This is a genomic window from Bacillus cereus group sp. MYBK79-1 (assembly GCF_051915365.1).
Taxonomy (GTDB): Bacteria; Bacillota; Bacilli; order Bacillales; family Bacillaceae_G; genus Bacillus_A.
The window spans coordinates 56,831-287,516 of record NZ_JBQAEO010000005.1; the positions used below are offsets into that span (position 1 = coordinate 56,831).

Sequence of the window (230,686 nt, forward strand, 5' to 3'; positions counted from 1 at the left end):
ATTTTTCAATTTGAAAACCAGCAACAACTTCTCCGTCAATTACAACCGTTGGAGTTGAATACGAATCATAGTCATATAAAAGACGATTGCGTGCAGCGGCGTCTTTTTTTACGTCAAATTCTTCATATACAACGTTATTATGTTTTAAAAATTCTTTCACAATGACACATGGCGGACAATCAGGTTGTGTGTAAACCTCAATTTTTTTCATTGCAATTCCTCCTTTTTACTGTTTTTTATTATATTCTTCCAGTATGAAAATCGCAATAAAGAAGGGAAAAGATGTTCTTTCTGTTATTTCCTTCGTATTTCGACAAATTTTTAGTTGAGTTTCTGGCCAATAACCTTTATCCTAGAGTGTGGAACATTTTTTCTGTTATGACGGATAGAATGAGTATAGCTGTAAAACCTATTGGTAGGAAGATCAGAGAAAGGAGAGATTTCATGTCTCTACTCCAAGGAATTTTAACTCGACTTGTTAGTCTACAAGAACAAGCTGAAAGCGGTGAAGTAGCACAACGCTATTTTGAAGTGAACGGTGAACGCAAATGTAGCGTGAAATTTTTCGATAAAAGTGAAATGTATGAGTTAGAAGTGTATCAACAAGGTGAAAAACCTCAAGTGTATCAATTCGATAATATCGACATGGTTGCAATTGAGATTTACGATATCATTTCTTGATACATATAAAAAAGGTGTTGCCATACGGCAGCACCTTTTTTAGTTCTATTACTTTTTAGCATATATGTATAGGGATTTTTCATTTTTCCTACAATGGTAATAAAGTGAAATTGTAATCAGTGGAGATCCTTCTTTCTATACTGATTAGTAGCTATCACCAATTTGGTGTTTACGGATAGTAAATAGGGGGATAAACATAATGAGGAGGTGTGTTGTATGGAACGTTTACCAGTTATCATTTGTCCTAATTGTCACAATGCTGCGGAGATTATTCATGTATTAACGGCTCAATCAAATCAAAATGTAATTTATACGTGCCAAGTTTGCCAGTATGTAATTCGGAATATTGAAACGAATAAAGGATAGGAAGTTATAATTTTTATTTTTGTCCCATACAATGAGAATACGAAAAGTCTGTCTAATTGAAAGGACGTGACTATGTGGCCGGTGAACATACATTTTATAATGTTTCAGAGAGGCATTTAAATTTTGATATGGTCTTTACCCGTATTTGTAATTTCATTGAAAAGGATCCACGAAATTTATATCGCTTATCCATTGGGACAGACTCACAAGCGCATCAAAAGGATACGAGATTTATTACGGCAATTCATATTCATCGCGTTGGAAAAGGAGCCTGGGGATGTTTACACCATCAATCAGTAAAAGATAAGCCAGCAACTTTACGTGATAAGATATATTTAGAAACGCAGTTTAGTCAAGAAATCGCCTGCTTATTTACTCCAAATCATATACAAACAATATGGGATTTATTGCATCCATATGCTCAAGATGGGGCTGGATTTATAATGGAAATTCACTTAGATATCGGAAATGATGGTTTAACAAAAGAATTTATTCTAGATATGACAGCGAAAATTCAAGCGATGGGATTAACTGCAAAAATTAAGCCAGATGCTTATGCAGCTTTTAGTTATGCAAATCGATATACAAAATAAAAACAAATTTTATATACTATCACCAAAAACTGAATATTACATCTATTAAATAAGCTGAAAATTTTATATAATAAGGGGAACGATGCGAGTATAAGGAGAGGGGTATATGAAAAGGGAACTTGTTTTAACAGAAGAAGAGGAAAGTTTGTTGTTAGATATTTTATTTCAGCAAAATTATGCGAGTGAAATTTTAGCTGTGGAACTTACAGATATTGAGAATGGTTTAAAAAAGACAGATGTGATGCAATATAAAAAAATCACAAGGTTATTTTACAGATTAAAAAATAAAGGGTATTAAGCGCTACCGGAATGGTAGTCTTTTTTTTGCGTTGTATGCTAAAATAGCTGTGTAATTTTGTTTTTTACTGAAATAATGTAAGGACAAAATAATAATATGAAAACGCTGTCATAAAATGTGAATAGAGTCGGTGAATAAAAGTAGGCAAAAGGGAAGATGGGGGGATGTAACATGATTAGTATTCCGAAAGATGAGTTCCAACAAATTTTTGTGAAAGATTTAATGATCTCATCAGAAAAAGTAGCACATGTCCAAATGGGGAATGGTTTAGAGCATGCTTTACTCGTTCTTGTGAAATCTGGATATTCGGCGATACCTGTTTTGGACCCGATGTATAAATTGCATGGGTTAATTAGTACTGCTATGATTTTAGACGGTATGTTAGGGCTAGAACGTATTGAGTTTGAAAGACTTGACGAAATGAAAGTAGAACAGGTGATGAAGGAAGACATTCCAGTTCTTAAGTTAGAAGATTCGTTTGCAAAAGCTTTAGAAATGACAATTGATCATCCTTTTATTTGCGCTGTCAATGAAGATGGGTATTTTGAGGGGATTTTAACACGTCGGGCTATTTTAAAATTGTTGAATAAAAAAGTAAGGCAACATAATCGATAATGTGAGAAAAGTGACTTCATAGAAGCGGAGAAGTCACTTTTTTTCGTGCATATCAGTTGTGTATGTATTATATTTAAAAAGATAAAAAATATAAGAGTATATAGTTAAATTAAGGATGAAAAGCTTATTGAGATAAGGTGTATGGAAGCTAAGGAAAGAGGGAGAAAGTTGCAAATTGATGATTTTCAAATGATGGTTGTGTTAGCTCAGGAATCAAATATGAGAAAAGCGGCGGAACGTTTATTTGTTTCACAACCTGCGCTTAGTCAACGATTACAATCTATGGAGAAACAATGGGGAATGAAGTTTTTTATTCGCTCACAAAAAGGATTGACAATTACACCTGAAGGGGAAAAAGTCGCAAATTATGCAAAAGAAATGCTACAAAAGGAAGAGGATATTAAAAGTGAGCTAGCTGTTTTTAGAACAGAAACTCACGGAACGTTAAAAATAGCTGTTGCATCAGTTATTGGTCAATATTGGCTTCCTCCTGTTTTGAAGAAGTTTGTACATAAATACCCTTCTGTGAAAATATCGCTGTTTACTGGCTGGAGTAGTGAAGTGCAAAAGCAATTTTATGAAGGAGACGTTCATGTTGCTATATTGAGAGGGACACAAGAATATAAAGGTCAGAAGCAGCAATTATTTGAAGATGAACTTTATTTAGTGGATAAAGAAATAAAAGATATTTCGATGTTAAAAGAAACAAATAGACCATTTATTCAATTTAAAAGTGATTCGACTTATTATGGACAAATACAAAATTGGTGGTATGGTTTATTTTCTAATCCACCTAAGAGAACAATTGTGGTTGATCAAATTGAAACTTGCAAACAACTCGTTTTAAATGGCATAGGTTATGCTCTTTTACCTTCTACTGTTTTAAAAGAAGTACAGGAAAATATGTATAAAACACCTGTTCAATTAACGAGAGAAACATGGTTATTGACGAGTGAATCGGCTAGACAATTGAAGCAAGTAAGGGCATTTTTAGAAATTATAGAAGAAATTCAAATGGAAAAATAGGATTATTATCTTGCTACTGGCTCTATCGTTTGGTAGAGTAACATTATAAATGGATTTAGGAGGCAACAAGAATGAAAATGATGGACGCTAACGAAATTATTTCGTTTATTCAAAAAAGTGAAAAGAAAACTCCTGTAAAGGTATACATAAAAGGGGATTTAAAAGAAGTAACATTCCCTGAAACGGTACAAGCATTTGTAAATAAAAAATCTGGTGTATTATTTGGAGAATGGTCTGAAATTAAGACAATTCTTGATGAAAATAGCAAGCACATTGTTGATTACGTTGTTGAAAATGACCGTCGTAATTCTGCAATTCCAATGCTTGATTTAAAAGGTATTAAAGCTCGTATTGAGCCAGGCGCGATTATTCGTGATCACGTTGAAATCGGCGACAACGCTGTTATTATGATGAATGCAACAATTAATATCGGTGCTGTAATTGGTGAAGGTACTATGATTGACATGAACGCGGTACTTGGTGGACGTGCAACTGTTGGTAAGAACTGTCACGTAGGTGCAGGTGCAGTACTTGCAGGTGTTATTGAGCCGCCTTCAGCAAAACCAGTTATCGTTGAAGATGATGTTGTAATTGGTGCAAACGTAGTTGTGTTAGAGGGAGTTACAGTAGGTAAGGGTGCAGTTGTAGCAGCAGGAGCTGTTGTAACAGAAGATGTACCTCCATATACAGTTGTTGCCGGTACTCCAGCACGTGTAATTAAAGAGATTGATGAGAAGACAAAAGCAAAAACTGAAATTAAACAAGAGCTTCGTCAATTAAACCCAGAGAAATAAACACAAAAAAAGCGTAAGAGCATAAACGGGCTCTTACGCTTTTTATAGATAGAGGTGCAAAAATGGCAGTAAGCAAATTCGTTCAAATTCGTAGAGACTTACACAAAATACCGGAAATTGGATTTCAAGAGTGGAAAACACAACAGTATATTTTAGATTACATAGCAACGCTTTCGAATGAACATGTGGAAGTGAAAGTATGGAAAACGGGTGTTATTGTTAAAGTAAATGGAAAAAATCCAGAAAAAATTATAGGTTATCGCGCAGATATAGATGGTTTACCAATTACAGAAGAAACTGGATATGAATTTGCTTCTATTCATGAAGGAATGATGCATGCATGTGGACACGATGTACATACAACAATCGGTTTAGGCCTTCTAACAGCAGCTGTAATAGAAAGAATAGATGATGACCTTGTGTTTCTATTCCAGCCAGCTGAAGAAGGGCCAGGAGGGGCTCTTCCTATGTTAGAAAGCGAAGAGTTAAAAGAATGGAAGCCAAATGTAATTCTCGGCCTTCATATTGCACCTGAATACCCTGTAGGAGCAATCGCCACAAAAGAGGGGCTATTATTTGCGAATACATCAGAGTTATATGTTGATTTAAAAGGGAAAGGTGGACATGCAGCCTACCCTCATACTGCAAATGATATGATTGTTGCAGCAAGTCATCTTGTTACACAACTTCAATCCGTTATTAGTCGTAATGTGAATCCTCTTGATAGTGCAGTAATTACAATCGGAAAAATAACAGGTGGTACAGTTCAAAATATCATAGCAGAAAAGTCTCGGTTAGAAGGAACGATTCGAACGTTATCAGTAGAATCAATGAGTCGTGTTAAAAGTAGGATTGAGGCAATTGTTGCAGGTATAGAAGCTTCCTTCCAATGTGAAGCGGTGATTGACTACGGAGCGATGTATCATCAAGTATATAACCATGAAGCATTAACGAGAGAGTTTATGCAGTTCGTAAGTGAACAAACTGATATGAATGTCATTACATGTACTGAGGCAATGACAGGTGAAGATTTTGGTTATATGCTTCAAGAGATTCCTGGATTTATGTTTTGGCTTGGGGTAAATTCAGAATTTGGTTTACACCATGCAAAATTAAAACCAGATGAAGAGGCTATTGAGAAAGCAATTGTATTTTTAGATCAATATGTGAAGTGGAAGGGAACTAGAAAGTGAACTTGCTTCCCAACTTTGCAACAATTTAAAGAGGGTACTCGTTAATTCCAAGAGGAAAACAACGTTCACATTTGTTTTAGATACACGTCGGCATACAAATGGATAAAATAATGAGCAGTGGTTTTGAGCCGCTGCTCATTATTCATTATCGCTTATTGAGAAGATGATTAGTTAACTAGCTTATATATGTTTACATTTCGTGTAGAAAATGTGTAAAATCAAGGTGAAACATAGAAAAAAAGGGTGGGGAATTACGTGCAAATTAGCAGTGCAATGTTGTGTTTCGTCTTATATGCGTATGTTATTATTGCGGCGGTGTATTTTGGGATAAGTTTTTATGCCTACCGTTTAGTAGATAATCATGAATATGACGAAACATATAAATGGGTGAAGAGATATTTATCACCTGTATTAGAAATTATGAATGGATTTGTGCTCTTTTTATTTATTGGGTTAATTGCTTTCTCAACGAGTTTAGTAGGGAATAAAACGACATTATTTGTACTAGGTATCATTATTTTTATGTTGTTAGGTATACGGATTGGTAACACGGTGTTTTGGAATGAAAGAAAAGTAGATGGTTGGACTGGAATGTTAATTCCGTGTATGTTAGCGGCTATCGTGACAAATATAGAGCATGAATATTATCAATTACATTTTTGGCTCATTATCGTTTTAACAATTCTTTCGGTTTTATACATAAGCACGGTAGTACTTACATACATTGCACATGAAAAAGGTGATGTTAAAGGAACTCGTTTCTTTAGAGGGCGAGCACTATTTTGGAGTGTGCCAACGATGGCGGTTATAGGAATTATTGCGATATTAGTAAACGGATATCAATTTACTAGTTGGCAACCGTTTTTAGAAAATTGGTGGATTTTCATCATTTCGTTTATCGCTTTTTTAGGTGCAACGCATTATTTATTCCATCAACATCATTACATATTGGCATTGTTATTCGCATTTATACAACTATTATTTGCTTTCTTCGGACAAGAAACGTTATTATTCGTTTTTGAAACATTTAGTTCATTTGGAAACATATTTGTATTTGGCATGTTAATTTTCAGTATCGCATTTTATTTACAACAGTATTTTTATATGCAAAAACAAAAATAAGAACGATATACAGGTTTTTGTAGCAAATCTAAAGTGTGTTACAATAAAAATACATAGTATTCGATGTTATTGGAGGAATTCCTGTGGGTGAAAAAGAGAAAGAATTTGCTGTCATCGGGCTTGGACGTTTTGGTGGAAGTATTTGCCGAGAACTCGCTCAATTAGGTATGGAAGTAATGGCAATTGATTCGGATGAGGATAAAATTAATGAGTTTGCAAATATAGCTTCACATGCTGTAATTGCAGATTCAACAGATGAGATGGTATTAAAAAGTCTTGGTATTCGTAATTTTGATCATGTAGTCGTTGCTATTGGAGATAATTTAAATTCAAGTATTTTAACAACATTAATTCTGAAAGAGTTAGGTGTAAAAAATATTACTGTAAAAGCTCAAAATGATTACCATGAAAAAGTGTTAAGTAAAATAGGGGCAGATCACATTGTGCACCCAGAGCGTGATATGGGAAAAAGGATTGCTAATAATATTGCATCAAGTAATGTATTAGACTATCTTGAGCTTTCAGATGAGCATAGTATTGTAGAGATTATTGCAAATAAAAAAATTGATGGTCATTCTTTAATCGAATTAGATATTCGTGCGAAGTTTGGATTGAATATTGTAGCGATTAAACGTGGTAAAGAAGTGATTGTATCTCCTCGAGCTACGGAAAATATTCAAGCGGGAGATATATTAATTGTAATTGGTCATGACGATGAAGTAGATCGTTTTAAACACTTTTTAAGATAAGAGAAAAGGACAATACCTTTATGGTATTGTCCTTTTTCTTATATTTCCATAATGATTGGTAAAATCATTGGACGACGTTTCGTTTTCTCATATAGGAATGGTGCTAATGTGTCTGTAATTTCATTTTTAATTTCAGACCATTGTGTTGTTTTGCGCTCCATCACTTTTTCTAAATGAGTTGTAATTAATGTTTGAGCATCATTAATTAAATCACTACTTTCGCGCATATACACGAAACCACGTGAGATAATATCAGGTCCTGCTGCAACTTTAAACTCTTTCATATCAATGCTTACAACTACAATAACAAGTCCTTCTTCAGAAAGAATACGACGATCGCGTAATACGATATTACCGATATCTCCAATACCATTTCCGTCAATATAGACAGATCCAGATGGGATTTTACCAGCTACGCTTGCTTCATCAGAACGAAGAGCAAGAACATCTCCATTATCCATGATGAAACAGTTTTCTTCTGGAATACCACAATCGTTTGCTAACTTCATATGCATACGTTGCATGCGGTATTCACCATGAATTGGCATGAAATACTTCGGTTTAATTAGACGAAGCATTAGTTTTTGTTCTTCTTGTCCACCGTGTCCACTCGTATGAATGTTTGACAGTTTTCCATGGATTACATCAGCACCAGCACGATACAACATGTTAATTGTACGGCTTACACTAATTGTATTACCAGGGATTGGTGAAGAAGAGAACACAACTGTGTCGCCAGGAATGATTTGAATTTGACGATGAGTACCGTTAGCAATACGTGAAAGTGCTGCCATTGGCTCACCTTGACTACCTGTACATAAAATAACAACTTTATTAGCCGGTAGGCGGTTTAGTTGAGCTGTATCTATGAATGTATCCTTCGGACAGCGAATATAACCGAGGTTTTGTCCAATTTCAATCGCCGCTTCCATACTTCGGCCAAACACAGCCACTTTACGATTGTTTTCAACAGCCGCTTCAACAACTTGTTGTAGACGATGGATATTTGATGCAAAGGTTGCAAAGATAATACGACCTTCTACTTTGCGGAAAATATCTTGAATACTATCACCAACACGGCGCTCAGACATTGTAAAGTTTGGAACTTCACTGTTTGTACTGTCAGATAAGAGACAAAGTACACCGTCTTTTCCGATTTCAGCCATTTTTGTTAAGTCCGCTGGTTCACCGACTGGTGTGAAATCAAATTTGAAATCGCCAGTATGAACAACTTGTCCTTGAGGTGTTTTCACAACAACTCCGTATGAATCTGGGATACTGTGAGTTGTACGGAAGAAGGAAACCGATGTCTTTTTAAATTTAATAACATCATCTTCTTGAATTTCATAAAGTTTTGCTTTACGAAGTAATCCGTGCTCTTCTAATTTGTTTTTGATTAGTGCAATTGCTAATTTCCCGCCATAAATCGGGATGTTTACTTGACGTAATAAGTAAGGAATTCCACCGATATGATCTTCGTGACCATGTGTAATGAATAATCCTTTAATTTTATCTTCGTTTCGCACAAAATAAGTGTAATCTGGTATTACATAATCGATTCCGAGGAGTTCGTCTTCTGGGAATTTAATTCCAGCATCAATAATAATAATTTCATCTTGAAATTGAACAGCATATGTATTTTTACCGATTTCACCAAGTCCCCCTAAAGCAAAAACGGCAGCCTGATCATTCTTTAGAAATTTCATATGACTATACGATTTCCGCTAATGTTAAATCAGCGTTTTCTTTTTCATATTCAAGATGAGCACCAGTAACAGACTGAACGAACTCGATATTATATGCGAACTTATTTAATTTCTTACGAACATCCTTTTCAGACGTAGCCTCTAAATATAAAACTTTTGTATTTTCACGTACTGGAACCTCAGTCATTTTGTCTTGATAAAATACTTTAAAAATCATTTGGAAAACCTCTCCTTGTCTATGTTTTGCATTATCTGTTACTTATTATAAAGCAAACAGTCACGATTTTCATGTTTTTTCGAACGAGAATGAAGAAAAAGCCCGAAATGGGCACAATTTAAGCGATTGTCTTTTTACGGACTAGATCTTTTAAATAACGCTTGAGCTTTTTCTTCAGCTTCTTCAGCATGATTACTCCTTCCTTTCCTTATTTTAAACATGCATATTACTAGTGAAAACTCCGTCTCTGATATAAGAAAGAAGACAAAAGTGAATGTTGAATCTTGTCCTTTCTCATACAGGGAAAGTTATTCTATAGTAACGATTAGTAGCCGTTAGTTATAGCTATAGTATGAGAAAGAATAGAAAAGAAAATTCATACGAACAAGTATCCACATTTTTTACTAATATATATATGCAGGTTTCAGAAATAAGGTCAGAAAGTGAACGCTTTCTTCACAGATGTTTAATATGTTATACTTTTTTTTAGAATTTGAAAAGCGATAATCAAAATAGGAATATTGAGTAACAGAAAGGATTTTGACAAATGAATGATAAAATTGTCTTTTTTGATATTGATGGAACATTATTAGATCATGATAAGAAGATACCTCAATCTACAAGAGATGCAGTAAGACAGTTACAAGAAAAAGGTGTGCATGTAGCAATTGCGACAGGGCGTGCGCCATTTATGTTTGAAGATATTCGTAAGGAACTTAATATACACAATTATGTTAGCTTTAATGGACAGTACGTTGTATTTGAAGACGAGGTAGTATTTAATAACCCATTACATCCAGCTGCCTTGCATAAATTTACTCAGTTTGCAAATCAAGAAGGGTATCCACTTGTATATCTTGATCATCAAGATATGAGGGCATCAGTAGAATATCATGATTATGTGAAAGAAGGTTTTGGAAGCTTAAATTTTGAGCATCCGGCATATGAACCTAATTTTTATGAGGAACGTAATATTTATCAAACACTTCTTTTCTGTGAAGTGAATGAAGAGGAAAAGTTTATTAATCAGTATCCAGACTTTCATTTCATTCGCTGGCATGCATATTCAATGGATATTATTCCAAATGGTGGTTCGAAGGCAAAAGGAATTGAGAAATTCATTGAAAAATTAGGATTTAACCGTGAACAAGTGTATGCATTTGGGGATGGCTTAAATGATTTAGAAATGATCGAAGCAGTTGGGACAGGTATTGTGATGGGGAACGGTCATGAAGATTTGAAAAAACTTGCAAATCATGTGACAAAGGATGTTAGTGAAGACGGCATATATCATGGCTTAAAATGGGCTGGATTGCTATAAGTAAATATGGAACCCATTTCATATAAAAAAGGCGGAAGATAACTCCCGCCTTTTTTATTATCGCTCTAGAGGTTTTGAATCGTCAGGAGCAGCAAATGGATTTTCTTTATTAATGTGGTCATAGAACATAACACCATTTAAATGGTCAATTTCATGCTGAAATACGATTGCTGGTAAACCTTTTAAACGTAATTTTACTTCTTCGCCGTTGATTGATGTTGCTTTCACTGTAATTCTTGTGTAACGAGGGACATATCCAGGTACTTCGCGGTCTACTGATAGACAGCCTTCCCCGCTTTGTAAATATGTACGTTCAACAGAATGACTAATGATTTTTGGGTTGAATAATGCATGACTATATAACGTGCCGTCCGTATCGGTTACATGAACTGCAATCATTTTCTTTGAAATACCGATTTGCGGAGCTGCTAATCCGATTCCAGGGCGTAAACTATATTTTTCAGCCATTTCAGGATCTTGGCTATTCATTACAAATTCAATCATCTCTTTAAGTGTAGTTGTATCTTCTTCGCTCGTTGGTATTACTACCTCTTCCGCAACGTTTCGCAAAATAGGATCTCCTTCGCGAATGACATCTTTCATTGTAAGCATATGTAATCTCTCCTTTCCCCTTTAGTCTACCAAAGGAGATGAAAAAAGTCATCGACAAGTAGGGCAAGCGTTCTACTATAGAATATGTATGTAATAAAAAGAAAAGACGGCAAAGCCGTCTGTTTCTTTCCATAGTTGTTTCATTTTACATTAGCGAATGCAAGCAGCACCAACGATAATTAAAAGAATAAACAACACAACGATTAAGGCAAAGCCGCGTCCAGATCCGCCACAAGAACCGCCATAACCGTAGGAAGGATTTGAACAAGTTGGATAGCAATATGAGTATCCGTACATGAGATGACCTCCTTTATCATTTCCCGCTAATACTGCGGTTACTATAATGTATGGAGCGAAGAGTAGAAATGTATGGGTAATTACCTATAAAAGGAAGAAGAGTTTGTATATTTTTGTTAAGAAGAGAGAAAAACTAAAGAGAATTAAATCGTTTACATATTATTCTAAGAGAAAAAATAAGTTGAAAAGGGAATAATATAACAGTAGGTAAATGCTTACTAATACAGATGTGAAAAATAAAAACACGTTTGTGTAGAAGAAACCTGCAGATTATTTATAAAAAAACGTATCCAAAGTAATTGACATCGTAATTAGAATAGTTGTAAACTAAAAAACGTGATCAAGATTGTATTAATATGTTTCTGAAAAAACATTAGTACAGATTGTTAGGTACACAAAATTATTCTCAACCGACAAATAAATTTGTTGGTTTACATTGTTGCGTTTTCAGTCTAGCTAATAGATAGTGAAAGCGTTTCAGAATATGGTTCAAGAGAGGAAGAGGTGAACGGAATGGGTACTAAAACAAAAAAGACCCTATTTAATGTTGATGAGCAAATGAAAGCTATCGCAGCTCAATTTGAGACATTACAAATTTTAAATGAAAAAGGCGAAGTTGTGAATGAAGCAGCTATGCCTGAATTATCTGATGATCAATTAAAAGAATTAATGCGCCGTATGGTGTATACTCGCGTACTAGATCAACGTTCTATTTCTTTAAACCGTCAAGGACGTTTAGGTTTCTACGCACCAACAGCTGGACAAGAGGCTTCTCAATTAGCAAGTCATTTCGCACTTGAAGCAGAAGATTTCATCTTACCAGGATATCGTGATGTGCCACAATTAGTATGGCACGGTTTACCATTATACCAAGCATTCTTATTCTCTCGTGGACATTTCATGGGTAACCAAATGCCTGAGAATGTAAATGCACTTGCTCCACAAATCATCATCGGTGCGCAAATCATCCAAACTGCTGGTGTTGCGTTAGGTATGAAACTACGTGGTAAAAAATCTGTTGCAATTACTTACACTGGTGACGGTGGTGCTTCACAAGGTGACTTCTACGAAGGTATGAACTTTGCGGGTGCATTCAAAGCTCCAGCAATCTTCGTTGTACAAAACAACCGTTATGCAATCTCTACTCCAGTAGAAAAGCAATCTGCAGCTAAAACTGTAGCACAAAAAGCAGTAGCAGCAGGTATTTACGGAATTCAAGTAGACGGTATGGATCCATTAGCTGTATACGCAGCAACTGCTTTCGCTCGTGAGCGTGCAGTAAACGGCGAAGGCCCTACTTTAATCGAGACTCTAACATTCCGTTACGGTCCACATACAATGGCTGGTGATGACCCAACTCGTTACCGTACAAAAGATATCGAGAACGAATGGGAACAAAAAGATCCAATCGTACGCTTCCGTGCATTCTTAGAAAACAAAGGCCTATGGTCTCAAGAAGTTGAAGAGAAAGTAATCGAAGAAGCAAAAGAAGATATTAAACAAGCAATTGCTAAGGCTGACCAAGCTCCAAAACAAAAAGTTACTGATTTAATGGAAATCATGTACGAAAAAATGCCTTACAACTTAGCTGAACAATATGAAATTTACAAAGAAAAGGAGTCGAAGTAAGCCATGGCTCAAATGACAATGATTCAAGCAATCACTGATGCTTTACGCGTTGAAATGAAAAATGACCCTAACGTACTTGTGTTTGGTGAAGACGTTGGTGTAAACGGCGGTGTATTCCGTGCTACTGAAGGTTTACAAGCTGAATTTGGTGAAGATCGTGTAATGGATACTCCACTTGCAGAGTCTGGTATTGGTGGACTTGCAGTTGGACTTGCATTAGAAGGTTTCCGTCCAGTTCCAGAAATCCAATTCTTCGGTTTCGTTTTTGAAGTAATGGATTCAATTTCTGGTCAATTAGCTCGTATGCGTTACCGTTCTGGTGGACGTTGGACTGCTCCAGTAACAGTTCGTTCTCCATTCGGTGGCGGTGTTCATACTCCTGAACTACATGCTGATAGCTTAGAAGGATTAGTGGCTCAACAACCTGGTCTAAAAGTTGTTATTCCATCTACTCCATACGATGCAAAAGGTCTTTTAATCTCTGCGATTCGTGACAACGATCCAGTTATTTACTTAGAGCATATGAAATTGTACCGTTCATTCCGTCAAGATGTACCAGAAGGCGAATACACAATTGATTTAGGTAAAGCTGATATCAAACGTGAAGGTACAGATGTATCTGTTATCGCTTACGGTGCTATGGTTCACGCTGCATTAAAAGCTGCTGAAGAACTTGAAAAAGAAGGTATCTCTTTAGAGGTTGTTGACTTACGTACAGTTCAACCATTAGATATCGAAACAATCATCGCTTCTGTTGAAAAAACAGGCCGCGTAGTTGTAGTTCAAGAAGCACAAAAACAAGCTGGTATTGCAGCTAACGTTGTAGCGGAAATTAACGACCGTGCAATCTTAAACTTAGAAGCTCCAGTTGTACGTGTTGCAGCTGCTGATACAGTATTCCCATTCTCTCAAGCTGAGAGCGTATGGTTACCAAACCATAAAGATATTGTTGAAGCTGTTAACAAAGTAATGAACTTCTAATTTTTAGCTTTTCATGTGCAAAAGAAATCAGCACATGCTGGTTTCTTTTGTACATATTCCATAATAATGAAATGAATCAGGGGGCTGAATTCCGTGGCATTTGAATTTAAACTACCAGATATCGGTGAAGGTATCCACGAAGGTGAAATCGTAAAATGGTTTATTAAACCAGGCGATGAAGTAAACGAAGACGATGTACTTCTTGAAGTACAAAATGATAAAGCAGTAGTAGAAATCCCTTCTCCTGTTAAAGGTAAAGTACTTGAAGTACTTGTAGAAGAAGGAACAGTTGCAATTGTAGGAGATACATTAATTAAATTTGATGCTCCTGGATACGAAAACCTTAAATTTAAAGGTGACGATCATGATGAAGCTCCAAAAGCTGAAGAAGAAGCAGCAGTAGAAGCTCCAGCAGCGGAAGCTACTCCAGCAGCAACTGCAGAAGTAGTAAATGAGCGCGTAATCGCTATGCCATCTGTTCGTAAATATGCTCGTGAAAACGGCGTAGACATTCATAAAGTAGCTGGTTCTGGTAAGAACGGCCGTATCGTAAAAGCTGACATCGATGCATTTGCAAATGGTGGACAAGCAGTAGCAGCAACTGAGGCTCCAGCAGCAGTAGAAGCTACTCCAGCAGCGAAAGAAGAAGCACCAAAAGCACAACCAATCCCAGCTGGTGAATATCCAGAAACTCGTGAGAAAATGAGTGGTATCCGTAAAGCGATTGCAAAAGCAATGGTTAACTCTAAGCATACAGCTCCTCACGTAACATTAATGGATGAAGTAGATGTAACAGAACTTGTTGCTCACCGTAAGAAGTTCAAAGCTGTTGCAGCTGACAAAGGTATTAAATTAACTTACCTTCCATACGTTGTTAAAGCTTTAACATCTGCATTACGTGAATTCCCAATGTTGAATACTGCTTTAGACGATGCTTCTCAAGAAATCGTTCATAAACATTACTTCAACATCGGTATCGCAGCTGATACAGACAAAGGTCTATTAGTACCAGTTGTTAAAGATACAGATCGTAAATCAATCTTCACTATTTCTAACGAGATCAATGATCTTGCTGGTAAAGCACGTGAAGGTCGTTTAGCTCCGGCTGAAATGAAAGGTGCTTCTTGCACAATTACAAACATTGGTTCTGCAGGTGGACAATGGTTCACTCCAGTTATCAACCACCCAGAAGTAGCAATCCTTGGTATCGGCCGTATCGCTGAGAAGCCAGTTGTGAAAAACGGTGAAATCGTTGCAGCTCCAGTATTAGCATTATCTCTAAGCTTTGACCATCGTTTAATTGACGGCGCAACTGCTCAAAAAGCATTAAACCAAATTAAACGTCTATTGAATGACCCACAATTATTAGTAATGGAGGCGTAATAACAATGGTAGTAGGAGATTTCCCAATTGAATTAGATACAGTCGTTGTTGGTGCAGGTCCTGGTGGATACGTTGCGGCAATTCGTGCAGCACAATTAGGTCAAAAGGTAGCAATTATTGAAAAAGCTAACCTTGGTGGCGTATGCTTAAACGTTGGATGTATTCCTTCAAAAGCGTTAATCAATGCAGGTCATCGTTATGAGAATGCAATGCATTCTGATGACATGGGTATCACTGCAGAGAACGTAAAAGTTGACTTTTCAAAAGTTCAAGAATGGAAAAACGGCGTAGTTAAGAAATTAACTGGCGGTGTTGAAGGCCTTCTTAAAGGTAACAAAGTTGAAATCATTCGCGGTGAAGCTTACTTCGTAGATGCTAACACATTACGCGTAATGACTGAAGATGCAGCTCAAACGTATACGTTTAAAAATGCTGTTCTTGCAACTGGTTCTACACCAATCGAAATTCCTGGATTCAAATACTCTAAACGTGTTATCAACTCTACAGGTGCTTTAAGCTTACCTGAAATTCCTAAAAAACTTGTTGTAATCGGCGGCGGTTACATCGGTATGGAATTAGGTACTGCATATGCTAACTTCGGTACAGAAGTTACTGTAGTAGAAGCTGGCGACGAAATCTTAGCTGGTTTCGAAAAAGCTATGAGCTCTGTTGTTAAACGTGCTCTTCAAAAGAAAGGTAACGTTAATATCCATACAAAAGCTATGGCTAAAGGCGTTGAAGAAACAGAAACTGGCGTAAAAGTTAGCTTTGAAGTTAACGGTGAAATCCAAACTGTAGAAGCAGATTACGTATTAGTAACTGTAGGTCGTCGTCCAAACACTCAAGAAATCGGTCTTGAGCAAGTTGGAGTTAAAATGACTGACCGCGGCATCATCGAAATCGATGAGCAATGTCGTACAAACGTACCAAACATCTATGCAATCGGTGATATCGTTCCTGGACCACCATTAGCTCACAAAGCTTCTTACGAAGGTAAAGTAGCTGTTGAAGCAATTAGTGGCCATGCATCAGCAATCGATTACATCGGAATTCCTGCAGTATGCTTCACTGATCCAGAATTAGCATCTGTTGGTTACACGAAGAAACAAGCAGAAGAAGCAGGAATGACAGTAGCTGTATCTAAGTTCCCATTCGCTGCAAACGGTCGTGCGTTATCATTAAACAGCACTGATGGTTTCCTACAACTTGTAACACGTAAAGAAGACGGTCTTCTTGTAGGTGCTCAAGTTGCAGGTGCAGGCGCTTCTGATATTATCTCTGAGATTGGTTTAGCTATCGAAGCTGGAATGACAGCGGAAGATATCGCTCAAACAATCCACGCTCACCCAACATTAGGTGAAATCACAATGGAAGCAGCTGAAGTTGCTCTTGGAATGCCAATTCACATTGTAAAATAATTTAAGTAATGAAAATAGCCCATCTCTTATTTAAAGAGATGGGCTATTTTTTAGCCTTTTTGGCAAGAAGACACCATCTGATTTGTGTTACGGGTGAAGTCCAATAAATTCAGATGGAGATGAATTGCCGCCAGAAGGTAGACCAAACACTTTTGTTTCATTCATAACAATTTTCCCGGGGCGAATATTTGTTTCTTTTTGTCTTACGATATAATCTACCCTTAGATAAGGAGGGAATATATTGTAAGACAACGAAATTGGATAATAATAATCATTCGGTTACTTGGGCCAAAAGGAATTACGATGGAGACCATGTTCACATTTTGCTCCGTTCAGTTCCAAATATTGATTTGTCAAGAGCGTTGCGAAATGTTGGCTTCTTCCACAAGGAAGAATTGCTCTTTTTCGAAAGGGTGGTGCAAGTGGGGAAACGATTGTTCGTTTCTAGTACCAACGAAAAACATACTTGGGGTGTTACCATTAGGTGGCATGAATGCTAGAGCGTCAAACTGTCTAGCGATAGACGAAAAGACCTAGCGTTCGAACTCAAGCCCCCACTGAAACGCTTTATCTCAGTGGGGGAGTTGACATGTAATTGTCGAATGAATATATAATACTTTAATTGAATCGTTAGAGCATATATTAATCCAAAAGCTATATATGCTTTCGTATAATATGTAATTGATTCAAACTTGATCCCATATATTAATAAAATAGAGCATGTCAAAGGAGAAGGTTCCATGAGAATATTGCATGTTATATTTTATCATTTATTATTATGGAGTGGTTTTTCTGTTGTATTAGCATTGTCAAATGGTGATAAGTTGCATTACAAAGTCATTCTATTTTTTGTATTTCTTTATTTAGCGTATGTGATTGCATATTTTGTATTGCAAACTAGAAAGCAGTCATTATTCCTTACGTGTTCAAATTGCATACTTTTCTTAATCATATTTTCTATTTTTTAAATTAACGTTTATAGAAATACATTGTTCTTCCATTAAATAATTGTAATTCTCCTTCTAATTTCTTCGCTAGAAAACGGCAAAATTCATTTGCTTTTCCTTTATCACCAAATGTTGCATTGGGTGGTAAAGAAATCTGAATAAAAGATTGTTCCTTTTCTATACCGACACCAACATAAATGGAGTCATATCGATCGTGAGTAGATTGTAGTTTTAATGTTGTTGCTGATGTATCTAAAATTTCATAAGGAAAAGCGGTATTTGTATAAGCGTAATTAATTTGAACACCGGTTTTGGAAGTAACTGTTTGATAGTAAAGAAAAAGTTGTTTTATATCATCTATTGAAACAGATTGTTGATTGGATTTAGGTACAAGCGTAATAAAGGCATGTTGCATATAAGTTCCCCCTAACTTAGTAGAATAGTATCATTCTACATCCTACTGAATTTTTTGACAATTAAAAGGAGTATTACTTTTTTTGTTTAATATACTAAATGAAAGGTGATGGAGAAAGGTGGAAATCGATGTTTGAAAAATTGTATGATGAGCATGAAAGTGTGAAGGTACGATTTTTGGGGTTTATGACACATGATACTCGTTATGATTTTGGTGTTATTTATACAAATATGTTTTTTGGAAAGCCACTCATTGTTTGCATGCAAACAGGAAGGTCTACTTTGCTTGGGCGAGATGATGTAGAGAATGTTCAACATATACAGGAAATTTTCAAATTAGGATCAGAAGAGGAAGCGACAGAGTTAGCTCAGTTCTTCAAATTTTTAGTCCCATCTACTTCTTTACATGCCGAATATGAAGAATAATTAATGTAAAACAGTCGTACGTATAAATATGGCTGTTTTTTTGTTTGAATATCGCATACTAATTTAAATTGAAAATATTTAATGTGTTATACTAAAAACCTATTGACGTAAAAAGTATAACATATTAAAATAAAGACAGAAAGTTAAGCGGTTACAAAAGTTTTTGGGATTATAAACTTAGGGGGAAATGAAAAATGGGAACGATCGTATGTCAAGATTGTGAAGGTACAATTGCACACTTCGAGGATGAAAAAGTAACGGTACTTTACGGGAAATGTGGATCTTGCGGATGTGATCACACAGAGCATACAAAAGCCCAATAATTGATAGGAAATGGCCAGCTAAAAGTTTTTAGGACCATAAACTTAGGGGGAAATGAAAAATGGGAACAATCGTATGCCAAGTATGTGAAGGAACAATCGGACATTTTGAAGATGAAAAAACGACAGTGCTTTACGGGAAATGTGGTACAAATTGTGACTGTGCTAATAAAGATAAGGCGAAAGCTTAATTATAAATAAGTAAATGATTATTAAAACTCAGGGGGAAATAAAAATGGGAACAATCGTATGCCAAGTATGTGAAGGAACAATCGGACATTTTGAAGATGAAAAATCAACAGTACTTTACGGAAAATGTGGATCTCATTGCGAGTGTGACCATAAAGAACATGCAAAAGCTTAAATAAGAAAAAGCGCCTACATATGTAGGCGCTTTTTTTTAATAAATTGTAGTTGTATTGCCAACTGTTGCAACGATTGCATCATCTCTAATTGGAATAAATCCTATGGATGTCTGTGGAGTTTTAGGAGAAGCGTAGTGGCTCATGAGACGGCTATCAATACGGGTAATAGTATCGGTCAAAAAAGCTGAAATAAAAGCGTAAGGGACTCGTCGTTCATTTAACGAGTATATAATTTCCTCTTTTGTTTTTACACCTACGCCATGTCCGTAAAAAAAGAAATTTCCTAGATAGATTGTATTTTCTCCTTGCCACTCAATTGTAGCTGGGTTCACTTGTGGATTTTTAAAATAAACGAGATCACCTGGAACAAGATCACCACCCGTTTTGGTTATGAGCTTTAAATCTTGATCGTAGTCCCACGTATAAAGTAAAAGGTTTGCAAAGAGACGGTTGAAAGTTTCTTCCTCATACAAGGATAGTAAAGCTTTGTAAAAAATAATGATCATAGCAGTGGCACATTCAGTTCCATATAGTTTTCCGTTTTTGAAAATATCTTGTATGGCAATGGAAGGGGGGATGTTTGGAAGGAGCTCGAATCCCCCAAGTGACGTTCTTTTCCAATACTGGGGGTTGCAAAAGGATTGTTGAAATGTGCGAAACTGAAATCCACTTTGAAAAAGTTCTAATGCAGAAGTAATAATATTCACTCGCAAATTTAAATCAAAGCTGAGTTCATCGGAGGTTCGGAAGGAATAAATTTCTTGATTTCCTGCCATTATCGATAAAATTTGTTGTTTCTCAGCTGCAAATGGCTCATATTCATTTGTGATATAAGGATGTACAATAGAACGGCCTATTACAATCATAATAGTATCCCCACCTATACGTTACATTACTTAATATCGTATGAGAAAAGGGAAAAAGGGTGAAAGAAAAGCCTATCAACTGATAGGCTTGTACTCTTTAATCACACGTAATGTTTGTAATGTCATATCTTCAGGACCTTGTACAGGTAAACCCGCTTCTAAGTTTTTACGAATATACTCTAAGTTATCTTGTGTAATAATTTCCCCCGGAGTAAAGATTGGAATCCCTGGCGGATAAACCATAACGAAATCAGCTATAATACGACCTGCTGCATTTTCAAACGGAATGACTTCTGTTTCCGAATAAAAAGCATCTCGAGGAGAAAGTGCTAGTACTGGTATTTCTGGAATTTCTACTTGTATTTGTACACCTTTATCGGCTTGATTTCTAAATGTTGCTGCTAAATCTTGTAATGCTGCAATAAGTGTATTTGTCTCACTTTCTGTATCTCCAAAAGTGACAAGACATAATATGTTGTATAAATCTGAGAGTTCTACTTCAATGTTATATTGCTCTCTAAGCCATACTTCAGCCTGATGGCCTGTAATACCTAAATCTTTTACAGATACAATTATCTTTGTAGGATCATAGTTAAAAGTAGCATCCGTACCTAGCATTTCCTTCCCAGGACAGTAAAGATCCTCAATAGCATTAATAGCATCACGAACTTGTGCCGCTAATTGTATTGTTTGTTCTATGAGTGCTGTTCCTTCTGTAGCAAGACGTTTTCTAGCAACATCTAGGGATGCTAATAAGATGTAAGAAGTTGATGTCGTCGTAAGCATGCTAATAATAGATTGAACATGTTTTACGTTCACAAGGCCTTCCTTCACGTTAAGAATAGAACTTTGCGTTAAAGATCCTCCTAATTTGTGAACACTTGTTGCTGCCATATCTGCACCGGCTTGCATCGCTGACATCGGCAATTCATTGTGAAAATGAATATGAACACCATGAGCCTCATCAACTAGTACAGGGATATCGTAAGAATGAGCTAATTGGACAATCTGTTCTAAGTCCGCAGCAAAGCCAAAGTATGTTGGGTTAATAACAAGTAAGCCTTTCGCATCTGAATGCTCTTCAAGTGCCTTTTTGACAGATTGAATTGTGATTCCATGTGAAATACCAAGTTTTGGATCGATTTCAGGATGCATGAAAATCGGTTTTGCACCTGAGAAAATAATAGCTGACATTACTGATTTATGCACGTTTCGTGGCACTAGGATTTTGTCACCAGGACCGCAAACGCTCATCACCATTGTCATTATTGCACCACTTGTACCTTGAATAGAAAAGAAAGTATGATCTGCACCAAATGCAGCGGCTGCTAAATCTTGTGCTTCTTTAATCATACCTTTTGGATGATGTAAATCATCGAGCGGCGCAATATTAATTAAATCAATTGCTAATGCGTTATGCCCAATAAATTCGCGAAATGTAGGATCCATGCCCTGTCCTTTTTTGTGACCAGGAATATGGAATTGAATTGGATTTCGCTTACTGTGCTCAACTAAAGCGGTAAACAATGGTGTTTCGTATTGGGACAATCTATACACCCCTTCTTTTTCATAATATTTATTAGAGTTTGTTTTATATAATCTTGTTCTAAAAAAGTTAAGTGCTTTTTAGAATGAGACTTGTTTTTCTGCCAATCACAAAAGCGTTTTTGAGATGGTAGGTTCACTTTATTTTCTATAAAACAAAAGCATTATATCACCAATAATTATAGATGTATAGAAAAAAATATTATTACAGTGGGTATGTTAAATAGTTATTTCCAATTAACTTATAGAGGAAGACAATTCCATCACAATGAATAAATAGTGTATAATGCATAGTGGCTATAGTGAAGAAGAAAAAAATCCCTTTAAGATAGCATATTCAAATATGAAGAAATGATAAATGAGGTGCGAAATGGAATATCAATATCCGTTAGATTATGATTGGTCAAATGAGGAAATGGTTGCAATTGTGAAGTTTTATGAAGCAATTGAGAAAGCATACGAAAAAGGAATTATACGAGAAGAATTAATGGGATTGTATCGTCGTTTTAAAGAGATTGTTCCATCGAAAGCAGAAGAAAAGAAAATTGATAAAGAGTTTCAAGAAGTGAGTGGGTATTCTATATACCGTGCGATTCAAAGGGCGAAAGAAACTGAAGAACAAAAGCTTGTAAAAATATAAAAATATTTTGAAAAATAAAAACTGAAGTGATATAATGTGATAACAACTAAAAACGGACAATATAAATTGTCCGTTTTCTACTATCGATTACAAAGTGCATATAAAGGAAGGAGTGATTGCATCGTAGATTCAATCTTAGCAAGGAATTGTTCGTTGGTCATTGCTGAAAACTCCTCTGGTGATATATGGATACCAACTAATAATTCTGCTTTTTTCACAGTAGCTAGACGTTCAATCATCTGTTGTAAATCTTCTGTTTCAAGTGTTTTATGTAATTTTACACTTGGTTTAGTATGGTCAATGGACCAAACGAAGTCATTTGGAATATTTGTTTTTAAATCATTTAAATGTTCTAAGAAGGCGTGAGCCGTCTCCACTTTTTGTGGACACTCATAGATTAAACCAAAGTATATGAAGGCATGAGTACCCCATAATCCAATTTGGAAATGTGGCAGCATTTTATATCCTCGTTTATTTGTTGAAAAAGCAACCCAAGTATCGTTTGGTGGATTGACTTTACGGCGTGCATGTTTTGCGACATGATAAAAAAAGTTCTCATCAGTTTGTTTTGATAAATATGCTGCAAACTGTTCCCCTAAAGCTTCTAGCTTAGGATGAATGTTCGTTTTAATTGCACTCATTCGTTCTTCAAGACCATCAACTGTAAAGACCTCAAAATCAGTTGATTTGAATGTTTGTAGTGTCATGATTGTTCCTCCAACTCCTATTTTGCTTTTATTTTAGCATAGCTTGTACTATTCATAAAAAAAACAGCACAAAAAAATTTAAATAAAAAAATATAATTTTGTTGCATAGATGATTTATCCAACATAGTATAGTATAAAACAAAAAATCAGAAAATTGAATCAATTCTAGTCCGAGGGCAGACGAATATTGGGAGGAGGCAAATAATATGAGACAGGTGATTAATGCGTTAAAGAGAACAGATGCTGAAAAGAGAATTCCGGTGCTACGTTTGGAGCTAGATTATGAATTAGCAACTTTATATGATGCGATGATGGAAGATGATAAACAGAAAAAAGAAGAGTGTGTACAAAAGTTAGAAGTGTTAAGACTTGAAATGATTCGTTTAGAAGCGTAATAATAGTATATGTATAAAAAATTAGTTGGTGCGAACCTTATAAAGGGTTCGTTTTTTCTGTGAACAGTATAGATCGGAGTGTTTAAACATGCAAGAAGTATGGAAAGACATCGATGCACACGCCAAACAGTGGATTCGAGATGCGGGAGAGCGTTTAATGGCATCAATGAAAAAAGCACTTATTATAGAAACGAAATCTAATGCAGCTGATTTAGTAACAAATATGGACCGAGAAATAGAACAGTTTTTAATTGGGAAAATTAAAGAGACATTCCCGAATCATAATATTTTAGGAGAAGAAGGTTATGGAGATGAGGTAACTTCTTCTGATGGGGTTGTTTGGTTAATTGATCCAATTGATGGCACAATGAACTTTGTTCATCAAAAGAGAAATTTTGCAATTTCAATTGGAATTTATGAGAACGGTATCGGAAAAATTGGTCTTATTTATGATCCAGTTCATGATGAATTATATCATGCGCTAAAAGGAGCTGGAGCATTTTGCAATGAAGTACCAATACCTTTATTAGAAAAAGGGACTGTAGAGCAAGGTATTGTAGCTTTAAATGCGATATGGCTTACCGACAACCCATTGCTTAATATGGAAAGTATGATGGCACTTGTTAAGAAAGCAAGGGGCACAAGATCATATGGCTGTGCCGCATTAGAGATGGTATACGTTGCAACAGGAAGAATAGATGCATATGTAACGCCGAGGTTATCACCATGGGATTTTGGCGGGGGACAGATAATAGTGGAGGAAGTTGGAGGTAAGGTGACAACGTTCTCTGGAGCCACGCTTTCTATCGTGGAGAAGAGCAGCGTATTAGTTGCAAAACCAGGGGTGTATGAAGAGGTGCTACGATTTATAGCGGAGTAACAAAAAAAGTAAGAGGCTGTATAAGCGCTTCTTACTTTTTGACGTTATTGCGATTTACGCATTTTTCTTTTTGTTACAAAACCGTATCCAACTGTAACAAATGTGCCGATAATGCAAATAATAACACCGATGGGACTATTTTCAGCAACCATAATGCCGATACCGATTAAGAAGATAACGCCGATAATTGCTGTTAATAAAAAGCGATATTGAATGTGTTCCATTTCTTCACCCTCCAATCTCATTTTACTTTCACAAAAGTAAGAATACAACTATATTTTCATTCTAGATTTTATTTTGATTGCCATTGTATCCCCTTCGCTCTTATAATAGAGAAGGATTAAAAAGACATTAGGAGTTGGACATGTTGAAAAAACGACAAGATTTACGAAATATAGCAATTATTGCCCACGTTGACCATGGTAAAACAACACTTGTTGACCAGTTATTACGTCAAGCGGGGACGTTCCGTGCGAATGAACATATTGAAGAACGCGCAATGGACTCAAACGATCTAGAAAGAGAACGTGGTATTACAATTTTAGCGAAGAATACTGCGATTCACTATGAAGATAAACGAATTAACATTTTAGATACACCTGGTCACGCTGACTTCGGTGGAGAAGTAGAACGTATCATGAAAATGGTTGATGGTGTTCTACTTGTTGTTGATGCATATGAAGGTTGTATGCCACAAACACGATTTGTTTTAAAGAAAGCTCTTGAGCAAAACTTAACTCCAATCGTTGTTGTAAACAAAATTGACCGTGACTTCGCTCGCCCTGATGAAGTAGTTGATGAAGTAGTTGACTTATTCATTGAACTTGGTGCAAACGAAGATCAATTAGAGTTCCCAGTTGTATTTGCATCAGCAATGAACGGAACAGCAAGCTTAGATTCAAATCCAGCAAATCAAGAAGAGAATATGAAATCATTGTTTGACACAATTATTGAACATATTCCAGCACCAGTTGATAACAGCGAAGAGCCACTTCAATTCCAAGTAGCACTTCTTGATTACAATGACTATGTTGGTCGTATCGGGGTTGGACGCGTATTCCGCGGTACAATGAAAGTAGGACAACAAGTTGCATTAATGAAAGTTGACGGAACTGTAAAACAATTCCGTGTAACGAAATTATTCGGTTACATTGGATTAAAACGTCAAGAAATTGAAGAAGCAAAAGCTGGAGATTTAGTAGCTGTTTCAGGTATGGAAGACATTAACGTAGGTGAAACGGTATGTCCGGTTGAGCATGAAGAAGCTTTACCATTATTACGTATTGATGAGCCAACACTACAAATGACATTCCTTGTAAATAACAGCCCATTTGCAGGTCGTGAAGGTAAATTCATTACATCTCGTAAAATTGAAGAGCGTCTTCGTTCACAATTAGAAACAGATGTAAGTTTACGTGTAGATAATACAGATTCTCCTGATGCGTGGATCGTATCTGGACGCGGGGAATTACATTTATCTATCCTAATTGAAAACATGCGTCGTGAAGGTTATGAACTACAAGTATCTAAGCCTGAAGTAATTATTAAAGAAGTTGATGGCGTAAGATGTGAGCCTGTAGAGCGCGTGCAAATCGATGTACCTGAAGAATACACTGGTTCTATTATGGAGTCTATGGGTGCACGTAAAGGTGAAATGTTAGATATGGTGAATAACGGAAACGGTCAAGTTCGCCTTACTTTCATGGTTCCAGCACGTGGTTTAATTGGTTACACAACAGAATTCTTAACATTAACTCGTGGTTATGGTATTTTAAACCATACATTCGATTGCTACCAACCAGTACACGCTGGACAAGTTGGTGGACGTCGCCAAGGTGTTCTAGTTTCACTTGAAACAGGAAAAGCATCACAATACGGTATTATGCAAGTTGAAGACCGTGGTGTAATCTTCGTTGAACCAGGTACAGAAGTATACGCTGGTATGATTGTCGGAGAACACACTCGTGAGAATGACTTAACAGTTAACGTTGTAAAAATGAAACAACAAACTAACATTCGTTCTGCGACGAAAGATCAAACTTCAACAATGAAAAAACCACGCTTAATGACTTTAGAAGAGTCATTAGAGTACTTAAACGATGACGAGTTCTGTGAAGTAACTCCAGAATCAATTCGTCTACGTAAAAAGATTCTTGATAAGAGCGAGCGCGAAAGAGCTGCTAAGAAGAAGAAATCTGTAGAAGCGTAAAATATTAGAATGGCTACCTTTAATTAAGGTAGCTGTTTTTTTATGTTTATTTTTTAGAATATTTACTCTTTTTTATGGACAGTATTTTTTTTGCGGGTTACTCTTGTATTAAGTACATAAATAAAATTTGTTTCTTGTGAGAAAGGGGGATGAGTGATGTTAGAAAGAATGTCGTTTTTTGCGAAATTATGTAAAGTTGATGAAAATCCAGAACTAGGGATGTGGTTGCTGTATGGCATCATTATTATATTAAGTGCACTTGTGTATAATTTAGGTTTTGCAAGAAAACTATCAATAATAAAAAATATAGTGATATATATATCGTTAGCGATTGGGTGTACAGTTTTAACTTTCTTTGCAGTTTTTTTACCTGTTGGAGAGGGGCTTGTTGTAGCGGCAATTGTACTTGGAATTTATAGGTTGCGTTTACGTCAAGCAAGACAACAAAAAGCAGGGTGAGGGGGCGGAGTTTTATGCGTTCAGTACAAGATGCATTATATAATTGGTTAACAATTAAAACAGTTGCCGAAGCACGTCCAGATGATCGTGCTGCAACAGAAACATATTTGTTATTTCAAAATATGATATATGAAGAACATAAATTAAAGAATGTGGAAGTTAAAAAGAATGAAGAAATGTATTTGATTACATATGAAATGAATGGAGAAAAAAAATCTGCAAGGTTTCCATTAGAAGCTATTGATTGTTTTTTGGATCAAATGAATCGTGAACCTGAAAAATATAAATAAGTCCTTATCTATATGATTAAGGACTTATTTACATTTTACCAATCGTCTTCGACTTTTTTATCACGATATAATCGGAAATTACCACTTGCATGACGTTCCATCGTACGTTCTGCAATTCGTTCCGAACATTCCATGCACATATATGTATGAATAGGGCGGTTACGCAGTTTTTTTGCCATAGGATTTTCATCATCTAACATATCTTTTTTATCACAAATCATACATTTGACTCTCATTTCGTCACCTCAATACGAATTCTATCAGTATAAGTATATCATGGAAGTGTAATGTTTTTGAATAATAGCGGGAAAAAATAATATTTTCGCAATTCGAAAAATAAGTTATGATAAGGATATAGTAAGTATATATGGAGGTGGAAATATGGCGAATGTAGTAGAGCCTACATTAACAGATGATTTAGTACAAACGTTACGTAAAGAATGTATTGTTATGGTAGCAACAACAGACTTCGAAAAACAAGTTCCTAACGTAAGTGCTATTTCTTGGGTGTATGCAGTTAGTAAAACTAGTATTCGATTTGCAGTAGATCAACGTTCACGTATTGTGGAAAATATACGGCATAGTACTGGGGTGGTATTGACTATAATGGCGAATGAATCCGTATTTTCCATAAGTGGTGCAGGTGAAATTTTGACTGATAGAATGGAAGGCATTCCTCTAAAATTAACTGTAATAGAAGTAAATGTACAAGAAGTACGTGATGTTATGTTTTATGGAGCGAAACTTGCAACTGAACCAACGTATGAAAAAACATATGACATTCGCGCAGCGAAAAAGTTGGATAACCAAGTGTTAGTAGGAATAAAAGAATTATAAATGTGATAAATAAGAAATTCAGTTATTAACTTTTGTAATCAGTTATTGTGATTTTATGTTAATAATTATAATTTAAAGTAATATATTGAATAGAAATGAATAAAAAATAAATAAAAGGTTTAATGGCTATGAATTTCGATTCTACCTCGTTTATACGGTACATATAATTATAACAATGGTTCGTCCATATTTTATGGATGAAACCCTTGTTCTACAAATTTAAAAGTGGAGTCAGGGGGTAACAGGTTGGATAAAATTTATGTGTTAGATACGAATGTACTTTTGCAGGATCCTTTATCTATTTTTTCATTTGAAACCAATGAAGTAGTGATTCCAGCAGTTGTATTAGAAGAGGTCGATTCGAAAAAACGTTATATGGATGAAGTAGGACGAAACGCTCGTTATGTATCTAAGTTAATAGACAAATTTCGTGAAATAGGAAAGCTGCATGAAAGTATTTCGCTAGAAAACGGCGGTACATTTCGTATTGAATTAAATCATCGTTCATTTGTTCAACTACAAGATATTTTTGTAGAAAAAACAAATGATAATCGAATTTTAGCTGTAGCAAAAAATCTATCTTTAGAAGAACAAGAAAAAGAGGACGGGAAGTCTGTTATTTTAGTAAGTAAAGATGTGCTGGTAAGGGTGAAAGCTGATGCAATTGGTTTGAAGGCGGAAGATTATTTAAGTGATCGTGTAATTGAAGTAGATAATATATATTCAGGATTTTTAGAAGGGTATATATCAAAAGAGCAATTGGATTATTTTTATGAAAAAGGTGAATTGCCTTTATCCGAAATTGCAAATCATCCTTTTTATCCAAATCAATTTGTAGTAATGAAAGATGCATTAGGGGGATCAAGTTCAGCACTTGGTATTGTAGATCACTTAGGTAAGAAGGTAAAGAAACTTATTTTTCACAATGAACAAGTATGGGGGATACGACCACGAAATGTACAGCAAATTATGGGATTAGAATTGTTGCTTCGTGAAGATATTCCGCTAGTAACGTTAACAGGGAAAGCTGGTACAGGAAAAACATTACTAGCTTTAGCGTCAGGACTCATGCAAACGGAAGATTTAGGGCTATATAAAAAACTACTCGTTGCCAGGCCAATTGTTCCAGTCGGAAAAGATATCGGTTATTTACCAGGAGAAAAAGAAGAAAAGTTAAGACCGTGGATGCAACCTATTTTTGATAATCTAGAGTATTTATTTAATACAAAAAAGCCAGGAGAGTTAGATGCTATTTTAGCTGGGATGGGTTCGATTGAAGTAGAGGCCCTTACCTATATACGTGGGAGAAGTATTCCAGATCAGTTCATTATAATTGACGAAGCACAAAATTTAACGAAGCATGAAGTGAAAACGATACTAACAAGAGTAGGAGAAAAAAGTAAAATCGTATTAATGGGAGATCCTCAGCAAATTGATCATCCGTATTTGGATGAGTATAATAACGGTTTAACATATGTTGTAGAGAAGTTTAAAGAGCAACGTATTAGTGGTCATGTAAAGTTTGTTAAAGGGGAGCGATCGAATTTAGCTCAACTAGCAGCTGATTTATTATAAAAGGAGTGAGCCAAGGCTCACTCCTTTTTCTTCCAAGTGTACACTTTAAATAATTGTAAATTTACGGATGTTACGGATTGGATTTTGTCTATTAGATCCATCATTGTAATATAGATGAACAGGTCCATCCTCTTTTAATGGCTTTCCTTCTTTTGAAAAACCAAGAATAGCATTTTCTACAGTTTCTAATGGAAGTATTATTGTTTGATCTACTGTTTCAATTTCGACTTGCGTAGCGCCATCTGAAATTTCGGCGTTAGCAAGAAATGGATGAAATGGTATACCAAACGTTCCAGTAATTAGCTGTTCTTTTTTATATTTCTTTACACTTTGTTGTATCGGTGGAAACGCAGCACCATCACGGATTTCGCGGTCCCAATGTTCTGAAGTGTTTTTTAAATAAGCTTCTAGTTCTGATGTGTTTTCTCTTGTTTCATCAAAGTAAGTTGTCAAATCTACTTTTCGATCATCAAAGATCCAAACAGTTGGATCGATAGTGATTGGAAAACGAACTTTTCCATTAATAAATAAAATTTTGCTCATTGTTGTTCCCCCATTTGTGTTATACTCCCACTTTTCAGTATAATAGCATTAGACACGGTTGTCACAAAAAATGTTTCTATTGCAATTTACTAAAACTATCGCTAATATTAATAGATAGGAGAGAGTAGGACGGAAACGGAGGGAATCAATTTGGCGTCTGAGACAGTATCAAATCATCAGGAAAAGGCACTAGCCCTTCTACAAGCGGATGCGGAGAAGATTTTAAGACTTATTAAGGTACAAATGGACAATCTTACAATGCCGCAATGTCCATTATATGAAGAAGTGTTAGACACACAAATGTTTGGACTATCCCGCGAGGTCGATTTTGCAGTTCGCCTTGGTCTTATTGCAGAAGAACAAGGGAAAGCAATGTTAGGAGAGCTTGAACGTGAGTTATCTGCACTTCATGAAGCATTTACAAACAAACAACAATAACGGGTTCAAATAGGGGGGCTCAAACTGAAATAGTTTGGGCTTTTTATTTGTATAATAAAGCAGGAAGAATCAATGTACATATGGAATACAACAATAATTAAATTGAAACAGAAAGAGGAAATGAAATGAAAAGAGTATGGAAATCAATGGATTATTCATTATTACTTCCTCTTGTTATCTTATGTGTGTTGGGAGTTATAATGGTATATAGTTCTAGTTCCATTGTCGCGATTTCGTCGAGATATAACTGGCCAGCAGATTACTTTTTTAAAAAACAATTAGTTGCTCTTGCTATTGGAACGGTAATGCTTGTGATTGTCGTTATAATCCCTTACAAATTTTGGAGGAAAAAAATAGTTCTTACAGCGATGGGGTTAGGGAGTATTGGATTACTAACAGCAGCTTTCCTTTTCGGTAAGGTAATCAATGGTGCAAAAGGATGGATACTGGGCATACAACCGGCTGAATTTGTAAAAATAGCAGTTATTATTACGCTAGCAAGTTTTTTTGCTAAGAAACAAGAGAGGCAAACCCCTTTTTTACAAGGGATAATACCTCCTATATTTATTGTCGGTGGATCGATGGTATTAATTTTATTACAAAATGACTTAGGGACTGACATATTAATAGGTGGAACAGTGTTAATTATGTTCTTCTGTTCAGGAGTTAATGTTAACTTGTGGATAAAAAGATTTTTATTAACATCTGTCGTGTGGATTCCAGCGTTGTATTTTATCGGAAACTATAAATTAAGTGACTACCAAAAAGCTCGATTTTCAGTTTTTCTTGATCCATTTAGTGATCCGCAAAAGGATGGATTTCAATTAATAAATTCATTTATTGGAATTGCCTCAGGTGGGTTAAATGGTAGAGGATTAGGGAATAGTATACAAAAGTATGGCTACTTACCAGAGCCGCAAACGGATTTTATTATGGCAATTATATCTGAAGAACTAGGTTTTATAGGTGTAGCTATCATTTTAATCTGTTTATTACTTATTATCATTCGTTCGTTTAGAGTGGCACAAAAATGTAAAGATCCATTTGGAAGTTTAATTGCAATCGGAATTGCAAGTTTAATTGGGATACAAACTTTTGTTAATGTTGGTGGTATGTCTGGATTAATACCGCTTACAGGAGTACCTTTACCGTTTATTAGTTATGGTGGTAGTTCTTTATTGGCTAATTTAATCTCGATGGGTATATTATTAAATATTGCTAGTCATGTAAAACGACAAGAGAAACAACAAGATGAGATAATGAAAGAAAGAGAGCAAGATGGACCACGTCTTGTCGTAGTAAAATAAAAACACATTGTGCTTTAGAGCGCGATGTGTTTTTATTTTTTTAAGAAATATTAAATATGATACATTAATTGTTGTATAAACTAAAAAATATATCACATTTAATTAAATGTGATATACAATTAAGTTGTTAGAAAAGGAAGAGGTATGCTATACTATTTTTGTGAAACAAATTGATCAGAAAACTTATCATTTGTTAAAAAATAAGGTATGATGGATAAAAATAAAGTGAAGCTTTCTAAGTATAATATAATGTAGAAAGTGAAGAACTTCACGCTCTTTATGGTGTGTATATATTTTATCTCTAGAGTGGTAGGAAAGTAGAGGGGGAAAATCATGACAAAGCTGCAACGTATTCAAAAAGTATTGGTAGCTAACCGTGGAGAGATTGCAATTCGTGTGTTTCGAGCTTGTTCGGAACTTGGATTAAAAACAGTTGCAATCTATTCTAAAGAGGATAGTGGTTCTTATCATCGTTATAAAGCCGATGAGTCCTATTTAGTTGGGGAAGGGAAAAAGCCAATTGATGCTTATCTAGATATTGAGGGCATTATTGAGATTGCGAAAAGTAATCATGTAGATGCAATCCACCCTGGATATGGTTTCTTGTCAGAAAATATTCAATTCGCAAAACGTTGTGAAGAAGAAGGGATTATCTTTATCGGTCCAAAGAGTAAGCATTTAGATATGTTTGGAGATAAAGTGAAAGCAAGAACACAAGCGCAGCTAGCACAAATTCCAGTTATTCCTGGTAGTGATGGGCCAGTAAATTCAATAGAAGAAGTTGAAGAATTTGCTGAAAAGTATGATTACCCGATTATTATTAAAGCTTCCCTTGGCGGTGGCGGTCGTGGTATGCGTATTGTACGTACTAGTGAAGAATTAAGAGAATCGTATAATCGAGCGAAGTCAGAAGCGAAAGCAGCCTTTGGTAATGATGAAGTGTACGTTGAAAAATTCGTTGAAAAACCTAAACATATAGAAGTTCAAATTTTAGCAGATGAAGAGGGCAATGTTGTTCATTTATACGAGCGTGACTGTTCTGTACAACGTCGTCACCAAAAAGTGGTAGAAATTGCACCTAGTGTGTCGCTTTCAGATGATTTGCGTCAGCGTATTTGTGATGCTGCTGTGAAATTAACGAAAAATGTAAATTATTTAAACGCCGGAACAGTAGAATTTCTTGTAAAAGGTGATGAGTTTTACTTCATAGAAGTAAATCCGCGTGTTCAAGTTGAGCATACGATTACAGAAATGATCACAGGGGTAGATATCGTTCAATCGCAAATATTAATAGCTGATGGACATGCATTACATAGTAAAATGGTAGGTGTTCCGAAGCAAGAGGAAGTAGTTGTACATGGATTTGCGATTCAATCTCGTGTAACGACTGAGGACCCACTAAATAATTTCATGCCAGATACAGGGAAAATTATGGCATACCGATCAGGTGGTGGTTTCGGTGTTCGTCTTGATACAGGTAATAGTTTCCAGGGTGCTGTTATTACACCGTACTATGATTCTTTACTTGTAAAAGTTACAACATGGGCACTTACTTTTGAACAAGCTGCTGCGAAAATGGAACGTAACTTAAAAGAATTCCGTATTCGTGGTATTAAAACAAATATTCCATTCCTAGAGAATGTAGTAAAACATAAAAACTTCTTATCAGGAGAATATGACACTTCATTTATTGATGCGTCACCTGAACTATTCCTGTTCCCAAAACGTAAAGACCGCGGAACAAAAATGTTAAATTACATTGGGACAGTAACAGTAAATGGCTTCCCAGGAGTAGGGAAAAAAGAGAAACCAATTTTCCCGGATGCTCGTATACCGAATGTACTACACTCAGAGCCGGTTCAAAATGGAACGAAACAAATTTTAGATGAGCGTGGAGCGGACGGATTAGTAAAATGGGTACAAGATCAAAAGCGTGTACTTTTAACGGATACAACATTCCGTGATGCGCATCAGTCATTACTTGCGACACGTATTCGTACAAAAGATTTACATCAAATTGCAGAGCCGACAGCGAGAATGTTACCGAACCTATTCTCAGCGGAAATGTGGGGCGGTGCAACATTTGATGTTGCATATCGTTTCTTAAAAGAAGATCCATGGGAACGATTACTAGATCTTCGTGAAAAAATGCCAAACGTTTTATTCCAAATGTTACTTCGGTCTTCAAACGCAGTTGGTTACAAAAACTATCCAGATAATTTAATTCAAAAGTTTGTGGAATGTTCTGCTCAAGCTGGAATTGATGTGTTCCGTATTTTTGATAGCTTAAACTGGGTAGAAGGTATGAGAGTTGCGATTGATGCTGTACGAGATACTGGTAAAATTGCAGAAGCAACAATGTGCTACACAGGAGATATTCATGACCCATTACGTAGTAAATATGATTTAAATTACTATAAAAACTTAGCAAAAGAGTTAGAAGCATCAGGAGCACATATATTAGGAATTAAAGATATGGCAGGCTTATTAAAACCAAACGCAGCGTATGATCTAGTTTCAGCATTAAAAGAGACGGTATCGATTCCGATTCACTTGCATACACACGATACGAGTGGAAATGGTATATTAACGTATACGAAGGCAATTGAAGCAGGTGTTGACATTGTCGATGTAGCAGTAAGTTCTATGGCTGGTCAAACGTCACAACCAAGTGCGAACACGCTATACTATGCATTAGGTGGAAACGAAAGACAGCCAGACGTTAATATAGATTCATTAGAAAAACTATCTCATTATTGGGAAGATGTACGTAAATACTACGCACCGTTTGAAAGTGGTATGAATGCACCTCATACAGAGGTATATATGCACGAAATGCCAGGCGGACAGTATAGTAATCTACAACAACAAGCGAAAGCGGTTGGTTTAGGAGATCGCTTCGATGAAGTGAAAGTAATGTACCGCCGTGTGAATGACATGTTTGGCGATATTGTTAAAGTAACACCATCATCTAAAGTTGTCGGTGATATGGCATTATTTATGGTTCAAAATCACTTAACAGAACAAGATGTTTTAGAGCGTGGGCATTCTATGGACTTCCCAGGATCTGTTGTTGAAATGTTCTCAGGAGATTTAGGACAACCATATGGTGGTTTCCCGAAACAATTACAAGAAATTATTTTAAAAGGGAAAGAGCCATTAACAGTAAGACCGGGTGAATTATTAGAGCCAGTAGATTTCGACGCGTTAAAAGAAGAGCTATTCCATAAACTTGGACGTGAAGTGACGATTTTTGATGTTGTTGCATATGCATTATATCCAAAAGTATTTATGGATTACGAAAAAGTTGCTGAGCTTTATGGAAGTGTATCTGTGCTTGATACACCGACATTCTTCTATGGTATGAGACTTGGTGAAGAAATCAATGTGGAAATCGAACAAGGTAAAACATTGATGGTTAAACTAGTATCAATCGGGGAGCCACAGCCAGATGGAAATCGTGTTCTTTACTTGGAGTTTAACGGACAACCACGTGAGATTGTTGTGAAAGACGAAAGTGTGAAAGCAACAGTGGCACAACGTGTGAAAGGAAACCGTGAAAATCCAAACCACATTAGTGCAACAATGCCAGGAACGGTTATTAAAGTAGTTGTAAAAGAAGGCGATGAAGTAAAAAAAGGCGATTCTATGGCAATTACAGAAGCGATGAAAATGGAAACGACAGTTCAAGCGCCGTTCAATGGTAAAGTGAAAAAAGTATACGTTAACGATGGAGATGCAATTCAAACGGGTGACTTACTCATTGAATTAGATCACTAAAATAGAAAAGAGCTGTGTAAATGCAGCTCTTTTTCTTTAGCACGCTATTCGCCGGGCAGTAAGACCTCCACCTCAAAATTCAGCGAAAGCAAAGAAGTTAGGTGGGGGGGCTGCCCATAAAAGCCTGATTGGTGCGGGCTAATAATCAGTGGGGGATGAAGAAAAACCCACTGATTAAAGTTTCAATTTATTGCAAAAAATACCTTGCCAATTCGGCAAGGTATTTTAATGTGAATTTATTTTGTTTGTTTAGAAGTTGATTCAGCTTCTTTTGCATTCACTTTGCTTCTTGTACCTAACATAACTAAATAGCATAGTACAGCAAACAAGCAAGAAATGAATAGTGAATGTAATAATGCCATTGCTAAATTAGCATTTGTAAATACGACTAAAATTCCTACGATTGCTTGAAGTGTAACAAGGATAAATGAAATGATCCATCCCCAGTATACGACAGGTTGTTGCTTGTAATGGCGTATAGCGAGAATCATCGCGTATAGTATCCAAGCGAAAATTAACATCGCTGCAACTCTATGTCCCATTTGAACCCATTCATGTAGTTGAGTTGGCATAGGTCTATTTTTGCTACATAAAGGGAAGTCTGGACAGGCTAAACTAGCTCGTTCGTGACGTACTAAAGCTCCTGTGTAGACAACGAGATAACAGTAAATTGTTACACCATAAATATGAAATTTCATTTTTTTGTCCATAATAAGTGAACGTGCATCAAATTTTTGGTCAATTTCAAAGATAAGACACGTTAATAAAATAACAGAAGCAAATGAAATTAAGGAAATACCGAAATGGATAGCAAGTACAGCTGGCATTTGTCCCCAAACAACTGCTGCAGCCCCCATTAATGCTTGTGCAACTAAAAATACGAAGGATAAAATTGCTAACGTTTTTGTTTCGCGCACATGTTTATAATATTTCCAGGACAAAATACAAAGGAGAGTGACAAGAATTCCTGCGGATCCTGATGTAAGGCGGTGACTTAGTTCAATAATAGTTTCCATTGATAAATTAGATGGAACAAATTCACCGTTACAAAGTGGCCATGATTTACCGCACCCTTGACCAGAACCTGTTTTTGTTACTAAGGCGCCTCCTAGTAAAACTATTAATAAATCAAGACTCGTAATGACTGCTAACCATTTAATAAAGCGTTGCAATCTATTTCACCATCTTTCTGCTATGAAGTTATTGCGAAATATTTTCATTCCATTATGTATAGAATAAAAAGCGCTAGTTCCTATGATATATAAAAAATAATAAAATAGCAAAGAAATGGCGGGGGCAGACAGGAGAGAGAAAATGGGTGTGGAAAAAGGATATATAAGGGAATTTTTAGGTGAAAAACAGGCTATTTTGAAAAGAAATGGGGAGAATACGTGTTAAATATGACAAAAAAAGTTTATTATAGAAGGTAACATCATGTTATGATAAGGACAAGTAAGAATTAAGTTTTTATATTCGACACAAAAAGTTCATGTTTTCTTCACAAAATGTTCGGGAAATATGATTTAATATATTGGAGTATGGGCGTAGATTAGTAGTAGAATGGATTAACAATATTTCTACTGTAATAATATTGCTATATAGAAGCGAAATATTTCATTCGAAATAGGCGCAAAAAGAAAGATGAAAGTTTTAAGAGGGGGTTAAAGTGATGAACCATGCAACAAGTGAGCTGCATGATGAGTCAGCTGTTACAAGTGTACCGGAAACAACTCGGCTACAAGATTTATCAGCGCTCGTTAAAATGGGGATTGTAAATTCAAATACACTTACTGTATTTACAGGATTTTGGTTGGCATTACATTTTAATGGATTAAGTGTGATGGACAATCTGGATAAGCTATTCTTTACAATCGTTGGTTCTGGGTTAATTATGGCAGGGGTATGTTGTTTAAATAACTACATTGATCGAGACATCGACCCGTTAATGGAAAGAACAAAAACCCGTCCAACAGTTACTGGAAAGTATAAACCGGGATTTGCACTTACATTTGGACTAGTTATATTACTTCTTGGATTTGTATTTTTATTATTAACAACACCAATGGCAGTATTAATGGGATTTATTGGTGCTTTCACATATGTTGTCTTATATACGTTATGGACAAAGAGAAAGTATACACTAAATACTGTTGTAGGTAGTATATCTGGAGCAGTTCCACCTTTAATTGGCTGGGCAGCAATTGATCCATCTTTAGGCCATCCAATTGCTTGGATGTTATTTTTAATTATGTTTATTTGGCAAATCCCACATTTCCTCGCATTAGCGATGAAACGTGTTGATGAATATCGAAATGCAGGAATTCCAATGCTTCCTGTAGTTCATGGATTTGAAATTACGAAACGCCAAATTATGATTTGGACAGTATGTTTATTACCACTACCATTTTATATGAGTGGACTAGGGATAACATTTATGGTAATTGCAACATTGTTAAACATCGGATGGATCGCTTTAGGATTTTATGGCTTCCGTAAGCAAGATGACATCAAATGGTCCGTACAAATGTTTGTTTATTCCCTAAATTATTTAACAATCTTATTTGTTTCAATGATTGTAGTTACATTCTTCTAAGACAACGACATAATTGGATTTCTTTACGTTGAGATTTACTTTACTTAACTATAAAGTACAATCTAATTCACAAGGAAAGTGGGGGTTGTTTGTATGAAGAAACAGTGGCGACTGCTTTCGTTCGTTTCACTGCTGGCTTTACTGTTAGGGGGATGCGGTAAAGCCTTTCAATCTACTTTAATTCCGCAAGGAGAAGTAGCAAAAATGCAATATGATCTGCTCTTACTAGCAAGTGCGATCATGGTAGGAGTAGTACTAGTAGTTACTATTATTTTCTTATATGTAATTGTGCGTTTCCGACAAAAGAAAGGTCAGGAAGATTATATTCCGGAGCAAGTTGAAGGGAATCACAAACTAGAAATTATATGGACAGTTATTCCGATTATTCTTTTGTTAATCTTAGCTGTTCCGACGGTTACATATACATTCAAACTTGCTGATGTAAGTGCGATGGAGAAAAAGAATATTGATAAAGATACTATCGTTGTTGATGTAACAGCGAATCTTTATTGGTGGGAATTTTCTTATAAATCAGAAAAAATAGTAACTTCTCAAGATTTAGTCATCCCCACAGGTAAGAAAGTGTATTTGAATTTGAAGGGTGCCGATATTAAACATTCGTTTTGGGTTCCATCTTTAGCTGGGAAAATGGATACAAATACAGATAATGTGAACAAAATGTGGTTAAAGGCAGATAAATCGGGCACTTATAATGGTTTTTGTACAGAATTTTGCGGCCCATCACATTCTTTAATGCAATTCAAAGTGAAAGCTTTAGATGAAAGCGAGTACAAACAGTGGCTTGCTGATATGAAGAAGATTGATGGGAAGAAAGAAGTAGCTTCAACGAAGGCGCAAGAGGGCCAAGAAATATTTAATAAAAGCTGTATTGGTTGTCACGCAGTTGGATCTAATGATAGTAGACCACCTTCCGCTCGTATCGCACCAAATTTAGCAAACTTTGCGGATCGCGATATGGTTGCCGGTATTGCCGAAAATAATGAAGAAAACTTAAAAAAATGGCTGAAAGATCCTGAAAATATGAAACCAGGAAATAAAATGACTGGTAAATATGGCAACTTAACGGATGATCAAATTGATGCATTAAATGCATACTTACAAACGTTAAAAGTTGAAAAGTAAAGAGGGATTATTCGCGAAGGGGAGGTTGAAAACGTGAGTTCTGTAGCAAAAAAACAGGGGATGGGTGCTGTCATATGGGATTATTTAACGACAGTAGACCATAAAAAGATTGCCATTCTCTATTTAATTGCAGGTGGATTGTTTTTTATAATAGGCGGAATAGAAGCTCTATTTATTCGCCTTCAATTAGCGATTCCTAACAATGCTTTTCTTGTTGGGGATGCTTATAATCAAGTATTAACGATGCACGGTACAACAATGATTTTCCTCGCAGCTATGCCACTCGTGTTTGCATTTATGAACGCCGCTGTACCACTTCAAATTGGTGCACGTGATGTAGCGTTCCCGTTTTTGAATTCACTTGGATTTTGGTTATTTTTCTTTGGTGGAGTATTTTTAAATTTAAGTTGGTTTTTAGGTGGAGCACCTGATGCAGGATGGACATCTTATGCATCTTTAGCTTTAGTTTCTAAAGGCCATGGTGTTGATTTTTATGTACTCGGCTTGCAAATCTCCGGTATTGGTACATTAATTGGAGGTATTAACTTCCTTGTAACCATTATTAATATGCGTGCGCCAGGAATGACGTATATGCGTATGCCGATGTTTACATGGACGACATTTGTAACATCTTCGCTAATATTATTCGCTTTTCCGCCGTTAACTGTAGGATTAGGACTTTTAATGTTAGATCGTTTATTTGGAACAAGTTTCTTTAATCCAGCATTGGGCGGGAATACAATTATATGGGAGCATTTATTCTGGATTTTCGGTCATCCAGAAGTATACATTCTTATACTCCCAGCTTTCGGAATATTCTCAGAAATCTTCGCGACATTTTCGAAAAAGAGATTATTTGGTTATTCATCGATGGTGTTTGCGACAGTATTAATTGGATTCTTAGGATTTATGGTATGGGCGCATCATATGTTTACTGTTGGGCTTGGTCCAGTTGCAAATGCTATTTTCTCAGTTGCAACAATGGCGATTGCGGTTCCGACCGGTATTAAAATATTCAACTGGCTCTTTACGATGTGGGGCGGAAGTATTCGTTTTACGACACCAATGATGTGGGCAGTAGCTTTCATTCCATCATTCGTAATGGGGGGAGTTACAGGTGTTATGCTAGCATCTGCACCAGCTGATTATCAATTTCACGATAACTATTTTGTAGTAGCGCACTTTCATTATGTAATCGTCGGCGGTGTTGTATTTGGTTTACTTGCAGGAGCTCATTATTATTGGCCGCTGATGTTTAATAAAGTATTGAATGAAACGTTAGGAAAGATAACATTTTGGTTATTCTTTATCGGTTTCCATTTAACGTTCTTCATTCAGCATTTCCTTGGATTGATTGGTATGCCTCGTCGTTACTACACATATCTTGAAGGTCAAGGGTTGGAAATGGGGAATATGATTAGTTCTATTGGAGCGGTATTTATGGCTCTTGGAACGATTGTTCTTCTATTCAATGTAATCAAAACAACAGTATTAAAAGAAAAGGCTGGTCGTGATCCATGGGATGCACGTACATTAGAATGGACAATGCCAGCACCTACACCGGAATATAACTTTAAACAATTGCCATTTGTTCGCGGGTTAGATCCGTTTTGGATTGAAAAACGTGAAGGAAATAAAGAGATGACAGCGGCGGAACCAGTTGGTGATATTCATATGCCAAATCCATCATTTTCACCATTTGTCATTTCTTTAGGATTGTTTATAGCGGCATTCGGTGCAATGTATATGCAGGGTGGAAAAGATAAGTTTTGGTTATTAGTAGCAATTATCGGTTTAATCATTACATTTGGTGCAATGTTCCTACGTTCAGTAATCGATGATCATGGATATCATATTCATAAGGAAGATTTAGAAGATAAGGGGGGCAAGGCATAATGCATGTAGATGAAAAATTAACGAATGAAACATTTCCAGCAGAGCCTGAAAAAGCAACCCTTGAGGGGAAAAATAAGTTTGTCGGTTTTTGGTTATTTCTTGGAGGCGAAACAGTATTGTTCGCTTCCTTATTTGGCACATATTTGGCGTTAAAGAACTCTACAAATGGTGGACCAACATCTCAAGAGATGTTCCAAATGCCACTCGTTTTCATTATGACGATGCTTTTATTAACGAGTAGTTTAACGAGCGTATATGCGATGTATCATATGAAAAACTTTAACTTTAAAAAAATGCAACTTTGGCTACTCGTAACAGTGCTGTTAGGTTTAGGTTTTTTAGGATTTGAGATATATGAGTTTTATCATTATACGCATGAATTTAAGCATACTATGAGAAGTAGTGCATTTGGTTCCGCGTTTTATGCTCTTGTTGGTACACATGGACTTCACGTATTGTTTGGATTATGTTGGATTTTAACATTAATCTTTAGAAATGCGAAGAGAGGTCTAAATTTATACAATGCACCGAAGTTTTATGTTGCATCGATTTATTGGCACTTTATTGACGTAGTTTGGGTGTTTATTTTCACTGTAGTATATTTGATGGGAATGGTGGGATAAACAATGGCGATAAAGCAAACGAATAATCCTAAAGTTGATCTTGTTTATCGGAAGAGAAAAAGTGCGGAGGAAATGAAGCATCAAGTTATTACATTTGCATTAATGATTTTTTTAACATTAGTTGCATTTGCAGCAGTAGCATATCCGAAAACTTTTAGTCCGACTTTCTCAGTACCATTTATTTTACTATTAGCGGTGGTACAAGTAATTTTTCAATTGTATTATTTTATGCATATGAGTCATAAAGGACATGAAGCAGCGAGTTTCTTTCTTTATTCTGGTCTGTTAATCGGGTTAATTACAATTTTAGCTTTTATGACAATTGTGTGGATTTGAAAAGTGAAGAATAAGGGAGCTTGTGTCGTCACAGCTCCCTCTTCATGTTATGTGAAAGGGTAACCTTAAGAAGGTAGGTGTGACAATGAGTAACTTGTGGATATTTGGTTTTCAAGCTCTATGGAGTCCAATCTTTTTACTATTTATGCTTTCGATCCTTATCGGGTACTTTTTAATTATTGGGCCATATAGAATGCGATTTGAACATGCGACAAAGGTAAGTAAGAAGCAAGTTTTTTATTTTACGACCGGGATTGTTCTTTTGTATTTTGTAAAGGGAGGGCCTATTGATTTAATTGGTCATATTATATTTAGTGCACATATGTTTGAAATGGCAGTCATGTATATTGCCGTTCCACCGCTATTGTTGCTTGGTATACCAGTTTGGTTATATCGTTATATTACTTCTTTTAAGTTCGTTCAAATTATATTAAAGGTATTTGCTAAGCCACTTATTGCATTGCTTGTATTTAATGGCCTGTTTTCTTTTTATCATTTACCAGTTGTTTTTGATACAGTAAAACAAAGTCAAATTGCTCATCCTATTTGTCTCGCTATATTGTTCTTTACAGCAATCATGATGTGGTGGCCGATGCTAAATCCATTACCAGAATATCAAACGTTAAGTGATATAAAGAAACTTGGTTATATGTTTGCTAACGGTATATTATTAACGCCAGCTTGCGCATTAATCATTTTTGCGACGGCACCGTTATTTGCAACCTATACGGATCCGGCTGCTTGGATGAAGGCGATGGAACTTTGTGTACCAGCGGGAACTTTATCTGATTTAAATATAACTGGACCAGAATTTTTACACTGGATGCCGGTCGTACAAGATCAACAAACAGGTGGCATCATTATGAAAATTGTCCAGGAAATAGTGTACGGTACGATTATTGGCTATGTATTTTTTAGGTGGGCACGTAGAGAGCGTGAAAAGGATAAAGAACAGTTGCAACAATTACCGCCGTATTTACAGACGAAATAAAAACGAGTGCATCAAGTATGATGCACTCGTTTTTATTTTATTCAATGATTTGGAATTCTTTTAACTCTTTTCCGACATTTTGTAGGAGTTGTTCGCTTTTTTGAAGTACATTCGTTGGGAAAGTTTCACCATCACCATATTCAACGCCGTGAGGATAATAATGTTTACCTAATAAGGGAGGAAGTAGTTTTATTTCAGCGTGTCTACTACCAACGTCACCTTCAACAGCTAAACCTTGTACGCGTAAATAATAAACATCGTTTAATATTTCGAATTTATAATCGTATGTAACTCGTTCATAATCCCATTGCCCAGCAAGTACAAAATGGTTTTTCTCCATAATCTCTGTTAATAGTGTTAAATCAACGACAGCCCCATTAAATTTCGTATTTGTAAATTGCATATAATACCTCCTTGTTTAATGTTACATTATTATTTTTATAATAGTATGAATAATAAGAAAGTGCAATTCATATTGAGAGAAAAGGGATAATCCAGACTTTTTTTGCGAAAATATGATATAGTGAAAAGAGTACGGTACACACAAAAAAGGAAAGAAAAGGATTTGTGTATATCTCAATTTTATGTTTTGTGCAGGAGGTATATCGATTGAAGAAATTATTGCGTATCGTAATGATTACAGTTTTAATTTTAGCTGTTGATTTATACGGGAAATTACTCGTTTCACAATATATATTAACCCCATCTCAATCAAAGCAAGAAAATAAAATTGTGAAAAAGAAAAAACAAGTAAATGAAGACTCTTCAAATACGGTTTTAAATATGATTGGTGTGGACTCTGAAAATTTATTAGCAAAATGGGGCGAACCATCTCGAATAGAACCATCTGCTTACGGATATGAATGGTGGGTATACAATCAAGATTTAGCACAGTATGTTCAATTTGGGGTTGCTGAACGTAAAGTTGTAACGGCGTATGTTGCAGGTGAGCAAGTTAAAGTACCGCCTTATTATATAAATGAAAAGTATGAAGATGTGTATAAAAAGAATCCACTCTCTCATGAGATTTCGTTAAAAAGAGGGAAGAATAGTTATCAATTTGAGTTGTCTGATACCGAAGTGATGGAACAACCATTAATACCTGTAGAAGATGGCTGGGCACAATTATATTTTGATCATTTTACACATGAGCTTGTTGGTGTTCGGTATATGGATGACGAAACGTTATTACGACAAAGACCGTATCAGCTTGTTTATTCAGGTGAATTACTAGCAGAACAACCATTAACTCCAGAGAAAATGAAACAAATAGAGAATGGAAATATGCAACAAATTTTTGATTTAACAAATATTATTCGAAGTCGTCATGAGTTGCCGTTGTTAACATGGGATCAACAAACGGCAGATGTGGCTATTGGTCATAGTAAAGACATGAAGGATAATAATTACTTTTCACACGATTCACCTACACTAGGTACGTTAGGAGATCGTCTGCAGCGCGGGAAAGTAGGATTTCAACTTGCTGGTGAGAACATAGCGGCGCAACATAGTGATGGAATTGCGGCGGTGCAAGGTTGGTTAAATAGTGAAGGGCATAGGAAGAATTTATTAAATGAACAATTTACAGGATTAGGTATTGGGGTATACGATAAGTTTTATACACAAAACTTTATTCGAAAATAAAGTTTTGTAGGGGACACTTCCCGGTTAATTACTTCGTATTCACTGAATTGTAGGTGGGAATCTTACCGTATGCAAATAGCAGGATAAAAAGGTGCATGAATCGTCTAAAAATAGGCGAACCATGCGCCTTTTTTTTCTTACTATATAGTAGATAGATATGAAGAGGTGAGGATTATGCCAACCACAAAAGGACCGTTACATCCATCGGTTCAACAGTTTAAAGAGTTTGTAAACCATCACCCTAAAATGGTTCATGAGGTTAGAAGTGGTCACAAAACTTGGCAACAGTTTTATGAAGAATGGTATTTACTTGGTGAAGAAGATCCGATATGGGCAACTTTTAGACCTGATGGAGCGCCTGCTTTTTCTTCGGTAAAAGAAAATAAACAAGAAAAAGAAAAAGAAAAAGAAAAAGATAATCGAACTGAAGAGGAAAAAACAGCAGATGTGATGGGACAAATGCTTTCTTTCTTTAAAAAGCTAGATGTGGAACAAATGCAACACCATTTAGCCAATGTGACGAGTGCCATTGGTAGTGTGCAACAAGTTTTTCAACAATTTCAAGGGAAGCCCGTGCGGCAAGAAGAGAGTACTTCCGAAAATAATCCATTTTTCTTTCAGAAGGATTAGGGGGAAAGCGGATGAGAGCAGAAATTATGGAGTTTATAAAGGCTGATGAGGATTTATCTCGCTATATTAGGGAGCAACCGTACTGGTATAGAAAACTAACGCGAAACCCTAAAGAAAAAGAGGCTTTTGAGTTAGCGGCTATGCAGCATTTCAAAAAAACGATACCAGATAAAGTTGAAAAATTCCAAAATCAATTGGCAGTTGCTTCCATTATGATCGATATGTTTCAATATATGAAGCAGCAAAATACAACATAATTGGAAGGGAAAACTATGTCCGTCATGCAGAACTTTTGATACAATAGAAGCGGATTATTTAAAAAGGAGTTGCAGCATGAGCATGACGGAAATTTGTTTAGTACGACATGGACAAACTGATTGGAATTTTCAAGAGATTATTCAAGGACGTGAAGATATTCCACTTAATGAAGTGGGGAAGAAGCAAGCGAGTCAAAGTGCAGCAGCTTTGCAAGCAGAAGCATGGGATATAATAATAAGTAGCCCGTTAATTAGAGCGAAAGAAACGGCTAAGGAAATTGCAGTTGCTACTGGATTACAATCAATTTTATTAGATGAGCGATTTGTTGAACGTAATTTTGGTGAAGCTTCTGGGAAGCCAGTTGCGACTGTTAGGGAGTTAATTGCAGAAGGTAAAGTAGAAGGTATGGAGCAAGATGAAGAGATTGTAACTCGTTGTTTTGCTGCTGTAAAAGATGTTGCAGAAACTCATTCTGGCAAACGTATTATCATTGTAGCGCATTCACATGCGATAAAAGCAATTTTACATGCAATTGCACCGGAAGATATTTCGTTTAAGACGCCATTAAAAAATGCATGTATTAGTTATGTGAAAGAAAATAGTGGGAAATGGGATGTTCTGAAATATAATATTGCGGAACATATTAATGTATAAGTATGTGCTGGAATTATATGGAAAATAGTTAGAATAATATCTTTCTGTTTAGTGAGACACTTCAATTAGTAGTTCTAATCTAAATGTGGTATGATGAATATTCGGAGGTGTCTCTCATGATTGTAGCGACGCTGGAAAGCGTATTGATATTAGATAAGGCAGAGCAGCTTGCAAAAGCGATTATCTGTTCAGATATAGCAGAAGACTATCGTAAGTGTTATAAAGAATTGCATGAAGATATGGAAGTTCAGACGTTAATTCAGCAATTTACAGCGATGAAAGAACGATATGAAGAAGTGCAACGTTTCGGTAAATACCATCCTGATTATACTTTCGTTTCGACGAAAATGAGGGAGTTAAAGCGTTCTGTAGACTTACATGATAAGGTTGCAGCTTTTAAACGAGTAGAAACGGCTTTGCAAAAGTTGTTAGATGAAGTTAGTGTAGCAATCGGTTCTGAGGTGTCTTCTTCCATCAAAGTTCCAACAGGAAATCCATTTTTTGATGCTGGTGGCTGTGGTGGCGGTTGTGGTACCGGCGGAGGTTGTGGCTGTAAAACGGGGTAAATTACCCCGTTTTTTAGAAGATAGAAGAAAACGTATACAGAGTTTGTCCTGTAATGTCATAAATTTCTGATTGGTTTTCATAAAATATAAAATATATGTTTTTAAAAGGAGAAGATGGAGAAGATTATGTTCGGGCAACGACAAAGTATGATTGTTTATTTACATTCATTGAAACATGCCAAGATTTTAAGGAAATATGGTAACATACACTACATATCAAAACGCTTAAAATACGCAGTAGTATATTGTGATATGGAACAAATTGAGCATATGATGCAAAAGTTGAACAAACTTCCTTTTGTGAAAAAGATAGAACAGTCGTACCGCCCGTATTTAAAAACGGAATTTGAAAATTCACGTCCTGATCGGGCAAAAGAATACGATTATAGCTAATAGAAAAAATCCCCTGCTAATTTTAGCGGGGGATTTTTTTTACTTGAAATAACACTTTATTTCATTGGAGGAATGAAATTATTCATTCGTAAAATGCCAATTAAATGATTGAAAAACAGTTCTTTTTCTGGGAAAGTTGTGGATGGTTTTACCGTAAAGGTAGTCACTTTTCTTCCTAGTTGTTCTGCCGTTTCTTCAAATAAAATAACGCGTTTACTTTTTTTATTTTCAAGTACAGGAATGCCTTCGCGACATATGTATAATGGTTGGAAATCACCAGTAGTAGTTGGTTTTAATATTACAACAAGTGAGCACACTTTTTTTTCATTTTTAATCGTTTCAAATTGTAACATATGTGTTATACGTTCTTGATTTGCTTTGGCAATTTCAAGTAATTCATATAAATCAGAGTAGCCTTCTCCGAGTTCTATAAAGCGTTGAATCATATTTTTTCCTCCTCTTTCTTTTACTGTACCATCTCACTTTTTAAATGAAAAGTAGACAACGAAAAAAAACCCTGCAAAGCAGGGCCCTTCTTATACTAGCATGTACTAGTAAGAAGGCAAAGGGAGAGGAGAAACCGGAGGAAGAACTTATGGGGAAACGTAAGTCTTCTCCGCGGTTGGCAACAACATCGAAGGTGATGTTGTTATAATTATTTATGTCCAATCTAAATGAAGATATACATCATGAAATTAAATTTTATGTTGGGCTTTTTATTTTTCTTTTTTTTATTTTATGATAGGATAAAAAAGGTAAAGTGAAACGAATAGTTCGTGTTAGCGAATGGTGAGATGAATACATAAAAATGCAGAGCGGTTATTTTAAACTAAGTTCTTCTAGTGTTCGTTGAAAGATGAATGGAATCGTATGGTTTGGTAGCGGTTACTGAATGGAGAAGGGTTTCTATAATTGCTCGATAGATTGAAATAAAGGTAGTGACAACAGATGAGAGTAGTTTCAGGAAAATGTAAAGGACACCCACTTAAAGCGGTGCCAGGTAATACAACACGTCCAACGACAGATAAAGTAAAAGAATCGATTTTTAATATGATAGGCCCTTATTTTGATGGCGGTATCGCGCTTGATTTATTTGGCGGTAGTGGTGGTCTTGGAATCGAGGCTATAAGTAGAGGGATTGATAAAGCAATCTTTGTTGATCGAGATAATAAAGCGATAAAGGTAATCCATCAAAATTTAGAAAGTTGTAGAATACAGGAACAAGCTGAAGTATATCGAAATGATGCAGAACGTGCGGTAAAGGCTCTTATAAAACGTGAAATATCATTCGATCTTATATTAATTGATCCTCCATATAAAGATCAAAAAATTGTATCTTTAATTAGTGTGATGGATCAACATGAATTGCTACATAGAGATGGATTAATTATGTCAGAGCATGGTAATGATGTAGTTTTACCTGAGTCTATAGGAAGACTTGTAAAAGTGCGAGCTGAGAATTATGGCATTACAGCAATCTCGATCTATAAGTATGAAGGTGAGGGGACGGAATGACTAGTATAGCTATTTCTTCGGGAAGTTTTGATCCAATTACCCTTGGGCATCTGGATATTATTAAAAGGGGAGCAAAAGTATTTGATGAGGTATATGTAGTAGTTTTAAACAATTCTTCAAAAAAACCTTTCTTTTCAGTTGAAGAGCGCTTAGATTTAATTCGAGAAGCAACAAAGGATATCCCGAATGTAAAAGTAGATTCACATAGTGGACTATTAGTGGAGTATGCGAAAATGCGTAATGCAAACGCGATTTTGCGTGGGTTACGAGCGGTTTCTGATTTTGAATATGAGATGCAAATTACTTCTATGAATCGAAAATTAGATGAAAATATTGAAACCTTTTTTATTATGACAAACAACCAATATTCATTTTTAAGCTCGAGCATTGTAAAAGAAGTTGCGAGATATGGAGGAAGCGTAGTAGATCTTGTACCTCCTGTTGTAGAACGTGCATTAAAAGAAAAGTTTCAAACCCCGTTAAAGTGAACGGGGTTTTTCTTTGTTGCTACGAAAAAATAATAAGATAACATATACATATAAACAAAATAAAGTAAATATCGGTCCATAGTGTACAAAAGATGTCCAAATTTCATGCAGTATAGAAGAATGATTCGATAAAAATACAGGGATATCTTTTTGCATAGGTGAAAAAGAGCTTACTTTTTCATAAAATGGTTTCCAAAATATAAAAGTAAAAATAGGAGCAAGAATACTTTGGATAATTCGTGCGAAAAAATAGGGCTTAAATCGGATGTCTGTTTCAGCTAATATGCTAGCAACTTGTGCCTGAATAGAAAGGCCGCTAAACGCTAAAATAAAGCTTGTTACCATAGCTTGCTGCAGGAGGGGTGTTTCATTTATTTGACTAATCATTTGGCTACCGAGTGTCATTTCAAAAATGCCTGATAAGATTGGAATACTAAATTCCGTAGTTAGTTGGAAGAATGATAAAATATGTTGCATAATAAAAGAAAGTGCTGCTGTAATATGAAATACAGTAATCATTTTATTTAAAACAGAGAATAAAATAATAAATCCACCAATCATAAGTAACGTTTGAATAGAAGAAACGATAGCGTCCCCAAGTAATTTTCCTATTGGTCTTTTTTCTTGCATGCGTGTCTCGTGTAGGATTGAAAAAGGGTTTTGAAAAGGACGTTTTTTAGTAGGATGTTTATCCTTCGTGGAAATGTTGTTATTGCCGTAAAAACGCATCAATAATCCGACGGCAAAGTTACTTAAATAATGTGCAGCAGCTAATACGATTCCTAATTTCGGATTATTGAAAAAACCGATAGAAACAGCACCAAAAATAAAAAGTGGATTAGATGAGTTTGTAAAAGATACGAGGCGCTCTGCTTCGATTTGTGTTAGCTGATTACTTTTACGCAGTCTAGCGCTTAATTTGGCGCCAGCAGGGAATCCTGAAGCCATTCCCATTGCCCAAACAAATCCGCCTATCCCTGGAACGCGAAAAAGTGGTCGCATGAATGGTTCTAATATAATGCCTATAAATTTTACAACACCAATACTAATTAGAAGTTCCGCAATGATAAAAAACGGTAAAAGTGAAGGGAATACAACTTCCCACCATATATTTAACCCTCGAATGGAAGCTTGCAAAGCAGCTTGGGGGTGGAGTACAAGAGAAAAGGTTAAAAACAGTGTTGATATGGTAAGGAAAGCCGTTTTCCATTTTTCATACATGTAAGTAAATCCCCCTTTGTCCCAAAAAACGTTCATTTCAGTATACGTGGATACGTGGTGAATTTAGACCATAAGTATGAAAAAGGAATGAAAAAAATTAAAGGGTGAGAAAAATGAAAGAACCGAAAATTGGTTTAGCTCTTGGATCTGGGGGCGCAAAAGGTTTTGCTCATATTGGTGTTATAAAAGTTTTAAGGGAAAATGGTATTCCGATTCATATGATTGCAGGAAGTAGTATGGGGGCTTTAGTAGGTACATTTTATGCAGCTAGCTCAAACGTTGAAAGGCTGTATAAACTGGCAAATGTTTTTAAGAGAAAATATTATTTAGATTTTACGGTTCCGAAAATGGGATTTATTGCTGGAAAACGTGTCAAAGATATGATTAAAATGTTTACATATAATAAAAATTTAGAAGAGTTAGATATCCCGACGGCTGTTGTGGCTACTGACATCTTGAAGGGGGAAAAAGTAGTTTTTACAAGTGGTCCTGTTGCAGAGGCGGTGAGAGCTAGCATATCTGTACCTGGGGTGTTTGTACCAGAAAAAATAGATGGACGATTATTGGTGGATGGCGGAGTGATTGATCGTATTCCAGTATCGGTTGTGAAAGAGTTAGGTGCTGATATTGTTATTGCTGTTGATGTATCCCCGATTAAAGTGAATGGAGAGGTTACGTCTATTTATGATGTAATTATGCAGAGTATTGAAATTATGCAACATGAGCTTGTGATGAATCGGCAAATTGCATCTGATTTAATGATGCGACCAGCTGTAGAGCAATTTAGTTCACGTGCTTTTACAAATATTGAAGACATTATTCGAGTTGGAGAAGTAGAAGCGGAAAAACATGTTGCAAATATTCATTTATTAATTGAGCAGTGGAAGGAGAAACATAATGTTTAAGCGTTTTCGGTTTATATATGCAATTTTAATAGGGGTTATATTGGCGATGTTACTTGTTTACGTACGTTTACCGTATTATATAACAAAACCAGGAATGGCTGCCAAATTAGAGCCTTACGTTCAAGTTGAAGGGGGAACAAAAGAATCTGGTGATTTTATGCTTGTTACGGTTTCGATGGGACCGGCAAATGTGGTCAATTTAATAGCGGCACAGTTTAATAAATATACACATATTTCAAAAGCGGAAGAAATATTGCAAAAAGGTGAAAGTGATGAAGAATATCAATTTCGCCAAAATTATGCGATGAAAGATTCGCAAAATGCAGCGATCTATAATGCTTATAAACGTGCGAATCGTACTGTTTCTTTTGAAAATAAAGGTGTATTGGTTGCTGGTGTAGCGAAAGGGATGCCGTCAGAAGGAAAGCTTAAACTTGGAGATGTCATTATAGCTGTCGACGGAAAAACATTTGAAAAGACGGAGCAATTTATTGAATATATGACAGGGAAAAAAGAAGGGGATGCAGTAAATATTGAGTACAAGAGGAATGGGAAACAGTTAAAAGAAAATCTAAATGTAAAGACCATTCCGAATGGAAATGGGCGTGTTGGTATAGGAGTTTCTATCGTTACGGAAAGAGAATTAGTGGTAGATCCGAAAGTGAAAATTGATTCTCATGAAATAGGCGGACCATCGGCAGGACTAATGTTTACATTAGAAATATATAATCAACTTGTGGAAGATGATTTAACAAGAGGGCATGAAATAGCTGGAACAGGGACGATTAATGAAAAGGGAGAAATTGGCCCGATTGGTGGTATTCAGCAAAAAGTGGTCGCTGCAAGTGATGCTGGTGCTGAAGTGTTCTTTGCGCCAAATGAAAAAGGTGCGGAGAAATCGAATTATAAAGATGCACTTGAGGCTGCGAAAGATATTAAAACAAAAATGAAAGTTGTACCAGTGGATACGCTGGAGGATGCATTACTGTATTTGGAAAAAATGGGAGAGAAAAAATAAACCTCTCTGAAAAAGAGAGGTTTTTTATAGGAATTTTGCAGTTATTTCATCATAACGAATTGGATGATGTGTTGCATCTTGTTTTAGTAGTTGTGTTCGTAACGGTTCTTGCATGATGGAGTAATATACAGAATTGGCTTTTCGCTCTATGTGTAAAGTAGGATGGTCAAATGTTTTTGTATGGGTAAGGATTGGAAGCTCTATTTTTTTCTTGTTTTTTGAAAGGTAAGTTTGTCCTTTTCGTGACATGCCTAGTAGACGGATGTACGGTGCATGCTGCTCTATATTTGCGTTATGAATTTCTTTCTTTGTTGTATTCGTTAAAATGTGTGTACAAGCTCTTTGCAATCTAGTCCACGTATAACGCTTCGTTTTTAATGCTTCCATGAATGAATAGAAGGAGGTACTGGTTTGTATTTTTGATAAAATACGATGCTCTAAACCTTCTTCAATTTCATATATATGTCGTAAGTCGTCTGGAGACATCGTCATAAGTTTGTATTTAAAAAATGAAAAGTATTGTTCCCAATTGTGTAATGTCCCGTAGTTTTGTTTGTAACTTGCTAAAAGAGAAGCAGTCGCTTTTGGGATAAAAGGCTCAATTTCTGTAAAGGAACTATTTTCGCTAAAAAGTTGTTTGCGAATACTTGTTGCGCTTGCTATATGTTGGTCGTTAAAAGTTTCATCATGATAATGAGATGCAAATCTTTTTATCGTTTGTGCTTGCATAGAACTATTTTGTGTCAAAATTGATTTCATGTATTGGAAGCCTAAAATGTTATTTGGTTGTGACATGTCTATGTTTTTTTCAGAAGGTAAAATGTGTAGGAAAGCTTCAGATGTAGCTTTTGCGTAACTATTACCTGCGTTCATAAATTGCTTTACAAGACGATTATAAGTCTCTTCTTCATTTTTTTGCACAGAGATGGTGTTATAAAAATTTTCGACTTGTCCATCTTCACTACCGAAACAAATTTCAGAAACGTGAAGGGCGTTTAAAATAGAAATAGCGCCATTTGCAAAGGTTTCAGCCTTTTGTGTTGAGAAGGCATATGGAAGCTCTACAACGAGGTCTACACCGCATGCTAAGGCCATTTTTGTGCGATACCATTTGGATACGAGTGCCGGCTCACCACGTTGTAAAAAAGGGCCACTCATAACAGCGATTGTAATATCCGAGTGTGTTAACTTTTTTGTTTGTTGCACATGATAATCATGACCGTTATGAAAAGGGTTATATTCAACAACAATACCACTGGCTTTTATGGTAATCTCTCCTTTCGATGTAGCATCTTTTTCAAAAACGTGATACTCTATATATTATTTACTATGATGACTTCATTATAGTGTAAAGAAAAAACATTGACAAATATAAAATGGCTAGCTATAATTTTGTTTGTTGCCTTGAGGTGATATGATATGAAATGGTCCATCCATCAATTGAATAAATTGAGAAATAAAGGATTGACATTGGATGAGATGGTAGATGTAAGTGAACTAAAAGAGGTCGAGAAAGATATTCGTGAAATTAATCCTGTTCATGTAACAGGGAGAGTTGATTTTGGCTCCGGTAAGTTTACGTTCCATCTACATATAACTGGAAGCATGGTTTTACCATGTTCTCGCTCTTTAGTAGATGTGACATTACCATTTGACATTAAAACAACTGAGGTGTTCCAAACTTCACAAGAAGAATTTGAAACTGAAGCTGAAATTCATTGTTTAGAAGGAGAAGTACTTGACTTACTGCCCGTAATCAAGGAAAATATACTTTTGGAGATTCCAATGCAAATTTTCAGTGATGATGTTTCTGGTGGAGCACCGATGCAAGGTCAAGACTGGCAAGTGATTTCGGAAGAAAACAAAGAAAAGACTGTTGATCCACGATTAGCAGGACTTGCAAAGTTTTTTGACAAATAATCGGAAGACTGGTTTAGGCCTTCATATGAAAATAACTATTTCTTTTAAGGAGGTGGGAAGAATGGCTGTACCTTTTAGAAGAACTTCTAAAACAGTAAAAAGAAAGCGTCGTACGCATTTCAAATTATCAGTACCTGGTATGGTAGAGTGCCCAAGCTGTGGTGAAGCGAAATTAGCTCACCGTGTATGTAAAGCATGCGGTACTTACAAAGGTAAAGAAGTAATCAGCAAGTAATTGCGGGAAAATAAACGTAGAAGATATCTTCTACGTTTATTTTTTTTGTCTTATTCTTTATTTGTTGTATTCTATCTTTTCTAGTAACTGCATATGCTTAATAAAAAATGCATAGGGAGGACTAGAGAGATGGCGACAACAAGACAAGATGCTTGGACTGATGATGAAGATTTGCTTCTGGCAGAAGTAGTACTCCGGCATATTCGAGAAGGTGGAACGCAATTATCTGCCTTTAAAGAAGTGGGAAGACATTTATCTCGTACACCAGCAGCATGTGGCTTTAGATGGAATTCTTGCGTTAGAAAGCAATACAAAGAACGTATTGAAGAAGCGAAGCAACTACGTAAAGTAGAAAATTATGAAGTAAAAGAGACAAAGGTATTAGAACCTACGTCAATTACATTGAATGATGTTATTGATTTCTTGCAAAATTATAAAGATGAAAACTCTTTAATGGTGTTGCAACAGCAAATTGAATCGTTACAAACAGAGAAAGAGAGTCTTTTGGAGCGATTATCAGTATATGAGGAAGAATATAGAACATTGCTTGATTATATCGATCAAAAAAGAAGTGTAATGGTAGCAGAAAGAAATAGCGCTCGTTCGAATGGGAAATTAGAAAAATTAAAGAAATAAAAAAACAGCTGCTATGTAGCTGTTTTTTTTATTTCTTATGCAGATTCTTCATTTGTAATCGCATTCAAATTTGTTTTTGGGTTCCAAACATAAAAATCACCATCAGGTACTGATACAGGATGGAAATTTAATTTATCCCAAAAACCAGCTGAATGGATACGTGCAATCGTTTTAATTGGGAACTTTAGCGCCTTCGCATAATTTACAAGCATTTCTCCGAATCCTTGTTTTTGGAAAGTTGGTAACACTTCAAGTTTATAGAGTTCTAGGTAAGTGCCTGTAATTTCGAATGGTTCACCGCCGTTCCTTTTCATATATAGACTCATACGTGCAATTAGTGATCCGCCATAATAAATACCGTAAAATGGAGATTCACTATCGTTTTCAATAATGTTTGCCTGTAATTCTTCTAACATGGATAGTTCTTGAGCTCCGCAACCTTTAAATTTTTTAAATTCATCTAATGTTTTATAATTGATGAGCAAGCGCTCAACTTTTGGGAATCCCATAACATCACATCCTTTTCTTGTCTTCTTGAATGCAGAAAAGTTAAAATATTTATAATAATATTATAACTCATTTTGTTATTTTTATGAAGATGATAGTATATTTCTTTTATTATTTTTTTTAGGATTTGCTAAACTAAGAGTAGAAGCATATTAATAGGTAGTATATACATATTGAAAGAAGAGGTTGCATTTGTTTGTTAAAGAGCAATGAAACTGTAAACTGTGTTAATGGAATGGAGAAAGATAAAGTGAAACTGTAATCGGTGGGATTTGTTCACCTTTAGTTAATTATGATTCCGCAACAATCAGGCGTTTGCGGGAGAAAAAGGGGGAGGAAAAAGGGACTTATGTATCGTGATTATATGAGTTCCTTGTGTGAAAATGAAAATTGGAGTTGTTGGACCAGGAGCTATTGGTCTATTGTATGCATTTTATTTACAAAAAAGTAAGCAAGATGTTACGTTGTTTACAAGAACAGCTAAACAGGCTGGGGAATTGAATATAACGGGTGTAACTTGTATGAGGGAGGGAAAAAGCGAAACGGTATTCCCACCTGTTTTGCCAATAGAAAGTATGCTAGGCCAGCAGCTAGACTATATATTTATTGCTGTTAAGCAATATCATATAACTGACATACTACCTTTTGTACGAGCGGAATCCTCATTAATCTTTTTGCAAAACGGAATGTCGCACCTTCATGCTATGCAGCAAATAGGGAATGAAAATATTGCGGTTGGGATTGTAGAGCACGGTGCAAAAAAAGGAGAAAAACATATCGTTTATCATACAGGGATAGGTGTAACAAAGTTTGGAATTGTGCACGGCCAGCCTATACATTTTGAAAAAATATTTAATTGCTTTCCTTTTCCTCATTTTCCGATTCAAATAGAAGATGACTGGAAGGATGTCATGTACAAAAAGTTAGTAGTTAATGTATGTATCAATCCATTGACAGCATTATTACAAGTCCAGAACGGAGAGTTGATTACGAACCCGTTTTTTTATCGGATGATGGAACAAGTATTTCAAGAGGTCGTTTTTCTTGTTGAAGAAGAAAAAGAAATGGTATGGGAAATGGTACGTCACGTATGTGAAAGAACATCTCGTAATACATCATCTATGCTGGCAGATGTAAGGGCGAATAGACAAACGGAAATTGGTGCGATTGTTGGATATGTATTAGAAGAAGCTAAGAAACAGCAACGATCCGTTCCGACACTTCAATTTTTGTTCGATGCAATAAAAGGATTAGAAGTAAAAGTATAAGTGTAATTCTTTGCTTTTACGTGCAACATTGACTACAATGTGGATTGGTGAGAGAACAGGATACGAAAGGAAGAATTATATGGAGATAAAAGAAATCTCTGTTCCGCAACAAGGCGTTGTAGCGGACTATATGAACGATAAAAAAGAGATACAGTCTTGTTTTGACTATATGTTAACAGAAGAAGATGCTTTTAAACAGCGTGTACATGATTTGCGTGAGAGGGAGTTTTTCCGCCAAGATTTAGTAGCGCATTTATTAGAATATAATACAAAATTACAAGCGGGAGAAGCTACGATTCAAAATGTAAAAGCGCTTGGAGATGAAAATACATATGTTGTGATAGCTGGTCAACAAGCTGGGTTATTAACGGGACCACTTTATACAATTCATAAAATCATTTCAGTTTTACAGCTTGCGAGGGAAAAGGAAGAAAGTTTAGGTGTTAAAGTCGTTCCTGTTTTCTGGATTGCTGGTGAAGACCATGATATGGATGAAATTAATCATACTTTTGTAACGAAGAATAAAAAAATAAAAAAGACTATTTTTCATGATCGTAATCCGAAAAAGGCGAGTGCTTCAGAGTCCGAACTTTCTTTGGAAGACTGTAGAAAGTGGATTGAAGAAATTTTTAAAACATACCCTGAAACGAATTTTACAAAGGATGTACTGCAGTTTATTGATGATTCTCTGGAGAAATCAAATACCTATGTAGATTTCTTTGGTCATCTTATTATGAAAATGTTCGTGAATTCTGGTTTAATTCTTGTCGATTCGCATCATCCTGAATTAAGAAAATTAGAAGTGCCGTTTTTTAAACAAATTGTAAGTAAGTATAAAGAAGTGCAAGAGGGGCTTTATAACCAACAGGAAGTAATTAAAGAATTAGGATATAAACCAATTATTGAAACAAAGTCTAATGCAGTACATATATTCATGGAAATTGATAATGAGCGAGTGTTGCTTGAAGACAATCAAGGCAAGTTTGTTGGGAAGGATGGGACGTATTCCTTTTCATATGAGGAATTGATGGAAGAGATGGAAAGAAGCCCGGAGCGCTTTAGTAATAATGTTGTAACGCGCCCTCTTATGCAAGAGTATGTCTTTCCTACACTAGCGTTTATTGGAGGTCCAGGAGAATTAGCTTACTGGAGTGAATTGCAACAAGTCTTTCATACTATCGGTTTTCGAATGCCACCTGTCGTTCCGCGTATTACAATCACTTATATAGATAGGGATATAGCGACAGATTTACACGATTTACAATTGCAAGACAGTGATCCGTTTTTAAATAACGTAGATACGCTGCGTGAAAACTGGTTATCTAATCAAATAGAGGAACCGATAGATGATCGATTTGTAGAGGCGAAAAAAGAAATAATTGATATTCATACGTCATTACAACAGTTTGTGAAGAAAATAGATCCTGGATTAAGTGCGTTTGCAGGGAAAAATGAATTCAAAATTAATGAACAAATTGAACTGTTGGAAAGAATGTTGAAAAGAAATGTTGAGAAAAAGCATGAGGTGCAGTTAAATAAATTCCGTCGCATACAATTTGCACTTCGTCCATTAGGGGCGCCGCAAGAGCGTGTGTGGAATGTATGTTACTATTTAAATCAGTTCGGTTTGGATTTCGTTGATCGTGTAATGGAAAACAAGTTTTCTTGGGACGGAAAACATCATGTTATAAAACTATAGAATCTTGCTCTTAGGAGCAGGATTTTATTTTTGTTCTGTTGAATTTACTGTGAAGTGAAATTTTTCTGAATTATTAATTTAAAAACAGTGAATATTTTAATTATGCAGGATACTTAAATATATGACAAAATAGCACAAAATGTAAACGTATTATCATCTTTTTCGACAGTTTTTTATTTAAATTCCCGCAAAAGATGATAAAATTTAGTATATAATAAAAGAAAATAGCGATTTGTATAGTATGCTGCCTTTGTAGGCAAGTTAAATGAGTCGTTCTTTCATAGTATTTCGTTCTCTAATCGTGAAATATGCGTTTGGAGGGGAGATGCATTCAACATAATTAATTGGAAAAAGAGTAGGTGCAACAATGTTTAAACACGTAACAGTACTTTTGAAGGAAACAGTAGACGGCTTAGATATAAAGCCAGGTGGTACATATGTAGATTGTACACTGGGGGGAGGAGGACATAGTTCTTATTTATTATCCCAATTAACTGAAGGCGGAAGATTAATCGCTTTTGATCAAGATGAGATAGCGATTCAAAATGCGAAAGAAAGATTCTCTTCATACGGTGAGCAGTTCATAACAGTAAAGAGTAATTTCCGTTATTTATCTGAAAAACTACAGGAATTAGGTATAACAGAAGTAGACGGTATTTTATTTGATTTAGGTGTTTCATCCCCACAATTAGATACACCAGAGCGTGGCTTTAGTTATCATCATGATGCACCGTTAGATATGCGGATGGATCAAGATGCCCCATTAACAGCATATGATGTTGTAAATAGTTGGTCATATGAACAACTTGTAAGGATTTTCTTCCAGTATGGTGAAGAGAAATTTTCAAAACAAATAGCTAGGAAAATTGAAGCGTATCGTGAGAATAAAGCTATTGAAACGACAGCAGAATTAGTAGAACTAATTAAAGAGGGTATTCCAGCTCCTGCTCGTAGAACGGGTGGACATCCTGCGAAGCGAGTGTTCCAAGCAATCCGTATTGCCGTAAATGATGAATTGAAAGTATTTGAAGAAGCGTTGGAATCTGCAATTGAGATGGTCAAACCAGGCGGAAGAGTTAGTGTTATAACATTCCATTCTTTAGAAGACCGTATTTGTAAAACGACGTTTAAGCGAAATAGTACAACGCCACAATTGCCACCAGGATTACCAATTATTCCTGATGAATTTAAGCCGAAATTAAAGCTTATTACAAGAAAACCGATTTTACCTTCTGATATAGAGTTAGAAGAAAATAATCGAGCGCGTTCTGCGAAATTGAGAATCGCTGAAAAACGATAAAAAGGGGAGAGAGGTATGAGTAACTTAGCTGTAAAGTACAAACAACAAGCGCAAGAAGAGGTACAGATTCAAACGCCCCCACAGCAGATGGTTCAACCAAAAGCTAAAGCGAAGATTACAAGAATCGAAAAACTGTTGTATGTAGCATTTATTGGCTTTTTATTGTATGCCTGTGTAGCGTTTATTGGAAATAAAGCAGGCCTTTATCAAGTTAATGTAGAAGCAGCGACGATAGAACAAAAAATTGTACAGCAGCAAAAAGAAAATCAAGAGTTACAGGCTGAAGTAGAGAAGTTGAGTCGTTATGAACGAATTGCTGAAGTTGCAAAAAAACACGGGCTAGAAATTAATGCGAATAATGTGAAGGGCCTAAAATAAGGCAATAGGTGTGAATGGAAAATGAAGAGAAATATGACTAAATTTCATACCAATAAGGGAGCAGGGTATTTTATGATTTTATTCCTCCTGCTCTTTTTGCTATTGTTAGCCCGATTTTTTTACATACAAGCAACAGGATCAGTTCATAATCACGATTTGGATGCACTTGCTAAGCAAAAACATAGTAAAACAGGAGTTCTGGAAGCGAATCGCGGGACGATTTATGATCAAAATGGTCATGTATTAGCGCAAGATGCAAACTCTTATAAACTTGTAGCGGAGTTAAAAGGTGCGAATCCGGTTAAGGATAAAGAGGATACTGCAAAGAAAATTGCGGGAGTACTCGGAAAAGATGAAGAGAAGATTTTAGATACGTTAAATAAAGAAGGTAGAAGTCAAGTGGAATTTGGGAAATTAGGTAAGGGCTTGACGAAAGAACAGAAGGAACAAATAGAAGCATTAAAATTGCCAGGTATATCTTTTATTACTGAAAATGCAAGAGTGTATCCGAACGGTGATTTCGCATCTTATGTCGTAGGACATGCGAGACCCGATGATAAGGGGATTGCTATAGGGCAATTTGGTTTAGAAAAGAGCTTGGATAAGTATTTAGGAGCTTCTAACGGAAAAGTAGCTTATACAGGCGATCGTAAAGGTGTGTCTCTTGACGGCGGGAAAGTGAATGTAGAGGCACCTAAAAATGGAGATAATGTATATTTAACGCTTGACCAGCGTATTCAAAGTTATTTAGAAGATGCAATGAAAGAAGCGAGTAAACATTATGAACCAGAAAGTTTGATAGGGATTGTTGCGGATCCAAAAACAGGGAAAATATTAGGAATGTCTAGTAAGCCTAGTTATGATCCGAACCAAGAGAATAATAAGTATTTTTATAATGACGCAATTGCAAATGCATTTGAACCTGGATCAACAATGAAAATATTCACGTTAGCAGCAGCTATTAATGAAGGTGTGTATAAAGGACAAGATTATTATCAGTCTGGTACATATCAAGTCGGGAACCGAAAAATAAAAGATCATAACGGCGGCGCTGGATGGGGATCTATCACATTTGATGAAGGGGTAGAGCGCTCTTCAAACGTAGCGTTTGCGATTTTAGGAGATCAAAAACTTGGTCCAGAACGTTTCCGAAAATATATTCATAGCTTTGGATTAGATGAAAAAACGAACATTGATTTACCTGGTGAAGGTTCAAATACAATTATATTCGATCAGCAAATACAGCAAGTAACAACAGCTTTTGGACAAGGTTCTACTGTAACGCCAATACAGCTTGTGCAAGCTGCAACTGCAATTGCAAATGATGGGAAAATGATGAAGCCTTATACAATTGATAAAATTGTAGATCCAATAACAGGCGAAGTAAAATTAGAACATAAGCCAGAGGAAGTGGGAAAACCTGTTACAAAAGAAACAGCAGCGCAAGTAAGACAGTTATTAGAACGCGTTGTGACATCGCCGAAAGGAACAGGAACTGCTTATAAAGTCGATGGATATTCAGTTGGTGGTAAAACAGGGACAGCGCAAATTCCGGATGGAAAAGGTGGCTATATGACGGGAAGAGAGAATTATATATTCTCATTCTTGGGGATGGCACCTATGGACGATCCGCAACTTGTTGTGTATGTAGCTGTTAAACAGCCGAAATTGAAAGATGATGAGAATGGCGCACAGCCTTTAGCTGATATTTTTAAATATGTAACCAAAAATAGTTTAGAGTATTTAAAGATTAAGCCAAATGAAATAAAAGACCCGAAAAAATATGTGAAAGAACAACAAACTGCTGTTCCAGAAGTAACCGGGAAAACGATGGAAGAAGCGAAAAAAGCAATTGATAAAGCAAAACTTCGTCCAATTGTATTAGGTGAAGGGAAAGTGCAGCAACAAGTGCCAAAAGCAACGGAGCAAACATTAAAAGGTGACCGAGTCTTCTTAGTAGGAGATAAACCTACAATGCCAAATATACAAGGCTGGGCACTGCGTGATGTTATGAATTTAGCAAAAACATTAAAGCTTAACTTAAAACCTACGGGTACCGGATACGTAACTGAACAAAGTGTGGCAGAGGGGACATTGTTACAACCTGGCACAGAGTTAGGTGTAACACTTGTACCGCCACTTGAACCACAACAAGAAGCAGAAAAACAGTAATGGTTAAAAGAGAAGAAGTTCTAATTAAATAAGTACAAGCATATATTGGAACAAGCTAGGCGTAAGGGAGGCTTGTTCCAATATGCGTGTATCAAATGTAACGGTTAGAAAACGACTTATTTTTATACTCATATCAGGTATACTCATTTTCACTATCATCGATATTCGTCTTGGATATGTGCAATTTTTTCTTGGCAATATGTTAACGGATCGTGCGAAGGATTCATGGAGTCGTAATATTACTTTTGAACCTGAACGTGGGAAAATTTTAGACCGAAATGGTGTGGAACTTGCTACGAATAAAAGTGCCCCAACTGTCTTTGTTGTACCGAGGCAAATTGAAAAACCAGCAGAGACTGCAGAGAAGTTAGCTGCAGTATTAGGTGTGGAAAAAGATGAGATTTATAAGAGAATTACAAAAAAAGAATCGATTGTAAGGTTAGATAAAGGTGGAAGGAAAATATCACATGATAAAGCGAAAGAGGTACGTGGATTAAGTTTGAAAGGTGTTTATATCGCAGAGGACTCTATCCGGTACTATCCATTTGGCAACTTTTTATCACACGTATTAGGGTTTGCAGGTAGTGATAACCAAGGTCTTATGGGACTAGAAAAATATTATGATAAAGAGCTAAATGGTGATGAAGGTCATGTACGTTTCTTTGCAGATGCAAAAGGACAAAGGATGCCTAATGTTGGCGATGATTTCAAAAAACCAGAAGCTGGTTTAAATTTAGGTTTAACAATTGATGCACGTATTAATAGAATTATCGAAAGAGAAATGAATATTGCAGAGTCGACATATAATCCAGATGGTATGATTGCGATTGCGATGAATCCGAAAAATGGTGAAATTTTAGGTATGTCGAGTCGGCCGAGCTTTGATCCAGCAGATTTTCAAAGTGTTTCTCCAGAAGTGTATAATAGAAATTTACCAGTATGGAGTACGTATGAACCTGGTTCAACATTTAAGATCATTACGTTAGCTGCAGCCCTGAATGAAAATTTAGTAGACTTAGAGAAAGATACGTTTTATGATGATGGAGCAGCTGAAGTGGATGGAGCTAGATTGAAATGCTGGAAAGCGGGAGGCCATGGTAGCCAAACGTTTTTAGAAGTAGTTCAAAACTCTTGTAACCCAGGATTTATCGAACTTGGTGATCGTCTTGGTAAAGACCGATTGTTTAAATATATTCGTAATTTCGGCTTTGGACAGAAAACCGGAATTGATTTGCAAGGTGAAGGTAGTGGGATTTTATTTAATTTAGATAAAGTTGGTCCAGTCGAGCAAGCAACTACTTCATTTGGTCAAGGAGTTTCTGTAACACCAATTCAACAAGTAGCAGCAGTAGCAGCGGCTGTAAATGGTGGAACATTGTATCAACCGTATATAGCTAAGGAATTTATTGATCCGAAGAACAATCAAGTTGTAAGTAAAAAGACACCTGTGGAAAAAAGAAAAGTTATTTCCAAGGAAACTTCAGAAAAAGTTCGGTATGCATTAGAGAATGTTGTAGCAAAGGGATCTGGTAAAGGTGCTTTCATTGATGGGTATCGTGTAGGTGGAAAAACAGGCACGGCTCAAAAGGTGAAAGATGGTAAATATTTAGAGAATAATTATATAGTATCTTTTATCGGTTTTGCTCCAGCAGATGATCCGGAAATTGTTGTCTATGTTGCTGTTGATAATCCGAAAGGTGTAACGCAGTTTGGTGGAGTAGTAGCAGCCCCAATTGTTGGGAATATTCTTCGGGATGCACTTCCTGCTATGGGAGTGAAACCGAGACAAGAACAAGTTGAGAGAGAATATAAATGGGGCGATACACCAACTGTGGAAGTTCCGAATTTAATTGGTATGAAAAAGAAAGACTTACAGACACAACTCGTCGATTTGAAGCTTGATATAAGTGGAGACGGAGAGAAAGTAATTAAACAATCGCCAGAAGCAGGAGCTAAAGTGAAAGAAGGCTCAAAAATTAGAATTTACTTCGGGAATTAAAGGTAACCTAGTACGTTTTATGGTACAATTGGTGGAAGTGAGTTCTTTATAGAAGAGTTACTTAAATTGAGGCTGTAAGAGCCTCAATTATAAATAGGTCTATTTATTAGACACAGTAGCATTTACCTCCTATTTTACATAAGTAGGAGGTAACGTGTTGCTTATTAAAAAAGAGATAAATACACAATGTAGAGAGGGTTTAGTGAAATGAAGTTGCATACACTTTTATCATGTTTGCATGATTTTCCAGTTGTTCCAAAAGAAAATCCAGAAATCACATCTATAGAAGCTGATTCACGTAAAGTGAAAGAGGGAAGCTTATTTGTATGTATGAAAGGATATACGGTTGATAGCCATGATTTTGCTAAGAAAGCAGCGGCACAAGGAGCGGCTGCTATTGTTGCGGAAAGACCAATTGATGTTGACGTTCCAGTTGTACTTGTGAAAAACACTTTTCGTTCGTTAGCGGTTTTAGCTGATTATTTTTATGGTCAACCAACACACAAGTTACATTTAATCGGAATTACAGGTACAAATGGAAAGACAACAACATCGCATATTATGGATGAGATTATGCGCGCACATGGTCATAAAACGGGGCTAATTGGAACGATTAATATGAAAATCGGTGATGAAACATTTGAGGTGAAAAATACAACACCAGATGCACTAACACTTCAACAGACATTTTCAAAAATGGTTGAGCACGGTGTAGATAGTACAGTAATGGAAGTTTCGTCACATGCTTTAGATCTTGGTCGTGTACACGGATGTGATTACGATGTAGCAGTATTTACAAATTTAACACAAGATCATTTAGACTATCATAAAACGATGGAAGAATATAAACATGCAAAAGGGTTGTTATTTGCACAACTTGGCAATAGTTATAATCATAATCGTGAAAAGTACGCGGTACTGAATAACGATGATGCAGTAACTGCGGAGTATATGAGAAGTACTGCGGCGACTGTTGTAACGTATGGAATTGATACAACAAGTGATATTATGGCCAAAGATATTGTTATGACGAGTGGTGGAACTACATTTACGCTTGTAACACCGTATGAAAGTGTAAATGTTACGATGAAATTGATTGGGAAATTTAATGTATATAACGTACTAGCGGCAACAGCGGCAGGACTTGTTTCTGGTGTAAGTTTAGAAACGGTTATTGATGTGATAAAGCAACTAGCTGGAGTTCCGGGACGTTTTGAAGTAGTTGATGGTGGACAAAATTATACAGTTATTGTTGATTATGCGCATACACCAGATAGCTTAGAGAATGTATTAAAAACAGCAAAACAGTTTGCAAAAGGCGATGTATATTGTATCGTCGGTTGTGGCGGAGATAGAGATCGAACAAAGAGACCAATCATGGCAAGTGTTGCAACAAAATATGCAACTCACGCAATTTATACTTCAGATAACCCAAGAAGTGAAGAGCCAGGGGCTATTTTAGATGATATGGTGCAGGGTGCAAATGGGAATAATTATGAAGTAATTATTGATAGAAAAGAAGCGATATACCATGCAATTGCTAACGCGAAAGTTGAAGATATCATCATTATTGCTGGTAAGGGTCATGAAACGTATCAAATTATTGGTAAAGACGTTCATCATTTTGACGATCGTGAAGTCGCTAAAGAAGCAATTACAGAGCGTTTAAACAACGAAGAGTAACAACGTGAGAGGAGGACTACATGTGCTTGAGCAAGGTTTATTAGTAACGGCTGGGGTAGCATTCTTAATTTCTGTTGCCCTTTCGCCATTGTTTATTCCATTTTTAAGGAAATTAAAGTTCGGACAGAGTATTCGTGATGAGGGACCAAAGTCACATCAAAAAAAATCAGGGACACCGACAATGGGTGGTATTGTCATATATGTATCTATGATGGTAACTTCACTTATTATGGCAATTAAATTTAATCATTTAGGTGCAGAGGTTTCGTTATTATTATTAGTGACATTTGGCTACGGATTAATTGGATTTTTAGATGACTACATAAAGGTAGTTAAGAAGAGAAATCTTGGTTTAACATCAAAACAAAAATTAGTAGGTCAGCTTGTTATTGCTATTGCGTTCTTTTTAATTGGAAAAGGGCAAGCGTTCCACACATACATCATGATTCCGGGAACAGATGTTAAGTTTGAACTAGGTTGGGCGTATTTTGTACTTGTATTATTTATGCTTATTGGTGGATCAAATGCAGTTAACTTAACTGACGGTTTAGATGGCTTATTATCAGGAACAGCTGCTATTGCATTTGGAGCGTTTAGTATTATTGCAGTCGCACAAGAGCAATTTGGAGTAGCGATATTCTGTATGGCAGTTGTAGGAGCTGTACTTGGATTTTTAGTATTCAATGCAAATCCAGCGAAAGTGTTCATGGGAGATACAGGTTCTTTAGCTTTAGGTGGAGCCATTGCAGCTGTAGCAATTTTATTAAAACAAGAATTACTACTTGTAATCATTGGTGGAGTATTCGTAATGGAAACTTTATCTGTTATTATTCAGGTCATTTCTTTTAAAACAACAGGAAAACGTGTCTTTAAAATGAGTCCATTACACCATCATTATGAATTATGTGGTTGGTCAGAGTGGCGTGTTGTAGTGACGTTTTGGTCTGTAGGATTTTTATTAGCTGTGTTAGGAATTTATATCGGGGTGTGGATGTAATTGAAAACTGTAACTGAATTTCAAAATAAAAATATTCTTGTATTAGGCATTGCAAAAAGTGGTTATGCAGCAGCTACGCTGTTACAAAAATTAGGGGCAAATGTTATTGTAAATGACGGAAAGCCTTTAGCGGATAATGTACTTGCTGCAGAATTACAAGCAAAAGGAATGGACGTTGTATGCGGTGGTCATCCTTTAGAATTGTTAGAGAGAAATATTTCTCTTGTTGTAAAAAACCCAGGAATCCCGTATTCTAATCCAATATTAGTTGCTGCGAAAGAAAAGCAAATTCCAATTGTTACGGAAGTTGAATTAGCATATCGTATTTCAGAAGCGCCATTTGTTGGGATTACGGGGTCTAACGGCAAAACGACGACGACAATGCTTGCATTTGAAATGCTAAAAGAAGGACAAAAGCATCCTGTAATTGCAGGAAACATAGGAACTGTAGCGTGTGAAGTAGCACAGGATGCAAAAGGAAATGAAGTTGTAGTTACAGAACTTTCATCGTTCCAACTGATGGGAGTAGAATTGTTCCAACCTAAAATCGCTGCGTTTTTAAATTTATTTGAGGCCCACTTAGATTATCACGGGACGAAGAAGGAATATGGTTTAGCAAAAGCAAATATTTTTAAAAACCAAACAGAAAATGATTATAGTGTAATAAATGCAGATGATGCAGATGTGATGGCTTTATCTGCTTATAGTAAAGGGCAAAAAGTACTATTCTCGACAACGAAAGAAATTGAAGATGGTGCGTGTATAAAAGAGAATGCCCTTTGTTTTAAAGGTGAAAAAGTTGTTGAAGTAGGCGATATCGTTTTACCTGGTCAACATAATTTAGAAAATATTTTAGCAGCGATGAGTATAGCAAAATTATTGGGTGTTTCTAATGAAGCGATTACCGCGGTGTTAAAACGTTTTACAGGTGTAAAACATCGTTTAGAATATGTAACAACTATTAACAATCGTAAGGTTTATAATGACTCAAAAGCAACGAATATGTTAGCGACTGAGAAAGCTTTATCTGCGTTTACACAACCCATTGTGTTATTAGCAGGTGGGCTTGATCGTGGAAATGAATTCGATGATTTAATTCCATATTTCAAAAATGTAAAAGCAATTGTAACATTTGGACAAACAGCTCCAAAACTAGTAAGAGCTGCAGAAAAAGCGGGATTAGATACAATTGAAAGTGTAGATACTTTAGATGAAGCGGTAGTAAAAGCTTATGCTCATTCTACAGATGGCGATGTAATTCTTCTTTCTCCAGCATGTGCAAGCTGGGATCAATTTAAAACATTTGAAGAAAGAGGAGACATTTTTATACAAGCTGTGCATAAACTTATATAAAGTAAATCAAAACATCAGTAGGCTAACACCTACTGATGTTTTGTTACATAGGGCAAAAGTTTCTGCCTAAAGAGGTGGTGTTTATGGGTAATGAAGAAAACGCCTGATTTTATTCTCATCATCGTTACACTTGCGTTGTTAACAATCGGAATGGTTATGGTGTATAGTGCGAGTGCGGTTTGGGCCTCTTATAAAATGGGGGACTCATTCTTTTTTGCAAAAAGGCAATTGCTATTTGCAAGTATTGGTGTAGTGGCTATGTTTTTTATTATGAAAATTGATTATTGGGTGTGGCGTACGTATTCAAAAGTAATTTTGCTAGTTTGCTTCATTCTTCTTATTCTTGTTCTTATTCCTGGAGTAGGACTTGTTCGAGGAGGAGCGCGAAGTTGGATTGGAATCGGGGCATTTTCCATTCAACCGTCAGAATTTATGAAGTTTGCGATGATTATTTTTTTAGCGAAATTTTTAGCGGAACGACAAAAATTAATTACCTCTTTTAAACGTGGTTTACTACCAGCACTAGGTTTTGTATTTCTTGCTTTTGGAATGATTATGTTACAGCCAGATCTTGGTACAGGAACGGTAATGGTTGGGACATGTATCATTATGATATTTGTCTCGGGAGCAAGGGTTTTTCACTTTGCGATGTTTGGTTTGCTTGGTGTAGCAGGATTTGTAGGGCTAATTGCATCAGCACCGTATCGAATGAAACGTATTACATCATATTTAGATCCGTGGTCAGATCCGCTTGGAAGTGGATTTCAAATTATTCAATCGTTACTCGCAATTGGACCTGGTGGATTATTCGGGCTCGGACTTGGACAAAGTAGACAAAAGTTTCTTTATTTACCTGAACCACAAACAGACTTTATATTTGCAATCTTATCTGAGGAATTAGGTTTTATTGGTGGTTCATTTGTGTTATTATTATTTAGTCTGTTATTATGGCGTGGGATTCGTATAGCTTTAGGAGCGCCAGATTTATATGGTACGTTTTTAGCAGTAGGTATTGTGGCGATGATTGCGATTCAAGTAATGATTAATGTTGGTGTTGTAACAGGATTGATGCCTGTTACGGGTATTACTTTGCCGTTTTTAAGTTATGGTGGATCAAGTTTGACATTAATGTTAATGGCAGTAGGTGTATTATTAAATATAAGTCGCCATTCTCGCTACTAAACCCTGTTTGTTAAGACAGGGTTTTTCGTATGTGCGCGAAGAAATATGATGTATATAGAAATAAATACGACTGAAATAAGAAAAGAGAAGCGGAGGAGTTAGTAGTGCGTGTATTAGTAAGTGGTGGGGGCACTGGAGGTCATATTTATCCGGCTCTTGCTCTAATAAGAGAAATAAAAAAATTAAATCCGGAAGCAAGGTTTTTATATATTGGTACGGAGAGTGGATTAGAGAGCACAATCGTTCCAAAAGCAGGCATACCGTTTCAATCTATTGTTATAAGTGGATTTAAGCGTAAAATATCGTTAGATAACGTGAAAACGGTGATGCGTTTCTTAAAGGGTGTACAAGATAGTAAACGATATATTCGTCGTTTTAATCCGGATATTGTGATTGGAACGGGTGGATATGTATGTGGGCCAGTTGTATATGCTGCAGCAAAATTAGGTATTCCAACTATTGTACATGAACAAAATAGTGTACCTGGTGTAACGAATAAATTTTTAAGCCGCTATGTTGATAAAGTTGCGGTTTGTTTTGAAGCGGCTGCAGAACATTTTCCACAGTCAAAAGTGGTTATGACAGGAAATCCACGAGCATCAGAAGTAATGGATCAGAATGGAATGAAAGGAAAACGTTCAGTAGGTTTATCTCTTCCTAAAAAATCCGTACTTATTTTTGGTGGCAGTCGTGGGGCTAGACCGATTAATGATGCTTTCGTAGAGGCAATTGAACAGTTTGGAAATAAAAGTTACGAAATATTGTATGTAACAGGTGAAGTTCATTATGACAAAGTGATGGAAGCAGTGAAGCAAAAAGGGAATCCGAATAATGTTATTATTAAACCTTTCATTCATAATATGCCAGAGGTACTTACAGGTGTAGATCTTGTTGTTTCAAGAGCGGGGGCAACAACACTTGCAGAATTAACCGCGTTAGGTAAGCCAAGTGTGTTAATTCCGAGTCCTTACGTAACAAATAACCATCAGGAAAAGAATGCACGTTCTGTTGTCGATAAAGGAGCAGCAAAGATGTTGCTTGAAAAAGATTTAACAGCAGAAACGCTTATTCGTGATATCGATGAGATTTTATTAGATGCACAAACATTACAAAATATGAAGCTGGCTGCGGCGCAATTAGGTATTCCAGATGCAGCAAATAAGCTGTATGAAGTAATGAATAAGCTTGTAAAAAAATAACGTTAGGTGAACGCCCTGCATACTACTGTAATAAGGATATTTAGTATGGGGGAGATTGTTTATGGAGCAATTAGTAAATGAGCTTATAGAAGCAAATGTTGGTCGCGTATTAGTGAATGAAGCGTTAGCGCGTTATACCACTATGAAAATAGGTGGACCAGCTGATATTTTAATTGTGCCAAAGCATGTTGCCGGTATTGAAAAAACGTTGCAGTTAGTAAAAAAATATAAAACAAAGTGGACTGTAATTGGTCGCGGTTCGAACCTTCTTGTATCTGACCTAGGTATAGAAGGTGCCGTTATTCGTTTAGGAGAAGGATTAGACCACTTAGAAGTCGAAAAACATAGAGTAAGAGTTGGTGGTGGGTATCCCCTTATTAAATTATCAACTTTACTTAGTCGTCAAGGATTATCCGGCCTGGAATTTGCCAGTGGTATTCCAGGAAGTGTTGGTGGTGCAGTGTATATGAATGCAGGAGCACATAAATCGGATATATCAAACATATTATCAAAAGCTCTTATTTTGTTTGAAAATGGAACAATGGATTGGTTAACGCATGAAGAAATGGAGTTTTCCTATCGTACTTCTGTATTGCAAACGAAACGTCCTGGTATTGTTTTGGAAGCGGAGTTTCAATTGCAGGTAGGAGAGCGTGAGGGAATCGTAAGCGTCATGCAAAAGAATAAAGATTACCGCCGTGAAACACAGCCGTGGAATCATCCTTGTGCAGGAAGTATATTTCGGAATCCAATCCCATACTTTGCAGGAGACTTAATAGAAAAGGCGGGGCTTCGTGGTTATCAAATAGGCGGAGCTCAAATTTCTGAAATGCATGGGAATTTTATTATTAATACTGGGGGAGCCAGTGCGCAAGATGTCTTATCTTTAATTGCATTCATAAAACAAACAATCAAGGATAAATTTGGCGTAGAAATGCATACAGAAGTAGAAATCATTGGAAGATAACGGTTATTCGTTCCGCTCATTATCATTTATGTTATAATAAGAAGATAAGAACGGCATGAGGAACATGCCGTTCTTTATGTTACGTAGGGGGATCGTACATGAAAAATAGTAAAGTGATTAAACTACAGGATCGTGTACCAAAGTTAAAAAATCAACAGAAGAAAAACAAGAAAAATGTTAATCATCGGTTGATTTTATACATATCAATTTTATTTTTATTAGTGCTCTTTTTGATTTATTTTCGGTCTCCGCTAAGCAATATCAAAAAGATAAGTGTGTTTGGAAATCATTATATGACAGATGAACAAGTGATGAAGGAATCAGGTGTGACGTATGATACAAGTTATTTCCGAGTGACAGCACATAAAGCAGAAGAAAACCTAACGAAACGAAAAGAAATTAAAGCAGTAAATGTAAAAAAACGTTTTCCAAATAAAATTGATGTTCATATTGAAGAATATTTAACGATTGGTTATATAAACAAAGATGGGAAATTACAACCGTTATTAGAGAACGGGAAAACACTTGATGTACTCCCGAACGGAAAACTTCCTGTTGCAGCACCAATTTTTGAACCTTTTAAAGAGGAGAAAATGAAGGAGTTAATTGCTGAACTTGAAAAATTAACACCAACTATTTTAAGGTCTATTTCTGAAATTCGTTATTCACCGACGAATGCGAATGAAGATCATCTTACTTTATATATGAACGAAGGGTACGAAGTGAGCACTACGATTCAAAATTTCGCAAAGCGTATGGAAGCTTATCCGCTTATCTTAAAAACAATTGAGCCGGGTAAAAAGGTATTAATTGATTTAGAAGTAGGGGCATATACGAAAGAATTAGGAGCGGAAGAAAAAAAAGAATAGAACGATAGTTTTTACTACGTTCCTGTAGAAAAAACGAAACGAATGTTCTATTGGATGCATCTGAATTTACAAGAATGGTTCATTTGATGAAAAAGATGTAAAAATTCTTAGATTCATACTAGGATTGGTACAAGTTTCACTTTTCTATGAGTACATCTTAGTGTAGACTTATACTTGGCGGTAATCTTTACACTTGAAATAGAATTATTTCAAGATAAGCAGTTATTCACAGTTTACTGCGATATTCTTAAATGAATGTTAAATAAAAATAAGAAAAATATAGGGTTAAAAAAGGGAAACGTATAAAGACGTTGAATATTTTTCTTATAAATAGTAAAGTTGCGATTGTTGTTCCATATATTGAGTTGTATGGTATAAATAAAGAAGGAGGTGCCAAAGAATGAACAGCAATGAAATATATGTTAGTCTTGACATCGGTACATCCAATGTTAAAGTCATCATTGGTGAAATGGTTAATGACAGCTTAAACATTATTGGTGTTGGAAATGTAAAATCAAATGGTTTAAAAAAGGGATCGATAGTTGATATAGACGAGACTGTTCGATCAATTAAAAAAGCAATTGAACAAGCTGAGCGCATGGTGGGAATCCACATTGAGCAAGTTGTAGTAGGTGTCAATGCAAACCAGGTACAGCTACTTCCTTGTCACGGAGTAGTCGCTGTTTCAAATGAAGATCGTGAAATCGGGAATGAAGATGTCTTACGCGTTCTAGATGCAGCACAAGTTGTGTCAATTGCTCCAGAACGTGAGTTTATTGATGTGGTACCTCGACAGTTCATCGTAGACGGTCTTGACGAGATTAACGATCCACGCGGGATGATCGGTGTAAGATTAGAAATGGAAGGTACACTTATAACAGGCTCGAGAACTTTACTACATAACCTACTGCGTTGTGTAGAAAAAGCAGGTCTTGAAATAGTTGATATTTGTCTTCAACCTTTAGCGGCTGCAACAGTTGCTATATCTTCAGATGAAAAACATAGAGGAGTAGCCCTTGTTGATATGGGGGGAGGATCTACAACTTTATCTATTTTTAAAGATGGAGAGTTACAAGCGACGAGCGTATTACCGTTAGGTGGAGACCATATAACGAAGGATATTGCGATTGGGTTGAAAACTTCAACAGAAAATGCAGATCAAATTAAGTTGAAATATGGACATGCTTTTTATGATACAGCATCTGAAGAAGAGATGTTTACGGTTCCTATTATGGGAAGTGATCAAACAGAACAATATTCTCAGTTGGAATTATCGGATATAATAGAGGCTCGTGTAGAGGAAATTTTAATGTTTGTTCAAGATGAAGTGCGTAAGTTAGGAGTAAAGCAAGTAGCTTCTGGCTATGTACTAACTGGTGGAATTGCTTCTATGCCGGGTGTTCTTGATCTTGCATATGATATTTTACATGAAAATGTTCGTATAGCGACTCCGGATTATATTGGTGTGCGTGAGCCCCAATATACAAGTGGAGTAGGATTAATTAAACATTCTTATCAAAAAGCTAAATTACGTGGAAAAAATGTGCAGGAAAAGCAAGAACATTTTGAACCAGTACCAGCACCAGCACCAACGCCGGTACAACAGCAACCTGCGAAACAAAAAACTCGTAATCAAAACAATAATAATCAAAATGATGACCGTATGATGTCAAAAGTAAAACGTGTATTCCGTTATTTATGGGATTAAAATTGGACACGAAAAATGAGGTTCTAGGGGGATTTCGACATGTTAGAGTTTGATACTACTCAAGATCAATTAGCGAATATAAAAGTTATCGGTGTCGGCGGTGGCGGAAACAATGCTGTAAACCGTATGATTGAACACGGTGTACAAGGTGTAGACTTTATCGCTGTGAATACTGATGCACAAGCATTAAATCTATCAAAAGCTGAAACAAAAATGCAAATTGGTGGAAAATTAACACGTGGACTTGGTGCAGGTGCAAACCCTGAAGTAGGGAAAAAAGCTGCAGAAGAAAGTAAAGAACAGATCCAAGAAGCACTTCGTGGTGCAGATATGGTCTTCGTAACTGCTGGTATGGGTGGCGGAACTGGAACTGGTGCAGCTCCAGTTGTTGCTCAAGTTGCAAAAGAATTGGGTGCATTAACAGTTGGTGTTGTAACACGTCCATTTACATTTGAAGGACGTAAGCGTGCAACACAAGCAGCATCTGGTATTGCGGCATTTAAAGAAAATGTAGATACACTTATTGTAATTCCAAACGATCGCTTATTAGAGATTGTTGATAAAAATACGCCGATGTTAGAAGCATTCCGTGAAGCAGATAACGTATTACGTCAAGGTGTTCAAGGTATTTCTGATTTAATTGCAACACCAGGTTTAATTAACTTAGACTTTGCAGACGTAAAGACAATTATGTCTAATAGAGGTTCTGCTTTAATGGGTATTGGTTCTGGTAATGGAGAAAATCGTGCTGCTGAAGCTGCGAAAAAAGCGATTTCGAGTCCATTATTAGAAACATCTATTGATGGAGCTCAAGGTGTTATCATGAACATTACGGGTGGAGCTAACTTAAGCTTATATGAAGTACAAGAAGCGGCAGACATTGTAGCTTCAGCTTCAGATCCAGAAGTAAATATGATCTTCGGTTCTGTTATTAATGAAGGATTAAAAGATGATATCGTTGTAACTGTAATTGCAACTGGTTTTGATGATAGTGCTGCGACGCAGCCACCAAAACCAATTATTCGTCCGACTGCGAATCATACGCAACAACAGCAACAGCAAGTAGCTCAACCTTCAAAACAACGTGAAGTTAAGCGTGAAATGAAACGTGAAGAGCCGGTTGTGCATGAGCGTCATACAGATTCAGATGACATCGATATTCCAGCATTCTTACGTAACCGTCGTAGACGATAAAAGAAAAGGAGCTTTCATGCTCCTTTTTTGTTTTATACAGGAAAAAGATCTGCTAAGCAGGTCTTTTTTTATTTTATCCCGCTTTAATGGGCAGTAAGACCCCCACCTCAAAATTCAGCGAAAGCAAAGAATTTAGGTGGGGGATCAACTGCCCATAAAAGTCCGATTGGTTCAACTAATAATCAGTGGGGAATGAAGAAAACCCCCACTGATTAAAGCTTCACTTTATATAATTCGATTTATCCCGCTATTTGCCGGGCAGTAAGACCCCAATCTGAAAATTTAGCGAAAGCAAAGATGTTAGGTGGGGGATGGGCTGCCCGTAAAAGCCCGATTGGTGAGGGCTGATTAAAGTTTCACTTTATATGTAAGCAAAAAAGTATAATATTTTAGTCTATGAAACATATACTTTTATTTTTTACCGACAGATTCTGTCTAGAAAGCACAAAATAACAAAAAAACACCTCCGCAAATTGACACACTTTCCTATTGGATATGCATTATACTAGTCTCAACTTAAAAAAAGAGGTGAATTGTTTGGTTGTTTACGCCGACGTTGTTTGGTTGTTAAACGCCTGCATTGATTTTCTTTTACTTTTATTAACAGCTACCGTGTTAAAAAAGAAGATCAAAAGATGGAGGCTTGTGTTAGGGGCATTTATAGGTTCAACCATTGTTATTTTTGCCTTTACTCCTTTTGCTTCTATGATGACACATCCAATTATGAAACTACTGTACTCGTTACTTATTGTGTATACAGCATTTGGGTTCACAACGTTTAGAAACTATGCACAAACTGTTTTTACTTTTTACTTTGTAACCTTTATGGTTGGTGGAGGGTTAATTGGGACTCATTTCTTTTTGCAAACGAATGAAATGGTAAATGGATTGGTTCAATCTCAATCAATTTCTTACGGTGATCCAATTAGCTGGTTGTTTGTTGTTTTTGGTTTTCCAGTAATATATTATTTTTCTAAAAAGCGTATTGAAAGCGTAGAGGTTACAAAAATACACTATGATCAAATTGTGAAATTGAAAATTCAATTAGCTGAAGAGGAACTAGAACTCGCAGGTTTAATTGATAGTGGGAACCAACTTTACGACCCGTTAACAAAAACACCCGTTATGATTATGCATATTTCATCATTAGAGCATTGCTTGCCAGCTTGGTTAACAGAACAAGTTTATTCCAAAACAGAGATTCCTCAAATACCAGAAAATGATTCTGGGTGGGCGACAAAATTACGCTTAATTCCTTTCCGAGCAGTAGGAGTAGAGAATCAATTTTTATGGGCAATTAAGCCAGACAGTGTGCAAATTTATCATGAAGGTAGCTCGATTGTAGTCAGCAAAGTATTGATTGGATTAAATACACAACAGTTGTCAACCAATGGAGAGTATCAATGTATTGTGCATCCGAAAATGTTAATTTCGCAAAAAATGGTAATTGCTTAATAATGGGAGGCGGGATAATATGATGAAATTAAAATTTTATTTAGTATACCTTTGGTATAAAGTATTGCTGAAATTAGGAATTAAGACCGATGAAATTTATTACATTGGTGGAAGTGAAGCGTTGCCACCACCATTAACGAAAGAAGAAGAGGAAGTTCTTTTGAATAAATTGCCAAAAGGAGATCAGGCAGCAAGATCGTTACTGATTGAACGCAACTTACGGTTAGTTGTATATATAGCAAGAAAGTTTGAAAATACAGGGATAAATATTGAAGACTTGATTAGTATAGGAACAATCGGCCTTATTAAAGCAGTGAATACATTTAATCCGGAAAAGAAAATAAAATTAGCAACATATGCCTCACGTTGTATAGAGAATGAAATTTTAATGCATTTGCGCCGGAATAATAAAAATCGTTCAGAAGTTTCTTTTGACGAACCGCTTAACATCGATTGGGATGGGAATGAACTTTTGTTATCAGATGTATTAGGTACAGATGATGATATTATTACAAAAGATTTAGAAGCTACTGTAGATCGTCATCTTCTAATGAAAGCATTGCATCAATTAAATGATCGTGAAAAACAAATTATGGAACTTCGGTTTGGGCTTGCTGGAGAAGAGGAAAAGACGCAAAAAGATGTGGCGGATATGCTTGGGATTTCACAGTCATACATTTCGCGTTTAGAAAAAAGAATCATAAAAAGATTACGAAAAGAATTTAATAAAATGGTGTAAAGAAAAAGACCAGCCATTATCTAGGCTGGTCTTTTTCTCTTTCGTTGTATGAGAAGAGACAACGGAAATGAAAAATGAAGAGAAAACCGCATGCATAAAATCCCCTTCAAAGGAAATACTTTACACTGTACAGCAACTCCCGATAGGAGGGAACACTTTGACGAGAAACAAAGTAGAAATTTGCGGTGTTGATACAGCTAAACTTCCCGTACTAAAAAATGATGAAATGCGTAAATTATTTCGTGAAATGCAAAGTGGAGAGATAAGCGCAAGAGAGAAATTAGTGAATGGAAACTTACGTCTTGTACTGAGCGTCATCCAAAGATTTAATAACAGAGGAGAATATGTTGACGATTTATTTCAAGTTGGTTGCATCGGACTTATGAAATCGATTGATAACTTTGATTTAGGCCAAAATGTAAAATTTTCAACGTATGCTGTGCCGATGATTATTGGGGAAATACGCAGATATTTGCGTGATAACAATCCGATTCGCGTATCTCGATCATTACGAGATATTGCGTATAAAGCGTTACAAGTAAGAGAGAAATTGATTGCAGAGAATTCAAAAGAACCAACAGCAATGGATATTGCAAAAGTGCTTGAAGTGACTCATGAAGAAATTGTTTTTGCATTAGATGCGATTCAAGATCCAGTTTCATTATTTGAACCGATTTATAACGATGGGGGAGATCCTATCTTTGTTATGGATCAGTTAAGTGATGAAAAACAAAAGGACGAGCAGTGGGTTGAAGAGTTAGCACTGAAAGAAGGGATGAAGCGTTTAAATGATCGTGAGAAAATGATTATTCGAAAACGTTTCTTTCAAGGAAAGACACAAATGGAAGTTGCAGAAGAAATTGGGATTTCTCAAGCACAAGTGTCACGTTTAGAGAAATCAGCTATTAGACAAATGAATAAAACGATTCAAGGATAAGGTTTCACCATTTATGGTGAAACCTTTTTATATGTAATATAGTTTGTCTTCGCTCATAGTAGGGAAGCTGTGTTCATATAATGAAAATAATATGGGATTAGTAGAGGGTGCTTCCTGTTAATTTGAGAAACAGTGTTTTTTCAATTCGTCATATATAAGGGAGAGGATGAAAATGATAAGAATTTCGGAGTTGCAGATGAAAGAGATAATAAATGTTTCAGATGGAAAAAGGCTTGGGAATATTGGAGACATTGAAATTGATATGAACACAGGGAAGATCGGGTCTATTATTATTTCTAAACAGGCGCGTATGTTGGGGATTTTTGGGAAGGATGTAGAAATTGTAATTCCTTGGGAGGAAATTATGAAAATTGGGGAAGATGTCATACTTGTTAGAGTAAATCCTGTTAATTCTGTAACAGAATCAATACAAACACCGACAATTTCATAAAGAATATTACAAATTCCTCTTTTTTTTTTGTTGGCATTATGAAAAAATAAAAGTATGGTAAAATAGACAGGAAGTACCATGCTTTTTTATGTTATTTTAATTAAAAGGAGCCGCTTTGTTATGAGAGAACCCTTTAAATATGTGGACGGTATACTGTATTTACAAGCGTGGAAAGAACTTGGAAACATTACTGCTGGATTTACGACAAAAGATGGTGGGGTAAGTACGGGCTCCTTTCATGCGATGAATTTAGGATTACATGTGAATGATATCGTGGAGAACGTTCATGAAAACAGACGCATTTTAGCAAATAAGTTAAAAAAACCATTAGAAAACTGGATTTGCTCTGAACAAGTTCATGATCATCATGTTGAAAAAGTAGGACAAGAGGAAAAAGGAAGTGGCGTCTATTCATATGAAGACGGCATTTCAAAAACAGATGGCATTTATACGACTAATAATGATGTTCTTCTAACATCATGTTACGCGGATTGTGTTCCACTCTATTTTTATGCGCCATCACATGGTATGATAGGACTTGCGCATGCTGGATGGAAAGGGACTGTAAAAGAGATTGCAAAGGAAATGATTCAAAACTGGAATGCAGAAGGGGTTTCAAGCGATGAAATTCATGTTGCAATTGGACCAGCAATTGGATCTTGTTGTTACGTTGTTGATGATAGAGTGTTAACAGCAGCAGAGCAAGTAGTAAACGGTTCTGTCCCTTATAAAAAAATTTCTGATGGGCAGTACGCAATTAATTTAAAAGAAATTAATCGTATATTATGTGTACAAGCAGGCATAAAAGAAGAGAATATTGTAATGTCATCTCTTTGTACAAGCTGTGAAGAACAATTGTTTTTCTCTCATCGTCGTGATCAAGGTAAGACAGGGAGAATGTTGAGTTTCATAGGTTTTAAGGAGGAAGAAAGCAAGTGACAGTACAAAAAAATTTAACAACTGTAAACGAAGCAATTAAACAATCTTGCGCACGAGCGGGACGTTCGTTGCAAGATATTAAACTCGTTGCAGTTACAAAAACGGTAGGAATTGAAAAGACAAACGAGGTAATTGAAGCTGGAATTAGTGATTTAGGTGAAAATAGAAATGAAGGTTTCTTACAGAAGTACGAACATTTCGGTAAGAAAGTGAATTGGCATTTTATTGGATCATTACAAACGAGAAAAGTAAAAGAAATCATTAATGAAATTGATTATTTACATTCGTTAGATCGACTTTCACTTGCAAAAGAAATTCAAAAACGTGCTGATAAGAAAGTGAAATGTTTTATTCAAGTGAAAACATCATCTGAAGAATCAAAGCAAGGATTGGCAATAGAAGAAACCGTTTCTTTCATTCAAAGTTTGCAAGAATTGGATAAGATTGAAGTGGTTGGATTAATGACAATGGCTCCGTTTACAGAAGAAGAGGAAGAAATCAGACGCTGTTTTAAGGAGTTACGTATGCTACAAACAGAGGTGCAGGAGCTAGAATTATTACATGCGCCATGTAAAGAATTATCAATGGGAATGTCTAATGATTACACGATTGCAATTGAAGAAGGTGCTACATATATTCGTTTGGGGACGATTTTAGTAGGAAAAGCGTAAAAGGAAGGAGAATCTTATTATGAGTTGGTCAAAAGTAAAATACTTCTTTTTTGATACACCGGAAGAAAAAGAAGCAGCTCAATATAGTTATGAAAAGGAGCAAACAGACATGAAGAAGCAGCAAGATCCGCCAGAACAACAAGATGTTACGTTTCCAAAAGCGCAACCGAAACAAAATGTTGTGAGCATTGAAACGGCAAAGCAATCTTCAAAAGTTGTTTTATTAGAACCACGCACATATTCGGAAGCGCAAGGGATTTCGGACCATTTAAAAGGTAGACGAGCTGTTGTGATTAATTTACAACGAATGTCTACTGATCAAGCTGTACGTATCGTTGACTTTTTAAGTGGTACTGTATACGCTATAGGCGGGGATATTCAAAAAATAGGACCGAAAACATTTATGTGTACACCTGAAAATGTAGATATTGTTGGTGCAATTTCAGAGTTATTCGGTGAAGAAGAAGACACAAATATAAAGAGGTGGTAATACGCCATGGAAACAGTTTTAAGGCTTTTAGTTTATGCTATCGAGATTTACTCGTGGGCACTTATTATTTACATTCTCCTATCATGGTTCCCAGGTGCAAAGGAATCAACTTTCGGAGATATTCTTGCGCGTATTTGTGAACCGTATTTAGAACCATTTCGCAGATTTATTCCGCCGCTTGGTATGATTGATATCTCTCCGCTCGTTGCGATTTTCACGTTAAAGCTTGCTACGAATGGTTTAATAAGTATATTCAACTATTTCTTATAGTAAGAGGTTAAATAAATGAGCATCTATGAACATTTCAGACCCGATGAAGAGGTCTTTGTGGATAAGGTGTTAGAGTGGAAGCAAGCAGCGGAGTACCATCAAGTGAAGTTAACAGACTTCCTTGATCCAAGACAACAACAAATTGTCACTATGGTAATAGGAAAAGGGGATGTTACTGTACAATTTGATGGTGCAACGCCACATGCAGAGCGTAAGAGAGCACTCATTTATCCGGACTATCTAGTAGTGAATGAAGAGGAATTTCAAGTAGAAGTATTGGAAATTGACTATCCTTCCAAGTTTTATACACTAGAACATAGGCAAATATTAGGTACATTTATGTCTCTTGGTTTAACGAGAGAAAAATGTGGTGATATTTTGCTTCAAGAAGATCGTGCCCAAATTGTAGTTGCCAAAGAAGTTGTATCTTATATTGAGATGAACTTACAATCTATAGGGAAAGTGAAAGTTTCCTTATCATCAGTGCAAGGAGAGAAAATTCTACAGATGCAAGAAACGTGGGGAGAGAAATCTGGAACGGTTTCTTCACTTCGTTTAGATGTTATGTTAGCTGAAATGTTACATATATCCAGACAAAAAGTACAACCTTTCATAAAAAATGGTTTAGTAAAAGTGAATTGGAAAACAGTGGAGCAAACTTCTTATGAATGTTATCCAGGAGATGTTTTTTCAGTGAGAGGATATGGACGAAGTAAATTGTTTTCTGTAGAAGGTAGAACAAAGCGCGACAAATGGAGAATTTTGTATGGTATACTAAAATGATTGGTTTTTTAGAAGGAAATCCTCCTATTTTGTCGAAGAAAAGATATAATTGAAAGAGGAAATTTAGATAACTACTTGGAGGTGGCGTTGTGCCGTTAACACCATTAGATATTCATAACAAAGAATTTGGTCGCGGATTCCGTGGCTATGATGAAGATCAAGTAAATGAGTTTCTTGATCAAATTATCAAAGATTATGAATTAGTCATTCGTGAGAAAAAAGCTTTAGAAGAAAAAGTTGCGCAATTAGAAGGGAAGTTAGATCATTTCTCTAATATTGAAGATACGTTAAACAAATCTATCGTCGTTGCACAAGAAGCAGCGGAAGAAGTAAAACGTAATGCGCAAAAAGAAGCAAAATTAATCGTACGTGAAGCTGAAAAGAATGCAGACCGTATTATTAACGAAGCGTTAGTAAAATCAAGAAAAGTTGCTTTTGATATTGAAGAGTTAAAGAAACAAGCGAAAGTATTCCGCACTCGTTTCCGTATGTTATTAGAAACACAGCTTGAAATGTTAAACAACGATGATTGGGATAAGCTAATTGAGTTAGAAGACGAAGTAGATGAACTGTTGAAAAAAGAAGAAACAGTGTAAGCTTGACGTTTTTCTCATTATTACATATAATTTTAAACAACATATTTATTAAGAAAAACGAAGATAGGGATAAGTACCTTTTTCATACCTTATATAGCGAACTGAGGATGGTGTAAGCTCAGGATAAGGAGATAATGGGGAATATCACCCTGGAGTTCCGCGCTGAACAAATAGAGTAAGCGTAGGCGTATATTCGCGTTAAGAATATAAAGAGGATTGTATACATACGTATAGGATCTACTAGGGTGGTACCGCGGGAGACTTTCTCGTCCCTTTTTGGGATGAGAAGGTCTCTTTTTTATTCCGTTTTTTAAGTGTTTCTTTTATACATGTAAGGAGGAATTGAGCATGGAGTACAAAAATACATTACTAATGCCAAAAACAGAGTTCCCAATGCGTGGGAATTTACCAAAACGTGAGCCTGCAATGCAAGAACAGTGGGCTGAAATGAATATTTATGAAAAGGTACAAGAACATACGAAAGGTCGTCCTTTATTTGTACTGCATGATGGACCTCCATATGCGAATGGTGACATTCATATGGGACATGCATTAAATAAAGTGTTAAAAGACTTTATTGTTCGTTATAAATCAATGACTGGTTACTGCGCACCATATGTACCGGGTTGGGATACACACGGTTTACCAATTGAGCAAGCTTTAACAAATAAAGGTGTAAAGCGTAAAGAAATGACAGTTGCTGAGTTCCGTAAGTTATGTGCAGAGTATGCATATGAACAAGTAGAACGTCAACGTGAACAATTTAAGTGTTTAGGTGTACGTGCAGATTGGGATAACCCATATATTACTTTAGAGCCGGCTTATGAAGCACAACAAATTAAAGTGTTTGGTGATATGGCGAAAAAAGGTTATATCTATAAAGGACAAAAACCAGTTTACTGGTCTCCAACGAGTGAATCAGCTTTAGCAGAAGCTGAAATTGAATACCAAGATAAAAAATCAGCATCTATTTACGTAGCATTCCCTGTAAAAGATGGAAAGAACGTATTAGAAGGTGATGAGAAATTCATTATCTGGACAACAACACCTTGGACGTTACCTGCAAACTTAGGTATTTCTGTTCACCCAGAACTTGAATACGCTATTGTAAAAATAAATGATGAAAAATATATTATTGCTTCTGAACTATTTGAGACAGTTGCAAAAACGTTAGAGTGGGAAAATGCTGAAGTTGTGAAAACGGTAAAAGGTAGCGAACTTGAGTACACAGTTGCAAAACATCCATTCTACGATCGTGATTCATTAGTTATGCTAGGGGATCACGTAACAACAGATGCAGGTACAGGTTGTGTTCATACAGCACCAGGACACGGGGAAGATGACTTCGTTGTTGGTAAAAAGTATGGATTAGAAGTACTTTGCCCAGTTGATGATAAAGGTGTATTAACAAATGAAGCACCTGGATTTGAAGGCTTATTCTATGATAAAGCTAACAAGCCAATTACAGAAAAATTAGAAGAAGTAGGCGCGTTACTGAAACTAACATTCATTACGCATTCATACCCACATGATTGGAGAACGAAAAAACCAATTATTTTCCGTGCGACAGCACAGTGGTTTGCATCTATTGAAGCGTTCCGTAAAGAATTATTAGAAGCTGTTGCGGAAACAAAATGGGTACCAGCATGGGGAGAAACTCGTCTTCATAATATGGTTCGTGACCGTGGTGACTGGTGTATTTCTCGTCAGCGTGCATGGGGTGTGCCAATCCCTGTATTCTATGCAGAGAATGGTGACCCAATTATTACAGATGAAACAATTAACCATGTAGCAGAGTTATTCCGTGAGCACGGTTCTAACGTATGGTTCGAGCGTGAAGCGAAAGATCTATTACCAGAAGGATTTACACATACAGGTAGCCCGAATGGTGAATTCCGTAAAGAAACAGACATCATGGATGTATGGTTCGATTCAGGTTCTTCTCACCAAGCGGTATTAGAAGAGCGCGAAGACTTACAACGTCCAGCAGATTTATATTTAGAAGGATCTGACCAGTATCGTGGTTGGTTTAACTCTTCATTATCAACAGCAGTTGCTGTAACAGGTAAAGCTCCATATAAAGGTGTACTAAGCCATGGTTTCGTATTAGATGGTGAAGGACGTAAAATGAGTAAGTCGATTGGAAACATCGTCGTACCGAAGAAAATTATGGATCAATTAGGTGGAGATATTTTACGCTTATGGGTATCTTCGGTTGACTATCAATCTGATGTACGTATTTCAGATGATATTTTAAAACAAGTAGCAGAAGTGTATCGTAAAATCCGTAACACATTCCGTTTCTTATTAGGGAACTTAGATGACTTTAAGCCAAGTGAAAATACAGTAGCTGTAGCTGAACTTCGTGAAGTAGATCGTTACATGTTAGTGAAATTAAATGACTTAATTACAAAAGTAAAAGAAGCATATGAAACATACGACTTCGCTGCTGTGTATCATGCAATTCATAACTTCTGTACAATTGATTTAAGTTCATTCTACTTAGATTTTGCAAAAGACATTTTATACATTGAAGGTGCAAACCATGAAGATCGTCGTGCAATTCAAACTGTATTATATGATGTTCTTGTTGCATTGACGAAACTTGTAACTCCAATCTTACCGCATACAGCTGATGAAGTATGGCCATACATTCCAGGTGTAACAGAAGAAAGTGTACAATTAACTAATATGCCAGAAGCTGTACAATTAGATGGTGAGGAAGCATTAAAAACAAAATGGGATGCATTTATGACATTGCGTGATGACGTATTAAAAGCGTTAGAAGTAGCTCGTAATGAAAAAGTAATCGGTAAGTCATTAAATGCAAGTATTACGCTATATCCAACTGCAGAAATGAAAGCTATGTTAGAGTCTATTAGTGAAGACTTAAAGCAATTATTCATCGTTTCTGAGTATAAACTTGGTGGCATGATGGAAGAAGCGCCAGCAGATGCGCCGAAGTATGAGCATACAGCCGTTGTTGTTGCTCAAGCAACTGGTGAAACATGTGAACGTTGTTGGGTAGTTTCAGAAACAATTGGTAAAGATGCTGAACATGAAACATTATGTGAGCGTTGTGCGACAGTTGTTAAAGAAAACTACGTAAAATAATAAAAAAACTGACTGTGCATAAGTGCAGTCAGTTTTTTTATTGACGATATATTGAAATAACTTTCACTCTCTTTCCTATGAAGGAAAAATGTGTGTGAGGTAAGCATGGAAATTTCGGACACACTAATCGTACATTGCAGCTGGGAGGAATGTACACGTGAATGAAATGTATATGGAAATCAAAGAAGAATTGCAATTGATGCGAAAAGAGTTACAAGAGAGGCTAGCTAAAGAGGTCATGCACAAATATGATACAGAGTTTAGCGAAGAGCTTGGATATGAAATGAAGGAAGAGATAAAGAAAAAACTCCTATTACATGATATAAAAGAGGACTTAAAAGATGTAGAACGTGCATTATTTAAAATGGAAATAGATATGTATGGTATTTGTGAAGAGACAGGGAGAGTAATTTCGGTAAAACAAATGAAGACGATGCCCACTGCCCGTACCATTCATGAATTTTTCTATGAAAAAGTAAATGTATGAATGCACACAACGATATTATATTACCTTTTTTTAATTTATTTTATTCTTCTATAAAGGTTCATTGTGAAAAGGTTGCAGCTATGCTAAAATTTTGAGGTACACTGTCTTTGTGGGGGAAATGAAAATGATATATTATGTAATAGCGTTATTTGTCATTGCCATCGATCAAATATCGAAATGGCTAATTGTAAAGAACATGGAATTGGGTACGAGCATTCCGATTATCGATAATGTATTATACATAACATCACATCGAAATAGAGGAGCTGCCTGGGGGATTTTAGAAAATAAAATGTGGTTCTTCTACATTATTACAGTCGTTTTTGTAGTATTTATCGTAATGTATATGCAAAAATATGCGAAAACAGACAAACTTCTAGGAATTTCATTAGGTCTAATATTAGGCGGAGCAATTGGTAATTTCATTGATCGTGTATTTAGACAAGAAGTAGTGGATTTCATTCACGTGTATATTTTCTCGTACAACTATCCAGTATTCAATATAGCTGATTCAGCATTATGTATTGGTGTTGTATTAATTATTATTCAAACATTATTAGAAGGAAAGAAAACGAAGGAGTAATTGAATGAGTGAAGTAGTACAAGTAACAGTTGCAGAAGAACAAAAAAGCGAGCGAATTGATAAATTCGTTGCAGAAATAAACAGTGAATGGTCACGTTCACAAGTACAACAATGGATTAAAGATGATGTTGTTACAGTTAATGGAAAATCGGTAAAAGTGAATTATAAAGTTAAAGAAAATGATGAAATTACAATAACGATTCCTGATCCAGAAGAGTTAGATATTCAAGCAGAAGATATGAGCTTAGAAATTTATTATGAAGATGCAGATGTACTCGTTGTAAATAAGCCACGTGGTATGGTTGTACATCCAGCTCCAGGGCATACAAGCGGTACGCTTGTAAACGGACTTATGCACCATTGTACAGATCTGTCAGGTATTAACGGTGTAATGCGTCCTGGTATTGTGCATCGTATTGATAAAGATACATCTGGACTATTAATGGTTGCTAAAAATGATGTGGCGCATGAATCACTTGTAAATCAACTTGTAGCAAAAACAGTAACAAGACGTTACAAAGCGATTGTACACGGTGTGATTCCGCATGATAAAGGAACGATCGATGCGCCAATTGGTCGCGATAAGAAAGAACGTCAAAGCATGACAGTTGATGAAAATGGTAAGAATGCTGTTACGCACTTCCAAGTGTTAGAACGCTTTAAAGATTTTACACTTGTAGAATGTCGCTTAGAAACGGGACGTACGCACCAAATTCGTGTTCATATGAAATATATTGGCTATCCACTTGCAGGAGATCCGAAGTATGGTCCGAAGAAAACATTAGACATGAATGGACAAGCACTGCACGCAGGTATTTTAGGGTTTGACCATCCTCGTACTGATGAATATATTCAGTTTGAGGCACCGATTCCAGAAGTGTTTGAAGACGCATTAAATATTTTACGGAAATAGTATTGACAAATCATAAGAAAACTGAGATACTGACAACAGTTAAATAATGATCCTTTAACACAGCCCCGTGAGGTTGAGAAGGTAACGGTTTGAAATACATAGGGTATGCTGTACCCTTTTTTCAAAAGTCCTCTCGCACACGCTGAGAGGACTTTTTTTATACCATTACTCTCACGCAAGAAAAAAAGCTTGGAGGTGTAGAGCATGCAAGAGAAAGCTGTCGTTTTAGATGACCAAATGATTCGCCGCGCTTTAACACGAATTAGTCATGAAATCGTGGAACGAAATAAAGGTGTCGATAATTGTGTTCTTGTCGGAATTAAAACTCGTGGAATTTTTATTGCACAACGTTTGGCAGAACGAATTGGTCAAATTGAAGGAAAAGAAATGGAAGTTGGAGAGCTAGATATTACGTTATATCGTGATGATCTAACACTACAATCGAAAAACGAAGAACCACTTGTAAAAGGTTCTGATATCCCTGTAGATATTACGAAGAAAAAAGTAATCCTTGTGGATGATGTATTATATACAGGAAGAACAGTTCGAGCAGCAATGGATGCTCTTATGGATTTAGGTAGACCATCACAAATCCAACTGGCGGTTCTTGTTGATAGAGGTCATCGTGAACTACCAATTCGCGCTGATTATGTAGGAAAGAACATTCCAACATCAAGTGAAGAGCGTATCGAAGTTGATTTGCAAGAGACAGATCAACAAGATCGAGTAAGCATATACGATAAGTAAAGCCCTTTTAAATGTAGTCCTGTGAGGCTGCCAAAGGGTCTTGGCTTTCATATGTCAAATTTGGCATACGAAAGTGTAGGACTCTTTGTGCACAGGCACAAAGAGTTTTTTTATTGCAAAGATTTAAACTGAAGGAGGATGTAACAATGGAACAAAGGCCAGTGTTAGACGTTAATGAAGTACCGAAACCGGGAAAATGGTTATTTTTAAGTATACAGCATTTGTTCGCGATGTTTGGATCAACAGTGCTTGTTCCGTTTTTAACAGGATTGAATCCGTCAGTAGCTTTAATATCAAGTGGATTAGGAACGCTAGCGTTTCTTCTTATAACGAAAGGTCAAGTGCCTGCCTATCTAGGATCATCATTCGCCTTTATCGCACCGATAATAACAGCGAAAACAGCAGGTGGACCTGGAGCAGCAATGCTCGGTGGTTTGTTTGCAGGACTTGTGTACATCTTAATCTCACTCGGAATTAAGAAGTCAGGATCAGAGTGGATTATGAAATTACTTCCGCCAATCGTAGTTGGTCCAGTAGTAATGGTAATCGGTCTAGCTTTAGCACATACAGCAGTTAACATGGCGATGAACGGTGCGGATGGCAAATATAGCTTTACACACTTTTCAGTAGCATTAGTAACATTAGCAATTACAATTATCTGCTCTATATTCGGAAGAGGGTTTTTCAGTATCATACCAGTATTACTGGGCATTATCGGCGGATATATCTTCGCTTACTTCCAAGGGCTAGTAAACTTAAAGCCGGTAGCTGAGGCAAAATGGTTTGTTGTACCAGATTTCACAGTACCATTTGTAACATATACTCCGGAGTTTTCGTGGAAGATTGTACTCTTGATGGTACCAGTTGCACTAGTAACAATTTCAGAACATATTGGACATCAAATTGTACTTGGAAATGTTATTAAAAGAGATTTAATTGAAAAACCAGGCTTACATCGCTCGATATTCGGTGATGGTATAGCGACATTAATCGCATCACTAATCGGTGGACCGCCGAATACAACATATGGTGAAAATATCGGTGTGCTAGCAATTACGAGAGCTTACAGCGTATACTTATTCATCGGATCAGCAGTATTCGCAATCATGTTTGGTTTTATCGGTAAGATTTCCGCGCTGATTCACTCCATACCAACACCGGTTATGGGCGGAGTATCAATCTTACTATTCGGTGTAATCGCATCAAGCGGATTACGCATGATGGTAGATGATAAAACAGACCTAAGTGACAAACGAAACTTAATGATTGCATCAGTAATATTAGTAATCGGTATTGGTGGAGCGGTACTTCATGTAGGAGAATCGTTCCAAGTAGAAGGAATGGCACTAGCAGCAATTGTAGGTGTACTGTTAAATCTACTACTACCGGAAACGAAACAAATAAAACAATCTAAGCAGATTGCTTCATAATAATAACCTTTTAATTCAGTCCTGTGAGACCGGAAAGGGTGGCTTCTTCCTTGCACCCTAGTCTCACATGACTAGGGTATTTTTATGCAAAGGTTGTTATAAAAATACAAAAGTGGTAACATAAAAATCAGAAAGATGAGGGATGACGATGAGCCATTTGTTAACGATGAGTGAATTATCGGAAGTAGAAATTTCAGAAATCCTACAAGACGCAGAAGATTTTGCGAATGGAAAAGAGAGCAAAACGACAGAGCAAACTTTTGTTGCGAACTTGTTCTTTGAGAATAGTACGAGAACGAGATTTAGCTTTGAAGTTGCTGAGAAGAGATTAGGACTTGAAGTTTTAAACTTTTCAGCGGATGCATCTAGCGTACAAAAAGGAGAAACTTTATACGATACGATAAGAACACTAGAATCAATCGGAACAAAAGCGGTGATCGTCCGCCATGAGCAAGATCGCTACTTCGATGAACTAAAAGATCAGGTGAATATCCCAATCTTAAACGCTGGAGATGGATGTGGAAACCACCCAACGCAGTGCCTACTCGATCTTCTTACAATTAAACAAGAGTTTGGAAGATTTGAAGGATTAAAGATTGCGATAGTAGGAGATGTTCGTCATAGCCGAGTAGCACGTTCTAATGCAGAAGCATTAACGAAACTGGGTGCAACAATTTACTTTGCAAGTCCAGAAGAGTGGAAAGATGAAGACAGCACATTTGGAACATACAAACCATTAGATGAACTTGTTCCAGAAGTGGATGTAATGATGTTACTTCGTGTACAACATGAGCGTCATGATCATTATGAATCAGACATTATGAAAGAGTATCATGAGAAACACGGATTAACAGTGGAAAGAGAAAAGCGTATGAAAGAAGGAAGCATTATTATGCATCCAGCTCCTGTAAACCGTGATGTTGAAATTGCAAGTGAACTTGTTGAGTGTGAGCGTTCACGCATATTTAAACAAATGGAAAATGGAGTTTACGTAAGAATGGCTGTACTAAAACGCGCCTTACCAAATGTATTAGGAGGAATGAAACATGAATTACTTGTTTAAAAATGGTCGTTATATGAATGAAGAAGGAAAAATCGTAGCAACAGATCTTCTCGTACAAGACGGTAAAATCGCTAAGGTAGCAGAAAATATTACGGCAGATAATGCTGAAGTAATCGATGTGAACGGAAAGTTAATCGCACCTGGATTAGTAGATGTACACGTACATCTTCGTGAACCAGGTGGTGAACATAAAGAAACAATTGAAACAGGTACACTAGCAGCGGCAAAAGGTGGATTCACTACAATTTGTGCCATGCCAAATACACGCCCAGTACCAGATTGCAGAGAACATATGGAAGACTTGCAAAAACGTATTAAAGAAAAAGCGCATGTCAACGTACTACCATACGGAGCAATTACAGTACGCCAAGCTGGTTCTGAAATGACAGATTTCGAAACATTAAAAGAACTTGGAGCATTTGCTTTCACTGATGATGGTGTAGGCGTACAAGATGCTAGCATGATGTTAGCTGCTATGAAGCGTGCAGCGAAATTAAATATGGCAGTAGTTGCGCACTGTGAAGAGAATACTCTTATTAATAAAGGTTGTGTACATGAAGGGAAGTTTTCTGAGAAACACGGATTAAACGGTATCCCATCAGTATGTGAATCTGTACATATTGCAAGGGATATACTGCTTGCTGAAGCGGCAGATTGTCACTATCACGTATGCCACGTAAGTACGAAAGGCTCTGTACGCGTAATTAGAGATGCAAAACGCGCTGGAATTAAAGTAACAGCAGAAGTAACACCTCATCACCTAGTGTTATGTGAAGATGATATCCCATCAGCTGATCCTAACTTTAAAATGAACCCACCGCTTCGTGGAAAAGAAGATCACGCAGCACTAATTGAAGGTTTATTAGATGGAACAATTGATATGATTGCAACTGATCATGCACCGCATACAGTGGAAGAGAAAGCGCAAGGAATTGAAAGAGCACCATTCGGAATTACTGGTTTTGAAACAGCATTCCCACTTCTATACACAAACCTTGTGAAAAAAGGAATTATTACATTAGAGCAGTTAATTCAATTCTTAACAGAAAAGCCAGCTGATACATTCGGCTTAGAAGCAGGTCGCCTGAAAGAAGGTAGAACAGCTGATATTACAATCATTGACTTAGAACAAGAAGAAGAGATTGACCCAACAACATTCTTATCAAAAGGAAAAAATACACCATTCGCAGGTTGGAAATGCCAAGGATGGCCGGTAATGACAATCGTTGGTGGTAAGATCGCATGGCAAAAGGAGAGTGCATTAGTATGAAAAGACAACTTATCTTAGAAGATGGAACAGTATTAATTGGAAAAGGTTTCGGAGGAGAAATTGAAAAGTCAGGTGAGGTTGTATTCACAACAGGAATGACTGGATATCAAGAAACATTATCTGATCCATCATATTGCGGTCAAATCGTAACATTCACGTACCCATTAATCGGAAACTACGGCATCAACCGTGACGATTTTGAATCGATTCACCCATCTGTAAATGGTTTAATCGTAAACGAAATTTGTGATCACCCATCAAACTTCCGTAATGAAATTTCATTAAATGATTACTTAAAAGAAAGAAATATCCCAGGATTAGCAGGAATTGATACGAGAAAATTAACGAGAAAAATTCGTCAATACGGTACATTACGTGGACGTCTATGTAACATGGATGCAGATGTAGAATACATCGTGAGCCAATTAAAAGCGACAGTATTTACAGATCACGTGAAACGCGTATCAACGAAAGATCCATACCCAAGCCCAGGCCGTGGACACCGAGTTGTACTTGTAGACTTCGGAATGAAACATGGCATTTTACGAGAATTAAATAAACGTGACTGTGATGTAATTGTAGTACCTTACAATACGACAGCAGAAGAGATTTTACGTCTTAGCCCAGATGGAATTATGTTAAGTAACGGACCTGGAGATCCGAAAGATGTACCAGAAGCAATTGAAATGTTAAAAGACATTATCGGTAAAGTTCCTTTATTCGGAATTTGCTTAGGACATCAACTATTCGCTCTAGCATCTGGTGCGAATACAAGTAAGTTAAAATTCGGTCACCGTGGTTTAAACCATCCAGTAAAACATCTTGCAACTGGAAAAGTAGCAATTACATCTCAAAATCATGGTTACGCAGTAGAAGAAGAATCAGTTGGAAATACAGAACTTGAAATTACACATGTCGCTTTAAATGATGGAACAGTAGAAGGTCTTCGTCATACGAAGTTCCCAGCATTTACAGTGCAATACCATCCAGAAGCTTCAGCAGGACCAGAAGATGCAAATGATTTATTCGAAGATTTCTTAGAAATGATTGAAAACTTCAAGAAAGAAGGGGAAGAGTTATGCCAAAACGCCTAGACATTAACACAATTTTAGTAATCGGATCAGGACCAATTGTAATTGGGCAAGCAGCAGAGTTTGACTACTCTGGTACACAAGCTTGTCAATCTCTTAGAGAAGAAGGTTACAAAGTAATCCTTGTTAACTCTAACCCAGCAACAATTATGACAGATACTGCAACAGCAGATAAAGTATATATAGAACCATTAACATTAGAATTCGTAAGCCGTATCATTCGTAAAGAACGTCCAGATGCAATCTTACCAACATTAGGTGGTCAAACAGGTCTAAATATGGCTGTTGAACTTGCGAAATCAGGCATACTTGAAGAGTGCGGAGTTGAAATTTTAGGAACAAAATTATCAGCAATCGAACAAGCGGAAGATCGTGATTTATTCCGTACACTAATGCAGGAATTAAATGAACCAATTCCATCTAGTACCATTATTCATACGCTAGAAGAAGCACATGAATTTGTAAAAGAAATTGGTTATCCAGTTATTGTTCGCCCAGCATTTACGATGGGGGGAACAGGTGGCGGAATCTGTAGTAATGAAGAAGAACTAATTGAAATCGTATCAGGTGGTTTAAAACATAGCCCAGTAACACAATGTTTATTAGAGAAGAGCATTGCTGGTTGTAAGGAAATTGAATATGAAGTAATGCGTGATTCGAATGATAACGCGATTGTAGTATGTAACATGGAAAATATCGATCCAGTTGGGGTTCACACAGGTGATTCTATCGTTGTAGCACCGAGCCAAACATTAAGTGACCGTGAGTATCAAATGTTACGAAACACTTCATTACGAATTATTCGCGCATTAGGAATTGAAGGTGGATGTAACGTTCAGCTTGCACTTGATCCACATAGCTTCCAATACTATGTAATCGAAGTAAACCCGCGTGTAAGTCGTTCATCTGCACTAGCATCTAAAGCAACTGGATATCCAATTGCGAAATTAGCGGCGAAAATTGCAGTTGGCTTAACATTAGATGAGATTATAAACCCAGTAACACAAAAAACATACGCTTGCTTCGAGCCAGCATTAGACTATGTTGTTTCAAAAATTCCACGCTGGCCATTTGATAAGTTTGAATCAGCAAACAGAACACTTGGTACGCAAATGAAGGCAACTGGTGAAGTTATGTCAATCGGACGTAACTTAGAGCAATCATTATTAAAAGCGGTTCGTTCTTTAGAACTTGGCGTTTATCACTTAGAGTTAGAGCATTTAAAAGAACTTGATAAAGAGACAATGAAAAAACGCATTATAAAAGCTGATGATGAGCGACTGTTTATTGTAGCAGAAGCAATTCGCCAAGGTGTAACGAAAGAAGAAATCAACGATTGGTGTGAAATGGACTTCTTCTTCTTACAAAAAGTTGAAAATATCGTAAACATGGAATGCGAAGTAAAAGCGAATGTAGGAAATATGGAAGTACTACAAACTGCGAAAGAAATGGGCTTCAGCGATCACTACATTGCAGCAGCTTGGAACAAAACAGAGCGTGAAATTTACGATATGCGTAAAGAAAGCAATATAACTCCTGTTTATAAAATGGTAGATACTTGTGCGGCAGAGTTTGAATCTGCAACACCATACTACTACAGCACATATGGTGACGAGAATGAATCGGTTAGAACAGATCGTAAGAGCGTTGTCGTACTAGGATCTGGTCCAATCCGTATCGGTCAAGGGGTTGAGTTTGACTATGCAACAGTTCACTCAGTATGGGCAATTAAAGAAGCTGGATATGAGGCAATTATTGTTAATAATAATCCAGAAACAGTTTCAACAGACTTCAGTATTTCTGACAAATTATACTTTGAACCATTAACGATTGAAGATGTAATGCACATTATCGATTTAGAAAAACCAGAAGGTGTTATCGTTCAGTTCGGTGGACAAACGGCAATTAACTTAGCTGCTAAATTAGAGGCTCACGGTGTGAAAATCTTAGGAACATCACTTGAAGATTTAGACCGCGCAGAAGATCGTGATAAGTTTGAAGCAGCGCTAACACAGCTTGGTATCCCGCAACCAGTTGGTAAAACAGCAACGACTGTAGAGCAAGCAGTAGCAATCGCTGACAAAATTGGTTACCCAGTATTAGTAAGACCATCTTACGTACTAGGTGGACGCGCGATGGAAATCGTATATCGTCAAGAAGAACTGCTGCACTACATGAAAAATGCGGTTAAAGTTCACGCAGATCACCCAGTATTAATCGATCGTTACATGGTTGGTAAAGAAATTGAAGTAGATGCAATTTCAGACGGTGAGAATGTATTCATTCCAGGTATTATGGAACATATTGAACGCGCTGGAGTTCACTCTGGTGACTCAATTGGAGTATATCCACCACAAAGCTTATCTGAAAAATTAAAAGAACAAATTATTGAACATACAATTGCACTTGGAAAAGGATTAAACATTGTTGGATTACTAAATATCCAGTTTGTAGTATTCAAAGATCAAGTGTACGTAATTGAAGTAAATCCACGCGCGAGCCGTACAGTACCGTTCTTAAGTAAAATTACAGGTGTACCAATGGCGAACGTTGCAACGAAAGTTATTTTAGGGCAAGACCTAGTAGAGCAAGGATACGGAACGGGTTATCACCCAGAAGAGAAAGAAGTGTATGTAAAAGCACCGGTATTCTCATTTGCGAAGCTACGTTCAGTTGATACAACATTAGGACCTGAAATGAAGTCAACAGGGGAAGTAATGGGGAAAGACTTAACACTTGAAAAAGCATTATACAAAGGGTTAGTTGCTTCAGGAATTAACATCCCAACGCACGGATCAGTAATCATTACTGTAGCGGATAAAGATAAAGAAGAGGCAATGGAAATTGCAAAACGTTTCCACGAAATCGGCTATAACTTATTAGCAACAGCTGGAACAGCACAATCGTTAGCAGAGCAAAACATTCCAGTGCAAGTTGTAAATAAAATTGATTCGGAAGAATACAACTTACTTGATATTATCCGTCAAGGAAAAGCACAGTTTGTAATCAATACATTAACAAAAGGCAAACAACCAGCGCGTGATGGTTTCCGCATTCGCCGTGAATCAGTAGAAAATGGTGTGGCTTGCTTAACATCACTTGATACAACGAGAGCAATCTTACGAGTACTAGAATCTATGACATTCTCAGCTCATTCAATGAAAGAAATTACGCAAACGAAGCGTCACGAGGTGGTACATGCATGATGCAAAAGCAAAATATGATCGTCGTTAACCAAAAAGAAATCGCAAAAAACATTTACGAATTAGTGCTTCAAGGGGATCTAGTGCAGCAAATGAACGATCCAGGGCAGTTTGTACACATTAAGGTAGCAGAGGGCATTACGCCCCTTCTGCGCCGCCCAATTAGTATTTGTAATGTCGATCAAGACAAGAACGAATTTACAATGCTATATCGTGCGGAAGGACAAGGAACAAAAACATTAGCGAAAAGAAAACAAGGCGAACTTGTAGATGTGTTAGGCCCACTTGGACATGGTTTTCCTGTAGAAGAAGCAGAAGCTGGACAAACGGCTCTATTAGTTGGAGGGGGAATTGGTGTACCACCACTATATGAATTGTCACAGCGTCTTGTAGCAAAGGGAGTACGCGTTATTCACATCTTAGGTTTCCAAACGAAAGATGTTGTCTTCTATGAAGAGAAATTCGCAGAGCTTGGTGATACGTATGTTGCAACAGTTGATGGTACGCATGGTACAGAAGGCTTTGTAACAGATGTAATTGATAGCTATGGAATCGACTTTGACATTCTATACTCATGTGGACCTTTAGCGATGCTTCGTGCATTAGAAGGACGCTATAAAGAGAGAAAAGCCTACATTTCATTAGAAGAGCGTATGGGCTGTGGCATTGGAGCATGTTTCGCCTGTGTATGCCATTTACAAGCAGATCCGAGTGGACATTCTTACAAGAAGGTGTGTAGCGACGGACCAGTATTTCCAATCGGGGAGGTTGTACTATGAACAGATTGCAAGTTGAATTACCAGGGTTATCATTAAAAAATCCAATCATCCCAGCATCTGGTTGCTTCGGATTTGGTCGTGAGTATGCACAGTTCTATGATTTAAGTGTACTTGGATCAATTATGATTAAAGCGACAACAGAACAGCCTCGTTACGGAAACCCAACACCTCGTGTTGCGGAAACACCAGGCGGAATGCTAAATGCAATCGGGCTTCAAAATCCTGGATTAGAAAAGGTAATGAATTCTGAATTACCTTTTCTCGAGCAATTTGATCTTCCGATTATTGCAAATGTTGCAGGCTCACAAGCTGAGGATTACGTAGCGGTTGCAAAGGAAATTTCTAAAGCGCCTAATGTCCATGCACTAGAATTAAATATTTCTTGTCCGAACGTAAAAACAGGTGGTATCGCCTTTGGTACAAATCCTGAAATTGCTGCTGATTTAACGAAGCGAGTAAAAGAGGTTTCTGAAGTACCTGTATACGTGAAGTTGTCACCGAACGTGGCAAACATTGTGGAAATTGCAAAAGCGATTGAAAATGCAGGTGCAGATGGTTTAACGATGATTAATACATTGCTTGGTATGCGTCTAGATTTAAAAACAGCTAAACCAATTTTAGCAAACCGTACAGGCGGATTATCAGGTCCTGCGATTAAGCCAGTAGCGATTCGTATGGTACATGAAGTAAGCCAAGCGGTTAACATTCCAATTATCGGAATGGGTGGCATTGAAACAGCGGAGGATGTAATTGAATTCTTCTATGCAGGCGCAAGCGCAGTTGCAGTAGGTACAGCGAACTTTATCGATCCGTTCGTATGTCCGACAATTATTGAAGAGTTACCAGCATTACTAGATGAATTAGGATTTGATCACATTTCGGAATGTCAAGGAAGGAGCTGGAAGCAAATATGTCACAGTCGTTAATTGTTGCACTAGATTTTCCGGGGAAACAAGATGTAGAACAATTCTTGCGCCACTTTGAAGGGGAAGAGTTATTTGTCAAAGTTGGTATGGAGTTATTCTACAAAGAAGGCCCTGCGATTATTACGTACTTAAAAGAAAAAGGACATAAGATTTTTCTAGATTTAAAACTTCATGATATTCCGAATACAGTAAAAAGCGCTATGCGTAGCCTAGCTAGTCTAGATGTTGATATGGTAAATGTTCATGCTGCTGGGGGAAGCAGTATGATGAAAGCTGCGATTGAGGGATTAGAGGAAGGTAAGCAAGAAGGAAAAGAGAGACCGATTTGTATTGCAGTTACACAACTAACAAGCACTTCGGAAGCTATGATGAAAAAAGAGATCGGTATTGAGAAAACGTTAGAAGAAGCGGTTGCTCATTATGCAAAACTAACGAAAGAAAGTGGACTTGATGGCGTTGTTTGTTCAACGCTTGAAGTTCCAAAATTACGTGAAGTATGCGGAAACGCATTTGTAACAGTAACACCGGGGATTCGTCTTGCAAGCGATGATGTAAATGACCAGGTGCGCGTAGCAACACCGAAACGTGCGAGGGAACTTGGCTCAAGCTATATCGTAGTTGGACGTAGTATTACAAAAGCAGAAAATCCGCTTGAAGCGTATAAAACAGTAAAACAACAGTGGGAAGGTGTAACAGTATGAAAAAAGAAATCGCATCGCATTTATTAGAAATTGGAGCAGTATTTTTACAACCGAATGATCCATTCACATGGTCTTCAGGTATGAAATCACCAATTTATTGTGATAACCGCTTAACTTTATCTTATCCAAAAGTACGTCAAGCAATTGCAGCTGGATTAGAAGAGTTAATTAAAGAGCACTTCCCAACTGTAGAAGTTATTGCAGGAACAGCAACTGCTGGTATTGCGCACGCTGCATGGGTAAGCGATCGTATGGATTTACCAATGTGCTACGTACGTAGTAAAGCAAAAGGTCACGGTAAAGGGAACCAAATCGAAGGAAAAGCTGAAAAAGGTCAAAAAGTAGTAGTAGTAGAGGACCTAATTTCAACTGGCGGTAGTGCAATTACATGTGTAGAAGCACTTCGCGAAGCTGGCTGTGAAGTATTAGGGATCGTATCAATCTTCACATACGAGCTAGAAGCAGGAAAAGAAAAACTAGAATCAGCTAACGTAGCATCATACTCTTTAAGCGACTACAGTGCATTAACTGAAGTAGCGGCAGAAAAAGGTATGATCGGACAAGCTGAAACGAAAAAATTACAAGAGTGGCGTAAAAATCCAGCAAACGAAGCTTGGATCACAGCGTAACACGAAAAAAACGACCGCGGGGGAACGCGGTCGTTTTTTATATCATTGTTATAATTTCATGTAAAGAACAGATAGTAGGAACTTCACATTTGCGTTGCAAGTTCTCCCGATTTAACCATATCCCTTGCATTCCAGCTGCTGTACTACTACTTGCATCTGTTTCTAATCGATCACCAATATAATAGCAATCTTTCATTTCAAGATTCGATTGTAATACAGCTCTTTGAAAAATTTCAGGGTTTGGTTTCGATATACCAAGTTCACTAGAAGTAAATATGCATTTGAAATATTGTAGAATGTTTAGAGCAATTAATTTTTCGACTTGTTGTTTATAGTCACCATTACTAATGATACTTAATGAGTACCCTTTTTGCTGCAAGGTTTGTAATGTAAAGTGTACATCTTCAAACACGGCCCAGTTGTTCTTATATAGTTCTATATATTGATTGAATCTGTGTTGAGATTCCTCGAGTGATAGGTTTACTCCATATGTTTTAAATAAATGGTGGATTCGCATCCTTTGTTGTTCTTGAAAAGATAATTCCTTGGATAAAAATTTGTTGAAATATACTTCTGATAATTCATGCCAGACTTCCATTGCCTCTAATTCATTGCCTGAAAAAATAGTATTATATATTTGAAAAAAATCTATAATACCATTTTTTTCAGCCGTGTCGTAATCAAGTAAAGTTCCATCAATATCAAAGAAAATCATATAATAATCTCCTTGCTAACAACTATTTAGCGTTTTCTGCAACTTCATAGCCTCTTACAAACAATAGCGTCATATAAGAAACAATAAATGAGAAGATGCTGTACATGCCAACCCAAAAGAAAAATTTTGGAGTAAAGGCGATCACACCTATTATTAAAAAACTAGCAAACGTTACAATCGGCATTACGTAATACGTTTTCGTCTTGCGGGTTCCAATAACAGAAATGATAAAGATAAGTAATGGACAAATTAATAAGACGAAAATCAATTCATTCATAGTTATGTCCCCTTTTCGAATTGAAGTAATCTGTTTCTCGTAAACGTTTTGGAATAAATGCTCTCCTAATATAACTTCGCTAACATATATATAATCCCTTTTGAAAGTCTGTAATAAATGATGAACTTTACAATGAAAAACGTAAGCAAGAGAACACTTGCTTACGTTATAGAATAAACATCGCGACGATTGTGGTGACGATTAAGCCAATTACAACTGGTAAAAAGTTTCGGCGAGCAAGTTCAAACGGATCTACTTTACAAATGGCAGCGGCAGGAATAAGCGCCCAAGGAATTAAAGTCCCGCCCCCGGTCCATATGGCTGCAATTTGCCCGAGTGCTGTTAATGTTGCTGTTCCATGTCCAAGTGCTGTTCCGAAAAGATTGGCAATCGAACCGGCAAGTGATATACCGGAAAAGCCAGATCCATCTAAGCCTGTTATGACGCCAACGATAGTTAATGTTCCCGCTGATACATATTGGTTTAAAGGAACAGTTTGAGATAAGGCGATTCCTAAGTCGTTAATGATTCCATGTGAACCTTTCGGTAAATAGTCTCCGATAATTTTTACAAAACCGCTATCTCCTAAATAAAAGAGTGCAGCAATTGGAATAACTGGGCCGAAAATTTTAAATCCAAATTGGAGCCCTTCTATAAAATAATCGGTCGTTTTATTCAGTCCATTTCCTTTATAAGCGATGAGGGAAATAATGATAATCATAATAACAGTCGTCCCGCCGATAAGTGCAGTTGCGTCGCTTCCTTGTAGTTTAAATTGAATCATGCAAAGAATATCGATGGCATATACGATTGGAATGCAAATAGCAAGCCATTTTTTTGTTTGAGGAGATAATGAAGTGAGCGATTTAGAAGACTCGGTTGATGGGATAGATTCTTGTATAGATAATCCTGTATGAAATTCTTTTCGTAAGAAGAAAAATGCGACGGAAGTTGTCACAATACCCATAATAATTACGAGGGGAACACTGGCAGAAACAACGCTGGAAACAGGAAGACCAGCAGCGTCAGCGGTTAATTTCGGTGCGCCTTGAATAACGAAGTCCCCAGATAAGGCGATGCCGTGCCCGAATAAGTTCATAGCAATGGCAACTCCAATTGGCGGAAGCCCGACGCGTACAGCGACGGGTAATAAAATAGCTCCCATTAAGGCGACAGCTGGAGAAGGCCAAAAGAAGAAAGAAATAGTCATCATTAAAAGGCCGATAATCCAGTAGGCGAGGGTAGGGGTACGAATCATCTTTGTAAATGGTGAAATCATCGTATCATTTATGCCGGTATGAACGAGTAGATTACTCATTGATACGATAATGGAGATGATTAATATAGTTGGTAATAGTTCAGTAATGGCGTAAATGAAACTTTGAAATATCCCGCTAATAGCAAGAGGGATAGAACTTGTAGCGGTTAATGCTAATAAAAAGATAAAAACGATACAAATAACCGTCGTATCTTTCCGGAGAATAAAAAAAGTAATAATAGTGAGTAAACAAAGAATATAGAGAGCATGCAACAGCGTTAATTCAACCCCCATAACATTCACATCCTTTAGGCATTCGTGTAGTTTATTGTATGAAAGCAGTGAAAGTATGTGAGTATAGGAAAAAGAAAAAAGTGAAATTTCATGTACTGTAATGGTAAGAACGATAAATGGATGTTACAATACAATTAATCCTAAAAATGGAATTAAAGGAGGGCTTATGCGCAAAAAAATTGGATTTTGGGGATTTATTATATCTTGTAGTCTATTAATCATTTTAAATCTGTTTACAAACAATGAATGGATCAGTATCATACCTGTTTTCGGGTTTGTTTTTGTACTGTTGTATAACTGGGATGATATGAAACAATATAGTAAGAAAAGCATCGGAATTATGATAGGTATCATTGTTGTTTGCTCATTTTTCGTAGGGTTTATTTTAATAGAAGGGCAGAAGCAAATGGAGAAAATGTCTATTTTTCAACAATGGATGTCGTCTGCAAAAGGTCTTTATATTGTCATTGTAGTTGTTATTGTTCTAAGAATTGTTATAAGTATAGCAAGTTACATATTAAAAGAGAAGTAGAATGGGGAGTATGAATGAGAGAGAAAATAGGTTACTATGGTGTGCTTGTTTGTTTACTGTTATCTGTTATTTCAGGGCAATTTCTTAAAAGTGAATGGATACCAGTTATATTATGTATAGGAGTATTGATTTTTGCACCTATGTATCGCTGGAATGAATGGAAAGCATATAGCAGAAAAAAGAAAATTGTTTTCAGCATCGAGTTTGTCATTATAATTAGCACAATTCCGTTTTTGTTATTGAAAGGAAATGAGATAATAGATGGAATTGCAATGTTTCAAGGGTGGTTGTTTATTGCGAAATTGCTATATTTAATATGCATTTTAATAGTGGTAGCGGTAGTCGCTAAAAAAGTAAACGAAAAGTTATTCGTTAATGAATAAAAGAAAATGCCACCTTATTCGGTGGCATTTTCTCATTTTACTGAACGAGCTTTTTGCATCTTTTTAACTAAACGAATTTGTCCGCGATGATTGATTTCATCTTCAAAAACGTGAAACCATTTAAAGTAGTTGTTTGCAGGTTTGTCATACCAAAAGTCTGTCGTTTTAAATAACCATTCATCAGGTAACGATTGAAAAGTCTCGATCGTTTTGGAACGTACTTCTTGTAATGTATTTATGTAAAAATCTATAGAGTTTCCTTTTATTTGCTCGCGTCCAAGATCTCCTAACTCAATAGCAGGTAACCAACGTTCTAACTCAGCCTCCGTTGGTTCACGGTCTTCAAAAGTATGAATTTGGTAGTAAAATTCAATAGCGGCCATATGATACAATAACATGCCAATTGAATTTGCTTCCTCATCATATAAATAATCAAGTTCTTTAATGGTTAAACCTTCCACCGCTTGCATTGTTGTATAGCGAGCGTAATTCATCATGGAAACAAGTTTGGAAAGTTCAGGATGTAAACCATCTATCTTGTCGATTACAAAGTTCAATTAAAATTCCCCCTCTTTAAACGATTACTCCAGAGAAAGAATTCTATGTGCAGAGAAAAACTCCTTTTACAAAAAGTTCATGATTTTAACAAGGAATAACAATTAGTTCTCGATTTGATTTTGTAATCACTTCATATCCGTCTTTTGTAATGACGATATCGTCTTCAATTCTACAACCACCCCAGTCTGGTATATAAATACCAGGTTCAACGGTAACAACCATACCTTCTTCTAAAGTAGCCTTACTTTCTTGGGATAGGCGAAGAGGTTCATGTATTTCTAACCCAAGACCATGACCGGTAGAGTGTCCAAAATATTGACCGTATCCATGTTCTGTAATGTAATCTCTCGTTATATCATCGATACTTTTCGCAGTTTCTCCAGGCTTAATCGCTTCAGTCCCACGTTTTAACGCTTCTCGTACAACATTGTATATTTTTTTGAATTCTTCGGATGGTTCTCCGATTGCCACAGTACGTGTTATATCGGAACAATATCCGTCGTAAAGTGCACCGAAATCTAATGTAACGATGTCGCCTCGTTCGATTATTTTATTTGATGCAACTCCATGAGGAAGAGAAGAACGAACGCCAGAAGCTACAATAATTTGGAATGAAGAGGATGTAGCCCCTTTTTTCCGCATGAAAAATTCTAACTCATCTCGTACATCATTTTCACTTATTCCTGGTTTTAGAAACGTAAGAATGTGGTGAAATGCTTCGTCAGCAATATTAGCTGCGATTTTCATTGTTTCTATTTCAGGCATGTCTTTAATAATACGAATATTTTCGATGATTTCGCACACTTGAACCATTTCCGCATGTACGTATTTTTGTAAGTTTTTATATTGTTGCAATGTCATGTTATTTTCTTCAATTCCAAGCTTTTGAATGTTTAATTTCGATACTTGATGTGCAATTTCTTTTTCTAAATTTCCTTTATGCATAATAATTTCAGCATCTTTTATTTGTGATTTCGCTTGATCTACATAGCGAAAATCAGTTATAAAAACAGCCTTATCCGCAGAGAGTAAGACGACGCCAGCACTACCTGTAAAGCCTGTTGCATATTGGCGGTTTTCTTTTTTTGTAATCAGTAATCCGTCAATTTCATAGTTTTGTAGTTGATTTTGGATTTTATTAATTTTTAAAGTCATGTTAATTCCCCCTATTCACAGTATTGAATAAAGCAAATAGCGTGCCAAAGTATAAATTGTATAGAAAATAAAGAAATAGTCAGCTATTTGTGGGAAGCATGCCACTTATGAAATCCAGATTGCTTTAAATTAATAGGGAATAAAAAACATTAATTTGAGATGTGTTTACATACTGTAAAGAAATTTATACAGAGATGGAATGACACTGTCAATTTTTTTGAAAATATATAAGATGACAAAAGAAAGATGTTACGAATTAGTTAATGGATATATGAATTAAATAGAATGAAAAAATGCGTTGCTTATAAGCAACACATTTTTTATTTACGCTTTTAATTTCATTACAGTATCAGCATCAGGTGTTACATATACGGTTTGCTGATTGTCGTACGTAACAAAACCAAGTTTTGCACCACTCGGTTTTTTGACATGGCGTATTTTGGTGAAATCTACAGGAACAGAACTAGAATCTTTTGCTTTACTGAAATAGGCAGCGATTTTAGCAGCTTCTAACACAGTTTCTTCGGTAGGTTCAAGAGAACGAATGACAACATGAGACCCAGGGATATCTTTCGTATGTAACCAAATTTCATCACGGCGGGAGAATTTCGTTGTTAAATAATCGTTTTGTTTATTGTTTTTACCAACGAAAATCTCTGTGCCATCACTTGCTAAATATTTATCTAATACTGGTTTAGTAGGCTTTTTCTTTGCGTTTTTCGTTTTACGATTGCGCATATAACCTTCTTCAGCTAATTCTTCACGAATTTCTTCAATATCTTTTGAAGAAGCAGCTTCCATTTGTTGAAGTAAGCTATCAAAATAAAGAATTTCTTCATTTGTTTTTTCGATTTGTTCTTCTACAACAACTACTGAGTTTTTCGCTTTTTGGTACTTTTGGAAATAGCGTTGCGCGTTGTCAGATGGTGTTTTTAAAGGATCTAATGTAATTTTTACAGTTCCGCCATTTTCGTCGTAATAGTTAACGACTTCAATATCTTTATCCCCTTTTTTCAAAGCGTACATGTTGGCTGTAAGTAGTTCTCCAAATAGTTGATATTTATCTGCTTTTCCGGCATCTTGTAATGTTTTTTCTAGTTTAATGAGTTTTTTCTCATTTTTATTTTTTTCGTTTTGCATAAAGCGCTCTAAATCATGAGCTTGCTGTTTTACACGGTCGCGCTCTGCTTTTCCGAAAAAGAAACGGTCTAGCAATTCACTAACAGATGAGAACGTCTTGTCTGCTCCTTGCAAGTGTGCAAGAGGGAAAAGGTAGAAGAATTCTTTCCCATTTGCAGTAGTCATCGTTGGTGAATATGTATGAGTTAATAATGGTTTTTGTATGGAGAAAAATGCGTCTGCTAATGCCTTTTCATTTACCATACCAGCTTTTTTCACTACTTCCTTTGCGAATAATGGTGATATTCCCGTAAAGGTGCCGACAAGCTGTTTATCCATGTTTCCAGATAGAAAGTCTAGAGGTCTAATAAATTCCTCGTTTGTTTCAATTTGAAGTGGGTTAATTTTATGTTGTGCTGGTGGCGCAACATATTCAGCTCCAGCATATACAGTTCGATGTCGGTTTACGGCTAAAGAAACGTGTTTTAAGCTATCTAAAATATTGTTTGTTTTTGTGTCTACTAAAATGATGTTACTATGTCGTCCCATTATTTCAATTACTAATGTTTTTATTGATTCATCACCAATTTCATTTCTGCTTCGCACAGTAATTTGAATAATGCGCTCTAAATCAATTTGTTCAATTTTTTCAATGAATCCACCTTCTAAATGCTTACGAAGAAGCATACAAAACATTGGCGGAAGTGCAGGTGAATCGTAATTTTGATTTGTTAAGTGTAAACGTGCATATGTCGGATGAGCGGAAAGAATTAGTTTTTGATTTTTCCCGTTTGCTCGAATATGTAATAAAATCTCGTATTTTGAAGGTTGATATATTTTGGAAATTCTTCCTGTGTAAAGAGAATTTGCAATTTCATGTGTAATTGCTCTTGTAAATAATCCATCGAATGCCATAAATGAACACTCCTTTCTAACTAAAAGTTAATTATAGCATTTTTTTGGACGAGGCTGAATAAGCTTTCAATAGAGTATGTCTGGAATCAGGAGGTCGATAGCGGGATGAACTGGTATGGAATGCGCGCACACGAAGTGGAAGAAAGAACGAATACGAATGTGAAGGTTGGACTTACAGAGAAGGAAGCAGAAGGGCGAATAAAAAAATTTGGTACAAATGAATTAGATGAAGCCAAAAGGCCTTCTGCACTGATGGTATTTTTGGCGCAGTTTAAAGATTTTATGGTACTTGTTTTATTTGGTGCAACAATAGTTTCGGCTTTTTTAGGGGAATACATTGATTCTATTGCGATTGTTGCGATTGTTATTATCAATGGTATTCTTGGCTTTTTTCAAGAAAGAAAGGCTGAAAAGTCACTGGAAGCTTTAAAAGAGCTAGCCGCCCCGCAAGTTACTGTAATGCGGAATGGAAAGTGGGTAAAAGCACCGTCTAAAGCACTTGTTTTAGGTGATGTCATTAAATTTTCTAGTGGTGATCGTATTGGGGCGGATGTACGTCTTGTTGAGGCATCAAGTTTATATATCGAAGAATCAGCTTTGACAGGAGAGTCAGTACCGGTGCAGAAGAAGATAGAAGCTCTGCAGGGGCAAGATGTTTCAATTGGTGATCAAAAAAACATGGCTTTTATGGGTACGATGATTACACGAGGAGCTGGAACAGGGGTCGTTGTAGCAACTGGTATGAATACAGCGATGGGCCAAATTGCAAATATGTTACAAAATGCAGAGCAAATGGAAACACCACTGCAAAGAAGATTAGAGCAACTCGGGAAAATATTAATTATTGTGGCTCTTATTTTGACAGCGCTTGTCGTATTAGCCGGTGTGTATCAAGGGAATGAAGTGTATCACATGTTTTTAGCAGGAGTGTCACTAGCTGTTGCTGCGATTCCTGAAGGATTACCAGCAATCGTTACAGTAGCTTTATCGCTTGGTGTACAGCGTATGATTAAAAAGAGAGCAATTGTAAGGAAGTTACCAGCGGTAGAAACGTTAGGATGCGCTTCTGTTATATGCTCTGATAAAACAGGAACAATGACGCAAAACAAAATGATGGTAACACATATGTGGTCAGGTGGAGAGTTATGGAAAGTGACGGGTCAAGGGTACGAACCTAATGGCTCTTTTTTGAAAGGTGAAAAAGAATGTGATCCAGCTAAAACAAAAGCATTGTATCAACTACTCACATTTGGTTCACTATGTAATAACGCAAATATTATTCAAAAGAAAAAGGCGTATGTATTAGATGGAGATCCAACTGAGGGAGCACTAGTAGCTGCAGCAATGAAAGCGGGGATAACGCGTGAGGCACTGAAAGGGAAATTTGAAATTATTCGTGAATTTCCATTCGATTCAACTCGAAAAATGATGAGTGTTATTGTGCGAGATAGAGAGGGGAAAAAGTTTCTTGTTACGAAGGGAGCACCAGATGTCCTCCTTCAAATGAGCCAAACGATTTTATGGGGGGATAAGCAACAACCGATAAGTGAGTTGTATAGAAAAGAAGTACAGGCGGCTATTCATAGTTTAGGTAGTCAAGCGCTTCGAACAATTGCAGTTGCATTTAAGCCATTAAAAGTAACAGATTCTATTGAACATGAAAGAGACGTTGAAAAAGATTTTATGTTGGTCGGGATACAGGGAATGATTGATCCGCCAAGACCAGAGGTAGAACAGGCTGTAAAAGAGTGCAGAGAAGCTGGTATTCGAACAGTGATGATTACAGGAGATCATAAAGTGACAGCAATGGCAATTGCGGAACAGTTAGGGGTTTTACCACCTGGTGGACGTGTTGTTGAAGGGGTAGAACTTGCGAATATGGATGTAGAGGAACTAGAAAGTGTTGTAGAAGATACGTATGTATTTGCTCGAGTATCACCTGAACATAAATTGAAAATTGTTAAGGCGTTGCAAAATAAAGGGCATATAGTAGCGATGACAGGTGATGGAGTAAACGACGCTCCAGCTATAAAAACAGCGGATATTGGGATAGCGATGGGAATTACAGGGACAGACGTTGCGAAAGAAGCTTCTTCTCTTATTTTGCTAGATGATAATTTTGCTACGATTAAATCAGCAATTAAAGAAGGTAGAAATATATACGAGAATATACGTAAGTTTATTCGTTATTTATTAGCATCGAACGTAGGAGAAATTTTAGTCATGCTATTTGCAATGTTACTTGCATTACCGCTGCCGATGGTTCCTATTCAAATTTTATGGGTGAACTTAGTTACTGACGGTTTACCGGCGATGGCATTAGGATTGGATAAGGCGGAAGGGGACGTGATGAAGAGAACGCCGCGTCATCCGAAAGAAGGGGTATTTGCTAGAGGGCTTGCCTGGAAAATTATAAGTCGTGGCTTTCTAATTGGAGCAGTGACGTTAGTGGCGTTTATTATTGCATATAATCAACATCCAAATGAACTGAAATATGCACAAACTGTGGCGTTTGCGACGTTAGTACTTGCACAACTTATTCATGTATTTGATTGCCGAAGTGAACATTCTATCTTCCACCGTAATCCGTTTGGGAACGTGTATTTAGTAGGAGCGGTTATCATTTCTTTACTGTTAATGTTAGTGGTTATATATTACCCACCGCTACAACCGATCTTTAGTACAATGCCAATACAAGCGAGAGATTGGTTGTTAATTGGTGGTTTGTCATCAATTCCGACCTTCTTACTAGTAGGTTCTTTATTAACAGGAAAAAAGGGGAAGAAGGAAAAGCCAGTATTATATAAGAAGGGATTAAACTTGAAATAGTCAATGATATGAAAATGTGATATAATTTACAGAAGGTAGTAGAGCCTTGTCTCTATTACCTTTTTCATTGAGTTATTTCATGGCTTGGATGTGATAAAAATGATTTGTAGTATGACAGGATTTGGAAGGTCAAAAGTAGAAAATGATACTTTTCAAATTACAGTAGAAATGAAATCGGTGAACCACCGTTTTCTAGAGATGAGTATTCGACTTCCGAAGCAAATGATGGTATTTGAAGACAAAATTCGTAAAATAATTGCAGAACAAGTTCGGCGTGGACGTATAGAAGTGTCTATTAGTATAACGGGTGAAGGGCTTGTTGAAAGAAAATTAAGTGTGAATTGGTCGCTTCTTGAGCAGTACCAATCGATTATGGAAGATATAAAAGGAAAATTTCAATTACAAGATTCTATTACACTTCAGCAATTAATGGCAATGCCAGAAGTAACAGCGATTGAAGAAGTAGAAAATGTAAATGAACAATTTGAGAACAGTTTATATGAGGCTGTTCGCCAAGCTGCTCATATGTTAAAAACGATGAGAGATGGCGAAGGAGAACGATTACATAAAGATATAGCGTATCGTTTACAAGAGATTCACAATTGTGTAAATGCAATTATTCCGCATGCACCAATTGTTACACAAAAATATCGTGAACGATTAGAAAATCGCTTAAAAGAATTACATAATCAAGAACTAGATGAACAAAGATTGTTAACAGAAGTCGCAATCTTTACAGAGCGTTGTGATATTCACGAAGAGTTAGTTCGTTTGCAAAGTCATTTAGAGCAATTTCGTGAAACACTGCAGATTGAAGAGCCTGTTGGAAGAAAAATGGATTTCATCGTGCAAGAGATGCATAGAGAAATTAATACGATTGGTTCTAAGGCAAATGACTTAACAATTTCAAAATATGTTGTAGAAATGAAAAATAACCTTGAAAAAATTCGTGAACAAGTACAAAATATTGAGTAGCTTTCAAAAAATATATAAAGTTATACGTGGTGGAGAAATCGGATAGACTTACTAGGAGGCGCAAACTATGGCCATGCGGTTTTTAAATATTGGATACGGAAATATTGTATCTGCTCATCGAATTATTGCTATTGTAAGTCCGGAGTCAGCTCCTATTAAACGAACAGTACAGGAAGCACGCGAACATAATGCTTTGCTTGATGCTACGTATGGGAGAAAAACAAGGGCGGTTATTGTTATGGATGATGGGCATGTGGTATTAAGTCCGATTCAGCCAGAGACGATTGCACATCGTTTGAATAATAAAGAAGAGTTAAGTGAGGAAGGGTAGGTTTTACATATTTATGAGAAGTAGAAGAGGATTGCTCATCGTTCTTTCAGGACCTTCTGGGGTTGGTAAAGGAACGGTTCGAAAAGAGCTGTTTAGTCATGAGGATACACGTTTTCAGTACTCCATTTCAGTAACGACACGTAAGCCACGTGAAGGTGAAGTAGATGGTGTGGATTATTTCTTTAAAGAGAGAGAAGAATTTGAGGAAATGATTCGTAATGAAAAATTACTTGAGTGGGCTGAGTTCGTAGGTAATTATTACGGAACACCGATTGACTATGTTGAAAAAACATTACAAGAAGGAAAAGATGTATTCTTAGAAATTGAAGTGCAAGGAGCAATTCAAGTTAAGAAAGCTTTCCCAGAAGGTGTATTTATTTTCTTAGCACCTCCAAGTTTATCTGAACTAAAGAACCGTATAGTCGGCCGTGGTACAGAAACTGAAGATGTTATTGAAAATCGTTTAACGGTAGCGAAAGAAGAAATCGAAATGATGGACGCTTACGACTATGTTGTAGAAAACGATCAAGTTGAACTAGCTTGTGAAAGAATTAAAGCAATTGTGGTTGGTGAACATTGCCGCCGCGAAAGAGTAGCAAAATATTATAAAGAAATGACGGAGGGTCTATAATTATGTTAAATCCATCAATTGATTCATTATTAACAAAAATCGATTCTAAATATACACTTGTAACAGTAGCTGCAAAACGTGCGCGTGAAATGCAACTTGCTGATAACTGTGTTATCGAGCAACCTGTTTCTCATAAATGTGTAGGTAAATCATTAGAAGAAATCGATGCAGAAGTATTAAAATATGTACCAAGCGAAGACAAAATCATCGATTAAGACATTCTTTTCGACAAACTAAAACATAGACTTTATAATTTTCTATGTAACGGTAACAACCTATTTACAAGTAGGTTGTTATTTTTTTACGATAGGGAAGAAATATTGGTACTGATGAGCTGGGAATTCTGTTTCAGTATTATAAGTTTGAAAAAGAAAGAGGACGAGCCATATGCTAAAAGGGAAAAAGATACTTCTATGTGTAACAGGAGGCATTGCGGTCTTTAAAGCGGCTGCGTTAACTAGTAAATTGACACAAGCTGGTGCTATTGTAAAAGTAATGATGAGTGAGTCGGCAATGAAGTTTGTTACGCCTCTTACATTTCAAGCACTTTCTCGCCATGACGTATATACAGATACATTCGATGAGAAAGACTCAGCTGTTATTGCACATATCGATTTAGCAGATTGGGCAGATGTAGTACTTGTTGCACCTGCTACTGCCAATTGTATTGGGAAGTTAGCTGGTGGTATTGCAGACGATATGATTACAACTACTTTGTTAGCTACTACAGCCCCAGTATGGATTGCACCTGCTATGAATGTGCATATGTATGAAAACAAAATTGTACAAAAAAATATGATGACGTTAAAAACATTAGGATATACATTTATTGAGCCTGGAGAAGGTTTTTTAGCGTGTGGTTATGTTGCGAAGGGAAGACTAGAAGAACCGGAAGCAATCATTGCACGGTTAGAAGAAGCTTTTTCTGAACAAAAACCATTGCAAGGAAAAAAAATATTAATAACTGCTGGCCCAACTCGTGAAAAGATTGATCCAGTGCGTTTTATGACCAATTTTTCTTCTGGAAAAATGGGATATGCAATTGCGGAAGTTGCAGCGAACTTAGGTGCTGATGTCATACTTGTTTCGGGACCGACAGCATTAAACCCACCATTACATGTAAATACGGTACAAGTGGAATCTGCACAAGATATGTTAGAAGTAGTTCTGCAACAGTATCAAAACGTAGATGTTGTCATTAAAACAGCAGCAGTTGCGGATTATCGCCCGAAATATGTTCATGATAATAAAATGAAAAAGAAAAATGGTGATGCTGTAATCGAACTCGAGAGAACAGTAGATATTTTAAAAACGTTAGGTGAGATGAAGGACAAACAGTTACTTATCGGTTTTGCGGCTGAAACGACAAAGGTAGAGGAATATGCAACAAAAAAATTACGTGAGAAAAATGCGAATATGATTGTTGCGAACGATGTAAAGGCACAAGGAGCTGGATTTGGTACAGATACAAACATTGTAACAATGTATAGAAAAGATGGAGAAGTTATCGAGTTGCCACTTTTAACGAAGAAAGAGGTTGCTCGTGAAATATTAAAGCAAATTGAAATGATGTTAGAAGATGATCGTCTATGAAATTTGCAAGTGTAATTGTTGATGTACCTGCACGTCAGACAGATCGACCATTTGATTATATTATCCCTAAAAAGTGGGAAGATATTGTCCAGACAGGCATGCGTGTAGTAGTTCCATTTGGTCCAAGGAAATTGCAAGGTTTTATTATTGGGATCAAAGATTCGGCTGAAGTAGAAAGTAAGAAGTTAAAGGCAATCCATGAAATATTAGATGTAACACCGGTTATAAACGAGGAGTTATTAAAGCTTGGATATTGGCTTACGAGTGAAACATTATGTTATATGATTTCAGCTTTTCAAGTCATGCTTCCAACGGCGATAAAAGCAACATATAAAAAGCGTCTACAACTTCGCGAGCAAGAAGAAGTAGCACCTGAACTACTGTTTTTATTTCAGGACAAAGAAGCGATAGATTGGGAAGTTATTGAGACGCAGCCGCATCTATATCGCACGATTCAACAAGAAATTAAAAATGGCACGATTGAAGTTGTTTATCAGGTAAAAGATAAAGTGCAAAAGAAGAAACAAAGAGTCGTTCAACCGGAGTTGTCAGAAGATAAATTGGAATTAGCAGCATTTGAACTGAAAAGTAAAAAACAACAAGATGTACTCTATTATTTTGTGGAAAATTATAAAAGTGTGCCGTTGAAAGTGATAACAGAAGAGTTGCAAATAACAGACGCTCCGATTAAAGCACTTGTTAAAAAGGGGCTAATTTCAGAAAAGTATGTGGAAGTGTACCGAAATCCGTATGACGATGATGATTTTGAACAAACGAAACCATTCCCACTTACGGAGGAACAAAAGCAAGTTATTGCACCGATTTTATCATCAATTACAAATGAAACTTACAATCCATTTTTACTATATGGTGTTACAGGAAGCGGAAAAACAGAAGTATATTTACAATCTATAGCAGCGGTGCTCGCGAAAGGGAAAGAAGCTATTGTACTTGTTCCTGAAATTGCACTAACGCCTCAAATGGTAGATCGTTTTAAAGGTAGATTTGGCTCGCAAGTTGCGGTTCTTCATAGTGCGCTGTCTGTTGGAGAAAAATATGATGAATGGCGTAAGATTTTAAGAAAAGAAGTGAAAGTTGTAGTTGGTGCACGTTCAGCTGTATTTGCTCCTTTTGAAAATTTAGGGATTATTATTATTGATGAGGAGCATGAATCGAGCTATAAGCAAGAAGATAATCCGAGGTATCATGCAAGGGATGTAGCTGTGTGGAGGGGGCAATATCATAAATGTCCTATCGTTCTTGGTAGTGCAACACCGACACTTGAATCGTTTGCAAGAGCGAAAAAAGGTGTGTATGAATTACTAACGATGGAAAAACGTATGAATGAACAAGCTTTACCGACGGTAGAGATTGTTGATATGCGTGAGGAACTTCGTGACGGGAATCGTTCCATGTTTTCGAAGGCACTGCATGAAAAAATAGCAGATCGATTAGAAAAGAAAGAACAGATGGTGCTCTTCTTAAATAGAAGAGGTCATTCTACATTTGTTATGTGCCGTGATTGCGGGTATGTTGTACAATGTCCGCATTGTGATATCTCGCTGACATATCATAAAATGAACCATCGTTTAAAATGTCATTATTGCAGTCATGAAGAGAATATGCCGACTGCGTGTCCTGCTTGTCAAAGTACATATATTCGTTTCTTTGGTACAGGTACACAAAAGGTAGAAGAAGAAATTACAAAATTATTTCCAGAGGCACGAGTCATTCGAATGGATGTAGACACGACAAGTCGCAAAGGAATGCATGAAAAATTATTAAAGGCGTTCGGAGAAGAAAAAGCAGATATACTACTTGGAACACAAATGATTGCGAAAGGATTAGATTTTCCTAAAGTAACGCTTGTCGGGGTGTTAACTGCAGATACGATGCTTCACTTACCTGATTTTCGAGCGAGTGAAAAGACGTATCAGTTATTGACGCAAGTAAGTGGGCGAGCAGGCAGACATGAATTACCAGGGGAAGTTATAATTCAAACGTATACGCCAGAACATTACAGTATAGAGTTAGCAAAGAACCAACATTATGATGTGTTTTTTGATCAAGAAATGCAAATGAGACGAACAAGACAATATCCACCTTATTACTATGTTGTACTTGTAACAGTGTCTCATCCAGAATTATTAAAGGCAGTGCAAGTGACGGAAAAAATTGTCGGTCATTTACGGGCGCACTGCACGCAGCAAACGATGGTGTTAGGACCGGTTGCTTCAGCAATTCCAAGGATAAAAGATAGATATCGTTATCAATGCATGATAAAATACAAACGGGAACCAAACTTAAAGAACGTGCTCAAAATGGTAAATGAACATTATCAAGCAGAAATGCAAAAAGAGCTACAAATCTCAATTGATTTTAATCCAACAATGTTAATGTAGCGGAGGGAAATATGGCAGTTTTAGAAATAGTAAAGCATCCAAATGAAGTGTTAGAAACACCATGCGAAAGAGTAATTAACTTTGATAAAAAGTTAGTGAAATTGTTGAAAGATATGCATGAAACAATGTTAATTGCGGACGGAGTCGGTTTAGCTGCGCCTCAAGTAGGTGTAAGCTTGCAAGTAGCGGTAGTTGATATCGATGATGATACAGGGAAAATCGAGTTAATCAATCCGTCGATACTAGAAAAACGTGGTGAACAAGTAGGTCCCGAAGGCTGTCTAAGCTTCCCGGGACTTTATGGTGAAGTGGAACGTGCGGATTATATTAAAGTACGTGCGCAAAATCGCCGAGGTAAAGTATTTTTACTAGAAGCAGAAGGATTTTTAGCACGTGCAATTCAACATGAAATCGATCATTTACACGGTGTGTTATTTACATCGAAAGTGACAAGATATTATGAGGAAAACGAATTAGAATAGGTATTAAAAGGAGCGGTTTTTTAATGATAAAAGTAGTATTTATGGGAACACCGGACTTTTCAGTGCCGGTGCTTCGTCGTCTTATCGAAGATGGCTATGATGTAATAGGTGTTGTGACGCAACCCGATCGTCCGGTAGGTAGAAAAAAAGTATTAACACCTACACCTGTTAAAGTTGAAGCAGAAAAACATGGTATTCCGGTGTTACAACCGTTAAGAATTCGTGAAAAAGACGAATATGAACAAGTCTTAGCATTAGAGCCAGATTTAATTGTAACAGCTGCTTTCGGTCAGATTGTACCAAATGAAATTTTAGAAGCACCGAAGTATGGATGTATTAACGTCCACGCGTCTTTACTTCCTGAACTTCGTGGTGGTGCACCGATCCATTATGCAATTATGGAAGGTAAAGAAAAAACGGGTATTACAATTATGTATATGGTAGAGAAATTGGATGCTGGTGATATCTTAACGCAAGTAGAAGTGGAGATTGAAGAGCGTGAAACGACAGGCACTTTATTCGATAAGTTAAGTGAAGCAGGGGCACACCTTCTATCTAAAACAGTACCTTTATTAATTCAAGGTAAGTTAGAACCAATTAAACAAAACGAAGAAGAAGTAACGTTTGCATATAATATAAAACGTGAGCAAGAGAAAATTGATTGGACAAAAACAGGTGAAGAAGTATACAATCACATTCGCGGATTGAATCCATGGCCAGTTGCTTATACAACTTTAGCAGGACAGGTTGTTAAAGTATGGTGGGGAGAAAAAGTACCTGTAACGAAATCAGCTGAAGCAGGAACGATTGTTGCGATCGAAGAAGATGGTTTTGTTGTAGCAACAGGGAATGAGACAGGTGTTAAAATCACTGAATTGCAACCTTCTGGTAAAAAACGTATGAGTTGTTCGCAATTTTTACGTGGCACAAAACCTGAAATTGGAACGAAGTTAGGAGAAAATGCATGAGACAAAATGTTCGTGAGTTAGCTCTTGATGGCTTAATTCAAGTAGAAAAAAGTGGTGCATACAGTAACTTACTTTTAAATAATCTAATTGAAAAAAATGCAATTGATAGAAAAGATATTGGTTTGTTAACTGAAATTGTATATGGAACGATTCAACGTCGTGACACATTAGATTATTATTTACAGCCTTTTTTAAAAAAGAAGGTTGAGGCGTGGGTAAGAGTATTACTTCGCTTATCTTTATATCAAATGATTTATTTAGATCGAGTGCCCGAAAGAGCGGCTATTCATGAAGCAGTTGAGATTGCAAAGCGTCGCGGGCATAAAGGGATTGCCGGCATGGTAAACGGGGTATTACGTTCGATTCAAAGAGAAGGTGTACCTTCTGTAGATGAAATCAAAGATCCAGTAGAACGTTTGGCAATTGCAACAAGTCATCCAATGTGGCTTGTTCAAGACTGGACTTCTGAATATGGTTTAGAGGCAGCAGAGAAAATGTGTGAAGTGAACATGTTACCCCCAGTACCAACAGCGCGTGTAAATGTTGATAAAATAACAGTAGACGAAGCAATTGAGTTGTTGGCTAGTGAAGGTATAGAAGCGAAGCGCGGCGATTTATCAGAGGATGCGATCCAAATTGAAAGAGGAAATGTAGCGCATACAGATGCGTTCAAAAAAGGTTTTCTTTCTATTCAAGATGAAAGTTCTATGCTTGTAGCACGCGCTTTAGAACCGAATGAGGGAGATTTAGTTCTTGATAGTTGTGCTGCTCCGGGCGGAAAAACAACGCACATTGCAGAGCGATTAAAAGGAACAGGTCAAGTTATGTCTCTTGATTTACATGCACACAAAGTACGTTTAATTAAACAACAAGCAGAGCGACTTGGTCTAGAAAATGTCGAAACAAAAGCACTAGATGCTAGAAAAGTGCAAGAACACTTTGCAAATGAAACATTTGATAAAATATTAGTAGATGCACCATGTTCTGGATTTGGTGTGATTAGACGTAAACCTGATATTAAGTTAGGTAAAAATAAAGGCGATAGTGAAAGATTATCGACGATTCAACTTGCAATACTAGAAAAAATAGCACCGTTATTAAAACAAGGTGGTCGCCTTGTTTATAGTACGTGCACAATAGAAAAAATAGAAAATGAACAAGTAATAGAGCAATTTTTACAAGAGCATCCTGAATTTGAATGGGATACTACGATAAAAGGTCGCATGCCAGAAAAGTTAAATCCGTATATTGATGAAGGTCAAGTACGAATTTTACCGCATTATTTTGCAACAGATGGCTTTTATATTGCTTGTTTAAGGAAGAAGGTGTAGCATCGTGGAAACGACTGTGAGAAAACAAAAGAAAAATCTAGAAACGAAGAAACCATCAATTTATTCTTTACAACTTCATGAAATGCAAGATTGGTTAAAGGAACAAGGAGAACCTAAATTCCGTGCAGGACAAATCTTTGATTGGCTATATAAAAAACGTGTAAAAAATTATGACGACATGTCGAATCTTTCTAAAGGATTACGCGATAAATTGTCGAATTCCTTTGATATTACTACTTTAAATACATTGGTAAAACAAACATCTTCTGATGGAACAATTAAATTCTTATTCCAATTATATGATGGTTATTCTATTGAAACAGTGTTAATGCGACATGAATATGGAAATTCTATTTGTGTAACAACACAGGTCGGATGCCGTATTGGTTGTACGTTCTGTGCATCTACACTTGGTGGGTTAAAACGAAACTTAGAGGCTGGAGAGATTGTAGCGCAAGTAGTAGAAGTGCAACGTGCACTTGATGAAACAGAAGAACGTGTAAGTTCGCTTGTTGTTATGGGAATTGGAGAGCCGTTTGATAATTACGACAACTTAATGTCATTCTTACGCATTGTAAACCATGAAAAAGGAATTCATATTGGCGCAAGACATATGACAGTTTCAACAAGTGGAATTGTTCCAAAAATTTATAAGTTCGCTGAAGAAGATATGCAAATTAATTTTGCGATTTCATTGCATTCTGCAAATACAGAGTTACGTTCAAAATTAATGCCGATTAACCGTGCTTATAAGCTACCAGACTTAATGGAAGCTGTTAAATACTATGTAAATAGAACAGGGCGTCGTATTACGTTTGAATATGGCTTATTTGGAGGAGAAAATGACCAAGTTGAGCAAGCTGAAGAACTTGCTGCGCTTTTAAAAGGTGTAAAATGTCATGTAAACTTAATTCCGGTAAACTACGTACCTGAACGTGATTATGTACGTACGCCACGTGAACAAATTTTCTTATTTGAAAAAACGTTAAAAGATCGTGGAGTGAATGTAACAATTCGCCGTGAACAAGGTCATGATATTGATGCAGCCTGCGGTCAGTTACGTGCGAAGGAGCGTAAAGAAGAGACGAGGTGACAAGATGAAAGCCGTGTTTCTATCAGATAAAGGAAAAGTTCGTCAACATAATGAAGATAGTGCAGGAGTTTTTCACAATTTAGATGGAAATATTTTAGCGGTAGTAGCAGATGGAATGGGAGGTCATCGAGCTGGTGATGTAGCTAGCTCGATGACCATTCAATTATTCCACGATTATTGGAAGCAAACGCATAATATGAATGAACCCAAAAAAGTAGAAGAGTGGTTACATACGAGTGTTGGGATTATTAATGAGCGTATATACGAGTACTCTAAGCAACATGTAGAATGTAATGGTATGGGAACAACACTTATAATAGCGATTTGTACGCCAAACTTTGTGACAATAGGTCATATAGGAGATAGTCGTTGTTATATGGTATCAGAGGGCGAAATCTCGCTTGTAACGGAAGATCACTCACTTGTAAATGAGCTTGTGAGACATGGTGAAATTTCAAAAGAAGACGCAGAATATCACCCGAAAAAGAATGTTTTGTTAAGGGCATTAGGAACAGAAGAAAAAGTCGGATTAGATGTTAAAACATTGGTGCTTGAGGAAGATGATCAGTTACTTCTTTGCTCTGATGGATTATCTAACAAAGTTTCTATTGCTGATATGCAACAAATTTTACAGTTAAATGAACAGCTTGAAACTAAGGGACAACGTCTCATTCAATTGGCGAATGATCGTGGCGGGGAAGATAATATCACCCTTGTTCTTATTGATTATGCGGGTTCGACAAACGAAAGTAGGTGAAGTGCAACGTGCTGATTGGAAAACGCTTAAATGACCGTTATAAGCTACTGAAAATGATTGGTGGCGGTGGAATGGCCAATGTGTATTTAGCTCATGATGATATACTTGGCCGAGATGTAGCGGTAAAAATACTAAGACTCGACTATTCAAATAACGAAGAGTTTATTAAACGTTTCCATCGAGAAGCGCAGTCTGTTACAACGTTGTCGCATCCAAATATTGTGAATATGTATGATGTCGGAGAAGAAGATGGTATATATTATCTTGTAATGGAGTATGTACCAGGACAAACATTGAAGCAATACATAATTGAGCGAGGGATGTTACCGATAGGAGAAGCTCTTGATATTATGGAGCAGTTAACATCCGCCATGGCACACGCCCATCATTTTGAAATTGTGCACCGCGATATTAAACCGCACAATATTTTAATTCGAGCTGATGGAGTAATAAAAGTAACAGATTTTGGAATTGCGACAGCTACAAGTGCAACAACAATTACACATACAAATTCAGTACTCGGTTCGGTACATTATTTATCACCAGAACAAGCACGCGGCGGGATAGCAAATAAACAATCAGATATTTATTCCCTAGGGATTGTTATGTTTGAGTTGTTAACAGGAAGACAACCGTTTTCTGGCGAATCTGCTGTTGCTATAGCTTTAAAACATTTACAAAGTGAAATTCCGTCTCCGAGAAGATGGAACGAAAATATTCCGCAAAGTGTTGAAAATATTATATTGAAGGCAACTGCGAAAGATCCATTTCATCGATATCAATCTGCCAATGCGATGAAACGAGATATTGAAACTGCGCTTTATCCAGAGAGGATAAATGAGCAGCCATTTTACATACCGGAAGATATGGAAGCGACGAAAGCGATTCCGATTATTCAACAAGAACAATTATTCGAAAATATAACTGATGAAACAATTGTTTTAAAAGGAAGTAAAGTGGATGAACAGAAAAGAAAAGAAGAAGTAGGATTAAATAAGAAGAAAAAACGAAGTAATAAATGGCTCAAAATTTTAATTACAACATTTTTACTTTTAGCAATTGGAATAACGTTAGCGCTTACTGTTATTCCAGGATTCTTTATTCCAAAAGATGTAAAAGTCCCTGATGTGGCTGGTATGAAATATACGACTGCAGTAAATACATTAGTTGAAAAGGGTTTTGAGGTTACGGAACCTAATATCGTATATACAGATGATGTAGAGGTCGGTGGTGTTATAAAAACAGACCCTGTGGCCGGAAGAGTCGTGAAAGAGAACTCTAAAATTACTATCTATCAATCAGGTGGAAAAAAGAAAAATAAGATGAGTGATCTCACAGGAAAAGATTTTGAGAGTATAAGGAATGAATTAGAAGAAAAATATAAACAAGTTACAATAAATTATATTGAAAATGATAGGCCAAAAGGTGAAATCGTTGAGCAAATTCCGACGCCGGATCAAATGGTAGTAGAAGCGGAACAAGAACTGAAAATTTGGGTAAGTAAAGGTCCTTATCAAATTAGACCAGGTGATTTTTCAGGATGGACTGAAAATAGCGTAAATGGTTATTTGAATGAGAGAAAACTAACTCCAGATATAAAACGAGAGTATTCCGATACTGTTGATAAAGGACTTGTAATTTCGCAATCTCCAAAACCAGGAACGCCGTTAAAAGAAGGAGATAAAGTCACGATTATCATTTCAGAGGGTCCTAAGCCGAAAGTAACGAAAACAGTGAAAGTGGATAATATCTCTATTCCTTATGAGTCTTCTATAATAGGTGAGAAAAAACCACAAACGATAGAAATTTATAAAGAAGATATGCAACAAAAAATGGATAGGCCGATTGAAACTAGAACAATTTCAGAGTCGGCAACTATTTCTTTAGAATTTGTAATTCAAGAAGGTACAAAAGGACACTATAAAATTGTACGAGATGGTGTAACGATTATCGACAAAGAAGTACCATACCCAACTCAATAATAATGACTTCCATTTTCTTTCTAGAGGGGATGGAATGTATTACTCTTGCCTGTTATGCTGTCTACATATAGTGGACTGTATAACAGGCAAAAATATATGATTCAAAAAGCTATAAAAGTGATACTGTTATAAATAATATTTTAAATTTGATGGTAGATTAAATATATTAACTTGTATATATGACGGGTTTTGAAATAAGTATTTAAAGAATTTTAAACCATTCAATATTAATTACAGCTTCACTTTATACAAAATAAAGGAGAATTATATGCCAGAAGGAAAAATTGTAAAAGCTCTAAGTGGGTTTTATTATGTTCAGCATGAAGAAGGGATTACACAATGCCGCGGGCGTGGTGTGTTCAGAAAAAATAAAATTACACCACTGGTAGGAGACCAAGTCGTTTTTCAAGCAGATAATCCAAGTGAAGGATACGTGCTTGAAGTATTTGATCGAAAAAATGAACTTGTTAGGCCTCCTATTGCTAATGTTGATCAAGCAATTCTCGTTTTCTCAGCAGTAGAACCAGATTTTAATCCGGGACTGTTAGATCGATTTTTAGTGCTGATTGAATATCATAACATTAAGCCGATTATTTGCATTAGTAAGATGGATTTAGTGGATGAAAAAATGAGAGAGACTGTTGAATCTTATGCGAATGACTATCGTGAGATGGGATATGATGTATTATTTACTTCTATAAACACATCGGAAAGTATTGATATTTTAAAACCATTCTTAGAAGGTTGTGTTTCTGTTGTTGCAGGGCAATCTGGTGTTGGGAAATCTTCTATGCTTAACGTTTTACGCCCAGATTTAGAACTGAAAACGAATGATATTTCCTCGCATTTAGGACGCGGGAAACATACGACAAGACATGTGGAATTAATTGCGGTTGGAAGTGGACTAGTTGCAGACACACCTGGTTTTAGTTCACTTGATTTCATAGATATAGAGGTAGAAGATCTTACATATTGTTTTCCGGAGTTGAAAGAAGCGAGCCAATACTGTAAATTTAGAGGGTGTACACATCTTTCTGAACCGAAATGTGCTGTGAAGGCTGCGGTTGAAGAAGGAAAAATTACAGAATATCGTTATAAGAATTACAAACAATTCGTAGAAGAAATTAGAGAGAGAAAGCCGAGGTATTAGTTATGATTAAAATTGCACCATCGATCTTATCAGCAGATTTTTCAAAATTAGGGGAAGAGATTAAAGATGTAGAAAAAGGCGGAGCGGATTACATTCATGTCGATGTAATGGATGGGCATTTCGTACCAAATATTACGATTGGACCATTAATTGTAGAGGCGATCCGCCCGATTACATCGTTACCGTTAGATGTACATTTAATGATTGAAAATCCTGATAACTATATCCCGACTTTCGCAAAAGCGGGAGCAGATATTATTACTGTTCATGTAGAGGCGTGCCCTCATTTACATCGTACAATTCAGTTAATTAAATCTCATGGCATTAAAGCGGGAGTTGTATTAAATCCGCATACGCCAGTTTCAACGATTGAGCATGTATTAGAGGATATCGATATGGTATTACTTATGACAGTAAACCCTGGATTTGGCGGACAGAAATTTATCCATTCTGTATTACCGAAAATTAAACAAGTTGCAGAAATGGTTAAAGAGCGCAATCTAGACGTAGAAATTGAAGTTGATGGTGGTGTAAACGCTGAAACAGCAAGACTTTGTGTGGAAGCAGGAGCAAATGTACTTGTAGCTGGATCAGCAGTATACAATCAAAAAGACCGCGGTGAAGCAATTCGTGTCATTCGTGGATAATGAATGAACGAGTCTTTATCCCAGTGAAACTTCTAGTGTAGTAAGTTTTCACTATTTATAAAGGATAGAGAAAAAATATGTAAAAAGGCAATCTACCGAATGGCAGGTTGCCTTTTTACAATAGAAGGAGAAGGAATCATGATTATTCATATTTTAGCGGGTGGACCTGCGGAATATTGTGCAGATTTTTCTCGATATGAAAATGAGAAAGTAGTGTGGGCGGCAGTTGATAGAGGAGTATATCGTTTATTAAAAGGAGGAATTATTCCAGCTGTTGCGTTTGGAGATTACGATTCAGTTACTGAAGAGGAATTAGTATGGATGGGCCAGCAAACAAATGACTTACATATTGTTCCTCGTGAAAAAGATCAAACAGATTTAGAAATTGCGATTAATTGGGCGTTAGAACAAAATCCGACGTTGATTCGTATTTTTGGTGCCACCGGTGGAAGGCTGGATCACGGTTTAGCAAATATACAGATGCTTTTAAGAGGGTTAGAAGTAGAGATAGAAATGTGTATTGTAGACAACCAAAATGAAATAAGCGTGAAAAAAGTAGGTACACATATAATTGAAGATAATAAAAATTTCCCTTATGTATCTTTTGTGCCGGTTACTGAAATAGTGGAAGGGATTACATTACTTGGTTTTAAGTATCCTCTAACTAATAAAACAATAGAATGGGGATCAACACTTTGTATTAGTAATGAACTCGTTGAGGAAAAAGGTACTTTTTCATTTAGTTCTGGCATATTAATGGTGATAAGAAGCACTGATTAAAGAAACAATTTTGCTCCTTACATCATATAGTGAACAAGTGGAGTAATGGGGATTAGGAGGGAAACCATGAGATTTTATACAATTAAGTTACCTAAATTTCTTGGTGGAATTGTTCGTGCCATGTTAAATACCTTCAAAAAAGATTAAAAAAAGCACCTATTACCGGTGCTTTTTCCATTGTCATAGTAAAAAAAGAGCCTAGCGGCTCTTTTTTTTATTATTAAACACGTTCGATTTTGCCAGATTTTAATGCTCTAGCAGAAACGTAAACACGTTGAACTTTTCCGTCGATGCGTACGCGAACTTTTTGAAGGTTAGCGCCCCATTTACGTTTTGTAGCGTTCATTGCGTGAGAACGAGAGTTACCAGAACGAGCTTTTCTTCCAGTGATAGCACAAACACGAGCCATTTATATTTCCCTCCCTTGATACCTTACCATACGTAATTTTTCAATGTTAGTCTTTTTTGCGATGCTAAAAACACTACTATAATTTAACACAACTAAAAAGAGAATGCAACACCGTAGAAAAAAGAAATCAAGAAAAATTACTTGACACCATATGTCGATGATGAAAAGTTGAAATCAAGAAAAATTGCTTGACATATTATAGTGGTACATGTTGTATAATAACAATGGACTATTTTGCTCATCATAAAAAATGTGATTAAAAACATAAAATATGAGAGTGAAAAGAAAGAACGATGGAATTTTCTTTAAAAAGATTATATGATAGTAACTAAAGTAGTCTAGCTCACTTTCACCATTTATGAAGGGGGAAACGAGATGTCAATTGAAATTAAAACAAAGTATGGTCAAATTGATATTAGTACAGATGTAATTGCAACAATTGCTGGAGGTGCCGCAGTAGATTGCTATGGTATCGTAGGTATGGCATCAAAAAATCAGTTAAAAGATGGTTTAACAGACATTTTACGAAAAGAAAACTTCACTAGAGGTGTTATTGTTCGTAAAGATGAAGATGAAGTACATATTGATATGTATATTATTGTGAGCTATGGTACGAAAATTTCAGAAGTAGCACATAACGTGCAGACGAAAGTGAAATATACATTAGATCAAACTGTAGGACTAGCAGTAGATTCTGTAAACATCTACGTACAAGGAGTTAAAGTAATAAACTTGTAATGTGCATTAAGGAGGAAAATCTGTGTCAATTCAAAAAATTGATGGGAAACGTTTATCACAAATGATCATGCAAGGAGCGAATAATTTAACAAATAATGTTCAGCTTGTTGATGCATTAAACGTATTTCCAGTTCCAGATGGCGATACCGGTACAAACATGAACTTATCAATGACTTCAGGCGCACGTGAAGTGAAAGCAAATCCTTCACATCATGCTGGTAAAGTCGGCGTAAGTTTAGCCAAAGGATTATTAATGGGAGCTCGTGGTAACTCTGGTGTTATTTTATCTCAGTTATTCCGTGGTTTCTCTAAATCCATTGAACAAAAAGAAGAATTAACAACAGTTGATTTTGCTGCAGCTTTAGATGCTGGGGTAGAAGCGGCTTACAAAGCGGTTATGAAACCGATTGAAGGAACGATTTTAACGGTTGCAAGAGAAACGGGTAAATATGCAGTGACAGTTGCGAAAAAACAGCGCGACTTTGTTTTGTTTATGGAAGACGTTGTGAAAGAAGCGAATGCATCGTTAAATCGTACGCCAGATTTATTACCTGTATTAAAACAAGTTGGCGTTGTAGATAGCGGTGGTAAAGGTCTTGTTGTTGTATATGAAGGATTTTTAGCTGACTTAAAAGGAGAAACGATTTCTTCTAATGTGTCTGCCCAACCATCTATGAATGACATGGTACGCGCAGAACATCACCGTAGTGTACAAAGCCAATTGAGTACAGAAGATATAAAGTATGGATATTGTACGGAATTCATGGTGAAATTAGAGCCTGAAAAAATGAAAGAACATAATTTCTCTGAACAAAAATTCCGTGAAGATATTAGTGTATACGGAGATTCACTACTTGTTGTATCAGATGATGAGGTTGTTAAGGTTCATATTCATGCGGAACATCCTGGAGATCCTATGAATTATGGACAACGTTATGGTAGTTTAATTAAGATTAAAGTAGAAAATATGCGTGAACAGCATACTGCTTTATTAGATGAGCCGACTATGATGCCTGAGCCGACTAGCCAGTCTAAAGAGAAACAACCGTACGGTATCGTAACTGTAGCTATGGGATCTGGTATCAAAACTTTATTTGAGAGCATTGGCGCGACGAAAGTTATCGAAGGTGGCCAAACGATGAATCCAAGTACGGAGGATATTGTGAAGGCGATTGAAGAAGCGAACGCTGAAAAAATCATTATTTTACCGAACAACGGAAATATCGTGATGGCAGCAGAACAAGCAGCGTCAGTTGTTGATCAAGAAGTGATTGTAATTCGTTCGAAAACAGTTCCTCAAGGTATGGCTGCAATGTTAGCATTTAATCCAGTTGGAACGTTAGAAGAGAATGAAGAAAACATGAAAGAAGCTTTATCTCATGTGAAAACCGGTCAAATTACGTATGCTGTACGTGATACGGAAATTGATGGTGTAGCAATTCAAAAAGATGATTTCATGTGTATCGCAGATGGAAAAATTGTATCAACAAATGCTGGAAAAGTAGGAGCTGCGAAGCAATTACTAGAAGCACTTATTGATGAAGATTCTGAAATTGTAACGATTCTACAAGGTGAAGATGCAACTGACGAAGAAGTAGCTGAGTTAGTTGAATTTGTAGAAGAGAACTTTGAAGACGCAGAAGTAGAAGTACATGCTGGAAACCAACCGGTGTATTCTTTCATCTTCTCTGTAGAATAAGAAAAAATTCGTTTTGAAAATAAATGGATTACTTACTTGCTGATGGATAAGAAGTAGTAATATGAAGTTTATTACTAGTTTTTATTCAAAAGGCTAGCATATTGAAGATAAAAAGAGCCTTGCTGCTAATAGTGAGGCTCTTTTCTTTCGTATTGCTTATGAGGGATTTGAGTAGTTTCTCTTAGAATGCCTATGATAGAATATATAAGGTGAAATAGAGCGATTACAGATGTAAATCGCGTTAATGGATAATGACTCAAAGAAAATAATGTGACGGAGCGTGAGAATCTTGAATGAAGTTGTACAAGTTCCTGTTACGGATGTAAAGGGAATCGGAGGCGAAACATCTGAATTACTACACGAGATGGGAATTTATACAGTTTCTCATCTATTAGAACATTTTCCGTACCGTTATGAAGATTATGCGATGAAGGATCTTGCTGAAGTAAAGCATGATGAACGGGTAACAGTTGAGGGGAAAGTTCATAGTGCTCCTTTACTGCAATATTATGGGAAGAAAAAGTCGCGTCTTACGGTTCGTGTCCTCGTCGGTCGTTATTTAATTACAGCTGTATGTTTTAATAGACCGTACTATAAGCAGAAGTTAATTTTAGATGAAACGGTAACGATTACTGGTAAATGGGATCAGCATCGTCAAACGATTGCAGTATCAGAGCTTCATTTTGGACCAGTTGTACGTCAACAAGAAGTAGAGCCTGTATACTCAGTGAAAGGGAAACTTACAGTAAAACAGATGCGCCGTTTTATTACCCAAGCGTTCAAGGAGTATGGAGAATCTATAGTTGAAGTGTTGCCTGGCGGATTGCTAAGTCGATATAAATTATTACCACGTTATGAAGCGCTTCGGGCGTTGCATTTTCCAGCAGGGCAGGAAGATTTAAAACAAGCGCGTCGCCGTTTTGTATATGAGGAGTTTTTCTTATTTCAGCTAAAAATGCAAACATTACGGAAAATGGAGAGGGAAAATTCGAAAGGGACGAAAAAAGAAATTCCTTCAGCAGAATTGCAAGAGTTTATCGATACACTTCCGTTTCCGTTAACTGGTGCACAGCGCCGGGTTGTAGATGAAATTATGAAAGATATGACATCTCCTTATCGGATGAATCGTCTATTGCAAGGTGATGTAGGTTCTGGGAAAACAGTCGTTGCAGCGATTGGCCTTTATGCAGCGAAGTTAGCGCATTATCAAGGCGCTTTAATGGTTCCTACAGAAATTTTAGCAGAGCAACATTATCAATCGCTCGCAGAGACGTTCTCGCATTTTGGTATGAAGGTTGAATTGTTAACAAGTTCTGTTAAAGGTGTAAGGCGTCGAGAGATTTTGGCAAAATTAGAACAAGGAGAAATAGATATCCTTGTTGGAACACATGCTTTAATTCAAGATGAAGTTATCTTTCATAGGTTAGGTCTCGTTATTACTGATGAGCAACATCGATTTGGTGTAGCGCAGCGACGAGTTTTAAGGGAGAAAGGTGAAAGTCCGGATGTTTTATTTATGACGGCGACGCCAATTCCGCGTACGTTAGCAATTACTGCATTTGGAGAGATGGATGTTTCTATAATCGATGAGATGCCAGCGGGTAGAAAGGTAATTGAAACATACTGGGCAAAACATGATATGTTAGATCGAGTTCTCGGTTTTGTGGAGAAGGAGATAAAAAAAGGAAGACAAGCATATGTTATTTGTCCCCTTATTGAAGAATCTGAGAAACTTGATGTACAGAATGCGATCGACTTACATAGTATGCTGACTCATCATTATCAAGGGAAATGTCAAGTCGGATTAATGCATGGCAGACTCTCATCTCAAGAAAAAGAAGAGATAATGGGACAATTTAGTGAAAATAAAGTGCAAATTCTTGTGTCGACAACAGTTGTTGAAGTAGGTGTGAACGTACCGAATGCGACTGTAATGGTTATTTATGATGCAGAGCGTTTCGGTTTATCGCAGCTCCATCAGCTCAGGGGACGTGTTGGGCGTGGTAGTGAACAATCATATTGTTTATTAATCGCGGATCCAAAATCGGAAACAGGAAAAGAGCGAATGCGTATTATGACCGAAACGAATGATGGATTTGTATTGTCAGAAAAAGATTTAGAGTTAAGAGGTCCTGGAGATTTCTTTGGAAGTAAGCAAAGTGGTTTACCAGAATTCAAGGTTGCTGATATGGTACATGATTATCGAGCGTTAGAAACAGCTAGACAAGATGCGGCGTTACTAGTAGATTCAGAAGCGTTTTGGCATAATGATCAGTATGCTTCGCTGCGTACTTATCTTGACGGGACAGGTGTGTTCCAAGGAGAGAAGCTCGATTAAAGGGAGGCAACGAAAGTTTTTGTTGCATTCTACTTTTAATGATTATATACTACTGTTAGTACCTAGTCATAAAAATGGATGGTGCGGTATGAAAAAAAGAAGAAGTAAAAAAGAAAGACAAGAATTATTACAACAAACAATAGAAGCGAATCCTTTTATTACGGATGAAGATTTAGCAGAAAAATTTCAAGTGAGTATACAAACCGTACGTCTTGATCGTATGGAATTATCTATTCCTGAATTAAGAGAAAGAATTAAACATGTAGCTACAAAGCAACATGAAGAAGATGTGAAATCTTTACCGTTAGAAGAGGTTGTCGGAGAAATTATTGATATAGAATTAGATAGACATGCGATTTCTATCTTTGAAGTGAAGGTAGAACACGTATTTAAAAGAAATCAGATTGCCCGTGGGCATCATTTGTTTGCACAAGCAAACTCACTAGCTGTTGCGGTTATTGATGAAGAATTAGCTTTAACTGCAAAGTCTACCATTCGATACATTCGTCCTGTAAAATTAGGAGAGCGTGTTGTTGCAAAAGCGCGCGTTGAAGATGTAGAGAATGATAAAGGCCGGACCGTTGTCAAAGTGCGTAGCTTTGTTGGAGAAGAACTTGTTTTTACAGGCACTTTTGAAATGTATCGATCTAGTAATTATAGTGAGGAAGGTAACAACTTATGAAAATCGCAATAGATGCAATGGGCGGCGATCATGCTCCAAAGGCTGTCGTATTAGGAGCAATGAAAGCTATTAAGGAATATTCTGATTTACATATTACGTTAGTAGGGAAAGAAGAGGAAATTCGTCAATACTTAACGAGTGAAGAACGAATTACTATACTTCATACAGATGAAAAAATCGAATCGACAGATGAACCTGTAAGAGCGGTTCGTCGAAAAAAACAAGCTTCAATGGTACTAGCAGCGCAGCAAGTGAAAGACGGCGTAGCGGATGCTTGTATATCAGCTGGTAGTACAGGAGCTTTAATGGCGGCTGGATTGTTCGTTGTAGGTCGTATGGAAGGAATTGAGCGACCAGCTTTATCCCCTACAATGCCAACTGTTGATGGAGAAGGTTTTGTTATGTTAGATGTTGGAGCGAACGTTGATGCAAAACCAATTCATTTATATCAATATGCAGTAATGGGATCTGTATACGCTGAGAAAGTAAGAGGAATTAAAAATCCTCGCGTTGGACTTTTGAACGTTGGAACAGAGGATGGCAAAGGGAACGAGCTTTCAAAACAAGTCTTTGCAATGCTTAAGGATGCCCCAATTAATTTCGTTGGGAACGTTGAATCAAGAGATTTATTGCAAGGTGTAGCAGATGTTGTTGTATGTGATGGTTTTACAGGGAATGTAGCGCTAAAATCATTAGAAGGAACAGCACTTGCGTTATTTTCTATGTTAAAAGAGCAGTTAATGAGTTCGTTTACGAGCAAATTAGCAGCAGCGGTATTAAAGCCAAAACTTATGGTATTAAAAGATAAAATGGATTATTCGGAGTATGGAGGAGCGGCATTATTTGGATTGAAAGCTCCTGTCATTAAGGCTCACGGTTCTTCCAATGACCAATCAATATTTAGTGCGATTCGTCAAACGAGAGAAATGGTAGCGAAAGAAGTTATTCCTACTATTTCAAGCGTAATGGAGAAAGAGCCACTCCAATAAGAGGAGGATTTGAAATGGGAAAACTAGCATTTCTTTTTCCGGGCCAAGGTTCACAGGCAGTTGGAATGGGTAAACAGTTAGCGGAGAATAATAAAGAGGTTGCAAATGTGTTTGTCAAAGCAGATGAGGTGTTGCAAGATTCACTTTCAGAAGTGATTTTTGAAGGGCCGCAGGAAAAGCTTACGTTAACGACAAATGCGCAGCCGGCCTTATTAACAACGAGTTTTGCTATTTTGACAGCTTTGAAAGAGTATGATATTACACCAGACTTTGTTGCAGGACATAGTTTAGGTGAATATAGCGCTCTTGTAGCAGCGGGTGCAATAACTTTTGAAGATGCAGTATATGCTGTAAGGAAACGTGGGGAATATATGGAAGAAGCTGTTCCTGGCGGAGAAGGTGCAATGGCGGCTATTTTAGGTGCTGATCCACATATGCTGAAACAAGTTACAGAAGAAGTAACAAGTGAAGGATATGCAGTACAAATCGCTAATATGAATAGTACGAAGCAAATTGTGATTTCTGGAACAAAGCAAGGAGTCGAGATTGCTTCTCAAAGAGCGAAAGAAAATGGTGCAAAGAGAGCAATTCCACTTAAGGTAAGTGGACCGTTCCACTCTTCGCTTATGAAGCCAGCAGCGGAGAAGTTCCAAAGTGTCTTAAATGAAATTACAATTCAAGATACGAATATTCCTGTTATCGCAAATGTAACAGCAGACGTTATTACAAGTGGTGCACATATTCAAGAAAAGCTAATTGAACAGCTCTATTCGCCTGTCTTATGGTACCCGTCCATTGAAAATATGGTGAATCAAGGGGTAGATACATTTATTGAGATTGGACCTGGGAAAGTACTTGCTGGACTTATGAAGTCAATTGATTCATCAGTGAAAGCATATGCGATATACGATGAAGAGACATTAAAAGATACCATTTCAAATTTGAGAGGAGAAAACTGATGTTAAAAGGGAAAGTAGCATTAGTAACTGGCGCTTCACGTGGAATTGGTCGTGCAATTGCGATTGATTTAGCGAAACAAGGGGCAAATGTTGTAGTAAATTATGCTGGTAATGAGCAAAAGGCAAATGAAGTAGTTGATGAAATAAACAAATTAGGTTCGGATGCAATTGCAGTAAGAGCAGATGTTGCAAATGCTGAAGATGTTACAAATATGGTGAAACAAACTGTAGATACATTTGGACAAGTTGATATTCTTGTAAATAATGCAGGTGTAACAAAAGATAATTTGTTAATGCGTATGAAAGAAGAAGAATGGGATACAGTTATTAATACAAACCTAAAAGGTGTATTCTTATGTACGAAGGCAGTATCTCGATATATGATGCGTCAACGTCATGGACGTATTATTAATATCGCTTCTGTTGTTGGAGTAACAGGTAATCCAGGACAAGCAAACTATGTTGCTGCTAAAGCGGGTGTAATTGGATTAACAAAAACATCAGCAAAAGAGTTAGCGAGCCGTAATGTTACTGTAAATGCAATTGCTCCTGGGTTTATTGCGACTGATATGACGGATGTATTAGATGAAAATATAAAAGCCGAAATGTTAAAATTAATTCCTGCAGCTCAGTTTGGTGAAGCGGAAGATATCGCAAATGCTGTAACGTTTTTTGCTTCTGATCAAAGCAAATATATTACAGGGCAAACGTTAAATGTTGATGGCGGAATGGTAATGTAATAAAAGAATCGATTTCAACTAGTTTTTTTGGCCAATATTTAATATAATATTTGAGGGGAGGTGAATGGAATGGCAGATGTTTTAGAGCGTGTAACAAAAATCATCGTTGATCGTTTAGGTGTAGAAGAAACTGAAGTAGTACCAGCTGCGAGCTTTAAAGAAGATTTAGGCGCAGACTCCCTAGATGTAGTAGAACTTGTAATGCAATTGGAAGATGAATTCGAAATGGAAATTTCTGATGAAGATGCTGAAAAGATTGCTACTGTTGGCGATGCTGTGACTTACATAGAGAGTCATCTATAATGCTTAAGTGAAGTCCCGTTTTTTAGCGGGGCTTCTCGGCTTATATCTGGAGGGACCTATGCCGTACCGAAAACATAGAGAAAAAAAATACGAAACAAAATATCGTGAAGCGTTTAAAGTATTTCAAGAAGAGATAGGTATTACGTTTTCAGATGAAAAATTATTGATTCAAGCATTTACGCATTCATCGTATGTGAATGAGCATCGAAAAAAACCGCATGAAGACAATGAGCGTCTCGAATTCCTTGGAGATGCAGTATTGGAACTTACTGTGTCGCAGTATCTGTTTCAAAAATATCCGACAATGAGCGAAGGAGAGTTAACAAAACTACGTGCAGCTATTGTATGTGAACCATCTCTTGTTCGTTTTGCAAACGAGTTGTCATTTGGAAGCCTTGTTTTATTAGGGAAAGGTGAGGAAATGACGGGTGGACGTGAACGACCAGCTTTATTAGCGGATGTCTTTGAAGCGTTTATTGGTGCCCTTTATCTTGATCAAGGGCTTGAAACGGTTTGGGGATTCTTAAAAGAAGTTGTATATCCGAAAATTAATGAAGGTGCTTTTTCTCATGTGATGGATTATAAGAGTCAATTGCAAGAATTGATTCAGCGTGATGGTAGTGGCAATATTGAGTATCAAATTTTGCAAGAAAAAGGACCGGCCCACAATCGAGAATTTGTGTCACGTGTTACTTTAAATAACGTGGCTTTAGGTCTTGGTAGTGGTAAGTCGAAAAAAGAAGCAGAGCAACAAGCTGCTGCAGAAGCATTGAAAAAATTAAAAGAACAACTATAAGGAATCCCCCTTTGAATGAGGGGGATTCCTTATGCATAGAATGAAACTTTCTTTTTGTTTGTGAATAAAGGGAAGGGAAATCCGTATAATAGCTTGTTTTTGTATAGACAACAGTTATAACAACGGAGAATAGGAGGAAGGCCTTTCGTGTTTTTAAAAAGATTAGAAATAGCAGGGTTTAAGTCTTTTGCTGAGCGTGTATCTGTTGATTTTGTCCCAGGTGTAACTTCTGTAGTAGGACCTAATGGAAGTGGGAAAAGTAATATTACTGATGCGATTCGCTGGGTACTTGGTGAACAATCTGCAAAATCATTACGTGGTGCAAAGATGGAGGATATTATTTTTGCAGGCAGTGATACGAGAAGAGCGGTTAATGTTGCTGAAGTAACAATAACTTTAAATAATGAAGATCAACGTTTACCGATTGAATATAATGAGGTGTGTGTAACGCGTCGTGTATCTCGCTTGGGTGATAGTGATTTTTATATTAATAAACAATCATGTAGATTGAAAGATATTATCGATTTATTTATGGACTCTGGTATGGGAAGAGAAGCTTTTTCGATTATTAGCCAGGGGAAAGTTGAAGAGATTTTAAGTAGTAAATCAGAAGAACGTCGTGGTGTATTTGAAGAAGCTGCGGGAGTGCTGAAATACAAACTTCGTAAAAAGAAAGCTGAAGTGAAATTAGCAGACACACAAGAAAACTTAAATCGTGTACAAGATATCATTCACGAATTAAGTAGTCAAGTAGAACCTTTGGAAAGACAAGCTTCTATTGCGAAAGATTATCTCGAGAAAAAAGAAGAATTAGAGAAAGTAGAAGCGGCGCTTATTGTACATGAAATTGAAGAATTACATGAGAAATGGGAAGCGCTTCGAAATCAGTTTGGGCATAATAAAAACGAAGAAGCGAAAATGTCAACGCATTTACAAAAAGGTGAAGAAGAGCTTGAGGAATTACGAGGACAATTACAAGCGGTAGATGAGTCTGTAGATTCCTTACAAGAAGTACTGCTTCTTTCTAGTAAAGAGCTAGAAAAGTTAGAAGGACAGCGTGAGTTATTAAAAGAGAGAAAACAAAATGCAACGACGCATTGTGCACAACTCGAACAGTTAATTGTTGAATTAACAGAGAAAGCTACAAGTTATGATGGTGAAATTGAATCCAGTACAGAAGTGTTGATGCAATTTGTAAATCAAGTAAAAGAGTTGGAGACAAAATTGCATGATAATGAGCTACTGCTTGCAACTTTTGCTGACAATTTAGAGGAACAAATTGAGAATTTAAAAGGTGACTATATTGAACTTTTAAATCAACAAGCTAGTCACCGTAATGAGTTATCTATGATTGAAGAACAATCTAAACAACAAAACTCAAAAAATGAACGCCTCGATGAAGAAAATGCGAAATATGTAGAAATACGTATGGAAATTACAGCGAAAAAGACGAAACTTGTGGAAAGTTATGAACAAGTGAAAGAAAAAGTAGCTGGTATCCTTTCTAATATACAAAAGACAGAAGCGGCACTTGGGAAATGCAAGACGCAGTATAGTGAAAATGAAACAAAACTGTATCAAGCGTATCAATTTGTACAACAGGCACGTTCTCGAAAAGAAATGCTAGAAGAAATGCAAGAAGATTACTCTGGTTTCTATCAAGGAGTACGTGAAGTATTAAAAGCTAGAGAAGATAGGTTGCAAGGTATCGAGGGTGCTGTTGCAGAACTGCTAACGGTACCGAAAGAATATGAAATTGCAATGGAAATTGCTCTAGGTGCAGCGATGCAGCATATTGTCGTACAAAAAGAAGAACATGCTCGTAATGCAATTACGTTTTTAAAACAAAATAAACATGGACGAGCAACGTTTTTACCGCAAGCTGTTATTAAAAGTAGATCGTTATCATTTGAACAATTACGTATTGTAAATCAACACCCATCGTTTGTAGGTGTGGCGGCAGAACTTGTGCAGTATAACAATAAATATGAAAATGTAGTTTCAAATTTATTAGGTACTGTTATTGTTGCGAAAGATTTACGTGGGGCGAATGAGTTGGCGAAACAACTGCAATACCGATATCGCATTGTTACAATCGAAGGTGATGTAGTGAACCCTGGCGGTTCTATGACTGGTGGAGCGGTAAAGCAGGCAAAATCTTCTTTATTAGGGCGTCAACGTGAACTAGAAGAGTGGACGAGCAAGTTAACTGATATGGAAGAAAAAACAACGAAGTTAGAAAACTTTGTTAAAGCAGTAAAGCAAGAAATTCAAGAAAAAGAAGTGAAAATACGCGAACTAAGGCAAAGTGTAGAAGCAGAGCGTGTAGATGAACAGAAATTAAGAGAAGAAATTAGTCGCTTAGAATTAGAAGAACATCGTATTAATGATCGTTTATCTATTTACGATTTAGAGATTGAAGGATTCTTACAAGATCAAGTGAAGATACAAGGGCGTAAAGAAGAGCTAGAAAAGATTTTAGCGACTCTTCAAGCGGAGATTACGGGATTAGATAGCAAAATTGTCGCTTTAACAAAACAAAAAAGTGAGCAGCATTCTTCGAAAGAAAAAGTGCAAAAAGAAATGACTGAGTTAAAAGTGTTAGCGGCTGAAAAGCAGCAACGCTTATCTAATCAAAAAGAAAAAGTTGAACGATTGACGAAGGAAAAAGAAGAAACGGATGCAACGCTTGTCAAAACGAAAGAGGATTTAGCATTCTTAAAACAAGAAATGACATCTAATTCAAGTGGTGAAGAACAGATTACAAATATGATTGAGAAGAAAGCATATGATCGTAATCAAACTTCAGAGTTAATTCGCTCTCGTCGTGAACAACGCGTATCGTTACAAGAGAGAGTAGAACAGTTAGAGCGTAATCTGAAAGAAACAACAGGTAAACATAAATACATTCTTGAGATGCTGAAAGATCAAGAAGTAAAAATAAACCGACTTGATGTAGAGTTAGAAAATAGATTACAACATTTACGTGAAACATATACAATTTCATTTGAAGCAGCAAAACTGAAGTATACAATGATGATGCCTGCAGAGGATGCGCGTAAAAAGGTGAAACTAATTAAATTATCCATCGAAGAGCTAGGCACAGTAAACTTAGGGGCAATTGAAGAGTATGAGCGTGTAGCAGAGCGTCATACATTCTTACTAGAGCAAAAAGATGACCTAGAAGAAGCGAAAACGACATTACACCAGCTTATTACTGAAATGGATGAAGAAATGAAAAAACGCTTCTCTACTACGTTTGAAGGAATCCGAATGGAGTTTCAATCAGTATTCTCTGAATTATTTGGAGGCGGTAGAGCGGATTTAGTCATGACGAATCCAGAGGACTTATTAAATACGGGTATTGATATTGTAGCGCAACCGCCAGGGAAGAAACTACAAAACTTAGGTTTACTTTCAGGTGGAGAGCGTGCTTTAACAGCAATTGCGCTGTTATTTGGTATTTTAAAAGTGCGCCCAGTCCCATTCTGTGTACTAGATGAGGTAGAGGCGGCTCTTGATGAGGCGAATGTTGCCCGTTTTGCGCAGTATTTAAAGAAATTTAGTGATGAGACACAGTTTATTGTCATTACACATAGAAAAGGTACAATGGAAGAGTCTGACGTATTGTATGGTGTAACAATGCAAGAGTCAGGGGTATCTAAACTTGTTTCGGTTCGTTTAGATGATGGAGAAGAACTAGTTGCAAGTAATTAGGAAGGATGGGACAGTATGAGCTTTTTTAAAAAATTAAAAGAAAAAATTTCAAAACAAACAGATACGGTAACAGAGAAATTTAAACATGGATTGGAAAAAACGAGAAATTCGTTTGCAGATAAAGTAAATGATTTAGTTTATCGTTATCGTAAAGTAGATGAAGATTTCTTTGAGGAATTAGAAGAAATTTTAATTGGTGCAGATGTCGGAGTTTCGACGGTAATGGAATTAATTGATCAATTGAAAGAAGAAGTGCAACGTCGTAACATCCAGGATCCAAAAGAAGTACAAGCTGTTATTTCAGAAAAGTTAGTAGGAATTTACAAAGGTGACAGTGAGTTTAGTAACGAAATTAATATGCAAGAGGATCAATTAACAGTTGTTTTATTTGTCGGTGTTAACGGCGTAGGAAAAACGACGACGATTGGTAAACTAGCACATAAATTCAAATCAGAAGGTAAGTCTGTCCTATTGGCGGCAGGAGATACATTCCGCGCGGGAGCGATTGAGCAATTAGAAGTATGGGGCGATCGCGTTGGTGTAGAAGTGATTAAACAAGGATCCGGATCTGATCCAGCGGCGGTTATGTATGACGCTGTACAAGCCGCGAAAGCACGTAAAGTAGACGTATTACTATGTGACACAGCAGGACGCTTACAAAATAAAGTAAACTTAATGAAAGAGTTAGAGAAAGTGAAGCGTGTAATTGAGCGTGAAGTACCGGGGGCTCCTCACGAAGTATTACTTGTTATTGATGCAACAACAGGACAAAACGGTTTGAGCCAAGCGAAAACGTTCCGTGAAGCGACGAATGTTACTGGTATTGTTTTAACGAAGTTAGATGGAACTGCTAAAGGTGGTATTGTATTAGCGATTCGTAACGAAATGGATGTACCGGTGAAATTCGTTGGATTAGGAGAGCAAATGGATGACTTACAGCAGTTTGATCCAGAACAATATGTGTATGGTTTATTTGCGAACCTAGTAGAAAAAGAAGAAGTGTAAGTGAAAGAAGCGGTATTTTCCGCTTCTTTTTCTATAAAAAATATGTGATGTTAAGAAAAAAACTTGACACTCTTTTGTACTCCATGTAAACTAATTCATGTAAAGGGAAATCACTTAACAAAGGATGATCCAACATGCTCGAGAAAACAACGAGAATGAACTATTTATTTGATTTTTATCAATCGTTGTTAACGCAAAAACAAAGAAGTTATATGTCGCTTTATTATCTAGATGATTTATCTCTTGGTGAAATTGCGGAAGAATTTGATGTAAGTCGCCAAGCCGTGTATGATAACATTAAACGGACTGAAGCGATGCTTGAAGAATATGAAGATAAATTAGTATTACTTCAAAAGTTTCAAGAGCGACAGCGACTTGTTGCAAAGCTAAAACAGCTAATCAGCGAAGAAGAGCATGTGAATGAAGAAATGAAACAAGTTGTTGAAGCTATCGAAAAATTAGATTAGGAGGGCGGCAATATGGCATTTGAAGGATTAGCCGACCGACTTCAACAGACAATGCAAAAAATCCGCGGCAAAGGAAAAGTTTCTGAAGCCGATGTGAAAGAAATGATGAGAGAAGTTCGTCTAGCTCTTTTAGAAGCGGACGTTAACTTTAAAGTAGTAAAAGATTTTGTAAAGCGTGTGTCTGAACGTGCTGTCGGACAAGATGTAATGACAAGTTTGACACCTGGACAACAAGTAATTAAAGTCGTACAGGAAGAACTTACAGAACTTATGGGCGGAGAGCAGAGCAAAATTGCTGTTGCTAATAGGCCACCGACTGTTATAATGATGGTTGGTCTGCAAGGTGCAGGTAAAACAACGACGACAGGTAAGCTTGCGAATTTGCTTCGTAAAAAGCATAATCGTAAACCAATGCTTGTTGCAGCGGATATTTACCGTCCAGCAGCGATTAAACAGCTTGAAACATTAGGGAAGCAATTGGACATGCCTGTATTCTCTTTAGGAGATCAAGTAAGTCCTGTTGAAATTGCGAAACAAGCGATTGCAAAAGCAAAAGAAGATCATCACGATTATGTTTTAATTGATACAGCAGGTCGCCTGCATATTGATGAAGAACTAATGGATGAATTAGCGAAAGTGAAAGAAGTTGCGAAACCGGATGAAATTTTCCTTGTTGTCGATGCAATGACGGGACAAGACGCGGTAAATGTTGCACAAAGTTTCCATGAACAGTTAGGTTTAACAGGTGTTGTATTAACGAAATTAGATGGTGATACGCGCGGTGGTGCGGCATTATCTATTAAGGCGGTAACAAATACACCGATTAAATTTGCTGGTATGGGTGAAAAACTAGATGCGATTGAAGCGTTCCATCCAGAGCGTATGGCATCCCGTATTTTAGGGATGGGAGACGTCTTAACATTAATTGAAAAAGCGCAAGCTACAGTTGATGAAGAGAAAGCAAAAGAACTTGAGCAAAAAATGCGTACGCTTTCGTTTACGCTTGACGATTTCCTAGAACAACTTGGACAAGTGCGTCAACTTGGACCGCTTGATGAATTGTTAGGAATGCTTCCTGGTGCAAATAAAATTAAAGGGCTGAAAAATGCGCAAGTTGATGAAAAACAAATTGGGCATATTGAGGCAATTATTCGTTCTATGACTAAATTAGAGCGAGAACAACCGGAAATAATCAATGCTAGTCGCAAAAAGCGCATTGCCAAAGGTAGCGGTACAACGGTACAAGAAATCAATCGTTTAATCAAGCAATTTGATGATATGAAAAAGATGATGAAAACGATGACGGGAATGCAAAAAGGTAAGAAAAAAGGACTAGGTGGATTGAAGTTTCCATTCATGTAAGGAAAAAAGATGGCTCTGTTAAGAAAAAATACTTTACAAAGCAATAGTCTTTTTGCTAATATAATTATCTGTGTGAAATAAATTCGGAGGTGCTTTATAAATGGCAGTTAAAATTCGTTTAAAACGTATGGGAGCTAAAAAAACTCCTTTCTATCGTGTAGTTGTTGCAGATTCTCGTTCTCCTCGTGACGGACGTTTCATTGAGGAAATCGGTACTTACAATCCGGTTGCTCAACCAGCTGAAGTTAAGATCAACGAAGAAGCAGCATTAAAATGGTTAGGAAATGGTGCTAAACCATCTGATACAGTTCGTAACTTATTCTCTAACCAAGGTATCATGGAGAAATTCCACTTATCTAAACAAGGTAAGTAATTGAGGCAATGACTATGAAGAAGTTAGTCGAGACGATTGTCAAGCCTCTTGTCGATCATCCTGAAGATGTAAAAGTTACACAGGAACTTTACAACGGAGAGATAAAGTATCGATTAACTGTACATCCTGAGGATGTTGGAAAAGTCATTGGAAAGCAAGGAAGAGTTGCGAAAGCAATTCGAATGCTCTTGTATTCAGTGGGACATCATAATGATGAAAAAGTAACACTGGAAATTCAATAAACGTAAAAAGGGCGAGGAGTTATTTCCTCTCCCTTTTTTAACATTTAAAGAGAAGTTGCATGTTCCATATATGAAATGGAAATGCTTAATTTATATAGAAACCAGGGGTGACATACTATTTATGACAAAATGGTTTAACGTAGGGAAAATTGTAAATACTCATGGCGTAAGAGGAGAAATTCGTGTTATTTCTCGTACTGATTTTCCAGAAGAGCGATATAAAGTAGGAAACACGCTATACATAAGTAATGAGAAAAGTACAGACTACCTTCCGGTGAAAGTAACTTCTCATCGTCAGCATAAGACATTTGATTTATTAACATTTGAAGGATACAACAATGTAGATGAAGCAGAGAAGTTTAAAGGTTCTTTAATAAAAGTACCAGAAGAGCAGTTAGGTGAACTAGCTGAAGGCGAATACTACTACCATGAAATTATTGGTTGCAGTGTTGTAACGGAAGAAGGAGAAGCGTTAGGAACAATAAAAGAAATTTTATCTCCTGGTGCAAATGATGTTTGGGTAATTAAACGTCCAAAAGGTCAAGATCTGTTAATTCCTTATATTGATGATGTTGTACTTCAAGTTAACATTGAGAATAAATTAGTAACCATTCATGTAATGGAAGGATTGCTATAATGAAAATTGACATTTTAACATTGTTTCCAGATATGTTTACGGGTGTGTTTGGATCTTCAATTTTAAAGAAAGCACAAGAAAAAGAAGCGGTAGAGCTTCGTGTTGTCAATTTCCGCGATTATACAACGAGTAAGCATAATAGCGTAGATGATTATCCGTATGGTGGTGGCGCTGGGATGGTATTAACCCCTCAGCCTATCTTTGATGCAGTGGAAGAGTTAACGAAGGAAACAGACCGTAAACCGAGAGTTGTTTTAATGTGTCCACAAGGAGAGCGTTTTACGCAGAAGAAGGCAGAAGAACTTGCTGAAGAAGAGCATGTTATTTTTGTGTGTGGTCATTATGAAGGGTACGATGAACGAATTCGTGAGCATCTCGTAACAGATGAGATTTCTATCGGTGACTACGTATTAACCGGAGGAGAGTTAGCCTCTATGGTTATTACTGATAGTGTCGTGCGTCTCCTGCCGGGAGTGCTAGGAAATCATGCTTCACAAGTCGAGGATTCGTTTAGTACAGGTTTATTAGAGCATCCTCATTATACACGTCCAGCTGATTTTCGTGGTATGAAGGTACCGAATGTATTAATGTCAGGAAATCATAAAAATATTGATGAATGGCGACACAAAGAATCACTACGTCGTACGTACACGCGTAGACCGGATTTACTGGAAGAACGAGAATTATCTAAGCAAGAAGCGAAATGGCTAGAACAGATTAAAGAAGACAAGTAAGGGCTTGATATATTTCCTATTGCAACAGTCCTAGCAATATGCTATTATAACACTTGTGCTACTGAAATCAGTGGCCGTATTAACGATGTTCCGCTGTAATTTATTAAGACTTTATAAGAGCATCTGTTTAAAGGAGAGAATTTAATATGCAACAATTAATCGCAGAAATTACTCAAGGCCAATTAAAAACTGACCTTCCTTCATTCCGTCCTGGAGACACTTTACGTGTACACGTAAAAGTAGTTGAGGGAACTCGTGAAAGAATTCAGCTTTTCGAAGGTGTTGTAATTAAACGTCGTGGTGGCGGAATCAGTGAAACATTCACAGTTCGTAAGATTTCTTACGGTGTAGGTGTTGAGCGTACATTCCCAGTTCACACGCCAAGAATCGCGAAACTTGAAGTACTTCGCCGTGGTAAAGTACGTCGTGCTAAGTTATACTACTTACGTAACCTTCGCGGTAAAAAAGCACGTATTAAAGAAATTCGATAAGACATGTATGGGAGCTTGTAAATACACAAGCTCCCTTTTTCCAATCTATATAAAATTTTGATATAATACGAGCAGCTTACATAATCGTGGAGGGGAAATGCATGAAGAAAGAAAAGAGTTCACTTTGGGAATGGATCAAAGCAATTTTGATTGCTGTTGTATTAGCGGGTGTTATTAGACAGTTTTTCTTTGCGCCAATTCTCGTAGATGGAGTATCGATGGCGTCTACTTTACATGATCGTGATCGAATGATTGTCAATAAAATTGGTTACCACATAGGAGATCCGAAACGATTTGATATTATCGTATTCCGAGCAACGGAAGATAAAGATTATATTAAGCGCATTATCGGCCTACCAGGCGATGAAATAGAGTATCGTAATGATAAACTATATGTTAACGGAAAGGCTTATGAGGAGCCGTATTTAGACAAGCAGAAAAAACAAATTGCTGATGGGCCGCTTACATATGATTTTACTCTTGAAGAAATGACAGGGAAGAAAACTGTTCCAGAAGGTCAATTATTTGTTTTAGGCGATAATCGTCGTTTTAGTAAAGATAGCCGTTCGATTGGTACAATTTCAATGGACCAAGTGATTGGAAAAGCGAATATACTATATTGGCCGTTAAAAGATGCTCGTATTGTGAAATAAAAGAAAAAGAAGGTGGCAACATGGTAATTCAGTGGTTCCCGGGACATATGGCAAAGGCTAGACGCCAAGTAACAGAAAAATTAAAGTTAATTGATGTTGTAATTGAGCTTGTAGATGCTCGATTACCTTTATCTTCTCGAAATCCAATGATCGATGAGATTATTACACATAAACCGAGGCTTGTTGTTTTAAATAAAGCGGATATGGCAGATGATCGTTTAACAAAGCAATGGATCGCATATTTTAAAGAAAAAGGCCAGATGGCAATTTCAATTAACGCACAAGCTGGACAAGGTATGAAGGAAATTGCAGCGGCTTGTAAAGTGTTGGTGAAAGAAAAATTTGACAAAATGGCTGCAAAAGGTATTAGACCGAGAGCAATTCGTGCATTAATTGTAGGTATACCGAATGTTGGCAAATCTACGTTAATTAATAAGTTGGCGAAGAAAAATATTGCTAAAACAGGAGATCGTCCTGGTGTGACAACAGCTCAACAATGGATTAAAGTTGGGAAAGAAATGGAATTGTTAGATACACCTGGTATTTTATGGCCTAAATTTGAAGATCAATTAGTGGGTCTTAGATTAGCGACAACGGGCGCAATTAAAGATTCAATTTTAAATTTACAAGATGTTGCTGTTTACGCACTACGTTTTATGGAGAAGCATTATCCAGAACGTTTGAAAGAGCGATATAATTTAAATGAGATTCCAGAAGATATTGTGGAGTTATTCGATGCAATTGGAAAAAATAGAGGCTGTTTAATGGGCGGCGGAATGATTGATTATGATAAAACATCTGAGCTTGTACTGCGTGAGCTTCGTGGTGGAAAACTTGGAAAAATGACGTTTGAAACACCAGAAGAGTTTGCAGAGCAAACAGAAGATGCAGAAAAAGTAGAAGAAGTATAAGACGTGCGTTTGTACGTCTTTTCTTTTTTGTATATAAAGGGAGTGGCATGAATGCAAAAAGTGACTATTCAAGAAGCGGAACGTTTACTGCATGAAATAATGAGTGAAGAAGATGACCGCTTTCAAATATTAATGAAAGACGAGCGAAAAGGGGTACAAAAGCTCATTTTGAGGTGGCATAAACAAAAAGAGTTAGCGCAGAAAGAAAAAGAAAAGTTTTTCGAAATGTCCAGGTACGAGATTGCATTACGTGAAAAAGGTCTCACATATATCGCAGGTATAGATGAAGTAGGTCGTGGACCGCTAGCTGGGCCTGTTGTAACGGCAGCTGTTGTCCTTCCGGAAGATTTTTATATTCCAGGATTAAATGACTCGAAAAAGCTGAGTGAGGCGAAGCGAGAGCGTTTTTATGATGAAATCAAAGCGCAAGCAATTGCAATTGGAGTTGGAATTGTATCACCACAAATGATTGATGAGATAAATATTTATCAAGCGACGAAACAAGCGATGTTAGATGCTGTTGCGAATTTATCTTGTGCACCAGAATATTTATTAATTGATGCGATGAAACTTCCTACACCAATTCCGCAAACATCCATTATTAAAGGTGATGCGAAAAGTATTTCTATTTCAGCTGCATCCATTATTGCGAAAGTAACGAGAGATCGTATGATGAAAGAGCTTGGGGAAAAGTATCCTGCATATGGATTTGAACAACATATGGGATATGGCACAAAACAACATTTAGAAGCGATTGAAGCGCATGGAGTATTAGAAGAACATCGAAAATCGTTTGCGCCAATTAAAGATATGATTCAAAAATAAGCTGCGAATATGCAGCTTATTTTTTTATTTTGGTATACGAACATTATTATTTTCAAAAAAGAATAAAGCGATTTCAGTTTTCTGACACTTTATTGTAGACAGCGTGCCAATCATCTTATACAATGGCAATGTAATGTTTTTTAAACATTAAAAAACTTTTCGAGTAAAACAGGAAAACAGGGGAGGATGGGACCATGAATATCCATGAGTACCAAGGTAAGGCAGTCCTTAGAAGCTATGGGGTTAGCGTTCCGAACGGGAAGGTTGCATTTACAGTAGAAGAAGCTGTAGAAGCAGCGAAAGAATTAGGAACGGATGTATGTGTAGTAAAAGCACAAATTCACGCTGGTGGACGCGGCAAAGCTGGCGGAGTAAAAGTTGCAAAAAATTTAGATGAAGTTCGTACATATGCAGAGAGCATTTTAGGAACTACACTTGTGACACATCAAACAGGTCCTGAAGGTAAGGAAGTAAAACGCTTACTTATCGAAGAAGGTTGCGATATTAAAAAAGAATATTATGTTGGTCTAGTTTTAGATCGTGCAACTTCTCAAGTTGTTTTAATGGCATCTGAAGAAGGTGGAACAGAGATTGAAGAAGTAGCAGAGCAAACACCTGAAAAAATCTTTAAAGAATATATTGATCCAGCAGTAGGCTTACAAGGCTTCCAAGCGCGCCGAATCGCATTTAACATCAATATTCCAAAAGAGCTTGTAGGACAAACTGTGAAGTTTATGATGGGCTTATACCGTGCGTTTATCGAAAAAGATTGCTCTATTGCGGAGATTAATCCACTTGTTACAACAGGTGACGGTAAAGTTATGGCATTAGATGCGAAATTAAACTTTGATTCTAATGCTTTATATCGCCATAAAGACATTTTAGAACTTCGTGATCTTGATGAGGAAGATTCAAAAGAAATTGAAGCTTCTAAATATGACTTAAACTACATTCCTTTAGATGGAAATATCGGTTGTATGGTTAATGGTGCAGGTTTAGCTATGGCTACAATGGATATCATTAAACATTATCATGGTGATCCAGCTAACTTCTTAGATGTTGGTGGCGGTGCAACAGCTGAAAAAGTTACAGAAGCATTCAAAATTATCCTTTCTGACAAAAACGTAAAAGGTATCTTCGTTAACATTTTTGGTGGCATCATGAAGTGTGATGTTATCGCAGAAGGTGTTATTGAAGCAACGAAACAAGTAGGTCTTGAATTACCTTTAGTTGTACGTCTTGAAGGTACAAACGTAGAGTTAGGTAAGAAAATTTTAAATGAGTCTGGCTTAAATATTGTTGCAGCAGAATCTATGGCAGACGGTGCACAAAAAATTGTTTCACTAGTGGGCTAATAGAAAGCGGGGGAGAAAAATGAGCGTATTAGTTAATAAAGATACAAAAGTTATTGTTCAAGGTATTACAGGTTCTCAAGGTTTATTCCACACAAAACAAATGATTGAATACGGTACGAAAATTGTCGGTGGTGTAACGCCAGGTAAAGGTGGCACTGATATTGAAGGTGTACCAGTATTTGATACTGTAGAAGATGCAGTGAAAGCAACAGGCGCAAATGCTTCAGTTGTATACGTTCCACCCGCTTTTGCGGCTGATGCAATTATGGAAGCAGTTGATGCAGAAATCGATTTAGTAGTATGTATTACTGAAGGAATTCCTGTATTAGATATGGTAAATGTAAAGAGATATATGGCGGGTAAACATACACGTTTACTTGGACCAAACTGTCCTGGTGTTATTACGCCTGATGAATGTAAAATTGGTATTATGCCAGGGTACATTCATAAAAAAGGCCATGTAGGTATCGTATCTCGCTCTGGTACATTAACGTATGAGGCTGTACATCAGTTAACACAAGAAGGTATTGGCCAATCTACTGCTGTAGGTATCGGTGGGGACCCAGTTAACGGTACGGACTTTATTGATGCGTTAAAAGCATTTAATGAAGATGAAGAAACGCATGCTGTAATTATGATTGGTGAAATCGGTGGTACAGCAGAAGAAGAGGCAGCTGAATGGGTGAAAGCTAATATGACCAAACCTGTTGTAGGCTTCATTGGTGGCCAAACAGCGCCTGCTGGCAAACGTATGGGCCATGCTGGTGCAATCATTTCTGGTGGTAAAGGAACTGCTGCAGAAAAGATTAAAACGATGGAAGCTTGTGGTATTAAAGTAGCGGAAACTCCAGCGGTTATGGGCGAAACGCTAATCTCTGTCTTAAAAGAAAAAGGTCTATTTGAGACTTGTAAAAACTACTAATCTGTTGAAAGACACCTTCTTGCTTGAAGGTGTCTTTTTACGCAATTCTTGTTTACATAATAAAAATTATGGGTAAGGAGAATTAAGATGAAAAGAGAACGATTATTACATCTTCATTATTTTTTAGCGGATCATTGGAAGGCGATGGAAAGACTACTATATGTCGATCCTGAATTGAAGGGAATATACACGTTTAATACAAAACAAATGGAATACTACACTGGAATATCCTCGAAAAAATCTTCAGAATTAGTAAATTTTCTTCAAAGTTCAAATCTCCCGCAATATATATCTTATTTAGAGAAAAATCGAATCTTTTATATGACTATATGGGATGAAGATTATCCACAATTATTACGTGAAATACAAGATCCCCCCTTTGTGTTATATGGAAAAGGAGAGAAGGATTTTCTCAATAAAGCGAATAAATTAGCGGTTATTGGAACGAGAGAACCGACTTTATATGGACATGAGAGTTTAAAATTTATTTTACACCCATTATTAGAAAGGGAATGGCTTATTGTCAGTGGGTTTGCAAGAGGGATAGATACAATGTCACATGAAATTACAGTAAGACGGCATTGCCCGACTATTGCAATACTAGGACATGGATTATCGTATATGTATCCAAAAGAGAATAGACATTTATATGAAACGTGGAATGAATATATATTGTTATTGACAGAGTATCCGCCGCACTATGCACCGAAAAAATGGTATTTTCCAAAAAGGAACCGAATTATTAGTGGTATAAGTAAGGGTGTTTTAGTTGTAGAAGCGAAATCAAGAAGTGGAACACTTATTACTGCGGACCTTGCTTTAGAGCAAAATAGAGAGGTATTTGCACTTCCTGGACCTATATTTATAGATAGTGCATCAGGAACGAATCATCTGATTCAACAAGGAGCAAAACTAGTAAGAAATGCAGAGGATATCTTGGAAGAGGTTTTAAATTAACCTTATATTTTTATGTTTTTATTAAACAATTATTGACAAATGGTAGATAGGCACTGTATGGTATATTCATTCTTGATTGACAAAAACAAGAGAAATCAATAAGATTGATGAAGACTTGAATCCACCTCTTAAGGAGGCACTAGCATGTCAGATTACCTCGTAATCGTGGAGTCGCCTTCTAAGGCGAAGACCATTGAGAAATATTTAGGGAAAAAATACAAAGTTGTCGCGTCTATGGGACACGTTCGCGATTTACCTAAAAGCCAAATGGGGATAGAAGTAAAGAACAACTTCACCCCGAAGTATATTACCATTCGTGGTAAAGGTCCCGTCTTAAAAGATTTAAAATCAGCGGCAAAAAAAGCAAAGAAAGTCTATCTCGCGGCCGATCCAGACCGCGAAGGGGAAGCAATTGCTTGGCATTTAGCCAATACGTTAAATGTGGACGTTGAATCAGATTGCCGAGTTGTGTTTAATGAGATTACAAAAGATGCAATAAAAGAATCATTTAAACATCCTCGTGCGATTAATATGGATTTAGTAGATGCACAACAAGCAAGGCGTATACTAGATCGTCTTGTTGGTTACAATATTAGTCCTTTATTATGGAAGAAAGTAAAAAAAGGATTAAGTGCAGGACGCGTACAATCTGTAGCAGTTCGTTTAATTATCGAACGTGAAAAAGAAATTCAAATCTTTGAGCCTGAAGAATTCTGGACAATTAAGACAGAATTTGTGAAAGGGAAAGACACATTTGAAGCAAGTTTTTACGGTGTAGATGGTGAAAAAGTTCAATTAACGAATGAAACGCAAGTGAATGAAATAATTGAACAGATGAAAGATAATGCGTTTTCAGTTGAAAATGTAACGCGAAAAGAGCGAAAACGTAATCCTGCATTACCGTTTACAACATCTTCCTTGCAACAAGAGGCAGCGCGTAAGTTAAACATGCGAGCAAAGAAAACAATGATGCTCGCGCAGCAATTGTATGAAGGGATAGATCTTGGAAAGCAAGGGACTGTAGGTCTTATTACGTATATGAGAACTGACTCAACACGTATCTCGGAAACAGCTCAAACAGAGGTGCGTACTTACATTACTGAGGCGTTTGGTGCGGAATACATAGGAACAGAGAAGAAGAAAGAAACGAAAAAGTCGAACGCACAAGATGCGCATGAGGCAATTCGTCCTACTTCGGTAATGAGAAGGCCAGAGGAACTAAAGAGTTTCTTAAGTCGTGATCAACTTCGGTTGTATAAACTGATTTGGGAGCGATTTGTTGCAAGTCAAATGGCGTCTGCTATAATGGATACTGTGACAGCTAGACTCATTAATAACAATGTTCAGTTCCGTGCAAGTGGATCGGTTGTAAAGTTTCCAGGATTTATGAAAGTGTATGTAGAGTCGAAAGATGACGGGGCTGAAGAAAAGGATAAAATGTTGCCACCTTTAGAAGTAGGGGAAACTGTATTTTCGAAGGATTTAGAACCGAAGCAACATTTTACACAACCTCCGCCGCGCTATACAGAGGCTCGTCTAGTAAGAACACTTGAAGAGCTTGGAATTGGAAGACCGTCGACTTACGTGCCGACACTTGAAACGATTCAAAAACGTGGATACGTAGGTTTGGATAATAAACGCTTCGTTCCAACTGAACTTGGTGAAATAGTAATTGAACTTATTTTAGAGTTTTTCCCAGAAATTATTAACATTGAATTTACTGCTAACATGGAGCAAAGTCTTGATGAAGTAGAAGAAGGAAATGCGAATTGGGTAAAAATTGTTGATGATTTCTACGTAGGCTTTGAACCGCGTTTAGAAAAAGCGGAAAAAGAAATGCGTGAAGTGGAAATTAAAGATGAACCAGCTGGGGAAGACTGTGAATTGTGTGATCACCCAATGGTCTTTAAAATGGGTAAATACGGGAAATTTATGGCTTGTTCGAATTTCCCAGATTGTCGTAATACAAAACCGATTGTGAAAGAAATCGGTGTTACTTGTCCGAAGTGTGATAAAGGTCAAATTATTGAACGCCGTAGTAATAAAAAGAAACGTCTTTTCTATGGATGCGGTACGTATCCAGAGTGTGACTTTGTATCTTGGGATAAACCAATTGGTCGTAAATGTCCGAAGTGCGAAGGTATGCTTGTAGAGAAGAAGTTGAAAAAAGGCGTGCAAGTACAATGTATTTCGTGTGATTATGAAGAAGAACAACAAATGTGAGCGTAACTGCTCACATTTTTTTCGGGAAGAAAAGGAAAGGTGATAAATATGACAACACAAGTAGTAAACGTCATTGGCGCAGGTCTTGCAGGAAGTGAAGCAGCTTATCAAATTGCAAAACGTGGTGTCCAAGTAAAATTATATGAAATGAGACCAGTAAGGCAAACGCCAGCTCATCACACAGATAAATTTGCAGAGTTAGTATGCAGTAACTCGCTTCGCGCAAACACATTAACAAACGCTGTTGGTGTTATTAAAGAAGAAATGCGTCTAATGGACTCTGTTATTATTCGTGCAGCTGATGAGTGCTCTGTACCAGCAGGAGGGGCTTTAGCTGTAGATCGTCATGAATTTGCGGCAAAGGTAACGGAGTATGTGAAAAAACATCCGAACGTAACTGTGATGAATGAAGAAATTACTGAAATTCCAGAAGGGCCTACTGTTATCGCGACAGGTCCACTTACGTCTCCAGATCTTGCTGCACAATTAAAAGAATTAACAGGTGAAGATTATTTTTATTTCTATGATGCTGCAGCACCGATTGTTGAGAAAGACAGCATTGATATGAATAAAGTATATTTAAAGTCTCGTTACGATAAAGGTGAAGCTGCATATTTAAACTGCCCAATGACGGAAGAGGAATTTGACCGTTTTTACGAGGCTTTAATTGCTGCTGAAACAGTACCTTTAAAAGAATTTGAAAAAGAAATTTTCTTTGAAGGTTGTATGCCGGTAGAAGTTATGGCAAGTAGAGGAAGACAGACCCTAGTATTTGGACCGATGAAACCTGTTGGATTAGAAGATCCGAAAACAGGAAAAACGCCATATGCTGTTGTTCAGTTACGTCAAGATGATGCAGCGGGAACATTATACAATATCGTAGGTTTCCAAACGCATTTAAAGTGGGGACCACAAAAAGAAGTGTTACAGTTAATTCCAGGCCTGGAAAACGCAGAGATTGTACGTTATGGTGTAATGCATCGTAATACGTTTATTAATTCACCTAACTTGCTTCGTCCAACATATCAATATAAACAACGTGATGATTTATTCTTCGCTGGCCAAATGACTGGAGTAGAGGGATATGTTGAATCGGCGGCGTCAGGATTACTAGCGGGTATTAACGCTGCTCGACTTGTGAAAGGTGAAGAACCGGTTGTATTACCGCCTGTAACTGCAATGGGAAGTATGGCAAATTATATTACTGCGACAAACGCGAAAAACTTCCAACCAATGAATGCAAACTTCGGTTTGTTTGCACCGTTAGAGAAGAAAATTAAGAGAAAAGCAGAACGAAATGAAGCATATGCAACACGCGCTTTAGAAACAATTCAAAATTTTGTAAATATTTAGTTAAATTTCTTGCAAAGGCTACTAAGTTGTGATACGATTTAGTAGCCTTTATTGAGGTGAATTGTGTGAATGTGAAGAAATTGTTACAATTATTCGTTGGATATTTACAAATTGAAAGAAATTATTCAAAATATACAATTGCAAGTTATCAAAATGATTTAGAACATTTTGTGCAATTTATGGAGCGAGAAGGCATATCCTCTTTTTTAGATGTTACATACGCGGATGTTCGTTTGTACTTAACGACGTTGCACGATGAAAAGTTAGCCCGTAAATCTGTCGCAAGAAAAGTATCAAGCTTACGAAGTTTATATCGTTTTTTGATGCGTGAAGGTTATCGGAAAGATAATCCGTTTGCACTTGCGTCACTCCCCAAAAAAGAATTGTCAATCCCAAAGTTTTTATATGCTGAAGAATTAGAGGAATTATTTGAAGTTGCTGATACGGAAACGCCGCTAGGTCAAAGGAATCAAGCTTTATTAGAGTTGATGTATGCGACTGGAATCCGTGTGAGTGAATGTGTCAATTTACAACTTACCGATATTGACTTCGCGGTGGGAACAATTTTAGTAATGGGAAAAGGAAAAAAACAAAGGTATATTCCGTTCGGAAGCTATGCGCAAGATGCTTTAATTACTTATATAGAGAACGGGAGAAAACAGTTAGCTCAAAAAACTGAAGAACACTCTCATATGGTATTTTTAAATGCGAAAGGCACGCCGCTAACAAGTCGAGGGGTACGCTATGTATTAAACGAACTCATTAAGAAGGCTTCACTAACAATGCGGATAAGTCCCCATATGTTAAGGCATACATTTGCTACACATATGTTAGACGAAGGGGCAGATTTACGTACTGTACAGGAGCTACTCGGTCATGAGAATTTGTCGACGACACAAATTTATACGCATGTCTCTAAAGAAAGATTGCGTTCGGTCTACATGAAGCATCACCCACGGGCATAAATTGCTTTTAAAGCTATAAAAACATATAAAGGAGTTTTTTCTATGGGAAATTTCCACGCTACAACGATATTTGCAGTTCATCATAATGGAGAATGTGCAATGGCTGGAGATGGTCAGGTGACAATGGGAAATGCAGTTGTAATGAAACATACAGCTCGTAAAGTCCGTAAACTTTTCCAAGGGAAAGTTTTAGCTGGCTTTGCAGGTTCTGTTGCTGACGCATTTACTCTTTTTGAAATGTTTGAAGGGAAATTAGAAGAGTACAACGGGAACTTGCAGCGTGCTGCAGTTGAGATGGCAAAACAATGGCGTGGCGACAAAATGTTACGTCAGCTAGAAGCGATGCTTATTGTCATGGATAAAACAACTATGCTTCTTGTTTCAGGTACAGGAGAAGTGATTGAGCCGGATGATGGTATTTTAGCGATTGGATCTGGTGGGAATTATGCGCTTTCTGCAGGTCGTGCTTTAAAGCAATATGCAAGTGAACATTTAACAGCGAAGCAAATTGCGAAAGCGAGTTTAGACATTGCTGGTGATATTTGTGTGTATACAAACCACAATATAATTGTGGAAGAATTGTAGAATCGTAAGGGAGGCATTTTATATGCATTTACATTTTACTCCGCGTCAAATTGTGGAAAAATTAGATCAATACATTATCGGTCAAAAAGATGCGAAGAAAGCGGTTGCTGTAGCTTTAAGAAATCGATATCGTCGAAGTAAATTAGCTGAAAATCTACGTGATGAAATTGCGCCTAAAAATATTTTAATGATTGGACCAACAGGTGTTGGTAAAACAGAGGTAGCACGACGAATGGCGAAACTCGTTGGAGCACCTTTTATTAAGGTTGAAGCTACGAAATTCACAGAAGTTGGATATGTAGGTAGAGATGTAGAATCGATGGTACGTGACCTTGTGGAAACGTCAGTTCGTATCGTGAAAGAAGAAATGGTAGTTAAAGTACAAGATAAAGCAGAAGAACAAGCGAACCAACGTCTTGTAGAAATTTTAGTGCCCAGTCCGGAGAAACAATCTGGATTTAAAAACCCATTAGAAATGCTATTTGGTGGTGCTCAAAATTCGAATCAAACATCTGATGCACAGGAAGATGTTGAAATCGAAAAGAAACGTCAAGATGTGGAAAGAAAGCTTGCTGCAGGACTTCTTGAAGATGAAATTGTATCGATTGAAGTGACTGAGCAACAGTCTTCCATGTTCGATATGCTACAAGGAACTGGCATGGAACAAATGGGAATGAATTTCCAAGATGCATTAGGAAGTTTTATGCCGAAAAAAACAAAAAAACGTAAACTTTCTGTGAAAGAAGCAAGAAAACTCTTGACAAATGAGGAAGCACAGCGCTTAATTGATATGGATGAAGTTACACAAGAGGCTGTTTATCGTGCTGAACAGCTCGGGATTATTTTTATCGATGAAATTGACAAAATTGCTGGTAAGCAGTCGAATAGCGTAGATGTATCACGTGAAGGTGTGCAACGTGACATTTTACCAATTGTAGAAGGGTCGAATGTTGCGACAAAATACGGATCAGTAAAAACGGATTATATTTTATTCGTTGCAGCTGGAGCGTTTCATATGTCTAAACCGTCGGATTTAATTCCGGAACTGCAAGGGAGATTTCCGATTCGAGTAGAATTAACAAAATTATCGACAGAGGATTTTGTTAAAATATTAATCGAGCCTGATAATGCGTTAATTAAACAATATATGGCTTTATTAGCGACTGAAGGTATAGAAATTGAATTTTCAGACGAAGCTATTCGTAAGATTGCTGAGATTGCTTATCAAGTTAATCAGGATACAGATAATATTGGAGCAAGAAGACTTCATACGATTATGGAGAAGCTCCTTGAAGATTTATCGTTTGAAGCATCTGAAATTACGTTAGAGAAAATAACGATAACACCTCAGTATGTTGAGGAGAAATTAGCAACGATTGCTAAAAATAAAGATGTGAGCCAGTTTATTTTGTAATTGTGTCATCAGGTGACTCGCCCTAGTTTCCAAGTGATGAAAAAATATGTGAGTAACATGTAGGAGGAACTTTTGAAATGGAATTATTAGCAAAAACAAGAAAATTAAATGCGTTATTACAGAGCGCAGCAGGAAAGCCTGTAAACTTTAGAGAAATGTCTGACACAATGTGTGAAGTAATCGAAGCGAACGTATTCGTAGTAAGTCGTCGTGGTAAATTACTAGGTTATGCAATTCACCAACAAATTGAGAATGAGCGTATGAAACAAATGCTTGCAGAGCGTCAATTCCCGGAAGAATACACACAAAGCTTATTCAACATTACAGAAACATCTTCTAACTTAGATGTAAACAGTGCTTACACAGCATTCCCAGTAGAAAATAGAGAATTATTCGGTCAAGGTTTAACTACAATCGTACCAATCGTTGGTGGCGGTGAGCGTCTAGGTACATTAGTTTTAGCTCGTCTTGGTCAAGAGTTCTTAGACGATGATTTAATCCTTGCTGAATACAGTTCAACTGTAGTAGGTATGGAAATCTTACGTGAAAAAGCGGAAGAAATCGAAGAGGAAGCACGTAGTAAAGCTGTTGTTCAAATGGCGATTAGCTCATTATCTTACAGTGAGTTAGAAGCAATTGAGCATATCTTCGAAGAATTAAATGGAACAGAAGGTTTACTAGTTGCAAGTAAAATTGCTGATCGCGTAGGAATCACTCGTTCTGTAATCGTAAATGCACTACGTAAATTAGAAAGTGCTGGTGTTATTGAATCTCGCTCTTTAGGCATGAAAGGAACATACATTAAAGTGCTAAACGACAAGTTTCTACAGGAACTTGCTAAATTAAAAACAAACTAATTTATAAAACTCTCCTCATTTTTTGAGGAGAGTTTTTTGTGTATAAAAGATTGATGTTGTATGCAAATAGTGTCATAATCGTGTTTCTCGGAGAAGCTATGAATTGAATTTCATTTTCTCGCTTAAAAGAAATACAGGTTGGTAATACTAGAATTCGAGTGTGAACAAAGAAAGTTTTACATTCTTCGCATTTTCGACTTGATTGTAATATTTCAGTATGATATAGTAAGCAGTGGTGTCAGTACAAAGTACACACGTTTACTGATTTAAGTGTTGGTGCTACGTTTGTAGTTTCGCTTAGAGATGAAGTAAACGGAGGATATCAAAAACCATTTAGGAGGAACTATATTATGTCAGTAATTTCTATGAAGCAATTGCTTGAAGCTGGTGTTCATTTCGGACATCAAACTCGTCGTTGGAACCCAAAAATGAAGCGTTACATTTTCACAGAGCGTAACGGTATCTACATCATCGACTTACAAAAAACTGTGAAAAAAGTTGAGGAAGCTTACAGAACGATGCGCGACATCGCTGCTGAAGGTGGAGACATCTTATTCGTAGGTACTAAAAAACAAGCACAAGAAGCTATTAAAGAAGAAGCAACTCGTGCTGGTATGTACTTCGTTAACCAACGTTGGTTAGGTGGAACTTTAACAAACTTCCAAACAATCCAAAAACGTATCAAGCGTCTTAAAGACATCGAAAGAATGCAAGAAGATGGTACTTTCGAAGTACTTCCTAAGAAAGAAGTTGTTCAACTTAAAAAAGAGTTAGAGCGTCTTGAGAAATTCTTAGGCGGTATTAAAGATATGAAAGGTCTTCCAAGTGCATTATTCGTAGTAGACCCTCGTAAAGAGCGTATTGCAGTTGCTGAAGCACGCAAATTACACATTCCAATCATCGGTATCGTTGATACAAACTGTGATCCAGACGAAATCGATCACGTTATCCCAGCAAACGATGATGCAATTCGTGCTGTAAAACTTCTTACATCTAAAATGGCAGACGCGATCCTTGAAGCAAAACAAGGTGAAGAAACTGTTACTGCGTAACAAAGTTGGAAAGGTGATAAGGGGTTCGGCCTTTTATCACCTTTTTTAAGGTATAAACACCTTTATAAAAGGTATAAATACATATTTTAGGAGGATGAATAGTATGGCAATCACTGCACAAATGGTAAAAGAATTACGTGAAAAAACTGGCGCAGGTATGATGGACTGCAAAAAAGCTTTAACAGAAACTAATGGCGACATGGAGAAGGCAATTGACTTCTTACGTGAAAAAGGTATTGCGAAAGCTGCTAAAAAAGCAGACCGCATCGCTGCTGAAGGTTTAACTTTCATCGAAACAAACGGTAACGAAGGTTTAATCTTAGAATTAAACTCTGAAACTGATTTCGTTGCGAAAAACGAAGGTTTCCAAGCATTAATTAAAGAATTAGCTGCTCACTTATTAGCTAACAAACCAGCTAACATTGAAGAAGCTATGGCTCAAACAATCGAAGGCGGCAAAACAGTAGAAGAGCACATCAACGAAGCAATCGCTAAAATTGGTGAAAAACTTACACTTCGTCGTTTCGAAATCGTAACAAAAACTGATGCTGATGCATTCGGCGCTTACCTACACATGGGTGGACGTATTGGTGTATTAACAGTTCTTGAAGGTTCTACTGACGAAGCTGCTGCTAAAGATGTAGCAATGCACATTGCAGCAGTTAACCCTAAATACATCGACCGCGATGCTGTAACAGCTGAAGAAGTTGAGCATGAGCGTCAAGTATTAACACAACAAGCTTTAAACGAAGGCAAGCCTGAAAAAATCGTTGCAAAAATGGTTGAAGGCCGTCTAGGCAAATTCTTCGAAGAAATTTGCTTACTTGACCAAGCATTCGTTAAAAACCCTGATATGAAAGTTCGTCAGTTCGTTGAGTCTAAAGGCGGAACATTAAAAGGATTCGTTCGCTACGCTGTTGGTGAAGGTATCGAAAAACGCGAAGACAACTTTGCTGAAGAAGTAATGAACCAAGTAAAAGGTAGCAACTAATAAAGATTAGGGAACACATTGTGTTCCCTTTTTTAAAATAAAGATGTAAGCAATTGGAGGTTCATTATGAGTAAACCGAAATATAATCGTGTCGTATTAAAGCTAAGCGGAGAAGCGTTAGCTGGCGAACAAGGATTTGGAATTAACCCATCTGTTATTAAATCAGTTGCGGAACAAGTGAAAGAGATTGCAGAACTTGATGTAGAAGTTGCTGTTGTTGTTGGTGGCGGAAACATTTGGCGTGGAAAAATCGGAAGTGAAATGGGAATGGATCGTGCTGGAGCAGATTACATGGGTATGTTAGCGACAGTTATGAACTCATTAGCTCTTCAAGATAGCCTAGAGAACATTGGAATTCAAACTCGTGTTCAAACTTCAATTGAAATGCGTCAAGTAGCAGAGCCTTACATTCGTCGTAAAGCAGTTCGTCATCTAGAGAAAAAACGTGTTGTGATCTTTGCAGCAGGTACAGGTAACCCTTATTTCTCTACAGATACAACGGCAGCACTACGTGCAGCGGAAATCGAAGCAGACGTTATCTTAATGGCGAAAAACAATGTAGATGGCGTATATAATGCAGATCCATCTCTTGACCCAACAGCTACGAAATACGAAACACTTACTTACTTAGATGTATTAAAAGAAGGTTTAGGTGTAATGGATTCAACAGCTTCTTCTTTATGTATGGACAATGATATTCCATTAATTGTATTCTCTGTTATGGAAAAAGGTAACATTAAACGTGCCGTTTTAGGCGAAAATATTGGAACAGTTGTAAGGGGGAAATAAAGATGGGACAACAAGTATTGAAGTCTTCAAATGAAAAAATGGAAAAAGCAGTTGCTGCTTACTCTCGTGAATTGGCAACAGTTCGCGCAGGTCGTGCAAGCTCGTCTGTATTAGATAAGGTACAAGTTGATTACTATGGTGCACCAACACCTGTTGTGCAATTAGCGAACATTACAGTTCCAGAAGCACGTTTACTTGTAATTCAACCTTATGATAAAACTTCTATCGGTGATATCGAAAAAGCAATTTTAAAAGCAGATTTAGGCTTAAACCCTTCTAATGATGGAACTGTAATTCGTATTGCATTCCCTGCATTAACAGAAGAGCGTCGTCGTGATCTTGTTAAAGTTGTGAAAAAATATGCTGAAGAAGCGAAAGTTGCTGTTCGTAACGTACGTCGTGACGGTAACGATGATCTTAAGAAGCTTGAAAAAGCTGGCGAGATTACAGAAGATGATTTAAGAGGATATACTGAAGATATCCAAAAAGAAACAGATAAATATATTGCAAAAGTTGACGAAATCGCAAAAAACAAAGAAAAAGAAATCATGGAAGTGTAATAGCGATACCTTCGCAAATATGACCCTCTTCTTAAGGGGGTCTTTTTACACTTTTAGGCATATGTCTGCTTGCTGGAGGGTATGAATGATGTTTAAAAACTTTCCTTTTTTTAAAAGTAAAAAGGACGCATCGTTTGATCATCTCGTTGAAGAAGTGAAAAAAGGATACATCCCAGAACATATTGCCATCATTATGGATGGTAATGGAAGATGGGCAAAGAGGAGAGCGATGCCTCGTATTGCGGGACATCATGAAGGCATGCAAGTTGTAAAGAAAATTACAAAATTTGCAAGCAAACTTAATGTGAAAGTATTAACTCTTTATGCTTTTTCAACTGAGAACTGGAAAAGACCGAAAAAGGAAGTTGACTATTTAATGAGGCTTCCAGAAGAATTTCTAGGTACATTTTTACCAGAATTGATTGAAGAGAACGTACAAGTCCGAGTAATAGGACAACAAGATCGTCTTCCTACGCATACACGCAGAGCGATGGAAAAGGCCATGGAAGATACGAAAGAGAATACGGGATTAATTCTTAATTTCGCGTTAAACTATGGAAGTCGAGATGAAATCGTTTCTGCTGTGCAACATATGGTGAAAGATAGTGAGGAAGGAAAAATTCGTGTTGAAGATGTAAGTGAAGAAATGCTTTCTTCCTATTTAATGACGAGTTCTTTACCTGACCCAGAGTTGTTAATCCGTACGAGCGGAGAGCTACGTATTAGTAATTTCATGTTATGGCAAATTGCATATTCGGAATTTTGGTTTACAGATGTGTATTGGCCAGATTTTACCGAGGAACATTTGCTAAATGCGATTACAGACTTTCAGCATAGAGGGCGCAGATTCGGAGGCGTGTAGAAAGAGAGGGTTTGGTAGTGAAACAGAGAATTATTACTGGAGTGGTTGCTGCCGCGCTATTCATTCCCATCGTAATTTACGGTGGCGTGCCTTTTACGGTTTTAGTGTATGCACTTGCTTCTATAGGTTTATATGAATTAATTCGTATGAATAAGCTTACGCTTATTTCAGTACCAACAGTTTTAGCTGCAGTATTATTATGGATTATTTTAATTCCAAGTAGTGCATCAGAACTGTTTACGCAGATTGGATTAGGTAAATTAGAAATCACATTTGTGATTGTTTTATTACTTTTATCATATACAGTCCTTTCTAAGAATACATTTACTTTTGACAATGCTTCATTTTTACTAATGGCAACAGCATATGTTGGAATGGGATTCCTATATTTGAATGAAACGAGAATATTAGGAATTAAATATGTGTTTTGTGCATTATTTGTTATATGGGCTACTGATTCAGGCGCATATTTCGTAGGAAAAGCATTAGGAAAAAGAAAATTATGGCCAGAAATAAGTCCTAATAAAACGATTGAAGGTTCATTAGGCGGCATCGTTTGTGGAATTGTCGTGGCAGTTGTTTATAATATGTTCTTCCCAGTTGAGGCTAATGTAGGGATTTTAATTGTGTTAACAATTGTCATTTCTATTTTTGGACAAATTGGCGATTTAGTACAATCTGCATTTAAACGTCATTATGGCGTAAAGGATTCAGGTACAATTTTACCTGGGCATGGTGGTATATTAGATCGAACAGATAGTTGGTTATTTGTTTTACCAATTCTCTACTTCTTATTACAATATAATTAATAAATGAACGAGGGGTTGGAGTCATGAAAAACATTAGTTTATTAGGTGCAAGCGGATCAATTGGTACACAAACTTTAGATGTATTACGCGCGCACCCAGACCAATTCCGTCTCGTTGCTTTTTCTGTAGGGAAAAATATTGACTACGCAGTAAAGGTAATTCAAGAATTTTCTCCGCAAATCGTCTCTGTGCAAAGAGAGGAAGATGTTTTCAAATTACAAGCTGTTTCTGGTAATACAAAAGTTGTATATGGTAGTGAAGGGCTTTTAGAAGTAGCATTACATCCAGATGCGGAGATTGTAGTAAATGCTGTTGTAGGTAGCGTAGGGTTGTTACCAACACTTCGTGCAATTGAGGCGAAAAAAACAATTGGAATTGCAAATAAAGAAACGTTAGTAACTGCAGGGCATCTTGTAATGGAAGCAGCGCGAAAACATAATGTTTCGTTACTTCCAGTAGATAGTGAACATTCAGCTATTTTTCAATGTTTGAATGGTGAAAATGAAAAAAGAATTTCTCGACTAGTTATTACGGCTTCTGGTGGAAGTTTCCGTGATAAAACGAGAGATGAATTGCATCATGTGACCGTAGAAGATGCGCTTCGACATCCAAACTGGTCAATGGGTTCGAAAATTACAATTGATTCTGCTACAATGATGAATAAGGGGCTAGAAGTAATTGAAGCACATTGGCTTTTTGGTATCCCTTATGAGCAAATCGATGTTGTTTTACATAAAGAAAGTATTATTCATTCTATGGTTGAATTTGAAGATCGTAGTGTGATGGCACAACTTGGATCACCTGATATGCGAGTACCAATTCAATACGCACTTACATATCCTGATCGATTACCTCTTTCAGACACAAAGCAGTTAAATTTATGGGAAATAGGAACGTTGCATTTTGAGAAAATGAACCAAGAACGTTTCCGTTGCTTGCGCTTTGCGTATGAAGCTGGAAAAACAGGTGGAAGTATGCCAGCTGTAATGAATGCAGCGAATGAAGTAGCTGTTGAAGCTTTTTTACAAAAGAGAATTGGTTTCTTAACAGTGGAAGACCTCATTGAAAAAGCAATGAACCATCACAATGTCATTGCACGTCCGAGCTTAGAGGAAATTCTGGAAATTGATGCAGCCACAAGACGGTTTGTGATGGAACAAATTTAGCAAAGGTGGTATGGAATTGAATACAGCGATTGCCTTTATATTAATTTTCGGTGCACTCGTATTTTTCCATGAGCTAGGGCATCTATATTTCGCAAAAAGAGCAGGTATTTTATGCCGTGAGTTTGCGATTGGTTTTGGTCCGAAAATATTCTCATTTGAAAAGAATGAAACGGTGTATACGATTCGATTACTGCCCCTTGGTGGCTATGTAAGAATGGCTGGCGAGGATGCAGATACAGTTGAGTTAAAGCCAGGGAAAAAGGTTGGCCTTGTATTAAATGAAAAAGACGAAGTTACGAAATTAGTTTTTGATGGATATGAAAAGTACCCAAATGTTCGTGTTATTGAAGTGGAACAAGCTGATTTAGAACATAATTTAACAATTTCGGGCTATGAAGAGTATGAGGAAGAGCTTCAAACATTCCGAGTGAATGAAAAGGCTCGTATTATTACTGCTGGTGAAGAAATTCAAATTGCGCCGTATAATAGGCAGTTTGGCTCTAAGAAATTGGGGCAGCGTGCCTTAACAATTTTTGCAGGTCCTGCAATGAACTTCATTTTAGCATTTGTTATTTTTGTGATTCTTGGATTTGTACAAGGTGTTCCTGTTGACAAGCCAATGGTCGGAAAAGTGATGGAGAATAGTGCAGCACAGCAAGCTGGATTAAAAGAAAATGATACAATTCAAGCAATAGATGGGAAAAACACAAGTACATGGAAAGATGTTGTTACCGTTGTACGTGAAAACCCAAATAAAGAAATTACGTTACAAGTAAAGCGTGATAGTGAACAGTTTAATGTGAAAGTAACGCCAACTCTCGATAAAGAAGGTAAAGAAGAAATTGGTAGAATTGGTGTTTACTCTCCAGTAGAGAAAACAGTAATGGGTTCGATTAAATCAGGTTTTGAACAAACATACCAATGGACGAAACTAATTTTTGAGTCTCTTGTGAAATTAGTAACTGGTCAATTCTCTATTAATGAGTTGTCAGGTCCAGTAGGAATTTATAATCTAACAGATCAAGTTGTAGATTATGGATTTACGCGTGTATTAAGTTTAGCAGCAGTTTTAAGTATTAACCTTGGTTTATTTAATTTACTACCAGTCCCTGCTTTAGACGGTGGACGTTTGTTCTTCTTCTTAATTGAAGCGTTACGAGGGAAACCAATTGACCGCCAAAAAGAAGGCATGGTTCACTTTATTGGTTTTGCATTATTAATGTTACTAATGTTAGTTGTAACTTGGAATGACATTCGTAAGTTTTTCTTGTAAAATAAAGTGAAACTTATAATGAAATAGAGATCGTAGAATAAAATCCCTCACCTAACTCGAGGTGAGGGGTTTTACTGCGTATAAGAGTAAAATGAAGAGGTGCGAATAAATGAAACAAAGTATGGTATTCAGTCCTACATTACGTGAAGTTCCAGCTGATGCGGAGATTAAGAGTCATCAGTTATTACTTCGTGCAGGTTTTATGCGTCAAAATGCTTCTGGTATTTATAGTTTTCTACCATTTGGTTTAAAAGTACTACACAAAGTAGAACGTATCGTTCGAGAAGAAATGGAGCGCGCAGGTGCTGTAGAATTATTAATGCCAGCGATGCAAGCTGCAGAATTATGGCAAGAGTCAGGCCGTTGGTATTCTTACGGATCTGAATTAATGCGTATGAAAGACCGTAACGCTCGTGAATTCGCATTAGGTGCGACACATGAAGAAGTAATTACGGATCTTGTACGTGATGAAGTGAAGTCATATAAAAAATTACCGTTAACATTATACCAAATTCAAACAAAATTCCGTGATGAACAAAGACCTCGTTTCGGTTTATTACGTGGAAGAGAGTTTCTAATGAAAGATGCATACTCTTTCCATGCTACACAAGAGAGCTTAGATGAAGTGTACGATCGCTTATACAAAGCATACTCTAACATTTTTGCTCGTTGTGGCTTGAATTTCCGTGCGGTTATTGCTGACTCTGGAGCAATGGGCGGAAAAGATACACATGAATTTATGGTATTATCTGATGTTGGTGAAGATACAATTGCATACTCTGATACATCTAATTATGCAGCGAACATCGAAATGGCTCCTGTTGTAGCTACGTATACGAAGAGTGACGAAGCAGAAAAGGCACTTGAAAAGGTAGCTACACCAGATCAAAAAGCAATTGAAGAGGTATCTGCATTCTTAAATATTGAAGCTGATAAGTGTATTAAGTCTATGGTATTTAAAGTAGATGAGAAATTAGTAGTTGTACTTGTTCGTGGTGATCATGAAGTCAACGATGTAAAAGTGAAAAATGTATACGGCGCTTCAGTTGTTGAGCTTGCTTCTCATGAAGAAGTGAAAGAATTATTACATTGTGAAGTTGGTTCATTAGGACCGATTGGTGTAACAGGTGACATCGAAATTATCGCTGACCATGCTGTAGCATCAATTGTTAACGGATGTTCAGGAGCGAACGAAGAAGGATTCCATTTTGTAAATGTAAATCCAGAACGTGACTTTAAAGTAAGTCAATATACAGATTTACGCTTCATTCAAGAAGGAGACCAATCTCCAGACGGAAACGGAACAATTCTTTTCGCACGCGGAATTGAAGTTGGTCATGTATTCAAATTAGGAACACGTTATAGTGAAGCAATGAACGCAACATTCCTAGATGAAAACGGAAAAACACAACCACTTATTATGGGTTGTTACGGTATCGGTGTATCTCGTACAGTGGCAGCAATCGCAGAGCAGTTTAATGATGAGAACGGTTTAGTTTGGCCAAAAGCTGTTGCACCATTCCATGTGCATGTAATTCCAGTAAATATGAAATCTGATGCGCAACGTGAAATGGGTGAAAACATCTACAACTCATTACAAGAGCAAAGATATGAAGTATTACTAGATGATCGTGCAGAACGTGCAGGTGTTAAATTTGCAGATGCAGATTTATTCGGCCTTCCAGTTCGCGTGACAGTTGGTAAAAAAGCAGACGAAGGTATTGTAGAAGTGAAAGTACGTGCTACAGGCGAGTCTGAAGAAGTGAAAGTAGAAGAACTTCAAACATATATTGCAAATATTTTAAAATAAGAAGAGGTACCTCGCAATGAGGTACCTTCTCTTTCTTTGTAAGCGTATTTTGTAAAAGAAGAAGGGAGAAATCTTTCTTTGTAGTACGTTTCAATTTATAATAGCAAATGGAAGGAGAGTGCTTATGTCTTTAACAAATGAACAACAAGAGCGATTTCAAATTTTGCTCCAGCAGTTGCAAATACCAGATGACCTTATAAATCAATATTTACAAGGCGGTGGTATTGAAAGGCTCGTTATTGATAAAGCGAATAAAAGTTGGCATTTTGATTTACAAGTGCCACGTATTTTGCCTACAGAACTATATGAATTGCTAGAAACAAAGCTTAAGCAATCATTTTCTCATATTGCAAGAACAACATTTGCATTAGAAGCAGAGAATAAACAATTTACAGAAGAAGAAGTGAGGGCGTATTGGCCGCTTTGTACGGAACGAATTACATTTTCACCTATGTTTGCTTATTTAAAGAAGCAGCTTCCGCAGGTGAATGGAGTGAAGTTGCTAATAAATGTGAATAACGATCTGGAATCTACTGCTTTAAAGAAAAACGTTGCGAAACCAGTAGGAGATCAATACGAGGCTTTTGGATTCCCGCGTTTTCAGTTAGACACACATATACAGCAAAATACAGAAGAAATGCAAAAGTTTCGTGAGCAAACGCAGCAAGAAGACCGTGAACGTGTTATACAAGCTATGGAAGAAATGGCGAAGAAGCAAGCTGAAGAAAGTAGCGTTGTGCATGAAGGTCCGGTTGTGCTTGGGTATCTTATTAAGCCAGATGAAGAGATTACACCGATGCGAGAAATTCAAGATGAAGAAAGAAGAAAAACAGTTCAAGGGTATGTTTTCCATGTAGAAACGAAAGAGCTTCGTAGTGGCCGTACGTTATTAACGCTAAAAATAACAGATTATACGGATTCAATTATGATCAAAATGTTCTCACGTGATAAAGAAGATATTCCTATGCTGCAATCCTTGAAAAAAGGAATGTGGGTGAAAGCACGTGGTTCTGTTCAAAATGATACGTTTGTTCGAGATTTAGTAATGATTGCAAATGATATTAATGAAATAACAGGACCGTCTCGTAAAGATAAAGCGCCAGAAGGTGAAAAACGTGTAGAGCTGCATCTTCACACACCGATGAGCCAAATGGACGCTGTTACTCCTGTTTCTAGACTTGTTGCTCAAGCAGGTAAATGGGGACATGAGGCAATTGCTGTTACAGACCATGCTGTTGCGCAGTCTTTCCCAGAGGCATATTCTGCGGGTAAAAAGGCTGGGGTTAAAGTTATATATGGTGTAGAAGCGAATTTAGTTAATGATGGTGTACCGATTGCTTATAACGAAGCACATCGTTTACTTGCAGAGGAAACATATGTTGTTTTCGACGTTGAGACGACAGGTTTATCAGCTGTATATGATACTGTTATCGAGTTAGCGGCTGTAAAAGTAAAAGGTGGCGAAATTATTGACCGCTTTGAATCTTTCGCAAATCCACATCAACCGTTATCTGCGACGATTATTGAATTAACAGGCATTACAGATGATATGTTAACGGATGCACCAGAAGTGGACGAAGTGTTTAAAAAGTTTGAGGAATGGATGGGCGATCATACACTTGTTGCTCATAATGCAAGCTTCGATATGGGCTTTATTAACGTAGGTTTTAAAAAGGCTGGACTAGAAAAAACGAATAACCCAGTTATTGATACGTTAGAACTTGCACGATTCTTATTCCCAGAAATGAAAAACCATCGATTAAATACGATGTGTAAAAAGCTTGATATTGAATTAACGCAACATCACCGTGCGATTTATGATACAGAAGCAACGGGATACTTACTTGTGAAAATGTTAAAAGATGTAATTGAAAAGGGATTTGAATATCACGATCAATTAAATGATAGTATGGGGCAAGGGGATGCGTATAAGCGTGGACGTCCAAGTCATATGACGTTACTTGCCACATCAGATGTAGGATTGAAAAATTTATATAAACTTGTTTCCTATTCTCACCTAAATTACTTTTACCGTGTACCACGAGTACCAAGATCACTATTAAAAAAATATCGTGAAGGAATTTTAGTAGGAACGGCTTGTGATAAAGGTGAAGTGTTTGAGGCAATGATGCAAAAAGCTCCTGAAGAGGTAGAAGAAATTGCGCAGTTCTATGATTACATTGAAGTAATGCCTCCAGAGGTGTTACGTCATTTAGTAGAGCGTGAACTTGTTCGAGATGAAGGGCAATTAAAAACAATTATTTCTAACTTAGTAAAACTAGGTGAGACGTTAGATAAACCAGTTGTTGCTACAGGAAACGTGCATTATATAGACCCAGAGGATGCGATGTATCGCAAAATTTTAGTCAGTTCGCAGGGCGGAGCCAATCCGTTAAATCGACATTCATTACCGCCTGTACATTTCCGTACAACGGATGAAATGTTAGAGTGTTTTTCATTCTTAGGTGAAGACGTAGCGAAAGAAATTGTTGTAACGAATACACAAAAGGTTGCATCATTAATTGGTGATGTTCATCCAGTGAAAGATGATCTATATACACCGAAAATTGAAGGTGCAGATGATGAGACGCGTGACATGAGTTATAAAATGGCGCGTAGCATTTATGGTGAAGAGTTACCTGGAATTGTAGAAGCACGTTTAGAAAAAGAATTAAAAAGTATTATTGGGCATGGATTCGCCGTAATTTATTTAATTTCACATAAGCTCGTAAAAAAATCATTAGTAGACGGATATTTAGTAGGTTCCCGTGGGTCGGTAGGTTCATCATTCGTTGCAACGATGATGGAAATTACAGAAGTAAATCCATTACCACCACACTATGTATGTCCGAAGTGTAAGCAATCAGAATTCTTTAATGATGGTTCTGTAGGTTCTGGTTTTGACTTACCAGATAAAGAATGTCCTACATGTAATGTTCCATACGTAAAAGATGGACATGATATTCCGTTCGAAACGTTCCTTGGATTTAAAGGAGATAAAGTACCCGATATCGATTTGAATTTCTCCGGGGAATACCAACCACGTGCCCATAACTATACGAAAGTACTGTTCGGTGAAGATTATGTATATCGTGCAGGAACGATTGGTACAGTTGCGGAAAAAACTGCTTATGGATATGTAAAGGGTTATGCAAATGATCATAACTTAACGATTCGAAATGCAGAGATTGACCGCTTAGTAGCAGGATGTACCGGTGTAAAACGTACAACCGGACAGCATCCAGGTGGTATTATCGTTGTGCCAGATTACATGGACATATTTGATTTCTCACCAATACAGTTTCCGGCAGATTCAATAGGGGCGGAGTGGAGAACGACACACTTTGATTTCCACTCCATTCATGATAATTTATTGAAACTTGATATACTAGGACACGATGATCCGACTGTTATTCGTATGTTACAAGATTTAAGTGGTATTGATCCGAAAACAATCCCAACAGACGATCCGGAAGTAATGAAAATTTTCTCTGGGCCAGAACCATTAGGGGTAACGGAAGAACAAATTAACTGTAAAACAGGTACACTTGGTATACCAGAGTTTGGTACGAAATTCGTAAGGCAGATGTTAGAAGAGACGAAACCTACGACATTCTCTGAGTTAGTCCAAATTTCTGGACTATCACATGGTACGGACGTATGGCTTGGTAATGCAAACGAGTTAATTTATAACGGTACATGTACGCTGAGTGAGGTTATCGGTTGTCGTGATGACATCATGGTATATTTAATCTATCAAGGTTTAGACCCATCATTAGCCTTCAAAATTATGGAGTCAGTTCGTAAAGGTAAAGGTGTACCGGAAGAATGGGAAGATGACATGAAAAGTAATAATGTACCAGGTTGGTATATTGATTCATGTAAGAAAATTAAGTACATGTTCCCTAAAGCCCATGCGGCTGCTTACGTACTTATGGCTGTACGTATTGCATATTTTAAAGTACATTTCGCGCTTCTATTCTATGCGGCATACTTTACAGTTCGTGCAGATGACTTTGACGTAGAGGCAATGGCGAAAGGTTCAGCATCAATACGTGTAAGAATTGATGAAATTGCGCAAAAAGGTTTGGATGCAGCGCCGAAAGAGAAAAGTTTATTAACAGTACTAGAAATGACACTGGAAATGTGTGAGCGTGGATACTCATTCCAAAAGGTTGATTTATACCGTTCGCATGCAACAGAATTTATTATTGATGGGGATACTTTAATTCCTCCATTTAATGCAGTGCCTGGACTTGGTACAAACGCAGCTTTAAGTATTGTAGAAGCACGCAAAAATGGAGAGTTCTTATCAAAAGAAGACCTGCAGCAGCGCAGCAAGGTTTCGAAAACAATTATTGAGTATTTAGATAGTCAAGGTTGCTTAGGGGATCTACCTGATCAAAACCAGTTATCACTGTTCTAATAGGTAGGAAAAGTCTTTGCAAATCAATATTTGCTATGGTATACTATTAACCGAGATAACCATGTCATGTATATTGTGTGAAAAAAAGAGTGGGGAAACCCACTCTTTCGTGTTACTATCTACGTTTTATTGATGTGGAGAGGTAAGAAATTTCTGTCGTATATACATATTTTGTTACAAGTTTTACTTCTTAAATTTGGTAATACTAAGACAGATATTCCCTGCTTAACGGCAGGGGCTTTTGTTAGCTAACGAGAAAGAATAAGATAGACCGTTTTATGGACGGAGTCTTTTCTTGTAAATGGTACATGGCGGCAGGAAGGAGGCTGTTTATGGATAAGAAAGTCACAGAAGTTGTAGAGGCATTTGCGCAGCCAATCGTTGAAGAGTTAAATCTTGAACTTGTAGATGTAGAGTATGTGAAAGAAGGACAAGACTGGTTCTTACGCGTATTCATCGATTCTGAAAAGGGAGTCGACATTGAAGAATGCGGTGCGGTAAGTGAACGTTTAAGCGAAGCTTTAGATAAAGAGGATCCAATTCCTCATCTTTACTTTTTGGATGTATCATCTCCTGGAGCGGAACGCCCATTAAAGAAAGAGAAAGACTTCCAGCAAGCGGTAGGAAAACAAGTGGCAATTAAAACATATGAGCCGATTGATGGTGAAAAAATGTTTGAAGGAAAGCTACTTTCCTACGATGGTATTACAATTACATTATTATTAACAATTAAAACACGTAAAAAAGAAATCCAAATTCCAATGGACAAAGTTGCAAATGCGCGACTTGCTGTTACGTTTTAGTTAGAAGGGGGATCTTCATGAGCACTGAGTTGTTAGATGCCTTGCTCGTATTAGAGTCAGAAAAAGGAATTAGCAAAGATATTATTATTGATGCAATTGAAGCAGCGTTAATCTCTGCTTATAAACGCAATTTTAACCAAGCACAAAACGTTCGTGTGAGCTTTAACCCAGAAGTGGGAACAATTCAAGTATTAGCACGTAAAGACGTTGTTGATAATGTGTTTGATCCACGTCTTGAAATTTCTGTTGAAGAAGCAAGACAAATTAATCCAAACTATCAAGATGGTGACGTACTAGAAATTGAAGTAACACCAAAAGATTTCGGTCGTATTGCAGCACAAACTGCAAAACAGGTTGTAACACAACGAGTGCGCGAAGCAGAGCGTGGTGTTATTTACTCTGAGTTTAGTGACCGTGAAGAAGACATTATGGTGGGTATCGTACAACGTCAAGATGCTCGTTTTATCTATGTAAGCTTAGGGAAAGTAGAAGCTTTATTACCTGTAAGTGAGCAAATGCCAAACGAACAGTACAAACCACATGATCGTATTCGCGTATTCATTACGAAAGTAGAAAAAACAACGAAAGGACCACAAATTTACGTATCACGTACACATCCTGGCCTTTTAAAACGTTTATTCGAAATGGAAGTTCCTGAAATTTATGATGGAACTGTTGAAATTCGTTCTGTAGCACGTGAAGCTGGCGATCGTTCTAAAATTTCTGTACATGCAGAGAACATTGATGTTGATCCAGTAGGTTCTTGTGTAGGACCGAAAGGACAACGTGTACAACGCATTGTAGACGAACTAAAAGGCGAAAAGATTGACATCGTTCGCTGGTCAAATGATCCAGTAGAATATGTTGCAAATGCTTTAAGCCCATCACAAGTTGTTAAAGTGCTTGTAGATGAAGAAGAAAAAGCAACAACAGTTGTTGTTCCAGACCACCAACTGTCATTAGCTATTGGTAAGCGTGGACAAAATGCACGTCTTGCAGCTAAATTAACAGGTTGGAAAATTGATATTAAGAGTGAGTCTGATGCGAAACAACTTGGTATTGTAACAGAAGAAGATAGCGTAATCGCATTCGGATTCGATTCAGTTGAAGACGAAATCGAATAGAGGTGATGAGTATGAGCAATCGAAAAGTTCCGTTACGAAAATGTGTTGCAACGCAAGAAATGAAATCAAAACGAGAGCTCGTTCGCATTGTTCGTTCCAAAGAGGGAGAAGTGTCCATTGATTTAACTGGAAAGAAATCAGGACGAGGTGCTTATTTATCAAAAGATAAAGAAAGTATTCTTCAAGCCCAAAAGAAAAATGTTTTGGAACATCATCTAAAAGCGAAAATCGACGGTTCTCTATACGAAGAGCTTCTTGAGCTTGTTGAGAAGGAGTCGAAATAAGTGTCCGATTGGAAATCGTTTTTAGGACTAGCAAACCGGGCTCGGAAAATTATTTCGGGTGAAGAACTTGTTTTAAAAGAAGTACGAAGTGGCAAAGCAAAACTTGTATTGCTATCTGAAGATGCGTCAGCAAATACTACAAAACGCATCACGGATAAAACGACGTATTACAACGTACCAATGAGAAAGGTCGAAAATCGACAACAATTAGGGCATGCGATTGGGAGAGATGAGCGAGTCGTTGTAGCTGTGTTAGATGAAGGCTTTGCGAAAAAGCTGTGTAGCATGCTCGATACAAATTACCGGGGGTGAAGGTATGAGTAAAATTCGAGTGCATGAATATGCAAAACAACATAATATCTCAAGTAAAGATCTTATGACAAAACTAAAAGAAATGAATATCGAGGTTTCGAATCATATGACAATGTTAGACGATGAAGTAGTAAACAAATTAGATAATGAATATCAAGCAGAAAAACCTTCTGTTGCAGATGAGTTTGAAGTAGAAGAAAAAGTTGTTCGTAGTAAAAAGAACAGCAATAAGAAAAAGAAAAAAGGCAAAGGAAATGAAGACAAACGTCAAGATAACTTTGCTGGAAGACAACAAACACAAACTGTAGAAACACCAGATAAAATTACTTTCTCTGGAAGTCTTACAGTAGGTGAGCTTGCTAAAAAATTAAGCAAAGAGCCGTCTGAAATTATTAAGAAACTCTTTATGCTTGGAATTATGGCAACAATTAACCAAGACTTAGATAAAGATACAATTGAGTTAATTGCTACTGATTATGGTATTGAAGTAGAAGAAGAAGTAGTTGTAAGTGAAACTGAATTTGAAACATTCATCGATGAGCAAGATGATGAAGAGAACTTAAAAGAGCGTCCAGCTGTAGTTACAATTATGGGGCACGTTGACCATGGTAAAACAACTTTACTTGACTCTATTCGTAATTCAAAAGTAACTGCTGGCGAAGCTGGTGGAATTACTCAGCATATCGGTGCATACCAAGTTGATGTAAATGATAAGAAAATTACGTTCTTAGATACACCAGGTCACGCGGCATTTACAACAATGCGTGCTCGTGGTGCACAAGTAACGGATATTACAATTCTTGTTGTTGCAGCTGATGACGGTGTTATGCCACAAACAGTTGAAGCAATTAGCCATGCGAAAGCAGCTGGAGTACCAATTATTGTAGCTGTGAATAAAATGGATAAACCAGCGGCAAATCCTGATCGTGTAATGCAAGAGTTAACAGAATATGAATTAGTTCCAGAAGCTTGGGGCGGAGATACAATTTTCGTACCAATTTCTGCAATTCAAGGTGAAGGAATTGACAACTTACTAGAAATGATACTTCTTGTAAGTGAAGTAGAAGAATATAAAGCAAATCCAAACCGCTATGCAACTGGTACTGTAATCGAAGCACAGCTTGATAAAGGTAAAGGAACTATCGCGACATTACTTGTTCAAAACGGTACACTTCGAGTTGGAGATCCAATCGTTGTTGGTACTTCATTCGGACGTGTTCGTGCAATGGTAAGTGATATTGGTCGTCGTGTAAAAGTTGCTGGTCCATCAACTCCTGTTGAAATTACAGGATTAAACGAAGTACCACAAGCAGGAGATCGTTTCATGGCATTCGCTGATGAGAAGAAAGCTCGTCAAATCGGTGAATCACGTGCACAAGAAGCGTTACTTGCTCAACGTGGTGAAAAATCTAAATTAAGCCTTGAAGATTTATTCCAACAAATCCAAGAAGGCGATGTAAAAGAAATTAACTTAATTGTGAAAGCAGACGTACAAGGTTCTGTAGAAGCAATGGCAGCATCACTTCGTAAAATTGATGTTGAAGGCGTAAAAGTGAAAATTATCCATACAGGCGTAGGTGCGATTACAGAATCTGATGTTATTTTAGCTTCTGCATCTAATGCAATTGTAATTGGATTTAACGTACGCCCTGATGTGAATGCGAAGCGTACAGCTGAATTAGAGAATGTTGATGTTCGTTTACACCGTATTATCTATAAAGTAATCGAAGAAATTGAATCAGCAATGCAAGGTATGCTGGATCCAGAATTCGAAGAAAAAGTAATCGGTCAAGCGGAAGTACGCCAAACATTCAAGGTAACAAAAGTTGGAACAATCGCAGGTTGTTACGTAATAGACGGTAAAATCACACGTGATAGTGGCGTGCGTATTATCCGTGATGGCATAGTAATTTTCGAAGGACAACTTGATACGTTAAAACGTTTCAAAGACGATGTAAAAGAAGTTGCACAAAACTATGAGTGTGGTATTACAATTGAGAGATATAATGATCTTAAAGAAGGGGACATCATTGAAGCGTACATTATGGAAGAAGTGAAGCGATGATTATCGCTTCACTCTCATTCGAGTGTATGATTTACGATGTGCATTCTTTAAAAGAGAAACGAGCAATTTTGCAACGGGTGCTAACTCGTGTGAAGCAGCGTTTTAACGTAGCTGTTTCAGAGGTAGGGCATCAAGATGTATGGCAACGTACAGAAATTGCAATTGTTTCTGTATCCTCTAATCGTGTTATTTGTGAAAAAGAAATGAATCGTGTACTCGAGTACATCGATTCATTTCCTGAAATTGAACGTACAATAACACAATTGGAATGGTATTGAATGAGGTGAAGAGTTATGAAATTACGTGCAAACCGTGTAGGCGAGCAAATGAAAAAAGAATTAGGCGACATCATCAGTCGTAAAATTAAAGATCCACGTGTTGGATTTGTTACAGTAACAGATGTACAAGTGAGTGGAGATTTACAAATTGCTACAGTATATATTTCTGTTTTAGGTGATGAGGAACAGAAAGAAAGTACATTAAAAGGTTTAGCGAAGGCAAAAGGCTTCATTCGTTCAGAAATTGGCCAGCGTATTCGTCTTCGTAAAACACCGGAAATTTCCTTTGAATTTGATGAGTCTATCGGATACGGTCATCGAATTGATACACTTTTACATCAAATTAATAAAGACGGTAAACGTGAAGAATAATGGATAGACATTTGTCTATCCATTTTTTCAATGCAAAATAAATTTTGAGTAATTACTATGAAAGAATTATGATGAGGTGAACATATATGGAAGGTGTAGTATTATTACATAAGCCAAAAGGCATGACATCACATGATTGTGTATTTAAATTAAGAAAGATATTGCGTGAGAAACGAATTGGTCATACAGGAACATTGGATCCAGATGTAACAGGAGTATTACCTATTTGTGTAGGACGAGCAACGAAGATTGCACAATTTTTAACAAGTGAGACGAAAACATATGAAGGTGAAGTAACACTTGGATTTTCAACGACAACTGAAGATGCTTCTGGTGAAGTTGTTGAAACGAAAAATGTAGATCGTGTTATTACTCGTAAGGAAGTAGAAGAGGCTCTTGCTGCATTAACAGGTACCATTGAACAGATGCCTCCGATGTTTTCAGCTGTAAAAGTTAATGGAAAAAAATTATATGAATATGCAAGAGCAGGGCAAGAAGTTGAACGTCCAGTTCGTACAATTACAATTCATGAATTTGTATTACTAGATGACCGTGAAGTGTTTGAGGGAGAAAATATTTCATTCCGTTTCCGTGTAACGTGTAGTAAAGGGACATATGTAAGAACGTTAGCAGTAATGATTGGTGAAAAACTTGGTTTTCCATCACATATGTCTCACCTTGTAAGAACAGCTTCTGGTGAATTTTTATTAGAAGATTGCATATCATTTGAAGAAATTGAAGAAAACGTGCAAAATGGAACAGTAGAGTCTATCTTCATTTCAATTGATGAAGCGTTAAGTAAGTTCCCGAAAATGGTTGTAGATGAAAAGCAAGCAGAGAAAATAAAGAATGGTATGTTCTTAAAAAATGAATTGCAAATAACAGCGCCATTTATAACAGTGTTTAATAAAAATGATCGCTGCCTTGCAATTTATGAGCACCATCCAAAACACCCTGGTATGCTAAAGCCGATGAAAGTACTTGTGAATAATCAAGAACTAAAGCTATAATGAATTATTGGAAGGATTATTACAGAAAAAGGTGAATTCAAGCGTGAAACTTATTCATTTAACTCATCCACATGAACAAAATAAATTAGAATTACCACCTACTGTAATGGCATTAGGATTTTTTGATGGCATTCATTTAGGACATCAATGTGTAATTCGAACTGCGAAACAAATAGCGGATGAACGGGGATATAAAAGTGCAGTTATGACGTTTTATCCGCACCCATCTGTTGTTTTAGGAAAAAAGGAAGCGCATGCGGAGTATATTACACCAATGTGTGATAAAGAAAAAATAGTCGAGGACTTAGGAATCGATATATTATATGTTATTAAATTTGATGAATCGTTTGCAGGTTTATTGCCACAACAATTTGTAGATGATTATATTATTGGTTTAAATGTAAAGCATGTAGTAGCAGGGTTTGATTATTCATATGGACGTTTAGGAAAAGGAAAGATGGAGACTTTACCATTTCATGCAAGAGGGGAGTTTACACAGACTGTGATTGAAAAAGTTGAATTTCAAGAAGAGAAAGTAAGTTCTACAGCATTACGAAAGTTAATTCGAAATGGCGAAATGGAACAAATTCCATCTATTTTAGGTAGAGCATATACGGTAGGGGGAACGGTTGTACACGGCGATAAGCGTGGACGTCAAATTGGTTTTCCCACAGCTAATATAGGTTTAAGTGATGAGTATCTATTACCACCTGTAGGTGTTTATGCAGTGAGATTAAAAGTTCACGATGAATGGTACGATGGTGTATGTAATATTGGATATAAACCGACTTTTAAAGAAGATGAGCGTCAATTATCTATTGAAGTGCATTTATTTGAATTTAACAAAGATATATATGATCAAAATGTTACAGTAGAGTGGCATATGCGTATAAGAGAAGAGAAGAAATTCAATGGCATCGATGAGTTAGTTGAACAAATTGCAAAAGATAAGAAAATAGCACAAGAATATTTTGCGAACGAAAAGAATATACTTGCTTTTTCAAGTGAAAAGTAGTATTCTATGTTATGTACTTTATGACAACCATTACTTGGCATTGCGACTCACCGATGCTTGCTAGGTAACTGGGGGTTTAATTATTAGGAGGTGAAATAGGATGGCTTTAACACAAGAGCGTAAAAATGAAATCATTGCACAATTTAGAACTCATGAGACTGATACTGGTTCTCCAGAGGTTCAAATTGCTGTCCTAACGGAGCAAATTAACACTCTAAACGAGCACTTACGTACTCACAAGAAGGATCATCATTCACGTCGTGGTCTATTAAAGATGGTTGGTAAACGTCGTAACTTACTTACTTACCTTCGTAATAGCGATATCACACGTTACCGTGAATTAATCACAAAGCTTGGCTTACGTCGATAGTCAAAGAAGCGGGAATATTCCCGCTTTTTTGTTAGGTAAAAATATATCTTCTACCCTTTATAGCTTACTTCATTTTCGGTAATACTAGAGGTAGAATATTGTGATATACTATCCATTTACATAGAAGAATTGAATACTTTAAATTGAGAGGGGTACTTAAATGAGTCAAGAAAAGCAAGTCTTCTCGATAGATTTAGCTGGTCGTCAGCTAACAGTTGAAACAAGTCAGCTTGCGAAGCAAGCGAACGGAGCAGTATTAGTAAGATATGGCGATACAGCGGTTCTATCTACAGCAACTGCATCAAAAGAACCAAAAAATGTAGATTTCTTCCCACTTACAGTAAACTATGAAGAGCGTTTATATGCAGTCGGAAAAATTCCTGGCGGTTTCATTAAACGTGAAGGTCGCCCGAGTGAAAAAGCGATTTTGGCAAGTCGTTTAATTGACCGACCAATTCGTCCACTTTTCGCAGATGGTTTCCGTAACGAAGTACAAGTTGTCAGCATAGTAATGAGTGTTGATCAAGATTGTTCTTCTGAAATGGCAGCTATGCTTGGTTCTTCATTAGCGTTATCGATTTCAGATATTCCATTTGAAGGCCCAATTGCGGGTGCAACAGTTGGTCGTATTAACGGCGAATTCGTTATTAATCCAACAGTAGAACAGCAAGAACAAAGTGATATTCACCTTGTTGTGGCTGGTACGAAAGATGCAATCAACATGGTTGAAGCAGGAGCAGATCAAGTGCCTGAAGAAACAATGTTAGAAGCAATTATGTTTGGTCATGACGAAATTAAACGTCTAATTGCATTCCAAGAAGAGATTGTACAAGCTGTAGGTAAAGAGAAATCAGAAGTGAAACTTTATGAAGTTGACGCTGATCTTAATCAAGCTGTACGTGAAATGTCTGAGAAGGATATGCATTCTGCAATTCAAGTACATGAGAAACACGCACGTGAAGATGCAATTAACGAAGTGAAAAAGCGTGTAATTGAGCATTACGAAGCGCAGGAAGCTGACGCTGATACATTAGGACAAGTAAGTGAGATTTTATATAAAATTGTAAAAGAAGAAGTACGTCGTCTTATTACAGTTGAAAAAATCCGCCCAGATGGCCGTAAAGGTGACGAAATCCGTCCATTAGCATCAGAGGTTGGCATTTTATCTCGTACACACGGTTCTGGTTTATTCACACGTGGACAAACACAAGCATTAAGTATTTGTACATTAGGTGCATTAGGCGATGTGCAAATTTTAGATGGTCTTGGTGTAGAAGAATCAAAACGCTTTATGCACCATTACAATTTCCCATCATTTAGTGTTGGTGAAACGAGACCAATGCGTGGACCAGGTCGTCGTGAAATTGGTCACGGTGCACTAGGAGAACGTGCTCTTGAGCCTGTAATTCCATCTGAAAAAGATTTCCCATATACAGTACGTCTTGTATCTGAAGTTTTAGAATCAAATGGTTCTACTTCACAAGCAAGTATTTGTGGTAGTACTTTAGCAATGATGGATGCTGGTGTTCCACTTAAAGCTCCGGTTGCAGGTATTGCAATGGGTCTAGTTAAAACTGGTGAGCATTACACAATTTTATCTGATATTCAAGGTATGGAAGATCATTTAGGCGATATGGACTTTAAAGTAGCGGGTACAGCAAAAGGTGTAACTGCACTGCAAATGGACATTAAAATCGATGGTCTATCTCGTGAAATTTTAGAAGAGGCATTACAACAAGCGAAAGTTGGTCGTGTGCACATTCTAAATCATATGTTATCTGTTATTGCAGAGCCACGTACTGAATTATCAGCTTACGCTCCAAAGATTATTACAATGACAATTAACCCAGATAAAATCCGTGACGTTATTGGACCAAGCGGTAAGCAAATCAATAAAATTATTGAAGAAACTGGTGTTAAAATTGACATCGAGCAAGATGGTACAGTATTTATTTCTTCAATAAATCAAGAAATGAATGATAAAGCTAAGAAAATTATCGAAGATATCGTTCGCGAAGTACAAGTAGGTGAAATCTACGAAGGAAAAGTAAAACGTGTTGAGAAATTCGGTGCTTTCGTTGAATTATTCAGCGGTAAAGATGGATTAGTTCACATTTCTGAACTTGCACTTGAGCGTGTAGGTAAAGTAGAAGACGTTGTGAAAATCGGTGATGTAATTACAGTTAAAGTGATCGAGATTGACAAGCAAGGTCGTGTGAACTTATCTAGAAAAGTATTGCTAAAAGAAGAGCAAGAAAAAGAAGCTGCTAAAGAAGAAAACAAACAAGAGCAGCAATAAGTAAAAGCCAGTTAAACTGGCTTTTTTTGTTATGTAAAAATATGATTTATATATATTTTTATGTCAGTATAGGTATAGTTTTCATTATAACGCTCAAATTAACAAAGATAAGAAGAAAAAAGGTTTTTATATAGTTAATGGGAGGGTTTATATGAAAGCTCGTATATTGGCATACATATGTATATTCTTTTTATATGTCAGTGTAGGCTCTTATTCCGTTTTTGCACAGGATAACTTGTATGAAGAAATTCAAAAACATGCAAAACAATATGAGATTGCACCTCAAAATGCGATGATTGATAAAATATGGAAAGCGACACCGGGATATAATGGAAGACAAGTTGATATGGAAGCATCCTATGGTAATATGAAGAAACTAAAGAAATTTGATCAAAAACATCTTGAATTCAAGGAAGTATCACCAAGTGTCCACTTAAAAGATTTATCACCAGCTCCAATTTATAGGGGGCATCCGAATAAAAAGATGGTGGGATTAACAATAAATGTGGCATGGGGAAACGAGTATTTGCCGCGTATATTAGAAATATTGAAAAAACATGATGTGAAGGCGACTTTCTTTTTAGAAGGACGCTGGGTGAAAGAAAATTTGCGATTTGCAAAAATGATTGTCGATGCAAATCAAGAAGTCGGAAATCATTCGTATACGCACCCTAATATGAAAACGCTATCGTCTGATGAAATACGAGATCAGTTACAAAAAACAAATCGAATGATCGAAGCAGCTACGAATCAAAAGGTGAGATGGTTTGCTCCGCCGAGTGGAAGTTTTCGGGATGAAGTCGTGAAAATCGCTGATGATTTCCAAATGGGAACGATTATGTGGACTGTCGATACAATCGATTGGAAGCGACCGGAGCCAGATGTACTATTGCAGAGAGTAATGAGAAAAATACATCCAGGTGCTATCGTATTAATGCATCCTACTTCGTCAACGGCAGAAGCATTAGATACAATGATTACAAAATTGAAGGAACTAGGATATAAAGTAGGGAATATAACAGAGTTACTGGATGAAAAACGTGTGGATTAAATACATTTGCATGACATTCATCCTTAAACTTGTTATCATTAAATAATAGCACTTATTTAGAGAAACTGGCAGTAGGAGGAAAGTTTTTGATTAAAAAATATACTTGTAAAAATGGTGTAAGAATCGTTATGGAGAATATACCAACTGTAAGATCGGTTGCGATTGGTATTTGGATCCATGCGGGATCAAGAAATGAAAATGAAAAAAATAACGGGATTTCTCACTTTTTAGAGCATATGTTCTTTAAGGGGACAGAAACACGTAGTGCACGCGAAATTGCAGAATCATTTGATAGCATTGGTGGGCAAGTGAATGCATTTACTTCAAAAGAATACACTTGTTACTATGCAAAAGTGCTAGATGAGCATGCTAAATATGCTTTAGATGTATTAGCAGACATGTTCTTTAATTCAACATTTGATGAAGAAGAATTGAAAAAAGAGAAGAATGTCGTATGTGAAGAAATTAAAATGTACGAAGATGCGCCAGATGATATTGTGCATGATATGTTAACGAAAGCAACATATGAAACGCATCCGCTTGGATATCCTATTTTAGGAACAGAAGAAACACTTGATACGTTTACAGGTGATACGCTACGCCAATATATTAAGGATCATTACACACCTGAAAATGTAGTTGTTTCAGTTGCAGGAAATATTGATGAAGCCTTCTTACAAACGGTAGAGCAATATTTCGGTAGTTATGAAGGAACAACAAACCGTGAACAAGTACATAGCCCAATTTTCCATTTTAATAAGGTAGCACGTAAAAAAGAAACAGAACAAGCTCATTTATGTTTAGGATATAAAGGCTTACAAATGGGACACGAAGATATTTATAACTTAATCGTATTAAATAACGTTTTAGGTGGTAGTATGAGTAGCCGTTTATTCCAAGAAGTACGTGAGCAACGCGGGTTAGCTTACTCAGTATTTTCTTACCATTCTTCTTATGAAGATACAGGTATGTTAACGCTGTATGGTGGAACAGGTAGCCAACAATTAGATACACTGTATGAAACAATGCAGGAAACATTAGAAACATTGAAAAATACAGGTATTACAGAAAAAGAGCTTATTAATAGTAAAGAGCAATTAAAAGGAAACTTAATGTTAAGTTTAGAAAGTACAAATAGCCGTATGAGCCGTAATGGTAAAAATGAATTGCTACTTCGTAAGCATCGTTCACTTGATGAGATTATCGAAAGTGTAAACACTGTAACAAAAGAAAATGTTGATGAGTTAATTCGTAACATGTTTACAGATGAATTCTCTGCAGCATTAATTAGTCCAGATGGAAAACTTCCAAAAGGAATAAAACTATAATTACTTTATATGAAGTATGTAAAAATAACTGTATCTCTTTTAAATGAGATACGGTTATTTTTTTTGGATATACAGAATAGGTACTAATTATAGATAACTTACATTCATAAATTCGGTAGGGGGAAAGTATATGCGATTAAGTGAATTAAGTGGAAAAGAGATTGTAAATTTAGAAAGAGCAGAAAAGATGGGGGTTCTAGGTTATGTGGATTTAGAAATTGATGAGAAGGATGGCCAAATACAGGCTCTTATCATACCTGCTGGGAAATGGGGAGGTTTTAAAAAGGAACCACAAGAAATAAGAGTAGGGTGGAACCAAATTAAAAAAGTGGGGCATGATATGATCCTTTGTGATATTACGGATCGTCCAAATTCGAAGTGAAAGGTGGCCATTTTGGTCATCTTTTTTTGTTCATGCCCTTCTGAGTATTAGTTTATATTAATTGAGATTTTGAGTTGCGGGTCTTACTGCATACAAAGAGCTAGATAAATCATACGTGCTTTTTGTTTTTCAATCACCTAAAACTCGTACATTACATATGATGTGGAGGAAAAAGAAAAAGTAGGCACTTTTCTTATAAATGACAGAAAAAAGAAGGTGAATTAGGGAATGTTGACTGAGATGCATATTGCTGTCATAGGAGGAGATGCAAGGCAGCTAGAAGTAATTCGCAAGCTAGTTGAATTGGATGCGAAACTTTCATTGATAGGGTTTGATCAGTTAGATCATGGCTTCACAGGGGCAGCAAAAGAAAGTATACAAAATTTAGATTTCACTTCTGTAGATGCAATTATTTTGCCAGTTGCAGGTACAAATGCCAAGGGAGAAGTAGATACTATTTTTTCAAACGAAAAAGTTTCTATAACGAAAGAACAAATTGAAAATACGCCAGAACACTTTACTATATATTCAGGTATTGGTACGCCTTACTTGGAAAATCTCGTATCTACTACAAACCGCAAACTTATTAAATTATTTGATCGTGATGATGTGGCAATCTACAATTCTATTCCAACTGTAGAAGGTACATTAATGATGGTAATTCAACATACCGACTATACGATTCATGGTTCTAATGTAATGGTTTTAGGATTTGGTAGAACAGGGATGAGTGTTGCCAGAGCATTTCAATCATTAGGAGCCCATGTCAAAGTTGGAGCAAGGCGATCGGAACATATTGCACGTATTACAGAAATGATGTTTTCTCCTTTTCATATGCAGAACATTGAGAAAGAAGTAGGAAATATCGATATTGTTATTAATACAATTCCGCATCTCGTCGTGACAGCGAATGTCATTTCAAAAATGCCAGCTCATACGTTAGTAATTGATTTAGCTTCTAAACCAGGCGGTACCGACTTTAGATATGCGGAAAAAAGAGGAGTCAAAGCGCTATTAGCACCTGGGTTACCAGGTATTGTTGCTCCAAAAACAGCAGGACAAATTTTAGCGAATGTTCTTTCTCAGTTACTGGCAGAAGACGTAATAGCAAGAAAGGAGAATGGGGAATGAATTTAAAAGGGAAAAGAATAGGGTTTGGTTTTACTGGCTCACATTGTACGTACGAAGAAGTAATGCCTCATTTAGAAAAGTTAATTGCTGAGGGAGCAGAAGTACGCCCCGTTGTTTCTTACACTGTTCAATCAACAAATACGAGATTTGGAGAAGGAGCAGAGTGGATTAAAAAGATTGAAGAAGTAACAGGATTTAAAGCAATTAATTCAATTGTTGGCGCAGAACCACTAGGACCTAAAATTCCACTAGATTGTATGGTAATTGCACCACTAACAGGAAATTCAATGAGTAAATTTGCAAATGCAATGACAGACTCTCCAGTACTAATGGCAGCGAAAGCGACGCTAAGAAATGGCAAGCCTGTCGTATTGGCTGTTTCGACGAATGATGCTTTAGGGCTTAATGGAGTAAACCTCATGCGCCTAATGGCAACAAAAAATATCTACTTCGTCCCATTCGGTCAAGATGCACCAGAGAAAAAACCGAACTCAATGGTAGCTCGCATGGAGCTGCTTGAAGATACAGTATTAGAAGCGTTGCAAGGAAAGCAATTGCAACCGGTTGTCGTAGAAAAATTCAGATATATGAATTAAAAAACGAAAAAAAACGGACAATTTTTGATGAAACCATCATTCTTACTGTAGAATATGATAAAATTAACGTTATTAAGATTAGAAGGGGTATTCTATACTCCTTCTGATTCTAAGTTATAGAAGGATTGGTATCTAGAAAGGGGCATAGTGATGGAAAAGCAAAAAACTTTTCATGTCGCTGTAGTTGGAGCAACCGGCGCAGTTGGTGAACAAATGTTAAATACTTTAGAGAAACGAGAATTTCCAATCGGGAAGTTAACGTTACTTTCATCTAAACGATCTGCAGGTAAGAAACTTGTATTTAAAGGCGAAGAATTTACAGTTCAAGAGGCAACTCCTGAAAGTTTTGAAGGAGTAGATATCGCACTATTTAGTGCTGGTGGATCTGTATCAAAACAATTAGCGCCAGAAGCAGCAAAGCGCGGTGCGATTGTTGTTGATAATACAAGTGCATTCCGTATGACAGAAAACGTGCCACTTGTTGTACCTGAAGTAAATGAAAACGACTTAAAAGAACATAATGGTATTATTGCAAATCCAAACTGTTCTACAATTCAAATGGTAGTAGCTCTTGAGCCAGTTCGTCAGCAATATGGTTTAAAACGAGTAATCGTTTCCACATATCAAGCTGTATCAGGTGCTGGTGCGGCAGCGATTGAAGAACTTCATGAACAATCACAAGCAATCTTAAATGGTGAAGAAGTGAAGGCAAATGTTTTACCTGTATCAGGTGATAAGAAACATTTCCAAATTGCTTTCAACGCGATTCCACAGATTGATAAATTCCAAGATAATGGATTTACGTTTGAAGAAATGAAAATGATTAATGAAACGAAAAAAATTATGCATATGCCTGAATTAGAAGTAGCGGCAACATGTGTACGTTTACCAGTTGTATCAGGTCACTCAGAGTCTGTTTACATCGAAGTAGAAAAAGAAGGCGTAACAGTAGAAGAATTCAAGAGCTTACTTGCAAATGCGGAAGGTATCGTTCTGCAAGATAATCCAGAAGAGCAGTTATATCCAATGCCAGCTACTGCAGTAGGTAAAAACGAAGTATTCGTTGGAAGAATCCGTAAAGATTTAAATAACGATAAAGGATTCCATCTTTGGGTCGTATCTGATAACTTATTAAAAGGCGCTGCATGGAATTCTGTTCAAATTGCAGAGCGCTTAGTAAAATTACAATTAGTGTAAACGGCTAAGAGAAGGTGCAAAATATGAAAATTATTGTTCAAAAATTTGGTGGCACGTCTGTACGTGATGAAAATGGACGTAAGCACGCGCTCCATCATATAAAAAAATCGCTAGATGCGGGTTATAAAGTAGTTACTGTCGTATCTGCTATGGGCCGTAAAGGTGAACCATATGCAACTGATACTTTGTTAAGTCTTGTAAATCAAGAGGAATCTCGCATTTCTAATCGTGAGCAAGATTTATTATTATCATGCGGAGAATTAATCTCAGCAATCGTTTTCTCTAACATGTTAAATGAGAACGGTATAAAAGCAGCGGCATTAAATGGTGCACAAGCTGGTTTTGTAACAAATGATGATTTTACAAATGCTAAGATTATTGAAATGAATTGCGATCGTATACATGAAGAACTAGAAAATGTAGATGTAATCGTCGTTACAGGATTCCAAGGGCAAACGAAAAAAGGTGATACGACAACACTTGGACGCGGAGGTAGCGATACTTCAGCTTCTGCATTAGGTGTTGCGCTTCATGCTGAATTTATTGATATCTTCACAGATGTAGAAGGTGTTATGACTGCGGATCCTCGCATTGTAAAAGATGCACGTCATCTTCAAACCGTAACGTACAATGAAATTTGTAACATGGCTTACCAAGGTGCAAAAGTCGTTCATCCACGTGCAGTTGAAATTGCGATGCATGCGAAAGTACCTCTTCGTGTACGTTCTACGTATTCTGATAGTGAAGGTACGCTTATTTCGGCATCTGACGGTGCTACAAAAGGCCGTGATGTAGAAGAACGGCCTGTTACAGGTATCGCACATGTTTCAAATGTGACGCAAATTAAAGTGCTTGCAAAAGAAACAGCATATGATTTGCAACAGCATGTGTTTAAAGAAATGGCGAATGAAGGAATCAGTGTCGATTTAATTAACATTTCACCTACTGGGGTAGCTTATACGGTGAGTGATAATGTATCAAAACGTGCAGTTGAATTATTACAAAACCTTGGATACGAGCCAATTGTGACAGAACATTGTGCAAAAGTATCTATTGTAGGAGCTGGAATGGCAGGATACCCTGGGGTTACTGCGAAAATCGTTACAGCTTTAGCTGAAAAAGGTATTCAAATTCTGCAATCGGCAGATAGCCATACGACAATTTGGGTTCTTGTAAAAGAAACTGATTTAGTGGAGGCTGTAAATGCATTACATAGTGCGTTTGAGCTTTCAAAAGAAAAGCAACTGGAACAATAAGGAGTGAGACCATGATAGATTTTGGGACAATTGCAACCGCGATGGTAACTCCGTTTGATAAAAACGGAAATATCGATTTTGCAAAGACAACGAAATTGGTAAATTATTTAATAGATAACGGTACAACAGCAATCGTGGTAGGAGGAACGACAGGAGAATCTCCTACATTAACTTCAGAAGAAAAAGTAGCGTTATATCGCCATGTCGTATCTGTTGTCGATAAAAGGGTGCCCGTAATCGCTGGAACAGGTAGCAATAATACGCATGCTTCTATTGACTTAACTAAAAAGGCGACAGAAGTTGGTGTTGATGCAGTAATGCTAGTAGCACCGTATTATAACAAACCGAGTCAAGAAGGAATGTATCAGCATTTTAAAGCAATTGCTGAAAGCACGCCGCTTCCGGTTATGCTATATAATGTTCCAGGACGATCTATTGTACAAATCTCCGTTGATACAGTTGTTCGTTTATCAGAAATAGAAAACATTGTTGCGATTAAAGATGCAGGCGGCGATGTGTTAACAATGACAGCGATCATTGAAAAAACAGCGGACGACTTTGCGGTATACAGCGGTGATGATGGTTTAACGTTACCAGCTATGGCAGTTGGAGCGAAAGGTATCGTTTCTGTAGCATCTCATGTGATCGGAAATGAAATGCAAGAAATGATTGCAGCATTCCAAGCAGGAGAATTTAAAAAGGCGCAAAAATTACATCAATTACTTGTAAGAGTAACGGATTCATTATTTATGGCGCCAAGCCCAACGCCAGTAAAAACAGCGTTACAAATGGTTGGGTTAGATGTAGGTTCTGTACGTTTACCACTTCTTCCATTAACAGAAGAGGAAAGAGTAACGTTACAATCTGTTATTCAATCTATCCCTCGTTAATAAAAAATGACCTAGTGTAGAACTAGGTCATTTTTTATTGCTATGAAAATCTTTACCTTTCTTTTCTCACCTACCATATTACTCCATTTGTTTAATCACTTCTTCATTATGTATTGCAGCATGTATAAGAAAATAATTGTACACCTTTAAATGAATCAAAAAACATAGTTATTATAGGATAAACATTTGTATAAACGTAATAAACTATCGATTCTGTTTTTTAAAGGGATTGTTTCAAATGTGACGGGATTCATAAAAAAGCTTCATTTTATAAGTGTTTTTGTTCGATTCTAGAAAAATATGTTTTGAAAATCCATATTATGAAATGAAGTTAGCTTATTTATGGCGATTTCTTCAAAATAATATGGAGTACAAAATTGCAGCAAATATACAGGAAATACGTTCGATACTTTTGTTGTAATTCCGTTCTTTTACTTTCTCTTTCGCACGATTTAACTTGTGTTCTATTTCTTGTATCAGGTATAATATGGCTAAGTAGCTTAGTACGGGTATGCTTAGCAAAATTGGTAAAAATTATAATTTGATTACATTTTCATATCATATCGAATAAGATATTTGATTTATATAATGAAAGAGAGGTGAAACCTGGTTTAAAAAATAAACAAGGACATGATATCGCATAACGGTAAGGACATTCGTCTTGGACGGTGAATATATGGTGGTTGTAGAGTTTCCCCTGGTGTCTCTGCAATTTTAGTGAAATCAGTGTTTGAAAGATTTTTAAACCAGGCAACAACATGAAGAGAAAAGAGAATGAGTCTGTTAAAGTATTTGCTCTTGGTGGAGTAGGTGAAATCGGGAAAAACATGTACTGTGTTGAAATTGATTCTGAAATCTTTATTGTAGATGCAGGGTTAATGTTCCCAGGAGATGAAATGTTTGGAATTGATATCGTTATTCCTGATATTACATATTTAGTGGAAAACCAAGAGCGAGTAAAAGGTTTATTTATTACTCACGGTCATGAAGATCATATTGGTGGTATTGTTTACGTACTTCGTAAATTATCTATTCCAGTGTATGCAACGAAATTAACAGTAGGACTTATACAAGAAAAACTTGGCGAAGCGGGTATGTTAGGCCGTGTAGACTTAAAAACAATCGATTCAAATTCAACAGTAGAGTTTAATACTACAACGGTGTCATTCTTTGGAACGACACATAGTATTCCAGATTCTGTTGGTGTTTGTTTCCATACATCAAAAGGTGCGATTGTATATACAGGAGACTTTAAATTCGATCAAACTCCAATTGGAAATAGTGGAGCAGATCTTGGGAAAATGGCTCAAATCGGAAATGAAGGCGTACTATGCTTATTATCTGATAGTACAAATGCTGAGCGTCCAGGCTATACAGGTTCTGAAAAAGAAGTTGGTGTAGAAATTTCTAAAGTGTTCTACGGCGCAGAAGGACGTATTATCGTTGCTTCATTTGCATCGAATGTACATCGTATTCAACAAGTATTTGATGCAGCTGCTGAAACTGGACGAAAAGTAGCGGTTGTAGGACGTAGTATGGTGAAAGTAGTAGATATCGCAAGACGTCTTGGTTATTTAGATGTTCCAGAAGGTATGGTTATTTCACTACAAGAAGTAGACAATTTCCCAGAGAAAAAGGTAGCTATTTTAACGACAGGTAGCCAAGGTGAACCGATGGCGGCCCTTTCTAGAATGGCGAAGCAAGCTCATAAACAAATTTCAATTCGTAAAGGTGATACGGTTATTATTGCGGCTTCTCCAATTCCGGGTAATGAAATATCTGTATCAAAAATTATCGACTTGTTATTTAGAGCGGGAGCTGAAGTTGTTTATTACGGTGAAAGAAAAGTTCACGTTTCAGGTCACGGTAGCCAAGAAGAATTAAAATTAATGTTAAATTTAATGAAACCGAAATATTTTGTACCCGTACATGGTGAGTTCCGTATGCAAAAAGCACATGCATACTTAGCTGAAGATGTAGGTATTGCAAGAGAAAATATCTTTATCGTAGAAAAAGGCGATGTAATTGGTTTTGGTGAAGATGAAGCGAACTTAGTTGGTAAAGTGCAAGCGGGCAATGTATTAATTGATGGATTAGGTGTAGGTGACGTTGGTAATATCGTTCTTCGAGATAGAAAAATGTTATCTCAAGATGGAATATTAGTAGTTGTTGTAACACTTGGTAAGGATGAAAAGAAAATTGTTTCTGGTCCAGAAATCATTTCACGTGGTTTTGTGTATGTGCGTGAATCAGAAGCATTAATTGACCGCTCTACAGAGATTGTACGTATGATTGTTGAGCAATCAATTAAAGAATATTCAATTGAATGGTCTATGCTAAAACAAAATATTCGTGAATTATTAGGACAGTTCTTGTACGAAGAGACAAAGAGAAAACCTATGATTTTACCGATTATTATGGAAGTTTAAAAAAGATCACCTTTACGGGTGATCTTTTTTTCTTTTTAAACTCTATCGAATGAAATTTATAACTTAAGAAATAATAGTGATATACGAGTGAAAGGGGATGCGATATGACAGAACGTGATCGTTATACAAATGAAGGGAAAGAGGCTGAGCCGAAAGAAACTGGGAAAGAAGCTTCGATAGTGGAAAAAATTCAACAGCTAGGACAAACGAATGTACCACAAATGAATGAATCGAGTATTCATTGTTTAACAATCATTGGGCAGGTAGAAGGTCATGTTCAGTTGCCGCCGCAAAATAAAACAACAAAATATGAGCATATTATTCCGCAAATTGTTGCGATAGAACAAAATCCGAAAATTGAAGGTTTGCTTTTAATATTAAACACGGTCGGAGGTGACGTTGAAGCAGGATTAGCAATTTCTGAGATGGTAGCTTCGCTTTCGAAACCAACAGTATCTCTTGTTCTGGGCGGAGGGCATTCTATCGGTGTACCAATTGCCGTCTCTACGGATTATTCATTTATTGCGGAAACTGCGACGATGACAATTCATCCCATTCGTCTAACAGGTCTTGTTATAGGTGTGCCGCAAACATTTGAGTATTTAGATAAAATGCAAGAAAGAGTCATTCGATTTGTGACGAAACATTCGAAAGTAACCGAAGATCGTTTTAAAGAACTTATGTTTGCGAAAGGGAATTTGACGCGAGATATTGGGACGAATGTAATTGGCGGAGATGCAGTGAAATATGGTCTTATAGATGATGTCGGTGGTATTGGGAATGCGATTCGAAAACTGAATGAATTAATAGATGCTCGCATGGATGATAGTGCAGAAGGGGCAATGTTACAATGATTTTATACACAATTATGCCAGAGCAACTTGTCTATCCAGCCGATTATTCGCAATGTGAAAGCCAAAAACTTGTAAATATAAATGGTGTTGAATTAATGGTTTCAGAAGAAGAACATGGGTATTATTCGATTGTACGTGTGTTAAGTACGGATCCGTTACACTACTTAGAGTTTGAGCCGGGCCAGAAAATAACCTTTTAGCAAAAAGAAGGATTTTGTTTAGAAGCTATGGTATAATATAAAAAACAAGACGGTTGAGCAGCCATGATAGGGCTGCTTTCTTCTGTTTATTTAACAATTTACAAGAAGTGTAAAAATAGAAGAGATAAGACCTGAAAAAATAGAGAAAACAGACATATAAGTAGAGCTTTTTAAGAAGCCCTACTTACATGTAGAACACGAGGTGAAGAAATGGCAAAACAAAAGCAAAGAGGGACGAAGGCAAAAGCAAGACGCACGATAAAGCCAACTTTGTATTATGAAATCGTCGGTTTAACTCTTTTTGCACTTTCAATCATTACGATTTTACAGCTAGGCGTTGTAGGGAAATCGTTTGTGTTATTTTTTCGCTTCTTCTTTGGTGAGTGGTACATAATTGGTGTGTTAGGTGTAATAGCTTTATCGGTTTCGTTCGTTATCAAACGTGGATGGCCGAACCTTTTAAATAAACGGTTAATCGGTTTTTATTTAATAGTATTGGCGATATTAATGTTTAGTCATATTACATTATTTAACCTTCTTACGAAAGATGGAGCAGTGCAAAATACGTCTGTTATTGTGAGTACGAAAGATAACTTCTTTCTTGAAATGAAAAAGGGTCCAGATAGCGTTCATTTAGGTGGTGGTATGTTTGGGGCGCTTATGTTTGCGACATGTTACTTCTTATTTGACGAAGTAGGAGCTTATATCATTGGTATTATTTTAGTGATTCTTGGCATACTTTGTATAACAAATAAACATATTGGGGAAGTGCTTGCCCCTGTAGGCAGAATCCTTAGAAGTCAATTTGAAGTAATGCAAGGGGATTATAAAGATTGGAGATCCAAAAGGACGGCTGAACAAACAGAAAAGAAAAAAACAACAAGAAGTACGAGGCGCGAACGTGCTGTGGAACAAGAAGAAATTGTTGAGCCGATGGAAGAAATATCAATTGATCCTCCAATTATTTCGAACTTTACTGAGAATTATCCTGTAAATGAAGAAGAGAATAAACGAATTAGCGAAGAACAGGAAGTAGAGTTGATAACTTCACCGTCTATTGAAGAGGTTCCGCCTGTTGAAGAATCTAAGAAAAAGCGTGGAGAAAAGATTGTAGAATCTTTAGAGGCGGAAACAAGTGCCCCGCCAATGCAATTTTCAAATGTAGAAAATAAAGATTACAAGCTTCCCGCACTTGATATATTGAAATTTCCAAAGAATAAGCAAGTTACAAATGAAAATGCGGAAATTTATGAGAATGCTCGTAAATTAGAACGTACTTTCCAAAGCTTTGGAGTGAAAGCGAAAGTAACAAAAGTACATAGAGGTCCTGCAGTTACAAAATATGAAGTATATCCTGATATGGGAGTAAAGGTAAGCAAAATCGTCAGTTTAAGTGATGATTTAGCACTTGCTTTAGCTGCGAAAGACATTCGTATTGAAGCCCCTATTCCCGGGAAATCAGCTGTAGGAATTGAAGTTCCAAACTCAGAAGTCTCTATAGTAACGCTTAGAGAAGTTCTTGATTCTAAAGCTAATAATCACCCTGAAGAGAAGTTGTTAATTGGTCTTGGACGAGATATTACGGGTGAAGCTGTATTAGCCCGTTTAAATAAAATGCCCCATTTACTAGTGGCCGGTGCGACGGGTAGTGGAAAAAGTGTATGTATTAACGGTATTATTGTTAGTATTTTAATGCGTGCAAAGCCACATGAAGTAAAATTAATGATGATCGATCCGAAAATGGTAGAATTAAATGTATATAACGGTGTGCCTCATTTATTAACACCAGTTGTAACCGATCCGAAAAAGGCATCACAAGCATTGAAAAAAGTTGTGAGTGAAATGGAACGCCGTTATGAGTTGTTTGCTCATAGTGGCACGCGAAATATTGAAGGATACAATGACTATATAAAAGAGCATAATAGTCAATCAGAAGCGAAACAACCGGAATTACCTTATATTGTCGTAATTGTGGACGAGTTAGCAGATTTAATGATGGTCGCTTCATCGGATGTAGAGGATGCGATTATGCGTCTAGCACAAATGGCTCGTGCGGCTGGTATTCATTTAATTATCGCAACGCAGCGTCCATCCGTTGATGTCATTACGGGGGTTATTAAAGCGAATATTCCATCACGTATTGCATTCGCTGTATCTTCTCAAACAGATTCTCGTACAATTCTTGATGGCGGTGGTGCAGAGAAACTACTAGGTCGTGGAGATATGCTGTTTATACCAATTGGTGCATCGAAGCCTGTACGTGTACAAGGTGCGTTTTTATCAGATGATGAAGTTGAGAGAGTTGTAGAATATGTTATTGGTCAGCAAAAAGCGCAATATCAAGAAGATATGATTCCGCAAGATGTTCCTGATACAAAGCAGGAAGTAGAAGATGAATTATATGATGAAGCAGTTCAGCTCGTAGTGGAAATGCAAACGGCATCTGTTTCTATGTTGCAACGTAGGTTTAGAGTTGGTTATACGCGAGCTGCTCGTTTAATTGATGCAATGGAAATGAATGGTGTAGTAGGTCCGTATGAAGGTAGTAAACCACGAGAAGTGCTCATTAATGATGTACAAGAAAAAAGTTCATAAAAAAAAAGCCTAATTGTTTTTACAATTAGGCTTTTTTATATGCTGGTTTTGTTATATACTATGTTCAGAGGTAAAGAAAGGGCTTACATTTAAAGTGATTCTTTAGAATACGAATACTTTGGTGTGGTTTTTTGTGAACGTTCGATATTTAATGTAGAAAAATGTTAAATTTTGTTGACACGTATGGGAGCAAGTGGTAAGATTACTTCGAAAAGAATCACTGCCTCATATAATCTTGGAGATAAGGTCCATAAGTTTCTACCTGGCAACCATGAATTGCTGGACTATGAGGGGAAAAGTGTGTAACAAAGGATGTAAGAGATCTTTGTGCCGAACTTTTTCTCGATATGAGGAATGTTTATGGTGCAAAGTTTTTTTTATGCAGTAAAGAGTGAAAATTTCATCTTAAAAAATTATTAATATTTATTCGACAATTGTGCTTATTTTTACTGTTTAGCAATTTTTATTATGTTGTAAGTTGAAAAAAGAGAAAAGAAGTCTTACATCAGAGGTCGAATAATTGAAATGCGGGGGAGTCTTATGTCAGTAAAATCCGATAGTCGTCACCTATATTTACGGGTGATTGATCACATCAAAGAAAAAATTAAAGATGGAGCATACAAAGAAAGACAAAAGTTACCATCAGAGTTTGATTTAGCGAAAGAACTTGGCGTAAGTAGAGCGACTTTAAGGGAAGCGCTGCGTATTTTAGAAGAAGAAAATGTTGTCATTCGTAGACATGGTGTAGGGACATTTGTAAATGCTAAGCCGTTATTTTCTTCTGGGATTGAACAACTTTCTAGTATTACAGATATGATTTCTAGTGTGGGGAAAACACCAGGAACTATCTTTCTATCATCATCTACAACAAGTTTAACAGAAGAAGAAAAAGAGAAGTTTAATAGTGAAGATGGTTTTAATGCCGTAATGATTGAGCGTGTGCGTACAGCAGATGGGGAACCTGTTGTATATTGTATCGATAAACTTGCAAAAGAAATCTTGCCAGATTTATCGGGATACAACGAAGAATCATTGCTTACAGTGATACATAACAATACGCACAAACGTATCACATACGCAGTTGCTCACATTGAGCCAATTGGCTATCATCCGAAAGTCTCACCGATTTTAGAATGTGAACCGGAAACGGCACTGCTAGTTTTAAAACAAATGCACTATGATCAAAATGATGAGCCAATCTTATATTCTATCAATTACTTTAGAGCTGATAAATTTAGCTTCCATGTATTAAGAAAACGTATGTAGGTAAGTTCCATTTTAGGGAGGTGACAACAAGAAGTTAGGGACAGCAGCGTAAGAATAAAGAGATATATATAATTTCAGGAGGGGTTTCTAGTATGAAGAAAAAAACAGGTCTTTTATTATCATTAACATTAGCAGCAAGCACGGTTTTAGGTGCATGTGGTAACTCGGATAAGGCGAGCAGTGACAAGAAAGAAGATAAAGAATTCAAAGTTGGTATGGTAACGGATGTTGGGGGCGTTGATGATAAATCATTCAACCAATCTTCTTGGGAAGGTTTGAAAAAGTTTGGTAAAGATAATGGATTAAAGGAAAAAACAAATTATCGTTACCTACAGTCTGAAAAAGAAGCAGATTATATTCCGAACTTAAAGAAATTTTCAAAAGATAAGTATGATTTATCTTTCGGAATCGGTTATAAATTAGAAGGTGCAATTAAAGAAGTTGCAAAAGAATCTCCAAAACAACAATTCGCAATCGTTGATACTGTTGTAGAAGCACCGAACGTAACAAGTATTACATTTAAAGATCATGAAGGTTCATTCCTGGTAGGTGCGGTAGCGGCTATGTCAACAAAATCGAATAAAGTAGGATTTGTTGGTGGAATGAAGAGTGATTTAATTAGTAAATTCGAAAATGGATTTAAAGCTGGTGCAAAGGCAGTAAATCCAAACATTGAAATCGTATCTGAATATGCGGAAGCATTTGATAAACCTGAAAAAGGTACAGTTCTTGCATCAGCAATGTATGGTCAAGGTGTAGATGTAATTTATCATGCTGCTGGTGGTACAGGTAACGGTGTGTTCACTGAAGCGAAAAACCGTAAGAAAAAAGGTGAAAATGTTTGGGTAATCGGTGTTGACCGTGACCAAAACCAAGAAGGTATGCCTGAAAACGTAACATTAACTTCAATGGTAAAACGTGTAGATATCGCTGTTGAAAAAGTAGCACAAGAAGCGAAAGATGGTAAATTAAAAGGCGGTAAAGTAGAAGCGTTTGGCTTAAAAGATGACGGTGTTGGTATTGCAAAAACAACTGACAACGTGAAAAAAGTTAACCCTGAAATTTTAACAAAAGTAGAAGAGTTTGAAAAGAAAATTACAGATGGTGAAATTAAAGTACCAGCTACAGATAAAGAGTATAAAGAATATGAAGCTTCTCTAAAAAAATAAATAGAGAAATAGCAAAGGTTAGTTCATAGAACTAACCTTTGTATGTATAAAACTTCCAAATTGCTTAATAAGTTAATAGTGTAATAGGGGAATGTTCCCTGTTAAAAGGAGGAACACAATGGAATACGTAATTGAGATGAATAACATTACGAAAGTATTCCCAGGCATTGTAGCGAATGATGATATTACGCTGCAAGTAAAGCAAGGAGAAATACATGCTTTACTTGGAGAAAATGGTGCAGGGAAATCCACATTGATGAATGTACTATTTGGTTTGTATCAACCAGAACAAGGTGAAATTAAAATTAAAGGAAAGTCTGTAAACATTACCAATCCGAATGTGGCAAATGACCTTGGTATCGGAATGGTTCATCAGCACTTTATGCTTGTTCATAATTTTACAGTTACAGAGAATATTATTCTCGGAAATGAACCGAAGAAAAAAGGGAAAATTGCTGTTGAGGAAGCTGCTAAAGAAATTCAAAAACTGTCTGAACAATACGGATTAGCTGTAGATCCATATGCGAAAATACAGGATATTTCAGTTGGTATGCAGCAGCGTGTTGAGATTTTAAAAACACTTTACCGAGGGGCAGAAATTTTAATATTTGATGAACCGACAGCTGTGTTAACACCGCAAGAAATTCATGAGCTCATTCAAATTATGAAAAAGCTTGTACAAGAAGGGAAATCTATTGTTCTTATTACACATAAGTTGAAAGAAATTATGGAAGTTTGCGATCGTTGTACGATTATTCGTAAAGGAAAAGGGATTGGAACGGTTGACGTTGCAAATACGAATGAAAATAAACTTGCAGAATTAATGGTCGGACGTCAAGTGAATTTTAAAACAGAAAAAATAGACGCGAAGCCAAAAGAAGAGGTACTTTCAATTGCAAACCTTGTTGTTCACGATGCACGTCAACTACCTGCTGTAAAAGGCCTTGACTTAACTGTTCGTGCGGGGGAAATTATTGGAATTGCAGGGATTGATGGAAACGGACAAAGTGAATTGATAGAAGCAATTACTGGTTTACGAAAAGTTGAGTCAGGTTCTATTGCAATTAAAGGAAAAGAAATAACAAATTGGCCTGTTCGAAGAATAACAGAAGAAGGAATTGGTCATATTCCAGAAGATCGTCATAAACACGGCCTCGTTCTTGATTTTTCTGTTAGAGATAATGTCGTTCTGCAAACGTACTATAAAAATCCGTTTTCAAAGAAAGGGATTTTAAATTTTAGTAAAATTACAGAAAAAGCAAAGGCACTTATTGAACAGTTTGATGTACGTACACCTAGTGAGCAAACGTTGGCGCGTGCTTTATCTGGGGGAAATCAACAAAAGGCAATTATTGCACGTGAAGTAGACCGTGATCCAGATTTATTAATCGCGGCACAGCCAACACGTGGTTTAGATGTAGGAGCAATTGAATTTATTCATAAGAGATTAATAGAGCAAAGGGATAAAGGAAAAGGTGTATTACTTTTATCGCTAGAGTTAGATGAAATCTTAAATGTTAGTGACCGAATTGCTGTTATTTATGAAGGGAAAATCGTAGCAATTGTTGATGCGAAAGAAACGAATGAACAACAGCTTGGATTGTTAATGGCTGGAGGAACAAAGAAGGAGCAGGTGGGTACAAATGGCTAAAAAACTTTTAACAGAACGAACGATAAATATTTTAGTCCCAGTACTATCCGTTATTTTCGGCTTACTTGTCGGAGCAATTGTAATGCTAGTAAGTGGCTATGATCCAATAGTTGGTTATAGTGCACTTTGGACAGGAATGTTCGGTAGTCCAAGTGCAATCGGTGAAACGCTTCGTACAATGATACCGCTTATTCTTGCCGGCTTATCAGTGGCATTTGCATTTCGTACAGGTTTATTTAATATCGGGGTAGAGGGTCAATTGCTAGTTGGTTGGCTTGCGGCAGTTTGGTTCGGTTATGCAGTTTCGCTACCAGCTGTTCTTCACATTCCGTTATCTATTTTATTTGCAGCATTGGTAGGTGGAATTTGGGGTTTCATCCCTGGATATTTAAAGGGGAAATTTCAAGTTAATGAAGTTATTGTAACAATTATGATGAACTATATTGCGTTATACGTAACATATGACATTATTAAGCGTTTCTTGCACGAAGGTAATGATAAAACGTACGACATCAAAGGGAGTGCGTCATTATCTTCAGACTGGCTTGCTACCATCACTGACGGTTCGCGCCTTCACTGGGGAATTGTTGTAGCAATTTTAATCGCTATTTTAATGTGGTTCTTATTAGAGCGAACAACTTTAGGTTATGAATTAAAGTCGGTAGGATTTAATCAACATGCTTCCAAATATGCTGGTATGAAAGTTTCTCGCAATGTAGTATTCTCTATGACAATTGCTGGTGCATTTGCGGGGATTGGTGGAGCGATGGAAGGGTTAGGGACATTCCAAAGTATGACGGCGATGTCTTCGTTTACAGGAGTAGGATTCGACGGGATTGCCGTAGCCTTACTTGGAGGGAATAATCCGTTTGGTATTATCCTTTCAGCTTTATTATTTGGTGGTTTGAAAAGTGCTTCCCCTCAAATGAACTTTGAGGCAGATGTACCATCAGAGCTTATTAATGTGATTATTGCATGTATCATCTTCTTTGTTGCATGTAGTTATGTGTTAAGATGGGCGCTTACACGCATGAGCAAGGAGGGGAAATAAATGAGCTTTTTGGATATATTAGCCATTCTTGTGACGGGTACGTTATATACATCAGCACCTATAATTTTTACAGCACTAGGTGGTGTATTTAGTGAAAGGTCAGGTGTTGTAAATATCGGATTAGAAGGACTAATGCTATTTGGTGCATTTATTGGAGTTGTTACAAACTTATTAATGGGTGATACTTGGGGAACGATGACTCCGTGGATTGCGTTATTATTTGCGGCAATTGGTAGTGGGTTATTTGCATTACTTCATGCTGTAGCATCTATTACATTCCGAGCGGATCAAGTTGTAAGTGGTGTAGCGATTAACTTCTTAGCTCTTGGGTTAACGGTATTTGCAATTAAGAAGATTTTTGATAAAGGACAGACTGACTTTATTCAGTACCGTATTGAAAAGATTGATATTCCAGGCCTTTCGGATATTCCGGTTTTAGGGAAAATATTCTTCTCTAACGTACCGATAACGTCGTATATTGCTATTATTTTAGCGTTCGTTGTTTGGTATGTTATTTATAAAACACCGTTCGGTCTTCGTCTTCGTGCGGTTGGTGAGCATCCAATGGCAGCTGATACGATGGGGATTAACGTATATAAAATGCGCTATATTGGTGTTTGTATATCAGGTGTGTTTGCTGGAATTGGTGGAGCAATTTTTGCAATGTCAATTTCTAATAACTTCTCAGGGGCAACTATTACTGGACAAGGTTTCTTAGCATTAGCTGCTATGATCTTTGGGAAGTGGAATCCACTAGGTGCATTAGGTGCAGCGTTATTCTTTGGTTTTGCACAATCGTTAAGTGTAACAGGTGGAACAATTCCTGTATTAGATCAAATTCCGAGTGTTTTATTAACGATATTACCGTATGTATTCACAATATTAGCGCTTGTTGGTTTTGTAGGTCGTTCTGAAGCCCCGAAAGCATTAGGAACTCCTTATGAAAAAGGAAAACGATAAGTATAAAAAAGCTCGCACATTAGTGCGGGCTTTTTTACATAGACTATATTTAATACGGAATTTTACTATGTTCCTTACAAATGAAAGTTTTTAGAAAGAGCCTAATGTAAGTATAGTGAGGAAGAAAAGTTGATTTTTTATTTCTAAAAACTGTATATTGGAGAAGAATATTCCTACATACGTAAAGGAGGGCTATAAATGAAACTAATGGAACAACAGTTACATGAATTAGGTGGTTTGCGAGTACATATTATTCCAACTGATAAATATAAAACAAATACTTTTGTATTTCGTTTTAAGGCACCTTTGAATGAGGAGACGGTGACAGAGCGTGCCCTATTGCCATACGTATTGCAAAGTGCGACAGAAAGGCTTCCTTCTGTAATTCGTCTTCGTCAATATTTAGAAGAATTATACGGATCTTCTTTGGCGGTAGATGTAAGTAAAAAAGGAGAAGACCATGTTATCTCTATTTATGTAGACATTGCAAATGAAGTATATTTACATGATGCACCACCGTTATTTGAAAAAGCGCTTTCTATGTTATCGGATATCGTTTTACATCCAGCAACAGAGGGGAACGGTTTTCTACCTTCTATCGTAGAAAGTGAAAAGAGAGCGCTCTTGCAAAGAATTGAAGCTACGTATGATGATAAAATGCGCTATGCAAACGAGCGTTTAATTGAAGAAATGTGCAAAGTAGAACCGTATCGTTTAAGTGCAAATGGGAAAAAAGAGAGTGTTTCTTCTATTACAAATGAAAGTTTGTATCAATATTATCAAAAAGTGTTAGCGGAAGATGAAATGGATCTATACATTATTGGTGATATTTCAGAAAACGCATTGGATCTTGTAAGTAAGTATTTTTCTATTTCGGCACGTCCTGCAAGGGAAAGAAATGTACTTCTTCATAAGAGAAATAATGAAGAAAAAGAAGTTGTTGAAAAACAAGAATTAAAACAAAGTAAATTACACATCGGTTATCGAACGTTTATTACGTATAAAGACGAAGATTATTTTGCATTGCAATTGTTCAATGGACTGTTTGGAGGGTTTTCTCATTCGAAGTTATTCGTGAACGTTCGTGAAAAAAATAGTTTAGCGTACTATGCGGCATCCCGCTTTGAAAGTCATAAAGGCTTATTGTTTGTCATGTCAGGAATCGAAGCGAAAAATTATGAAAAAGCTGTTGAGATTATTAAAGAACAAATGTTAGCGATGCAAAATGGTGATTTTTCTGAAGAAGAGATGCATCAAACGAAAAGTGTTATTCAAAATCAAATATTAGAGGCGATTGATACACCACGCGGATTTGTGGAAATGCTGTATCATGGCATTATTTCAGACCGTACGCGTCCGGTTGAAGAATGGCTTACAGGCATTGAAAGTGTGACGAAAGAAGAGATTGTGAAAGTTGCTAAAAATATTGAACTAGATACAATTTACTTTTTACAAGGAACGGAGGGAGAATAAATGGAGAAAATTGTTTATGAGCAATTAAAAGAGACGCTCTATTATGAAAAACTTCCTAATGGATTAGATGTATATATTTTACCGAAGCAAGGATTTAATAAAACGTTTGCAACGTTTACGACAAAATATGGTTCTATGGATAATACATTCGTACCACTAGGTAAAGAAGAAATGATTCGTGTGCCTGATGGAATTGCTCATTTTCTTGAGCATAAATTATTTGAAAAAGAAGATCACGATGCTTTCCAACTGTTTAGTAAACAAGGAGCATCGGCAAATGCTTTCACATCTTTCACAAGAACAGCTTACCTTTTTTCATGTACATCAAATGTAGAACAAAATTTAAATACATTGTTAAACTTCGTACAAGAACCTTACTTCTCTGAAAAAACAGTTGAGAAAGAGAAGGGGATTATCGGACAAGAAATTCAAATGTATCAAGATAATCCAGATTGGCGCTTATACTTTGGATTAATTGATAGCTTGTTTGTAAAGCACCCAATTAAAATTGATATTGCAGGGACAATCGAGTCTATTAGTAAAATTACGAAAGACCTATTATATGAATGTTATGAAACGTTTTATCATCCGAGCAATATGTTACTATTTGTTGTGGGCGCAATTGATCCAGAGAAAACAATGGATTTAGTACGCGAAAATCAAGCGGAAAAAGATTATAAAAATCAGCCAGAAATTGTACGTTCATTTGAAGAAGAACCAGATGAGGTAAATGAAAAGAAGAAAATTATTTCAATGCCTGTACAAACACCTAAATGTTTAGTTGGTATTAAAGCGACAAATTTAAAAGAAAAAGGGGAAGCCCTTTTAAAACAAGAAATTGCGCTTACGCTACTTTTAGATTATTTATTTGGGAAAAGCTCCGTTCATTACGAATCTTTATATAATGAAGGGCTTATTGATGATTCGTTCTCGTATGATTATACGGAAGAGAATAACTTCGGTTTTGCAATGGTTGGCGGCGATACGAAGCAACCTGATGAGCTGGAAGAGCGTTTGAAAGGTATTTTATTAAACACAAATTATGATCAATTAGATGAGGCGGCATTAGAACGAGTAAAGAAAAAGAAAATAGGTGGCTTTTTACGCTCCTTGAATTCACCTGAATATATTGCAAATCAGTTTACACGATATGCATTTAATGAATCGAGCCTGTTTGAAGCATTAACGGTGTTAGAAGGGTTAACTGTTCAAGATTTACAAGAAGTAGCGAAAACATTATTATCAGAAGAAAGAATGAGCGTTTGTCAGGTTTTACCGAAGAAATAAAAGGTTTTATAATAATACCCTCATCTTATCGTAGAGAAATGATAAGATGAGGGTATTATTTAGTTGTATGAAAATGAGTTTGTAGAGATAAGAGAGGGAATTTATGAAAAAGTATGCATTAGTAACTGGAGGGAGCGGAGGGATTGGCTCTGCTATTTCAAAACAATTAATTCAAGATGGATATACAGTATATGTTCATTATAATAACGGTGAAGAGAAAGTGAATGATTTGCAGAAAGAATGGGGTGAAGTGATTCCCGTTCAAGCCAATTTGGCTTCTGCTGATGGAGCAGAGCAATTGTGGGGCCAAATTGAACAGCCTCTTGATGTTATCGTATATGCAGCTGGGAAGAGTATATTTGGACTCGTAACAGATGTAACGAACGATGAATTGAATTATATGGTAGAACTTCAAGTAAAGAGCATCTATAAACTATTATCAATGGCATTGCCATCTATGATTCAGCGGAGAAGTGGTAATATTGTACTTGTTTCGTCTATATGGGGCCAAATTGGTGCATCATGTGAAGTGCTTTACTCGATGGTAAAAGGTGCACAAAATTCATATGTGAAAGCTTTAGCAAAAGAAGTTTCATTAAGTGGATTAAGGGTTAACGCGGTGGCACCAGGTGCAATTGAAACGGAAATGTTACATGTATTTTCAGAAGAGGATAAGAATGAAATTGCTGAAGAGATTCCGTTAGGCAGGTTGGGATTACCAGAAGAAGTAGCAAAAACAGTGTCATTCCTCGTATCACCAGGTGCATCTTACATAACTGGACAAATTATCGGAGTAAATGGTGGTTGGCATTGCTAAAAAATTGTTACATAAAAAATGAAAAACTGTACAAATTAAGTATGATTCTATTACTAAGTAGTGAGGTGCTTAAACATGTCAGTTTTAGATAATTTTGATCAATGGAAGAGCTTTTTAGGAGAACGTTTAGAACAGGCATCAGGAAAAGGTCTTGATGGTGGTGCTGTATCAGATATGGCATTTCGTGTTGGAGATTATTTAGCAAATGAAGTAGAAGCGCGCAATGATCAAGAGAAATTATTGTCTGAGCTTTGGAAAGTTGCTGATGAACAAGAGCAACATACAATCGCAAACTTAATGGTGAAGTTCGTACAGCATAAGTAAAAAATAGAGAGGAGATTCTCCTCTCTATTTTTTTTGTATAATAATAACGCGGGTTAGATTATACATTTAGCTTCCCTATTAAGGTGAAATCATATAATATAGTACGTAGGTGTAAAGTAAGCAAGGGGAGTGATCTTGGATGATTGAATGGTATTTTGAATATGAAATACATAAAAACCGACCTGGCTTGCTTGGTGACGTTTCTTCGTTAATCGGTATGCTCGGCATTAATATTGTCACAATTAATGGTGTAGATAACGCACGACGTGGATTACTCCTTATGTGCGATAATCAAGAGCAAATCTCTAGACTTGAATCAATTTTAAATACGATGGATAACATAACGGTAACGAAATATCGTCCGCCAAAGCTAAGAGATAAGCTAGCGGTTAGACATGGTAGGTACATACAACGAGATGCAGATGATAAGAAGACATTTCGGTTTGTGCGTGATGAATTAGGGTTACTTGTAGACTTTATGGCTGAAATAATGAAAAAAGAAGGTCATAAACTAATCGGGATACGAGGAATGCCTCGTGTCGGAAAGACAGAATCCATTGTTGCCGCAAGTGTTTGTGCAAATAAAAGATGGTTATTTGTATCATCTACTCTTATTAAGCAAACGGTTCGTAGTCAATTGATTGAAGACGAGTATAGCGACGACAATATTTTCATCTTAGATGGAATCGTGTCAACAAAGCGTGCTAACGAAAGGCATTGGCAGCTCGTTCGTGAAATTATGAGATTGCCTGCAACGAAAGTTGTGGAACATCCTGATGTATTTGTGAGCCAGTCAGAATACACATTGGATGATTTTGATTATATTATCGAGTTACGTAACGATTATGATGAAGAAATTCAATATAATTTAGTAGATGAAATTGAGCAAGGTACGCAAAATAATTTCTCTATGTTTGACTTTTAAAGAAATATTGAGGTGTTAGTAGTGACAGAATTAGGACAAAAGCTGAAAGAAGCAAGAGGAACGAAAGGCTTGTCTATGGATCAGCTGCATGAGATTACAAAAATTCAAAAACGCCATTTAGTAGCGATTGAGGAAGGCAATTATGATGTATTGCCAGGAGCTTTTTATGCGCGTGCATTCATTAAACAATACGCAGATGCGGTTGGCTTAAATGGAGAGGAACTGCTTGTAGAATATCAGAGTACGATACCACAATCTGAAAAACGCGACGTTCCACAAGTATCAACAGGACAAAAAACACAAGAAACAATGCAAAAATCTTCATCATGGCCAATTGCAGATCATATGCCGAAAATTTTAGTTGCGTTGTTAGTAATCGCATTTGGAGTGGTAATTTGGTTTGTTTTCCAAGCGTTAACTGGAAAAGGTGATGAGAAAGTTCCGAATGCTCAAAGTGAGAAAATTGAAGTTAAAAAAGCGGAAAACTCTCCGTTAGATACGAAGAAAGAAGAAGTAAAAGCGGAAGAGCCGAAAAAAGAGGAACCAAAGAAAGAAGAGCCAAAGAAAGAAGAACAACCCGCACAACCAACTGGACAACAAGAAGTAAAAGTAGTTGGAACAACTGGTATAGTATCTACTTTGGAAATTCATAATAATAAAACATTAGAACTGGAAATATCGAGTAAAGGTGCGAGTTATGTAGATGTTAAAGATGATGCGGGGAACGAAATTCTAAACACTACAGTACAAGAGGGCCAAGTAGAAAAACATGATGTATCAACAGTAAAAGAAGTGCGACTTAATATTGGAAATGCAACGAATGTTGAAGTTAAACTGAATGGCCAAGTGGTCGCTTACCCATTGGATACAGAAAAAGAACTTCACCAAAGATTGGTGATAAAAAACCAAGGGATAGAGCAACCAGCACAATAACAGTCATCGCTTCGATGACTTTTTTCAATGAACAAATGTTTTTGATATGATGGAGGAATAGCTGTGAATTTACCAAATAAAATTACAATATCTAGAATCTTCTTAATTCCAATTTTTATGGTAATTATGTTAGCACCATTTGATTGGGGCTCATACACAATTGGTGATGTTGATTTACCAATTCAACATTTAGTTGGGGCACTTATCTTTATTATTGCTTCGGCTACAGATTGGATTGATGGATACTACGCAAGAAAGTATAATCTTGTAACGAATTTAGGAAAGTTCCTTGATCCGTTAGCTGATAAATTACTTGTTTCAGCAGCACTTATCACGTTAGTTGAGATGCAATACGTACCTGCTTGGATCGTTATTGTAATTATAAGCCGTGAGTTTGCAGTAACAGGTTTACGACTTGTACTTGCTGGAACAGGGGAAGTAGTGGCAGCAAATCAGTTAGGGAAAATTAAGACGTGGACACAAATTATTGCAATTGCAGCGTATTTATTACACGATGTACCTTTAAATTTAATCCATATCCCAGTTGCTGATATCTTTATATGGATTGCATTATTCTTTACTGTTATTTCAGGATGGGATTATTTCTGGAAAAATAGAGCTGCTTTTGTAAACTCAAAATAGAAGTTTATGGGGGAATTGGGATGAATGCTGAAATTATTGCGGTTGGAACTGAATTGTTACTTGGACAAATTGCAAATACAAATGCCCAGTTTTTATCTGAAAAGTTAGCATCAATTGGAATTAATGTGTACTACCATACTGTAGTTGGAGATAATAACAAGCGATTACAGCAGGCGATTGAAGTTGCGGAAGAACGTGCTGATATGCTTATTTTCACAGGTGGATTAGGCCCGACAAAAGATGATTTGACGAAAGAAACGATATCTTCTAGTTTGGGTGAAGAACTTGTGTATGATGAAAAGGCATTAGCATCGATAAGCGATTACTTTAAGCGTACAGGTCGCGAGTTCACAGAGAATAATAAAAAGCAGGCGCTCGTTTTGAATGGAGCAATTGTATTTGCAAATAATCACGGCATGGCGCCTGGTATGGGGTTAAATAAGAACGGGAAAGTTTATATTTTATTACCAGGACCACCGAAAGAGATGAAGCCGATGTATATAAGTTATGTAGAGCCTTTTTTACGTAACTTTACAAAAGGAGAAAACATTTATTCTCGTGTGCTTCGCTTTTTCGGGATTGGGGAATCTCAATTAGAAGTGAAAGTTCAAGATTTAATTGATGGACAAACGAACCCGACAATCGCCCCCCTTGCGAATGATGGAGAAGTGACACTACGTTTAACTGCTAAACATCAAAATGCTGATGAAGCGGCGAAACTCATTCAGTATACAGAAGATTTGATTTTAGAAAGAGTAGGAGAATTTTTCTACGGGTATGATCAAGAGTTTCTGCATGATAAGGCGATAGAGTTATTGAAGAAAAAAGGATTAACTTTAGCGTGTGCAGAAAGTTTAACCGGTGGTCTCTTCGGCAATCAAGTGACAGAAAGTGCTGGTGTGTCTTCAGTATTTAAAGGCGGTGTCATTTGTTATCATAATGATGTGAAGCAACATGTTTTACATGTACCTGTGGAAGTGTTGTCTACTGATGGTGCAGTTAGTAAAGAATGTGCTCGTTATCTTGCTGAAAATGTTAAGGGCTTATTAAACGCGGATATCGGAATTAGTTTCACTGGGGTAGCAGGACCGGATGCTTCAGAACATAAAGAGCCGGGAACAGTATTCGTTGGATTGGCGATTAAGGATGAACCAACTGTAGTCTTTCCTCTTCATTTAAGTGGAAGTCGTCAACAAATTAGGGAACGTTCGGTGAAATGTGGATTTTATCATTTGTATAAAAAGCTAGAAGAGATATAAGTCTCTTCTAGCTTTTTTTAATACTTAAATACAGTTTTGTTTAATGGAAAATAAAAAAATCGAATAAATGTTCGATTTTTGTTGGCAAATTGAATTGAAAATAGGTATAATAAGATTAGCAATTCAGTTAAGGAGGAATTTTGAATGAGTGATCGTCAAGCAGCGTTAGATATGGCGTTAAAACAAATAGAGAAGCAATTCGGTAAAGGTTCAATTATGAAATTAGGAGAACAAGCGGAGCGTAGAGTTTCTACAATTTCAAGTGGTTCTTTAGCACTTGATGTGGCACTAGGGGTAGGCGGATACCCACGTGGCCGTATTATCGAAATTTATGGACCAGAAAGTTCAGGTAAAACTACAGTTTCATTACACGCAATCGCTGAAGTACAGCGTCAAGGTGGACAAGCAGCGTTTATTGATGCGGAGCATGCAATGGATCCTGTATATGCACAAAAATTAGGCGTTAACATAGATGAATTACTATTATCACAACCTGATACAGGGGAGCAAGGACTAGAAATCGCAGAAGCACTTGTGAGAAGTGGCGCGGTTGATATTATCGTAATTGACTCTGTAGCAGCTCTTGTACCGAAAGCTGAGATCGAAGGAGACATGGGTGACTCACACGTAGGTTTACAAGCTCGTTTAATGTCTCAAGCACTTCGTAAGCTTTCAGGTGCAATCAATAAATCAAAAACAATCGCAATCTTTATTAACCAAATTCGTGAAAAAGTTGGGGTTATGTTCGGGAACCCAGAAACAACTCCAGGTGGTCGTGCGTTGAAATTCTATTCAACAGTTCGTCTTGAAGTACGTCGTGCGGAGCAATTAAAGCAAGGTAACGACATCGTTGGTAATAAAACGAAAGTAAAAGTAGTTAAGAATAAAGTAGCACCACCATTCCGTGTTGCTGAAGTTGATATTATGTACGGAGAAGGTATTTCAAGAGAAGGTGAAATCTTAGATATGGCTTCTGAACTTGATATCGTTCAAAAGAGTGGTGCTTGGTACTCTTATAATGAAGAGCGTTTAGGACAAGGTCGTGAAAATTCGAAGCAATTCTTAAAAGAGAATACGGATTTAAGAGAGGAAATTGCCTTCTTTGTTCGTGATCATCACGGAATTGGTGAAGACTCTGGTGTGGAAGACACGGAAGATTCAAATCTTCAAGATTAAAAAATAAAAGACACGGTCCCGTGTCTTTTATTTTTAATTAGTATGAAAGTGTTGTATATCGTTGGAGAGAAAATATTTAATCTGCATAAAAGGCTATGTATAAAGAGGAATATATGCATGTTTTATATGAATAAACTGGAATTTACTAAGGTTTTCCAGGATAATATGCTGTCTGCTTTTTAAATTCATATATGAATTAGGGCTGAAGGTAAAGAAAGTAAAAGTAGACAACGCTTGACAATGAAAATTGCGATAGATACAATGAGAATGTATATTTTTTCTTATATACGAAACACTCTTCTCAAGAAGAGAAGTAATATTCGGAGTAAGACTTAAATCTTGCCGAAATAATAATATGACATTTTAATTGTGAAATGAAGAAAGTCCCTTAAAAAAAGTGGGACGACGGTCTTTGCTGTATGTTGGTATTCAATGTACATGCCGACAGTCTTTTTTCATTCATAGCAAGGGGAGGTGAAATCATGAGTAGTACAGTTTGGATACTCATCTCCATTTTGCTTGCAACAGTCGGTGCAGTTGTTGGCTTTTTTGTTCGAAAGTCTATTGCTGAAGCGAAGATTAATGGTGCAGCTAATGAAGCGAAACGTATTCTAGACGAAGCGAATCGTGAGGCTGAAGCACTTAAGAAAGAAGCGCTTTTAGAAGCAAAGGATGAAATTCATACACTTCGTACAGAAGCTGAATTAGAAATTCGTGACCGTAGAAGCGAATTACAAAAACAAGAAAATCGTTTAATGCAAAAAGAAGAGAACCTTGATCGTAAAGACGAAACGCTCGATAAACGCGAGCTGCAGTTAGAAAAGAAAGAGGATTCTCTTGTAGCGAAACAACAACAGATTGAAGAGTTGGAAAGCAAAGTGGGAGAGTTAGTTCAAAAGCAACAAACAGAATTAGAGCGCATTTCCAATCTGACACGCGAACAAGCGAAAGCAATTATTCTTGGTAAAGTAGAAAGTGAAGTTTCTCATGAAATTGCCGTAATGGTAAAAGAAAGCGAAGTTCGTGCGAAAGAAGAAGCGGATAAGAAAGCAAAAGAGATTTTATCTCTTGCAATGCAAAGATGTGCAGCTGATCATGTTGCTGAAACAACCGTTTCGGTTGTAAATCTTCCAAATGACGAGATGAAGGGACGTATTATCGGACGTGAAGGTCGAAATATTCGTACGTTAGAAACGTTAACAGGTATTGACCTAATTATCGATGATACACCAGAAGCGGTTATCCTTTCTGGATTTGACCCAATTCGTCGTGAAACAGCTCGTATCGCTCTTGATAAACTAGTACAGGACGGACGTATTCACCCAGCGCGTATTGAAGAGATGGTCGAAAAATCAAGACGTGAAGTGGACGAGTATATTCGCGAAGTCGGAGAGCAAACAACGTTTGAAGTGGGTGTTCACGGATTACATCCAGATTTAATTAAGATTTTAGGTCGTTTAAAATACCGTACAAGTTACGGCCAAAACGTCTTAAAACACTCTATGGAAGTTGCATATTTAACTGGACTTATGGCAGCGGAGCTTGGTGAGGATGAAAAACTAGCAAGACGTGCTGGTCTATTACATGATATCGGTAAAGCGATTGATCATGAAGTAGAAGGTAGCCACGTTGAAATTGGTGTCGAACTCGCAACGAAGTATAAAGAGCATCCTGTAGTTATAAACAGTATTGCATCTCACCATGGGGACACAGAACCAACTTCTATCATTGCAGTTTTAGTTGCAGCAGCAGATGCATTATCAGCTGCAAGACCTGGAGCTCGTAGTGAAACACTTGAGAACTATATTCGTCGTCTTGAAAAGTTAGAAGAGATTTCAGAGTCTTATGAAGGTGTAGAAAAATCTTTCGCAATTCAAGCAGGACGAGAAGTTCGTATTCTGGTAAAACCTGATACAATTGATGATTTAGAAGCTCATCGTTTAGCTCGTGATATTCGAAAACGTATTGAAAATGAACTGGATTACCCAGGACATATTAAAGTAACTGTTATTCGTGAAACACGTGCAGTGGAATACGCAAAATAAAGTGGTGAAACACCACTTTATTTTTTTGTGTTGGAATTGGTTAAAATAAAGGAAATTAGTATACAAGTGAAACAAACTTATAATAAAGATATTGTAAGGAAATCACTTGAAGCTATAGTAATAAAAAATGTAGTACATAGGAAGGGTAAGACATATGAGAATATTATTTGTTGGGGATGTAGTAGGATCTCCGGGTAGAGGTATGATTCAACAATACGTACCGGCATTAAAGAAGAAATATACACCTACAGTAACCATTATTAATGGAGAAAATGCAGCAGGTGGACGTGGAATTACAGAAAAAATATATCGAAACTTTTTAGAATGCGGGGCACAAGCGGTTACACTTGGAAACCACGCTTGGGATAACCGTGAAGTGTTTGAATTTATTGATGACGCAAAATATCTTGCAAGACCAGCTAACTTCCCAGAAGGAACTCCAGGAAAAGGACTTATCTTTGTGAACTGTAATGGAACAGAAGTTGCAGTTATTAACTTACAAGGACGTACATTCCTTCCTCCGATTGATTGCCCGTTCCGTAAAGTGGATGAATTAATTAACATTGCAAAAAAACGTACGAATATTATCTTTATTGATTTTCATGCGGAAACTACAAGTGAAAAACAAGCGTTAGGTTGGTATGTAGATGGTCGTGCTACAGCGGTAGTGGGTACACATACACATGTTCCTACAGCAGATAATCGTATTTTACCAAGGGGAACCGCATATATCACAGATGTTGGTATGACAGGGCCTTACGATGGGATTTTAGGTATGGATCGAGAAGCAGTGTTGAAGAAATTTTTAACAAACTTACCAGTACGATTTGAAGTGACAAGTGGTAGAACACAATTAAGTGCAGTGCTAGTTGATGTGGATCCTAATACAGGAAAAGCTAAGAAAATTCAGCGTATCTTAATTAATGATGATCAGCCGTTTTTTGAGTAATCCTTGGATAAAATTTAGATAAGTCATTATTTTTTAATTTTTTAGAAAAATTACAGAAATTTAGCAGGAATACGCGTCATTCCTCGTGAATATAAGTTAAAGTGAAATAATTGCTAATACTTTTTATAGAAACGAGGAGGAAACGCGGAATGGAAATATTAAAAGTTAAAGCAACGTCGGTCCCTAATTCTGTAGCTGGTGCACTTGCAGGTGTTATTCGCGAACGCGGAACAGCAGAAATTCAAGCCATTGGTGCAGGTGCATTGAACCAAGCGGTAAAGGCAGTAGCAATTGCAAGAGGATTTGTAGCGCCTAGTGGTTTGGACCTGATTTGTATCCCAGCGTTTACGGATATTATGATTGATGGGGAAGAGCGTACAGCAATAAAATTAATTGTAGAACCTCGTTAAGTTTAAACAACCTGTTTGCAGTATGCAAACAGGTTGTTTTTATAATGGAGGAATGGAAATGAAAATTTTTGATGCTCATTGTGATGTACTCTTTCAGATATGGAATGCACAGGGGAAAAAGGATTTTAAAAACGATCCGCAATTACATATTACATTTGAACAGTTAAAGAAAAGAAAAGGAAGTATACAATGCTTTGCTATATATGTGCCAGAAACGGTGCTATATGAAAAACGATTTGAAGCGGCATTACAAATGATAGATATTTTTTACAATGAAATTTTATCATTACCGGGTGTGAAGTTTATTCAGACAAAAGATGATATTAACATGTTAAAACAGGACGAGATTGGAGCGATATTAACACTAGAAGGATGCGAAGCAATTGGAAAAGATACAATGAAATTACGGTTGTTTTATCGCCTAGGAGTACGTTCTTTTGGACTAACATGGAATTATGCCAATTTATTAGCTGATGGTGCGCTAGAGACACGTGGGGCGGGTTTAACGACCTTTGGTAAATATGTTGTACAAGAACTTAATGAGTTACATGTATGGACTGATGTGTCTCATCTGAATGAAAGAAGCTTTTGGGATGTGATAGAAATTGCAAAAAATCCTATTGCTTCCCATTCAAATTGTACGAAACTTTGTCAGCACCCACGTAATTTAAACGATGAACAACTTAGGGCTCTTATAAAGCGAAATAGCATGATCGGTGTTACTTTTGTACCACAGTTTCTAACGAGTGAAAAACAAGCGAATATAGCAGATATAGTAAAACACATCGAATATATCTGTTCATTAGGTGGAGAGAACAATATAGGGTTTGGTTCGGATTTTGATGGGATATTAGAAACAGTTGTAAATGTATCAGCGTATGGAGAGTATGAAAATGTAATTAATGAGCTTTGTAAACACTATGCTGCATCTACTGTAGAGCGATTTTTATATGATAATTTTGTTGAACATATAAGCTTTTAAGATTTTTGGTTTAAAAATACAGAAAAATCAGAATAAATCCATTTGATATTATTGCTTTTTTTAAGACCTAATACTAGAATGAAAAACAAAATAGCTTTATACTAAAGATTCAGGGAAATCAGAAGAGGCATAATTTGCGTCCGTTGTAGTTTATTTGTATAAAAAATGCTAAACTATTACTGTAAAAAAATACACTACAATGAATGCAGCCAAAAGGGGTGTAGGAGATGATTAGTCAACTTTCATGGAAAGTTGGAGGCCAACAAGGTGAAGGAATTGAAAGTACAGGAGAAATCTTCTGTATTGCATTAAACCGATTAGGATATTACCTATACGGTTACCGCCACTTCTCATCACGTATTAAAGGCGGCCATACAAATAATAAAATTCGTGTAAGTACAACAGAAGTACGCGCGATCTCAGATGATTTAGATATTTTAATTGCTTTTGATCAAGAAACAATTGACTTTAACTTCCACGAACTGCGTCCAGGCGGAATTGTAGTTGCAGACGCGAAGTTTAATCCAACAATTCCTGACAATACAGATGTAAATCTATATGTGATACCGTTTACAGATATTGCTTCAGAATTAGGCACATCATTAATGAAAAACATGGTTGCTGTTGGGGCATCAAGTGCGGTATTAGGATTAGATGAAACAGCTTATTTAGATGTTGTTGAAGAGATCTTTGGTCGTAAAGGAGAGCAAGTCGTTCAAAAGAATATGGACGCAATTAAACGTGGCTCTCAATATATGAAAGAGTTGCTAGGTGAGAAAGTGAACATGATGCAGCTTGAAAAAGCTGATGGTAAGAAACGCATGTTTATGATTGGAAACGATGCAATCGCATTTGGTGCGGTAGCTGGTGGTGCTCGCTTTATGTCTGCATATCCAATAACACCTGCATCTGAAATTATGGAATACTTAATTAAAAAATTGCCAAAAGTTGGCGGGACAGTAATCCAAACTGAGGATGAAATCGCAGCTTGTACAATGGCAATTGGTGCAAACTATGCTGGTGTCCGTACATTAACTGCATCTGCTGGTCCGGGTCTATCTTTAATGATGGAGGCGATTGGTTTAGCGGGTATTACAGAAACACCATTAGTCATTGTTGATACACAACGTGGTGGTCCAAGTACAGGATTACCAACGAAACAAGAGCAGTCGGATTTAATGGCGATGATTTACGGTACGCACGGTGAGATTCCAAAAATCGTAATGGCGCCAAGTACAGTTGAAGAAGCTTTCTATGATATTGTAGAAGCATTTAACCTAGCTGAAGAATATCAAGTACCTGTTATTTTCTTAACGGATTTACAGCTTTCTTTAGGAAAACAAACTGTAGAACCGCTTACGTTAGATAGAGTGGAAATTCGTCGCGGTAAGCTTGATTTAGAAGCGGAATTACCAGAACGTGAAAATAAAGCATACTTCAAGCGTTATGAAGTAACAGAAGATGGCGTTTCACCGCGTGTTTTACCTGGTATGAAAAATGGTGTTCACCATGTTACAGGTGTAGAACATGATGAAACTGGTAAACCATCTGAATCAGCAATAAACCGTAAAGATCAAATGGACAAACGTTTCCGTAAAATGGAGAACTTGAAGTTTAATACCCCTGTCTATAAAAATGTTAAGCATGAAGAAGCAGACGTATTGCTTGTTGGATTTAACTCAACTCGTGGTGCGATCGAAGAAGCAATGGAGCGCTTAGAACAAGAGGGTATGAAAGTAAACCATGCTCATGTACGTTTAATTCACCCGTTCCCAACAGCTGAAATCAATCCACTTGTGAAAAATGCGAAGCGTGTTGTAGTGGTAGAAAACAATGCAACAGGTCAGCTTGCTAACATTATGAAAATGAATCTTGGTAACGGTGAGAAAATTTCTAGTCTTTTAAAATATGATGGGAACCCATTCTTGCCGAAAGAGATTTACAACGAATGCAAAAAAGGGGTTGTATTAAATGGCAACATTTAAGGACTTTCGTAACAGTGTAAAACCAAACTGGTGCCCAGGTTGCGGAGACTTCTCGGTGCAAGCTGCAATTCAACGTGCGGCAGCTAACGTTGGCTTAAATCCAGATGAACTTGCTGTTATCTCCGGTATCGGCTGTTCAGGTCGTATTTCAGGTTATATTAATTCATATGGTGTGCATAGTATTCATGGTCGTGCCCTTCCAATTGCACAAGGTGTGAAAATGGCAAATCGTGATTTAACAGTTATCGCATCGGGTGGTGACGGTGATGGATTTGCGATTGGTATGGGACATACAATCCATTCTATTCGTCGTAACATCGACATTACGTACATCGTAATGGATAACCAAATTTACGGATTAACAAAAGGGCAAACTTCACCGCGTAGTGAAGCTGGATTTAAAACGAAAAGCACACCACAAGGTTCAATTGAACCGTCACTAAATGTTATGGAAATGGCTTTAACAGCTGGTGCGACATTTGTGGCGCAAAGCTTTTCAAGTGATTTAAAAGAATTAACACAAATTATTGAAGCTGGTATTAACCATAAAGGATTTTCATTAATTAACGTATACAGCCCATGTGTTACTTACAATAAAGTAAATACTTACGATTGGTTTAAAGAGAATTTAACAAAACTAAGTACAGTAGAGGGATATGATCCGTCTAATCGCATGATGGCTATGCAAACTTTAATGGAAAATAACGGATTAGTAACAGGTTTAATATATCAAAACACAGCGCAACCTTCATACCAAGAACTTGTAAAAGGCTATAGTGAGAAGCCTTTAGTGCAAGCTGATTTAAATATGGATCAGAAAATGTTTGATGAACTTGTAGCTGAATTTATGTAATATAAGAAGAGAAGGTTGCCATTTGGCAACCTTTTTTACGAGAAAAATATTGGATGGTCTTATTTACTTAGAAAATTCAGAATGGTAAAATAATATATAAATCGTTGTATGAAAATAGCGAGTTCATTGCTTATGAAATGTAAGATCAGACAGAGCCTCGTTCTTGTTAAAATTGGCGCAACGCTTCATACTATGGTAATGTTTATAGGGATAAAGCAATATGCTTTTGGGTAGGACAAAAAGAAGTATGAAAAGGGAATGTCTATTTGTGTGGGGAAGACTTCATTCTTATGAATGATTAGATTGATTACTCAAGTTTCAAAGGACAAGTTATCTCTCAAGCTATCTAACCATTTTTGAGGTGAGTCAAAGCGCATTAAAATGGACTATAGAGTGTGTATAGTTAAGGGTGAAAGGAGATTACCGATGAACGAGCAACAACGATTAGCAAGTCAGCAAGCAAATTCCTCTACGAAAAAAGAAGAGAAAGATTATAGCAAATACTTTGAAAGTGTATACCAACCACCTTCCTTAAAAGACGCGAAAAAACGAGGGAAAGAAGAAGTTAAAATTGAACGGGATTTTGGCTTACCGGAAGAGTTTCGCAATTTTGGTACAGGAAGAAAGTTCTATATTCGTACATATGGTTGTCAAATGAATGAGCATGATACAGAAGTAATGGCTGGTATTTTCACTGCACTTGGATATGAACCAACCTTTTCAACAGAAGCTGCAGACGTAGTATTATTAAATACTTGTGCCATTCGTGAAAATGCTGAAAATAAAGTGTTCGGTGAACTAGGGCATTTAAAGTCACTAAAACGAAGAAATCCGGACCTTTTAATTGGGGTATGTGGTTGCATGTCTCAAGAAGAATCTGTTGTAAATAAAATTATGCAAAAAAATCAGCATGTAGATATGGTGTTTGGAACGCATAATATTCATAGATTACCGTACATTCTAAAGGATGCAATGTTCTCGAAGGAGACGGTAGTCGAAGTTTGGTCAAAAGAAGGAGACGTAATTGAAAACCTTCCGAAAGTACGCCGTGGTGATATTAAAGCTTGGGTAAATATTATGTATGGCTGTGATAAGTTCTGTACATATTGTATCGTACCGTATACACGCGGAAAAGAGCGAAGCAGACGTCCAGAAGATATTATCCAAGAGATTCGCCATTTAGCTGCGAATGGTTATAAAGAAATTACGTTACTTGGACAGAACGTAAATGCATATGGTAAAGACTTTGAAGATATAGAATACGGTCTTGGCGATTTAATGGACGAACTCCGTAAAGTTGATATAGCTCGTATTCGTTTTACAACGAGTCATCCACGCGATTTCGATGATCACTTAATTGAAGTGCTTGGAAAAGGTGGAAACTTAGTAGAACATATTCACTTACCAGTCCAATCTGGAAGCACAGAGATGTTAAAAATTATGGCACGGAAATATTCGCGCGAGCATTATTTAGAGCTTGTAAGAAAAATTAAAGAAGCAATTCCAAACGCGGTATTAACAACTGATATTATCGTCGGTTTCCCAAATGAAACAGATGAGCAATTTGAAGAAACGATGTCGTTATATCGTGCAGTAGGATTTGATACTGCCTTTACCTTTATTTATTCTCCGCGCGAAGGTACACCAGCTGCAAAAATGAAAGATAATGTACCGATGGAAGTAAAGAAAGAACGTCTTCAACGCTTAAATGCATTAGTAAATAAATTGGCAATTGAAAAGAATGATGGTTATAAAGGTCAGATTGTAGAAGTGTTAGTTGATGGGGAAAGTAAAAATAACGCGGAAGTACTTGCAGGTTATACTCGTACGAATAAACTTGTAAACTTCGTTGCTCCAAAATCTTTAATTGGTCAGCTTGTGAAAGTAAAAGTAACGGACGCAAAAACTTGGTCTCTTAACGGAGAACTAGTTGAAGAGCCGATTGAGGTGGAATAATAGATGAAAGCATATACGAAAGATGAAATTGTTGAGCAAGCGAAAGAATTAGCAAAAATGATTTCTGAAACAGAAGAAGTTGATTTCTTTAAGAAAGCAGAGGCGCAAATTCATAAAAATGAAAATGTAAAGCGCGCAATTGATGAAATTAAAGCACTGCAAAAGCAAGCAGTAAACTTGCAACATTACGGGAAATGGGAAGCTTTGAAAAAAGTAGAAGCTGAAATTGATGCATTGCAAGATAAGTTGGATAGTATCCCAGTTGTGCAAGAATTTAAATCTTCACAAACATATGTAAATGACTTACTACAGCTAGTTGCAAGTACGATTTCTAACAACGTAACAGATGAAATATTAATTTCAACTAATGGCGATGTATTGAAGGGTGAAACGGGCGCAGCGGTAGAAAGTAAAAAAGGAAATTGTGGTTGTTAAAGAGATGTCGAATTGACATCTCTTTTTTTAGTTGGTTAAACGTAAGTTCTTCTCGAAAAAAGAATGACACATTCCGCTATTGTCACGCATATGATTAATTGAATAGTGATTGAGGAGGGTTACGAATGTCCGAATTTAGAGAGATTATTACAAAAGCGGTGGTTGGAAAAGGACGTAAGTATACAAAGTCAACGCATACATGTGAATCGAATAATGAGCCAACAAGTATTTTAGGGTGCTGGGTAATTAACCACTCGTACGAAGCAAGAAAGAATGGAAAGCATGTGGAAATTGAAGGTTTCTATGATGTGAACACTTGGTATTCATTTGATGGTAATACAAAGACAGAAGTTGTAACAGAGCGTGTGAACTACACTGATGAAGTGAGTATTGGGTATCGTGATAAAAACTTTTCTGGTGATGATTTAGAAATTATTGCTCGTGTCATTCAGCCACCAAATTGTTTAGAAGCTCTTGTATCACCAAATGGTAATAAAATTGTTGTAACTGTAGAACGTGAATTTGTAACAGAAGTAGTTGGGGAAACGAAAATTTGTGTAAGTGTAAACCCTGAAGGTTGCGTAGAATCAGACGAGGATTTCCAAGTCGATGATGATGAGTTTGAAGAGTTAGATCCGAACTTTATCGTAGATGCAGAAGAAGAGTAATAGAAAGCTAGGGAGAAGTTCTTCCTAGCTTTTTACTTTACATAAGTGATGCTTGAATGAACATGATTCCTTATGAAATGTGCTATAATGAGGAAAGACTCCTGAAATAGGAGATATGGATGTCCGTGAAATGTGACATAGATGAAAATTGATTACTATGTAAGAATTATGGAGGAAAAGTATGACGCAATATACCCCTATGATACAGCAATATTTAAAGGTTAAGGCAGACTATCAAGATGCCTTTTTATTTTTCCGATTAGGTGATTTTTATGAAATGTTCTTTGAAGATGCGGTTAAAGCAGCTCATGAACTTGAAATTACATTAACGAGCCGAGATGGTGGTAGTAGTGATCGTATACCGATGTGCGGTGTACCGCATCATGCAGCTAAAAATTATATTGAACAACTTGTTGAAAAAGGATATAAAGTAGCTGTTTGTGAGCAAGTGGAAGATCCAAAAACAGCTAAAGGTGTAGTGCGCCGTGAAGTCGTACAACTAATTACGCCAGGAACGATGATGGAAGGGCGTACGATTGATGAGAAAGAAAATAACTTCTTAGCAGCATTAACACATTTTGAAGATGGATCGTATGCTTTAGCTTGTAATGATCTAACGACTGGACAAAATACAGTAACGTTGTTAACAGGTTCAGTAGAAAATATTTTATTAGAAGTGTATGCAACTGGTTCAAAAGAAATTGTTGTAGATTCTACATTTTCAAAAGATGAATTAAATAAATTAACTGCAACATTAAAAATGACGATTTCGTATGAAGATGCAACAACGATTCCGGAAGGGTTAGAACATCTTGTGAAAAACGTTTCGCAAGCAAAGTTAATTAAAGCGGTTGGACGCTTATTTAACTATGTGATAAGAACGCAAAAACGTTCGTTAGACCATTTACAACCAGTGGAAATTTATTATACGAATCAATTTATGAAAATTGATGTGCATTCAAAGCGAAATTTAGAGCTGACAGAAACACTTCGAACGAAAGAAAAAACAGGATCATTATTATGGCTATTAGATAAAACGAAAACAGCTATGGGTGGTCGTATGTTAAAACAGTGGATGGAACGTCCACTGATCCAAAAAGAAAAAGTAGAAGAGCGTTTAGAAATGGTTGAAACATTTGTAAATGATTACTTCTTACGTGAAGATTTAAAAGAAAAATTAAAAGAAGTATATGATTTAGAACGTTTAGCAGGGAAAGTTGCATTTGGTAATGTAAATGCACGGGACTTATTACAGTTAAGACGATCTTTACTTCAAGTACCAGCTATTTTAGAAGCGATTAGTCTGTTAGATAATGCTTATGCAGCAAGGTTAATTCAAGGTGCGGATCCATGTGAGAGCTTAACTGAATTACTAGGAAGAAGTATTCAAGAAAACCCACCGCTTTCTATTAAAGATGGAGATATTATTAAAGACGGTTATAATGACAAGCTTGATCAATATCGTTACGTTAGTAAAAACGGGAAAACGTGGATTGCTGAGCTTGAAAAACGAGAGCGTGATATTACAGGAGTTAAATCGTTAAAAATCGGGTACAACCGTATTTTTGGCTACTACATTGAAGTGACGAAGGCGAATCTTGCAGCACTTCCAGAAGGGCGCTATGAGCGAAAACAAACGCTTGCCAATGCTGAACGTTTCATAACAGATGAATTAAAAGAAAAAGAAACATTAATCTTAGAAGCAGAAGAAAAAATTGTACAATTAGAATACGATTTATTTACAGCACTTCGCGAAGAAGTCAAAGTATTCATTCCGAAATTACAGCATTTAGCGAAAGTAATTAGTGAACTAGACGTACTGCAAAGTTTTGCGACAGTTAGTGAAGAAGAACAGTTTGTAAAACCTGTTTTAACAACGAAGCGCGAAATCTTTATTAAAGATGGTCGTCATCCTGTCGTTGAAAAAGTATTGAACGGGAAATTGTATGTACCGAATGATTGTATTATGCCGGAGAAGATGGATGTCTTTTTAATTACAGGACCGAACATGTCTGGTAAAAGTACGTATATGAGACAATTAGCACTTGTAACTGTTATGTCGCAAATCGGTTGTTTCGTACCAGCAACAGAAGCGGTATTACCTGTATTCGATCAAATCTTTACGAGAATTGGTGCAGCGGATGATTTAATTTCGGGTCAAAGTACATTTATGGTCGAAATGTTAGAAGCGAAAAATGCAATTGCAAATGCATCAGAAAGAAGTTTAATTTTATTCGATGAAATTGGACGCGGTACATCTACGTATGATGGTATGGCACTTGCACAAGCAATCATTGAACATATTCATGACCAAATTGGTGCGAAAACGTTATTCTCTACGCATTATCATGAATTGACGGTACTAGAAGAAAGTTTAGGGCAATTGAAGAATGTACATGTTTCAGCTATTGAAGAGAACGGAAAAGTAGTATTCCTTCATAAAATTCAAGATGGAGCAGCTGATAAAAGTTACGGAATTCACGTTGCGCAACTTGCGGAGCTTCCAGATAGCTTAATCGCTCGTGCGAAAGAAGTGTTAGCGCAACTAGAAGGACAAGAAGAAATTATTATTCCAAAGCGTACAGAAGTGAAAGTACAAGAAGTGGCTCCAGAACCATCTGTTGTAAAAGAAGAACCAGCAGAAATACAAGAGACGAAAGTAGAGACTGAGGAAGAATCGCAATTATCATTCTTTGGTGGAGAACAGTCTTCGAAAAAACAAGACAAGTCAGTTCTAGATGCAAAAGAAACGGCAGTACTTGCGCAAATTAAAAAAATTGATTTACTGGATATGACACCTTTAGAGGCGATGAACGAACTGTATCGCTTGCAGAAAAAGTTAAAGAAAGGATGAGTAAGTAGATGGGGAAAATTCGCAAACTCGATGATCAACTCTCTAACTTAATTGCGGCAGGGGAAGTAGTAGAGCGCCCTGCCTCAGTCGTAAAAGAACTTGTGGAAAATTCTATCGATGCGAATAGTACATCTATTGAAATCCACTTAGAAGAAGCTGGTTTATCAAAAATTCGCATCATTGATAATGGAGATGGCATTGCAGAAGAAGATTGTATCGTCGCTTTTGAACGACATGCAACGAGTAAAATTAAAGATGAAAACGATCTGTTCCGCATAAGAACACTCGGTTTCCGCGGTGAGGCATTGCCGAGTATTGCCTCAGTTAGTGAATTAAAATTAATCACTAGCACAGGTGATGCGCCTGGTACGCACCTTATGATTAAAGGTGGAGACATTATAAAGCAGGAGAAAACAGCGAGCCGAAAAGGAACAGATATTACAGTACAAAACTTATTCTTTAATACACCAGCGCGTCTTAAATATATGAAAACCATTCATACAGAGCTTGGGAATATTACAGATATCGTGTATCGTATTGCAATGTCACATCCAGAAGTATCGTTAAAGTTATTTCATAATGAAAAGAAATTACTTCATACATCTGGAAATGGTGATGTGAGACAAGTACTTGCATCGATTTATAGCATTCAAGTTGCGAAGAAGCTTGTTCCAATTGAAGCTGAATCTTTAGATTTCACAATTAAAGGTTATGTAACATTACCAGAAGTAACGAGAGCATCTCGTAATTATATGTCAACGATCGTAAATGGTCGTTACGTTCGAAATTTCGTATTAATGAAAGCCATTCAGCAAGGATACCATACATTATTGCCAGTTGGACGATACCCAATCGGCTTCTTATCAATTGAAATGGATCCAATGCTTGTTGACGTTAACGTACATCCAGCGAAATTAGAAGTTCGTTTTAGTAAAGAGCAAGAATTGCTAAAGCTTATTGAAGAAACATTGCAAGCAGCATTTAAAAAAATACAGCTCATCCCAGATGCAGGTGTAACAACGAAGAAAAAAGAAAAAGATGAAAGTGTGCAAGAACAATTCCAGTTTGAGCATGCGAAGCCGAAAGAGCCATCTATGCCAGACATTATTTTACCGACGGGTATGGATGAAAAACAAGAAGAACCACTGGCTGTGAAACAGCCAGCACAACTGTGGCAACCGCCGAAACAAGAATGGCAACCACCACAGTCGCTCGTACGAGAAGAACAAAGTTGGCAGCCATCTACTAAACCGATAATGGAAGAACCAATTCAAAAAGAGAAATCGTGGAACAGTAACGATGAAGACTTTGAATTAGAGGAATTGGAAGAAGAAGTTCAAGAAATAGAAGAGATTGAGATGAACGGTAATGACTTACCACCACTTTATCCAATTGGACAAATGCATGGAACATATATTTTTGCTCAAAATGATAAGGGCTTATATATGATCGACCAGCATGCAGCGCAGGAACGTATTAATTATGAATACTTCCGGGATAAAGTAGGAAGGGTAGCGCAAGAAGTACAAGAACTACTTGTACCATACCGTATTGACCTATCTCTTACTGAATTTTTACGTGTCGAAGAGCAACTAGAAGAACTGAAAAAAGTTGGACTATTCTTGGAGCAATTCGGTCATCAATCCTTTATTGTCCGCTCACATCCAACGTGGTTCCCGAAAGGGCAAGAAACAGAAATTATCGACGAAATGATGGAACAAGTCGTCAAACTAAAAAAAGTTGATATTAAAAAGTTACGTGAAGAAGCAGCTATCATGATGAGCTGTAAAGCATCGATTAAAGCGAATCAATATTTAACAAACGATCAAATATTTGCTTTACTGGAAGAACTACGTACAACAACAAATCCATACACATGTCCACACGGAAGACCAATTCTTGTGCATCATTCTACTTATGAGCTTGAGAAGATGTTTAAGAGGGTTATGTAGGGATACTGTTCATAGAGAAAAATGGTCTCTGGTTATTTTAATAAAATATAGAGAGAAATAAAAAGGAGCGATAGTAACAAGTCGCTCCTTTTTCATATAATTCTTTTGCAACTATAAACTAGAGATAACCTATTTGTAATATATATGTGCTTTCTCAATTTTTTGTAAGAAAGAGGTTTTTAATTTACAGATTTATTAGAATTATGTAAAGTGTAGATAAAACCATAAAATGGGGTGTACTTTATGTGTACTAGTTTGACATTACAGACAAAAAACGGTCAGCACCTTTTTGCAAGAACGATGGACTTCACATTAGATATGAATCAAGAAGTAATAATCATTCCTCGACATTACCAGTGGAATAATATAACTGGTGAAATCATTAATACGAAACATGCTACGGTCGGAATGGGGATTAATCATCAAGGAAGGATTATTATGGCGGACGGAGTAAATGAAGCAGGTATGACATGTGCAACACTCTATTTTCCAGGATTCGCTACTTATAGTCAAAGCATAGATGACAACAAAACGAATTTGGCTCCATTTGATTTTGTAACTTGGAGTCTGACACAATTCAATTCTGTCAAAGAGTTAAAGAAATCTGTAGATAGCCTTACCTTTTTGGATATACCATTACCGGATTTAGGACTTACGCCACCACTACATTGGATTTTAGCGGATAAATGGGGAGATTGCCTTGTACTGGAGCCGACAAGTGAAGGATTAAAATTGTATGATAACCCACTAGGAGTGATGACAAATAGTCCGGATTTTAATTGGCATTTGCAAAATTTAAGACAATATATTGGCCTTACATCGCAGCCATTCGCGCCAACTGAGTGGAGTAACTTACCATTAAGTGCTTTTGGTCAGGGGTCAGGCTCAATGGGACTTCCAGGGGATTTCACCCCGCCATCAAGATTTGTACGAGCAGCATATGGTAAACAAAACATTCAAGGTATAGATAGTGAAGAAGAGGGAGTATCGGCCCTATTTCATATTTTATCAAATTGCGAGGTTCCTAAAGGTGGAGTAATAACAGAAGAGGGTGCATTAGATAATACCATTTATACAAGCGTAATGTGTATGGAGTCCGGAACATATTATTATCATACTTACGATTGTAGACAAATTATAGCCATTCATTTATTTCATGAAAATTTAGATACAGATGAGATTAAAGCCTATCCGTTTCAGCGGAAACAAAAAATATTTTATGAAAACTAAGTTGCTTTGAAACAACGTTTGGTAAATTTTTAAATATATATAATAGAGCAATAATGGCTTATAAAAAGTAGGGGACGGAAGGGATATAATTAATAATCTAATAAGTAACCCGAATAAATATCCCTTAAGAAAAAATAGACGCAAAATATTCAAGGTTATTATATAAATTCAATCCAATGACTTCTAGGAGGTCCATTAAAGTGCTACTAGGTAAAATAAAAATGGATGTACTTTATTTATAAATAGTAAAGAACAAAAAGGTGTGGAAAATATCCATACCTTTTTTGTTCTTCTATTATCTATGTATAAAAAAGCGCCGTATATCAGCACTTTTTAAAAGTACACGAGTTGTATAAGAAAGATTTATATATTACCTATAACTATGCAAAGTCTAATATAGATTCTTATTTGATTAATTGTTATAAGGGCCTATAAGGTTATTTATTTTTATTATTATTAATTTTTTCCGTATATAACACCTGTTCTTTATAGTGTTTTTTTATTGGGAAAGTATGTGTACCAGAGCCGTTTTTGAAGTTTTTATTGATGGGATTTTTTAGCGGGATTGTTGTAGTTTCAGTAAATTCATATGGGTAGTTTATTTTAGATTTATCTTCAAACATGAAAATGCCTCCTTTTAGGATTTCCTGAATTCTTTACTATAACATGATATGCATATAGAATTTTTTTGGACTAGTTATTTATATAGGTTAGAACAATTTAATTACATAACTACTGAAATATTTTAAAGGAAAATAATTTGAGAAAGATAGTGTATGAATAGCTGTTGATTACTATTGTTGTTTTTTAGTTATTGTGATGTATTGGTATATAGGTCATCTAACAACGATTATGTGTTTTTTTGTTTGTCAGTGAAGTTAGGAGTGTATATATATTCGTTATAAATTGTTTTTATAATGTAATTTATATAGGTTTTTCCTGATAATATAATGCAGGAGATTATAGTGTTATTAGGTTATTAGGAACATTTAATGCTGTTGCATAACTGAAAGGGAATTGAAAAAAAACTGAAACTTTTCTCATAAAAATTCAATCTAACTTGAAAAATGAAAGGAAAATGAAATTTTCCAAAAGATATTCTTTGTTAAGATAAAAAGCATACATACAAAAAGTATTGACATATCTTAAAAATGTATTTTCAAGATATAGTGGGGGAAAAGATGAGAGTAGAAAAACAATTAATAAAAAAGATGTATTATGAAACATTCCTAATGGAGAATGAAACAAAACCAGCTCTTGACGTACTTGGAGAAGCTTATGTAAACGAAGAAAGAAATGAGATTTCTGATGGATCTTACATTCGTTTTGCACAAGGTGAATTTTATTATCGCCATCAAGATTTTGAAGCAGCTATTTTTAAATGGGAGAAAGTTAATAATGAATTAGCACCATGGGCACAAAAAAATATTGCGGATGCTTATTTCGAGCTTAATCAATTACCAGTTGCTGAAAATGTTTATACTTCTATTGCTACTGATAATATAATATTGATGACCGAAATTAGACTACAATTACTTTCTCTTTACATAGAGCAAAATAATTTTGACTCAGCTTTTGCTGTTATTAAAGAAGCAGTTTCTTTAAATCCGGATTATCCAAATGTCACAAAAATTGCCCGTTCCTTTTATGAGGAGCAGCAAGATTTTGATAGTGCAGTAGAGCTTGCTGTAAATGAGTTAATTCGAACAGAATCTTATCCCTGGTTTGAGGTTTTAAAAGGATATATCGATAAAGGATTTACTAGACACATTTCACCAGATTATTTTTACGAAGTATTAGTTACGTTAAATAATGTAGATCAAGTGCAATTTACGCAAATTGTTTCATCACTTTGGAATAGTTATAAAAATGAACAAAATTACTTATTATGGCTTAACACAATAAATGAATTTTTCTTACATATTGAAATACATTCGTCCGATATATGGGACAAAATTTCTTCTCTTTACGAAGGAACGTACTTTGAATTAATTCAAGGTCAATATATGCTTAAACAATTGCACGATATCATTCCAAACTTGTTAACAAATTGGTTAAAGGTAGTCAATCCATCTTATGCTGTATTTCCATCAGCAGCTGTATTGGCGTGGGATGAGATTTTCCCTTCTAAAATAGATTCAGCAAATATAAAACATGCTGAAAACCTGTTGTTATACTCCATTAATCATGTGAATGGCTTAGAGTATAGTTTACATCTTTTTGAATCTATTACACAGTGGGCACAAAAGCATAATATAGAAATGGGTCACCGATTTAGATGGTTAGTTGGCGAGCTCGCAGATTTAAGCACAAATCGCATTTTAGTAACGGGAACTTCAGGGAACGGAAAAACTACATTTATTAATTCTATATTAGGAGAAAATATAGTAGAAAAATCAACTTCAAATGTAGTAGTTTTAAAAAATGATGCTCATACAGAAATTAACGCCATAACAGACTCTGCAATTACAACAACGGAAGATATCTCTGATTACCATAATATGATGTCTCAACACCATCAAACATATAGAGATAGAGCATGTGTGGAATTTAAATTACCATGCAGATTTTTAAGTGAAAATAAACTGACATTTGTAGTTACACCTGGCTTTAATAGGAATAACGATGCTAGGGATGAGATATTCGAATATTTGAATTCTGTAGACGAATTGCTATTCGTACTGAATGCGGATTCACCTTTTACTGACAAAGAACGTGACATTCTATTAAGCATTCAAGAACATACACCAAATTTACAAATTCATTTCTTATTAAATAAAATCGATAACATTTACAGTGAAGCAGAAGTGAAAAGAGTATTATATGATACGCAAGCGAGAATAAACACATATTTCCCGCAAGCGAGAATTTTCCCTTACTCTTCGTTATATACAAGTAATCACCAATTAAATGAGTTAACTGAGTTTATTCATTTTAACTTTAATCATAAAAATATCGATGCAGAACGTACTGAAAAGCTATTGTTTTTCATTCGAAAAACAATTACATATCTGTTGGATAAACGCGTTGAGAAAGAAAATAATTTAGTGGATGCGATTAATTGGAATGAAGATATGTTAGTGAAACTAAATGGTAGCATTAATAATCTTACTGCTTTTGAGAAGGAAAAAATTCATTTCATTACACAGTCATATCGCACAATGAAAAGGGAAATTACGAATGATCTTACTGAAAATATTCCGAAGATATTACAGAGTTGTTCGGATTTAATTAGTGAAGAAAGCGATTTCGGGCACATGGATACGGAACTAAATAAAGCAATGAATGAGAGGGTGCATAAATACTTAGAACAAACGGTATTACCTAAACTTGCTCTTTCTATGCAAAATTGGATTGCAACTTCTAATAATGAGCTCCTTCAAAGTCAATCATACCTAGAAGAACTTAGTGAAGGACTTAATTCTTTATTTGGAGAAAATCGAATACAGTTAGCATGTGATTTTAAAGTGCTTGATGATTGGCGCAGAGATACGGACAGAATGACGACTAGAATACAAATGGATGAAGTAAATATTTTACGTCGATTTACGCCAGCACAATTTTTACTGAAAAGTGCCGGTAAATTATTTGGAGTTCTTCCTAAAAACAAAGGTATGCTATATAACAAATATAAACAGTATGTAGAAAATGAAGATTATACCGAGGTAACAGCTTCTATTATGAAGAAATTTTTCTTGCAATTTGAGCTATTTGAAAACACGCAAGAGAGGGATATTCATATATTCTTTAGGAATCCATTTAACTCCTTGAAACAAGCTGTAGAACACACTCATTTAGAAATACAAGAAAAACAAGAGATGTTACATAAAATGAAATCAAATCCTGAAGTCTACCATGATTCTATCAAGCTCTTTGAATTGAGATTACGTCAATGTGAAGTAATTTTAAATATAGGTGATGATCATACCTATACAGATGTAACTTTAGAAGCAAGCGTAGAATAAAAGTAAAATATATGAGGTTTTTATCCCACTTTAATGGGTAGTAAGCCCCCCACCTCAAAATTCAGCGAAAGCAAAGAAGTTAGGTGGGGGATCAACTGTCCATTAAAGTCCGATTGGTGAGGGCTGATAATCAGTGGGGGATGAAGAAAACCCCCACTGATTAAAAGTTTCACTTTATATGACATTGCATCATATGTTATAAGAGAGTAAAAGGGAGCAACTGTAATGAGTTGCTCCCTTTTCATATTTACATTATTTTTCAGTCTTTTTAATTTTAGTTTGTACTTCGCCAGTTTTCATTTTATTACTTTCTGAGAAACGTAATAAATCGCCTTCGATGATTTTGTCAGACATTCGTAATTCATTTTGTGCACGGTTAATGAGTGCTTGTGCTTCTTTTTTTGGTAAATCTACAATTTCACCTGTTATGCGGTCATAGAAAGTATTGTTTGTGTATGCATACTTGTCTGTAATAAAGCTACCATCACGTAAAACGACAAAACCGGTATATTCATCTGAAAACATATCATGGCCAAAACGAATATCGTTCGTAGTATCAATCCCAAGTAAATTTAGAATAGTAGGTTTCATATCGATTTGTCCCGTAGGCTTTGAAATCGTTTGACCTTCTGTTTGACCAGGCATATGAATATATAAAGGTGTGCGTTGTAAATTTAAAGT

At 36.7% G+C, this 230,686-nt stretch carries 225 protein-coding genes, 1 riboswitch and 1 other annotated feature (2 of these 227 cut by a window edge); of the genes, 198 read left to right on the top strand and 27 right to left on the bottom strand.

The features are described 5' to 3' along the window. A protein-coding gene (locus ACTFOB_RS10690; RefSeq protein WP_048530732.1) for a glutaredoxin family protein crosses the window boundary here: on the bottom strand, window positions 1-211 show its 5' portion. 26 nt of this gene lie to the left of the window's left edge; 211 of the gene's 237 nt are visible here — the first part of the coding sequence; the start codon lies at window positions 209-211; its stop codon lies beyond the left edge, outside the window. Window positions 212-444: 233 nt separating this feature from the next. Between ACTFOB_RS10690 and ACTFOB_RS10695 the strand changes: the two genes are divergently transcribed. From ACTFOB_RS10695 to ACTFOB_RS10740, 10 genes are all read left to right on the top strand, one after another. Beyond that, the gene (locus tag ACTFOB_RS10695) at window positions 445-681 is read left to right on the top strand and encodes a YkuJ family protein (RefSeq protein WP_000055151.1); all 237 of its coding nucleotides are present in this window, start codon (window positions 445-447) and stop codon (window positions 679-681) included. A gap of 216 nt (window positions 682-897) precedes the next feature. Further along, the gene (locus tag ACTFOB_RS10700) at window positions 898-1,047 is read left to right on the top strand and encodes a hypothetical protein (RefSeq protein WP_192797612.1); all 150 of its coding nucleotides are present in this window, start codon (window positions 898-900) and stop codon (window positions 1,045-1,047) included. Window positions 1,048-1,121: 74 nt separating this feature from the next. Continuing rightward, window positions 1,122-1,640, top strand: a complete 519-nt coding sequence (locus ACTFOB_RS10705; protein WP_440025905.1) for a ribonuclease H-like YkuK family protein — start codon at window positions 1,122-1,124, stop codon at window positions 1,638-1,640. 106 nt (window positions 1,641-1,746) lie between these two features. Then, window positions 1,747-1,938, top strand: a complete 192-nt coding sequence (gene abbA, locus ACTFOB_RS10710; RefSeq protein ID WP_098758634.1) for an antirepressor AbbA — start codon at window positions 1,747-1,749, stop codon at window positions 1,936-1,938. 171 nt (window positions 1,939-2,109) lie between these two features. Continuing rightward, window positions 2,110-2,553 carry a cyclic-di-AMP-binding protein CbpB gene (cbpB, locus tag ACTFOB_RS10715; protein ID WP_000623572.1) on the top strand — a complete coding sequence of 148 codons (444 nt, stop codon included), beginning with the start codon at window positions 2,110-2,112 and terminating at the stop codon, window positions 2,551-2,553. Window positions 2,554-2,694: 141 nt separating this feature from the next. Next, window positions 2,695-3,579 carry a LysR family transcriptional regulator gene (locus tag ACTFOB_RS10720; protein ID WP_061678286.1) on the top strand — a complete coding sequence of 295 codons (885 nt, stop codon included), beginning with the start codon at window positions 2,695-2,697 and terminating at the stop codon, window positions 3,577-3,579. 71 nt (window positions 3,580-3,650) lie between these two features. Continuing rightward, the gene (dapD, locus tag ACTFOB_RS10725; protein ID WP_000783245.1) at window positions 3,651-4,373 is read left to right on the top strand and encodes a 2,3,4,5-tetrahydropyridine-2,6-dicarboxylate N-acetyltransferase; all 723 of its coding nucleotides are present in this window, start codon (window positions 3,651-3,653) and stop codon (window positions 4,371-4,373) included. A gap of 62 nt (window positions 4,374-4,435) precedes the next feature. Beyond that, the gene (locus tag ACTFOB_RS10730; RefSeq protein ID WP_440025906.1) at window positions 4,436-5,566 is read left to right on the top strand and encodes an N-acetyldiaminopimelate deacetylase; all 1,131 of its coding nucleotides are present in this window, start codon (window positions 4,436-4,438) and stop codon (window positions 5,564-5,566) included. A 255-nt stretch (window positions 5,567-5,821) separates the two neighbouring features. Further along, window positions 5,822-6,688 carry a cytochrome C oxidase assembly protein gene (locus ACTFOB_RS10735; protein ID WP_440025907.1) on the top strand — a complete coding sequence of 289 codons (867 nt, stop codon included), beginning with the start codon at window positions 5,822-5,824 and terminating at the stop codon, window positions 6,686-6,688. 83 nt (window positions 6,689-6,771) lie between these two features. Next, window positions 6,772-7,437, top strand: a complete 666-nt coding sequence (locus ACTFOB_RS10740; protein ID WP_000504032.1) for a potassium channel family protein — start codon at window positions 6,772-6,774, stop codon at window positions 7,435-7,437. A 38-nt stretch (window positions 7,438-7,475) separates the two neighbouring features. On the opposite strand, the gene rnjA is transcribed toward ACTFOB_RS10740, so the two are convergent. Both rnjA and ACTFOB_RS10750 read right to left on the bottom strand, forming a co-directional pair. Continuing rightward, the gene (rnjA, locus tag ACTFOB_RS10745) at window positions 7,476-9,143 is read right to left on the bottom strand and encodes a ribonuclease J1 (protein WP_000670370.1); all 1,668 of its coding nucleotides are present in this window, start codon (window positions 9,141-9,143) and stop codon (window positions 7,476-7,478) included. Window positions 9,144-9,147: 4 nt separating this feature from the next. Further along, a complete protein-coding gene (locus ACTFOB_RS10750) occupies window positions 9,148-9,360 on the bottom strand; it encodes a DNA-dependent RNA polymerase subunit epsilon (RefSeq protein WP_000576434.1) in 213 nt (70 codons plus the stop codon). A gap of 547 nt (window positions 9,361-9,907) precedes the next feature. On the opposite strand from ACTFOB_RS10750, the gene ACTFOB_RS10755 reads away from it, so the two are divergent. Continuing rightward, window positions 9,908-10,681, top strand: a complete 774-nt coding sequence (locus tag ACTFOB_RS10755) for a Cof-type HAD-IIB family hydrolase (RefSeq protein ID WP_440025908.1) — start codon at window positions 9,908-9,910, stop codon at window positions 10,679-10,681. A 57-nt stretch (window positions 10,682-10,738) separates the two neighbouring features. Here the strand turns inward: ACTFOB_RS10755 and def (ACTFOB_RS10760) are convergent, their stop codons facing one another. After that, window positions 10,739-11,293: a peptide deformylase gene (gene def, locus ACTFOB_RS10760; RefSeq protein WP_440025909.1), complete on the bottom strand. Its 555-nt coding sequence runs from the start codon at window positions 11,291-11,293 to the stop codon at window positions 10,739-10,741. A gap of 150 nt (window positions 11,294-11,443) precedes the next feature. Then, complete coding sequence (locus ACTFOB_RS10765) at window positions 11,444-11,590, bottom strand: YjcZ family sporulation protein (RefSeq protein WP_000274561.1); 147 nt, start codon at window positions 11,588-11,590, stop codon at window positions 11,444-11,446. A gap of 513 nt (window positions 11,591-12,103) precedes the next feature. On the opposite strand from ACTFOB_RS10765, the gene pdhA reads away from it, so the two are divergent. The 5 genes from pdhA (at window position 12,104) to ACTFOB_RS10790 (ending at window position 17,969) form a co-directional block, all read left to right on the top strand. Continuing rightward, window positions 12,104-13,219 (top strand): pyruvate dehydrogenase E1 component subunit alpha, encoded by a 1,116-nt coding sequence (gene pdhA / locus ACTFOB_RS10770; RefSeq protein WP_000536893.1) that lies wholly within the window; start codon window positions 12,104-12,106, stop codon window positions 13,217-13,219. Between the two features lie 3 nt (window positions 13,220-13,222). Beyond that, window positions 13,223-14,200 (top strand): pyruvate dehydrogenase complex E1 component subunit beta, encoded by a 978-nt coding sequence (gene pdhB, locus ACTFOB_RS10775; protein WP_000068163.1) that lies wholly within the window; start codon window positions 13,223-13,225, stop codon window positions 14,198-14,200. A gap of 93 nt (window positions 14,201-14,293) precedes the next feature. Next, a complete protein-coding gene (gene pdhC, locus ACTFOB_RS10780) occupies window positions 14,294-15,583 on the top strand; it encodes a pyruvate dehydrogenase complex dihydrolipoyllysine-residue acetyltransferase (RefSeq protein WP_440025910.1) in 1,290 nt (429 codons plus the stop codon). 5 nt (window positions 15,584-15,588) lie between these two features. After that, the gene (gene lpdA / locus ACTFOB_RS10785) at window positions 15,589-17,001 is read left to right on the top strand and encodes a dihydrolipoyl dehydrogenase (protein ID WP_151632793.1); all 1,413 of its coding nucleotides are present in this window, start codon (window positions 15,589-15,591) and stop codon (window positions 16,999-17,001) included. A gap of 740 nt (window positions 17,002-17,741) precedes the next feature. Next, entirely contained in the window at window positions 17,742-17,969 is a 228-nt protein-coding gene (locus tag ACTFOB_RS10790; RefSeq protein ID WP_087981726.1) for a hypothetical protein, read from the top strand. 1 nt (window position 17,970) lies between these two features. Here the strand turns inward: ACTFOB_RS10790 and ACTFOB_RS10795 are convergent, their stop codons facing one another. Continuing rightward, a complete protein-coding gene (locus tag ACTFOB_RS10795) occupies window positions 17,971-18,363 on the bottom strand; it encodes a DUF1885 family protein (protein WP_151632789.1) in 393 nt (130 codons plus the stop codon). A 128-nt stretch (window positions 18,364-18,491) separates the two neighbouring features. Between ACTFOB_RS10795 and ACTFOB_RS10800 the strand changes: the two genes are divergently transcribed. From ACTFOB_RS10800 to ACTFOB_RS10815, 4 genes are all read left to right on the top strand, one after another. After that, on the top strand, window positions 18,492-18,788 hold the full coding sequence (locus ACTFOB_RS10800) for a DUF3055 domain-containing protein (RefSeq protein WP_076541134.1): 297 nt from the start codon (window positions 18,492-18,494) through the stop codon (window positions 18,786-18,788). Window positions 18,789-18,982: 194 nt separating this feature from the next. Next, window positions 18,983-19,111, top strand: a complete 129-nt coding sequence (locus ACTFOB_RS10805) for a GapA-binding peptide SR1P (RefSeq protein WP_000536778.1) — start codon at window positions 18,983-18,985, stop codon at window positions 19,109-19,111. A gap of 59 nt (window positions 19,112-19,170) precedes the next feature. Continuing rightward, window positions 19,171-19,299: a GapA-binding peptide SR1P gene (locus ACTFOB_RS10810; RefSeq protein ID WP_000536800.1), complete on the top strand. Its 129-nt coding sequence runs from the start codon at window positions 19,171-19,173 to the stop codon at window positions 19,297-19,299. Between the two features lie 44 nt (window positions 19,300-19,343). After that, window positions 19,344-19,472, top strand: a complete 129-nt coding sequence (locus ACTFOB_RS10815) for a GapA-binding peptide SR1P (RefSeq protein ID WP_048530698.1) — start codon at window positions 19,344-19,346, stop codon at window positions 19,470-19,472. 36 nt (window positions 19,473-19,508) lie between these two features. Here the strand turns inward: ACTFOB_RS10815 and ACTFOB_RS10820 are convergent, their stop codons facing one another. Both ACTFOB_RS10820 and speA read right to left on the bottom strand, forming a co-directional pair. Continuing rightward, window positions 19,509-20,339: a protein-glutamine gamma-glutamyltransferase gene (locus ACTFOB_RS10820; protein ID WP_151632785.1), complete on the bottom strand. Its 831-nt coding sequence runs from the start codon at window positions 20,337-20,339 to the stop codon at window positions 19,509-19,511. A 75-nt stretch (window positions 20,340-20,414) separates the two neighbouring features. Continuing rightward, entirely contained in the window at window positions 20,415-21,887 is a 1,473-nt protein-coding gene (gene speA, locus ACTFOB_RS10825; protein ID WP_440025911.1) for an arginine decarboxylase, read from the bottom strand. 367 nt (window positions 21,888-22,254) lie between these two features. Between speA and ACTFOB_RS10830 the strand changes: the two genes are divergently transcribed. Then, window positions 22,255-22,524 carry a UPF0223 family protein gene (locus tag ACTFOB_RS10830; RefSeq protein WP_097816900.1) on the top strand — a complete coding sequence of 90 codons (270 nt, stop codon included), beginning with the start codon at window positions 22,255-22,257 and terminating at the stop codon, window positions 22,522-22,524. Window positions 22,525-22,604: 80 nt separating this feature from the next. Here ACTFOB_RS10830 and ACTFOB_RS10835 read toward each other — a convergent pair whose 3' ends face one another. Continuing rightward, window positions 22,605-23,231 (bottom strand): YktB family protein, encoded by a 627-nt coding sequence (locus ACTFOB_RS10835; RefSeq protein ID WP_151632779.1) that lies wholly within the window; start codon window positions 23,229-23,231, stop codon window positions 22,605-22,607. Between the two features lie 206 nt (window positions 23,232-23,437). On the opposite strand from ACTFOB_RS10835, the gene ACTFOB_RS10840 reads away from it, so the two are divergent. Both ACTFOB_RS10840 and ACTFOB_RS10845 read left to right on the top strand, forming a co-directional pair. Continuing rightward, window positions 23,438-23,626: a hypothetical protein gene (locus ACTFOB_RS10840; RefSeq protein ID WP_001250164.1), complete on the top strand. Its 189-nt coding sequence runs from the start codon at window positions 23,438-23,440 to the stop codon at window positions 23,624-23,626. An 88-nt stretch (window positions 23,627-23,714) separates the two neighbouring features. Continuing rightward, a complete protein-coding gene (locus ACTFOB_RS10845) occupies window positions 23,715-24,506 on the top strand; it encodes an inositol monophosphatase family protein (RefSeq protein ID WP_440025912.1) in 792 nt (263 codons plus the stop codon). A gap of 44 nt (window positions 24,507-24,550) precedes the next feature. On the opposite strand, the gene ACTFOB_RS10850 is transcribed toward ACTFOB_RS10845, so the two are convergent. Beyond that, the gene (locus ACTFOB_RS10850) at window positions 24,551-24,730 is read right to left on the bottom strand and encodes a DUF5325 family protein (RefSeq protein WP_000400130.1); all 180 of its coding nucleotides are present in this window, start codon (window positions 24,728-24,730) and stop codon (window positions 24,551-24,553) included. Between the two features lie 140 nt (window positions 24,731-24,870). On the opposite strand from ACTFOB_RS10850, the gene typA reads away from it, so the two are divergent. The 3 genes from typA to ACTFOB_RS10865 all read left to right on the top strand — a co-directional run bounded on the left by typA (window position 24,871) and on the right by ACTFOB_RS10865 (window position 27,464). Beyond that, on the top strand, window positions 24,871-26,715 hold the full coding sequence (gene typA, locus ACTFOB_RS10855) for a translational GTPase TypA (protein WP_000914755.1): 1,845 nt from the start codon (window positions 24,871-24,873) through the stop codon (window positions 26,713-26,715). Between the two features lie 156 nt (window positions 26,716-26,871). Then, on the top strand, window positions 26,872-27,174 hold the full coding sequence (locus tag ACTFOB_RS10860; RefSeq protein WP_000893656.1) for a YlaH-like family protein: 303 nt from the start codon (window positions 26,872-26,874) through the stop codon (window positions 27,172-27,174). A gap of 14 nt (window positions 27,175-27,188) precedes the next feature. Further along, complete coding sequence (locus ACTFOB_RS10865; protein WP_151632775.1) at window positions 27,189-27,464, top strand: hypothetical protein; 276 nt, start codon at window positions 27,189-27,191, stop codon at window positions 27,462-27,464. Between the two features lie 35 nt (window positions 27,465-27,499). On the opposite strand, the gene ACTFOB_RS10870 is transcribed toward ACTFOB_RS10865, so the two are convergent. After that, entirely contained in the window at window positions 27,500-27,700 is a 201-nt protein-coding gene (locus ACTFOB_RS10870; RefSeq protein ID WP_001995040.1) for a YlaI family protein, read from the bottom strand. Window positions 27,701-27,845: 145 nt separating this feature from the next. Here ACTFOB_RS10870 and ACTFOB_RS10875 point away from each other — a divergent pair, with 145 nt between their 5' ends. Both ACTFOB_RS10875 and ACTFOB_RS10880 read left to right on the top strand, forming a co-directional pair. Beyond that, entirely contained in the window at window positions 27,846-28,301 is a 456-nt protein-coding gene (locus ACTFOB_RS10875; protein WP_144614649.1) for a pyridoxamine 5'-phosphate oxidase family protein, read from the top strand. A 246-nt stretch (window positions 28,302-28,547) separates the two neighbouring features. Beyond that, window positions 28,548-29,876, top strand: a complete 1,329-nt coding sequence (locus tag ACTFOB_RS10880) for a PhoH family protein (protein ID WP_151632771.1) — start codon at window positions 28,548-28,550, stop codon at window positions 29,874-29,876. Between the two features lie 45 nt (window positions 29,877-29,921). On the opposite strand, the gene ACTFOB_RS10885 is transcribed toward ACTFOB_RS10880, so the two are convergent. Next, complete coding sequence (locus tag ACTFOB_RS10885) at window positions 29,922-30,419, bottom strand: peptidyl-prolyl cis-trans isomerase (protein ID WP_440025913.1); 498 nt, start codon at window positions 30,417-30,419, stop codon at window positions 29,922-29,924. A 150-nt stretch (window positions 30,420-30,569) separates the two neighbouring features. On the opposite strand from ACTFOB_RS10885, the gene ACTFOB_RS10890 reads away from it, so the two are divergent. From ACTFOB_RS10890 to pyc, 3 genes are all read left to right on the top strand, one after another. After that, window positions 30,570-30,857, top strand: coding sequence for a YlaN family protein (locus ACTFOB_RS10890; protein ID WP_000135698.1), 288 nt, complete (start codon window positions 30,570-30,572; stop codon window positions 30,855-30,857). Window positions 30,858-30,982: 125 nt separating this feature from the next. After that, complete coding sequence (locus ACTFOB_RS10895; protein WP_440025914.1) at window positions 30,983-32,164, top strand: FtsW/RodA/SpoVE family cell cycle protein; 1,182 nt, start codon at window positions 30,983-30,985, stop codon at window positions 32,162-32,164. A gap of 333 nt (window positions 32,165-32,497) precedes the next feature. Beyond that, the gene (pyc, locus tag ACTFOB_RS10900; RefSeq protein ID WP_440025915.1) at window positions 32,498-35,944 is read left to right on the top strand and encodes a pyruvate carboxylase; all 3,447 of its coding nucleotides are present in this window, start codon (window positions 32,498-32,500) and stop codon (window positions 35,942-35,944) included. A gap of 236 nt (window positions 35,945-36,180) precedes the next feature. Here the strand turns inward: pyc and ctaA are convergent, their stop codons facing one another. Beyond that, window positions 36,181-37,116, bottom strand: a complete 936-nt coding sequence (ctaA, locus tag ACTFOB_RS10905) for a heme A synthase (RefSeq protein ID WP_440025916.1) — start codon at window positions 37,114-37,116, stop codon at window positions 36,181-36,183. Between the two features lie 497 nt (window positions 37,117-37,613). Between ctaA and ctaB the strand changes: the two genes are divergently transcribed. From ctaB to ctaG, 6 genes are all read left to right on the top strand, one after another. Beyond that, window positions 37,614-38,537, top strand: coding sequence for a protoheme IX farnesyltransferase (gene ctaB, locus ACTFOB_RS10910; RefSeq protein ID WP_440025917.1), 924 nt, complete (start codon window positions 37,614-37,616; stop codon window positions 38,535-38,537). Between the two features lie 93 nt (window positions 38,538-38,630). Then, entirely contained in the window at window positions 38,631-39,680 is a 1,050-nt protein-coding gene (coxB, locus tag ACTFOB_RS10915) for a cytochrome c oxidase subunit II (protein WP_098758205.1), read from the top strand. A gap of 60 nt (window positions 39,681-39,740) precedes the next feature. Continuing rightward, window positions 39,741-41,576, top strand: a complete 1,836-nt coding sequence (ctaD, locus tag ACTFOB_RS10920; protein WP_440026069.1) for a cytochrome c oxidase subunit I — start codon at window positions 39,741-39,743, stop codon at window positions 41,574-41,576. After that, window positions 41,576-42,199 carry a cytochrome c oxidase subunit III gene (gene ctaE / locus ACTFOB_RS10925; protein WP_000557861.1) on the top strand — a complete coding sequence of 208 codons (624 nt, stop codon included), beginning with the start codon at window positions 41,576-41,578 and terminating at the stop codon, window positions 42,197-42,199. The genes ctaD and ctaE overlap by 1 nt, the downstream gene beginning before the upstream one ends. Before the next feature lie 3 nt (window positions 42,200-42,202). After that, window positions 42,203-42,535: a cytochrome c oxidase subunit IVB gene (gene ctaF / locus ACTFOB_RS10930; protein WP_000985699.1), complete on the top strand. Its 333-nt coding sequence runs from the start codon at window positions 42,203-42,205 to the stop codon at window positions 42,533-42,535. Window positions 42,536-42,620: 85 nt separating this feature from the next. Beyond that, window positions 42,621-43,526: a cytochrome c oxidase assembly factor CtaG gene (gene ctaG / locus ACTFOB_RS10935; protein WP_151632761.1), complete on the top strand. Its 906-nt coding sequence runs from the start codon at window positions 42,621-42,623 to the stop codon at window positions 43,524-43,526. 37 nt (window positions 43,527-43,563) lie between these two features. Here the strand turns inward: ctaG and ACTFOB_RS10940 are convergent, their stop codons facing one another. Continuing rightward, window positions 43,564-43,929: a YugN family protein gene (locus ACTFOB_RS10940; protein ID WP_440025918.1), complete on the bottom strand. Its 366-nt coding sequence runs from the start codon at window positions 43,927-43,929 to the stop codon at window positions 43,564-43,566. Window positions 43,930-44,135: 206 nt separating this feature from the next. On the opposite strand from ACTFOB_RS10940, the gene ACTFOB_RS10945 reads away from it, so the two are divergent. From ACTFOB_RS10945 to ACTFOB_RS10970, 6 genes are all read left to right on the top strand, one after another. Further along, the gene (locus ACTFOB_RS10945) at window positions 44,136-45,170 is read left to right on the top strand and encodes a CAP domain-containing protein (protein ID WP_440025919.1); all 1,035 of its coding nucleotides are present in this window, start codon (window positions 44,136-44,138) and stop codon (window positions 45,168-45,170) included. A 174-nt stretch (window positions 45,171-45,344) separates the two neighbouring features. Beyond that, the gene (locus tag ACTFOB_RS10950) at window positions 45,345-45,800 is read left to right on the top strand and encodes a YlbD family protein (RefSeq protein ID WP_440025920.1); all 456 of its coding nucleotides are present in this window, start codon (window positions 45,345-45,347) and stop codon (window positions 45,798-45,800) included. An 11-nt stretch (window positions 45,801-45,811) separates the two neighbouring features. Continuing rightward, window positions 45,812-46,057, top strand: a complete 246-nt coding sequence (locus ACTFOB_RS10955) for a YlbE-like family protein (RefSeq protein ID WP_151632755.1) — start codon at window positions 45,812-45,814, stop codon at window positions 46,055-46,057. Window positions 46,058-46,139: 82 nt separating this feature from the next. Then, on the top strand, window positions 46,140-46,712 hold the full coding sequence (locus tag ACTFOB_RS10960) for a histidine phosphatase family protein (protein ID WP_440026071.1): 573 nt from the start codon (window positions 46,140-46,142) through the stop codon (window positions 46,710-46,712). Between the two features lie 116 nt (window positions 46,713-46,828). Continuing rightward, the gene (locus ACTFOB_RS10965) at window positions 46,829-47,278 is read left to right on the top strand and encodes a YlbF family regulator (protein ID WP_000634355.1); all 450 of its coding nucleotides are present in this window, start codon (window positions 46,829-46,831) and stop codon (window positions 47,276-47,278) included. Window positions 47,279-47,404: 126 nt separating this feature from the next. After that, a complete protein-coding gene (locus tag ACTFOB_RS10970) occupies window positions 47,405-47,671 on the top strand; it encodes a YlbG family protein (RefSeq protein WP_002080814.1) in 267 nt (88 codons plus the stop codon). A gap of 56 nt (window positions 47,672-47,727) precedes the next feature. Here the strand turns inward: ACTFOB_RS10970 and ACTFOB_RS10975 are convergent, their stop codons facing one another. Continuing rightward, on the bottom strand, window positions 47,728-48,117 hold the full coding sequence (locus ACTFOB_RS10975; RefSeq protein ID WP_000616012.1) for a DUF7147 family protein: 390 nt from the start codon (window positions 48,115-48,117) through the stop codon (window positions 47,728-47,730). 502 nt (window positions 48,118-48,619) lie between these two features. Here ACTFOB_RS10975 and rsmD point away from each other — a divergent pair. After that, entirely contained in the window at window positions 48,620-49,186 is a 567-nt protein-coding gene (gene rsmD, locus ACTFOB_RS10980; RefSeq protein WP_151632753.1) for a 16S rRNA (guanine(966)-N(2))-methyltransferase RsmD, read from the top strand. Then, window positions 49,183-49,674, top strand: coding sequence for a pantetheine-phosphate adenylyltransferase (coaD, locus tag ACTFOB_RS10985; RefSeq protein ID WP_000200598.1), 492 nt, complete (start codon window positions 49,183-49,185; stop codon window positions 49,672-49,674). The genes rsmD and coaD overlap by 4 nt, the downstream gene beginning before the upstream one ends. On the opposite strand, the gene ylbJ is transcribed toward coaD, so the two are convergent. Next, window positions 49,666-50,895 (bottom strand): sporulation integral membrane protein YlbJ, encoded by a 1,230-nt coding sequence (ylbJ, locus tag ACTFOB_RS10990; RefSeq protein WP_440025921.1) that lies wholly within the window; start codon window positions 50,893-50,895, stop codon window positions 49,666-49,668. The genes coaD and ylbJ overlap by 9 nt on opposite strands. 113 nt (window positions 50,896-51,008) lie before the next feature. On the opposite strand from ylbJ, the gene ACTFOB_RS10995 reads away from it, so the two are divergent. Continuing rightward, window positions 51,009-51,800, top strand: a complete 792-nt coding sequence (locus ACTFOB_RS10995) for a patatin-like phospholipase family protein (RefSeq protein WP_151632749.1) — start codon at window positions 51,009-51,011, stop codon at window positions 51,798-51,800. After that, window positions 51,793-52,818, top strand: coding sequence for a SepM family pheromone-processing serine protease (locus tag ACTFOB_RS11000; protein WP_440025922.1), 1,026 nt, complete (start codon window positions 51,793-51,795; stop codon window positions 52,816-52,818). Before ACTFOB_RS10995 ends, ACTFOB_RS11000 begins: the two co-directional genes overlap by 8 nt. 24 nt (window positions 52,819-52,842) lie before the next feature. Here ACTFOB_RS11000 and ACTFOB_RS11005 read toward each other — a convergent pair whose 3' ends face one another. Then, the gene (locus ACTFOB_RS11005; protein WP_440026073.1) at window positions 52,843-54,084 is read right to left on the bottom strand and encodes a nucleotidyltransferase; all 1,242 of its coding nucleotides are present in this window, start codon (window positions 54,082-54,084) and stop codon (window positions 52,843-52,845) included. 153 nt (window positions 54,085-54,237) lie between these two features. Here ACTFOB_RS11005 and ACTFOB_RS11010 point away from each other — a divergent pair, with 153 nt between their 5' ends. From ACTFOB_RS11010 to ACTFOB_RS11020, 3 genes are all read left to right on the top strand, one after another. Further along, entirely contained in the window at window positions 54,238-54,738 is a 501-nt protein-coding gene (locus ACTFOB_RS11010) for a YceD family protein (protein ID WP_000872144.1), read from the top strand. A gap of 61 nt (window positions 54,739-54,799) precedes the next feature. Next, window positions 54,800-54,973 (top strand): 50S ribosomal protein L32, encoded by a 174-nt coding sequence (rpmF, locus tag ACTFOB_RS11015; RefSeq protein WP_001984764.1) that lies wholly within the window; start codon window positions 54,800-54,802, stop codon window positions 54,971-54,973. A gap of 129 nt (window positions 54,974-55,102) precedes the next feature. After that, complete coding sequence (locus ACTFOB_RS11020) at window positions 55,103-55,609, top strand: RsfA family transcriptional regulator (protein WP_151632743.1); 507 nt, start codon at window positions 55,103-55,105, stop codon at window positions 55,607-55,609. 35 nt (window positions 55,610-55,644) lie between these two features. Here the strand turns inward: ACTFOB_RS11020 and ACTFOB_RS11025 are convergent, their stop codons facing one another. After that, a complete protein-coding gene (locus ACTFOB_RS11025; protein ID WP_440025923.1) occupies window positions 55,645-56,118 on the bottom strand; it encodes an N-acetyltransferase in 474 nt (157 codons plus the stop codon). A 375-nt stretch (window positions 56,119-56,493) separates the two neighbouring features. Here ACTFOB_RS11025 and panE point away from each other — a divergent pair, with 375 nt between their 5' ends. The 39 genes from panE (at window position 56,494) to pyrE (ending at window position 100,351) form a co-directional block, all read left to right on the top strand. Further along, on the top strand, window positions 56,494-57,384 hold the full coding sequence (gene panE / locus ACTFOB_RS11030) for a 2-dehydropantoate 2-reductase (protein WP_440025924.1): 891 nt from the start codon (window positions 56,494-56,496) through the stop codon (window positions 57,382-57,384). A 79-nt stretch (window positions 57,385-57,463) separates the two neighbouring features. After that, window positions 57,464-59,083 carry a bacillithiol biosynthesis cysteine-adding enzyme BshC gene (gene bshC, locus ACTFOB_RS11035; RefSeq protein WP_440025925.1) on the top strand — a complete coding sequence of 540 codons (1,620 nt, stop codon included), beginning with the start codon at window positions 57,464-57,466 and terminating at the stop codon, window positions 59,081-59,083. 367 nt (window positions 59,084-59,450) lie between these two features. After that, complete coding sequence (rsmH, locus tag ACTFOB_RS11040) at window positions 59,451-60,383, top strand: 16S rRNA (cytosine(1402)-N(4))-methyltransferase RsmH (RefSeq protein WP_151632735.1); 933 nt, start codon at window positions 59,451-59,453, stop codon at window positions 60,381-60,383. 15 nt (window positions 60,384-60,398) lie between these two features. After that, window positions 60,399-60,761: a cell division protein FtsL gene (gene ftsL / locus ACTFOB_RS11045; protein WP_000067081.1), complete on the top strand. Its 363-nt coding sequence runs from the start codon at window positions 60,399-60,401 to the stop codon at window positions 60,759-60,761. Between the two features lie 21 nt (window positions 60,762-60,782). Continuing rightward, window positions 60,783-62,933, top strand: a complete 2,151-nt coding sequence (locus ACTFOB_RS11050) for a penicillin-binding protein (RefSeq protein ID WP_440025926.1) — start codon at window positions 60,783-60,785, stop codon at window positions 62,931-62,933. Window positions 62,934-63,015: 82 nt separating this feature from the next. Further along, a complete protein-coding gene (locus ACTFOB_RS11055; protein ID WP_440025927.1) occupies window positions 63,016-64,932 on the top strand; it encodes a stage V sporulation protein D in 1,917 nt (638 codons plus the stop codon). Window positions 64,933-65,139: 207 nt separating this feature from the next. Next, a complete protein-coding gene (gene murE / locus ACTFOB_RS11060) occupies window positions 65,140-66,615 on the top strand; it encodes a UDP-N-acetylmuramoyl-L-alanyl-D-glutamate--2,6-diaminopimelate ligase (protein ID WP_440025928.1) in 1,476 nt (491 codons plus the stop codon). 22 nt (window positions 66,616-66,637) lie between these two features. Next, the gene (gene mraY / locus ACTFOB_RS11065) at window positions 66,638-67,612 is read left to right on the top strand and encodes a phospho-N-acetylmuramoyl-pentapeptide-transferase (RefSeq protein WP_000893058.1); all 975 of its coding nucleotides are present in this window, start codon (window positions 66,638-66,640) and stop codon (window positions 67,610-67,612) included. After that, window positions 67,613-68,965 carry a UDP-N-acetylmuramoyl-L-alanine--D-glutamate ligase gene (gene murD / locus ACTFOB_RS11070; RefSeq protein WP_440025929.1) on the top strand — a complete coding sequence of 451 codons (1,353 nt, stop codon included), beginning with the start codon at window positions 67,613-67,615 and terminating at the stop codon, window positions 68,963-68,965. It abuts the gene before it with no gap. Between the two features lie 90 nt (window positions 68,966-69,055). Continuing rightward, complete coding sequence (gene spoVE, locus ACTFOB_RS11075; RefSeq protein ID WP_440025930.1) at window positions 69,056-70,147, top strand: stage V sporulation protein E; 1,092 nt, start codon at window positions 69,056-69,058, stop codon at window positions 70,145-70,147. A gap of 104 nt (window positions 70,148-70,251) precedes the next feature. Continuing rightward, window positions 70,252-71,346 (top strand): undecaprenyldiphospho-muramoylpentapeptide beta-N-acetylglucosaminyltransferase, encoded by a 1,095-nt coding sequence (gene murG / locus ACTFOB_RS11080; protein WP_061678246.1) that lies wholly within the window; start codon window positions 70,252-70,254, stop codon window positions 71,344-71,346. Between the two features lie 61 nt (window positions 71,347-71,407). Beyond that, window positions 71,408-72,313, top strand: a complete 906-nt coding sequence (gene murB / locus ACTFOB_RS11085) for a UDP-N-acetylmuramate dehydrogenase (protein ID WP_440025931.1) — start codon at window positions 71,408-71,410, stop codon at window positions 72,311-72,313. Window positions 72,314-72,411: 98 nt separating this feature from the next. Beyond that, a complete protein-coding gene (gene divIB, locus ACTFOB_RS11090; protein WP_000798232.1) occupies window positions 72,412-73,182 on the top strand; it encodes a cell division protein DivIB in 771 nt (256 codons plus the stop codon). A 400-nt stretch (window positions 73,183-73,582) separates the two neighbouring features. Beyond that, window positions 73,583-74,890: a cell division protein FtsA gene (ftsA, locus tag ACTFOB_RS11095; RefSeq protein ID WP_001087544.1), complete on the top strand. Its 1,308-nt coding sequence runs from the start codon at window positions 73,583-73,585 to the stop codon at window positions 74,888-74,890. Window positions 74,891-74,929: 39 nt separating this feature from the next. Further along, window positions 74,930-76,084: a cell division protein FtsZ gene (ftsZ, locus tag ACTFOB_RS11100; protein ID WP_000888981.1), complete on the top strand. Its 1,155-nt coding sequence runs from the start codon at window positions 74,930-74,932 to the stop codon at window positions 76,082-76,084. A gap of 537 nt (window positions 76,085-76,621) precedes the next feature. After that, window positions 76,622-77,539 carry a sigma-E processing peptidase SpoIIGA gene (gene spoIIGA / locus ACTFOB_RS11105; RefSeq protein WP_440025932.1) on the top strand — a complete coding sequence of 306 codons (918 nt, stop codon included), beginning with the start codon at window positions 76,622-76,624 and terminating at the stop codon, window positions 77,537-77,539. Between the two features lie 19 nt (window positions 77,540-77,558). Continuing rightward, window positions 77,559-78,278 carry an RNA polymerase sporulation sigma factor SigE gene (sigE, locus tag ACTFOB_RS11110; protein ID WP_000976947.1) on the top strand — a complete coding sequence of 240 codons (720 nt, stop codon included), beginning with the start codon at window positions 77,559-77,561 and terminating at the stop codon, window positions 78,276-78,278. A 157-nt stretch (window positions 78,279-78,435) separates the two neighbouring features. Beyond that, entirely contained in the window at window positions 78,436-79,215 is a 780-nt protein-coding gene (gene sigG, locus ACTFOB_RS11115; RefSeq protein ID WP_440025933.1) for an RNA polymerase sporulation sigma factor SigG, read from the top strand. Window positions 79,216-79,387: 172 nt separating this feature from the next. Beyond that, window positions 79,388-79,666, top strand: coding sequence for a YlmC/YmxH family sporulation protein (locus ACTFOB_RS11120; RefSeq protein WP_000619414.1), 279 nt, complete (start codon window positions 79,388-79,390; stop codon window positions 79,664-79,666). A 120-nt stretch (window positions 79,667-79,786) separates the two neighbouring features. Further along, entirely contained in the window at window positions 79,787-80,605 is an 819-nt protein-coding gene (gene pgeF / locus ACTFOB_RS11125; RefSeq protein WP_440025934.1) for a peptidoglycan editing factor PgeF, read from the top strand. Continuing rightward, window positions 80,602-81,276 (top strand): YggS family pyridoxal phosphate-dependent enzyme, encoded by a 675-nt coding sequence (locus tag ACTFOB_RS11130; protein WP_440025935.1) that lies wholly within the window; start codon window positions 80,602-80,604, stop codon window positions 81,274-81,276. The genes pgeF and ACTFOB_RS11130 overlap by 4 nt, the downstream gene beginning before the upstream one ends. Window positions 81,277-81,295: 19 nt before the next feature. After that, a complete protein-coding gene (locus ACTFOB_RS11135) occupies window positions 81,296-81,766 on the top strand; it encodes a cell division protein SepF (RefSeq protein ID WP_064474974.1) in 471 nt (156 codons plus the stop codon). Window positions 81,767-81,772: 6 nt separating this feature from the next. Continuing rightward, on the top strand, window positions 81,773-82,036 hold the full coding sequence (locus ACTFOB_RS11140; RefSeq protein WP_064474975.1) for a YggT family protein: 264 nt from the start codon (window positions 81,773-81,775) through the stop codon (window positions 82,034-82,036). 15 nt (window positions 82,037-82,051) lie between these two features. Then, on the top strand, window positions 82,052-82,819 hold the full coding sequence (locus ACTFOB_RS11145) for an RNA-binding protein (RefSeq protein WP_440025936.1): 768 nt from the start codon (window positions 82,052-82,054) through the stop codon (window positions 82,817-82,819). Between the two features lie 89 nt (window positions 82,820-82,908). Beyond that, window positions 82,909-83,415: a septum site-determining protein DivIVA gene (gene divIVA, locus ACTFOB_RS11150; RefSeq protein WP_001131611.1), complete on the top strand. Its 507-nt coding sequence runs from the start codon at window positions 82,909-82,911 to the stop codon at window positions 83,413-83,415. 51 nt (window positions 83,416-83,466) lie between these two features. Next, window positions 83,467-83,692: a binding site (T-box leader), on the top strand. A gap of 71 nt (window positions 83,693-83,763) precedes the next feature. Then, window positions 83,764-86,529 (top strand): isoleucine--tRNA ligase, encoded by a 2,766-nt coding sequence (ileS2, locus tag ACTFOB_RS11155; protein ID WP_440025937.1) that lies wholly within the window; start codon window positions 83,764-83,766, stop codon window positions 86,527-86,529. Between the two features lie 157 nt (window positions 86,530-86,686). Then, entirely contained in the window at window positions 86,687-87,016 is a 330-nt protein-coding gene (locus ACTFOB_RS11160) for a TraR/DksA family transcriptional regulator (protein ID WP_016086566.1), read from the top strand. A gap of 124 nt (window positions 87,017-87,140) precedes the next feature. Next, a complete protein-coding gene (gene lspA, locus ACTFOB_RS11165; protein ID WP_440025938.1) occupies window positions 87,141-87,599 on the top strand; it encodes a lipoprotein signal peptidase LspA in 459 nt (152 codons plus the stop codon). A 4-nt stretch (window positions 87,600-87,603) separates the two neighbouring features. Continuing rightward, complete coding sequence (locus tag ACTFOB_RS11170) at window positions 87,604-88,512, top strand: RluA family pseudouridine synthase (protein WP_440025939.1); 909 nt, start codon at window positions 87,604-87,606, stop codon at window positions 88,510-88,512. Between the two features lie 204 nt (window positions 88,513-88,716). Next, the gene (gene pyrR / locus ACTFOB_RS11175) at window positions 88,717-89,259 is read left to right on the top strand and encodes a bifunctional pyrimidine operon transcriptional regulator/uracil phosphoribosyltransferase (RefSeq protein ID WP_001156490.1); all 543 of its coding nucleotides are present in this window, start codon (window positions 88,717-88,719) and stop codon (window positions 89,257-89,259) included. Window positions 89,260-89,405: 146 nt separating this feature from the next. After that, the gene (gene uraA, locus ACTFOB_RS11180; RefSeq protein ID WP_440025940.1) at window positions 89,406-90,689 is read left to right on the top strand and encodes a uracil permease; all 1,284 of its coding nucleotides are present in this window, start codon (window positions 89,406-89,408) and stop codon (window positions 90,687-90,689) included. Between the two features lie 148 nt (window positions 90,690-90,837). After that, complete coding sequence (gene pyrB, locus ACTFOB_RS11185; RefSeq protein ID WP_151632704.1) at window positions 90,838-91,752, top strand: aspartate carbamoyltransferase; 915 nt, start codon at window positions 90,838-90,840, stop codon at window positions 91,750-91,752. After that, on the top strand, window positions 91,736-93,022 hold the full coding sequence (pyrC, locus tag ACTFOB_RS11190) for a dihydroorotase (RefSeq protein WP_440025941.1): 1,287 nt from the start codon (window positions 91,736-91,738) through the stop codon (window positions 93,020-93,022). Before pyrB ends, pyrC begins: the two co-directional genes overlap by 17 nt. After that, complete coding sequence (locus tag ACTFOB_RS11195) at window positions 93,019-94,116, top strand: carbamoyl phosphate synthase small subunit (RefSeq protein ID WP_151632702.1); 1,098 nt, start codon at window positions 93,019-93,021, stop codon at window positions 94,114-94,116. Before pyrC ends, ACTFOB_RS11195 begins: the two co-directional genes overlap by 4 nt. Then, complete coding sequence (gene carB / locus ACTFOB_RS11200; RefSeq protein ID WP_440025942.1) at window positions 94,101-97,319, top strand: carbamoyl-phosphate synthase large subunit; 3,219 nt, start codon at window positions 94,101-94,103, stop codon at window positions 97,317-97,319. The genes ACTFOB_RS11195 and carB overlap by 16 nt, the downstream gene beginning before the upstream one ends. Continuing rightward, window positions 97,316-98,095, top strand: a complete 780-nt coding sequence (pyrK, locus tag ACTFOB_RS11205) for a dihydroorotate oxidase B electron transfer subunit (protein ID WP_000983346.1) — start codon at window positions 97,316-97,318, stop codon at window positions 98,093-98,095. The genes carB and pyrK overlap by 4 nt, the downstream gene beginning before the upstream one ends. Next, complete coding sequence (gene pyrD, locus ACTFOB_RS11210) at window positions 98,092-99,021, top strand: dihydroorotate oxidase B catalytic subunit (RefSeq protein ID WP_098989993.1); 930 nt, start codon at window positions 98,092-98,094, stop codon at window positions 99,019-99,021. Before pyrK ends, pyrD begins: the two co-directional genes overlap by 4 nt. After that, entirely contained in the window at window positions 99,006-99,722 is a 717-nt protein-coding gene (gene pyrF, locus ACTFOB_RS11215) for an orotidine-5'-phosphate decarboxylase (protein ID WP_151632696.1), read from the top strand. Before pyrD ends, pyrF begins: the two co-directional genes overlap by 16 nt. Beyond that, the gene (gene pyrE, locus ACTFOB_RS11220) at window positions 99,719-100,351 is read left to right on the top strand and encodes an orotate phosphoribosyltransferase (RefSeq protein WP_063260442.1); all 633 of its coding nucleotides are present in this window, start codon (window positions 99,719-99,721) and stop codon (window positions 100,349-100,351) included. The genes pyrF and pyrE overlap by 4 nt, the downstream gene beginning before the upstream one ends. 37 nt (window positions 100,352-100,388) lie before the next feature. Here the strand turns inward: pyrE and ACTFOB_RS11225 are convergent, their stop codons facing one another. The 3 genes from ACTFOB_RS11225 to ACTFOB_RS11235 all read right to left on the bottom strand — a co-directional run bounded on the left by ACTFOB_RS11225 (window position 100,389) and on the right by ACTFOB_RS11235 (window position 102,895). Then, entirely contained in the window at window positions 100,389-101,066 is a 678-nt protein-coding gene (locus ACTFOB_RS11225; RefSeq protein WP_440025943.1) for an HAD family hydrolase, read from the bottom strand. Window positions 101,067-101,088: 22 nt separating this feature from the next. Continuing rightward, the gene (locus ACTFOB_RS11230; protein ID WP_048546061.1) at window positions 101,089-101,343 is read right to left on the bottom strand and encodes a YbeF family protein; all 255 of its coding nucleotides are present in this window, start codon (window positions 101,341-101,343) and stop codon (window positions 101,089-101,091) included. A gap of 166 nt (window positions 101,344-101,509) precedes the next feature. Then, a complete protein-coding gene (locus ACTFOB_RS11235; RefSeq protein ID WP_440025944.1) occupies window positions 101,510-102,895 on the bottom strand; it encodes a hypothetical protein in 1,386 nt (461 codons plus the stop codon). Between the two features lie 100 nt (window positions 102,896-102,995). On the opposite strand from ACTFOB_RS11235, the gene ACTFOB_RS11240 reads away from it, so the two are divergent. Further along, window positions 102,996-103,427 (top strand): YoqO family protein, encoded by a 432-nt coding sequence (locus tag ACTFOB_RS11240; protein WP_440025946.1) that lies wholly within the window; start codon window positions 102,996-102,998, stop codon window positions 103,425-103,427. A gap of 14 nt (window positions 103,428-103,441) precedes the next feature. Further along, entirely contained in the window at window positions 103,442-103,810 is a 369-nt protein-coding gene (locus ACTFOB_RS11245; protein WP_440025948.1) for a YoqO family protein, read from the top strand. A 32-nt stretch (window positions 103,811-103,842) separates the two neighbouring features. On the opposite strand, the gene ACTFOB_RS11250 is transcribed toward ACTFOB_RS11245, so the two are convergent. The 3 genes from ACTFOB_RS11250 to ACTFOB_RS11260 form a co-directional block, all read right to left on the bottom strand. Continuing rightward, window positions 103,843-104,367 carry a DinB family protein gene (locus tag ACTFOB_RS11250; protein WP_440025949.1) on the bottom strand — a complete coding sequence of 175 codons (525 nt, stop codon included), beginning with the start codon at window positions 104,365-104,367 and terminating at the stop codon, window positions 103,843-103,845. Window positions 104,368-104,452: 85 nt separating this feature from the next. Beyond that, window positions 104,453-105,523, bottom strand: a complete 1,071-nt coding sequence (locus tag ACTFOB_RS11255; RefSeq protein WP_440025951.1) for a M24 family metallopeptidase — start codon at window positions 105,521-105,523, stop codon at window positions 104,453-104,455. Window positions 105,524-105,847: 324 nt separating this feature from the next. Then, the gene (locus tag ACTFOB_RS11260; RefSeq protein WP_440025954.1) at window positions 105,848-107,557 is read right to left on the bottom strand and encodes an Rqc2 family fibronectin-binding protein; all 1,710 of its coding nucleotides are present in this window, start codon (window positions 107,555-107,557) and stop codon (window positions 105,848-105,850) included. Window positions 107,558-107,662: 105 nt separating this feature from the next. Between ACTFOB_RS11260 and ACTFOB_RS11265 the strand changes: the two genes are divergently transcribed. The 17 genes from ACTFOB_RS11265 to spoVM all read left to right on the top strand — a co-directional run bounded on the left by ACTFOB_RS11265 (window position 107,663) and on the right by spoVM (window position 125,655). Further along, window positions 107,663-110,386 (top strand): calcium-translocating P-type ATPase, SERCA-type, encoded by a 2,724-nt coding sequence (locus ACTFOB_RS11265; protein ID WP_440025956.1) that lies wholly within the window; start codon window positions 107,663-107,665, stop codon window positions 110,384-110,386. A 99-nt stretch (window positions 110,387-110,485) separates the two neighbouring features. Next, window positions 110,486-111,361 carry a YicC/YloC family endoribonuclease gene (locus ACTFOB_RS11270; RefSeq protein ID WP_151632676.1) on the top strand — a complete coding sequence of 292 codons (876 nt, stop codon included), beginning with the start codon at window positions 110,486-110,488 and terminating at the stop codon, window positions 111,359-111,361. A gap of 67 nt (window positions 111,362-111,428) precedes the next feature. After that, complete coding sequence (gene remA, locus ACTFOB_RS11275; RefSeq protein WP_001251458.1) at window positions 111,429-111,692, top strand: extracellular matrix/biofilm regulator RemA; 264 nt, start codon at window positions 111,429-111,431, stop codon at window positions 111,690-111,692. Between the two features lie 13 nt (window positions 111,693-111,705). Beyond that, the gene (gene gmk / locus ACTFOB_RS11280; protein ID WP_001257740.1) at window positions 111,706-112,323 is read left to right on the top strand and encodes a guanylate kinase; all 618 of its coding nucleotides are present in this window, start codon (window positions 111,706-111,708) and stop codon (window positions 112,321-112,323) included. Between the two features lie 2 nt (window positions 112,324-112,325). Beyond that, window positions 112,326-112,538, top strand: a complete 213-nt coding sequence (rpoZ, locus tag ACTFOB_RS11285; RefSeq protein ID WP_000933964.1) for a DNA-directed RNA polymerase subunit omega — start codon at window positions 112,326-112,328, stop codon at window positions 112,536-112,538. A gap of 172 nt (window positions 112,539-112,710) precedes the next feature. Next, window positions 112,711-113,916 carry a bifunctional phosphopantothenoylcysteine decarboxylase/phosphopantothenate--cysteine ligase CoaBC gene (gene coaBC / locus ACTFOB_RS11290; protein ID WP_000911721.1) on the top strand — a complete coding sequence of 402 codons (1,206 nt, stop codon included), beginning with the start codon at window positions 112,711-112,713 and terminating at the stop codon, window positions 113,914-113,916. Then, entirely contained in the window at window positions 113,913-116,318 is a 2,406-nt protein-coding gene (gene priA, locus ACTFOB_RS11295; protein ID WP_440025960.1) for a primosomal protein N', read from the top strand. The genes coaBC and priA overlap by 4 nt, the downstream gene beginning before the upstream one ends. A gap of 11 nt (window positions 116,319-116,329) precedes the next feature. After that, window positions 116,330-116,800, top strand: a complete 471-nt coding sequence (def, locus tag ACTFOB_RS11300; RefSeq protein WP_061678221.1) for a peptide deformylase — start codon at window positions 116,330-116,332, stop codon at window positions 116,798-116,800. Between the two features lie 23 nt (window positions 116,801-116,823). Beyond that, a complete protein-coding gene (gene fmt, locus ACTFOB_RS11305; RefSeq protein ID WP_440025962.1) occupies window positions 116,824-117,768 on the top strand; it encodes a methionyl-tRNA formyltransferase in 945 nt (314 codons plus the stop codon). Continuing rightward, complete coding sequence (rsmB, locus tag ACTFOB_RS11310) at window positions 117,765-119,099, top strand: 16S rRNA (cytosine(967)-C(5))-methyltransferase RsmB (RefSeq protein ID WP_440025964.1); 1,335 nt, start codon at window positions 117,765-117,767, stop codon at window positions 119,097-119,099. The genes fmt and rsmB overlap by 4 nt, the downstream gene beginning before the upstream one ends. 4 nt (window positions 119,100-119,103) lie before the next feature. After that, on the top strand, window positions 119,104-120,192 hold the full coding sequence (gene rlmN, locus ACTFOB_RS11315; protein WP_000450539.1) for a 23S rRNA (adenine(2503)-C(2))-methyltransferase RlmN: 1,089 nt from the start codon (window positions 119,104-119,106) through the stop codon (window positions 120,190-120,192). 4 nt (window positions 120,193-120,196) lie between these two features. Continuing rightward, on the top strand, window positions 120,197-120,949 hold the full coding sequence (locus ACTFOB_RS11320; RefSeq protein WP_000648694.1) for a Stp1/IreP family PP2C-type Ser/Thr phosphatase: 753 nt from the start codon (window positions 120,197-120,199) through the stop codon (window positions 120,947-120,949). A gap of 8 nt (window positions 120,950-120,957) precedes the next feature. Continuing rightward, the gene (gene prkC / locus ACTFOB_RS11325; RefSeq protein ID WP_440025967.1) at window positions 120,958-122,931 is read left to right on the top strand and encodes a serine/threonine protein kinase PrkC; all 1,974 of its coding nucleotides are present in this window, start codon (window positions 120,958-120,960) and stop codon (window positions 122,929-122,931) included. A 268-nt stretch (window positions 122,932-123,199) separates the two neighbouring features. After that, window positions 123,200-124,081 carry a ribosome small subunit-dependent GTPase A gene (rsgA, locus tag ACTFOB_RS11330; protein ID WP_341519148.1) on the top strand — a complete coding sequence of 294 codons (882 nt, stop codon included), beginning with the start codon at window positions 123,200-123,202 and terminating at the stop codon, window positions 124,079-124,081. A 2-nt stretch (window positions 124,082-124,083) separates the two neighbouring features. Beyond that, a complete protein-coding gene (rpe, locus tag ACTFOB_RS11335; RefSeq protein WP_087958595.1) occupies window positions 124,084-124,728 on the top strand; it encodes a ribulose-phosphate 3-epimerase in 645 nt (214 codons plus the stop codon). A gap of 99 nt (window positions 124,729-124,827) precedes the next feature. Continuing rightward, a complete protein-coding gene (locus tag ACTFOB_RS11340; RefSeq protein WP_440025970.1) occupies window positions 124,828-125,508 on the top strand; it encodes a thiamine diphosphokinase in 681 nt (226 codons plus the stop codon). A 66-nt stretch (window positions 125,509-125,574) separates the two neighbouring features. Beyond that, a complete protein-coding gene (gene spoVM / locus ACTFOB_RS11345) occupies window positions 125,575-125,655 on the top strand; it encodes a stage V sporulation protein SpoVM (protein WP_001213599.1) in 81 nt (26 codons plus the stop codon). Between the two features lie 73 nt (window positions 125,656-125,728). Here spoVM and rpmB read toward each other — a convergent pair whose 3' ends face one another. After that, window positions 125,729-125,917 carry a 50S ribosomal protein L28 gene (gene rpmB, locus ACTFOB_RS11350; protein WP_000124776.1) on the bottom strand — a complete coding sequence of 63 codons (189 nt, stop codon included), beginning with the start codon at window positions 125,915-125,917 and terminating at the stop codon, window positions 125,729-125,731. 375 nt (window positions 125,918-126,292) lie between these two features. Here rpmB and ACTFOB_RS11355 point away from each other — a divergent pair, with 375 nt between their 5' ends. The 89 genes from ACTFOB_RS11355 to ACTFOB_RS11795 all read left to right on the top strand — a co-directional run bounded on the left by ACTFOB_RS11355 (window position 126,293) and on the right by ACTFOB_RS11795 (window position 226,040). Beyond that, a complete protein-coding gene (locus tag ACTFOB_RS11355) occupies window positions 126,293-126,655 on the top strand; it encodes an Asp23/Gls24 family envelope stress response protein (RefSeq protein ID WP_000021109.1) in 363 nt (120 codons plus the stop codon). Window positions 126,656-126,677: 22 nt separating this feature from the next. Next, window positions 126,678-128,354 (top strand): DAK2 domain-containing protein, encoded by a 1,677-nt coding sequence (locus ACTFOB_RS11360; RefSeq protein WP_440025973.1) that lies wholly within the window; start codon window positions 126,678-126,680, stop codon window positions 128,352-128,354. Window positions 128,355-128,643: 289 nt separating this feature from the next. Beyond that, a complete protein-coding gene (recG, locus tag ACTFOB_RS11365) occupies window positions 128,644-130,692 on the top strand; it encodes an ATP-dependent DNA helicase RecG (RefSeq protein ID WP_440026075.1) in 2,049 nt (682 codons plus the stop codon). Between the two features lie 88 nt (window positions 130,693-130,780). After that, a complete protein-coding gene (fapR, locus tag ACTFOB_RS11370; RefSeq protein WP_071746801.1) occupies window positions 130,781-131,374 on the top strand; it encodes a transcription factor FapR in 594 nt (197 codons plus the stop codon). Beyond that, window positions 131,371-132,363 (top strand): phosphate acyltransferase PlsX, encoded by a 993-nt coding sequence (gene plsX, locus ACTFOB_RS11375; protein ID WP_000684108.1) that lies wholly within the window; start codon window positions 131,371-131,373, stop codon window positions 132,361-132,363. The genes fapR and plsX overlap by 4 nt, the downstream gene beginning before the upstream one ends. Before the next feature lie 14 nt (window positions 132,364-132,377). Further along, window positions 132,378-133,322, top strand: coding sequence for an ACP S-malonyltransferase (fabD, locus tag ACTFOB_RS11380; protein ID WP_151632652.1), 945 nt, complete (start codon window positions 132,378-132,380; stop codon window positions 133,320-133,322). Next, window positions 133,322-134,062 (top strand): 3-oxoacyl-[acyl-carrier-protein] reductase, encoded by a 741-nt coding sequence (gene fabG / locus ACTFOB_RS11385; RefSeq protein WP_440025975.1) that lies wholly within the window; start codon window positions 133,322-133,324, stop codon window positions 134,060-134,062. The genes fabD and fabG overlap by 1 nt, the downstream gene beginning before the upstream one ends. A gap of 69 nt (window positions 134,063-134,131) precedes the next feature. Next, entirely contained in the window at window positions 134,132-134,365 is a 234-nt protein-coding gene (gene acpP, locus ACTFOB_RS11390; protein WP_000786062.1) for an acyl carrier protein, read from the top strand. Between the two features lie 58 nt (window positions 134,366-134,423). Continuing rightward, the gene (gene rncS, locus ACTFOB_RS11395; protein ID WP_001146868.1) at window positions 134,424-135,161 is read left to right on the top strand and encodes a ribonuclease III; all 738 of its coding nucleotides are present in this window, start codon (window positions 134,424-134,426) and stop codon (window positions 135,159-135,161) included. Window positions 135,162-135,308: 147 nt separating this feature from the next. Beyond that, window positions 135,309-138,878 carry a chromosome segregation protein SMC gene (smc, locus tag ACTFOB_RS11400; RefSeq protein ID WP_440025978.1) on the top strand — a complete coding sequence of 1,190 codons (3,570 nt, stop codon included), beginning with the start codon at window positions 135,309-135,311 and terminating at the stop codon, window positions 138,876-138,878. Window positions 138,879-138,893: 15 nt separating this feature from the next. Next, entirely contained in the window at window positions 138,894-139,883 is a 990-nt protein-coding gene (gene ftsY, locus ACTFOB_RS11405) for a signal recognition particle-docking protein FtsY (protein ID WP_440025980.1), read from the top strand. A gap of 134 nt (window positions 139,884-140,017) precedes the next feature. Continuing rightward, complete coding sequence (locus ACTFOB_RS11410) at window positions 140,018-140,350, top strand: putative DNA-binding protein (protein WP_000891061.1); 333 nt, start codon at window positions 140,018-140,020, stop codon at window positions 140,348-140,350. 12 nt (window positions 140,351-140,362) lie between these two features. After that, entirely contained in the window at window positions 140,363-141,712 is a 1,350-nt protein-coding gene (gene ffh, locus ACTFOB_RS11415) for a signal recognition particle protein (protein ID WP_000863466.1), read from the top strand. A 100-nt stretch (window positions 141,713-141,812) separates the two neighbouring features. Continuing rightward, window positions 141,813-142,085: a 30S ribosomal protein S16 gene (rpsP, locus tag ACTFOB_RS11420; RefSeq protein WP_000268750.1), complete on the top strand. Its 273-nt coding sequence runs from the start codon at window positions 141,813-141,815 to the stop codon at window positions 142,083-142,085. Window positions 142,086-142,099: 14 nt separating this feature from the next. Beyond that, window positions 142,100-142,327, top strand: coding sequence for a KH domain-containing protein (locus ACTFOB_RS11425; RefSeq protein WP_000737399.1), 228 nt, complete (start codon window positions 142,100-142,102; stop codon window positions 142,325-142,327). A gap of 121 nt (window positions 142,328-142,448) precedes the next feature. Further along, entirely contained in the window at window positions 142,449-142,964 is a 516-nt protein-coding gene (gene rimM, locus ACTFOB_RS11430) for a ribosome maturation factor RimM (protein ID WP_000170282.1), read from the top strand. Continuing rightward, complete coding sequence (trmD, locus tag ACTFOB_RS11435; protein ID WP_064475006.1) at window positions 142,964-143,698, top strand: tRNA (guanosine(37)-N1)-methyltransferase TrmD; 735 nt, start codon at window positions 142,964-142,966, stop codon at window positions 143,696-143,698. The genes rimM and trmD overlap by 1 nt, the downstream gene beginning before the upstream one ends. Before the next feature lie 146 nt (window positions 143,699-143,844). Continuing rightward, complete coding sequence (gene rplS, locus ACTFOB_RS11440; RefSeq protein WP_001186518.1) at window positions 143,845-144,189, top strand: 50S ribosomal protein L19; 345 nt, start codon at window positions 143,845-143,847, stop codon at window positions 144,187-144,189. A gap of 101 nt (window positions 144,190-144,290) precedes the next feature. Then, window positions 144,291-144,842 carry a signal peptidase I gene (gene lepB / locus ACTFOB_RS11445; RefSeq protein WP_000711857.1) on the top strand — a complete coding sequence of 184 codons (552 nt, stop codon included), beginning with the start codon at window positions 144,291-144,293 and terminating at the stop codon, window positions 144,840-144,842. 20 nt (window positions 144,843-144,862) lie between these two features. Beyond that, window positions 144,863-145,753: a ribosome biogenesis GTPase YlqF gene (ylqF, locus tag ACTFOB_RS11450; protein ID WP_151632646.1), complete on the top strand. Its 891-nt coding sequence runs from the start codon at window positions 144,863-144,865 to the stop codon at window positions 145,751-145,753. A gap of 51 nt (window positions 145,754-145,804) precedes the next feature. Then, window positions 145,805-146,578, top strand: a complete 774-nt coding sequence (locus tag ACTFOB_RS11455; protein WP_440025984.1) for a ribonuclease HII — start codon at window positions 145,805-145,807, stop codon at window positions 146,576-146,578. A gap of 194 nt (window positions 146,579-146,772) precedes the next feature. Continuing rightward, a complete protein-coding gene (sucC, locus tag ACTFOB_RS11460) occupies window positions 146,773-147,933 on the top strand; it encodes an ADP-forming succinate--CoA ligase subunit beta (RefSeq protein WP_151632641.1) in 1,161 nt (386 codons plus the stop codon). A gap of 19 nt (window positions 147,934-147,952) precedes the next feature. Next, a complete protein-coding gene (gene sucD, locus ACTFOB_RS11465) occupies window positions 147,953-148,855 on the top strand; it encodes a succinate--CoA ligase subunit alpha (RefSeq protein ID WP_000115178.1) in 903 nt (300 codons plus the stop codon). A gap of 87 nt (window positions 148,856-148,942) precedes the next feature. Further along, on the top strand, window positions 148,943-149,812 hold the full coding sequence (gene dprA / locus ACTFOB_RS11470) for a DNA-processing protein DprA (protein ID WP_048563176.1): 870 nt from the start codon (window positions 148,943-148,945) through the stop codon (window positions 149,810-149,812). A 144-nt stretch (window positions 149,813-149,956) separates the two neighbouring features. Continuing rightward, window positions 149,957-152,035: a type I DNA topoisomerase gene (topA, locus tag ACTFOB_RS11475; RefSeq protein ID WP_151632637.1), complete on the top strand. Its 2,079-nt coding sequence runs from the start codon at window positions 149,957-149,959 to the stop codon at window positions 152,033-152,035. A 48-nt stretch (window positions 152,036-152,083) separates the two neighbouring features. Beyond that, window positions 152,084-153,388, top strand: coding sequence for an FADH(2)-oxidizing methylenetetrahydrofolate--tRNA-(uracil(54)-C(5))-methyltransferase TrmFO (gene trmFO, locus ACTFOB_RS11480; RefSeq protein WP_060488428.1), 1,305 nt, complete (start codon window positions 152,084-152,086; stop codon window positions 153,386-153,388). 65 nt (window positions 153,389-153,453) lie between these two features. Beyond that, window positions 153,454-154,353 carry a tyrosine recombinase XerC gene (gene xerC / locus ACTFOB_RS11485; protein ID WP_440025988.1) on the top strand — a complete coding sequence of 300 codons (900 nt, stop codon included), beginning with the start codon at window positions 153,454-153,456 and terminating at the stop codon, window positions 154,351-154,353. 42 nt (window positions 154,354-154,395) lie between these two features. Next, window positions 154,396-154,938, top strand: a complete 543-nt coding sequence (gene hslV / locus ACTFOB_RS11490) for an ATP-dependent protease proteolytic subunit HslV (RefSeq protein ID WP_000526271.1) — start codon at window positions 154,396-154,398, stop codon at window positions 154,936-154,938. A 22-nt stretch (window positions 154,939-154,960) separates the two neighbouring features. Then, complete coding sequence (gene hslU / locus ACTFOB_RS11495; RefSeq protein WP_440025989.1) at window positions 154,961-156,352, top strand: ATP-dependent protease ATPase subunit HslU; 1,392 nt, start codon at window positions 154,961-154,963, stop codon at window positions 156,350-156,352. Window positions 156,353-156,429: 77 nt separating this feature from the next. After that, complete coding sequence (gene codY / locus ACTFOB_RS11500; protein WP_000421290.1) at window positions 156,430-157,209, top strand: GTP-sensing pleiotropic transcriptional regulator CodY; 780 nt, start codon at window positions 156,430-156,432, stop codon at window positions 157,207-157,209. 350 nt (window positions 157,210-157,559) lie between these two features. Further along, complete coding sequence (rpsB, locus tag ACTFOB_RS11505; protein WP_000111485.1) at window positions 157,560-158,261, top strand: 30S ribosomal protein S2; 702 nt, start codon at window positions 157,560-157,562, stop codon at window positions 158,259-158,261. Between the two features lie 103 nt (window positions 158,262-158,364). Beyond that, a complete protein-coding gene (gene tsf / locus ACTFOB_RS11510; RefSeq protein WP_001018585.1) occupies window positions 158,365-159,252 on the top strand; it encodes a translation elongation factor Ts in 888 nt (295 codons plus the stop codon). Between the two features lie 66 nt (window positions 159,253-159,318). Next, entirely contained in the window at window positions 159,319-160,041 is a 723-nt protein-coding gene (pyrH, locus tag ACTFOB_RS11515; protein ID WP_000042667.1) for a UMP kinase, read from the top strand. Between the two features lie 2 nt (window positions 160,042-160,043). Further along, complete coding sequence (gene frr, locus ACTFOB_RS11520; RefSeq protein ID WP_000531505.1) at window positions 160,044-160,601, top strand: ribosome recycling factor; 558 nt, start codon at window positions 160,044-160,046, stop codon at window positions 160,599-160,601. An 85-nt stretch (window positions 160,602-160,686) separates the two neighbouring features. Then, a complete protein-coding gene (gene uppS, locus ACTFOB_RS11525; protein WP_073516081.1) occupies window positions 160,687-161,463 on the top strand; it encodes an isoprenyl transferase in 777 nt (258 codons plus the stop codon). A gap of 17 nt (window positions 161,464-161,480) precedes the next feature. Further along, window positions 161,481-162,272 carry a phosphatidate cytidylyltransferase gene (gene cdsA, locus ACTFOB_RS11530; protein ID WP_440025993.1) on the top strand — a complete coding sequence of 264 codons (792 nt, stop codon included), beginning with the start codon at window positions 161,481-161,483 and terminating at the stop codon, window positions 162,270-162,272. A gap of 23 nt (window positions 162,273-162,295) precedes the next feature. Then, the gene (gene dxr, locus ACTFOB_RS11535; protein WP_440025995.1) at window positions 162,296-163,438 is read left to right on the top strand and encodes a 1-deoxy-D-xylulose-5-phosphate reductoisomerase; all 1,143 of its coding nucleotides are present in this window, start codon (window positions 162,296-162,298) and stop codon (window positions 163,436-163,438) included. Between the two features lie 16 nt (window positions 163,439-163,454). Next, window positions 163,455-164,711: an RIP metalloprotease RseP gene (gene rseP / locus ACTFOB_RS11540; protein ID WP_440025996.1), complete on the top strand. Its 1,257-nt coding sequence runs from the start codon at window positions 163,455-163,457 to the stop codon at window positions 164,709-164,711. A 109-nt stretch (window positions 164,712-164,820) separates the two neighbouring features. After that, complete coding sequence (locus tag ACTFOB_RS11545) at window positions 164,821-166,521, top strand: proline--tRNA ligase (protein ID WP_440025997.1); 1,701 nt, start codon at window positions 164,821-164,823, stop codon at window positions 166,519-166,521. A 124-nt stretch (window positions 166,522-166,645) separates the two neighbouring features. Beyond that, window positions 166,646-170,947, top strand: a complete 4,302-nt coding sequence (locus ACTFOB_RS11550; protein ID WP_440025999.1) for a PolC-type DNA polymerase III — start codon at window positions 166,646-166,648, stop codon at window positions 170,945-170,947. A 332-nt stretch (window positions 170,948-171,279) separates the two neighbouring features. Continuing rightward, window positions 171,280-171,750, top strand: a complete 471-nt coding sequence (gene rimP / locus ACTFOB_RS11555) for a ribosome maturation factor RimP (RefSeq protein ID WP_151632622.1) — start codon at window positions 171,280-171,282, stop codon at window positions 171,748-171,750. 17 nt (window positions 171,751-171,767) lie between these two features. Then, entirely contained in the window at window positions 171,768-172,874 is a 1,107-nt protein-coding gene (nusA, locus tag ACTFOB_RS11560) for a transcription termination factor NusA (protein WP_000102596.1), read from the top strand. 11 nt (window positions 172,875-172,885) lie between these two features. Beyond that, entirely contained in the window at window positions 172,886-173,158 is a 273-nt protein-coding gene (gene rnpM, locus ACTFOB_RS11565) for an RNase P modulator RnpM (protein ID WP_000071127.1), read from the top strand. Beyond that, window positions 173,159-173,470 carry a YlxQ family RNA-binding protein gene (locus ACTFOB_RS11570; RefSeq protein WP_151632620.1) on the top strand — a complete coding sequence of 104 codons (312 nt, stop codon included), beginning with the start codon at window positions 173,159-173,161 and terminating at the stop codon, window positions 173,468-173,470. It abuts the gene before it with no gap. 4 nt (window positions 173,471-173,474) lie between these two features. Continuing rightward, on the top strand, window positions 173,475-175,535 hold the full coding sequence (infB, locus tag ACTFOB_RS11575) for a translation initiation factor IF-2 (protein WP_151632618.1): 2,061 nt from the start codon (window positions 173,475-173,477) through the stop codon (window positions 175,533-175,535). Next, a complete protein-coding gene (locus tag ACTFOB_RS11580) occupies window positions 175,532-175,813 on the top strand; it encodes a DUF503 domain-containing protein (RefSeq protein WP_098068349.1) in 282 nt (93 codons plus the stop codon). Before infB ends, ACTFOB_RS11580 begins: the two co-directional genes overlap by 4 nt. A 15-nt stretch (window positions 175,814-175,828) precedes the next feature. Beyond that, window positions 175,829-176,185: a 30S ribosome-binding factor RbfA gene (gene rbfA / locus ACTFOB_RS11585; protein WP_000776445.1), complete on the top strand. Its 357-nt coding sequence runs from the start codon at window positions 175,829-175,831 to the stop codon at window positions 176,183-176,185. Between the two features lie 86 nt (window positions 176,186-176,271). Further along, window positions 176,272-177,195 carry a tRNA pseudouridine(55) synthase TruB gene (gene truB / locus ACTFOB_RS11590; RefSeq protein WP_440026003.1) on the top strand — a complete coding sequence of 308 codons (924 nt, stop codon included), beginning with the start codon at window positions 176,272-176,274 and terminating at the stop codon, window positions 177,193-177,195. Window positions 177,196-177,238: 43 nt separating this feature from the next. Beyond that, window positions 177,239-178,210: a bifunctional riboflavin kinase/FAD synthetase gene (ribF, locus tag ACTFOB_RS11595; RefSeq protein WP_440026005.1), complete on the top strand. Its 972-nt coding sequence runs from the start codon at window positions 177,239-177,241 to the stop codon at window positions 178,208-178,210. A gap of 100 nt (window positions 178,211-178,310) precedes the next feature. Continuing rightward, a complete protein-coding gene (gene rpsO, locus ACTFOB_RS11600; protein WP_001229392.1) occupies window positions 178,311-178,580 on the top strand; it encodes a 30S ribosomal protein S15 in 270 nt (89 codons plus the stop codon). A 160-nt stretch (window positions 178,581-178,740) separates the two neighbouring features. Next, the gene (gene pnp, locus ACTFOB_RS11605; protein ID WP_046957398.1) at window positions 178,741-180,879 is read left to right on the top strand and encodes a polyribonucleotide nucleotidyltransferase; all 2,139 of its coding nucleotides are present in this window, start codon (window positions 178,741-178,743) and stop codon (window positions 180,877-180,879) included. A 151-nt stretch (window positions 180,880-181,030) separates the two neighbouring features. After that, window positions 181,031-181,930 (top strand): polysaccharide deacetylase family protein, encoded by a 900-nt coding sequence (locus ACTFOB_RS11610; protein ID WP_440026007.1) that lies wholly within the window; start codon window positions 181,031-181,033, stop codon window positions 181,928-181,930. An 86-nt stretch (window positions 181,931-182,016) separates the two neighbouring features. Next, window positions 182,017-183,258: a M16 family metallopeptidase gene (locus ACTFOB_RS11615; RefSeq protein ID WP_071758790.1), complete on the top strand. Its 1,242-nt coding sequence runs from the start codon at window positions 182,017-182,019 to the stop codon at window positions 183,256-183,258. Between the two features lie 130 nt (window positions 183,259-183,388). Then, entirely contained in the window at window positions 183,389-183,640 is a 252-nt protein-coding gene (locus ACTFOB_RS11620; RefSeq protein WP_440026009.1) for a YlmC/YmxH family sporulation protein, read from the top strand. A gap of 228 nt (window positions 183,641-183,868) precedes the next feature. Beyond that, on the top strand, window positions 183,869-184,771 hold the full coding sequence (gene dpaA, locus ACTFOB_RS11625; protein WP_087996537.1) for a dipicolinic acid synthetase subunit A: 903 nt from the start codon (window positions 183,869-183,871) through the stop codon (window positions 184,769-184,771). Further along, complete coding sequence (gene dpaB / locus ACTFOB_RS11630; protein ID WP_001049480.1) at window positions 184,768-185,367, top strand: dipicolinate synthase subunit B; 600 nt, start codon at window positions 184,768-184,770, stop codon at window positions 185,365-185,367. Before dpaA ends, dpaB begins: the two co-directional genes overlap by 4 nt. 150 nt (window positions 185,368-185,517) lie before the next feature. After that, entirely contained in the window at window positions 185,518-186,564 is a 1,047-nt protein-coding gene (asd, locus tag ACTFOB_RS11635) for an aspartate-semialdehyde dehydrogenase (protein WP_000414854.1), read from the top strand. Window positions 186,565-186,587: 23 nt separating this feature from the next. Further along, the gene (gene dapG, locus ACTFOB_RS11640; protein WP_440026010.1) at window positions 186,588-187,820 is read left to right on the top strand and encodes an aspartate kinase; all 1,233 of its coding nucleotides are present in this window, start codon (window positions 186,588-186,590) and stop codon (window positions 187,818-187,820) included. An 11-nt stretch (window positions 187,821-187,831) separates the two neighbouring features. After that, a complete protein-coding gene (gene dapA / locus ACTFOB_RS11645) occupies window positions 187,832-188,710 on the top strand; it encodes a 4-hydroxy-tetrahydrodipicolinate synthase (RefSeq protein WP_440026012.1) in 879 nt (292 codons plus the stop codon). Window positions 188,711-189,468: 758 nt separating this feature from the next. Next, window positions 189,469-191,139 (top strand): ribonuclease J, encoded by a 1,671-nt coding sequence (locus ACTFOB_RS11650; RefSeq protein WP_151632604.1) that lies wholly within the window; start codon window positions 189,469-189,471, stop codon window positions 191,137-191,139. Between the two features lie 104 nt (window positions 191,140-191,243). After that, window positions 191,244-191,993 carry a translocation-enhancing protein TepA gene (gene tepA / locus ACTFOB_RS11655; RefSeq protein ID WP_440026014.1) on the top strand — a complete coding sequence of 250 codons (750 nt, stop codon included), beginning with the start codon at window positions 191,244-191,246 and terminating at the stop codon, window positions 191,991-191,993. Next, complete coding sequence (locus tag ACTFOB_RS11660; RefSeq protein WP_375811735.1) at window positions 191,990-192,193, top strand: YlzJ-like family protein; 204 nt, start codon at window positions 191,990-191,992, stop codon at window positions 192,191-192,193. Before tepA ends, ACTFOB_RS11660 begins: the two co-directional genes overlap by 4 nt. 210 nt (window positions 192,194-192,403) lie before the next feature. Further along, window positions 192,404-194,788 (top strand): DNA translocase FtsK, encoded by a 2,385-nt coding sequence (locus ACTFOB_RS11665; RefSeq protein ID WP_440026016.1) that lies wholly within the window; start codon window positions 192,404-192,406, stop codon window positions 194,786-194,788. 205 nt (window positions 194,789-194,993) lie between these two features. Continuing rightward, a riboswitch (purine riboswitch) is annotated at window positions 194,994-195,095 on the top strand. A 233-nt stretch (window positions 195,096-195,328) separates the two neighbouring features. Beyond that, the gene (locus tag ACTFOB_RS11670) at window positions 195,329-196,054 is read left to right on the top strand and encodes a GntR family transcriptional regulator (RefSeq protein ID WP_440026019.1); all 726 of its coding nucleotides are present in this window, start codon (window positions 195,329-195,331) and stop codon (window positions 196,052-196,054) included. A gap of 92 nt (window positions 196,055-196,146) precedes the next feature. Next, window positions 196,147-197,223 carry a BMP family lipoprotein gene (locus ACTFOB_RS11675; RefSeq protein WP_440026021.1) on the top strand — a complete coding sequence of 359 codons (1,077 nt, stop codon included), beginning with the start codon at window positions 196,147-196,149 and terminating at the stop codon, window positions 197,221-197,223. A 118-nt stretch (window positions 197,224-197,341) separates the two neighbouring features. Further along, window positions 197,342-198,874, top strand: coding sequence for an ABC transporter ATP-binding protein (locus tag ACTFOB_RS11680; protein WP_440026023.1), 1,533 nt, complete (start codon window positions 197,342-197,344; stop codon window positions 198,872-198,874). Beyond that, on the top strand, window positions 198,867-199,925 hold the full coding sequence (locus ACTFOB_RS11685; RefSeq protein ID WP_440026025.1) for an ABC transporter permease: 1,059 nt from the start codon (window positions 198,867-198,869) through the stop codon (window positions 199,923-199,925). The genes ACTFOB_RS11680 and ACTFOB_RS11685 overlap by 8 nt, the downstream gene beginning before the upstream one ends. Further along, entirely contained in the window at window positions 199,926-200,885 is a 960-nt protein-coding gene (locus ACTFOB_RS11690; protein WP_151632594.1) for an ABC transporter permease, read from the top strand. It begins immediately after the preceding gene. Window positions 200,886-201,083: 198 nt separating this feature from the next. Further along, a complete protein-coding gene (yfmF, locus tag ACTFOB_RS11695) occupies window positions 201,084-202,358 on the top strand; it encodes an EF-P 5-aminopentanol modification-associated protein YfmF (protein WP_440026028.1) in 1,275 nt (424 codons plus the stop codon). After that, complete coding sequence (gene yfmH, locus ACTFOB_RS11700) at window positions 202,359-203,645, top strand: EF-P 5-aminopentanol modification-associated protein YfmH (RefSeq protein WP_440026030.1); 1,287 nt, start codon at window positions 202,359-202,361, stop codon at window positions 203,643-203,645. A gap of 103 nt (window positions 203,646-203,748) precedes the next feature. Further along, window positions 203,749-204,462 (top strand): elongation factor P 5-aminopentanone reductase, encoded by a 714-nt coding sequence (gene ymfI / locus ACTFOB_RS11705; RefSeq protein WP_440026032.1) that lies wholly within the window; start codon window positions 203,749-203,751, stop codon window positions 204,460-204,462. Between the two features lie 75 nt (window positions 204,463-204,537). Next, window positions 204,538-204,786 carry a DUF3243 domain-containing protein gene (locus tag ACTFOB_RS11710; protein WP_000114455.1) on the top strand — a complete coding sequence of 83 codons (249 nt, stop codon included), beginning with the start codon at window positions 204,538-204,540 and terminating at the stop codon, window positions 204,784-204,786. A gap of 139 nt (window positions 204,787-204,925) precedes the next feature. After that, entirely contained in the window at window positions 204,926-205,711 is a 786-nt protein-coding gene (locus ACTFOB_RS11715; protein WP_000574107.1) for a DUF3388 domain-containing protein, read from the top strand. 21 nt (window positions 205,712-205,732) lie between these two features. Then, window positions 205,733-206,644 carry a helix-turn-helix domain-containing protein gene (locus ACTFOB_RS11720; protein WP_440026077.1) on the top strand — a complete coding sequence of 304 codons (912 nt, stop codon included), beginning with the start codon at window positions 205,733-205,735 and terminating at the stop codon, window positions 206,642-206,644. A gap of 63 nt (window positions 206,645-206,707) precedes the next feature. After that, on the top strand, window positions 206,708-207,286 hold the full coding sequence (gene pgsA / locus ACTFOB_RS11725; RefSeq protein ID WP_001052972.1) for a CDP-diacylglycerol--glycerol-3-phosphate 3-phosphatidyltransferase: 579 nt from the start codon (window positions 206,708-206,710) through the stop codon (window positions 207,284-207,286). A 20-nt stretch (window positions 207,287-207,306) separates the two neighbouring features. Continuing rightward, entirely contained in the window at window positions 207,307-208,545 is a 1,239-nt protein-coding gene (cinA, locus tag ACTFOB_RS11730) for a competence/damage-inducible protein CinA (RefSeq protein WP_440026035.1), read from the top strand. A 144-nt stretch (window positions 208,546-208,689) separates the two neighbouring features. Next, entirely contained in the window at window positions 208,690-209,721 is a 1,032-nt protein-coding gene (recA, locus tag ACTFOB_RS11735; RefSeq protein ID WP_063260397.1) for a recombinase RecA, read from the top strand. 482 nt (window positions 209,722-210,203) lie between these two features. Then, window positions 210,204-211,766, top strand: a complete 1,563-nt coding sequence (gene rny / locus ACTFOB_RS11740; RefSeq protein ID WP_151632580.1) for a ribonuclease Y — start codon at window positions 210,204-210,206, stop codon at window positions 211,764-211,766. A 154-nt stretch (window positions 211,767-211,920) separates the two neighbouring features. Then, window positions 211,921-212,715 carry a TIGR00282 family metallophosphoesterase gene (locus ACTFOB_RS11745; protein WP_440026038.1) on the top strand — a complete coding sequence of 265 codons (795 nt, stop codon included), beginning with the start codon at window positions 211,921-211,923 and terminating at the stop codon, window positions 212,713-212,715. Between the two features lie 149 nt (window positions 212,716-212,864). Then, window positions 212,865-213,125, top strand: a complete 261-nt coding sequence (gene spoVS, locus ACTFOB_RS11750) for a stage V sporulation protein SpoVS (protein WP_000404341.1) — start codon at window positions 212,865-212,867, stop codon at window positions 213,123-213,125. 58 nt (window positions 213,126-213,183) lie between these two features. Continuing rightward, window positions 213,184-214,107: a dipeptidase gene (locus ACTFOB_RS11755; RefSeq protein ID WP_440026040.1), complete on the top strand. Its 924-nt coding sequence runs from the start codon at window positions 213,184-213,186 to the stop codon at window positions 214,105-214,107. Window positions 214,108-214,334: 227 nt separating this feature from the next. Beyond that, complete coding sequence (locus ACTFOB_RS11760) at window positions 214,335-216,092, top strand: 2-oxoacid:acceptor oxidoreductase subunit alpha (RefSeq protein ID WP_440026042.1); 1,758 nt, start codon at window positions 214,335-214,337, stop codon at window positions 216,090-216,092. Then, a complete protein-coding gene (locus tag ACTFOB_RS11765) occupies window positions 216,079-216,945 on the top strand; it encodes a 2-oxoacid:ferredoxin oxidoreductase subunit beta (protein WP_000190158.1) in 867 nt (288 codons plus the stop codon). The genes ACTFOB_RS11760 and ACTFOB_RS11765 overlap by 14 nt, the downstream gene beginning before the upstream one ends. A gap of 426 nt (window positions 216,946-217,371) precedes the next feature. Continuing rightward, the gene (miaB, locus tag ACTFOB_RS11770; protein ID WP_440026045.1) at window positions 217,372-218,901 is read left to right on the top strand and encodes a tRNA (N6-isopentenyl adenosine(37)-C2)-methylthiotransferase MiaB; all 1,530 of its coding nucleotides are present in this window, start codon (window positions 217,372-217,374) and stop codon (window positions 218,899-218,901) included. 3 nt (window positions 218,902-218,904) lie between these two features. Then, complete coding sequence (locus ACTFOB_RS11775; protein WP_060631942.1) at window positions 218,905-219,336, top strand: RicAFT regulatory complex protein RicA family protein; 432 nt, start codon at window positions 218,905-218,907, stop codon at window positions 219,334-219,336. A gap of 125 nt (window positions 219,337-219,461) precedes the next feature. Further along, window positions 219,462-220,004 carry an outer spore coat protein CotE gene (gene cotE / locus ACTFOB_RS11780; RefSeq protein ID WP_001288802.1) on the top strand — a complete coding sequence of 181 codons (543 nt, stop codon included), beginning with the start codon at window positions 219,462-219,464 and terminating at the stop codon, window positions 220,002-220,004. 181 nt (window positions 220,005-220,185) lie between these two features. Continuing rightward, window positions 220,186-222,858 (top strand): DNA mismatch repair protein MutS, encoded by a 2,673-nt coding sequence (gene mutS, locus ACTFOB_RS11785; protein ID WP_440026047.1) that lies wholly within the window; start codon window positions 220,186-220,188, stop codon window positions 222,856-222,858. Window positions 222,859-222,866: 8 nt separating this feature from the next. After that, window positions 222,867-224,810: a DNA mismatch repair endonuclease MutL gene (mutL, locus tag ACTFOB_RS11790; protein WP_151632570.1), complete on the top strand. Its 1,944-nt coding sequence runs from the start codon at window positions 222,867-222,869 to the stop codon at window positions 224,808-224,810. Window positions 224,811-225,053: 243 nt separating this feature from the next. After that, a complete protein-coding gene (locus tag ACTFOB_RS11795) occupies window positions 225,054-226,040 on the top strand; it encodes a choloylglycine hydrolase family protein (RefSeq protein ID WP_440026048.1) in 987 nt (328 codons plus the stop codon). Between the two features lie 437 nt (window positions 226,041-226,477). Here the strand turns inward: ACTFOB_RS11795 and ACTFOB_RS11800 are convergent, their stop codons facing one another. Continuing rightward, on the bottom strand, window positions 226,478-226,663 hold the full coding sequence (locus ACTFOB_RS11800; RefSeq protein WP_000461128.1) for a hypothetical protein: 186 nt from the start codon (window positions 226,661-226,663) through the stop codon (window positions 226,478-226,480). Window positions 226,664-227,221: 558 nt separating this feature from the next. On the opposite strand from ACTFOB_RS11800, the gene ACTFOB_RS11805 reads away from it, so the two are divergent. Next, window positions 227,222-230,005 (top strand): dynamin family protein, encoded by a 2,784-nt coding sequence (locus tag ACTFOB_RS11805; protein ID WP_440026050.1) that lies wholly within the window; start codon window positions 227,222-227,224, stop codon window positions 230,003-230,005. A 252-nt stretch (window positions 230,006-230,257) separates the two neighbouring features. On the opposite strand, the gene ACTFOB_RS11810 is transcribed toward ACTFOB_RS11805, so the two are convergent. Further along, window positions 230,258-230,686: the 3' end of an LTA synthase family protein gene (locus ACTFOB_RS11810; RefSeq protein WP_440026051.1), read on the bottom strand. 1,491 nt of this gene lie beyond the right edge of the window; the window shows 429 of its 1,920 coding nt (coding positions 1,492-1,920); its start codon lies off the right edge, out of view; the stop codon is at window positions 230,258-230,260.

Excerpts from the sequence above, each read along its gene's own strand:
- rpsP (WP_000268750.1), top strand. The coding sequence starts at position 141,813 with ATGGCAGTTAAAATTCGTTTAAAACGTATGGGAGCTAAAAAAACTCCT.
- ACTFOB_RS10875 (WP_144614649.1), top strand. The coding sequence starts at position 27,846 with ATGGCGAATGTAGTAGAGCCTACATTAACAGATGATTTAGTACAAACG.
- fmt (WP_440025962.1), top strand. The coding sequence starts at position 116,824 with ATGATAAAAGTAGTATTTATGGGAACACCGGACTTTTCAGTGCCGGTG.
- ACTFOB_RS11230 (WP_048546061.1), bottom strand. The coding sequence starts at position 101,343 with ATGAATGAATTGATTTTCGTCTTATTAATTTGTCCATTACTTATCTTT.
- ACTFOB_RS10700 (WP_192797612.1), top strand. The coding sequence starts at position 898 with ATGGAACGTTTACCAGTTATCATTTGTCCTAATTGTCACAATGCTGCG.
- ylbJ (WP_440025921.1), bottom strand. The coding sequence starts at position 50,895 with ATGTATGAAAAATGGAAAACGGCTTTCCTTACCATATCAACACTGTTT.
- frr (WP_000531505.1), top strand. The coding sequence starts at position 160,044 with ATGGGACAACAAGTATTGAAGTCTTCAAATGAAAAAATGGAAAAAGCA.
- rbfA (WP_000776445.1), top strand. The coding sequence starts at position 175,829 with ATGAAATTACGTGCAAACCGTGTAGGCGAGCAAATGAAAAAAGAATTA.
- rny (WP_151632580.1), top strand. The coding sequence starts at position 210,204 with ATGAGTAGTACAGTTTGGATACTCATCTCCATTTTGCTTGCAACAGTC.
- uraA (WP_440025940.1), top strand. The coding sequence starts at position 89,406 with ATGGAACAAAGGCCAGTGTTAGACGTTAATGAAGTACCGAAACCGGGA.
- ctaB (WP_440025917.1), top strand. The coding sequence starts at position 37,614 with ATGAACCATGCAACAAGTGAGCTGCATGATGAGTCAGCTGTTACAAGT.
- ACTFOB_RS11120 (WP_000619414.1), top strand. The coding sequence starts at position 79,388 with ATGATAAGAATTTCGGAGTTGCAGATGAAAGAGATAATAAATGTTTCA.
- ACTFOB_RS11020 (WP_151632743.1), top strand. The coding sequence starts at position 55,103 with ATGGCGACAACAAGACAAGATGCTTGGACTGATGATGAAGATTTGCTT.
- ACTFOB_RS11545 (WP_440025997.1), top strand. The coding sequence starts at position 164,821 with ATGAAACAAAGTATGGTATTCAGTCCTACATTACGTGAAGTTCCAGCT.
- hslU (WP_440025989.1), top strand. The coding sequence starts at position 154,961 with ATGCATTTACATTTTACTCCGCGTCAAATTGTGGAAAAATTAGATCAA.
- pyc (WP_440025915.1), top strand. The coding sequence starts at position 32,498 with ATGACAAAGCTGCAACGTATTCAAAAAGTATTGGTAGCTAACCGTGGA.
- ACTFOB_RS11235 (WP_440025944.1), bottom strand. The coding sequence starts at position 102,895 with ATGGGGGTTGAATTAACGCTGTTGCATGCTCTCTATATTCTTTGTTTA.
- def (WP_440025909.1), bottom strand. The coding sequence starts at position 11,293 with ATGCTTACAATGAAAGATGTCATTCGCGAAGGAGATCCTATTTTGCGA.
- ylqF (WP_151632646.1), top strand. The coding sequence starts at position 144,863 with ATGGTAATTCAGTGGTTCCCGGGACATATGGCAAAGGCTAGACGCCAA.
- rpmF (WP_001984764.1), top strand. The coding sequence starts at position 54,800 with ATGGCTGTACCTTTTAGAAGAACTTCTAAAACAGTAAAAAGAAAGCGT.
- coxB (WP_098758205.1), top strand. The coding sequence starts at position 38,631 with ATGAAGAAACAGTGGCGACTGCTTTCGTTCGTTTCACTGCTGGCTTTA.
- rimP (WP_151632622.1), top strand. The coding sequence starts at position 171,280 with ATGGATAAGAAAGTCACAGAAGTTGTAGAGGCATTTGCGCAGCCAATC.
- bshC (WP_440025925.1), top strand. The coding sequence starts at position 57,464 with ATGGAGATAAAAGAAATCTCTGTTCCGCAACAAGGCGTTGTAGCGGAC.
- fabG (WP_440025975.1), top strand. The coding sequence starts at position 133,322 with ATGTTAAAAGGGAAAGTAGCATTAGTAACTGGCGCTTCACGTGGAATT.
- asd (WP_000414854.1), top strand. The coding sequence starts at position 185,518 with ATGGAAAAGCAAAAAACTTTTCATGTCGCTGTAGTTGGAGCAACCGGC.
- ACTFOB_RS11135 (WP_064474974.1), top strand. The coding sequence starts at position 81,296 with ATGAGTTGGTCAAAAGTAAAATACTTCTTTTTTGATACACCGGAAGAA.
- pdhA (WP_000536893.1), top strand. The coding sequence starts at position 12,104 with ATGGGTACTAAAACAAAAAAGACCCTATTTAATGTTGATGAGCAAATG.
- spoVM (WP_001213599.1), top strand. The coding sequence starts at position 125,575 with ATGAGATTTTATACAATTAAGTTACCTAAATTTCTTGGTGGAATTGTT.
- ACTFOB_RS10975 (WP_000616012.1), bottom strand. The coding sequence starts at position 48,117 with ATGATTCAACGCTTTATAGAACTCGGAGAAGGCTACTCTGATTTATAT.
- ACTFOB_RS10955 (WP_151632755.1), top strand. The coding sequence starts at position 45,812 with ATGAGAGCAGAAATTATGGAGTTTATAAAGGCTGATGAGGATTTATCT.
- ACTFOB_RS11795 (WP_440026048.1), top strand. The coding sequence starts at position 225,054 with ATGTGTACTAGTTTGACATTACAGACAAAAAACGGTCAGCACCTTTTT.
- ACTFOB_RS11245 (WP_440025948.1), top strand. The coding sequence starts at position 103,442 with ATGAGAGAGAAAATAGGTTACTATGGTGTGCTTGTTTGTTTACTGTTA.
- rpoZ (WP_000933964.1), top strand. The coding sequence starts at position 112,326 with ATGTTAAATCCATCAATTGATTCATTATTAACAAAAATCGATTCTAAA.
- ACTFOB_RS11255 (WP_440025951.1), bottom strand. The coding sequence starts at position 105,523 with ATGACTTTAAAAATTAATAAAATCCAAAATCAACTACAAAACTATGAA.
- typA (WP_000914755.1), top strand. The coding sequence starts at position 24,871 with ATGTTGAAAAAACGACAAGATTTACGAAATATAGCAATTATTGCCCAC.
- sucC (WP_151632641.1), top strand. The coding sequence starts at position 146,773 with ATGAATATCCATGAGTACCAAGGTAAGGCAGTCCTTAGAAGCTATGGG.
- ctaE (WP_000557861.1), top strand. The coding sequence starts at position 41,576 with ATGCATGTAGATGAAAAATTAACGAATGAAACATTTCCAGCAGAGCCT.
- rsmB (WP_440025964.1), top strand. The coding sequence starts at position 117,765 with ATGAGACAAAATGTTCGTGAGTTAGCTCTTGATGGCTTAATTCAAGTA.
- mutL (WP_151632570.1), top strand. The coding sequence starts at position 222,867 with ATGGGGAAAATTCGCAAACTCGATGATCAACTCTCTAACTTAATTGCG.
- yfmF (WP_440026028.1), top strand. The coding sequence starts at position 201,084 with ATGAAACTAATGGAACAACAGTTACATGAATTAGGTGGTTTGCGAGTA.
- lepB (WP_000711857.1), top strand. The coding sequence starts at position 144,291 with ATGAAGAAAGAAAAGAGTTCACTTTGGGAATGGATCAAAGCAATTTTG.
- ACTFOB_RS10960 (WP_440026071.1), top strand. The coding sequence starts at position 46,140 with ATGACGGAAATTTGTTTAGTACGACATGGACAAACTGATTGGAATTTT.
- ACTFOB_RS10860 (WP_000893656.1), top strand. The coding sequence starts at position 26,872 with ATGTTAGAAAGAATGTCGTTTTTTGCGAAATTATGTAAAGTTGATGAA.
- ACTFOB_RS11680 (WP_440026023.1), top strand. The coding sequence starts at position 197,342 with ATGGAATACGTAATTGAGATGAATAACATTACGAAAGTATTCCCAGGC.
- ftsY (WP_440025980.1), top strand. The coding sequence starts at position 138,894 with ATGAGCTTTTTTAAAAAATTAAAAGAAAAAATTTCAAAACAAACAGAT.
- rpmB (WP_000124776.1), bottom strand. The coding sequence starts at position 125,917 with ATGGCTCGTGTTTGTGCTATCACTGGAAGAAAAGCTCGTTCTGGTAAC.
- pyrE (WP_063260442.1), top strand. The coding sequence starts at position 99,719 with ATGAAAAAAGAAATCGCATCGCATTTATTAGAAATTGGAGCAGTATTT.
- ACTFOB_RS11225 (WP_440025943.1), bottom strand. The coding sequence starts at position 101,066 with ATGATTTTCTTTGATATTGATGGAACTTTACTTGATTACGACACGGCT.
- ACTFOB_RS11690 (WP_151632594.1), top strand. The coding sequence starts at position 199,926 with ATGAGCTTTTTGGATATATTAGCCATTCTTGTGACGGGTACGTTATAT.
- dpaA (WP_087996537.1), top strand. The coding sequence starts at position 183,869 with ATGTTGACTGAGATGCATATTGCTGTCATAGGAGGAGATGCAAGGCAG.
- ACTFOB_RS11055 (WP_440025927.1), top strand. The coding sequence starts at position 63,016 with ATGCGTGTATCAAATGTAACGGTTAGAAAACGACTTATTTTTATACTC.
- pyrD (WP_098989993.1), top strand. The coding sequence starts at position 98,092 with ATGAACAGATTGCAAGTTGAATTACCAGGGTTATCATTAAAAAATCCA.
- ACTFOB_RS11170 (WP_440025939.1), top strand. The coding sequence starts at position 87,604 with ATGAGTGAAGTAGTACAAGTAACAGTTGCAGAAGAACAAAAAAGCGAG.
- pyrK (WP_000983346.1), top strand. The coding sequence starts at position 97,316 with ATGATGCAAAAGCAAAATATGATCGTCGTTAACCAAAAAGAAATCGCA.
- ACTFOB_RS10995 (WP_151632749.1), top strand. The coding sequence starts at position 51,009 with ATGAAAGAACCGAAAATTGGTTTAGCTCTTGGATCTGGGGGCGCAAAA.
- miaB (WP_440026045.1), top strand. The coding sequence starts at position 217,372 with ATGAACGAGCAACAACGATTAGCAAGTCAGCAAGCAAATTCCTCTACG.
- spoVS (WP_000404341.1), top strand. The coding sequence starts at position 212,865 with ATGGAAATATTAAAAGTTAAAGCAACGTCGGTCCCTAATTCTGTAGCT.
- dapG (WP_440026010.1), top strand. The coding sequence starts at position 186,588 with ATGAAAATTATTGTTCAAAAATTTGGTGGCACGTCTGTACGTGATGAA.
- murB (WP_440025931.1), top strand. The coding sequence starts at position 71,408 with ATGGAGCAATTAGTAAATGAGCTTATAGAAGCAAATGTTGGTCGCGTA.
- ACTFOB_RS10865 (WP_151632775.1), top strand. The coding sequence starts at position 27,189 with ATGCGTTCAGTACAAGATGCATTATATAATTGGTTAACAATTAAAACA.
- ftsZ (WP_000888981.1), top strand. The coding sequence starts at position 74,930 with ATGTTAGAGTTTGATACTACTCAAGATCAATTAGCGAATATAAAAGTT.
- ACTFOB_RS10895 (WP_440025914.1), top strand. The coding sequence starts at position 30,983 with ATGAAAAGAGTATGGAAATCAATGGATTATTCATTATTACTTCCTCTT.
- mutS (WP_440026047.1), top strand. The coding sequence starts at position 220,186 with ATGACGCAATATACCCCTATGATACAGCAATATTTAAAGGTTAAGGCA.
- rsgA (WP_341519148.1), top strand. The coding sequence starts at position 123,200 with ATGCCAGAAGGAAAAATTGTAAAAGCTCTAAGTGGGTTTTATTATGTT.
- ctaD (WP_440026069.1), top strand. The coding sequence starts at position 39,741 with ATGGGTGCTGTCATATGGGATTATTTAACGACAGTAGACCATAAAAAG.
- coaBC (WP_000911721.1), top strand. The coding sequence starts at position 112,711 with ATGCTAAAAGGGAAAAAGATACTTCTATGTGTAACAGGAGGCATTGCG.
- ACTFOB_RS10870 (WP_001995040.1), bottom strand. The coding sequence starts at position 27,700 with ATGAGAGTCAAATGTATGATTTGTGATAAAAAAGATATGTTAGATGAT.
- truB (WP_440026003.1), top strand. The coding sequence starts at position 176,272 with ATGGAAGGTGTAGTATTATTACATAAGCCAAAAGGCATGACATCACAT.
- pyrR (WP_001156490.1), top strand. The coding sequence starts at position 88,717 with ATGCAAGAGAAAGCTGTCGTTTTAGATGACCAAATGATTCGCCGCGCT.
- ileS2 (WP_440025937.1), top strand. The coding sequence starts at position 83,764 with ATGGAGTACAAAAATACATTACTAATGCCAAAAACAGAGTTCCCAATG.
- ACTFOB_RS10820 (WP_151632785.1), bottom strand. The coding sequence starts at position 20,339 with ATGATTGTAATAGGCCGTTCTATTGTACATCCTTATATCACAAATGAA.
- ACTFOB_RS11410 (WP_000891061.1), top strand. The coding sequence starts at position 140,018 with ATGCTCGAGAAAACAACGAGAATGAACTATTTATTTGATTTTTATCAA.
- ACTFOB_RS10950 (WP_440025920.1), top strand. The coding sequence starts at position 45,345 with ATGCCAACCACAAAAGGACCGTTACATCCATCGGTTCAACAGTTTAAA.
- ACTFOB_RS10845 (WP_440025912.1), top strand. The coding sequence starts at position 23,715 with ATGCAAGAAGTATGGAAAGACATCGATGCACACGCCAAACAGTGGATT.
- ACTFOB_RS10965 (WP_000634355.1), top strand. The coding sequence starts at position 46,829 with ATGATTGTAGCGACGCTGGAAAGCGTATTGATATTAGATAAGGCAGAG.
- ACTFOB_RS11270 (WP_151632676.1), top strand. The coding sequence starts at position 110,486 with ATGATTTGTAGTATGACAGGATTTGGAAGGTCAAAAGTAGAAAATGAT.
- dapD (WP_000783245.1), top strand. The coding sequence starts at position 3,651 with ATGAAAATGATGGACGCTAACGAAATTATTTCGTTTATTCAAAAAAGT.
- ACTFOB_RS10720 (WP_061678286.1), top strand. The coding sequence starts at position 2,695 with ATGGAAGCTAAGGAAAGAGGGAGAAAGTTGCAAATTGATGATTTTCAA.
- rsmH (WP_151632735.1), top strand. The coding sequence starts at position 59,451 with ATGTTTAAACACGTAACAGTACTTTTGAAGGAAACAGTAGACGGCTTA.
- ACTFOB_RS10885 (WP_440025913.1), bottom strand. The coding sequence starts at position 30,419 with ATGAGCAAAATTTTATTTATTAATGGAAAAGTTCGTTTTCCAATCACT.
- ffh (WP_000863466.1), top strand. The coding sequence starts at position 140,363 with ATGGCATTTGAAGGATTAGCCGACCGACTTCAACAGACAATGCAAAAA.
- ACTFOB_RS11805 (WP_440026050.1), top strand. The coding sequence starts at position 227,222 with ATGAGAGTAGAAAAACAATTAATAAAAAAGATGTATTATGAAACATTC.
- ctaG (WP_151632761.1), top strand. The coding sequence starts at position 42,621 with ATGAGTAACTTGTGGATATTTGGTTTTCAAGCTCTATGGAGTCCAATC.
- ACTFOB_RS11685 (WP_440026025.1), top strand. The coding sequence starts at position 198,867 with ATGGCTAAAAAACTTTTAACAGAACGAACGATAAATATTTTAGTCCCA.
- sucD (WP_000115178.1), top strand. The coding sequence starts at position 147,953 with ATGAGCGTATTAGTTAATAAAGATACAAAAGTTATTGTTCAAGGTATT.
- pyrC (WP_440025941.1), top strand. The coding sequence starts at position 91,736 with ATGAATTACTTGTTTAAAAATGGTCGTTATATGAATGAAGAAGGAAAA.
- cbpB (WP_000623572.1), top strand. The coding sequence starts at position 2,110 with ATGATTAGTATTCCGAAAGATGAGTTCCAACAAATTTTTGTGAAAGAT.
- ACTFOB_RS11195 (WP_151632702.1), top strand. The coding sequence starts at position 93,019 with ATGAAAAGACAACTTATCTTAGAAGATGGAACAGTATTAATTGGAAAA.
- tepA (WP_440026014.1), top strand. The coding sequence starts at position 191,244 with ATGACAGAACGTGATCGTTATACAAATGAAGGGAAAGAGGCTGAGCCG.
- dxr (WP_440025995.1), top strand. The coding sequence starts at position 162,296 with ATGAAAAACATTAGTTTATTAGGTGCAAGCGGATCAATTGGTACACAA.
- ACTFOB_RS10940 (WP_440025918.1), bottom strand. The coding sequence starts at position 43,929 with ATGCAATTTACAAATACGAAATTTAATGGGGCTGTCGTTGATTTAACA.
- ACTFOB_RS11320 (WP_000648694.1), top strand. The coding sequence starts at position 120,197 with ATGAAAGCCGTGTTTCTATCAGATAAAGGAAAAGTTCGTCAACATAAT.
- dpaB (WP_001049480.1), top strand. The coding sequence starts at position 184,768 with ATGAATTTAAAAGGGAAAAGAATAGGGTTTGGTTTTACTGGCTCACAT.
- rsmD (WP_151632753.1), top strand. The coding sequence starts at position 48,620 with ATGAGAGTAGTTTCAGGAAAATGTAAAGGACACCCACTTAAAGCGGTG.
- ACTFOB_RS11670 (WP_440026019.1), top strand. The coding sequence starts at position 195,329 with ATGTCAGTAAAATCCGATAGTCGTCACCTATATTTACGGGTGATTGAT.
- remA (WP_001251458.1), top strand. The coding sequence starts at position 111,429 with ATGGCCATGCGGTTTTTAAATATTGGATACGGAAATATTGTATCTGCT.
- ACTFOB_RS11425 (WP_000737399.1), top strand. The coding sequence starts at position 142,100 with ATGAAGAAGTTAGTCGAGACGATTGTCAAGCCTCTTGTCGATCATCCT.
- ymfI (WP_440026032.1), top strand. The coding sequence starts at position 203,749 with ATGAAAAAGTATGCATTAGTAACTGGAGGGAGCGGAGGGATTGGCTCT.
- fapR (WP_071746801.1), top strand. The coding sequence starts at position 130,781 with ATGAAAAAAAGAAGAAGTAAAAAAGAAAGACAAGAATTATTACAACAA.
- ACTFOB_RS11010 (WP_000872144.1), top strand. The coding sequence starts at position 54,238 with ATGAAATGGTCCATCCATCAATTGAATAAATTGAGAAATAAAGGATTG.
- pdhB (WP_000068163.1), top strand. The coding sequence starts at position 13,223 with ATGGCTCAAATGACAATGATTCAAGCAATCACTGATGCTTTACGCGTT.
- ACTFOB_RS11265 (WP_440025956.1), top strand. The coding sequence starts at position 107,663 with ATGAACTGGTATGGAATGCGCGCACACGAAGTGGAAGAAAGAACGAAT.
- infB (WP_151632618.1), top strand. The coding sequence starts at position 173,475 with ATGAGTAAAATTCGAGTGCATGAATATGCAAAACAACATAATATCTCA.
- ACTFOB_RS11760 (WP_440026042.1), top strand. The coding sequence starts at position 214,335 with ATGATTAGTCAACTTTCATGGAAAGTTGGAGGCCAACAAGGTGAAGGA.
- ACTFOB_RS11140 (WP_064474975.1), top strand. The coding sequence starts at position 81,773 with ATGGAAACAGTTTTAAGGCTTTTAGTTTATGCTATCGAGATTTACTCG.
- rpe (WP_087958595.1), top strand. The coding sequence starts at position 124,084 with ATGATTAAAATTGCACCATCGATCTTATCAGCAGATTTTTCAAAATTA.
- ACTFOB_RS11800 (WP_000461128.1), bottom strand. The coding sequence starts at position 226,663 with ATGTTTGAAGATAAATCTAAAATAAACTACCCATATGAATTTACTGAA.
- rplS (WP_001186518.1), top strand. The coding sequence starts at position 143,845 with ATGCAACAATTAATCGCAGAAATTACTCAAGGCCAATTAAAAACTGAC.
- lpdA (WP_151632793.1), top strand. The coding sequence starts at position 15,589 with ATGGTAGTAGGAGATTTCCCAATTGAATTAGATACAGTCGTTGTTGGT.
- lspA (WP_440025938.1), top strand. The coding sequence starts at position 87,141 with ATGATATATTATGTAATAGCGTTATTTGTCATTGCCATCGATCAAATA.
- priA (WP_440025960.1), top strand. The coding sequence starts at position 113,913 with ATGAAATTTGCAAGTGTAATTGTTGATGTACCTGCACGTCAGACAGAT.
- ACTFOB_RS11580 (WP_098068349.1), top strand. The coding sequence starts at position 175,532 with ATGATTATCGCTTCACTCTCATTCGAGTGTATGATTTACGATGTGCAT.
- abbA (WP_098758634.1), top strand. The coding sequence starts at position 1,747 with ATGAAAAGGGAACTTGTTTTAACAGAAGAAGAGGAAAGTTTGTTGTTA.
- yfmH (WP_440026030.1), top strand. The coding sequence starts at position 202,359 with ATGGAGAAAATTGTTTATGAGCAATTAAAAGAGACGCTCTATTATGAA.
- ACTFOB_RS11455 (WP_440025984.1), top strand. The coding sequence starts at position 145,805 with ATGCAAAAAGTGACTATTCAAGAAGCGGAACGTTTACTGCATGAAATA.
- ACTFOB_RS11260 (WP_440025954.1), bottom strand. The coding sequence starts at position 107,557 with ATGGCATTCGATGGATTATTTACAAGAGCAATTACACATGAAATTGCA.
- pyrH (WP_000042667.1), top strand. The coding sequence starts at position 159,319 with ATGAGTAAACCGAAATATAATCGTGTCGTATTAAAGCTAAGCGGAGAA.
- fabD (WP_151632652.1), top strand. The coding sequence starts at position 132,378 with ATGGGAAAACTAGCATTTCTTTTTCCGGGCCAAGGTTCACAGGCAGTT.
- ACTFOB_RS11610 (WP_440026007.1), top strand. The coding sequence starts at position 181,031 with ATGAAAGCTCGTATATTGGCATACATATGTATATTCTTTTTATATGTC.
- ACTFOB_RS11550 (WP_440025999.1), top strand. The coding sequence starts at position 166,646 with ATGTCTTTAACAAATGAACAACAAGAGCGATTTCAAATTTTGCTCCAG.
- ACTFOB_RS10815 (WP_048530698.1), top strand. The coding sequence starts at position 19,344 with ATGGGAACAATCGTATGCCAAGTATGTGAAGGAACAATCGGACATTTT.
- codY (WP_000421290.1), top strand. The coding sequence starts at position 156,430 with ATGGAATTATTAGCAAAAACAAGAAAATTAAATGCGTTATTACAGAGC.
- rnpM (WP_000071127.1), top strand. The coding sequence starts at position 172,886 with ATGAGCAATCGAAAAGTTCCGTTACGAAAATGTGTTGCAACGCAAGAA.
- ACTFOB_RS11675 (WP_440026021.1), top strand. The coding sequence starts at position 196,147 with ATGAAGAAAAAAACAGGTCTTTTATTATCATTAACATTAGCAGCAAGC.
- ACTFOB_RS10730 (WP_440025906.1), top strand. The coding sequence starts at position 4,436 with ATGGCAGTAAGCAAATTCGTTCAAATTCGTAGAGACTTACACAAAATA.
- pyrB (WP_151632704.1), top strand. The coding sequence starts at position 90,838 with ATGAGCCATTTGTTAACGATGAGTGAATTATCGGAAGTAGAAATTTCA.
- ACTFOB_RS11340 (WP_440025970.1), top strand. The coding sequence starts at position 124,828 with ATGGCAGGTTGCCTTTTTACAATAGAAGGAGAAGGAATCATGATTATT.
- hslV (WP_000526271.1), top strand. The coding sequence starts at position 154,396 with ATGGGAAATTTCCACGCTACAACGATATTTGCAGTTCATCATAATGGA.
- ACTFOB_RS11765 (WP_000190158.1), top strand. The coding sequence starts at position 216,079 with ATGGCAACATTTAAGGACTTTCGTAACAGTGTAAAACCAAACTGGTGC.
- plsX (WP_000684108.1), top strand. The coding sequence starts at position 131,371 with ATGAAAATCGCAATAGATGCAATGGGCGGCGATCATGCTCCAAAGGCT.
- trmFO (WP_060488428.1), top strand. The coding sequence starts at position 152,084 with ATGACAACACAAGTAGTAAACGTCATTGGCGCAGGTCTTGCAGGAAGT.
- ACTFOB_RS10850 (WP_000400130.1), bottom strand. The coding sequence starts at position 24,730 with ATGGAACACATTCAATATCGCTTTTTATTAACAGCAATTATCGGCGTT.
- ACTFOB_RS11000 (WP_440025922.1), top strand. The coding sequence starts at position 51,793 with ATGTTTAAGCGTTTTCGGTTTATATATGCAATTTTAATAGGGGTTATA.
- pnp (WP_046957398.1), top strand. The coding sequence starts at position 178,741 with ATGAGTCAAGAAAAGCAAGTCTTCTCGATAGATTTAGCTGGTCGTCAG.
- divIB (WP_000798232.1), top strand. The coding sequence starts at position 72,412 with ATGAAAAATAGTAAAGTGATTAAACTACAGGATCGTGTACCAAAGTTA.
- ACTFOB_RS11240 (WP_440025946.1), top strand. The coding sequence starts at position 102,996 with ATGGTAAGAACGATAAATGGATGTTACAATACAATTAATCCTAAAAAT.
- ACTFOB_RS10835 (WP_151632779.1), bottom strand. The coding sequence starts at position 23,231 with ATGACACTACAAACATTCAAATCAACTGATTTTGAGGTCTTTACAGTT.
- ftsA (WP_001087544.1), top strand. The coding sequence starts at position 73,583 with ATGAACAGCAATGAAATATATGTTAGTCTTGACATCGGTACATCCAAT.
- ACTFOB_RS11620 (WP_440026009.1), top strand. The coding sequence starts at position 183,389 with ATGCGATTAAGTGAATTAAGTGGAAAAGAGATTGTAAATTTAGAAAGA.
- cinA (WP_440026035.1), top strand. The coding sequence starts at position 207,307 with ATGAATGCTGAAATTATTGCGGTTGGAACTGAATTGTTACTTGGACAA.
- ACTFOB_RS11025 (WP_440025923.1), bottom strand. The coding sequence starts at position 56,118 with ATGGGATTCCCAAAAGTTGAGCGCTTGCTCATCAATTATAAAACATTA.
- rncS (WP_001146868.1), top strand. The coding sequence starts at position 134,424 with ATGCCGTACCGAAAACATAGAGAAAAAAAATACGAAACAAAATATCGT.
- tsf (WP_001018585.1), top strand. The coding sequence starts at position 158,365 with ATGGCAATCACTGCACAAATGGTAAAAGAATTACGTGAAAAAACTGGC.
- ACTFOB_RS11710 (WP_000114455.1), top strand. The coding sequence starts at position 204,538 with ATGTCAGTTTTAGATAATTTTGATCAATGGAAGAGCTTTTTAGGAGAA.
- sigE (WP_000976947.1), top strand. The coding sequence starts at position 77,559 with ATGATGAAATTAAAATTTTATTTAGTATACCTTTGGTATAAAGTATTG.
- uppS (WP_073516081.1), top strand. The coding sequence starts at position 160,687 with ATGATGTTTAAAAACTTTCCTTTTTTTAAAAGTAAAAAGGACGCATCG.
- recA (WP_063260397.1), top strand. The coding sequence starts at position 208,690 with ATGAGTGATCGTCAAGCAGCGTTAGATATGGCGTTAAAACAAATAGAG.
- ACTFOB_RS10800 (WP_076541134.1), top strand. The coding sequence starts at position 18,492 with ATGTTTGAAAAATTGTATGATGAGCATGAAAGTGTGAAGGTACGATTT.
- gmk (WP_001257740.1), top strand. The coding sequence starts at position 111,706 with ATGAGAAGTAGAAGAGGATTGCTCATCGTTCTTTCAGGACCTTCTGGG.
- ACTFOB_RS10695 (WP_000055151.1), top strand. The coding sequence starts at position 445 with ATGTCTCTACTCCAAGGAATTTTAACTCGACTTGTTAGTCTACAAGAA.
- rnjA (WP_000670370.1), bottom strand. The coding sequence starts at position 9,143 with ATGAAATTTCTAAAGAATGATCAGGCTGCCGTTTTTGCTTTAGGGGGA.
- trmD (WP_064475006.1), top strand. The coding sequence starts at position 142,964 with ATGAAAATTGACATTTTAACATTGTTTCCAGATATGTTTACGGGTGTG.
- ACTFOB_RS11755 (WP_440026040.1), top strand. The coding sequence starts at position 213,184 with ATGAAAATTTTTGATGCTCATTGTGATGTACTCTTTCAGATATGGAAT.
- cotE (WP_001288802.1), top strand. The coding sequence starts at position 219,462 with ATGTCCGAATTTAGAGAGATTATTACAAAAGCGGTGGTTGGAAAAGGA.
- dapA (WP_440026012.1), top strand. The coding sequence starts at position 187,832 with ATGATAGATTTTGGGACAATTGCAACCGCGATGGTAACTCCGTTTGAT.
- rimM (WP_000170282.1), top strand. The coding sequence starts at position 142,449 with ATGACAAAATGGTTTAACGTAGGGAAAATTGTAAATACTCATGGCGTA.
- ACTFOB_RS10790 (WP_087981726.1), top strand. The coding sequence starts at position 17,742 with ATGAGAATATTGCATGTTATATTTTATCATTTATTATTATGGAGTGGT.
- ctaF (WP_000985699.1), top strand. The coding sequence starts at position 42,203 with ATGGCGATAAAGCAAACGAATAATCCTAAAGTTGATCTTGTTTATCGG.
- ACTFOB_RS11775 (WP_060631942.1), top strand. The coding sequence starts at position 218,905 with ATGAAAGCATATACGAAAGATGAAATTGTTGAGCAAGCGAAAGAATTA.
- nusA (WP_000102596.1), top strand. The coding sequence starts at position 171,768 with ATGAGCACTGAGTTGTTAGATGCCTTGCTCGTATTAGAGTCAGAAAAA.
- coaD (WP_000200598.1), top strand. The coding sequence starts at position 49,183 with ATGACTAGTATAGCTATTTCTTCGGGAAGTTTTGATCCAATTACCCTT.
- def (WP_061678221.1), top strand. The coding sequence starts at position 116,330 with ATGGCAGTTTTAGAAATAGTAAAGCATCCAAATGAAGTGTTAGAAACA.
- ACTFOB_RS10810 (WP_000536800.1), top strand. The coding sequence starts at position 19,171 with ATGGGAACAATCGTATGCCAAGTATGTGAAGGAACAATCGGACATTTT.
- ACTFOB_RS10765 (WP_000274561.1), bottom strand. The coding sequence starts at position 11,590 with ATGTACGGATACTCATATTGCTATCCAACTTGTTCAAATCCTTCCTAC.
- dprA (WP_048563176.1), top strand. The coding sequence starts at position 148,943 with ATGAAAAGAGAACGATTATTACATCTTCATTATTTTTTAGCGGATCAT.
- ACTFOB_RS10755 (WP_440025908.1), top strand. The coding sequence starts at position 9,908 with ATGAATGATAAAATTGTCTTTTTTGATATTGATGGAACATTATTAGAT.
- acpP (WP_000786062.1), top strand. The coding sequence starts at position 134,132 with ATGGCAGATGTTTTAGAGCGTGTAACAAAAATCATCGTTGATCGTTTA.
- ACTFOB_RS10750 (WP_000576434.1), bottom strand. The coding sequence starts at position 9,360 with ATGATTTTTAAAGTATTTTATCAAGACAAAATGACTGAGGTTCCAGTA.
- topA (WP_151632637.1), top strand. The coding sequence starts at position 149,957 with ATGTCAGATTACCTCGTAATCGTGGAGTCGCCTTCTAAGGCGAAGACC.
- ftsL (WP_000067081.1), top strand. The coding sequence starts at position 60,399 with ATGAGTAACTTAGCTGTAAAGTACAAACAACAAGCGCAAGAAGAGGTA.
- ACTFOB_RS11355 (WP_000021109.1), top strand. The coding sequence starts at position 126,293 with ATGTCAATTGAAATTAAAACAAAGTATGGTCAAATTGATATTAGTACA.
- ACTFOB_RS10840 (WP_001250164.1), top strand. The coding sequence starts at position 23,438 with ATGAGACAGGTGATTAATGCGTTAAAGAGAACAGATGCTGAAAAGAGA.
- spoVE (WP_440025930.1), top strand. The coding sequence starts at position 69,056 with ATGAAGAAAACGCCTGATTTTATTCTCATCATCGTTACACTTGCGTTG.
- rpsB (WP_000111485.1), top strand. The coding sequence starts at position 157,560 with ATGTCAGTAATTTCTATGAAGCAATTGCTTGAAGCTGGTGTTCATTTC.
- ACTFOB_RS10830 (WP_097816900.1), top strand. The coding sequence starts at position 22,255 with ATGGAATATCAATATCCGTTAGATTATGATTGGTCAAATGAGGAAATG.
- rpsO (WP_001229392.1), top strand. The coding sequence starts at position 178,311 with ATGGCTTTAACACAAGAGCGTAAAAATGAAATCATTGCACAATTTAGA.
- ACTFOB_RS11745 (WP_440026038.1), top strand. The coding sequence starts at position 211,921 with ATGAGAATATTATTTGTTGGGGATGTAGTAGGATCTCCGGGTAGAGGT.
- pgeF (WP_440025934.1), top strand. The coding sequence starts at position 79,787 with ATGAGAGAACCCTTTAAATATGTGGACGGTATACTGTATTTACAAGCG.
- ACTFOB_RS10805 (WP_000536778.1), top strand. The coding sequence starts at position 18,983 with ATGGGAACGATCGTATGTCAAGATTGTGAAGGTACAATTGCACACTTC.
- ACTFOB_RS11715 (WP_000574107.1), top strand. The coding sequence starts at position 204,926 with ATGATTGAATGGTATTTTGAATATGAAATACATAAAAACCGACCTGGC.
- ACTFOB_RS11660 (WP_375811735.1), top strand. The coding sequence starts at position 191,990 with ATGATTTTATACACAATTATGCCAGAGCAACTTGTCTATCCAGCCGAT.
- carB (WP_440025942.1), top strand. The coding sequence starts at position 94,101 with ATGCCAAAACGCCTAGACATTAACACAATTTTAGTAATCGGATCAGGA.
- ACTFOB_RS11145 (WP_440025936.1), top strand. The coding sequence starts at position 82,052 with ATGAGCATCTATGAACATTTCAGACCCGATGAAGAGGTCTTTGTGGAT.
- ACTFOB_RS10795 (WP_151632789.1), bottom strand. The coding sequence starts at position 18,363 with ATGCAACATGCCTTTATTACGCTTGTACCTAAATCCAATCAACAATCT.
- murE (WP_440025928.1), top strand. The coding sequence starts at position 65,140 with ATGAAGTTGCATACACTTTTATCATGTTTGCATGATTTTCCAGTTGTT.
- ACTFOB_RS11050 (WP_440025926.1), top strand. The coding sequence starts at position 60,783 with ATGAAGAGAAATATGACTAAATTTCATACCAATAAGGGAGCAGGGTAT.
- ACTFOB_RS10970 (WP_002080814.1), top strand. The coding sequence starts at position 47,405 with ATGTTCGGGCAACGACAAAGTATGATTGTTTATTTACATTCATTGAAA.
- ACTFOB_RS11650 (WP_151632604.1), top strand. The coding sequence starts at position 189,469 with ATGAAGAGAAAAGAGAATGAGTCTGTTAAAGTATTTGCTCTTGGTGGA.
- ACTFOB_RS11665 (WP_440026016.1), top strand. The coding sequence starts at position 192,404 with ATGGCAAAACAAAAGCAAAGAGGGACGAAGGCAAAAGCAAGACGCACG.
- pyrF (WP_151632696.1), top strand. The coding sequence starts at position 99,006 with ATGTCACAGTCGTTAATTGTTGCACTAGATTTTCCGGGGAAACAAGAT.